At 72.9% G+C, this 227224-nt stretch carries 195 protein-coding genes, 1 pseudogene and 1 riboswitch (2 of these 197 running past the window's edge); of the genes and pseudogenes, 81 read left to right on the forward strand and 115 right to left on the reverse strand.

Annotated elements, in window-relative coordinates; translation table 11 throughout:
• From ACLGIH_RS12060 to ACLGIH_RS12075, 4 genes are all read right to left on the reverse strand, one after another.
• On the reverse strand, nucleotides 1-933 hold the 5' portion of the coding sequence (locus ACLGIH_RS12060; RefSeq protein ID WP_416525249.1) for a glycosyltransferase. Its footprint begins 264 nt before the window's first position; 933 of the gene's 1197 nt are visible here — the first part of the coding sequence; it begins with the start codon at nucleotides 931-933; its stop codon lies off the left edge, out of view.
• Nucleotides 930-2582, reverse strand: coding sequence for an ArnT family glycosyltransferase (locus tag ACLGIH_RS12065; protein ID WP_416525250.1), 1653 nt, complete (start codon nucleotides 2580-2582; stop codon nucleotides 930-932). Before ACLGIH_RS12065 ends, ACLGIH_RS12060 begins: the two co-directional genes overlap by 4 nt.
• A complete protein-coding gene (locus ACLGIH_RS12070; protein WP_416525251.1) occupies nucleotides 2579-3841 on the reverse strand; it encodes a glycosyltransferase in 1263 nt (420 codons plus the stop codon). Before ACLGIH_RS12070 ends, ACLGIH_RS12065 begins: the two co-directional genes overlap by 4 nt.
• Before the next feature lie 226 nt (nucleotides 3842-4067).
• A complete protein-coding gene (locus ACLGIH_RS12075) occupies nucleotides 4068-6098 on the reverse strand; it encodes a thioredoxin domain-containing protein (RefSeq protein ID WP_416525252.1) in 2031 nt (676 codons plus the stop codon).
• A gap of 186 nt (nucleotides 6099-6284) precedes the next feature.
• Between ACLGIH_RS12075 and ACLGIH_RS12080 the strand changes: the two genes are divergently transcribed.
• On the forward strand, nucleotides 6285-9488 hold the full coding sequence (locus ACLGIH_RS12080; RefSeq protein WP_416525253.1) for a tetratricopeptide repeat protein: 3204 nt from the start codon (nucleotides 6285-6287) through the stop codon (nucleotides 9486-9488).
• Nucleotides 9489-9536: 48 nt separating this feature from the next.
• Here ACLGIH_RS12080 and ACLGIH_RS12085 read toward each other — a convergent pair whose 3' ends face one another.
• Both ACLGIH_RS12085 and mca read right to left on the reverse strand, forming a co-directional pair.
• Nucleotides 9537-9860 carry a hypothetical protein gene (locus ACLGIH_RS12085; protein ID WP_416525254.1) on the reverse strand — a complete coding sequence of 108 codons (324 nt, stop codon included), beginning with the start codon at nucleotides 9858-9860 and terminating at the stop codon, nucleotides 9537-9539.
• Nucleotides 9853-10713, reverse strand: a complete 861-nt coding sequence (gene mca, locus ACLGIH_RS12090) for a mycothiol conjugate amidase Mca (protein ID WP_416529351.1) — start codon at nucleotides 10711-10713, stop codon at nucleotides 9853-9855. The genes ACLGIH_RS12085 and mca overlap by 8 nt, the downstream gene beginning before the upstream one ends.
• 238 nt (nucleotides 10714-10951) lie before the next feature.
• Here mca and ACLGIH_RS12095 point away from each other — a divergent pair, with 238 nt between their 5' ends.
• Both ACLGIH_RS12095 and greA read left to right on the forward strand, forming a co-directional pair.
• The gene (locus tag ACLGIH_RS12095) at nucleotides 10952-11350 is read left to right on the forward strand and encodes a DUF4307 domain-containing protein (protein ID WP_416525255.1); all 399 of its coding nucleotides are present in this window, start codon (nucleotides 10952-10954) and stop codon (nucleotides 11348-11350) included.
• Nucleotides 11351-11532: 182 nt separating this feature from the next.
• The gene (gene greA, locus ACLGIH_RS12100; protein ID WP_416525256.1) at nucleotides 11533-12030 is read left to right on the forward strand and encodes a transcription elongation factor GreA; all 498 of its coding nucleotides are present in this window, start codon (nucleotides 11533-11535) and stop codon (nucleotides 12028-12030) included.
• 125 nt (nucleotides 12031-12155) lie between these two features.
• On the opposite strand, the gene ACLGIH_RS12105 is transcribed toward greA, so the two are convergent.
• The 3 genes from ACLGIH_RS12105 to ilvA all read right to left on the reverse strand — a co-directional run bounded on the left by ACLGIH_RS12105 (nucleotide 12156) and on the right by ilvA (nucleotide 15452).
• A complete protein-coding gene (locus tag ACLGIH_RS12105; protein ID WP_416525257.1) occupies nucleotides 12156-13007 on the reverse strand; it encodes an ABC transporter permease in 852 nt (283 codons plus the stop codon).
• Complete coding sequence (locus ACLGIH_RS12110; protein WP_416525258.1) at nucleotides 13004-13999, reverse strand: ATP-binding cassette domain-containing protein; 996 nt, start codon at nucleotides 13997-13999, stop codon at nucleotides 13004-13006. The genes ACLGIH_RS12105 and ACLGIH_RS12110 overlap by 4 nt, the downstream gene beginning before the upstream one ends.
• A gap of 223 nt (nucleotides 14000-14222) precedes the next feature.
• The gene (ilvA, locus tag ACLGIH_RS12115) at nucleotides 14223-15452 is read right to left on the reverse strand and encodes a threonine ammonia-lyase (RefSeq protein WP_416525259.1); all 1230 of its coding nucleotides are present in this window, start codon (nucleotides 15450-15452) and stop codon (nucleotides 14223-14225) included.
• A gap of 166 nt (nucleotides 15453-15618) precedes the next feature.
• Between ilvA and ACLGIH_RS12120 the strand changes: the two genes are divergently transcribed.
• From ACLGIH_RS12120 to ACLGIH_RS12130, 3 genes are all read left to right on the forward strand, one after another.
• Nucleotides 15619-16125: a MarR family winged helix-turn-helix transcriptional regulator gene (locus ACLGIH_RS12120; RefSeq protein ID WP_416529352.1), complete on the forward strand. Its 507-nt coding sequence runs from the start codon at nucleotides 15619-15621 to the stop codon at nucleotides 16123-16125.
• A 143-nt stretch (nucleotides 16126-16268) separates the two neighbouring features.
• A complete protein-coding gene (locus ACLGIH_RS12125) occupies nucleotides 16269-16778 on the forward strand; it encodes a sigma factor-like helix-turn-helix DNA-binding protein (protein WP_416525260.1) in 510 nt (169 codons plus the stop codon).
• 73 nt (nucleotides 16779-16851) lie between these two features.
• Nucleotides 16852-17100, forward strand: coding sequence for a hypothetical protein (locus ACLGIH_RS12130; RefSeq protein WP_416525261.1), 249 nt, complete (start codon nucleotides 16852-16854; stop codon nucleotides 17098-17100).
• Between the two features lie 15 nt (nucleotides 17101-17115).
• Here ACLGIH_RS12130 and ACLGIH_RS12135 read toward each other — a convergent pair whose 3' ends face one another.
• Complete coding sequence (locus ACLGIH_RS12135) at nucleotides 17116-18270, reverse strand: cystathionine gamma-synthase (RefSeq protein WP_416525262.1); 1155 nt, start codon at nucleotides 18268-18270, stop codon at nucleotides 17116-17118.
• A gap of 153 nt (nucleotides 18271-18423) precedes the next feature.
• Here ACLGIH_RS12135 and ACLGIH_RS12140 point away from each other — a divergent pair, with 153 nt between their 5' ends.
• From ACLGIH_RS12140 to ACLGIH_RS12150, 3 genes are all read left to right on the forward strand, one after another.
• Nucleotides 18424-19542, forward strand: a complete 1119-nt coding sequence (locus ACLGIH_RS12140; RefSeq protein ID WP_416525263.1) for a hypothetical protein — start codon at nucleotides 18424-18426, stop codon at nucleotides 19540-19542.
• 141 nt (nucleotides 19543-19683) lie between these two features.
• Nucleotides 19684-20352, forward strand: a complete 669-nt coding sequence (gene msrA / locus ACLGIH_RS12145; protein WP_416525264.1) for a peptide-methionine (S)-S-oxide reductase MsrA — start codon at nucleotides 19684-19686, stop codon at nucleotides 20350-20352.
• Between the two features lie 111 nt (nucleotides 20353-20463).
• Nucleotides 20464-21414: a DUF5829 family protein gene (locus ACLGIH_RS12150; RefSeq protein ID WP_416525265.1), complete on the forward strand. Its 951-nt coding sequence runs from the start codon at nucleotides 20464-20466 to the stop codon at nucleotides 21412-21414.
• Here ACLGIH_RS12150 and ACLGIH_RS12155 read toward each other — a convergent pair.
• The gene (locus tag ACLGIH_RS12155) at nucleotides 21311-22117 is read right to left on the reverse strand and encodes an SDR family oxidoreductase (protein ID WP_416529353.1); all 807 of its coding nucleotides are present in this window, start codon (nucleotides 22115-22117) and stop codon (nucleotides 21311-21313) included. The genes ACLGIH_RS12150 and ACLGIH_RS12155 overlap by 104 nt on opposite strands.
• Nucleotides 22118-22152: 35 nt before the next feature.
• Entirely contained in the window at nucleotides 22153-23196 is a 1044-nt protein-coding gene (locus tag ACLGIH_RS12160; RefSeq protein ID WP_416525266.1) for an NAD(P)-dependent alcohol dehydrogenase, read from the reverse strand.
• A gap of 160 nt (nucleotides 23197-23356) precedes the next feature.
• Here ACLGIH_RS12160 and ACLGIH_RS12165 point away from each other — a divergent pair, with 160 nt between their 5' ends.
• The gene (locus ACLGIH_RS12165) at nucleotides 23357-24304 is read left to right on the forward strand and encodes a helix-turn-helix domain-containing protein (RefSeq protein WP_416529354.1); all 948 of its coding nucleotides are present in this window, start codon (nucleotides 23357-23359) and stop codon (nucleotides 24302-24304) included.
• 49 nt (nucleotides 24305-24353) lie between these two features.
• On the opposite strand, the gene ACLGIH_RS12170 is transcribed toward ACLGIH_RS12165, so the two are convergent.
• The 3 genes from ACLGIH_RS12170 to ACLGIH_RS12180 all read right to left on the reverse strand — a co-directional run bounded on the left by ACLGIH_RS12170 (nucleotide 24354) and on the right by ACLGIH_RS12180 (nucleotide 29861).
• Nucleotides 24354-27626: a S8 family peptidase gene (locus ACLGIH_RS12170; RefSeq protein WP_416529355.1), complete on the reverse strand. Its 3273-nt coding sequence runs from the start codon at nucleotides 27624-27626 to the stop codon at nucleotides 24354-24356.
• A gap of 354 nt (nucleotides 27627-27980) precedes the next feature.
• Entirely contained in the window at nucleotides 27981-29231 is a 1251-nt protein-coding gene (locus tag ACLGIH_RS12175) for a L,D-transpeptidase (RefSeq protein WP_416525267.1), read from the reverse strand.
• A 225-nt stretch (nucleotides 29232-29456) separates the two neighbouring features.
• Nucleotides 29457-29861 (reverse strand): hypothetical protein, encoded by a 405-nt coding sequence (locus ACLGIH_RS12180; protein WP_416525268.1) that lies wholly within the window; start codon nucleotides 29859-29861, stop codon nucleotides 29457-29459.
• A gap of 109 nt (nucleotides 29862-29970) precedes the next feature.
• On the opposite strand from ACLGIH_RS12180, the gene ACLGIH_RS12185 reads away from it, so the two are divergent.
• Together ACLGIH_RS12185 and ACLGIH_RS12190 are read left to right on the forward strand one after the other, a co-directional pair.
• Nucleotides 29971-30348, forward strand: a complete 378-nt coding sequence (locus tag ACLGIH_RS12185) for a hypothetical protein (protein ID WP_416525269.1) — start codon at nucleotides 29971-29973, stop codon at nucleotides 30346-30348.
• Between the two features lie 218 nt (nucleotides 30349-30566).
• Entirely contained in the window at nucleotides 30567-31520 is a 954-nt protein-coding gene (locus ACLGIH_RS12190) for an IS481 family transposase (RefSeq protein WP_416525270.1), read from the forward strand.
• Here the strand turns inward: ACLGIH_RS12190 and hutH are convergent.
• From hutH to ACLGIH_RS12205, 3 genes are all read right to left on the reverse strand, one after another.
• Nucleotides 31517-33055, reverse strand: a complete 1539-nt coding sequence (hutH, locus tag ACLGIH_RS12195) for a histidine ammonia-lyase (protein WP_416529356.1) — start codon at nucleotides 33053-33055, stop codon at nucleotides 31517-31519. The genes ACLGIH_RS12190 and hutH overlap by 4 nt on opposite strands.
• Nucleotides 33056-33167: 112 nt before the next feature.
• The gene (locus ACLGIH_RS12200) at nucleotides 33168-34316 is read right to left on the reverse strand and encodes a GGDEF domain-containing protein (protein WP_416525271.1); all 1149 of its coding nucleotides are present in this window, start codon (nucleotides 34314-34316) and stop codon (nucleotides 33168-33170) included.
• Between the two features lie 327 nt (nucleotides 34317-34643).
• Nucleotides 34644-35444 carry an enoyl-CoA hydratase/isomerase family protein gene (locus tag ACLGIH_RS12205; protein ID WP_416525272.1) on the reverse strand — a complete coding sequence of 267 codons (801 nt, stop codon included), beginning with the start codon at nucleotides 35442-35444 and terminating at the stop codon, nucleotides 34644-34646.
• A gap of 234 nt (nucleotides 35445-35678) precedes the next feature.
• On the opposite strand from ACLGIH_RS12205, the gene ACLGIH_RS12210 reads away from it, so the two are divergent.
• A complete protein-coding gene (locus ACLGIH_RS12210; protein ID WP_416525273.1) occupies nucleotides 35679-36311 on the forward strand; it encodes a hypothetical protein in 633 nt (210 codons plus the stop codon).
• A gap of 140 nt (nucleotides 36312-36451) precedes the next feature.
• Here ACLGIH_RS12210 and ACLGIH_RS12215 read toward each other — a convergent pair whose 3' ends face one another.
• Both ACLGIH_RS12215 and ACLGIH_RS12220 read right to left on the reverse strand, forming a co-directional pair.
• Nucleotides 36452-37624 (reverse strand): adenylate/guanylate cyclase domain-containing protein, encoded by a 1173-nt coding sequence (locus tag ACLGIH_RS12215; protein WP_416525274.1) that lies wholly within the window; start codon nucleotides 37622-37624, stop codon nucleotides 36452-36454.
• 237 nt (nucleotides 37625-37861) lie between these two features.
• Nucleotides 37862-38725 (reverse strand): biotin--[acetyl-CoA-carboxylase] ligase, encoded by an 864-nt coding sequence (locus tag ACLGIH_RS12220; protein ID WP_416525275.1) that lies wholly within the window; start codon nucleotides 38723-38725, stop codon nucleotides 37862-37864.
• Between the two features lie 110 nt (nucleotides 38726-38835).
• On the opposite strand from ACLGIH_RS12220, the gene ACLGIH_RS12225 reads away from it, so the two are divergent.
• The 4 genes from ACLGIH_RS12225 (at nucleotide 38836) to ACLGIH_RS12240 (ending at nucleotide 41548) form a co-directional block, all read left to right on the forward strand.
• Nucleotides 38836-40425, forward strand: coding sequence for an acyl-CoA carboxylase subunit beta (locus tag ACLGIH_RS12225; protein ID WP_416525276.1), 1590 nt, complete (start codon nucleotides 38836-38838; stop codon nucleotides 40423-40425).
• A gap of 9 nt (nucleotides 40426-40434) precedes the next feature.
• Nucleotides 40435-40644, forward strand: a complete 210-nt coding sequence (locus tag ACLGIH_RS12230) for an acyl-CoA carboxylase epsilon subunit (protein WP_416525277.1) — start codon at nucleotides 40435-40437, stop codon at nucleotides 40642-40644.
• A 134-nt stretch (nucleotides 40645-40778) separates the two neighbouring features.
• Nucleotides 40779-40907: a morphogenic membrane protein MmpB gene (gene mmpB / locus ACLGIH_RS12235; RefSeq protein WP_107062905.1), complete on the forward strand. Its 129-nt coding sequence runs from the start codon at nucleotides 40779-40781 to the stop codon at nucleotides 40905-40907.
• Between the two features lie 32 nt (nucleotides 40908-40939).
• Nucleotides 40940-41548, forward strand: a complete 609-nt coding sequence (locus tag ACLGIH_RS12240; protein WP_416525278.1) for a Maf family protein — start codon at nucleotides 40940-40942, stop codon at nucleotides 41546-41548.
• Nucleotides 41549-41578: 30 nt separating this feature from the next.
• Here ACLGIH_RS12240 and ACLGIH_RS12245 read toward each other — a convergent pair whose 3' ends face one another.
• A complete protein-coding gene (locus ACLGIH_RS12245) occupies nucleotides 41579-42055 on the reverse strand; it encodes a hypothetical protein (protein ID WP_416525279.1) in 477 nt (158 codons plus the stop codon).
• A gap of 363 nt (nucleotides 42056-42418) precedes the next feature.
• Between ACLGIH_RS12245 and ACLGIH_RS12250 the strand changes: the two genes are divergently transcribed.
• Nucleotides 42419-44191, forward strand: a complete 1773-nt coding sequence (locus tag ACLGIH_RS12250; protein ID WP_416525280.1) for an acetyl/propionyl/methylcrotonyl-CoA carboxylase subunit alpha — start codon at nucleotides 42419-42421, stop codon at nucleotides 44189-44191.
• Between the two features lie 164 nt (nucleotides 44192-44355).
• Here the strand turns inward: ACLGIH_RS12250 and ACLGIH_RS12255 are convergent, their stop codons facing one another.
• Both ACLGIH_RS12255 and ACLGIH_RS12260 read right to left on the reverse strand, forming a co-directional pair.
• Nucleotides 44356-45333: a DeoR/GlpR family DNA-binding transcription regulator gene (locus ACLGIH_RS12255; RefSeq protein ID WP_416525281.1), complete on the reverse strand. Its 978-nt coding sequence runs from the start codon at nucleotides 45331-45333 to the stop codon at nucleotides 44356-44358.
• Nucleotides 45334-45500: 167 nt separating this feature from the next.
• Nucleotides 45501-46949 (reverse strand): NAD(P)H-quinone dehydrogenase, encoded by a 1449-nt coding sequence (locus tag ACLGIH_RS12260; RefSeq protein WP_416525282.1) that lies wholly within the window; start codon nucleotides 46947-46949, stop codon nucleotides 45501-45503.
• A 97-nt stretch (nucleotides 46950-47046) separates the two neighbouring features.
• Between ACLGIH_RS12260 and ACLGIH_RS12265 the strand changes: the two genes are divergently transcribed.
• The 4 genes from ACLGIH_RS12265 to ACLGIH_RS12280 all read left to right on the forward strand — a co-directional run bounded on the left by ACLGIH_RS12265 (nucleotide 47047) and on the right by ACLGIH_RS12280 (nucleotide 52181).
• Nucleotides 47047-47484 carry a gamma-glutamylcyclotransferase family protein gene (locus ACLGIH_RS12265; protein ID WP_416525283.1) on the forward strand — a complete coding sequence of 146 codons (438 nt, stop codon included), beginning with the start codon at nucleotides 47047-47049 and terminating at the stop codon, nucleotides 47482-47484.
• A 93-nt stretch (nucleotides 47485-47577) separates the two neighbouring features.
• Nucleotides 47578-48402: a purine-nucleoside phosphorylase gene (locus ACLGIH_RS12270; protein ID WP_416525284.1), complete on the forward strand. Its 825-nt coding sequence runs from the start codon at nucleotides 47578-47580 to the stop codon at nucleotides 48400-48402.
• 695 nt (nucleotides 48403-49097) lie between these two features.
• Nucleotides 49098-50750, forward strand: coding sequence for a phospho-sugar mutase (locus ACLGIH_RS12275; RefSeq protein ID WP_416525285.1), 1653 nt, complete (start codon nucleotides 49098-49100; stop codon nucleotides 50748-50750).
• A 207-nt stretch (nucleotides 50751-50957) separates the two neighbouring features.
• A complete protein-coding gene (locus ACLGIH_RS12280; RefSeq protein WP_416525286.1) occupies nucleotides 50958-52181 on the forward strand; it encodes a hypothetical protein in 1224 nt (407 codons plus the stop codon).
• Nucleotides 52182-52480: 299 nt separating this feature from the next.
• Here the strand turns inward: ACLGIH_RS12280 and ACLGIH_RS12285 are convergent, their stop codons facing one another.
• The gene (locus ACLGIH_RS12285; protein WP_416525287.1) at nucleotides 52481-53212 is read right to left on the reverse strand and encodes a PH domain-containing protein; all 732 of its coding nucleotides are present in this window, start codon (nucleotides 53210-53212) and stop codon (nucleotides 52481-52483) included.
• 113 nt (nucleotides 53213-53325) lie between these two features.
• Between ACLGIH_RS12285 and deoC the strand changes: the two genes are divergently transcribed.
• The 3 genes from deoC to ACLGIH_RS12300 are packed head-to-tail and all read left to right on the forward strand — an operon-like array spanning nucleotide 53326 to nucleotide 56724.
• Nucleotides 53326-54354: a deoxyribose-phosphate aldolase gene (deoC, locus tag ACLGIH_RS12290; RefSeq protein WP_416529357.1), complete on the forward strand. Its 1029-nt coding sequence runs from the start codon at nucleotides 53326-53328 to the stop codon at nucleotides 54352-54354.
• Between the two features lie 5 nt (nucleotides 54355-54359).
• A complete protein-coding gene (locus tag ACLGIH_RS12295) occupies nucleotides 54360-55823 on the forward strand; it encodes an aldehyde dehydrogenase family protein (RefSeq protein ID WP_416525288.1) in 1464 nt (487 codons plus the stop codon).
• Nucleotides 55816-56724 carry an aldehyde dehydrogenase family protein gene (locus ACLGIH_RS12300; RefSeq protein WP_416525289.1) on the forward strand — a complete coding sequence of 303 codons (909 nt, stop codon included), beginning with the start codon at nucleotides 55816-55818 and terminating at the stop codon, nucleotides 56722-56724. The genes ACLGIH_RS12295 and ACLGIH_RS12300 overlap by 8 nt, the downstream gene beginning before the upstream one ends.
• Before the next feature lie 90 nt (nucleotides 56725-56814).
• On the opposite strand, the gene ACLGIH_RS12305 is transcribed toward ACLGIH_RS12300, so the two are convergent.
• Nucleotides 56815-57222 carry a hypothetical protein gene (locus tag ACLGIH_RS12305; RefSeq protein WP_416525290.1) on the reverse strand — a complete coding sequence of 136 codons (408 nt, stop codon included), beginning with the start codon at nucleotides 57220-57222 and terminating at the stop codon, nucleotides 56815-56817.
• 102 nt (nucleotides 57223-57324) lie between these two features.
• Between ACLGIH_RS12305 and ACLGIH_RS12310 the strand changes: the two genes are divergently transcribed.
• Nucleotides 57325-58029, forward strand: a complete 705-nt coding sequence (locus ACLGIH_RS12310) for a uridine kinase family protein (protein WP_416525291.1) — start codon at nucleotides 57325-57327, stop codon at nucleotides 58027-58029.
• 270 nt (nucleotides 58030-58299) lie between these two features.
• On the opposite strand, the gene ACLGIH_RS12315 is transcribed toward ACLGIH_RS12310, so the two are convergent.
• Complete coding sequence (locus tag ACLGIH_RS12315; protein ID WP_416525292.1) at nucleotides 58300-59088, reverse strand: SigE family RNA polymerase sigma factor; 789 nt, start codon at nucleotides 59086-59088, stop codon at nucleotides 58300-58302.
• 239 nt (nucleotides 59089-59327) lie between these two features.
• On the opposite strand from ACLGIH_RS12315, the gene afsQ1 reads away from it, so the two are divergent.
• The 5 genes from afsQ1 (at nucleotide 59328) to ACLGIH_RS12340 (ending at nucleotide 63191) form a co-directional block, all read left to right on the forward strand.
• A complete protein-coding gene (gene afsQ1 / locus ACLGIH_RS12320) occupies nucleotides 59328-60005 on the forward strand; it encodes a two-component system response regulator AfsQ1 (RefSeq protein WP_164393744.1) in 678 nt (225 codons plus the stop codon).
• The gene (locus ACLGIH_RS12325; protein ID WP_416525293.1) at nucleotides 60002-61615 is read left to right on the forward strand and encodes an ATP-binding protein; all 1614 of its coding nucleotides are present in this window, start codon (nucleotides 60002-60004) and stop codon (nucleotides 61613-61615) included. The genes afsQ1 and ACLGIH_RS12325 overlap by 4 nt, the downstream gene beginning before the upstream one ends.
• A complete protein-coding gene (locus ACLGIH_RS12330; protein ID WP_416525294.1) occupies nucleotides 61615-62214 on the forward strand; it encodes a hypothetical protein in 600 nt (199 codons plus the stop codon). The genes ACLGIH_RS12325 and ACLGIH_RS12330 overlap by 1 nt, the downstream gene beginning before the upstream one ends.
• A 126-nt stretch (nucleotides 62215-62340) precedes the next feature.
• Nucleotides 62341-62895, forward strand: coding sequence for a VanZ family protein (locus ACLGIH_RS12335; protein ID WP_416525295.1), 555 nt, complete (start codon nucleotides 62341-62343; stop codon nucleotides 62893-62895).
• An 89-nt stretch (nucleotides 62896-62984) separates the two neighbouring features.
• Entirely contained in the window at nucleotides 62985-63191 is a 207-nt protein-coding gene (locus ACLGIH_RS12340; protein ID WP_416525296.1) for a PspC domain-containing protein, read from the forward strand.
• A gap of 139 nt (nucleotides 63192-63330) precedes the next feature.
• On the opposite strand, the gene ACLGIH_RS12345 is transcribed toward ACLGIH_RS12340, so the two are convergent.
• Nucleotides 63331-63696 carry an ATP-binding protein gene (locus tag ACLGIH_RS12345; RefSeq protein ID WP_416525297.1) on the reverse strand — a complete coding sequence of 122 codons (366 nt, stop codon included), beginning with the start codon at nucleotides 63694-63696 and terminating at the stop codon, nucleotides 63331-63333.
• Between the two features lie 138 nt (nucleotides 63697-63834).
• A complete protein-coding gene (locus tag ACLGIH_RS12350) occupies nucleotides 63835-64992 on the reverse strand; it encodes an adenosine deaminase (RefSeq protein WP_416525298.1) in 1158 nt (385 codons plus the stop codon).
• Between the two features lie 117 nt (nucleotides 64993-65109).
• On the opposite strand from ACLGIH_RS12350, the gene ACLGIH_RS12355 reads away from it, so the two are divergent.
• The gene (locus tag ACLGIH_RS12355) at nucleotides 65110-65874 is read left to right on the forward strand and encodes an alpha/beta hydrolase (RefSeq protein WP_416525299.1); all 765 of its coding nucleotides are present in this window, start codon (nucleotides 65110-65112) and stop codon (nucleotides 65872-65874) included.
• A 131-nt stretch (nucleotides 65875-66005) separates the two neighbouring features.
• On the opposite strand, the gene ACLGIH_RS12360 is transcribed toward ACLGIH_RS12355, so the two are convergent.
• Together ACLGIH_RS12360 and ACLGIH_RS12365 are read right to left on the reverse strand one after the other, a co-directional pair.
• Complete coding sequence (locus ACLGIH_RS12360; RefSeq protein WP_416525300.1) at nucleotides 66006-67556, reverse strand: M28 family metallopeptidase; 1551 nt, start codon at nucleotides 67554-67556, stop codon at nucleotides 66006-66008.
• A 189-nt stretch (nucleotides 67557-67745) separates the two neighbouring features.
• Entirely contained in the window at nucleotides 67746-68699 is a 954-nt protein-coding gene (locus ACLGIH_RS12365; protein WP_416525301.1) for a LysR family transcriptional regulator, read from the reverse strand.
• A 63-nt stretch (nucleotides 68700-68762) separates the two neighbouring features.
• Here ACLGIH_RS12365 and ACLGIH_RS12370 point away from each other — a divergent pair, with 63 nt between their 5' ends.
• The gene (locus ACLGIH_RS12370; protein WP_416525302.1) at nucleotides 68763-70028 is read left to right on the forward strand and encodes an MFS transporter; all 1266 of its coding nucleotides are present in this window, start codon (nucleotides 68763-68765) and stop codon (nucleotides 70026-70028) included.
• Between the two features lie 133 nt (nucleotides 70029-70161).
• Nucleotides 70162-71175 (forward strand): sigma-70 family RNA polymerase sigma factor, encoded by a 1014-nt coding sequence (locus ACLGIH_RS12375; RefSeq protein ID WP_416525303.1) that lies wholly within the window; start codon nucleotides 70162-70164, stop codon nucleotides 71173-71175.
• On the opposite strand, the gene ACLGIH_RS12380 is transcribed toward ACLGIH_RS12375, so the two are convergent.
• The 9 genes from ACLGIH_RS12380 to ACLGIH_RS12420 all read right to left on the reverse strand — a co-directional run bounded on the left by ACLGIH_RS12380 (nucleotide 71059) and on the right by ACLGIH_RS12420 (nucleotide 81219).
• On the reverse strand, nucleotides 71059-71445 hold the full coding sequence (locus ACLGIH_RS12380) for an STAS domain-containing protein (protein ID WP_416525304.1): 387 nt from the start codon (nucleotides 71443-71445) through the stop codon (nucleotides 71059-71061). The genes ACLGIH_RS12375 and ACLGIH_RS12380 overlap by 117 nt on opposite strands.
• A gap of 167 nt (nucleotides 71446-71612) precedes the next feature.
• Nucleotides 71613-72890 (reverse strand): thymidine phosphorylase, encoded by a 1278-nt coding sequence (locus ACLGIH_RS12385; RefSeq protein ID WP_416529358.1) that lies wholly within the window; start codon nucleotides 72888-72890, stop codon nucleotides 71613-71615.
• A 28-nt stretch (nucleotides 72891-72918) separates the two neighbouring features.
• The gene (locus ACLGIH_RS12390; RefSeq protein ID WP_416525305.1) at nucleotides 72919-73311 is read right to left on the reverse strand and encodes a cytidine deaminase; all 393 of its coding nucleotides are present in this window, start codon (nucleotides 73309-73311) and stop codon (nucleotides 72919-72921) included.
• Nucleotides 73308-74573: an ABC transporter permease gene (locus ACLGIH_RS12395; RefSeq protein WP_416525306.1), complete on the reverse strand. Its 1266-nt coding sequence runs from the start codon at nucleotides 74571-74573 to the stop codon at nucleotides 73308-73310. The genes ACLGIH_RS12390 and ACLGIH_RS12395 overlap by 4 nt, the downstream gene beginning before the upstream one ends.
• Nucleotides 74570-75691, reverse strand: coding sequence for an ABC transporter permease (locus ACLGIH_RS12400; RefSeq protein ID WP_416525307.1), 1122 nt, complete (start codon nucleotides 75689-75691; stop codon nucleotides 74570-74572). The genes ACLGIH_RS12395 and ACLGIH_RS12400 overlap by 4 nt, the downstream gene beginning before the upstream one ends.
• Nucleotides 75691-77313, reverse strand: a complete 1623-nt coding sequence (locus tag ACLGIH_RS12405; protein ID WP_416529359.1) for an ABC transporter ATP-binding protein — start codon at nucleotides 77311-77313, stop codon at nucleotides 75691-75693. The genes ACLGIH_RS12400 and ACLGIH_RS12405 overlap by 1 nt, the downstream gene beginning before the upstream one ends.
• Before the next feature lie 164 nt (nucleotides 77314-77477).
• Nucleotides 77478-78527, reverse strand: a complete 1050-nt coding sequence (locus ACLGIH_RS12410; protein ID WP_416525308.1) for a BMP family lipoprotein — start codon at nucleotides 78525-78527, stop codon at nucleotides 77478-77480.
• A 401-nt stretch (nucleotides 78528-78928) separates the two neighbouring features.
• On the reverse strand, nucleotides 78929-79981 hold the full coding sequence (locus ACLGIH_RS12415) for a BMP family lipoprotein (RefSeq protein WP_416525309.1): 1053 nt from the start codon (nucleotides 79979-79981) through the stop codon (nucleotides 78929-78931).
• Nucleotides 79982-80304: 323 nt separating this feature from the next.
• Nucleotides 80305-81219: a dihydrodipicolinate synthase family protein gene (locus tag ACLGIH_RS12420; RefSeq protein ID WP_416525310.1), complete on the reverse strand. Its 915-nt coding sequence runs from the start codon at nucleotides 81217-81219 to the stop codon at nucleotides 80305-80307.
• Nucleotides 81220-81290: 71 nt separating this feature from the next.
• Between ACLGIH_RS12420 and ACLGIH_RS12425 the strand changes: the two genes are divergently transcribed.
• A complete protein-coding gene (locus ACLGIH_RS12425; protein ID WP_416525311.1) occupies nucleotides 81291-82226 on the forward strand; it encodes a LysR family transcriptional regulator in 936 nt (311 codons plus the stop codon).
• Between the two features lie 275 nt (nucleotides 82227-82501).
• On the opposite strand, the gene ACLGIH_RS12430 is transcribed toward ACLGIH_RS12425, so the two are convergent.
• The gene (locus tag ACLGIH_RS12430) at nucleotides 82502-83746 is read right to left on the reverse strand and encodes a M20 family metallopeptidase (protein WP_416525312.1); all 1245 of its coding nucleotides are present in this window, start codon (nucleotides 83744-83746) and stop codon (nucleotides 82502-82504) included.
• A gap of 396 nt (nucleotides 83747-84142) precedes the next feature.
• On the opposite strand from ACLGIH_RS12430, the gene ACLGIH_RS12435 reads away from it, so the two are divergent.
• Nucleotides 84143-84577, forward strand: a complete 435-nt coding sequence (locus tag ACLGIH_RS12435) for a PGPGW domain-containing protein (RefSeq protein WP_416525313.1) — start codon at nucleotides 84143-84145, stop codon at nucleotides 84575-84577.
• A 25-nt stretch (nucleotides 84578-84602) separates the two neighbouring features.
• Here the strand turns inward: ACLGIH_RS12435 and ACLGIH_RS12440 are convergent, their stop codons facing one another.
• Genes ACLGIH_RS12440 through ACLGIH_RS12455 form a run of 4 tightly spaced genes read right to left on the reverse strand, consistent with a single transcriptional unit; the run spans nucleotide 84603 to nucleotide 89332 of the window.
• A complete protein-coding gene (locus tag ACLGIH_RS12440) occupies nucleotides 84603-85670 on the reverse strand; it encodes a hypothetical protein (protein WP_416525314.1) in 1068 nt (355 codons plus the stop codon).
• 53 nt (nucleotides 85671-85723) lie between these two features.
• Entirely contained in the window at nucleotides 85724-86659 is a 936-nt protein-coding gene (locus ACLGIH_RS12445) for an N-acetylneuraminate synthase family protein (protein ID WP_416525315.1), read from the reverse strand.
• A 13-nt stretch (nucleotides 86660-86672) separates the two neighbouring features.
• On the reverse strand, nucleotides 86673-87968 hold the full coding sequence (locus ACLGIH_RS12450; protein ID WP_416525316.1) for a cytidylyltransferase domain-containing protein: 1296 nt from the start codon (nucleotides 87966-87968) through the stop codon (nucleotides 86673-86675).
• Nucleotides 87969-88000: 32 nt separating this feature from the next.
• Complete coding sequence (locus tag ACLGIH_RS12455; protein ID WP_416525317.1) at nucleotides 88001-89332, reverse strand: DUF6716 putative glycosyltransferase; 1332 nt, start codon at nucleotides 89330-89332, stop codon at nucleotides 88001-88003.
• Between the two features lie 198 nt (nucleotides 89333-89530).
• Between ACLGIH_RS12455 and ACLGIH_RS12460 the strand changes: the two genes are divergently transcribed.
• The 3 genes from ACLGIH_RS12460 to ACLGIH_RS12470 all read left to right on the forward strand — a co-directional run bounded on the left by ACLGIH_RS12460 (nucleotide 89531) and on the right by ACLGIH_RS12470 (nucleotide 93053).
• Nucleotides 89531-90511, forward strand: coding sequence for a glycosyltransferase family 2 protein (locus ACLGIH_RS12460; protein ID WP_416525318.1), 981 nt, complete (start codon nucleotides 89531-89533; stop codon nucleotides 90509-90511).
• Nucleotides 90508-91842, forward strand: a complete 1335-nt coding sequence (locus ACLGIH_RS12465) for a polysialyltransferase family glycosyltransferase (protein ID WP_416525319.1) — start codon at nucleotides 90508-90510, stop codon at nucleotides 91840-91842. The genes ACLGIH_RS12460 and ACLGIH_RS12465 overlap by 4 nt, the downstream gene beginning before the upstream one ends.
• 260 nt (nucleotides 91843-92102) lie before the next feature.
• The gene (locus ACLGIH_RS12470; protein ID WP_416525320.1) at nucleotides 92103-93053 is read left to right on the forward strand and encodes a class I SAM-dependent methyltransferase; all 951 of its coding nucleotides are present in this window, start codon (nucleotides 92103-92105) and stop codon (nucleotides 93051-93053) included.
• A gap of 21 nt (nucleotides 93054-93074) precedes the next feature.
• Here ACLGIH_RS12470 and leuE read toward each other — a convergent pair whose 3' ends face one another.
• Together leuE and ACLGIH_RS12480 are read right to left on the reverse strand one after the other, a co-directional pair.
• The gene (gene leuE / locus ACLGIH_RS12475) at nucleotides 93075-93728 is read right to left on the reverse strand and encodes a leucine efflux protein LeuE (RefSeq protein WP_416525321.1); all 654 of its coding nucleotides are present in this window, start codon (nucleotides 93726-93728) and stop codon (nucleotides 93075-93077) included.
• Nucleotides 93729-93773: 45 nt separating this feature from the next.
• On the reverse strand, nucleotides 93774-95354 hold the full coding sequence (locus ACLGIH_RS12480; protein ID WP_416525322.1) for an acyl-CoA mutase large subunit family protein: 1581 nt from the start codon (nucleotides 95352-95354) through the stop codon (nucleotides 93774-93776).
• A gap of 162 nt (nucleotides 95355-95516) precedes the next feature.
• Here ACLGIH_RS12480 and ACLGIH_RS12485 point away from each other — a divergent pair, with 162 nt between their 5' ends.
• Nucleotides 95517-96368 carry a L,D-transpeptidase family protein gene (locus ACLGIH_RS12485; protein WP_416525323.1) on the forward strand — a complete coding sequence of 284 codons (852 nt, stop codon included), beginning with the start codon at nucleotides 95517-95519 and terminating at the stop codon, nucleotides 96366-96368.
• 146 nt (nucleotides 96369-96514) lie between these two features.
• Here the strand turns inward: ACLGIH_RS12485 and ACLGIH_RS12490 are convergent, their stop codons facing one another.
• The 11 genes and pseudogenes from ACLGIH_RS12490 to ACLGIH_RS12540 form a co-directional block, all read right to left on the reverse strand.
• Nucleotides 96515-97675, reverse strand: a complete 1161-nt coding sequence (locus ACLGIH_RS12490; RefSeq protein WP_416525324.1) for an extensin — start codon at nucleotides 97673-97675, stop codon at nucleotides 96515-96517.
• Entirely contained in the window at nucleotides 97675-98346 is a 672-nt protein-coding gene (locus tag ACLGIH_RS12495) for an RNA polymerase sigma factor (protein WP_416529360.1), read from the reverse strand. The genes ACLGIH_RS12490 and ACLGIH_RS12495 overlap by 1 nt, the downstream gene beginning before the upstream one ends.
• Nucleotides 98347-98694: 348 nt before the next feature.
• Entirely contained in the window at nucleotides 98695-99666 is a 972-nt protein-coding gene (locus ACLGIH_RS12500; protein ID WP_416525325.1) for a hypothetical protein, read from the reverse strand.
• Nucleotides 99667-99716: 50 nt separating this feature from the next.
• Complete coding sequence (locus ACLGIH_RS12505; protein ID WP_416525326.1) at nucleotides 99717-100334, reverse strand: RNA polymerase sigma factor; 618 nt, start codon at nucleotides 100332-100334, stop codon at nucleotides 99717-99719.
• Nucleotides 100335-100504: 170 nt separating this feature from the next.
• Nucleotides 100505-101548, reverse strand: a complete 1044-nt coding sequence (locus ACLGIH_RS12510) for a L,D-transpeptidase family protein (protein ID WP_416525327.1) — start codon at nucleotides 101546-101548, stop codon at nucleotides 100505-100507.
• A gap of 190 nt (nucleotides 101549-101738) precedes the next feature.
• Nucleotides 101739-102677, reverse strand: coding sequence for a DUF3152 domain-containing protein (locus ACLGIH_RS12515; protein ID WP_416525328.1), 939 nt, complete (start codon nucleotides 102675-102677; stop codon nucleotides 101739-101741).
• A gap of 221 nt (nucleotides 102678-102898) precedes the next feature.
• Nucleotides 102899-103330, reverse strand: a complete 432-nt coding sequence (locus ACLGIH_RS12520; protein WP_416525329.1) for a hypothetical protein — start codon at nucleotides 103328-103330, stop codon at nucleotides 102899-102901.
• Nucleotides 103331-103646: 316 nt separating this feature from the next.
• Nucleotides 103647-104126, reverse strand: a complete 480-nt coding sequence (locus ACLGIH_RS12525; protein ID WP_416525330.1) for a hypothetical protein — start codon at nucleotides 104124-104126, stop codon at nucleotides 103647-103649.
• A gap of 137 nt (nucleotides 104127-104263) precedes the next feature.
• Nucleotides 104264-104896, reverse strand: coding sequence for a DUF6461 domain-containing protein (locus tag ACLGIH_RS12530; protein ID WP_416525331.1), 633 nt, complete (start codon nucleotides 104894-104896; stop codon nucleotides 104264-104266).
• 61 nt (nucleotides 104897-104957) lie between these two features.
• Nucleotides 104958-105674 carry a NucA/NucB deoxyribonuclease domain-containing protein gene (locus tag ACLGIH_RS12535; RefSeq protein WP_416529361.1) on the reverse strand — a complete coding sequence of 239 codons (717 nt, stop codon included), beginning with the start codon at nucleotides 105672-105674 and terminating at the stop codon, nucleotides 104958-104960.
• Nucleotides 105675-105689: 15 nt separating this feature from the next.
• Nucleotides 105690-105914 (reverse strand): annotated as a pseudogene (locus tag ACLGIH_RS12540) (RHS repeat-associated core domain-containing protein); the annotation flags it as partial.
• A gap of 5 nt (nucleotides 105915-105919) precedes the next feature.
• On the opposite strand from ACLGIH_RS12540, the gene ACLGIH_RS12545 reads away from it, so the two are divergent.
• Together ACLGIH_RS12545 and ACLGIH_RS12550 are read left to right on the forward strand one after the other, a co-directional pair.
• Nucleotides 105920-106189 (forward strand): hypothetical protein, encoded by a 270-nt coding sequence (locus tag ACLGIH_RS12545; protein ID WP_416525332.1) that lies wholly within the window; start codon nucleotides 105920-105922, stop codon nucleotides 106187-106189.
• Between the two features lie 189 nt (nucleotides 106190-106378).
• The gene (locus ACLGIH_RS12550; protein ID WP_416529362.1) at nucleotides 106379-109069 is read left to right on the forward strand and encodes an FG-GAP-like repeat-containing protein; all 2691 of its coding nucleotides are present in this window, start codon (nucleotides 106379-106381) and stop codon (nucleotides 109067-109069) included.
• Between the two features lie 134 nt (nucleotides 109070-109203).
• Here the strand turns inward: ACLGIH_RS12550 and ACLGIH_RS12555 are convergent, their stop codons facing one another.
• The 4 genes from ACLGIH_RS12555 to ACLGIH_RS12570 all read right to left on the reverse strand — a co-directional run bounded on the left by ACLGIH_RS12555 (nucleotide 109204) and on the right by ACLGIH_RS12570 (nucleotide 112583).
• Nucleotides 109204-109638, reverse strand: a complete 435-nt coding sequence (locus ACLGIH_RS12555) for a hypothetical protein (protein ID WP_416529363.1) — start codon at nucleotides 109636-109638, stop codon at nucleotides 109204-109206.
• Nucleotides 109639-109734: 96 nt separating this feature from the next.
• Nucleotides 109735-110289: a hypothetical protein gene (locus tag ACLGIH_RS12560; RefSeq protein WP_416525333.1), complete on the reverse strand. Its 555-nt coding sequence runs from the start codon at nucleotides 110287-110289 to the stop codon at nucleotides 109735-109737.
• Nucleotides 110290-110375: 86 nt separating this feature from the next.
• Nucleotides 110376-110915, reverse strand: a complete 540-nt coding sequence (locus tag ACLGIH_RS12565) for a hypothetical protein (RefSeq protein WP_416525334.1) — start codon at nucleotides 110913-110915, stop codon at nucleotides 110376-110378.
• Between the two features lie 93 nt (nucleotides 110916-111008).
• Complete coding sequence (locus ACLGIH_RS12570) at nucleotides 111009-112583, reverse strand: beta-N-acetylhexosaminidase (protein WP_416529364.1); 1575 nt, start codon at nucleotides 112581-112583, stop codon at nucleotides 111009-111011.
• A 274-nt stretch (nucleotides 112584-112857) separates the two neighbouring features.
• Between ACLGIH_RS12570 and ACLGIH_RS12575 the strand changes: the two genes are divergently transcribed.
• From ACLGIH_RS12575 to fxsT, 13 genes are all read left to right on the forward strand, one after another.
• A complete protein-coding gene (locus ACLGIH_RS12575) occupies nucleotides 112858-113397 on the forward strand; it encodes a 2-oxo-4-hydroxy-4-carboxy-5-ureidoimidazoline decarboxylase (RefSeq protein ID WP_416525335.1) in 540 nt (179 codons plus the stop codon).
• 245 nt (nucleotides 113398-113642) lie between these two features.
• Nucleotides 113643-114023, forward strand: coding sequence for a succinate dehydrogenase, cytochrome b556 subunit (sdhC, locus tag ACLGIH_RS12580; protein WP_416525336.1), 381 nt, complete (start codon nucleotides 113643-113645; stop codon nucleotides 114021-114023).
• Nucleotides 114024-114031: 8 nt separating this feature from the next.
• A complete protein-coding gene (locus ACLGIH_RS12585; protein WP_416525337.1) occupies nucleotides 114032-114532 on the forward strand; it encodes a succinate dehydrogenase hydrophobic membrane anchor subunit in 501 nt (166 codons plus the stop codon).
• A 19-nt stretch (nucleotides 114533-114551) separates the two neighbouring features.
• A complete protein-coding gene (sdhA, locus tag ACLGIH_RS12590) occupies nucleotides 114552-116306 on the forward strand; it encodes a succinate dehydrogenase flavoprotein subunit (RefSeq protein WP_416525338.1) in 1755 nt (584 codons plus the stop codon).
• The gene (locus tag ACLGIH_RS12595) at nucleotides 116306-117073 is read left to right on the forward strand and encodes a succinate dehydrogenase iron-sulfur subunit (protein WP_416525339.1); all 768 of its coding nucleotides are present in this window, start codon (nucleotides 116306-116308) and stop codon (nucleotides 117071-117073) included. Before sdhA ends, ACLGIH_RS12595 begins: the two co-directional genes overlap by 1 nt.
• A gap of 135 nt (nucleotides 117074-117208) precedes the next feature.
• On the forward strand, nucleotides 117209-117619 hold the full coding sequence (locus ACLGIH_RS12600; protein WP_416525340.1) for a VOC family protein: 411 nt from the start codon (nucleotides 117209-117211) through the stop codon (nucleotides 117617-117619).
• 93 nt (nucleotides 117620-117712) lie between these two features.
• Nucleotides 117713-118120: a hypothetical protein gene (locus tag ACLGIH_RS12605; RefSeq protein ID WP_416525341.1), complete on the forward strand. Its 408-nt coding sequence runs from the start codon at nucleotides 117713-117715 to the stop codon at nucleotides 118118-118120.
• A 4-nt stretch (nucleotides 118121-118124) separates the two neighbouring features.
• The gene (locus ACLGIH_RS12610) at nucleotides 118125-118604 is read left to right on the forward strand and encodes a thiol-disulfide oxidoreductase DCC family protein (protein WP_416525342.1); all 480 of its coding nucleotides are present in this window, start codon (nucleotides 118125-118127) and stop codon (nucleotides 118602-118604) included.
• A gap of 10 nt (nucleotides 118605-118614) precedes the next feature.
• The gene (locus ACLGIH_RS12615) at nucleotides 118615-119364 is read left to right on the forward strand and encodes a TetR/AcrR family transcriptional regulator (RefSeq protein ID WP_416525343.1); all 750 of its coding nucleotides are present in this window, start codon (nucleotides 118615-118617) and stop codon (nucleotides 119362-119364) included.
• Nucleotides 119365-119569: 205 nt separating this feature from the next.
• Complete coding sequence (locus ACLGIH_RS12620) at nucleotides 119570-120658, forward strand: effector-associated domain 2-containing protein (protein WP_416525344.1); 1089 nt, start codon at nucleotides 119570-119572, stop codon at nucleotides 120656-120658.
• A complete protein-coding gene (locus ACLGIH_RS12625; RefSeq protein WP_416525345.1) occupies nucleotides 120651-122162 on the forward strand; it encodes a VMAP-C domain-containing protein in 1512 nt (503 codons plus the stop codon). The genes ACLGIH_RS12620 and ACLGIH_RS12625 overlap by 8 nt, the downstream gene beginning before the upstream one ends.
• 121 nt (nucleotides 122163-122283) lie before the next feature.
• Entirely contained in the window at nucleotides 122284-123423 is a 1140-nt protein-coding gene (locus tag ACLGIH_RS12630; protein WP_416525346.1) for a MoxR family ATPase, read from the forward strand.
• Entirely contained in the window at nucleotides 123420-127832 is a 4413-nt protein-coding gene (fxsT, locus tag ACLGIH_RS12635) for an FxSxx-COOH system tetratricopeptide repeat protein (protein WP_416525347.1), read from the forward strand. Before ACLGIH_RS12630 ends, fxsT begins: the two co-directional genes overlap by 4 nt.
• A gap of 89 nt (nucleotides 127833-127921) precedes the next feature.
• On the opposite strand, the gene ACLGIH_RS12640 is transcribed toward fxsT, so the two are convergent.
• The gene (locus tag ACLGIH_RS12640) at nucleotides 127922-129850 is read right to left on the reverse strand and encodes an aKG-HExxH-type peptide beta-hydroxylase (RefSeq protein WP_416525348.1); all 1929 of its coding nucleotides are present in this window, start codon (nucleotides 129848-129850) and stop codon (nucleotides 127922-127924) included.
• On the reverse strand, nucleotides 129844-130119 hold the full coding sequence (locus tag ACLGIH_RS12645; protein WP_416525349.1) for a hypothetical protein: 276 nt from the start codon (nucleotides 130117-130119) through the stop codon (nucleotides 129844-129846). The genes ACLGIH_RS12640 and ACLGIH_RS12645 overlap by 7 nt, the downstream gene beginning before the upstream one ends.
• A 218-nt stretch (nucleotides 130120-130337) precedes the next feature.
• On the opposite strand from ACLGIH_RS12645, the gene ACLGIH_RS12650 reads away from it, so the two are divergent.
• Complete coding sequence (locus ACLGIH_RS12650; protein ID WP_416525350.1) at nucleotides 130338-130730, forward strand: CU044_2847 family protein; 393 nt, start codon at nucleotides 130338-130340, stop codon at nucleotides 130728-130730.
• 14 nt (nucleotides 130731-130744) lie between these two features.
• On the opposite strand, the gene ACLGIH_RS12655 is transcribed toward ACLGIH_RS12650, so the two are convergent.
• Both ACLGIH_RS12655 and ACLGIH_RS12660 read right to left on the reverse strand, forming a co-directional pair.
• Nucleotides 130745-132106 carry a metallophosphoesterase gene (locus tag ACLGIH_RS12655; RefSeq protein WP_416525351.1) on the reverse strand — a complete coding sequence of 454 codons (1362 nt, stop codon included), beginning with the start codon at nucleotides 132104-132106 and terminating at the stop codon, nucleotides 130745-130747.
• A gap of 18 nt (nucleotides 132107-132124) precedes the next feature.
• A complete protein-coding gene (locus tag ACLGIH_RS12660; protein ID WP_416525352.1) occupies nucleotides 132125-132364 on the reverse strand; it encodes an SCO4848 family membrane protein in 240 nt (79 codons plus the stop codon).
• A 178-nt stretch (nucleotides 132365-132542) separates the two neighbouring features.
• Between ACLGIH_RS12660 and ACLGIH_RS12665 the strand changes: the two genes are divergently transcribed.
• Nucleotides 132543-133877, forward strand: coding sequence for a D-alanyl-D-alanine carboxypeptidase family protein (locus ACLGIH_RS12665; RefSeq protein WP_416525353.1), 1335 nt, complete (start codon nucleotides 132543-132545; stop codon nucleotides 133875-133877).
• Here the strand turns inward: ACLGIH_RS12665 and ACLGIH_RS12670 are convergent.
• From ACLGIH_RS12670 to ACLGIH_RS12685, 4 genes are read right to left on the reverse strand one after another with little or no spacing between them, the layout of a single operon-like run.
• Nucleotides 133825-134739 carry a YihY/virulence factor BrkB family protein gene (locus ACLGIH_RS12670; RefSeq protein WP_416525354.1) on the reverse strand — a complete coding sequence of 305 codons (915 nt, stop codon included), beginning with the start codon at nucleotides 134737-134739 and terminating at the stop codon, nucleotides 133825-133827. The genes ACLGIH_RS12665 and ACLGIH_RS12670 overlap by 53 nt on opposite strands.
• Nucleotides 134727-135239 (reverse strand): GtrA family protein, encoded by a 513-nt coding sequence (locus ACLGIH_RS12675; protein WP_416525355.1) that lies wholly within the window; start codon nucleotides 135237-135239, stop codon nucleotides 134727-134729. Before ACLGIH_RS12675 ends, ACLGIH_RS12670 begins: the two co-directional genes overlap by 13 nt.
• A complete protein-coding gene (locus ACLGIH_RS12680; protein WP_416525356.1) occupies nucleotides 135233-136180 on the reverse strand; it encodes a decaprenyl-phosphate phosphoribosyltransferase in 948 nt (315 codons plus the stop codon). Before ACLGIH_RS12680 ends, ACLGIH_RS12675 begins: the two co-directional genes overlap by 7 nt.
• Nucleotides 136173-136679, reverse strand: a complete 507-nt coding sequence (locus ACLGIH_RS12685) for a phosphatase PAP2 family protein (RefSeq protein WP_416525357.1) — start codon at nucleotides 136677-136679, stop codon at nucleotides 136173-136175. Before ACLGIH_RS12685 ends, ACLGIH_RS12680 begins: the two co-directional genes overlap by 8 nt.
• 144 nt (nucleotides 136680-136823) lie before the next feature.
• Between ACLGIH_RS12685 and ACLGIH_RS12690 the strand changes: the two genes are divergently transcribed.
• Both ACLGIH_RS12690 and ACLGIH_RS12695 read left to right on the forward strand, forming a co-directional pair.
• The gene (locus tag ACLGIH_RS12690; protein WP_416525358.1) at nucleotides 136824-138176 is read left to right on the forward strand and encodes a decaprenylphosphoryl-beta-D-ribose oxidase; all 1353 of its coding nucleotides are present in this window, start codon (nucleotides 136824-136826) and stop codon (nucleotides 138174-138176) included.
• 16 nt (nucleotides 138177-138192) lie between these two features.
• Complete coding sequence (locus ACLGIH_RS12695; protein ID WP_416525359.1) at nucleotides 138193-138948, forward strand: decaprenylphospho-beta-D-erythro-pentofuranosid-2-ulose 2-reductase; 756 nt, start codon at nucleotides 138193-138195, stop codon at nucleotides 138946-138948.
• A 23-nt stretch (nucleotides 138949-138971) separates the two neighbouring features.
• Here ACLGIH_RS12695 and ACLGIH_RS12700 read toward each other — a convergent pair whose 3' ends face one another.
• From ACLGIH_RS12700 to pdxR, 6 genes are all read right to left on the reverse strand, one after another.
• On the reverse strand, nucleotides 138972-139550 hold the full coding sequence (locus tag ACLGIH_RS12700; RefSeq protein ID WP_416525360.1) for a 2'-5' RNA ligase family protein: 579 nt from the start codon (nucleotides 139548-139550) through the stop codon (nucleotides 138972-138974).
• Between the two features lie 105 nt (nucleotides 139551-139655).
• Complete coding sequence (gene trpS, locus ACLGIH_RS12705) at nucleotides 139656-140669, reverse strand: tryptophan--tRNA ligase (protein ID WP_416525361.1); 1014 nt, start codon at nucleotides 140667-140669, stop codon at nucleotides 139656-139658.
• 123 nt (nucleotides 140670-140792) lie between these two features.
• Nucleotides 140793-142247: a glycine hydroxymethyltransferase gene (locus ACLGIH_RS12710; protein ID WP_416525362.1), complete on the reverse strand. Its 1455-nt coding sequence runs from the start codon at nucleotides 142245-142247 to the stop codon at nucleotides 140793-140795.
• A gap of 32 nt (nucleotides 142248-142279) precedes the next feature.
• Nucleotides 142280-142369: riboswitch (ZMP/ZTP riboswitch) on the reverse strand.
• A gap of 58 nt (nucleotides 142370-142427) precedes the next feature.
• Nucleotides 142428-143612, reverse strand: coding sequence for a glutathionylspermidine synthase family protein (locus tag ACLGIH_RS12715; protein WP_416525363.1), 1185 nt, complete (start codon nucleotides 143610-143612; stop codon nucleotides 142428-142430).
• Between the two features lie 3 nt (nucleotides 143613-143615).
• Nucleotides 143616-143954, reverse strand: coding sequence for a hypothetical protein (locus ACLGIH_RS12720; RefSeq protein ID WP_416525364.1), 339 nt, complete (start codon nucleotides 143952-143954; stop codon nucleotides 143616-143618).
• Nucleotides 143955-144006: 52 nt separating this feature from the next.
• On the reverse strand, nucleotides 144007-145395 hold the full coding sequence (gene pdxR, locus ACLGIH_RS12725) for a MocR-like pyridoxine biosynthesis transcription factor PdxR (RefSeq protein ID WP_416525365.1): 1389 nt from the start codon (nucleotides 145393-145395) through the stop codon (nucleotides 144007-144009).
• Nucleotides 145396-145441: 46 nt separating this feature from the next.
• Between pdxR and ACLGIH_RS12730 the strand changes: the two genes are divergently transcribed.
• Genes ACLGIH_RS12730 through ACLGIH_RS12740 form a run of 3 tightly spaced genes read left to right on the forward strand, consistent with a single transcriptional unit; the run spans nucleotide 145442 to nucleotide 147137 of the window.
• Nucleotides 145442-145948 (forward strand): carboxymuconolactone decarboxylase family protein, encoded by a 507-nt coding sequence (locus ACLGIH_RS12730; RefSeq protein WP_416525366.1) that lies wholly within the window; start codon nucleotides 145442-145444, stop codon nucleotides 145946-145948.
• Nucleotides 145945-146427, forward strand: a complete 483-nt coding sequence (locus tag ACLGIH_RS12735) for a carboxymuconolactone decarboxylase family protein (protein WP_416525367.1) — start codon at nucleotides 145945-145947, stop codon at nucleotides 146425-146427. Before ACLGIH_RS12730 ends, ACLGIH_RS12735 begins: the two co-directional genes overlap by 4 nt.
• Nucleotides 146424-147137 (forward strand): isocitrate lyase/PEP mutase family protein, encoded by a 714-nt coding sequence (locus tag ACLGIH_RS12740; RefSeq protein ID WP_416529365.1) that lies wholly within the window; start codon nucleotides 146424-146426, stop codon nucleotides 147135-147137. Before ACLGIH_RS12735 ends, ACLGIH_RS12740 begins: the two co-directional genes overlap by 4 nt.
• A 6-nt stretch (nucleotides 147138-147143) precedes the next feature.
• Here the strand turns inward: ACLGIH_RS12740 and ACLGIH_RS12745 are convergent, their stop codons facing one another.
• From ACLGIH_RS12745 to ACLGIH_RS12785, 9 genes are all read right to left on the reverse strand, one after another.
• Nucleotides 147144-148100 (reverse strand): ABC transporter substrate-binding protein, encoded by a 957-nt coding sequence (locus ACLGIH_RS12745; RefSeq protein ID WP_416525368.1) that lies wholly within the window; start codon nucleotides 148098-148100, stop codon nucleotides 147144-147146.
• A gap of 1 nt (nucleotide 148101) precedes the next feature.
• Nucleotides 148102-150060: an ABC transporter permease gene (locus ACLGIH_RS12750; RefSeq protein WP_416525369.1), complete on the reverse strand. Its 1959-nt coding sequence runs from the start codon at nucleotides 150058-150060 to the stop codon at nucleotides 148102-148104.
• A complete protein-coding gene (locus tag ACLGIH_RS12755) occupies nucleotides 150060-151193 on the reverse strand; it encodes a quaternary amine ABC transporter ATP-binding protein (protein ID WP_416525370.1) in 1134 nt (377 codons plus the stop codon). Before ACLGIH_RS12755 ends, ACLGIH_RS12750 begins: the two co-directional genes overlap by 1 nt.
• Nucleotides 151193-152722 (reverse strand): GMC family oxidoreductase, encoded by a 1530-nt coding sequence (locus tag ACLGIH_RS12760; protein WP_416525371.1) that lies wholly within the window; start codon nucleotides 152720-152722, stop codon nucleotides 151193-151195. Before ACLGIH_RS12760 ends, ACLGIH_RS12755 begins: the two co-directional genes overlap by 1 nt.
• 156 nt (nucleotides 152723-152878) lie before the next feature.
• Nucleotides 152879-154408, reverse strand: coding sequence for an aldehyde dehydrogenase family protein (locus ACLGIH_RS12765; protein ID WP_416525372.1), 1530 nt, complete (start codon nucleotides 154406-154408; stop codon nucleotides 152879-152881).
• A 242-nt stretch (nucleotides 154409-154650) separates the two neighbouring features.
• Nucleotides 154651-155640, reverse strand: coding sequence for a malate dehydrogenase (locus tag ACLGIH_RS12770; protein WP_416525373.1), 990 nt, complete (start codon nucleotides 155638-155640; stop codon nucleotides 154651-154653).
• 424 nt (nucleotides 155641-156064) lie between these two features.
• Nucleotides 156065-157447 carry an XRE family transcriptional regulator gene (locus tag ACLGIH_RS12775; RefSeq protein WP_416525374.1) on the reverse strand — a complete coding sequence of 461 codons (1383 nt, stop codon included), beginning with the start codon at nucleotides 157445-157447 and terminating at the stop codon, nucleotides 156065-156067.
• A 346-nt stretch (nucleotides 157448-157793) separates the two neighbouring features.
• A complete protein-coding gene (locus ACLGIH_RS12780) occupies nucleotides 157794-158279 on the reverse strand; it encodes a DUF3017 domain-containing protein (RefSeq protein ID WP_416525375.1) in 486 nt (161 codons plus the stop codon).
• Nucleotides 158280-158697: 418 nt separating this feature from the next.
• A complete protein-coding gene (locus ACLGIH_RS12785; RefSeq protein ID WP_416525376.1) occupies nucleotides 158698-159552 on the reverse strand; it encodes a bifunctional methylenetetrahydrofolate dehydrogenase/methenyltetrahydrofolate cyclohydrolase in 855 nt (284 codons plus the stop codon).
• 317 nt (nucleotides 159553-159869) lie between these two features.
• On the opposite strand from ACLGIH_RS12785, the gene ACLGIH_RS12790 reads away from it, so the two are divergent.
• From ACLGIH_RS12790 to ACLGIH_RS12805, 4 genes are all read left to right on the forward strand, one after another.
• Nucleotides 159870-160466: a hypothetical protein gene (locus ACLGIH_RS12790; RefSeq protein ID WP_416525377.1), complete on the forward strand. Its 597-nt coding sequence runs from the start codon at nucleotides 159870-159872 to the stop codon at nucleotides 160464-160466.
• A gap of 290 nt (nucleotides 160467-160756) precedes the next feature.
• Nucleotides 160757-161731, forward strand: a complete 975-nt coding sequence (locus ACLGIH_RS12795) for a hypothetical protein (protein WP_416525378.1) — start codon at nucleotides 160757-160759, stop codon at nucleotides 161729-161731.
• A gap of 147 nt (nucleotides 161732-161878) precedes the next feature.
• A complete protein-coding gene (locus tag ACLGIH_RS12800) occupies nucleotides 161879-162649 on the forward strand; it encodes an FHA domain-containing protein (protein WP_416525379.1) in 771 nt (256 codons plus the stop codon).
• The gene (locus tag ACLGIH_RS12805; RefSeq protein WP_416525380.1) at nucleotides 162646-164214 is read left to right on the forward strand and encodes a serine/threonine protein kinase; all 1569 of its coding nucleotides are present in this window, start codon (nucleotides 162646-162648) and stop codon (nucleotides 164212-164214) included. The genes ACLGIH_RS12800 and ACLGIH_RS12805 overlap by 4 nt, the downstream gene beginning before the upstream one ends.
• Nucleotides 164215-164298: 84 nt before the next feature.
• Here ACLGIH_RS12805 and purH read toward each other — a convergent pair whose 3' ends face one another.
• On the reverse strand, nucleotides 164299-165858 hold the full coding sequence (gene purH, locus ACLGIH_RS12810; protein WP_416529366.1) for a bifunctional phosphoribosylaminoimidazolecarboxamide formyltransferase/IMP cyclohydrolase: 1560 nt from the start codon (nucleotides 165856-165858) through the stop codon (nucleotides 164299-164301).
• 17 nt (nucleotides 165859-165875) lie between these two features.
• The gene (gene purN / locus ACLGIH_RS12815) at nucleotides 165876-166514 is read right to left on the reverse strand and encodes a phosphoribosylglycinamide formyltransferase (RefSeq protein ID WP_416525381.1); all 639 of its coding nucleotides are present in this window, start codon (nucleotides 166512-166514) and stop codon (nucleotides 165876-165878) included.
• Nucleotides 166515-166841: 327 nt separating this feature from the next.
• Here purN and ACLGIH_RS12820 point away from each other — a divergent pair, with 327 nt between their 5' ends.
• Complete coding sequence (locus ACLGIH_RS12820; protein ID WP_416525382.1) at nucleotides 166842-167621, forward strand: hypothetical protein; 780 nt, start codon at nucleotides 166842-166844, stop codon at nucleotides 167619-167621.
• Nucleotides 167622-167755: 134 nt separating this feature from the next.
• On the opposite strand, the gene ACLGIH_RS12825 is transcribed toward ACLGIH_RS12820, so the two are convergent.
• Nucleotides 167756-169660 carry a cell division protein PerM gene (locus tag ACLGIH_RS12825; protein ID WP_416525383.1) on the reverse strand — a complete coding sequence of 635 codons (1905 nt, stop codon included), beginning with the start codon at nucleotides 169658-169660 and terminating at the stop codon, nucleotides 167756-167758.
• A 105-nt stretch (nucleotides 169661-169765) separates the two neighbouring features.
• Between ACLGIH_RS12825 and ACLGIH_RS12830 the strand changes: the two genes are divergently transcribed.
• Nucleotides 169766-171226, forward strand: coding sequence for a helix-turn-helix domain-containing protein (locus ACLGIH_RS12830; protein ID WP_416525384.1), 1461 nt, complete (start codon nucleotides 169766-169768; stop codon nucleotides 171224-171226).
• A gap of 176 nt (nucleotides 171227-171402) precedes the next feature.
• Here ACLGIH_RS12830 and sucD read toward each other — a convergent pair whose 3' ends face one another.
• The 7 genes from sucD to ACLGIH_RS12865 all read right to left on the reverse strand — a co-directional run bounded on the left by sucD (nucleotide 171403) and on the right by ACLGIH_RS12865 (nucleotide 181742).
• A complete protein-coding gene (gene sucD, locus ACLGIH_RS12835) occupies nucleotides 171403-172287 on the reverse strand; it encodes a succinate--CoA ligase subunit alpha (RefSeq protein WP_416525385.1) in 885 nt (294 codons plus the stop codon).
• Nucleotides 172288-172308: 21 nt separating this feature from the next.
• Nucleotides 172309-173490: an ADP-forming succinate--CoA ligase subunit beta gene (gene sucC, locus ACLGIH_RS12840; protein WP_416525386.1), complete on the reverse strand. Its 1182-nt coding sequence runs from the start codon at nucleotides 173488-173490 to the stop codon at nucleotides 172309-172311.
• Between the two features lie 552 nt (nucleotides 173491-174042).
• Complete coding sequence (locus ACLGIH_RS12845; RefSeq protein ID WP_416525387.1) at nucleotides 174043-175296, reverse strand: hypothetical protein; 1254 nt, start codon at nucleotides 175294-175296, stop codon at nucleotides 174043-174045.
• A 159-nt stretch (nucleotides 175297-175455) separates the two neighbouring features.
• Nucleotides 175456-176634 carry a hypothetical protein gene (locus ACLGIH_RS12850; protein WP_416525388.1) on the reverse strand — a complete coding sequence of 393 codons (1179 nt, stop codon included), beginning with the start codon at nucleotides 176632-176634 and terminating at the stop codon, nucleotides 175456-175458.
• Between the two features lie 219 nt (nucleotides 176635-176853).
• Nucleotides 176854-178017, reverse strand: a complete 1164-nt coding sequence (locus tag ACLGIH_RS12855) for a VWA domain-containing protein (protein ID WP_416525389.1) — start codon at nucleotides 178015-178017, stop codon at nucleotides 176854-176856.
• Nucleotides 178014-180443 (reverse strand): DUF5682 family protein, encoded by a 2430-nt coding sequence (locus ACLGIH_RS12860; protein WP_416525390.1) that lies wholly within the window; start codon nucleotides 180441-180443, stop codon nucleotides 178014-178016. Before ACLGIH_RS12860 ends, ACLGIH_RS12855 begins: the two co-directional genes overlap by 4 nt.
• Before the next feature lie 96 nt (nucleotides 180444-180539).
• Nucleotides 180540-181742, reverse strand: a complete 1203-nt coding sequence (locus ACLGIH_RS12865) for an ATP-binding protein (protein WP_416525391.1) — start codon at nucleotides 181740-181742, stop codon at nucleotides 180540-180542.
• Between the two features lie 132 nt (nucleotides 181743-181874).
• On the opposite strand from ACLGIH_RS12865, the gene ACLGIH_RS12870 reads away from it, so the two are divergent.
• Both ACLGIH_RS12870 and ACLGIH_RS12875 read left to right on the forward strand, forming a co-directional pair.
• Complete coding sequence (locus ACLGIH_RS12870; protein WP_416525392.1) at nucleotides 181875-183233, forward strand: SWIM zinc finger family protein; 1359 nt, start codon at nucleotides 181875-181877, stop codon at nucleotides 183231-183233.
• 26 nt (nucleotides 183234-183259) lie between these two features.
• Entirely contained in the window at nucleotides 183260-184888 is a 1629-nt protein-coding gene (locus tag ACLGIH_RS12875) for a DUF5691 domain-containing protein (protein ID WP_416525393.1), read from the forward strand.
• Nucleotides 184889-184935: 47 nt separating this feature from the next.
• Here the strand turns inward: ACLGIH_RS12875 and ACLGIH_RS12880 are convergent, their stop codons facing one another.
• Nucleotides 184936-185352 (reverse strand): coenzyme B12-dependent isobutyryl CoA mutase small subunit, encoded by a 417-nt coding sequence (locus ACLGIH_RS12880; protein WP_416525394.1) that lies wholly within the window; start codon nucleotides 185350-185352, stop codon nucleotides 184936-184938.
• 564 nt (nucleotides 185353-185916) lie between these two features.
• Between ACLGIH_RS12880 and ACLGIH_RS12885 the strand changes: the two genes are divergently transcribed.
• Nucleotides 185917-186909, forward strand: a complete 993-nt coding sequence (locus ACLGIH_RS12885; protein ID WP_473246768.1) for an esterase/lipase family protein — start codon at nucleotides 185917-185919, stop codon at nucleotides 186907-186909.
• Nucleotides 186910-187159: 250 nt separating this feature from the next.
• Nucleotides 187160-188713 (forward strand): peptidoglycan DD-metalloendopeptidase family protein, encoded by a 1554-nt coding sequence (locus tag ACLGIH_RS12890; RefSeq protein WP_416525395.1) that lies wholly within the window; start codon nucleotides 187160-187162, stop codon nucleotides 188711-188713.
• 78 nt (nucleotides 188714-188791) lie between these two features.
• Here the strand turns inward: ACLGIH_RS12890 and pcrA are convergent, their stop codons facing one another.
• A complete protein-coding gene (gene pcrA, locus ACLGIH_RS12895; RefSeq protein ID WP_416525396.1) occupies nucleotides 188792-191275 on the reverse strand; it encodes a DNA helicase PcrA in 2484 nt (827 codons plus the stop codon).
• Nucleotides 191276-191716: 441 nt separating this feature from the next.
• On the opposite strand from pcrA, the gene ACLGIH_RS12900 reads away from it, so the two are divergent.
• A complete protein-coding gene (locus ACLGIH_RS12900) occupies nucleotides 191717-192958 on the forward strand; it encodes a C40 family peptidase (protein ID WP_416525397.1) in 1242 nt (413 codons plus the stop codon).
• 49 nt (nucleotides 192959-193007) lie between these two features.
• On the opposite strand, the gene ACLGIH_RS12905 is transcribed toward ACLGIH_RS12900, so the two are convergent.
• Nucleotides 193008-193361 carry a hypothetical protein gene (locus ACLGIH_RS12905; protein WP_416525398.1) on the reverse strand — a complete coding sequence of 118 codons (354 nt, stop codon included), beginning with the start codon at nucleotides 193359-193361 and terminating at the stop codon, nucleotides 193008-193010.
• Nucleotides 193362-193791: 430 nt separating this feature from the next.
• On the opposite strand from ACLGIH_RS12905, the gene ACLGIH_RS12910 reads away from it, so the two are divergent.
• Entirely contained in the window at nucleotides 193792-194844 is a 1053-nt protein-coding gene (locus ACLGIH_RS12910) for a C40 family peptidase (RefSeq protein WP_416525399.1), read from the forward strand.
• Here the strand turns inward: ACLGIH_RS12910 and ACLGIH_RS12915 are convergent.
• From ACLGIH_RS12915 to ACLGIH_RS12925, 3 genes are all read right to left on the reverse strand, one after another.
• Nucleotides 194828-195805: a MarR family transcriptional regulator gene (locus ACLGIH_RS12915; protein ID WP_416525400.1), complete on the reverse strand. Its 978-nt coding sequence runs from the start codon at nucleotides 195803-195805 to the stop codon at nucleotides 194828-194830. The genes ACLGIH_RS12910 and ACLGIH_RS12915 overlap by 17 nt on opposite strands.
• 287 nt (nucleotides 195806-196092) lie before the next feature.
• On the reverse strand, nucleotides 196093-196341 hold the full coding sequence (locus tag ACLGIH_RS12920; RefSeq protein ID WP_416525401.1) for a DUF397 domain-containing protein: 249 nt from the start codon (nucleotides 196339-196341) through the stop codon (nucleotides 196093-196095).
• A complete protein-coding gene (locus ACLGIH_RS12925; protein ID WP_416525402.1) occupies nucleotides 196338-197150 on the reverse strand; it encodes a helix-turn-helix domain-containing protein in 813 nt (270 codons plus the stop codon). The genes ACLGIH_RS12920 and ACLGIH_RS12925 overlap by 4 nt, the downstream gene beginning before the upstream one ends.
• Nucleotides 197151-197283: 133 nt before the next feature.
• On the opposite strand from ACLGIH_RS12925, the gene ACLGIH_RS12930 reads away from it, so the two are divergent.
• A complete protein-coding gene (locus tag ACLGIH_RS12930; RefSeq protein ID WP_416525403.1) occupies nucleotides 197284-197718 on the forward strand; it encodes an ATP-binding protein in 435 nt (144 codons plus the stop codon).
• Nucleotides 197719-197725: 7 nt separating this feature from the next.
• On the opposite strand, the gene ACLGIH_RS12935 is transcribed toward ACLGIH_RS12930, so the two are convergent.
• Together ACLGIH_RS12935 and ACLGIH_RS12940 are read right to left on the reverse strand one after the other, a co-directional pair.
• Nucleotides 197726-198460, reverse strand: coding sequence for a LuxR C-terminal-related transcriptional regulator (locus tag ACLGIH_RS12935; protein ID WP_416525404.1), 735 nt, complete (start codon nucleotides 198458-198460; stop codon nucleotides 197726-197728).
• A complete protein-coding gene (locus ACLGIH_RS12940; RefSeq protein ID WP_416525405.1) occupies nucleotides 198457-199749 on the reverse strand; it encodes an ATP-binding protein in 1293 nt (430 codons plus the stop codon). Before ACLGIH_RS12940 ends, ACLGIH_RS12935 begins: the two co-directional genes overlap by 4 nt.
• A gap of 201 nt (nucleotides 199750-199950) precedes the next feature.
• Here ACLGIH_RS12940 and ACLGIH_RS12945 point away from each other — a divergent pair, with 201 nt between their 5' ends.
• The gene (locus tag ACLGIH_RS12945; RefSeq protein ID WP_416525406.1) at nucleotides 199951-201366 is read left to right on the forward strand and encodes a PspC domain-containing protein; all 1416 of its coding nucleotides are present in this window, start codon (nucleotides 199951-199953) and stop codon (nucleotides 201364-201366) included.
• A complete protein-coding gene (locus ACLGIH_RS12950) occupies nucleotides 201353-201595 on the forward strand; it encodes a hypothetical protein (protein ID WP_416525407.1) in 243 nt (80 codons plus the stop codon). The genes ACLGIH_RS12945 and ACLGIH_RS12950 overlap by 14 nt, the downstream gene beginning before the upstream one ends.
• 6 nt (nucleotides 201596-201601) lie before the next feature.
• On the opposite strand, the gene ACLGIH_RS12955 is transcribed toward ACLGIH_RS12950, so the two are convergent.
• The 3 genes from ACLGIH_RS12955 to ACLGIH_RS12965 all read right to left on the reverse strand — a co-directional run bounded on the left by ACLGIH_RS12955 (nucleotide 201602) and on the right by ACLGIH_RS12965 (nucleotide 204465).
• Nucleotides 201602-202111 (reverse strand): DoxX family membrane protein, encoded by a 510-nt coding sequence (locus ACLGIH_RS12955; RefSeq protein ID WP_416525408.1) that lies wholly within the window; start codon nucleotides 202109-202111, stop codon nucleotides 201602-201604.
• Between the two features lie 126 nt (nucleotides 202112-202237).
• Complete coding sequence (locus ACLGIH_RS12960; protein WP_416525409.1) at nucleotides 202238-203494, reverse strand: hypothetical protein; 1257 nt, start codon at nucleotides 203492-203494, stop codon at nucleotides 202238-202240.
• Between the two features lie 167 nt (nucleotides 203495-203661).
• On the reverse strand, nucleotides 203662-204465 hold the full coding sequence (locus tag ACLGIH_RS12965) for a class II aldolase/adducin family protein (RefSeq protein WP_416525410.1): 804 nt from the start codon (nucleotides 204463-204465) through the stop codon (nucleotides 203662-203664).
• Between the two features lie 167 nt (nucleotides 204466-204632).
• Between ACLGIH_RS12965 and ACLGIH_RS12970 the strand changes: the two genes are divergently transcribed.
• The gene (locus ACLGIH_RS12970) at nucleotides 204633-205106 is read left to right on the forward strand and encodes a pyridoxamine 5'-phosphate oxidase family protein (RefSeq protein WP_416525411.1); all 474 of its coding nucleotides are present in this window, start codon (nucleotides 204633-204635) and stop codon (nucleotides 205104-205106) included.
• Between the two features lie 24 nt (nucleotides 205107-205130).
• Here the strand turns inward: ACLGIH_RS12970 and guaA are convergent, their stop codons facing one another.
• The gene (gene guaA / locus ACLGIH_RS12975; RefSeq protein ID WP_416525412.1) at nucleotides 205131-206714 is read right to left on the reverse strand and encodes a glutamine-hydrolyzing GMP synthase; all 1584 of its coding nucleotides are present in this window, start codon (nucleotides 206712-206714) and stop codon (nucleotides 205131-205133) included.
• Nucleotides 206715-207034: 320 nt separating this feature from the next.
• Between guaA and ACLGIH_RS12980 the strand changes: the two genes are divergently transcribed.
• Both ACLGIH_RS12980 and ACLGIH_RS12985 read left to right on the forward strand, forming a co-directional pair.
• Nucleotides 207035-207379 (forward strand): chorismate mutase, encoded by a 345-nt coding sequence (locus ACLGIH_RS12980; RefSeq protein ID WP_416525413.1) that lies wholly within the window; start codon nucleotides 207035-207037, stop codon nucleotides 207377-207379.
• A 666-nt stretch (nucleotides 207380-208045) separates the two neighbouring features.
• Nucleotides 208046-209098 (forward strand): LPXTG cell wall anchor domain-containing protein, encoded by a 1053-nt coding sequence (locus tag ACLGIH_RS12985; RefSeq protein ID WP_416525414.1) that lies wholly within the window; start codon nucleotides 208046-208048, stop codon nucleotides 209096-209098.
• An 87-nt stretch (nucleotides 209099-209185) separates the two neighbouring features.
• Here the strand turns inward: ACLGIH_RS12985 and ACLGIH_RS12990 are convergent, their stop codons facing one another.
• The 8 genes from ACLGIH_RS12990 to ACLGIH_RS13025 form a co-directional block, all read right to left on the reverse strand.
• The gene (locus tag ACLGIH_RS12990; RefSeq protein ID WP_416525415.1) at nucleotides 209186-210994 is read right to left on the reverse strand and encodes a GMC oxidoreductase; all 1809 of its coding nucleotides are present in this window, start codon (nucleotides 210992-210994) and stop codon (nucleotides 209186-209188) included.
• 100 nt (nucleotides 210995-211094) lie between these two features.
• A complete protein-coding gene (locus ACLGIH_RS12995) occupies nucleotides 211095-212723 on the reverse strand; it encodes a succinic semialdehyde dehydrogenase (protein ID WP_416525416.1) in 1629 nt (542 codons plus the stop codon).
• Nucleotides 212724-212909: 186 nt separating this feature from the next.
• Nucleotides 212910-214724: a serine/threonine-protein kinase gene (locus ACLGIH_RS13000; RefSeq protein WP_416525417.1), complete on the reverse strand. Its 1815-nt coding sequence runs from the start codon at nucleotides 214722-214724 to the stop codon at nucleotides 212910-212912.
• Nucleotides 214725-214822: 98 nt separating this feature from the next.
• On the reverse strand, nucleotides 214823-215920 hold the full coding sequence (locus tag ACLGIH_RS13005) for a serine/threonine-protein kinase (protein ID WP_416525418.1): 1098 nt from the start codon (nucleotides 215918-215920) through the stop codon (nucleotides 214823-214825).
• Nucleotides 215921-216042: 122 nt separating this feature from the next.
• Nucleotides 216043-217659, reverse strand: a complete 1617-nt coding sequence (locus ACLGIH_RS13010; RefSeq protein WP_416525419.1) for a serine/threonine-protein kinase — start codon at nucleotides 217657-217659, stop codon at nucleotides 216043-216045.
• 174 nt (nucleotides 217660-217833) lie between these two features.
• Nucleotides 217834-220521, reverse strand: a complete 2688-nt coding sequence (locus ACLGIH_RS13015) for a protein kinase (protein ID WP_416525420.1) — start codon at nucleotides 220519-220521, stop codon at nucleotides 217834-217836.
• Nucleotides 220522-220676: 155 nt separating this feature from the next.
• Nucleotides 220677-222710 carry a serine/threonine-protein kinase gene (locus ACLGIH_RS13020; protein ID WP_416525421.1) on the reverse strand — a complete coding sequence of 678 codons (2034 nt, stop codon included), beginning with the start codon at nucleotides 222708-222710 and terminating at the stop codon, nucleotides 220677-220679.
• A gap of 203 nt (nucleotides 222711-222913) precedes the next feature.
• Nucleotides 222914-224620, reverse strand: a complete 1707-nt coding sequence (locus tag ACLGIH_RS13025) for a glycerol-3-phosphate dehydrogenase/oxidase (protein ID WP_416525422.1) — start codon at nucleotides 224618-224620, stop codon at nucleotides 222914-222916.
• 311 nt (nucleotides 224621-224931) lie between these two features.
• Between ACLGIH_RS13025 and ACLGIH_RS13030 the strand changes: the two genes are divergently transcribed.
• Entirely contained in the window at nucleotides 224932-226140 is a 1209-nt protein-coding gene (locus ACLGIH_RS13030) for a nucleotide sugar dehydrogenase (RefSeq protein WP_416525423.1), read from the forward strand.
• Nucleotides 226141-226214: 74 nt separating this feature from the next.
• On the opposite strand, the gene ACLGIH_RS13035 is transcribed toward ACLGIH_RS13030, so the two are convergent.
• A protein-coding gene (locus ACLGIH_RS13035; protein WP_416525424.1) for a GuaB3 family IMP dehydrogenase-related protein crosses the window boundary here: on the reverse strand, nucleotides 226215-227224 show its 3' portion. 115 nt of this gene lie beyond the right edge of the window; the window shows 1010 of its 1125 coding nt (coding positions 116-1125); its start codon lies off the right edge, out of view; its stop codon occupies nucleotides 226215-226217.

Genomic DNA, 227224 nt, shown 5'->3' on the forward strand with positions numbered 1-227224 from the left:
TTCGATGAGCAGGAAGTTCCAGGCCACACCGAACTGGTTGGCGACGATCTCGGCGGGCAGGTAGTGCAGCCCGGCCTCGGTCAGTGCCCACAGGGCGGCCAGGTTGGGCACGAAGCCGGTCAGCCCGATCAGCCCGAAGACGACCATGCGGGCCAGCGGCGAGGCGGTGCGCAGTCCGGCCAGGTGGCGCAGGAAGCGGGCGCCCTCCCTCGCCGTGGACTTGGACTCGCCCGCGTACCGCTCCTGGAAGACGAACGGCACCTCGGCGACCGTCTGGGGGCGGCTGCGCACGGCGAGTTCGAGGAGGATCTTGTAGCCGAGGGGCTTGAGCACCTCGGCGGTGACGGCGCTGCGGCGGATGGCGAAGAAGCCGCTCATCGGGTCGCTGATGCCACGCAGCCGGCGCGGGAAGAGCACCTTGGTCAGCCAGGTCGCCGCGCGCGAGACGGCGACCCGGTAGCCGCCGGCGAGTCCGGCGCGGCTGCCGCCCTCGGTGTAGCGGGAGGCGACGACGAGTCCGGCGCCCGTCCGCTCGCCGGTGGCGACGAGTTCGGGGGCGAGGGAGGGCGGGTGCTGGCAGTCGCCGTCCATGACCACGATCCAGTCGGAGCCGGCCGCCTTCAGGCCCTCGACGACCGCGCCGCCGAGACCGCCGACGGGCTCCTCGCGGTGCAGGACGGTGACCGGGAACGGGCAGTCGAGGGCCGCCTCGCGGATCACCTCGGGGGTGTCGTCGGTGGAGTCGTCGACGAAGACGACCTCGCAGGGCAGCCGGGCCGGCACCGACTCGGTGATCCGGTGCAGCAACTGCCGGACGTTGCCGGACTCGTTGAAGGTCGGTACGACGATGGTGACCGCGCCCGGCTCCGGGACCTCCGCGGCCCGGACGGCCGGGTCGCCCAGCTCTCCGGGGACGATGGACTCCTGGCTCATCGGGCGCCTCCGGTGGGCTGGATGCGGCGGATCTCGATGCGGTCCTCGCCGGTGCCGAAGACGGCCACCGGTGCCGAGTGCTCGATGGCGGCCCTGACGTTGGGCAGGTCGACCGCGTCGCGCCGCACGGTGGGCGAGGCGACCACGTAGTCCAGGTCCCGCCAGCCGCGCGGCATCGTCCTGGTCACCGCGGGGTCGAGGTCGGCCTTGTAGAACCAGATGACGCCGAGCCCGGGTTCGTACCCGGCGTGCACCAGGTCCAGCCAGAGCGCGTCGTCGACGAGGACGCGGGTGTCCGCGGGGTTGGCCACCTCCTCGGCCATCCACTTGGAGGCGGCCTCGTAGGGCGCGTTGGCGTCGGCGGTGACGGCGGTGCGGCCGCCGTCGTACCAGCGGGGTACGACGTGGGCGCCGGCGGCGAGCGCCAGGACGGTGGCGAGGGCGTACCGGCCCAGGGTGACGGCCCGCCGCTCGGCCTCCGCCCGCCACCTGCGCAGCACGGCGTGGGCGACGCTGGCCGTGCCCCCGGCGAGGACCAGGGCGAGGAACGGCAGCGCCTGGATGACGTACATCGCGGGCAGGTAGCCGTTGGGGCGCAGCGCGAGGGCGGCGAGGATGGCGACGGTGAGCGCCGGCCCGGCGAGCGCGCGGGCGGTGACCGACCAGCGCCATACGGCCAGCAGGAGCAGCGCACCGGCGAGGCCGCCGAGCGGCAGCACGCGGTCGTAGTACAGCCAGGACTGGAGCACCCCGTGGGAGCCGGAGCCCGGGTCGAGGACGAAGCCCGAGCCGGGCCGGGTCAGCTGGTAGGTGACGCCGTCCCACAGCGAGACGTGACCGCCGCCCGGCAGCAGCTCGCCCTTGAGCAGGGCGAACAGCGGGTAGGAGAGCCCGATCAGCACGCAGGCCGTGACGGCGCCGGTCAGGGCGAACTTGCGGGTGTCCCGGTGGCTGTGCCGCCAGGCGGTGACGAACAGGGCGGGCAGGACGACGAGCATCGTCTCCTTGGTGAGCACGGCGGTGGCGGCGGCGACGCCGGCGCCGAAGTGGTGCCAGAGGTGCCGGCTCGGGGAGGCGGCGAGGGCGAACGCCAGCAGTGTCCACATCACCGCGAGGTTGTCGAGGAAGATCTCCCGCTGGAGGACGACCGACAGCGGCGAGAGCCCGAACAGGGCCATCGCGAGTCCGGCCGCCCAGCGGGGCAGGGACAGCCGGCGGCCGATGACGTAGACGAGGACCGCGGAGACCGCGCCGATCAGCAGCATCACCGCGCGCATGCTGCCGACGGTCATCGACTCGGGGCTGATCAGCGCGGGTATCCAGGTCAGCAGGGCTATCTGGATCCAGCCCAGCGGCGGGTGGTCGTACCAGTAGGTGTAGTGGGCCAGGCCCTCGCCCTGCTGGACCGCCCAGGCCTGGGCGAGATAGGTGCCCTCGTCGTCGCTGAGCGCCGGGTAGGCGGAGATGTTCCAGCCCTGCACGACCATGATCGCGACGAGGAGTGCGCCGCACAGGATCAGGTCGGAGCGCGAGGAGCGCAGCCGGCCCGGCGCGGGCGCCGGTGCCGGACGGGCCGGATCGGTGTCATGGGCAGGCTTCCGCTGCGCGGGGACCGTCGTACCGGTCGCCGCGGGAAGGGTGGAGGTCACGCAGGAACGTCCTCTCGGTTCGCGTGCGCGAGATGGGCGCCGACATGACTGGTCAGCTCCCAGTCGTTGCGGCCGCGCTGCTCGCGCCAGACGGCGCGCACCGCGGCACCGGCGAGCAGGACCTGGTAGAAGGGGCCGCCCACGATCAGCTTCAGGTAGTGCGCGAAGCGGACCCGCAGCCCGTACTGCTTGCCGAAGTCGTGCAGGCCGACGACCTCGAAGACGAAGGTCACCAGGGCGGTGACGGCCGGCAGGAAGGTGATGAAGGCGATGCCGACCGGCACGTCCAGGAAGACCGCGATCGCCACGTTGAGCGGGATGACGATGCCGGTGAAGGCCTGCATGAACGGCGTCATCAGGGTGTAGCGGGCGAGCAGCCGCTGCCCGAAGGTGGGCAGTTGCTTCCAGTCCTTCTTCCGGTAGACCTGGAGGAAGCCCTGGTTCCAGCGGGTGCGCTGCTTCAGCAGCGACATCAGCGTGCCGGGGGTCTCCTCCCGGGTCACCATGTCGGAGTCGTAGGCGACGACGACCTTCTTGCCGACGCTGGACAGGCGTACGCCCAGGTCGCAGTCCTCGGCGAGGCAGTCCGGGTCCCAGCCGCCGGCCGCCCGCAGCACGTCGGTGCGGACGAAGACGGTGTTGCCGCCGAGCGGGATGAACCCCTTCTGGGCGTGCAGATGGAGCCGGGAACGGAACCAGAAGAAGTACTCCAGGCAGTTGCGCAGGCTGTACCAGCTGGAGTGGAAGTCGATCAGCTGGACGCCGCCCTGGACGACGTCCGCGCCGGTGGTGCGGAAGGCGTGGTCGACGTGGGCGAGCAGCTCCGGGTGGACCTGGTCCTCGGCGTCGAAGACCCCGACGACGTCGCCGCGGCAGTACGGCAGCGCCGTGTTCATGGCCTTCGGCTTGTTCTTCTTGTCGTGGGTGTCGACCACGACCCTGACGCGCGGGTCACCGGCGGCGGCCCGCTCGGCGACCGCGGTGGTCTCCGGGTCGTCGTGGCCGACGATGACGATGATCTCGAAGTCGGTGTGCGTGGAGGTGAGCAGCCGCTGGACGGTGTGGTCCAGCACGGCCTGCTCGTGCCGCGCGGGCAGCAGCAGCGAGAACGACACGTGCTCGGCGCCGTCCGGGCTGCTGAACCGGGTGGAGGCGAGCACTTCCGGCGTGCGCCAGGCGTGCATCTGCCACCAGAGCGTGAACGCCGCCATCCAGAACAGGGCCAGTGAAACGACGGCGATGAAGACAGACGTCAGCAAGAAAAGATCCCCCCAGATCCCCAAGTCCCCCGGTGGTGCCCCCAGCTGTGACGGCGGTCCCCACCACCGGTCACCGTCAAGAGACTATGGGTGATCTGTGAAGCGCGCGCACCTTTTCGGTGAAGAGCGTGCTTCTTCACCATCGGGGCGAGGTCTGAACACTTCGCCCGCCGACCGCGTGCGCACGCCCTCCGCGTCTGCCGCTTCCCGGCCTTTCAGGGGCTCGTCAGCGGGTGAGGGCCGCGCGCAGCCGTTCCGGATCGGTGGTCGGCGCGTCGCAGGTGAAGTTCCGGCAGACGTACGCGGCCGGCGCACCGCCCACCAGCGGCCGGTCGGCGAGCAGCGGGAACTCGTCGCTCCCCTCGGCGCCGACGGCCACCACCGCGCCGGGGGCGGTGCCGAGCAGGGCCGTGCGGTGCAGGTCGGCCGTGGCCGCGTCAGTGAGCGCGGGGCCCACGACCGCCACCTCCCGCGGACCGTCGAGCAGGGCCTCGGCGGCGGCCAGCCCCCAGCCGACGAAGCGGGGGACGCGCGGGCCGAGCGCCTTGACGACGCCGAGCGCGTGCTCGGCGGCGGTGCGGTGCGGTGCGGAGCCGGTGTGGGCGGCGTAGGACAGCAGGGCGCCCGCGGCGGCGGTCCAGCCGGACGGGGTGGCGTTGTCGGTCGGGTCCTGCGGGCGGCGGATCAGCTGCTCGGCGTCGGCCGCGGTGTCGTACAGGGACCCCTTGTCGTCGGCGAAGCGGGTCAGGACGTGGTCCAGGAGCAGTCCGGCGAAGTCCAGCCAGACGCCCTCGCCGGTGACGGACGCCAGCGCCAGGAAGCCCTCGGCGACGTCGGCGTAGTCCTCCAGCACCCCGGCGTTGGCGCCGGACCTGCCGTCCTTGCTGGTGCGGCTCAGCCGGCCCTGGTCGTCGAGGTGCAGCCGGACCAGCAGGTCGGCGGCGGCGACGGCGGCCTCGACCAGGTCCGGGCGGTCGAAGTAGGCGCCGGTCTCGGCGAGCGCGGCGATCGCGAGGCCGTTCCAGGCGGCGACCACCTTGTCGTCCCGGCCGGGGGCGGGGCGGGCGGCGCGGGCGGCGAACAGGCGCTGCCGGATGCCCGCGATGCGCTCGGCGTCGAACACGCCCTCCCGCTGGGGCAGTTGCAGCACCGAGGAGCCGTGCTCGAAGGTGCCCTCCTCGGTCACGCCGAAGTACTGGGCGGCCAGTTCGGCGTCCGCGTCACCGAGGACCTCGGTGAGCTGCTCGGGCGTCCACACGTAGTACGCGCCCTCCACGTGCCGCCCGGTGCCGTCGTCGCTGTCGGCGTCCAGCGCGGAGGCGAATCCCCCCTCGGGTGTGCGCAGGTCGCGCAGCAGGAAGTCGGCGGTCTCCAGGGCGACCCGGCGGGCCAGGCCGGAGCCGGTGGAGCGCCACAGGTGGGCGTAGACCCGGCACAGCAGGGCGTTGTCGTACAGCATCTTCTCGAAGTGCGGCACCACCCAGTCCCGGTCCACCGAGTACCGGGCGAAGCCGCCGCCGAGCTGGTCGTAGATGCCGCCGCGGGCCATGCGCTCGCAGGTGTCCTGGGCCATCTGCAGCGCGCCCTCGGCGCCGGTGCGGGCGTGGTGCCGCAGCAGGAACTCGATCACCATGGACGGCGGGAACTTCGGCGCCCCGCCGAACCCGCCGCGCTGCGGGTCGTACTCCCGGGTGAGCCCGAGCAGCGCCTGCGCCAGCTCCTGCTCGCCGGGCGCCTGGGCGTCGCCGTAGGAGATCTCCCGCCCGGCCAGGTCCTGGACGATCTTGCCGGCGACGTCGGTGACCTCCTCGCGCCGCTCGGCCCACGCCTGGTGGACGCCCTGGAGGACCTGCCGGAAGGACGGCATGCCGTGCCGGGGGGCGGGCGGGAAGTACGTGCCGAAGTAGAACGGCTCGGCGTCCGGCGTCAGGAACACCGTCATCGGCCAGCCGCCGTGCCCGGTCGCCGCCTGCACGGCCTCCATGTAGACGGCGTCGACGTCGGGGCGCTCCTCGCGGTCCACCTTGACGCTGACGAAGTGGGCGTTGAGGTAGTCGGCCGTCGCCTGGTCCTCGAACGACTCGTGCGCCATCACATGGCACCAGTGGCAGCTGGAGTAACCGACGCTGAGCAGCACGGGCAGGTCACGGCGCCGCGCCTCCTCGAAGGCCTCGTCCGACCACGGCCACCAGTCGACCGGGTTGTCGGCGTGCTGGAGGAGGTACGGGGACGTCTCGTGGGCCAGTCGGTTCGGCATGGGGTCCATCCTGCCGCAGTACCCCCGTCAGGCCTTACAGCACACTCCCCACGGCGTTCACACGGCGGGACACTTGACCGGCGGCCGGCCGGGGAATGACCCGGAGACGGGCCGCGAGACGCGAGGGACTCGCCAGCGGGCCCGGGGGACGTGAGGGACGACCGAGCCGCCGGAGGGGGAAGCGACATGCGGGACAGTCATCGGGCCGACGCCGAGCGACTGCTGGTGCGGGCCGTGGAGGAGGAGGTGCGGCGCACGGGCGGGCGCACGGACGGCAATGTGCTGCTGTCCCGGGCCCGCGGGGCGCTGGACTCGATGGCCCGGTCGGCCGCCGAGGAGTACGAGGCCTACACCCGCGCCCTGGACGAGGCGGCGGCCGGGCAGCTCACCTTCCGGCAGCGCTGGGCCCGCGAGGGCGCCGGGACGCCGCTGCTGGTGGCGGGGGTGGCCGCGGTCGCCGCGGTGGTGGCCGACATGGCGCTGGGCACCGGCGCCGGGACGGCCGTGGGCGCGGGCGTCACCGTCGGTGTCGTGGGCGCGGCGGCGACCGTGGCGAAGGTGGTCGGTTCGCATCTGCCCGCCGCCCATCACCGCGCCGGTGCCGCGGGCCAGCCGGGCGGGCCCGAGCAGCTGCGGCTGCAGTGGCTGACGGCGCTGGAGGTGCGGGGCATCCGGCCGTTCCTGGACCAGCAGCGGGTGCTGGCCGCGTCGACCGGCCCGAAGCAGGCGGGGCCGCGGCTGCGCGGCGCGGACAAGAGCGCGGCGGCCCGCGGGCGCACGGCGCTGGAGCAGTCGTTCGCGCAGCTCCCGGAGGCGGAGGGGGCGTTCGCGGGGCGGCGGCAGGAGATGGCGCGGCTGCGGCAGTGGGTGCGGGCGGCCCGGGCCAGTACGGAGACGAAGCCGACGGTGGTCGTGCTGCACGGGGCGCCGGGCAGCGGCCGTACGACGCTGGCGGTGCGCGCCGCCCACGAGCTGCGGGACCACTTCCGCGGTGCCTGCGTGGTCGATCTGCGCGGTGACAGCCCCGGCGAGTCGCCGCTGCCCGCCCGGGACGCGCTGCTGCACCTGCTGAACCGGCTGGGCGCACCCCGCGAGCAGCTGCTGTTCCGGGAGCGGTCCTCGGCGGACCAGCAGGTCAAGCGGCTGAGCGAGCTGTACCACCGGCATCTGACCGGCGTGCCGGTCACCGTCGTGCTCGACGACGCCTTCGACGTCGAGCAGGTGCGCGCCCTGGTGCCGGAGCGGTCGGACAGCCTGGTGCTGGTCACCGCCCGCGGCCCGCTGGAGCTGCCGGCCGAGCTGCCCGCTCGGGTGCACCAGCTGCCGGTCGAGCCGCTGGACGCGGCGGGCGCGGAGGAGCTGCTCGGCGCCACCGCCCAGGACGCGACGGGGCCCTACGACGCCGAGTCCGCCGAGCGGATCAGACAGCTGTGCGGCGGGCTGCCGCTGGCACTGCGGGTGGCGGGGTCCTCGCTGGGTCCGCGGTCGCCGCGCGCCCTGGCCACCGACCTCGAGGCCTACGGCCCGGTCGAGCCGGTGGAGCGGGCGCTGTGGCTGCGCTACACCGACCAGACGGAACCGGCCCAGCGGCTGCTGCGCCGGCTGGCGCTGGCCGGACGCACCTCGCTGGGCGTGGCCGCCGCCGCGGCGCTGCTGGGCACGGACGGGACGGAGGCGGCCCGGCAGCTGGCGGAGCTGTCCCGGGCGGGGCTGCTCGACGCTGTGCGGGGCGGCCGCTACCGGCTGCACGACGTGGTGCGCGCGTTCGCGCGTGCCCGGCTCGCCGACGAGGAGGACCCGGCCGAGCGCGCGGCGGCGCAGGAACGGCTGATCGCCAACTACGCCGAACTGGCCGACTCGGTGCTGCGGCTGGTGGACGGCAACGTGTCGACCCGCTCGGACCGGTTCGGCGCGCACGGCTTCACGTCCCTGGACGAGGCGCTGCGCTGGCTGGACGACGAGTCCAGCTTCATCACGGCGACGCTGCGGCACGCCGAGGGCGTCGACCGGGCCGCGGTGCTGAACCTGCTGGGCGCCCTGTGCGACTACTGCCTGCTGCGCGGGGATCTGTACCGGCTGGGCGAGATCAGCGAGCTGGCGCAGGCGGTCGACGAGGGGCTCCTGGTCCGCTCGGTGCGGTGGCGCACGGGCATCGCGGCCCGGCAGCTGGGCGAGCTGGACAAGGCCCGGACGACGCTCACCTCTGTGGTTGACCTATACATGGAAGCCCACCATGACGCGGGTGCGGCCCGGGCGCTCACCTCGCTGGGCATCACGCTGCACCACCAGGGCAATCTGACCGAGGCTGCGGAGAAGCTCTGTGAGGCACTGGACCTGGCCGCCGCGCCCGAGCTGGCCGCGGACCGGGCGTGGACGCTGCACGCGCTGGCGGCGGTGCAGCGGGACCGGGCCCGGCTGGCCGAGGCGCTGGAGCTGCTCACCGAGTCACTGGAGCTGCACCGGGCGAGCGAGTCGGTGCACGGCCAGGCGTGGGCGCACTTCCAGCTCGGCCAGCTGGGTCTGCGCAGGGGCGACGTGGCGGGGGCGGAGGCCGATCTGCGCGCGGCCCTGGAGCTGTACGGCCGGACCCAGGACGCCCGCGGCGAGGCCTGGGCGCTGACCCAGCTGGCCCGGGCGCGGCTGGTGGACGGGGACGCGTCGGTCGCGGTGGACGAGCTGCGCCGGGCGGTCGCCAGGCACCGGGACAACGAGGACGCGCGCGGCGAGGCGTGGACGGTCTACTACCTGGGCCAGGCGCTGGAGGAGACCGGCGACCTGGACCGGTCGGTGCGCGAACTGGAGCGTTCCCGGACCATGTTCTCCCGGATGCGGGACGTCTACGGCCTGGCCTGCGCCCGGCACCACTCGGCGAGGGTGACCCGGGACCAGCGGGCGGCCCGGACCGGCTCGCTCCGCAACTCCGGGTTCGCCCGCCAGCTCCTGGTCGACGCCCGCGCCGACTTCCAGCGCATCGGCGTGGCCCACGGGGAGGCGTGGACCTGCCTGGAGCTGGCGGTGGTGGACGCGGGCAACGCCCGTACCCCGCAGGCGCTCGCCCTGTGCGACGAGGCGGCGGCGCTGTTCGCCTCGTACGGGGACCGGCGGGGGGAGGACTGGGCCCGCTTCCTGCGCTGCACCCTGCTGCCGTACGCCGCCCCCGGCGGTGTCGAGGTCGGCACGGCGGTGGCGCAGGAGGAGCTGGCCCAGCTGTCCCGGGCCGGTCACCCGGCGCGGGACGAGAAGCTGGCCGACTGCCTGGAGGCGTACCGGCTGCTGCTGGAGCGGGGCGTGCACCTGGAGTCCGGCTGGCAGGCCTGGCGCCTCGGCATGGTGCCGAGCCGGCACGCCCGTGAGGTGATGGGGGTGTCCGTCACCGCGGCCCGCGGCTGAGCCGCCGCCCCTCGGCCGGCGGGAGGAGCGGCGGGCGGGGCGGCGGGCTCAGCCCTGCGGCTCGACGCTGCCGGAGGCCTTGGCGGACTTCCCGGCCTCGGCGGACTTCCCGGCCTCGGCGGCGGCCTTGGTGGCGACGGCCTTGCCCCCGCCCTTGCCGGAGGACTGCGCCTCCGGGTCCGCCGCCTCCTCGAAGTCGACCTTGCCCATGTGCCGGTTCATGGACTTCATCAGGCCCCACACCGCCAGGGCCATCACCGCGAAGACGATGAAGCCGAGGACGCCGGGGGTGACCTTGTCCTCGTCCAGCTCCTTGGCGAGGGGGACGACGTGCGTCATTGCCAGGCTTGCGCTTGCGCTCATGTCAGGCATTGTCCCGGATGCCCGCGAAGAGGTCGTCCTCGGGGAGGGAGGTCTCCACGAGCGACTTCGCCAGCTCGTACTCCTCGGTGGGCCAGACCTGCTTCTGCAGCTCCATCGGCACCCGGAACCAGCCGCCGTCCGGATCGATCTGCGTGGCGTGCGCGATCAGCGCCTTGTCGCGGACCTCGAAGAAGTCGGCGCACGGGATGTGCGTGGTCAGCGTGCGCTCCGGGCGGTCGGACTCGGCCCAGCGCTTGAGCCACTCGCCGTAGGGGGACTCCAGGCCGCGGTCCAGCAGCGCCTGGTGCAGGGCCTCGGTGCGCTGCCGGTTGAAGCCCTGGTTGTAGTACACCTTCAGCGGCTGGTACGCCGGTCCGTACTCGTCCTCCGGGTACTTGGCGGTGTCGGCCGCGCCCTCGAACGCCACCATCGTGATCTTGTGGGTCATGATGTGGTCCGGGTGCGGATACCCGCCGTTCTCGTCGTACGTGGTGATCACCTGGGGGCGGAAGGAGCGGATCCTCCGCACCAGCTCGCCGGCCGCCTTGTCGACGTCCTCCAGGGCGAAGCAGCCCTCCGGCAGCGGCGGCAGCGGGTCGCCCTCGGGCAGGCCGGAGTCGACGAAGCCGAGCCACTCCTGCTTGACGCCGAGGATCTCGCGGGCCTCGTCCATCTCCTTGCGGCGCACCTCGTGGATGTTCGCCTCGATGTAGGCGTCACCCTGGAGCTTGGGGTTGAGGATGGAGCCGCGCTCCCCGCCCGTGCAGGTCACCACCAGCACGTCCACCCCCTCGGACACGTACTTCGCCATGGTGGCCGCGCCCTTGCTCGACTCGTCGTCGGGGTGGGCGTGGACGGCCATCAGTCGCAGCTGGTCAGTCAAGACTCATTCCTCGGTCAAAGTCGGCGCCCCACGTGCGTCGGCGCGGTCTGGTCGGTGTGGCCCCGGCCCGGGCTCGTCCCCCGGCGTCCGGGAGGGGTGGAGGTCGGGTGGCGGGCGAGCGGCTTCTATAGTGACCGAATCGGAGGGCGAATAATTCCGGGGCCCGTTGAGGAACCCGTTTCGGGACATCCGTCCCGCTCCGGCCGAGAGGACGATCATGAGCACGGCGAGCACGCGACTGCCCGAGAGCCGCTACGGCCGTTCCTCGGACGAACGCACCGACCGCACGCTCAAGGTCGTCGGCGGAGTGCTCGGGGTCCTGCTGCTCGCGGTGATCGGCTACTTCGGCTACTACTACGTCGGCCAGAACAAGATCAGCGCCGAGGTGATCGGCTTCGAGACCTCCGCGGACGCGGTCAAGGTGCACCTGGAGGTCCGCAAGGACGCCGGCGCCGGCGGCTACTGCACCCTGCGCTCCCAGGCCGAGGACGGCGACCTGGTCGGCCAGGCCGACTTCCGCTTCGAGGGCGACGCCACCCGGATCGACAAGGTGGTCACGCTCCGTACCAAGGCGCCGGGCACCACCGCCGAGCTGGTCGGCTGCCACGCCGACTGACGCCCCGCCCTGGCACCTCCGCCGATACTCGGGCGCTGACCTGGGGTGACATGAATCTGGTGGCTTATGTCCTCCCCCTTTCGCCCCTGAATTGTTAGGCTCGTGGTTTCGCCCATCCGTGAAGGAACATTCTTCTGGGTAGGGCGATGCTTTGTATTCCCAGTACCGACGAGGAGCACCCTGTGACCCAGACCAGCGAGAACGTCACCTGGCTGACCCAGGAGGCGTACAACAAGCTCAAGGAGGAGCTTGAGTACCTTACTGGTCCTGCGCGCAGCGAGATCTCTGCCAAGATCGCCGCAGCGCGTGAGGAGGGGGACCTGCGCGAGAACGGCGGGTACCACGCGGCGAAGGAGGAGCAGGGCAAGCAGGAGCTCCGTGTGCGCCAGCTGACTCAGCTCCTCGAGACCGCCAAGGTCGGGGAGCCGCCGGCGGCCGACGGTGCGGTGGCACCCGGCATGGTCGTCACGATCGCCTTCGACGGTGACGAGGACGACACGCTGACCTTCCTGCTCGCCTCCCGCGAGTACGCGAGCGCGGAGATCGAGACGTACTCCCCGCAGTCCCCGCTGGGCACCGGCGTCATCGGCCACAAGGTCGGCGAGGACGCGGAGTACGAGCTGCCCAACGGCAAGACCGCCTCGGTCAAGATCCTCAAGGCCGAGCCGTACAACGGCTGACCGCGCGGGTCCGCCCGGCCCGTGCCCGTGACCAGCCCCCGGCGTCCCCGTGACGCCGGGGGCTGCGTCATGCGCGGTCAGAAATCCTCACGCGGTCGGGCCTTCCTCACGCGGTCGGGCCTTCCTCACGCGGTCGCCGATCGGTACTTGCGGACCGCGAGCGTACGGAAGACCAGGATGATCACGACCGACCAGATCAGCGAGGCCCATATGGGGTTCTGCATGGGCCAGGCGTCGGGCGTCTGGAAGCCCGGGGGAAGGTTGCCGAACAGCTCGCGGCACGCCTGCACCGTGGCGCTGAACGGGTTCCACTCCGCGACGTGCCGCAGGAAGGTCGGCATCTGGTTGGCGTCCACGAATGCGTTCGAGATGAACGTCAGCGGAAACAGCCAGATCAGACCGCCCGAGGTCGCCGCTTCCGGAGTGCGCACCGACAGGCCGATGAGCGCACCGATCCACGAGAACGCGTAGCCGAGGAGCAGGAGCAGGCCGAATCCGGCGAGCACCTTGCCGAAGTTCTCGTGCGTGCGCCAGCCGACCAGCACGGCCACGACCGCGAGGACGAGCAGGGTCAGCGCCGTCTGGACCAGGTCGGCGAGGGTGCGCCCGGTCAGCACCGCGCCGCGGGCCATGGGCAGGGAGCGGAACCGGTCGATGAGTCCCTTGTGCATGTCGTCGGCGATGCCCGCACCGGCGCCCGCCGTGGCGAACGTGACGGTCTGGGCGAAGATCCCCGCCATCAGGAACTCGCGGTAGGCCTGCGTGGAGCTGGACGAGCCGACCTGGATGGAGCCGCCGAACACATAGGTGAACAGCACCACGAACATGATCGGCTGGATCAGGCCGAAGATCAGCATCTCGGGGATCCGGCCCATACGGATCAGATTCCGGCGGGCGACGACCAGGGAGTCCCGGACGGACCGGCTGATCGGGTTGGCGGACGCCTCGCCCCGTACGGCGTCGGTGACGGCACTCACTTGACGGCCTCCTTGTGCTGGTCCGGGTCCTGGTCCTGGCCCGCGGCGCCGGACTCGGCCGCATGTCCCGTGAGGGAGAGGAAGACGTCGTCCAGCGTGGGGCGGCGCAGCCCGATGTCGTCTATCTCGATGCCGCGGCCGTCCAGCTCGCGGATGACCTCGGAGAGCAGCTTGGCGCCTCCGGTCACGGGCACGGTCAGCTTGCGCATGTGCTCCTCGACCGTGGTGTCGCCCTTGCCGAAGCCGCGCAGCACCTCCGAGGCGGCCTGGATGTGCTCGGGCTCGTGCACCACGACCTCGACACGCTCCCCGCCGGTGCGGGCCTTGAGCTGGTCGGAGGTGCCCTGGGCGATCACCCGGCCGTGGTCGACCACCGCGATGTCGTGCGCGAGGTGGTCGGCCTCCTCCAGGTACTGGGTGGTCAGCAGCAGTGTCGTACCGCCGGAGACGAGCTGTTTGATGACCTCCCACAGCTGCTGGCGGTTGCGCGGGTCCAGGCCGGTCGTCGGCTCGTCCATGAACATCACGGGCGGTGAGACGACGAGGGCCGCCGCGAGGTCGAGCCGGCGGCGCATGCCGCCGGAGTAGGTCTTGGCGGGGCGGTCGGCGGCGTCCGTGAGGTGGAACTGCTCCAGCAGCTCCACAGCGCGCTTCTTCGCCGCCTTGGCCTTCATCTGGTAGAGCTGGCCGACCATCTGGAGGTTCTCCCGGCCGGTCAGGTATTCGTCGACCGCCGCGAACTGGCCGGACAGGCCGATGGAGCGGCGTACGGCGTCGGGCCGGCGCAGCACGTCGATGCCCGCGACGACCGCCGTGCCGCGGTCGGGTTTGAGCAGCGTCGTCAGACAGCGGACGGTGGTCGTCTTGCCCGCGCCGTTCGGCCCGAGCAGGCCCAGGACGGTGCCCTCGGGGACATCGAGGTCGACGCCGTCCAGAGCCCTTACGTCGCCGAAGGTCTTCACCAGTCCTTCGGCATGGATGGCGCCTGGCATGTGAGTCTCCACGTCTTCGGGGATCTTCGGAAAGCCTGGGTTAGCGGGGTCGTGCCGCTCGACCGGCCGACGGCCGGCCGGATGCGCGACGCGACACCCACACAATAACGCGATGTATCGCGTCTCACAACGGACTTGCCCGAACGAGTGACGCAGCGTCTCTGACCCGCGCGGACCGGTCTTCGGCCCGCGCGGAACCGCACGGCCGACGGGCTCGAAGCACCTAGCGCATGACCGTGTAGCCCGCGTCCCGCAGGGCCTGGCCGACCTCGACGCAGTGCACCGGGCCCTTCGTCTCGAGGTGCAGCTCCACCTCCGCCTCCGTGAGCCCGAGCCGTGGGTCGGTCCGTACGTGGCTCACATCCAGGACGTTGGCGTCGACCACTGACAACACCCCGAGCAGCGTGGCGAGAGCACCCGGCCGGTCCGTCAGCCGGAGTCGAACCGCCAGGTAGCGGCCCTGCGCGGCCATGCCGTGCCGCAGCACGCCCTGCATCAGCACCGGATCGACGTTGCCGCCGGACAGCACCGCCACCACCGGCCCCTCGAACGCGCCCGGCTCGCTCAGCAGCGCCGCGACCGGGCTGGCCCCGGCCGGCTCGACGACCAGCTTGGCCCGCTCCAGGCACAGCAGCAGCGCGGTGGCCAGCTCGTCCTCGCTGACCGTGCGGACCTCGTCCACCAGCTCGCCGACGATCCCGAACGGCACGTCGCCGGGCCGCCCGACCTTGATGCCGTCGGCCATCGTCGCCGGCTGCTCGATCGACACCGGGCGCCCGGCCGCCAGCGACGGCGGGTACGCCGCTGCGCCCTCCGCCTGCACCCCCACGATCCGCACGTCCGGCCGCAGCGCCTTCACGGCGACCGCGATCCCGGCCACCAGACCGCCGCCGCCGATACCGACGACGATCGTGCGCACCTCGGGGCACTGCTCCAGGATCTCCAGGCCGACCGTGCCCTGCCCCGCGATGATGTCCGGGTGGTCGAAGGGGTGGATGAACACCGCCCCCGTCTCCTCCGCGTACTCCTGGGCGGCGGCCAGCGTCTCGTCGACCACCTGGCCGTGCAGCCGCACCTCGGCGCCGTAGTCACGGGTGGCGCTGATCTTCGGCAGCGGGGCGCCCTTCGGCATGAACACCGTCGACCGCACACCCAGCAGCGACGACGCCAGGGCGACGCCCTGCGCGTGGTTGCCCGCGCTGGCCGCGACGACACCGGCGGCCCGCTGCTCGGGCAGCAGCCCGGCGATCCTGACGTAGGCGCCGCGCAGCTTGAACGAACCCGTCCGCTGGAGGTTTTCGCACTTGAGGTGCACCGGCGCGCCGACCAGCTGGGACAGATGCCTGCTGCCCTCCATCGCCGTCACCCGGGCCACGCCCGCGAGCATCTTCTGGGCTCCGCGGACGTCGTCGAGGGTGACGGGCCACGAGGGACCGGCCGTGCTGTAGTCCATGCCCCCAGCATCGCAGTTCACGGCCCACGGTGACCGTTGTGACCAATGAGCGGGACCGGCTTTGCGCAGCGCCGGGTACGTCCCGCCGCCCGGCCGCGTACCCTGTCCCCCAACCAGCAGCCAGCCCTCCACGAAGTGAGCCCCGGCCATGCCCACAACACCTGAAATGTCGATGGACATGACGACCGCCGGTGACACCGGTCTTCTCGACACGCTGCAGCACGAGGTCGCGGTGTTCGCCCGCCGTGCCGAACAGACCCGGCTCGGCGGGGTCGGGCAGGTGCGCAACTCCATGGACCGCGCCGCCTATCTGCTGCTCAACCGCCTCGACAAAGAAGGCCCGATGGGGGTCAAGGCGCTCGCCGCCAGCATGGGCATCGACTCCTCCACGGTCACCCGGCAGGTCGCCCCGCTCGTCGACACCGGGCTCGTCAAGCGCACGTCGCACCCCGAGGACGGGCGTGCGGTCGTGCTCCAGCTCTCCCCGCGCGGGCTGTCCCGGCTGGAGGAGGTGCGCTCCTCCAGGCGTCAGCTGATGGCCGAGCTGACCCAGGACTGGGCGCCCGAGGAGCGCGAGGCGTTCTGCACGCTCCTGACCCGCTTCAACAGCGCCCTGTCCGCCCGTATGGCCGCACACGACGCGCAGGGCACGGAGACGCCGTCGGCTTCCTGAGACGCCTCGCGCGGGGCGGTTCGCCGACTTCGTCCACGCGCTGACGTCCACGGGCTCGTACGGATGCCTCCCGGCCCTTGACCGGTGGGCCGCCCCTGTCCTGATATGAGACGGGGCGGGGTCGCCCCCGGACGGGAGGCGCCGTGCGCGAACGGCATGCGTCGCGGGAGGCCCGCCGGGCCCGGGAGTTCGAGGCGTTCGTGGCGGGCACGGCAGGCCGGCTGCTGCATGCCGCCACGCTGCTCACGGCCGAGGATCCGGACGACCATCCACGCGCCCGACGCCTGCTCACCCTGTCCCTCGCCCACACGTACGCGTACTGGGACCGGCTGCGCGGCGATGACCCGTACGCCCGCGCCCGCACGTATCTGGTCATGCGCTTCGCCCGCGAGGCCCGGCACCGGTACGACGGCTTCGGCCGGTCCCGGCGGCGCCCCGCCGGCGCCCTGGCCGGGCTCACCGCACAGCAGCGCCTGATCCTCGTGCTCCGGCTGTACGAGGGCGTCACCGAGGAGCAGACGGCGGCCCTGCTGGGGCTGCCCGTGGACCGCGTCCGGACGACCTGCGACCGGGCCATGGCGACCCTGCTGCACCCGCCGCGGGGCCCGGCGCCGACGGTCGCCCGCACGAACGCCCGGGCGACGGCGTCGTGAGGCGCACGCGCGCGTGGGGTGCCCTCTTCCGGGCGGCTCCGCGCCGGAAGGCGAAGGCCGCGGGGCGGCGGTCATGAACCGGCCCGAGCGGGAGGCGGCCGTACGGCGGCTCATGGCGCAGTCGCCGCCACGGGTGCCGCCCGGCCTGTGCGCGGACGCCGCCCGGCGCGGCGGGCGGCTGCTGCGGCACCGGGCAGCGGCCCGCCGTCTGATGTGGCTGCTGCTGTGCGCCGCGGCCGCCGCGCTGGCCGTGTGGACACTGGCCGCACAGCCGTGGGCGGAGCCGCCCTCGGAGACGACTCCGCCCCTGACGGGCTGGTGAGCCGGCCGGCCCGGCTCAGCCGAGTGCCCGCTGGAGGTCCTCCAGGAGGTCGTCGACGTTCTCGATGCCCACGGACAGGCGCACCAGGTCGGCCGGCACCTCCAGGGCCGAGCCGGCGGCCGATGCGTGCGTCATGCGCCCGGGGTGCTCGATCAGCGACTCCACCCCGCCCAGGGACTCGCCGAGGGTGAACACCTTCGCCCGGTTGCAGACCTCGACGGCCGCCTCCTCGCCGCCCTCGACCCGGAAGGACACCATGCCGCCGAACGCCTTCATCTGCTTGGCGGCGACCTCGTGGCCGGGGTGCTCGGGCAGTCCGGGGTAGAGCACGCTCGTCACGCGCGCGTGCCGGGTGAGCATGCCGGCGACCTTCGTGGCGTTCTCGCTGTGCCGGTCCATGCGCACCGCGAGCGTCTTGGTGCCGCGCAGCACCAGCCAGGAGTCGAAGGGGCCGGCGACCGCGCCCATCGCGTTCTGGTGGAACGCAAGCTCCTCGCCCAGCTCCGGGTCGCTCACCACCAGCGCGCCGCCGACCACGTCCGAGTGGCCGCCCATGTACTTCGTGAGGGAGTGCACGACGACGTCCGCGCCGAGGGCCAGCGGCTGCTGGAGGTACGGCGTGGCGAAGGTGTTGTCCACCACGAGCCGGGCCCCGGCCTCCCGGGCGACCTGAGCGACGGCGGCGATGTCGGTGATGCCGAGCAGCGGGTTGGACGGCGTCTCCACCCACACGGCCTTGGTCTTCTCGGTGAGCGCGGCCCGCACGGCGGCCGGGTCGCCGCTGTCGGCCACCGACCACTCCACGCCCCACCGGGTGGCGACCCTGGCGAAGAGGCGGAACGTGCCGCCATAGGCGTCGTTGGGGATGACCACGTGGTCGCCGGGGCGCAGCAGCGTGCGCAACAGGCAGTCCTCGGCCGCCAGTCCGGACGCGAACGCCAGGCCGCGGCTGCCGCCCTCCAGGGCGGCTAGGTTCTCCTCCAGCGCGGTGCGGGTCGGGTTCGCGCTGCGGCTGTACTCGTAGCCGCCGCGCAGTCCGCCGACGCCGTCCTGCTTGTAGGTGGACACCTGGTAGATCGGCGGGACGACCGCGCCCGTCAGGGGGTCGGCGGTGTTGCCCGCGTGGATCGCGAGCGTCTCGAAGTGCTGACTGAAGTGCCTGTCGCTCATGGGCACCGAGGGTAGTGCGCCGGAGCCGCTCGTGAGCGAGACGGACGTGGGGGAGACGGACCAAGCGGACTTTCCACAGGACGGACGGAGCGTTTTCCACAGGTTCGGGGAGCGGGTTGGCCAATTGTCGGCGCGGTCTGGTTCGCTTGAGACATGGAGATTCTCTGGGTCCTGATGGCACTGGTCATGCTGGGCTTCGTGCTGCTGCCCGTCCTCAGGCGCAGGCGCGGCGTGATCGAGCAGGTGCCGCCCGGACATCCGGACGCCGCGGACCCCGCGGACTACGGCTTCGTCCGCCAGGAGGAGCTGGACATCCGCATGCCCGGACCCGACCGGGACCTGCTCGACGTGCTGGACCTGGTGCAGCGCACGCGGGACTACCGCGCGGCGCAGCAGCTCCTGGCCGGCACCGAGGCGGAGGGCGAGCTGCGCTGGCAGCGCGTCCAGGCGTTCGCGGGCGCGGCGTCGCTGGAGCTCCAGCAGCGGCCGGGCGGCGGCGAGGAGACGCCGGGCGGTCAGTGGCTGCGGGGGTGGCGGGCCGAGATGCCGAAGGACGCGGGCGGGGCGGCGGTGCACGCCGAGTTCCTGGTGCAGCAGGCGTGGCGGACGGCGGCGCCCGGCACGGACGAGTTCCGGATCATCATGGAGGAGGCCAGGGCGGCGTGCGGCGAGGCCGCGCTGCTGGCGCCCGGTGACCCGGTGCCGTACATCATCGAGCTGTCGGTGGCCCGGGGGCTCGCGTACCCGCGGCCGGAGTTCGAGCAGCTGTGGCTGAAGATCCTGGACCGCGCTCCGTCGCACATGGGCGCGCACCTGGCGGCGCTGCACTACTGGTGCGAGAAGTGGCACGGCTCCCGTGAGCTGGCGTACCAGTTCGCGGAGGCCGCGGCGGCCCGGGCCCCCCAGGGCTCGCTGCTGTCGGCGATGCCGCTGTTCGCGGTCTTCGAGCACCTCCCGGACGTCAACCTGGTCAGCGGCTTCTACCGGAGCGAGGTCGTGACCAAGGCGATCCACGGCGCGCTGCACGCGGTCCACTCGGCCCGCCCCGACGACCCCATGCTCGCGCACGTCCGCCATCTGCTGGTCTTCTTCCTGGTGCGCGGCGAGCGCTGGGCGGATGCCATGAACCAGCTGATACACATCGACGGCCACGTGGGCGCCCTCCCGTGGACCCTGTCCGCCGACCCGGCGGCGGAGTTCGCGGTCTACCGGGCGCTGGCGGTGGCGGGCTACGAGGCCAACGGCGGCAGCCCGGCGTCGCTGCCGCACTGAGGCCCGGCACGGCGGCGCACTGACGCCCGGAGCGGTAGTGCGCCGAGCCCGGCACGGCAGCGTGGGCGCGGCGGTGCCGGACGCCGGAATTCCGGCCGTGTCCCGGACGTTGACCGCGATGTAGCCCCGATTGGAGACCGCATGTTCCCGCACAGCCGTACGCCCCAGCTGCCCACCCCCGAGCAGGCCCTGCGAGGTCGCCCGGAGCCGGAATTCACGGTCCCCGACCGCCACACCGTCCTCGGCAACCCGCTCCTCGGTCCGTACCCCGAGGGCCTGGAGGTCGCCGACTTCGGCCTGGGCTGCTTCTGGGGCGCCGAGCGCAAGTTCTGGCAGCTCCCGGAGGGTGTCTGGACGACCCTGGTCGGCTACCAGGGCGGTTACACGGAAAACCCCACCTACGAGGAGGTCTGCTCGGGCCTGACCGGCCACACGGAGGCGGTCCGGGTGGTCCACGACCCGGAGCTGATCTCGTACGAGACCCTCCTGAAGACCTTCTGGGAGTCCCACGACCCGACCCAGGGCTTCCGCCAGGGCAACGACGTCGGCACGCAGTACCGCTCGGCGATCTACACCCACTCCCCCGCCCAGGCCGCCGCCGCGGAGGCCTCCCGCGACGCCTACCAGAAGGTCCTGACCGCCTCGGGCCACGGCACGATCACCACGGAGATCCTCCCGTCCGAGGGCCGCCCCTTCTACCCGGCCGAGGGCTACCACCAGCAGTACCTGGACAAGAACCCCGCAGGGTACTGCGGAATCGGCGGGACGGGCGTGTCCTGCCCGATCGGGGTGGCGCCCGCGTCCGGCTGACGGGCGGGCAAGCCCCACCGGACCCGCTGACCGGCGTCCGCAACGCCGACGGCCGGGTCCGGTTCCCGCGAACCGCCGCGGAGGCCGGGCCTCCGGGATACGCTCGCTCGCATGCTGCTGCGACAGGCGTGTCGAAGGGTGTTACGGGTCGTCCTGGTTCTCGCCGCCGCCCTCGCGGTGGCCGCCGGGGGTGGGGCGGTGGCGCAGGCCGGAGACGGTGGGGCGTCGGGCGGGCGGCAGTTGCTGTACTACAACCACGCCTACGGTGTGCTCGACCGGGAGACCGCCGACGCCGTCGAGCACTCCGCCTATCTGCGGGACTTCGCCAACTTCCAGGTGCGCACCACGACCGGGTCCGGCGGGCAGACCTGGACCGGCCGCTACCTGATGGGCCGTGAGACGTACCTGGAGCTGTTCGGCGTGGGTGATCTGCCCGGTCAGGACGGCACGCTCGGGGCAGGAGGGATGGGGGTCTCCGCCGAGCGCGCCGGTGATCTGGCCGAGGTCGTCGAACGGCTGCCGGACCATGGGGTCACCGATCCCATCCGGTTCCAGCAGACGCGGGACTTCGGTGACGGCGTCCCGGTGCCGTGGTTCGACGCCGTGTTCACCACCGACCGGTACGACGCCTTCGGGGCGTGGGGGATGGAGTACCGGCCGGAGTACTTCGCCGACGCGCGCAGCAACACCGAGCCCGCGAGCCGTCCCGGTGACGTCGGCCGTGAGCGCTACCTGTCGGACGACTACCGCGACCACCTGATGCGGGACGTGACCTCCGTGCGCATCGGCGTGACCGAGCGGGACCTGGCCAACACGGTGCCGCTGCTGCGCGCCGGCGGGTTCGCCGTCCGGCCGACGGCCGGCGGCGACGGTGTCGTCGCCAAGGGCGGCGGCACGACGATCCGGCTGGACGCCGTGCCCCGCGACCAGGCGGGCCTGCGAGAGGTCGGGATGTCCCTCAACCGGCCGGTCCCGTACCGGCACGAGGAGCGGATCGGGAACTCCGCGCTCGTCGTCGGGCCGGGCCCGCTTGCCGTGTGGACCTTCGAGGGCGGCAGGTGAGGTTCGCGCCCGCGCGGTAGGCCCGTCCCGCCTTGCCGGGGATCCGGACCGGCAGGACCGGGCGCCGCCGGCGGCCGTGGAGTTCCAGGTAGGGACGGACCGGCGCGGGCAGGTCGTACAGGCGCGGCCCGGTCAGGTCCGGGACCGGCCCGGCCGGAGCGCCGAGGGCCAGCTCGGCCAGCCGGGCGGCCACCTTCCGGGAGTCGACCGGCTGGAGCCGGACACCGCCCGGTGCCGGGAGCACGGGGAGCCTCGCCAGCTTCTCGGCCATGGTCAAAGCCAGGTCGTGGAACTGGGCCGCCCGCAGGGTGGTCCAGCCGATGCCCGACCCGGCGACGGCCCGCTCCGACTCCAGCTTGGTCCGCAGCCAGGTCAGCGGCACCCGGTCCGCTCCCACGACCGAGATGTACACCAGGTGCCGTACGCCGGTCCCGGCCGCGGCGGCCACCAGGGCGCGGGTCGCCGTGTCGTCGCCCTTGGGGCCGCCCGCCAGGTGCAGAACGGTCTCCGCGCCGTCGACCGCGGCCCCGACGCCCTCGCCGGTGAGCAGGTCACCGGTGACGTACTCGACGCCGTCCGCGGCGGCGCGGGCCCGCCGGGTGAGGACCCGCACCTCGTGGCCGGCCGCGCGCAGCAGGGGGACGACGTGGCTGCCGAGGGTGCCCTTGCCGCCATGACCCGGGGCGGGGCGGGAGTGTGACAGAAGCGGGGAACTTTTCCGCCGGCACCCCCAACAGGTCAGATCGTCGCCGTGTCGATCACGAACCGGTACCGCACGTCGCTGCCGAGCACCCGCTCGTACGCGTCGTTGATCTCCTCCGCGCCGATCAGCTCGATCTCCGCGCCGATGCCGTGCTCGGCGCAGAAGTCCAGCATCTCCTGCGTCTCGCGGATCCCGCCGATCATGGAACCGGCCAGGGTCTTGCGCCCGCCGATCACCGAGAAGAGGTTGAGGGAGATCGGCTCCTCCGGGGCGCCGACGTTCACCAGGGCGCCGTCCGTCCTGAGCAGCCCCAGGTAGGCGCCGAAGTCGAGCGGGGCCGACACCGTGGAGACGATCAGGTCGAAGGTGCCCGCGAGCTGCTCGAAGGTGGCCGGGTCGCTGGTGGCGTAGTAGTGGTCGGCGCCCAGTCGCAGGCCGTCGTCCTTCTTGCGCAGGGACTGGGACAGCACGGTCACCTCGGCGCCGAGGGCGTGCGCGAGCTTGACGGCCATGTGGCCGAGGCCGCCCATGCCGAGGACGGCGACCTTCTTGCCGGGACCGGCGTTCCAGTGCTTCAGCGGCGAGTAGGTGGTGATGCCGGCGCACAGCAGCGGCGCGGCCTCGTCCAGGGCGATCCCCTCGGGGATGCGGACGACGTAGTTCTCGTCGACGACGATCTTCTGCGAGTAGCCGCCGTGGGTGGGCTCGCCGTCCTTGCCGATGGCGTTGTACGTGCCGACCATGCCCGAGCCGGTGCAGTACTGCTCCTGACCGGCGCGGCAGTTCTCGCACTCGCGGCAGGAGTCGACCATGCATCCGACGCCCACCCGGTCGCCGACGGCGAACTTCGTGACGCCGGGGCCGGCCTCGGAGACGACGCCGGCGATCTCGTGGCCGGGGACCATCGGGAAGATCGCCTCGCCCCAGCCCTCGCGGACCTGGTGGATGTCGGAGTGGCAGATGCCGGCGAACTTGATGTCGATCAGAACGTCGTGCTCGCCGACGGCCCGGCGCTCGATGGTGGTGCGCTCCAGCGGAGCCTTGGCGGCCGGTGCTGCGTACGCGGCGACAGTGGTCATGCCGGTTGCTCCAGGTTCTCGTGACTCTTGGGATGCCCCCAGCCTGCCGCCGCCGCGGGCCCTGACCCAGACCACGGTTCTTCCTACGTCCAGCGTGCCTACCACTGGCGGGGACAGGCTCCTGTGCGTACGACCGTGAATACTGGACGGCATGGACGGCATGGACGAGCAGCTCGGCCCCCGGCCGGAGACCGCACCGGAGCGCGAGCCGGAGACCGCACCGGCGGACGGCGCGGCCGGCGCCGGCCTGGACCGGCGTGCCGAGCTGAGCGAGTTCCTGCGCACCCGGCGGGCCCGGCTGAAGCCGGAGGACGTGGGGCTGCCGTCGTTCGGCCGGCGCCGCCGGGTACCGGGACTGCGCCGGGAGGAGCTGGCGCAGCTGGCCGGGGTGTCGGTGGCGTACTACACGCGGCTGGAGCAGGGCAACGGGCGGAACGTGTCGGCGGAGGTACTGGACTCGATCGCCCGCGCGCTGCGGCTGACCGACGCCGAGCACGCGCATCTGCTGCATCTGGCGAAGCCGAAGCAGCACCGGAAGAGGCCGGCGGCGCGGGCCCAGCAGGTGCGGCCGGCGCTGCGGCAGCTGCTGGACTCGGTCGAGACGGTCCCGGCGTACGTCGCGGGGCGGCGGTCGGACATCCTGGCCTGGAACCGGATGGCCGCGGCGCTGTTCGGGGACTGGGGGCAGTTGCCGGCGCAGGAGCGGAACTGGGCGCGGCAGGTGTTCCTGAACCCCGGCTACCGCGAGCTGTTCGTGGAGTGGGACCAGAAGGCGTCCGACATGGTCAGCTATCTGCGCATGGACGCGGGCTGTCACCCGGACGACCCGCGGCTGGCCGCCCTGGTCGGGGAACTCTCCGTGAAGAGCGAGGAGTTCCGGCGGCTGTGGGCCACGCACGACGTGAAGGAGAAGAGCCACGGCGTCAAGCGGCTGCGCCATCCGCTGGTCGGGGAGCTGACCCTGTCCTTCGAGACGTTCCGCCTGGTGGACGACGTGGACCAGTCCCTGGTGACCTACCACGCCGAGCCGGGTTCACCGTCGGCGGAGGCCCTGCGGCTGCTGGCGAGCTGGGGGACGGACGCGGCGGCGAAGCGGCTGACGGCATGAGGAACGGCCCGCCGGAAGGAGAACTTCCGGCGGGCCGCTCACCCATGGGTCACTTACCGGAGTAGGCGCCGTAGATCGAGATCGTCGACGTGTTGCCCTTCTTGTCGGCGATGGTGGCCCGGAAGGAGACCGACTTCCCCTTCGCCGGGTTCTTGACCTTGATCTTCCCCTTGCTGACCTTGGTCTTCTTCCAGGTCTTGCCGGAGTCGTAGGACACGTACACGGTCAGCGACTTGAGGTTCTTGCCGACCGCGGTGCCCTCGACGGTGACCGGGATGGCGACCGTCTTGCCGGACGGCACGGTGCTGTCCAGGGCCGTGGCCGCGTGGAAGCGGGCCGTGGAGGCGGGCAGCTTGGTGAGGTCGGCGGTCTTCTTCGAGCGGAACGTCCAGCTGGCGTCGATGCGGCCGGAGGCCGCCGCGACCTTGGCGCTGCGCTTGACCGACGTCGTCAGCCGGTACTTGGCGTCACCGGACGGGACGGTGAACTGGCCCTCGCCGAAGAGCGGGTCCTTGTTCGAGCCGACCTTCTTGCCGTCGCGGTACAGGGTGGTGCTGACCGAGCTGAACAGCGAGGACCCCGCGTGGCCCTTGCCGTCGGCGAACAGCGGGACGATGCCGGTGATGCTGTTGCCGTCGCGGAACAACCCGAAGTCGGCGGTGAGCCGCGGGCCGAAGACGGCCGTGTTGAAGGTGGTCGCGTAGCTCTTGCCGCCTTGGTACTTCTTGGGGGCGCCGAGGGTGTAGTAGGCCTCGCTGACCGGCCAGCCGTCGGCGTCCTTGCCGCCGTACTGCTCGAAGCTGACGTCCCAGCGCACGCCGCCCTGGGTGGACAGGTGCAGGGTGCGGGTCCCGGGGAGGGACTGGGGGACGCCGATCGCGGAGGCACCGAAGCTGCCGGGCAGTTCGCCCATCGCGGAGACGGCGCCCTGCTTGCCGCGCGCGGAGGCGCCCAGGCCGGTCTTCAGGGTGGCCAGGTCGCCCTTCTTGTAGTGGCGGGTGTAGCCGGTGGCGAGCTGCTTGACCGTGCCGCCGGCGACGGTGTCGTACTGCTCCTTGCCGCCCTTGGTCCAGTGGCCGTCCCACTGCTGGTACAGCGAGCCGTCGGTGATCTGCGGACCGAGGTGCCGGGTGCGGAAGTTGGCGTACGAGTCGAGCCACCAGCCGAAGGCGTTGACGCCGTCGCGGGTCTCCACGGCGAAGTCCGCCGAGGCGAACTCGGACTTGGCGGCCTTGTCCGGCACGGTGATCTTCACCGGCTTGGCGGTGCGGGCGTCCAGGGTGATCGTCGTGTTCTTGGTGACGTTCAGCCTGGGCTGTGCGAGCCAGTCGGCGCCGCGGTACGTCTCCGGGTCGTCGCCCACGTAGATCGCGGAGTTGAGGACGTAGCCGCCCTTGGGGACGCGGACGGTCACGGTGCCGTCGGCGTCGTACGGGGCGAACCACTGGCCGGCGGCGAGACCGGAGATGCCGGCCAGGTCGGTCGAGTAGTCCTTCGCGGGCTTGCCGTCGCGGCCCACGGTCCTGAGCGTGACGTCGTACGACTCGACCTCGCGCTCCACGGCCGCCGCGGTCCGGACGCTCTGCCCGCCGCCGGTCGCCGTGACGTACGCCGAGTAGGCGCCGTCGACGGTCCCGCCGAGCCTGGTGTCGACGGTCAGGTCCACGGAGGCCTTGCCGCCGGCCGGGACGGTGACCTTGCCGGCACCGAGCGTGAAGAAGCCGGCCGGGGCCGCCTTGCCCTTGGGGCCGGTGGCGGTCGCGGAGAGGCTGAGCGTGACGTCCTCGGTGCCCAGGTTGCGGTACGTCAGCTGCTTGGTCACCGGCTTGTCGTCGGTGTGCGGCCACTGCTGGACGCCGAAGCTCAGCGACACCGGGTCGGCGATCACGGTCTGCTTGCCGGCCTTGTCGACCTGGATGCGGCCCGAGCCCTGCTGGAAGGGGGTGTACTTGCCGCTCTTGGCGGACGCGGTGAGCGCGCCCTTCAGTTCGGCGTACGTCCAGTCCGGGTGCTGCTGCTTGAGCAGCGCCGCGGCGCCCGCGACGTGCGGGGTCGCCATCGACGTACCGGAGATGGTGACGTACCCGGCGGGCTTCTCGCCCTCCTCGCGGGCGATGAGGCTGCCCTTGGCGGAGGCGGCGGTGATGTCGACGCCGGGCGCGGTCACGTCGGGCTTGACGGCGCCGTCCAGGCCGGGGCCGCGGCTGGAGAAGTCGGCCAGCCGGTCCTTGTCGTCGACCGCGCCGACGGTGAGGGCCGCGGCGGCGCTGCCCGGGGAGCCGACGGTCCGCTCGCCGTCGCCCTCGTTGCCGGCGGCGATGGCGAAGAGGATGCCCTTCTCCGCGGAGAGCTTGTTGACCTGCGCCTCCAGCGGGTCGATCTCCGGGGTGTCGCCGCCGCCCAGGCTGAGGTTGATGATGTCGGCGCCCTGCGCGGCGGCCCACTCCATGCCGGCGAGGACGCCGGAGTCGTCGCCGTAGCCGTCGTCGCTGAGCACCTTGCCGTTGAGCAGTTCGGCGCCCGGGGCGACCCCCTTGAACTTCCCGCCGCCCTTGGCTCCGGTGCCCGCCGCGATGGAGGCGACGTGGGTGCCGTGGCCGTACTTGTCGGTGGCGTCGGGCGAGGGGGTGAAGTTCTTGGCCGCGACGACCTTGTTCTTCAGGTCGGGGTGCGTGGCGTCGACGCCGGTGTCCAGGACGGCGATCTTCACACCCTTGCCGTCGTAGCCCGAGGCCCAGGCCTTCGGGGCGCCGATCTGCGGTACGGACCTGTCGAGGCTGGCCTTGCGGACTCCGTCGAGCCAGACGTGGGCGATGCCGGAGGCGGCCTTCTCGCCGTCGGTGACCGCGGCCCACAGGCCGGGCGTGTCCTGGTGCGGGGTCTGTACGGCGTCGGCGTTCAGGGACTTCAGGGCGCGGCGCAGGGTGCCGGCGTCGCGCACCTCGGACTTGGTGGCGGCGGCCGCTCCCCGGTAGCCGACGATGACCTTGAGGCCGTTCTTCTGGGCCTTGCGGGTCGAGGCCTTGGCGAGTTCGGTGACGTCGAAGAGGCGCTGGTCGAGCTTGCCGGTGGCGACCAGGCGGGCGGCGTCGGCCGGGACGACGAGGGTGTGCCCGGCGGCCCTGCGGATCTGGACGGGTATGTGCTCACGGCCCTCGGCGCGCTCCAGGCCGGTGACCCGGCCCTGTGCGTCGACGACGACCCGGTCACCGGTGATCAGCGTGACACGGTGCTTGGCCTTGACGGAGGGCGCTGCGGTGCCGGCGGTCCGGTCGGCGTCGGCCGCCGTCCGGTTGCCGTCGGCCGCGGCCGGGCTGGTCATGCCCGCCGCGAGGGCCACGGCAGCCGCCGCGGCGACCGTGGCCGCGCACGCCCTGTTGAGGTGTCTGCGCAAGTCTCCCCCTTGCCGAAGTACCGGGTGAATCCCGTTCACCCGGCCGGGGGTGGTCTCGTGCGCGTGTGCGCAGCCCCCCGAAACCCGCAGTATTCCGGGGGGTGATCAGCCGCTCAACGGTGCGTGGGCCGATGGGACGGACCGTGCGGAAACCGCCTGCCGGCTGTTACGTGATCGCGCGAACTCCGTTACACGGCGACCGCGTTGGGCCCGGCATACGACGATGCCGCCGCCCGCCCGGGAGGGCGGACGGCGGCATCGGTGGGGCCGGGTGCGGGGGCGTCAGATCGCCGAACCCGCCTTCCACTGGGCCCAGTCCATGTTCCAGCCGTTGAGGCCGTTGTCCGGGGCGATGGTCTTGTCGCCGGTGTTCTGGACGACGACCACGTCACCGATGAGGGAGTTGTCGTAGAACCAGGCGCCCGGCGTGTTCGGGTCGTCGGCGCCCTTGACGTCGGCCAGGCCGACGCAGCCGTGGCTGGTGTTGGCGTTGCCGAAGATGGACTTGGCACCCCAGTAGTTGCCGTGGATGAAGGTGCCGGAGGTGCTCAGGCGCATGGCGTGCGGGACGTCCTTGATGTCGTACTCGCCCTCGCCGTCGTCGTCGGTGAAGCCGACCGTGGCGCCGTTCATCCGGGTCTCCTTGAACTTCTCGGAGATCACCATCTGGCCTTCGTAGGTCTTGTTCTCCGGGGAGCCGGCGGAGATCGGGATGGTCTTGATGGTCTTGCCGTCCTGCGTGACCTTCATCTGCTTGGTCTTCGCGTCGACATAGGAGACCTGGTTACGGCCGATCTTGAAGGTGACCGTCTTCTGCTGGACGCCGTAGACGCCCTCGGCTCCCTCGACGCCGTCGAGGGCGAGCTTGAGGGTGACGGTCGAGCCCTCCTGCCAGTAGTTCTCGGGGCGGCAGTCCATGCGCTGGGTGTTGAACCAGTGGCAGGCGACCTCCTGGCCGCTGCTGGAGCTGACCGTGATGCCCTTCTGGACGTCGGCCTTGTTGGTGATCTGCTTGTCGAAGTTGATCGACACGGGCATGCCGACGCCGACCGTGGTGCCGTCGTCCGGCGTGAAGGTGCCGATGAAGCTGTTGGCCGGGGAGACGGTGGTGAACGAGGCGTTCTCGTGGGCGGCGCGGCCCTCGGAGTCCTTGGCGGTCGCCGTCACCTTGTAGGTGGTGGCCCGCTCCAGCTGGCCGCTGGGCTTCCAGCTGGTCCTGTCCGCGGATATCTCGCCGCTGACCTCGGTGCCCTCGGTGGTGGTCATCTTCACCTCCGTGAGCGTGCCCTTGCTCACGGTCACCGCGGCGGAGTTGTTGATGGAGGCGTTGCTGGAGCCGTCCTTGGGGGTGATCTTGATCTGGGCCTCGGAGCTCTTCTCGGCCGCGGCCTTGTCGACCGTGGACTGCGAGGTGTCGTCGTTGCCCCCGCCGGAGGCGTCGTCCTCGCCGCCGGAACAGGCCGAGAGCACCAGGACACCGCCGAGCAGGGCGGACGCGGCCATGAGGCCCCTGCGCCGCTTACCGTCCGTCATCACACGCTTCTCCATCGTTACCGAATCCCCAAAACCCCAAGATCCCCCGTCAAGACTTCCAACGCTACGACCGGTTCGTCCCGTTCCCCATGCCCCCGAGGTGTGGGACACACCACGTCCACCGCGGATGCGGCCGGGGGCGCGGGTGTCGACCGGTGCGCCGGTTGAGACGACGAAACCCCGGGCAGCGGTTGCCGCCCGGGGCCATGAGTTCCCCGAACCGCGTCAGCCGACCGTACGTTCCGCGCCGTTCTCCGCGGCGTCGGCCCCGTCGTCTCGGCCGGCCTCGCCGTCCTCGCCGTACTGGCCGTCATCATCCTCGTCGAGGTCCCAGTCCGGCGAGTCGGGGTCGTAGTCGATCTGCTCACAGCTCCAGGAGGCCTGCTGGAGTTCGATCCCGGGCACCTCGCTGACCAGGTCGAACGGGTCGACGAGGTAGGCGAGGGCCTCCGCGGTGTCCTCCGTCACAGCACTCTCGGCGTGGGTCCGTTCCGCGTCGGGCAGCTCCCCCCGCCCGGACTGGTCGGCGATCCGCTGCAACGCGGCGCCGGTGACCGCCTCGTCGTCCTCGACTTCCAGGACCAGCTCGACGCGAAGACGGACATAACGTGATGTCTCAGGAGTACTCATACCCGGAGCGTACGGTCGCAGGCTCCCGTCACTTTCCTGTGACCCGCGCCTTTCACTAACATCGCCCCACACGGCCAATTCGCCAGCGCCACAAGGGGATCGATATTCCGTGTCATCCGCTCGCCGTCCGTTGCTGACCGCCACCGCCGCGGGTTCCCTGCTGTGCGCCCTGTGGTTCGTCCCGTCCGCGAACGCCTCCTCGGACGGTCCGGCGGGAGACACCCCGCCGAACACCCCGTCCAGCAGTGCGTCGCCGCAGGTCACCGAGCAGGCGAGGGCCGCCTCCGAGGGCACGGCGGACGGCTCGGCGGACGGCACGGCGGACGGCACGGCGGACACCGGGGCGACGGCCGCCGGCGCCGAGGTCAGACTGGCCGACACCGGCAGCTTCGACAGCACGCCGTACGTCATCGGCGGCACCGCGTTCCTGACGCTGGGCGCCGGTTTCGTGGTGTATTCGGTGCGCCGCGAACGCCTCGGTTTTTGATCCTTTTCTTTTCCCTGACCGATTCTTGACGAGCTTTTGGGGCCGGTCCACACCTCCGGTGGCCGGCCCCTCGGCCTGCTCGCGGGAGACCCGCCCTAGCTGTTCTGTCCGGGGAGGTTGTGGACGGGTGAGCCAGGTCTCGGCTGAGGGATCTTGAACAGGTGAGGGCCTTCCGGTTCGGTGTGGATTGCGACGTCTACACCAACAGAAAGGCCCTCGTGCCCCACCGTAATGCACCCCTGACCGAGACTGGACGGCTGCGTCTGGCCCGCTGCGTGGTCGAGGACGGCTGGACTCTTCGCCGGGCCGCTGAACGCTTCCAGGTCTCGCCCACCACCGCTCAGCGGTGGGCCGACCGCTACCGGGCGTCCGGCGAGGCCGGGATGAGTGATGTGTCCTCCCGCCCGCACACGAGCCCGCGCCGCACCCCGACCCGCACCGAGCGGCGCATCATCAAGGTCCGCGTGCTGCGCCGGTGGGGCCCGGCTCGCATCGCGCACCTGCTGCACCTGGTGCCCTCGACCGTGCATCGGGTCCTGACCCGCTACGGCCTGGCCCGCCTCGCCCATCTGGACCGGGCAACGGGCCGTGTCATACGCCGCTACGAACGCGACAAGCCCGGCGAGCTGGTCCACGTCGACATCAAGAAGCTGGGCAACATCCCCGACGGCGGCGGCCACAAGGTCCTCGGCCGCCAGGCCGGTCGTGCCAAACGGTCCAGCGTCGGCTACAGCTACCTGCACACCGCCGTCGACGACCACTCCCGCCTGGCCTACAGCGAGATACACACCGACGAGAAGAAGGAGACCGCCACCGGCTTCTGGCAGCGGGCCCAGACCTTCTTCGCACAGGCGGGAATCAGCGTCGAGCGGGTCCTGACCGACAACGGCTCCTGCTACCGCTCCCGTGCCTGGCGCGACGCGCTGGCAGCGGCCGGGATCACCCACAAGCGAACCCGGCCTTACCGGCCCCAGACCAACGGCAAGGTCGAACGCTTCAACCGCACCCTGCTCGACGAGTGGGCCTACGCCCGCCCCTACCAGTCAGAGCAGGAAAGACGTGACGCCTTCCCCAGCTGGCTGCACACCTACAATCACCACCGCGGACACACCGCGCTCAAGGGCCAGCCACCCGCCAGCCGCGTCCCCAACCTCACAGGGCAATACACCTAGCGCAGCGGCCCGGTGACCGTCTCCGCCGCCGCGACCAGCCGGCCGTCCCGGACGAACGCCTCCGCCGCGGCCAGGTCCGGCGCCAGATGGCGGTCGGGGCCGGGCCCTTCGACACCCGCCTCCCGTACGGCGTCGATGACCGCCCGGGTCGCGGGCGCCGGGGCGAGCCCCTCGCGGAGCTGGATCGCGCGGGTCGCCGCGTACAGCTCGACGGCGATGACCCGGGTGAGGTTGCCGACGGCGGTGCGCAGCTTGCGCGCGGCCGACCAGCCCATGGACACGTGGTCCTCCTGCATCGCGGAGGACGGGATGGAGTCCGCCGACGCCGGTACGGCCAGCCGCTTCAGCTCGCTGACCAGGGCGGCCTGCGTGTACTGGGCGATCATCAGACCCGAGTCCACGCCGGCGTCGTCGGCGAGGAACGGCGGCAGTCCGTGGCTGCGGTTCTTGTCCAGCAGCCGGTCGGTGCGCCGCTCGGCGATGGAGCCGAGGTCGGCGACGGCGACGGCGAGGAAGTCGAGGACGTAGGCGACCGGGGCGCCGTGGAAGTTGCCGTTGGACTCGACGCGCCCGTCGGGCAGGACGACGGGGTTGTCCACCGCCGACGCCAGTTCGCGCTCGGCGACCAGGCGGGCGTGGGCCAGGGTGTCCCGCCCGGCGCCGGCGACCTGCGGGGCGCAGCGCACCGAGTAGGCGTCCTGGACGCGCGGGGCGTCGTCCTGGTGATGGCCGGTCAGACCCGAGCCCTTCAGCACGGCGAGCATGTTGGCGGCGCTGGCGGCCTGCCCGGGGTGCGGGCGGATGGCGTGCAGCTCGGGGGCGAGCACCTTGTCGGTGCCGAGCAGCGCCTCCAGGGTCAGCGCGGCGGTGACGTCGGCGGACTTGTAGAGGGTGTCGAGGTCCGCGAGGGCCATGACCAGCATGCCGAGCATGCCGTCGGTGCCGTTGAGGAGGGCCAGGCCCTCCTTCTCGCGCAGTTCCACGGGCGCGAGGCCGTGCGCGGCGAGCAGTTCGGCGGCCGGGCGCACGGTGCCGTCCGGGCCCTCGGCCTCGCCCTCGCCCATGAGCGCGAGGGCGCAGTGGGACAGCGGCGCGAGATCGCCGGAGCAGCCGAGCGAGCCGTACTCGTGCACGACCGGGGTGATCCCGGCGTTGAGGAGGTCCGCCATGGCCTGCGCGACCTCGGGGCGGACGCCGGTGCGGCCGGAGCAGACGGTCTTCAGCCGCAGGAACATCAGGGCGCGGACGACCTCCCGCTCGACGCGCGGACCCATGCCGGCGGCGTGCGAGCGGACGATGTTGCGCTGGAGCCGGGCGCGCAGTTCGGGACTGATGTGCCGGGTCGCCAGGGCGCCGAAGCCGGTGCTGACGCCGTACACGGGGTCGGGCTTGGCGGCCAGCGCGTCCACGATCTCGCGGGCCGCGGCCAGCGCCGCCACCGCCTCCTCGGAGAGCTCGACCCGGGCGCCGCCGCGCGCCACGGCGAGGACGTCGGACGCGGTGGCCCCGGACGTCCCCACCACCACAGTGTGCATATCCATATTCAGGAGCGTACGCAGTGAATTCGATGATGTCACTAGTGGGACCGAGGGGCGCCCCTTACAGCACCCCTTACACCCGACACCCACCCTTGCAGCGGCGGGGCCGCTACGGCGCGTGCCGCCCCCGGAACCTGCGGCGCTCGCCGTTCTCCTCGTGGGACGGCTCGTCGGCGAGCCGTACGACGGGATCGTCCGGTCCCTCCCGGCCGGCGACGACCGGTCTGGTCGCCCGTTCGGCCTTGGCGCGGTACTGAGCGGCGTCGGCGAGCCGGAACAGCCGGCGGGCGGAGCGGACCGGTCCGACCGGGTCCTCCGTGGACGCCACCCCGCAGGCGACCCCGTCGCCGAGTTCCAGCTCCCCGGCCCGGCGGCACAGTTCGTCGGCCGCCTTGACCACGGCGTCGGCGGGCGGCCCCACCGCGAGCAGGCAGAACTCGTCGCCGCCCAGCCGCGCCACCAGTGCCCCCGGCACCATCGCCCCGCACACCGACAGCACCGACCCGAAACGCTCCAGCAGCCGGTCGCCGACGGCGTGCCCATGGGTGTCGTTGACCCGCTTGAGCCCATTGAGGTCGCAGACGACGAGGCTGACGGCGATGCCCTCCCGGCGGTGCCGCTCCACGGCCTCGTCCAGGTGGGCGTCCACGGCCCGGCGGTTGGCGAGACCGGTGAGCGCGTCGGTGTAGGCCAGCCGCCGCGCCTCCTCCAGCCGCTCCGTCTGCGCGATCCCGGCGGCGACGACGGAGGCCAGGACGGTGGCGAGGTCGGCGTCGGCCCGCTCGAAGACCGGCTCGCCCACCCTGCGGGCCACGTACAGCTCGCCCCAGGCCCGCCCGTGCAGCACGATCGGCGCCACCACGCAGCAGCCGCGCCCGCGGCGACGCAGGGCGGCGACGCGCTGCTGGACGTAGCCGGGCCGCCCGACGGCCGGGCCCTCGGCGGTCTCCACCCAGGCGCCGGGCTCGCCGCCCCCGGCCCACCGTTCGTGCAGGAACTCGGTGATCTCCGCGAACTGGTGCACCGGGTAGGACTCGTCCTCCGGGAACTCCTCCTCGTCCGGCGCCCGCTCCCCCACGTTCACCAGGACCCGCAGACGGCCCAGCTCCCGCTCCCACACCGACAGGGCGGCGAAGCTGCCGCCCAGCGCCCGGCACCCGCCCAGGGCCGCCGCGCGCCAGGCGTCGCGCAGGCTGTGCGCGGCGGCCATGCCCTGCGCCAGCGCCACGACGGCCGCGAGGTGTCTGTCCTCACCCATCTCACCAGGCTAGGGATGTTTAGGAAGAAGGGGGAGATTATCGGGGCGAACGGGGAGGAAGCGGGCGAGGTGGGTGAGAAGGGGGCGGACTCGGCTGAACGGGAAGGAATCGGTCTCGGCGAACGGGAAGGGGACGGGCGAGGGAAAGAGGAGGGAACAGGCGAGGCGAAACGGGAGGGAACAGGCGGGACGAACCGGAAAGGAGCGGGCCGGGGCGAACGGCAAGGGAGCGGGCGTCCTGGACCCTCAGCCGCCGGTCATGGACCCTCAGCCGCCGGGCGGGCCGAGTCGGCCGGCGCCGGGCGCCGGGCCGGCCGACGGGACCGGCTACTCCCCCGGCCACTGCGGCTTCCGCTTCTCGTTGAACGCCGCGACACCCTCCGCCCGGTCCCCCGAGAACGCCACCGTCCGCCAGGCCGCGTCCTCCACCTCCAGGCCGGCCCGCAGGTCCAGCCCCTGCCCGAGCCGCAGCGCCCGCTTGGCCGCGCGCAGCCCGACCGGTGAGTTGGCCGCGATCCGGGACGCCAGCGCCAGCGCCTCCGCACGGTCCCGGCCCTCGTCCACCAGCTGGTCGACGATGCCCAGCTCCCGCGCCTCGGCGGCCTCCACCCGGCGCGCGGTGAAGACCAGCTCGGCGGCCCGCGCCGCCCCCACCCGCCGGGGCAGCAACTGCGTGCCGCCACCCCCGGGGATCACGCCCACGGACACCTCGGGCAGCCCCACGACCGCCGTACGGTCGGCCACGATCAGATCGCAGGACAGCGCCAGCTCGAACCCGCCGCCGAGGGCGAATCCGTGCACGGCCGCGACCGTCGGCATCGGCAGTTCCAGCACCGCCGTGTACGCCCCGCGCGTCACCGGCCGCTGGCGCAGCAGGTCGGCGTCGCTGAAGGTGTTCCGCTCCTTCAGGTCGGCGCCGACGCAGAACGCCCGCTCGTGCGTCGAGGTGAGCACGACGGCCCGTACGCCGCGGTCGTCGGCCAGCGCCGCACAGGCGGCGGAGACGGACCGGGCCATCGCGGTCGAGACGGCGTTCATGGCCTTCGGCCGGTCGAGGGCGAGCTCCGCGACATGCCCGTCCCCGTGCCGCCGCACCAGGACGAACTCTCCGAACCGCTCCTCGCTCATGACACCCTCCGGGTTAACGCGGGTTAACAACTGGACGGCCCGATCATCGCAGGCGTCCGGGCCCGGGGAAAGCCCCGCCGGAAACCCGCGGCGCGGCCCGGCCGGGACCCGCCGGGCCGAGCCCGTCCACCCGTTCGGGTGACACCCACCCGCCTTCGGCGCCTCCGCCCCCGCGAGCGCATAGCGTGCGCCCCACCACGGCGCACCGGGGGATGTGCGCACCGGGGAGGGACGATGACGACGACCGACACGCCGGCCACACCGCAGCGCCCACGGGGCCCCCGTGGCCGGCACCGCCGCCCCCGTCCGCGCAAGGTGCTGGTCGCCGTCGGCGCCCTCACCCTGGCGGCCGGTGCCCTGAGTCTCGTACGCCCGGCGCCTGACGCCGACCCCGGCGGCTTCGACGCGGCCGAGGCCGGGCCCCGCGCGGGCGGCGGCCTCGCCGCGGAGCGGACGGCCACCGCCACCGCCGGCCCGCCCACGGTGCCGGGCCCGTCGGCGACCTCCGTGATGGGCGCCCTGAGCACACCGGCGGCCACCGGGTCCGTACTCGTGCCGGCCCCGGCCCCGGCCCCGACCTCGGCCACCGGCACGTGGCGTCCGACCGTCCCGTCCGCCCGCAGGCCGGCGACGTCCGTCCCGGACGCCCCGAACTCCCCCGACAGGCCCCGGCCGCCCGGCACCCGTCCGGCGCCCGGCCAGAACCCGCCCCCGGCGGCCACGCCCACGCCCCGCCCGCCGGAAAACGAGCGCCCCGCGCCGCCGAGCCGCGGCACGCCCCCGTCCACCCCGGACCGCACACCGGAACCGGACCGTCCCGGCCTGTGCGTGCCGGTCATCGGGCTGTGCGTGGACCTGCCCGGCTGACTGCCTCACGGACCGGCGGACTCAGCACCACCAGACCCGGAGGGGGACCGGCGAACTCGCCGGACGGCAGACCCGGCGGGAGTGACCGGCAGGCCCGACGGGCCGGCCGGCCGACCGTCCGACGGGCTCGGCGGCAGGGCCTACGGCTGCTCGCCCCGCCGCGTCAGCAGCCACGGCTCGACCACGCCGAGGCCACGCACCGGGCGCTGCCACATCGGCTGGAGCGCGAAGCGGTACGTCGGCGGCTCCTCGCCCTCCTTCTCCGCCGCGGCGGCCTCCTCGGCCGCCTCCGCCTCCGAGGAGGGGGCGTCCCTGGTGCGGATCAGCTCCTCCGCGAAGGCGGCGTCGACGAGAACGGCGTCGCGCGGCGCTATCGAGGTGAGCCGCGAGGCCAGGTTGACGGTGCTGCCGAAGACGTCGCCCATCCGGGTGGTCACGGTCCCGAAGGCCATGCCGACCCGCAGCTCCGGCATCGTCTCGTCACCCGCCATCGTCTCGATGAGCCTGAGGGCGATCTCCGCGGCCGTGCCCGCGTCGTCGGCGGCGTACAGCACCTCGTCGCCGAGGGTCTTGATCAGCCGGCCGCCGCGCGCGGCCACCAGGTCGGCGGCGGTGGTCTCGAAGGCCTCGACCAGCTCGCCGAGTTCCTCCTCCTCCATCCGGCGGGTCAGCCGGGTGAAGCCGACGAGGTCGGCGAAGGCGACGGCCAGCCGCCGGTCGACCATCTCCTCGTCGTCGGCGGCCTGCACGACCCGGCCGGTCGCGGCGGCGAGCTGGCGCCGCCAGACGTAGACGAGGAACTCCTCCAGCTCCGGCAGCAGCAGCTCGACCAGCGGATACGTGACCTCGGTGCGGGTCATGCCGGGCTCGGGGGGCTCGGTCAGGCCCTCCAGGAAGGAATCGATCTGCCATTCGGCCAGCCGGGCGGTGGTCTGTCCGGTGGAGCGCGCCACCTGGACCGCCATGGCCTCGCTCAGCAGCCCGGCCTCGACCAGACCGGACAGCCGCCGCAGCGCCAGGACGTCCGCCTCCGTGAGCGCCTTGGCCTGGCCGATGTCGGCGAAGCCCATGGCCCGCCAGAAGCGGGTGGCCAGCTCCACGGAGACACCGGCGCTGCGGGCCGCCTGGAAAGGGGTGTAGCGGCGCTCGGCGCCCAGGATGAGCTGTTCGAGGCGGAGCGCGAGGGGGTTGTCCTCGCCGTCCTCGCCGGAGTCGGCGGCGTGGGAGTCCCCCAGTTCGGGCGGAGTGGAGCCCGGGGGCGGGTCCACCCGGCCGTCTCCGTCCGCGCCGGAGCCCGTGTCGTCGACGGTCACGCCTGTTGCCCTTCCGATCTGCCGCGGTCAGGTTCGACCGGCCCCAACTTTACGTCAGCTGTGGGCCAGCTCACTCCGTCAGGTAAAGCCGACGGTAGGGCTCCGGTACCCGTTCGGCACCCGGCCTCCCCGCGGGCCCCGCCGGGGGCCGCCGTCCCCGGTCCTCCGCGCCCGGTCCTCCGCCCTCGGCCGGAAGGGTCTCGTCCGCCGTCGCCGGGCGGGCTCGGGCGGGCCGCGTCACGCCGGGCGCAGGTGCACGATGTCTCCCGCGCCCACCGGCTCCTGCACCCCTTCCTCCGTGGCGAGGACCAGCCGCCCGTCCCCGTCGACGGCCACCGCCTCGCCGACCACCGACCGCTCGCCCGGCAGCTCCGCGCGCACCACCCGTCCGAGGGTCGCGCACCCGGCGGCGTACGTCTCCTGAAGGCCGCAGGCCCCCGGGTCGCCCCCGGCCGACCGCCACCGCCCGTACCACTCCTCCAGCGACCGCAGCACCCCGCGCAGCAGCGGGTCCCGGTCCGTGCTCGCCGCCCCGGCCAGCGCCAGCGACCCGGCCACGGGCACCGGCAGCTCCTCGGCCCGCAGGGTCACGTTGATGCCGACGCCGATGACCACGCCGTCGTCGCCGGCCCGCTCCAGCAGGATGCCGCCGGCCTTGCGCTCCTCGCCGCCGACGGTGACGAGCAGGTCGTTGGGCCACTTCAGGGCGGTGTCGACGCCGGCTGTGCGGGACAGGCCGGTCGCCACCGCGACGCCGGTGAGCAGCGGCAGCCAGCCCCAGCGCGGCACCGGCACCTCGCCCGGCTTCAGCAGCACGGAGAAGAACAGGCCGGAGCGGGCCGGTGCCGTCCACTGCCGGTCGAGGCGTCCGCGCGCGGCGGTCTGCTCCTCGGCGACCAGGACGGCCCCCTCGCCCGCCGCGCCCTCGGCGGCGCGCGCGACCAGGTCGGAGTTGGTGGAGCCGGTGCGCGGCACCACCTCGACCTGTGTCCACAGGCCGCCCTCCCGCACCAGGCCCCGGCGCAGGGCGGTGGCGTTCAGGGGCGGGCGGTCCAGGTCGGACCACCTGCTGCTGTCGTCTGAGGCATCTCGCGGCGTCATGCAAGCCAGACTAGGTGTGGGAAAGACCGCACTGCCGATCCGAGGGCCCACTACTACTCTACGAATGAGTAACCGTCCCCCCTTTTGAGCAGGCAGGGAGCCGCATCCCGATGTCCGAGCCGGAAGAGCAGCAGCCTGACATCCACACCACCGCGGGGAAGCTCGCGGATCTCGAGCGCCGTATCCAGGAGGCTACGCACGCCGGTTCGGCACGGGCCGTCGAGAAGCAGCACGCCAAGGGCAAGCTGACGGCCCGTGAGCGCATCGGCCTGCTGCTCGACGAGGGTTCCTTCGTGGAGCTGGACGAGTTCGCCCGGCACCGCTCCACCAACTTCGGCCTGGACGCCAACCGGCCCTACGGCGACGGGGTCGTCACCGGGTACGGCACCGTCGACGGCCGCCCGGTCGCCGTGTTCTCGCAGGACTTCACCGTCTTCGGCGGGGCCCTCGGCGAGGTCTACGGCCAGAAGATCGTCAAGGTGATGGACTTCGCGCTGAAGACCGGCTGCCCGGTCATCGGCATCAACGACTCCGGCGGCGCCCGCATCCAGGAAGGCGTCGCCTCCCTCGGTGCCTACGGCGAGATCTTCCGCCGCAACACCCACGCCTCCGGCGTCATCCCGCAGATCTCCCTGGTGGTCGGACCGTGCGCGGGCGGCGCGGTCTACTCCCCCGCGATCACCGACTTCACCGTCATGGTCGACCAGACCTCGCACATGTTCATCACCGGCCCGGACGTCATCAAGACGGTCACCGGCGAGGACGTCGGATTCGAGGAGCTGGGCGGCGCCCGCACCCACAACTCCACCTCGGGCGTGGCCCACCACATGGCCGGCGACGAGAAGGACGCCATCGAGTACGTCAAGCAGCTGCTGTCGTACCTGCCGTCCAACAACCTCTCCGAGCCCCCCGCCTTCCCGGAGGAGGCGGACCTGGCGGTCACCGACGAGGACCGCGAGCTGGACGTGCTCGTCCCGGACTCGGCGAACCAGCCCTACGACATGCACACCGTCATCGAGCACGTGCTGGACGACGCCGAGTTCTTCGAGACCCAGCCGATGTTCGCACCGAACATCCTCACCGGCTTCGGGCGCGTGGAGGGCCACCCGGTCGGCATCGTCGCCAATCAGCCGATGCAGTTCGCCGGCTGCCTGGACATCACCGCCTCCGAGAAGGCGGCCCGTTTCGTCCGCACGTGCGACGCCTTCAACGTGCCCGTGATCACCTTCGTCGACGTGCCCGGCTTCCTGCCCGGCGTCGACCAGGAACACGACGGCATCATCCGCCGCGGCGCCAAGCTGATCTACGCCTACGCGGAGGCGACGGTCCCGCTGATCACGGTGATCACCCGGAAGGCCTTCGGCGGCGCCTACGACGTGATGGGCTCCAAGCACCTGGGCGCCGACCTCAACCTGGCCTGGCCGACCGCCCAGATCGCGGTCATGGGCGCGCAGGGAGCCGTCAACATCCTGCACCGCCGCACCATCGCCGACTCGGACGACCCCGAGGCGGCGCGGGCCCGCCTGATGCAGGAGTACGAGGACGCCCTCCTCAACCCCTACGTCGCGGCCGAGCGCGGCTACGTCGACGCCGTGATCATGCCGTCCGACACCCGCCGCCACATCGTCCGCGGCCTGCGTCAGCTGCGCACCAAGCGGGAATCCCTCCCGCCGAAGAAGCACGGCAACATCCCCCTCTAAGGAGCCGCTGTGACGATCAAGGTCGTACGGGGCAACCCCACCCCGGAGGAGCTGGCCGCCGCCCTGGCGGTGGTCCGCGCCCGCGCCGCGGCGGCGGCAGCCGAGCCGCCCGGCGGGCAGCGCCCACGCGACGCGTGGTCCGACCCGTCCCGCATCGCGGCGGCCCACCTGCCCCACCCGGGCCCGGCCTCCTGGACACGCACGTACTGGCCGGGCTAGCGACGGTGGACTCAGGGGCGCGGGGCCGTGCCGGCATGCGGCTGCGCGCGTGGGCGCACGGAAAGCGAAACGCCGCGCCCCAATTGAGTACCCGTACTCAGGCGCCCTCCCCGGGCAGGCCTCACGCTGGTGGCATGCTGTGGTCCGACCCCGAGAACGAGCCGCCCGAAGAACTGCGCGACACGCAGGACATGTTGCGGCGGCTGAGCGTTCTCCTGGCGCTGGCCATGGTGCTGGCGATGATCGTGATCGGGGTGAGGTGAGCCGGCCCCGGCCGGGTGACTAACCTGGCCGTATGACTGCTCAGCGCCGCAGGCGACTCGTCCTCGCCTCCCAGTCCCCCGCCCGGCTCGGACTGCTGCGCCAGGCCGGACTCGACCCCGAGGTGATCGTGAGCGGTGTCGACGAGGACGCCGTCACCGCCCCGACCCCGGCGGAGCTGGCCCTCGCCCTCGCCGAGGCCAAGGCCTCCGTGGTGGCCGCCCGGCCCGAGGTCCGGGGCGCCCTGGTGATCGGCTGCGACTCGGTGCTCGACCTGGACGGCCGGGCGCTCGGCAAGCCCGCCGACGCGGAGGAGGCCACCGCCCGCTGGAAGGCGATGCGCGGCCGGGCCGGCACGCTGCAGACCGGCCACTGCGTCTACGACACCGTCTCCGGCCGCCACGCCTCGGCCACCGCCTCCACCGTCGTCCGCTTCGGCGACCCGACCGACGAGGAGATCGCCGCCTACGTCGCCTCCGGCGAGCCCCTGCACGTCGCCGGGGCGTTCACCCTGGACGGCCGCTCGGCGCCGTTCATCGACGGCATCGACGGCGACCACGGCAATGTGATCGGCATCAGCCTGCCCCTCGTACGGCGCCTGCTGGGCCGGCTGGGGACCTCCGTCACCGACCTGTGGACGTGACCTGAGCCCGGTGCCGCGAGCCGGTCGTCCTCACGCGGGCGCGGCGCCGTTCGCGGGCTCGCCGTCGGCGGGACCGCCGTTCCCGGCGGTGTGCGGTCCCCCGTCCGCCGGTGGCTCCCCCGCGTCGTACGTCATCAGCAGCAGCACGATGAGCCCCAGCACCAGGACCATGAACAGGAAGGCCGGCCAGCCCACCAGCCCCCAGGTGAAGGCGCCGAGCAGCGCGTGCACCACGGCCGCGCTGATCAGCAGCACCCGGCCGAGCCCGGCGGGCCGCCGGTCGCGCAGGGCCACCAGCAGCGCGACCAGTGCGCACAGGGCGAAGTAGAGGCCGAAGACGACACCGCCGGCCTTCGAGGACACGGACATCATGTGCGGGTCGAGGCCGGCCAGCGACATGCTCTGCCGGTCCACGACCACTCCGAGGAACCAGTTCAGCGCCGCGATGCCGAGCGCCTCGGCGAACAGCACGACCGTCACGATCCACGCCACCGGTCTGCGCACCACCGGCCCCCACCCACCTTCGAGCACACCACGGTTACCCCGAGTACGTCCTGGACGTCGCGAACGCTACTAACGGGTAAACCTTCGGACAAGGGTTCTACGGCGGGCAAAGAATCATTGGGCCATTCGTAGGGACTCCACAAAGAAACCGAGTGGGCCGCAGCACGCTCTCACAGAGACCTTGACCACATCGCCGGGCTAGGGTTTCCGGGAGGAGGCCTGCGTACCGTGGTGCGACAAGGGCTTTCGCGGGTCGAGCGAGCCTCGAATCACGCTCCGTGTGGGCAAGCTCACCATTGGGGACGGGTCGAAGTGCCGTGTCGGCAGTCCCTAAACTCGGCTTGTTTCAAGGAGGGAGCCTCAATCGTGCGCAAGGTGCTCATCGCCAACCGTGGCGAAATCGCTGTCCGCGTGGCCCGGGCCTGTCGGGACGCCGGGATCGCGAGCGTGGCCGTCTACGCGGACCCGGACCGGGACGCTCTGCATGTCCGCGCCGCGGATGAGGCGTTCGCCCTGGGCGGTGACACCCCGGCCACCAGCTACCTGGACATCGGCAAGGTCCTGGGCGCCGCGCGTGAATCGGGCGCGGACGCCATCCATCCCGGCTACGGCTTCCTCTCCGAGAACGCGGAGTTCGCCCAGGCGGTCCTGGACGCCGGTCTGATCTGGATCGGCCCGCCGCCGCAGGCCATCCGCGACCTGGGCGACAAGGTCGCGGCGCGGCACATCGCCCAGCGCGCCGGTGCCCCGCTGGTCGCCGGCACCCCGGACCCGGTCTCCGGCTCGGAGGAGGTCGTGGCCTTCGCCGAGGAGCACGGCCTGCCGATCGCCATCAAGGCCGCCTTCGGCGGCGGCGGGCGCGGCCTGAAGGTCGCCCGCACCCTCGAAGAGGTCCCCGAGCTGTACGACTCCGCCGTCCGCGAGGCGGTGGCCGCCTTCGGCCGCGGCGAGTGCTTCGTCGAGCGCTACCTCGACAGGCCCCGCCACGTGGAGACGCAGTGCCTGGCCGACCAGCACGGCAACGTGGTCGTCGTCTCCACCCGTGACTGCTCCCTCCAGCGCCGCCACCAGAAGCTGGTCGAGGAGGCCCCCGCGCCGTTCCTGTCCGAGGAGCAGGTCGCGGAGCTGTACCGCGCCTCCAAGGCCATCCTCAAGGAGGCCGGCTACGTCGGCGCCGGCACCGTGGAGTTCCTCGTCGGCAACGACGGCACCATCTCCTTCCTGGAGGTCAACACCCGTCTCCAGGTCGAGCACCCGGTCACCGAGGAGGTCGCCGGCATCGACCTGGTCCGCGAGATGTTCCGCATCGCCGACGGCGAGGAGCTGGGCTATGACGACCCGGTGCTGCGCGGTCACTCCTTCGAGTTCCGCATCAACGGCGAGGACCCGGGCCGCAACTTCCTGCCCGCCCCCGGCACGGTCACCAGGTTCGACCCGCCCTCCGGCCCCGGCGTCCGCCTGGACGCCGGTGTGGAGTCCGGCAGCGTCATCGGCCCGGCGTGGGACTCCCTGCTGGCCAAGCTGATCGTCTCCGGCCGCACCCGCAAGGAGGCGCTGGAGCGCGCCGCCCGCGCCCTGGAGGAGTTCCAGGTCGAGGGCATGGCCACCGCGATCCCGTTCCACCGCGCGGTGGTGCGTGACCCGGCCTTCGCGCCCGAGCTGACCGGCTCCACAGACCCGTTCACGGTCCACACCCGCTGGATCGAGACCGAGTTCGTCAACGAGATCAAGCCCTTCGCCGCCCCGGCCGACGCCGAGGCCGAGGAGGACGCGGGCCGCGAGACGGTCGTCGTCGAGGTCGGCGGCAAGCGCCTGGAGGTCTCCCTGCCCGCGTCGCTCGGCATGAGCCTGGCCCGCACCGGCCTCGCCGCCGGCGCCAAGCCCAAGCGCCGCGCCGCGAAGAAGTCCGGTCCCGCCGCCTCCGGCGACACCCTCGCCTCTCCGATGCAGGGCACCATCGTCAAGATCGCCGTGGAGGAGGGCCAGGAGGTCAAGGAGGGCGACCTGGTCGTCGTCCTGGAGGCCATGAAGATGGAACAGCCCCTCAACGCCCACAAGTCCGGCACCGTCAAGGGCCTGACCGCCGAGATGGGCGCCTCCATCACCTCGGGCTCCGCCATCTGCGAGATCAAGGACTGACAGCAGATCATGTGACGTGCGTTCCCCGTGCCCGCCGGTGAGGGCGCGGGGTCCCGTCCGGCATGCGGCTCGGCCGCGAGCAACCAAGAAACGACCCGCACACGCGCACGCACGCCGGCCCCTACGGCGGGTGGGTACTCACCTCACACCCCACCCACCCGCATTCAGCGCCGCCGCAGATCAGCGACCCGGGCCCGCTGCTCCGCACCGGTGCCCTGCTCACCCAGCGCCGTGGCCGTCCTGAGCCCCGGCCCCGTGCCGGGCACCTGGCGGCGCGGTCCGGGCAGTGGCACGTCCCGGCGCTGCTGTCGCGTCGGCCCGGCCTCACCCCCCTGACCGCCGGTACCGCCGTTCCCGCCCTGCGTACCGGCCACGGCGATCTGCACGCCCTGGTCGGCGAGGGCCTGGAGCTCGGTGGCCGCACGATCGTCATGGGCCGGCGGCTCGTCCGTCACGAGCCGGGTGATGACATCGGTCGGCACGGTCTGGAACATCGTGTCGGTGCCCAGCTTCGTATGGTCGGCCAGGACGACGACATCGGCGGCGGCCTGCACCAGCGCACGGTCGACGGACGCCGAGAGCATGTTGGACGTGGACAGCCCCCGCTCGGCGGTCAGCCCGCTCCCGGAGAGGAAGGCCCGCGAGACGCGCAGCCCCTGCAGGGACTGCTCGGCACCGCTGCCGACGAGGGCGTAGTTGGACCCCCTGAGCGTGCCGCCGGTCATCACGACCTCCACGCGGTTGGCATGGGCGAGGGCCTGGGCCACCAGCAGGGAGTTGGTGACGACGGTCAGCCCGGGCACCCGCGCGAGCCGGCGAGCCAGCTCCTGCGTGGTCGTACCCGCCCCGACGACGATGGCCTCGCCTTCTTCGACCAGACCCGCGGCGAGATCGGCGATGGCCGTCTTCTCGGCGGTCGCGAGATGCGATTTCTGCGGGAAGCCGGACTCGCGTGTGAACCCACCCGGCAGTACCGCACCGCCATGTCGGCGGTCGAGGAGTCCTTCTGCCTCCAGCGCACGCACGTCCCGCCGTACGGTCACTTCGGAGGTCTGGACGACGCGGGCGAGCTCCCGGAGCGACACTGCCCCGTTCGCTCGCACCATTTCGAGGATCAATTGGCGACGTTCTGCAGCGAACACGAAACTGACAGTAACCCCAACGACCGTCTGCTTTCAGCAGTTTGCGCCGAATAACAGAAGTTGTTCGCACGGGAGGGCATGAAGTGGTATAGGAGGTTACTCCGACTACCTATGCCGTACGCACCTGCGGCAACTCCCCGTAACCGGCGGGGAGTCGATTCCGGCCGTCAGCCCTCCGCGCCCGACTTCCGGGTGTGCAGCTGCCGCGCCACCTCGGCGATCGACCCCGAAAGGGACGGGTAGACGGTGAACGCGTTCGCCATCTGTTCGACCGTCAGGTTGTTGTCGACCGCGAGCGAGATCGGGTGGATCAGCTCCGAGGCGCGGGGCGCGACGACCACACCGCCCACCACGATCCCGGTGCCCGGCCGGCAGAAGATCTTGACGAAGCCGTCCCGGATGCCCTGCATCTTCGCGCGCGGGTTGCGCAGCAGCGGCAGCTTGACGACGCGGGCGTCGATCTTGCCGCCGTCGACGTCGGCCTGGGTGTACCCCACCGTGGCGATCTCGGGGTCGGTGAAGACGTTGGACGACACGGTCTTCAGGTTCAGCGGGGCCACGGCGTCGCCGAGGAAGTGGTACATGGCGATCCGCCCCTGCATGGCGGCCACCGAGGCCAGCGCGAAGACGCCGGTCACGTCACCGGCGGCGTACACACCCGGGGCGGTGGTCCGCGACACCTTGTCGGTCCAGATGTGCCCGGAGTCCTTCAGCCGCACCCCGGCCTCCTCCAGCCCCATCCCCTCGGTGTTGGGGACGGCGCCGACGGCCATCAGGCAGTGCGAGCCGGTGATGACCCGCCCGTCGGACAGGGTCACCTCGACCCGGTCCCCCACCCGCTTGGCGGACGCGGCGCGCGACCGCGCCATCACGTTCATGCCGCGCCGCCGGAAGACGTCCTCCAGCACCGCCGCGGCGTCCGGGTCCTCGCCCGGCAGCACCCGGTCCCGCGACGACACGAGCGTCACCCGCGAGCCCAGCGCCTGGTAGGCACCGGCGAACTCGGCACCGGTGACACCCGACCCGACGACGATCAGCTCCTCGGGAAGCTCGTCGAGGTCGTACACCTGGGTCCAGTTCAGGATCCGCTCGCCGTCCGGCTGGGCATCGGGCAGCTCGCGCGGGTGTCCACCGGTGGCGATGAGCACGGCATCCGCCGTGAGGGTCTCCTCGCTCCCGTCGGCGGCCCGCACCACGACCTTCCGGGACCCGTCGAGGGCCTGCATGCCGTCCAGCCGCCCGCGCCCGCGCATGACCCGGGCACCGGCGCGCGTCACGGAGGCGGTGATGTCGTGCGACTGCGCCAGCGCGAGACGCTTCACTCGCCGGTTGACCTTCCCCAGGTCCACGCCGACCACCCGGGCGGCCTGCTCCACGGGCGGGGTGTCGTCGGCGACGATGATCCCCAGTTCCTCGTACGACGAGTCGAAGGTGGTCATCACCTCGGCCGTGGCGATGAGGGTCTTGGACGGGACGCAGTCGGTCAGCACCGACGCCCCGCCCAGACCGTCGCAGTCGACGACGGTCACCTCCGCGCCGAGCTGGGCGCCCACCAGCGCCGCTTCGTATCCGCCGGGTCCGCCACCGATGATCACGATCCGAGTCACGTACTCCATTGTCCCGCACCCTTCAACCAAAGACCGCGCAGGGGGCCCACCCGATGCGCCCCCGTTACCGGAGTGACCCAGGAGCCGCCTGCCGTACCCTCTCCCCATGTCGCTCTACGCCGCGTACGCCGGCAACCTCGACGCGCGGCTGATGTCCCGCCGCGCCCCCCACTCGCCGCTGCGCGCCACCGGCTGGGTGAACGGCTGGCGGCTGACGTTCGGCGGCGAGCACATGGGCTGGGAGGGAGCGCTCGTGACCCTGGTGGAGGACCCCCTCTCCCAGGTCTTCGTCGCCCTGTACGACATCGCCCCGATGGACGAGGACTCCCTCGACCGCTGGGAGGGCGTGGGCCTGGACATCTACCGCCGCACCCGGGTCCGCGTGCACACCCTGGACGGCGAGACGCGGGCCTGGACCTACGTCCTGAACGGCTACGAGGGCGGCCTGCCCTCCGCCCGCTACCTGGGCGAACTGGCCGACGCCGCGGAATCCGCCGGCGCGCCCCACGACTACGTGATGGAGCTGCGCAAGCGCCCCTGCTGAGACGGGCTTCGTCGAAAACGACAAAACAACAATCCGGATCCCGTCGGCTCCGTCATCTACGCGCGTAGGCGTAAAGCGGTTACCCTCATCCCCGTGAACGCATCTCTTCTTCCGGACGACATCCAGGGCGACCCCCACGCCGCCGCCGACGCCGCCGCGGCCCGCCTGCGCGAACTCACGGGCGCCGACACCCACGACGTCGCGCTCGTGATGGGCTCCGGCTGGGCACCGGCCGTGGACGCCCTGGGCGAGCCCGAGGCCGAGTTCCAGGTCACCGAGCTGCCCGGCTTCCCGCAGCCGGCGGTGGTGGGCCACGGCGGAAAGATCCGCTCGTACGCCATCGGTGACAAGCGCGCGCTGGTCTTCCTGGGCCGCACCCACTACTACGAGGGCCACGGCGTGGCCGCGGTCTCGCACGGCGTCCGCACCGCCGTCGCCGCCGGCGCCAAGACGGTGATCCTCACCAACGGCTGCGGCGGCCTGCGCGAGGGCATGCGCCCCGGCCAGCCGGTTCTGATCAGCGACCACATCAACCTCACCGCGACCTCCCCCATCGTCGGCGCCAACTTCGTCGACCTCACCGACCTCTACTCGCCGCGGCTGCGCGCCCTGTGCAAGGAGGTCGACCCCACGCTGGAGGAGGGCGTCTACGCCCAGTTCCCCGGCCCGCACTACGAGACGCCGGCCGAGATCCGCATGGCCCGCGTCATCGGCGCGGACCTGGTGGGCATGTCGACGGTCCTGGAGGCCATCGCGGCCCGCGAAGCGGGGGCGGAGGTGCTCGGCATCTCCCTGGTCACCAACCTCGCCGCCGGCATGACGGGCGAGCCCCTCAACCACGAGGAGGTCCTCCAGGCCGGCCGCGACTCCGCGACGCGGATGGGCGAACTCCTGACGAAGGTCCTCGGCCGCCTGTAACCGGCGCGGTGCCCGGCGCCGGGGCGTCGCGCAGCCCGGCGGAACGGGGCGTCCCCCCGAGGGGTATCCCCAGCGCCCACCCGTGCCGCCCTGGAAGCGCCTCCCCGGCCGTTCAGGCACTGGGGGAGGCACGACTGCCCGGGCTTGACGCGGTCGGTCCGCGGCTGGACGGCCCGGTGGGGCGCGCGCCCGCCCGGGCACCACCCGCAGCCGCCCGCGGCGGGAAGCGACGCCTGGCGTGGGCACCACCCACAGCCGCCCACGGCGGGAAGCGACGCTCGGCCGGGGCACCACCCGCAGCCGCCCACGGCGGGAAGCGACGCTCGGCCGGGGCACCACCCGCAGCCGCCCGCGGCGGGAAGCGACGCTCGGCCGGGGCACCACCCGCAGCCGCCCACGGCGGGAAGCGACGCTCGGCCGGGGCACCACCCGCAGCCGCCCGCGGCGGGAAGGGGACGTGCCGGGGGGTGTCCGCCCGCAGCGGTTGTCGCGTCAACGCGGGCACCCTCTACAACAGACCGATTCCGCGACGTTCCGAGGACGGACACCCCCCGGCGCGGCCCCGAACCACCCACCGCACCCAAGGCGCTACGCGCACCCCCACCGAACCCGCACAGGCGCCGCAGGCATCCACCCACGGCGCCGCAGACACCCCACGACCGTCACCCGAACCACAGACGAGAGGCTGACCCGACGTGCACGACGATCTCATCGCCCGGGCCCAGGCATGGCTGGCCGAGGACCCCGACGCGGAAACCCGCGACGAACTCGCCAAGCTCATCGACGCCGAGGACCACGCAGAGCTCGCCGCGCGCTTCAGCGGCACCCTCCAGTTCGGCACCGCCGGCCTCCGCGGCGAACTCGGCGCCGGCCCCATGCGCATGAACCGCTCCGTGGTCATCCGCGCCGCCGCCGGCCTCGCCGCGTACCTCAAGAAGCAGGGGGCCCGCCACGGCGACGGCACAGCCGGCCTCGTCGTCATCGGCTACGACGCCCGCCACAAGTCCGCCGACTTCGCCCGCGACACCGCCGCCGTCATGACCGGCGCCGGCCTCAAGGCGGCGCTCCTCCCCCGCCCCCTTCCCACCCCCGTCCTCGCCTTCGCCATCCGCCACCTCGGCGCCGTCGCCGGCGTGGAGGTCACCGCCAGCCACAACCCGCCCCGCGACAACGGCTACAAGGTCTACCTCGGCGACGGCTCCCAGATCGTCCCGCCCGCCGACACGGACATCGCCGCCGAGATCGCCGCCGTACGGTCCCTGAACGACGTCCCCCGACCCACCACCGGCTGGGACACCCTCGACGACACCGTCCTCGACGCCTACCTCGCCCGCACGGACGCCGTGCTCGCCCCCGGCTCCCCCCGCACGGCCCGCACGGTCTACACGGCGATGCACGGCGTCGGCAAGGACGTCCTCCTCGCCGCCTTCGAACGCGCCGGCTTCCCCGCCCCCGCCCTCGTCACCGAGCAGGCCGACCCCGACCCGGACTTCCCCACCGTCGCCTTCCCCAACCCGGAAGAGCCCGGCGCGATGGACCTCGCCTTCGCCACGGCCGGCGCCATCACCCCCGCCCCCGACCTGGTCATCGCCAACGACCCGGACGCCGACCGCCTCGCCGTCGCCGTCCCCGACGGCACCGGCTGGCGCATGCTCCGCGGTGACGAGGTCGGCGCCCTCCTCGCCGCCCACCTGGTCACCCGCGGAGCGACCGGCACCTTCGCCGAGTCCATCGTCTCCTCCTCCCTCCTCGGCCGCATCGCCGAGAAGGCGGGCCTGCCCCACGTCGAGACCCTCACCGGCTTCAAGTGGATCGCCCGCGCCGAGGGCCTCCGCTACGGCTACGAGGAGGCACTCGGCTACTGCGTCGACCCCGACGGCGTACGCGACAAGGACGGCATCACCGCGGCCCTCCTGATCACGGAACTGGCCTCCACCCTCAAGGAGGCCGGCCGCACCCTCCTCGACCTCCTCGACGACCTCGCCGTCGAGCACGGCCTGCACGCCACCGACCAGCTCTCGGTCCGCGTGCAGGATCTCTCCCTCATCGCCGGCGCGATGCGCCGCCTGCGCGAACAGCCGCCCATCCACCTCGCCGGCCTGCCGATCACGAAGGCCGAGGACCTCACCCGGGGGACGGCCGACCTGCCGCCCACCGACGGCCTGCGCTACACGCTCGACGGCGCCCGGGTCATCGTCCGCCCCAGCGGCACGGAGCCGAAGCTGAAGTGCTACCTGGAGGTGGTCGTCCCGGTCGGAACACACGCCGACCTCCCCGCGGCCCGCACCAAGGCCCAGGACCTGCTGACGGCACTGAAGCGCGACTTCTCGACCGCGGCGGGCATCTGACCGAACCGGCCCGAACCCCGAACCGGCCCGAACCCGGCCGAACCCCAACCCCGGCCGAACACGGAACCCGCCCCCGGGGTCCCCCACCCGGGGGCACCCCATCGGGTGATTTCCGCACGCCGGTTGACCGGCGCTCCCCGCCCGCGGTCCCCCCGCGGGCAACGGTGGTCCCACGACCCACCACCGACCACCCAGGGAGCCGCCGCCGTGTCCTCGACCGCCCGCGAAACCACCCCGAGCGGACGCATCCCCGGCACCCGGCGCCCTCACTCCCGCACACCGACGCCCGACCGGCCCCCGGCCGCCGCCCGGGCCGCCCGGCGCCTCGCCCACGCCCTGCACCGGGCGGCCCCCGCCCTGGCCGCCTACCTCGCCGTCCGCATCACCGGCCTGCTGGTGCTCGCCGACTGGGCGCGCCGCCGCGGACAGGACGTGTACACGATCCTGGCCACGCAGTGGGACGCCGACTGGTACATGGCCATCGCCGACCACGGCTACACGGACGAGCTGGGCACCACCCACAACACCAACAACCTGGCGTTCTTCCCGCTCTTCCCGGTCCTGGTGAAGGCCATCGCGGTCGTCACGCCGGGCATCCGCGCGACCACGGCCCTGGGCCTCGCCGTCGTCGCCTCGCTCATCGCTGCCTGGGGCATCTTCGCGGTCGGCGACCGCCTGTACGGCCGCCGCGCCGGAGTCCTGCTCACCACGCTGTGGGCCGCTTTCCCGGTCGGCCTGGTGCAGTGGATGGGCTACACCGAATCACTGTTCACCGCGCTCACGGCCTGGTCGCTGTACGCGGTGCTCACCGGCCGCTGGCTGTGGGCGGCCGGCTTCGCCGCGCTGGCGGGCCTGACCCGCCCGACCGGCATCGCGGTGGCCGCGGCGGTCAGCGTGGCGGCGCTGCTCGCCCTGCGGCACCGCCCCGTCCGCCCGCGGGCGGCCCTGGCGGCGGTCCTCGCGCCGCTGGGCTGGTGCGCGTACGTCGGCTGGGTGGGCCTGCGCCTGGGCCGCTGGGACGGCTACTTCGCCGTACAGCGGCTCTGGTACAACGACGTGGACTTCGGGGTGAAGACACTGCGCCAGTTCCGGCAGCTGCTGGTGTACGACCCCACGCCCCATCTGTTCCTGGTCGTGGTGACGCTCACCCTGATCGGGGCGGTCGTGCTGTTCGGCCTGTCGGTCTGGGACCGCCAGCCGCTCCCGCTGCTGGTCTTCACCGGCGTCATGCTGGCGATCGTGCTGGGCAGCGGCGGCGTGTACTTCCCGCGGGCCCGCTTCCTGCTCCCGGCCTTCCCGCTGCTGCTCCCCTTGGCCCTGCACCTGTCCCGGGCCTCACGCCGCTACCGCGCACTCGCCCTGGCCACGGCGGTCCTGGGCTCGGCGTACTGCGGCGCCCACATGCTCCTGGTCTGGACGAGCGCGCCGTAACAGCCGCGCGCCCCAGCCACACAGCGCACCACGCACAGGCACGGCACCCTGCGCACCAAGCAACACGCAGCCACCCCGCCCCACACACCACGCGCAGCCACCCCGCTCCCACACACCACGCGCAGCCACCCCACCCGCGCACCACGCACACGCACCCCACCGCCCACGCAGCCCAGCCCCGAGCCACAAGCGCTCACCCGCCCTACGGGATCGCGCCCCGCACCCCCGGAATCACAGCAGGCCCTAGTACCAGCCGCCCCCAGAACCAGCCGGCCCCAGAACCAGCCGCCCCCACGAACTCACCCCACCGCCAACAACACCGCCAACAACACCGCCCCGGCCACCGCCGGCCCCACGACCTCGTAGGCCCACCGCACCGACACCTCACCCTGCGCCGACGGTGCCTGCCTCCGCGCCTCCAGCATCTCCCGCAGCTCGTGGATGATCTTGTCGCTCTCGGCCCGCACCGGCGCGGCCCCCGCGTCCGCCGCGGCACCCGCCTCGGCCCCGCCCCCGGACAGCCCGCCCAGCCCCCCGACGACGGTCCCGGACGCGACGCCCCGCCCGCGGCCGCGGCCCCGGCCGCCCCCCGACGCCTCCGCGGCCCGCCGCGCCTCCAGCCGGGCCGCCCGCTTGCGGGCGCGCAGCGAGACCGGGATCGCCCAGAGCTGGTACTTGGTGCCGGACTCGGCGACGACCTCGTTCGAGTAACCGGACCGCAGCGACTCGATCTGCCCCCAGGGCAGCACGATGACGCGCAGCGGGTTCCGGACGCGCAGCCGGTCCTCGCCGGCGAAGACGGCGGGCCGCAGGGTGTACGCGACGGCCGGCGGCACCACCAGCAGCAGCGTGGCCAGCGCCAGCCACGGGGTGCGCCCCTCGCCCCTGACCAGCGCGTCGATGCCGAGCCACAGGACGATGGCGAGCAGCAGCGCGCCGCCGACCATGCCGGCGGGCGAGCGGTAGACCCGGTCCCGGGTCTCGGGTCCCGAGGGCGGCGGCATGGGCGACTGGTGGTCCGGGGTCGTCATGCTGCCGATTGTGCCCGACGGCTCCGGCGACGCTCATACGTGGTGCCGCGGCACAAGATGAGCGCACGGGGCTGTACAGCCGCTACGCGCGTAGATATGCTCGCCTGGTGACCATGCCCACCACTGCATCAGCCGCACCCGGTACCCCCGCCGCGTCCGCTGCACCCACGCCCGGAGCGCCTGGAGCGCCCGGAGGCCGGGGAGTGCACGGACTCAAGGACGTCGCCGCGTCCGACAGCACGCTGCGCCGCTTCCTGCACGGGCTGCCCGGCGTCGACGCGGTCGGCCTGGAGGCGCGCGCCGCCGCCCTCGGTACCCGTTCCATCAAGACCACCGCGAAGGCCTACGCCCTCGACCTGGCCATCTCGATGGTCGACCTGACGACGCTGGAAGGCGCGGACACCCCGGGCAAGGTCCGGGCGCTCGGCGCCAAGGCGGTCCGCCCCGACCCGACCGACCGCACCGCGCCCGGCACGGCCGCGGTCTGCGTCTACCCCGACATGGTGGCCGTGGCCAAGGAGGCCGTCGCCGGTTCGCGCGTGAAGGTCGCCTCGGTCGCCACCGCGTTCCCGGCGGGCCGCGCCTCCCTCGCGGTCAAGCTGGCCGACGTGCGCGAGGCCGTGACGGCGGGCGCCGACGAGGTCGACATGGTCATCGACCGCGGCGCGTTCCTCGCGGGCCACTACCTGAAGGTGTACGAGGAGATCGTCGCCGTGAAGGAGGCCTGCGGCACGGACGCCCGCCTGAAGGTCATCTTCGAGACCGGCGAGCTGTCGACGTACGACAACATCCGCCGCGCCAGCTGGCTCGGCATGCTCGCGGGCGCCGACTTCATCAAGACCTCGACCGGCAAGGTCGCCGTGAACGCGACCCCGGCCAACACCCTGCTGATGCTGGAGGCGGTCCGCGACTTCCGGGCGCAGACCGGCGTCCAGGTCGGCGTGAAGCCGGCTGGCGGCATCCGCACGGCGAAGGACGCGATCAAGTTCCTCGTGCTGGTCAACGAGACCGCGGGCGAGGACTGGCTGGACAACCACTGGTTCCGCTTCGGCGCCTCCTCGCTCCTGAACGACCTGCTGATGCAGCGCCAGAAGCTGGCCACCGGCCGCTACTCCGGCCCCGACTACGTGACGGTGGACTGATCACCATGACCACGGAAAAGACCACGGCACAGCGGTCATCCGCATTCGAGTACGCACCGGCGCCGGAGTCCCGCGCGGTCGTCGACATCGCCCCCTCCTACGGCCTGTTCATCGACGGCGAGTTCGCCGAGGCGGCCGGCGGGAAGGTCTTCAAGTCCGTCTCGCCGTCCACCGAGGAGGTGCTCTCCGAGGTCGCCGAGGGCACCGAGGAGGACGTCGACCGCGCCGTGAAGGCCGCCCGCAAGGCGTTCGCGAAGTGGTCGGCGCTGCCCGGTGCCGAGCGCGCGAAGTACCTGTTCCGCATCGCCCGCATCATCCAGGAGCGCTCCCGCGAGCTGGCCGTTCTCGAGACCCTCGACAACGGCAAGCCGATCAGGGAGACGCGGGACGCCGACCTTCCCCTGGTCGCCGCGCACTTCTTCTACTACGCGGGCTGGGCCGACAAGCTGGACCACGCCGGCTTCGGCGCGAACCCCAGGCCGCTGGGCGTCGCGGGCCAGGTCATCCCGTGGAACTTCCCGCTGCTGATGCTGGCGTGGAAGATCGCCCCGGCGCTGGCGACCGGCAACACGGTGGTGCTCAAGCCGGCCGAGACGACGCCCCTGTCCGCCCTGTTCTTCGCGGACATCTGCCGTCAGGCGGGCCTGCCCCGGGGTGTCGTCAACATCGTCACCGGCGACGGCCGCACCGGCGCCGCCCTGGTCGCCCACCCGGACGTGAACAAGGTCGCCTTCACCGGCTCCACCGCGGTCGGCAAGGAGATCGCCCGCACGGTCGCCGGCACCCGCAAGAAGCTCACCCTGGAACTGGGCGGCAAGGGCGCCAACATCGTCTTCGACGACGCCCCGATCGACCAGGCCGTCGAGGGCATCGTGAGCGGCATCTTCTTCAACCAGGGCCAGGTCTGCTGCGCGGGCAGCCGTCTGCTGGTCCAGGAGTCGATCCAGGACGAGCTGCTGGACGCCCTCAAGCGCCGTCTGTCCACCCTCCGCCTCGGCGACCCGCTGGACAAGAACACCGACATCGGCGCGATCAACTCCGCCGAGCAGCTCGCCCGCATCACCGCCCTCGCCGACCAGGGCGAGGCGGAGGGCGCCGAGCGCTGGTCCCCGGCCTGCGAGATCCCGTCGTCCGGCTACTGGTTCGCCCCGACGCTGTTCACGAACGTCACCCAGGCGCACACCATCGCCCGTGACGAGATCTTCGGCCCGGTGCTGTCGGTCCTGACCTTCCGCACCCCGGACGAGGCCGTCGCCAAGGCCAACAACACCCCCTACGGCCTGTCGGCCGGCATCTGGACGGAGAAGGGCTCGCGCATCCTGGCGGTCGCGAACAAGCTGCGCGCGGGCGTCGTCTGGTCCAACACGTTCAACAAGTTCGACCCGACGTCGCCGTTCGGCGGCTACAAGGAGTCGGGCTTCGGCCGCGAGGGCGGCCGCCACGGCCTGGAGGCGTACCTCGATGTCTGAGAAGTCGGAGCAGAACCGTCTGGCGGTCTTCAAGACCTACAAGCTGTACGTCGGCGGGAAGTTCCCGCGTTCCGAGAGCGGCCGGGTGTACGAGGTGACGGACTCCAAGGGCAACTGGCTGGCGAACGCGCCGCAGGCCTCCCGCAAGGACGCCCGGGACGCGGTGGTCGCCGCGCGCAAGGCGTTCGGCGGGTGGTCGGGCGCGACGGCGTACAACCGCGGCCAGATCCTCTACCGCATCGCCGAGATGCTGGAGGGCCGCCGCGAGCAGTACGTCCGTGAGGTCGCCGACGCCGAGGGCCTGTCGAAGGCGAAGGCCGCCGCCCAGGTCGACGCGGCGATCGACCGCTGGGTCTGGTACGCGGGCTGGACCGACAAGATCGCCCAGGTGGTCGGCGGCGGAAACCCGGTCGCCGGGCCCTTCTTCAACCTGTCCTCCCCCGAACCGACCGGCGTGGTCGCGGTCCTGGCCCCGCAGGAGCCGTCCTTCCTGGGCCTGGTCTCCGTCGTCGCCCCGGTGATCGCCACCGGCAACACGGCGGTCGTGGTCGCGAGCGAGAAGTTCCCGCTCCCCGCCCTCTCCCTGGGCGAGGTGCTGGCCACCTCCGACCTGCCGGGCGGCGTGGTCAACGTCCTGTCCGGCCGTACGGCGGAGATCGCGGCCCCGCTCGCCGCCCACCAGGACGTCAACGCGATCGACCTCGCGGGCGCCGACGAGGCGCTGGCGAAGGAGCTGGAGATCGCCGCGGCGGACAACCTCAAGCGCGTCCTGCGTCCACAGCCTGTGGACGGCGCCGACTGGGCGGCGACGCCGGGCATCGACCGCATGACGGCGTTCCTGGAGACCAAGACGGTCTGGCACCCGACGGGTTCGCTGGGCGCCTCCGGCTCGTCGTACTGAGCCCTCCGGGGCCACGAGCAGAGAGCCGCGCCTCCCCTCCGTCCGAGGGAGGCGCGGCTCTCGCCGTTCGCCGCCGCTGTCGCCGCCGCGTCAGCCGCCCAGCACCCCTGCCGCCTGCCCCAGCACCGGGACGCCCCCGACCGACTGCGCCTGCGCCACCGGGCCGGTGACGGCCTGGGAGGTCAGCGGCTGGAAGTCGGCCACCTCCATGCCGACGCCGTTGTCCAGGGGGTCGACGCCGGTGCCCGCCAGCGGGTTGGGCTTGAGGCCGGCCACCGGACCCGTGACGTAGCCGAGCGTGCCGGTCGTCGTCTTGGGGCCGGCCTCCGGGTCGATCCTGCCCAGGGAGGCCGGGCTGGTGTGCACCATGCCACCGAGCGACTCGCCGCTGTCCGCGGAGGCCGTCGCCGCACCTGCTCCCAGCGCCACCCCGGCGGTCGCGAGGGCGACCAGGGCGCGCTGGGCGGTCGGGGTGTGGGGGGACGCGTGTCGGGCCATCGCTGCTGCCACCTCTTGCTACGGAGTGCCACCGGACTACCGGGAGAGTACTGCGGTCGCACTGCGGAGTGTAATGAGGTCGGCGCGAAGCGTAGTTGACGTGTGACGCACGCTTCAAAGCCGATCCGCGGGGTCGTACGGCGGCCGAAGGATGCCTCACACTGGTGTCCCGTGAGCTCCCATCCGCCCATACCGACGCGAGTCGTGCTGCTCTGCGGCCCCTCCGGCTCCGGCAAGTCCCTCCTCGCCGCCCGCTCCGGCCTGCCGGTGCTGCGGCTCGACGACTTCTACAAGGAGGGCACCGACCCGACACTGCCGCTGGTCGCCGGGAGTTCCGACATCGACTGGGACCACCCCGGCTCGTGGGACGCGGAGGCCGCCGTCTCCGCGATCGCCCGGCTGTGCCGCGACGGCCGTACGCAGGTGCCGGTCTACGACCTCGCGCTCAGCGCCCGGACCGGCGCGGAGACCGTCGACATCGGCCGGGCCCCGCTGTTCATCGCGGAGGGCGTCTTCGCCGCCGAGATCGTGACGCGCTGCCGGGAGGCGGGTGTGCTGGCCGACGCGCTCTGCCTGAGCCGGGGACCGGTGACGACCTTCCGCCGGCGCTTCCTGCGGGACCTGAAGGAGGGCCGCAAGTCGGTGCCGTTCCTGCTGCGCCGCGGCTGGCGGCTGATGCGGCAGGAGCGGACGATCGTCGCCCGGCAGACGGCCCTGGGCGCGCACGCCTGCGACCGTGACGAGGCGATGGGCCGCCTGGCGGCAGCGGCGGCGGGCGGCTGCGCGACGGCCCGTACGGCGGCCTGACGCGGGATACGGAAGCCCCGGCGGTACGGACACAACGGCGGTACGACACAGAAGAGCGGGACCGGACGGACCCCCCGGCCCTCCGGTCCCGCTCCCCTTTGTGCTTCCCCCGTGTCCCCCGTGCCCCCGTGCTCCCCCCTGGGTCCCCCGTGGTGCTCCCCCGGTTTCCCCCGGCCCCCGGGGCCCCCGTCTTGCTTCCCCGTGAGTAAGAGCCCGGGGCTCTCCCCCTGATACACCCGGGCCCGGACTTTTTTTCCGGACCCCGGACCTTCAGGCGACCAGTTCGCCGAAGGCGTCCTCCCGGTCACGGCCGAAGCTGAGGACCTCGTCCTCGCGCAGCCGGCGGAGCGACCGCCAGATGCTGGACTTCACCGTGCCGACGCTGATGTCGAGGATGTCCGCGATCTCCGGGTCCGTGCGGCCCTCGTAGTAGCGCAGGACCAGCATGGTGCGCTGGAGTTCGGGCAGCCGGGCGAGCGCCTGCCACAGGACCGCGCGCAGTTCGGTGCCGCGCATGGCGTCCGTGTCGCCGGGCGTCTCCGGCAGTTCCTCGGTCGGGTACTCGTTGAGCTTGCGGCGCCGCCAGGCGCTGATGTGCAGGTTGGTCATGGTGCGGCGGAGGTATCCGCCGACGGCCGCCTTGTCGGTGATCCGGTCCCACGCCCGGTAGGTCGAGAACAGCGCGCTCTGCAGCAGGTCCTCGGCCTCGTAACGGTCGCCGGTCAGGTGGTAGGCGGTGGCGTACAGGGAGGCCCGGCGCTCCTGGACGTAGGCGGTGAACTCCACCTCCGACAGCGAGCGACGCTCCCCCGTCCCCTCCCCGTACGCCGCTCCCCCGTGTGTCTCCCCCCGGTCCCCCGTGTGTGCGTCAACCACCGTCATGAGCGCGGTGTGCTGACGCCCGGTGCCGCGAGCGCACCCCCGCCCTCCCCCACGCTCGAAACCGCTCGCGCGGGAGGGACCCCCCTCGGCACCGGACTTCTCGGAACCCCGGTGCGCGTGCACGTCGTGCAGACGCGTGACCACTGCGCTGGTGCTGGTGCTGTGCAGCGTGTTCATCTCGCGCCCCCCGTCGTGGACTTCCGGTGTTCGGCGTGCTGTGGTGCGGCGTGCTGTGGTGCCTGTGCCGAAAATCCTGCCCGGGCGACTTCATGGCCGTGTCCGTCGACTGTCACAGACCTGTCACAGGGGTCCGTCACGCGTGCGCCACGGGACCTTCACAGGTCCCGGCGCCGGGGACGGGCCGCTTCCGTACCCACAGGTCGAACAGGACCCCCTCCATGGGCCAGAATGAGCCCGTGCCTTCCCTGTTGCTGATCGAGGACGACGACGCCATCCGCACGGCCCTGGAGCTCTCACTGACGCGCCAGGGACACCGCGTGGCCACCGCTGCCAGCGGTGAGGACGGTCTGAAGCTGCTGCGCGAGCAGCGGCCGGACCTGATCGTGCTGGACGTGATGCTGCCCGGCATCGACGGGTTCGAGGTGTGCCGGCGCATCCGCCGCACCGACCAGCTGCCGATCATCCTGCTGACCGCGCGGAGCGACGACATCGACGTCGTCGTCGGACTCGAGTCCGGCGCCGACGACTACGTCGTCAAACCCGTGCAGGGCCGGGTGCTGGACGCCCGGATCCGGGCGGTGCTGCGGCGCGGGGAACGGGAGTCCAGCGACTCGGCGGCCTTCGGCAGCCTGGTGATCGACCGTGCCGCCATGACCGTCACCAAGAACGGCGAGGACCTCCAGCTCACGCCGACCGAGCTGCGACTCCTCCTCGAACTGAGCCGGCGGCCCGGGCAGGCGCTGTCCCGGCAGCAGTTGCTGCGGCTGGTGTGGGAGCACGACTACCTCGGTGACTCGCGGCTGGTGGACGCGTGTGTGCAGCGGCTGCGCGCCAAGGTCGAGGACGTGCCGTCGTCCCCGACGCTGATCCGTACCGTGCGGGGCGTGGGCTACCGGCTGGATCCGCCTCAGTGACACAGGAACACCCGGGGGGTCTGCGCGGCTGGGCCGCGACACGCAAGGGAGTCTGGTCGCGGCTGCGCCTCACCAGCCTGCGGCTCAGGCTGGTCGTCGTCTTCGGACTGGTGGCGCTCACCGCCGCCGTGTCCGCGTCCGGCATCGCCTACTGGCTCAACCGCGAGGCGGTCCTCACCCGCACCCAGGACGCCGTGCTGCGGGACTTCGAGCAGGAGATGCAGAACCGGGCCGGTTCGCTGCCCGAGCATCCGACGCAGGACGAGTTGCAGCACACCGCGGGGCAGATGGCCAGCAGCGGCCAGCGCTTCAGCGTGCTGCTGATCGGCGAGAACGCCGCCGGGCGGACCGTGTACGGAAGTTCCGGCGGGCTGGGCGGCTTCTCGCTCGCGGACGTGCCCGAGTCACTGCGCGCCGCGGTGAACAAGGAGCAGGAGGTCACCGGGACCAACAAGTCCCCGTACCACCTGTACTGGCAGCGCATCGTCGAGGACGACACCCCGTATCTGGTGGCCGGCACGCGGGTGATCGGCGGCGGGCCGACCGGCTACATGCGCAAGTCGCTGGAGCCGGAGGCGAAGGACCTGGGCTCGCTCGCCTGGTCGCTGGGCATCGCCACCGGGCTGGCGCTGATCGGCTCGGCGCTGCTCGCACAGGCCGCCGCCTCGACCGTGCTGAAGCCGGTGCAGCGGCTCGGCGCGGCCGCCCGGCGGCTCGGCGAGGGCAAGCTGGACACCCGGCTCAGGGTGTCGGGCACCGACGAACTCGCCGATCTGTCGCGGACGTTCAACAGCGCCGCCGAGAACCTGGAGAAGCGGGTCGCGGAGATGGCGGGCCGGGAGCAGGCCTCGCGGCGCTTCGTGGCGGACATGAGCCACGAGCTGCGCACGCCGCTGACCGCCATCACGGCCGTGACCGAGGTGCTGGAGGAGGAACTGGACTCCGAGAGCGGCGGCATCGACCCGATGATCGAGCCGGCCGTACGGCTGGTGGTGAGCGAGACCCGACGGCTGAACGACCTGGTGGAGAACCTGATGGAGGTCACCCGCTTCGACGCGGGAACCGCCAGGCTGGTCCTGGACGACGTCGACGTCGCCGACCAGATCACCGCCTGCATCGACGCCCGCGCCTGGCTGGACGCCGTTGAACTGGACGCCGAGCGCGGCATCCACGCCCGCCTGGACCCGCGCCGCCTGGACGTGATCCTGGCCAACCTCATCGGCAACGCGCTCAAGCACGGCGGGTCGCCGGTGCGGGTTTCGGTGACGGAGGCCGACGAGGAAGGCGGGCAGGTCGTCATCCGGGTGCGGGACCACGGGCCCGGCATCCCCGAGGACGTCCTGCCGCACGTCTTCGACCGCTTCTACAAGGCGAGCGCGTCCCGGCCGCGTTCCGAGGGCAGCGGGCTCGGCCTGTCCATCGCCCTGGAGAACGCCCACATCCACGGCGGCGGGATCACCGCGGCGAACTCCCCCGAGGGGGGCGCGGTGTTCACGCTGCGGTTGCCGCGGGACGCGTCGACGCTGGTGGAGGCGGACCGCGAGGCGACGGACGCGGCGGATGCGGCGGGTGACGAGAGCCGGGGCAAGGACGCGAAGGGACAGGCCTGATGACCGTACGCCGCCTGCCGGCGCTTGGTGTGCTCGCGGTGCTGCTCGCCGGGTGCGGCATCCGGGCCACGGAGGTGCCGACGGACTTCGGGCCGGCGCCCTCCCGGGTGCGCTGCTCGCTCGCCGAGCCGGACACGACGACCCGGACCCCGCCCGGCATCGCGGCGCAGGTGTTCCTGCTGTGCGGCTCGTCGCTGGTGGCCGTGGACCGGACGGTCCGGGTGCCGGACGGCGCGGCGGACTCCCAGCGGCGCGTGCTGGTGGCCCAGGGGCTGCTGGACGAACTGGCCGAGCCGCCGTCGGCCGCGGCGAAGGAGGCCGGGTACACCACCGACGTACGCGGGACCAGGGTGTCGGGGCCGCGCCCCGGCGATCCCGAGGACACCCTGCGCCTCGGCACCGCGCCGGGGGACCTCACCTCGCACGCCCTCGCCCAGATCGTCTGCACCTTCTCCGAATCGGCCGCGGCCGAGGGCAACGGCTCGGTGATCCTGGGCGGGCCCGGCGACGAGGCACCGCGCCGCTACTCGTGCACGGACGAGGTCCGCGCCCGGCCGGGCAGCAACGAGCCGCCGTCCAGTGAGGTGGCCGAGGGCTGAGCGCGGGCCGGAAGGCCCGGCCGGGTGGCCGCGGGGCGCCCGGTCCCGGGTGTGTGGCGCACGCCTCATCCGGGGACCGGGTGGCTCTCCGGAACCGACCGCGGCACCGGCCGCGTCTAGGGGTTCGTGCAGCGTCAAGGCTCCATCGGCGGCGGGAGCGCCGCGGTCCGTGTCCGGGTGACGGGGAGTGTCCTCCTGGTCGCGCATCTCGCGTTCGTCGCCTGGCTGACGCTGCGTCCCCTGGACGTGCCCTGGGTGATGCCGGCCAACCTGCGCCCGCTCGACGGCATCCGGGCCGACCTGGCCCTCGGCTGGCCGGAGGCGGCCCGCCGGATCGGTGAGGGGCTCGCCCTGCTGGCGCCGCTGGGCGTGCTGCTGCCCATGGCCGACGGCAGACTGATCGTCTCCCCCGTCGCGTCCCTGTTGCGCACCGCCGCCGCCGGAGCGCTGCTGTCCCTGGCGATCGAGCTCCTGCAGACCGGGGTGCCCGGCCAGCTCGTGGACGTCGACTCGTTGCTGCTGAACACGGTGGGCGTGGCCCTGACGCACCTGGCCGTGGTACCCGCGGCCCGGGCCCGGCTCCGCCGCCGGTCCGAGCGGTCGCCCCGGCAGGACGTCCGCCAGGAGGAGCCGGCTCAGGGTCGGACCCCGACGATTCCCAGGGTCGGGATCGCCCCGTAGAGCGATGCTTGCCCCTTTTCATCTCCGTAGCGTGGGTACCAGAGGAGGCGAACGGAAAGCCTCCAGTCGACGCTCACGAAGGAGCCGCCATGTCCCGCCTTGCCCGCCCCACCCACGGTCGCATGATCGGCGGAGTGTGTGCCGCGCTGGCGCGGCGCTTCGGGACCTCCGCGACGACCATGCGCGTGATCTTCCTGGTCTCGTGCCTGCTGCCCGGTCCGCAGTTCCTGCTGTACCTGGCGCTGTGGATCCTGCTTCCTTCGGAGGACAAGGTGACGGCCAAGACGGCCTGGTAGCGCCCGGCCCGCGCCCGCCGCCGTCTTTCTCCCTCCCCTCCTCCTCCCCCTCTCCCTCGACTTCCCTCCCTCTGGTACGCCGACGGGGCGCGCCCGGCAGATCCGGGCGCGCCCCGTCGGCACGCGGTGGTGGGGCGGCTCAGCCCAGCGGGATGCCGTTCACCGGCAGGCCCTGCGTGGGCAGTCCCTGCAGCGGCAGTCCGCCGAGCAGGCCGGCGACCGGTCCGGCCGGGCTGTTGGCGAGCTGGTCGCCGACCAGCTTCTCGGCGTTCGGCTGCGCGGCGGCCAGGCCCGTACCGACGGCACCCTGCCCCTTCGCCAGCGCGGGACCGGCGCCCGGCGCCGCCTGGGAGACGTTCTCGGCGGGCAGCGTCTTGGTGACGCCGTCCAGCGTCTGGGCGACGTCCGGGACGGCCGGGGCCGCGTTGGCCGCGCCCGCGCCGGAGGCGGCGAAGGCGGCACCGAGGGCGGCGACGCCGAGGGTCTTGGCAGCAGACTGCTTCATGAAATGCGTCCTCGAAATGGGATGTCGGGGATGTGAGCGGTCCTCGACCGTAAACATTCTCCGTCGTCCGCCGCAAACATCGAAATGCGGACGGATTGTGAATACCCGCCCGCATTTCCCGGCTCCGATCAGCGTGGTTCAGCCCTCTTCTGCCGAAGACCTGCTGGTGGACGCCGTCTGCTGGAACAGCCATTCGGACTTCAGCTCGGCATAACCGGGCTTGATCACGTCATTGATCATGGCTAGTCGTTCATCGAAAGGAATGAACGCTGATTTCATCGCATTGACGGAGAACCACTGCATGTCGTCGAGCGTGTAACCGAATGCGTCGACCAGGTGCTCGAATTCCTGGCTCATGCTGGTGTGGGACATGAGACGGTTGTCCGTGTTCACCGTGGCGCGGAAGTGCAGCCGGCGGAGCAGCCCGATGGGGTGCTCGGCGTACGAGGCCGCCGCGCCGGTCTGGAGGTTGGAGCTGGGGCACAGCTCCAGCGGGATCCGCTTGTCCCGGACGTACGAGGCGAGCCGCCCGAGCTTGACCGTGCCGTCCTGCTGGACCTGGATGTCATCGATGATGCGCACCCCGTGCCCGAGCCGGTCGGCGCCGCACCACTGGAGGGCCTGCCAGATGGACGGCAGCCCGAAGGCCTCGCCGGCGTGGATGGTGAAGTGGTTGTTCTCCCGCTTGAGGTACTCGAAGGCATCGAGGTGGCGGGTGGGCGGGTAGCCGGCCTCGGCGCCGGCGATGTCGAAGCCGACGACGCCCAGATCCCGGTAGCGGTTGGCGAGTTCGGCGATCTCCAGGGCGCGGGCGGCGTGCCGCATGGCGGTGAGCAGGGCGCCCACGCGGATGCGGTGGCCGTTGTCCCTGGCGCGCCGCTCGCCCTCCCGGAAGCCCTCGTTGACGGCCTCGACGACCTCTTCGAGACTCAGCCCCTTCTCCAGGTGCTGCTCGGGGGCGTAGCGCACCTCGGCGTAGACGACGCCGTCCTCGGCGAGGTCCTCGGCGCATTCGGCGGCGACCCGGACGAGCGCCTCGCGGGTCTGCATGACGCCGACGGTGTGCGAGAAGGTCTCCAGGTAGCGCTCCAGCGAGCCGGAGTCGGCGGCCTCGCGGAACCACGCGCCGAGCCGGTCGGGGTCGGTCTCGGGCAGGGCCGGGTAGCCGCTGTCCCGGGCGAGTTCGACGATCGTGCCGGGGCGCAGCCCGCCGTCGAGGTGGTCGTGCAGCAGGACCTTGGGCGCCCGGCGGATCTGGTCCGGGTTCGGGCTCTTCGCGGTGCTCTGGCTGGTCATCTTCGCACTGTAGCTCCTACGCGCGTAGAGCACACCGGGGCTGTACGAATCCTTCGATATGTAACGGTGACTGCCCGGACAGGTGGCGTACACCCGGTCTTCTGACACTGTTCTGTCATGGCACAGGAAGCGAGGCCGGCGCCCGGGGCCCGGCTGGGGCGAGCGCTGGGTCCGGAGCCGACGGCCGTGAGCGGGGTGGTGCTGCTGCTGCCCGCCGGCGACGAGGAGTCCAGCCGCAGACCGTCCGCCCTGCTGGCGACCGCGTCCATGCGCGCGCTGGGGCGCCGGCTGGTGCGCGCGGGGCGGGACGAGGGCCTGGCCGCGCACGTCGTGCACTACCGCTACCGGGGCTGGAACGGCAGCGAGGCGCACCTCGCCCGGGACGCCGCCTGGGCCGCCGACGAGGCCGTACGGCGCTACGGCGACGTCCCCGTCTGTCTCGTCGGCCTCGGCATGGGCGGCCGGGCCGCGTTGCACGCGGGCGGGCACGAGGCCGTCAACTCGCTGGTGGCGATCGCCCCTTGGCTGCCGGAGGACGACGTGGCCGCGCCACCCGAACCGGTGAAGCAGCTCGCCGGGCGGCGGGTGCTGATCGTGCACGGCACCAACGACGAACGCAGCGATCCCGAACTGTCGTTCCGGCTGGCGGCACGGGCGAAGAAGGCGAACCGGGACGTGTGCCGGTTCGAAGTGCACTCCGACGGGCACGGGTTGCACCACTACCGGGACGAGGTCGCCGCGCTGACGGAGGACTTCGTGCTGGGCGCGCTGTTCGGGCACTCCCTGTCCCGCCCGGTCCGGGACGCGCTGGCGGCTCCGCCGCCGCTCGGGCTGCGGATGCCGTTGGCGGCGGGCTTCGGCCGGACGCTGCGGCACCAGTAGTGCTCGGTCCGGTCGATGGGATCGTGTCGAGTCGCGGGAGGGCACAGGAGGCGTGCGCGACGGAGCCCGAGGGCGGGCCGGAGCACGGGCGGCCCCCGCCCTGGGGACGGGGGCCGGCGCAGGGCGGGTGGTTACTCCGTGGCGTGGTCGTGGCCGTCGTGGAGGCCGCCACCACTGCCGTCCGTGCCGCCTGTCGGCTTCGAGACCACCGGCTTCGACAGCGGCGCCAGGTCGAACGCGTAGTGCCCGACCGCGTCGGCGATCACGTCGACGTTGATGTCCAGCGCCTTGTGGTCGATGTTGGTGATGTCGTCACCCGCACCGTGGTAGTTGACGTCGTACGCGACCCCCGCCTGCCCGCCGAACTTGGCGGCCTGGGCCTCCGTCTTGATGCCCTCCGCACCGGTGAACGTGCCGCCGGACGGGATGCCCACCTCGATGAACGGACCGTAGTCCGAGCGGCCGCTGAAGTCGGTGCCCTCGTGCGGGATGTTCTTCGAGTCGAGGAAGTCGGTGATGCCCTTCTCGATCTGCGCGGAGCCCTCCGGGCCGGGGCCCGAGCCGACGCCGTCCGAGTCGTCACCGTCGTACACGAAGTACGCCGCGTTCGGCGAGGCGATCATGTCGAAGTTGAGGTAGAGCTTGATCTGCTTCTTCTGCTCCTCCGTCAGGGAGGCGACGTACGCCTCCGATCCGAGCAGACCGAACTCCTCCGCCGACCACCAGGCGAACCTGACCTTGTTCTTGATCTTGTCCTGGCTGGACGCGAGGCGCTGCGCGACCTGCATGATGCCCGCCGAGCCCGAGCCGTTGTCGTTGATGCCGGGCCCGTCCACGACCGAGTCCAGGTGGGCGCCGAGGAACACCGTGTTGTCCGCGTCGCCGCCGCGGGTCTCCGCGACCACGTTCCACGTCGTGCGGTTCTCGCGCAGCTCGCGGATGTCCAGGGTGACCGAGACCTCCCCGGCCGCCGCCTCGGCGGCCAGCTTCTCGCCGTCCTCCTGGGTGATGCCGCCCGTGGGGATCTTGCCGAGTGCCGGGTCTCCGATGGTGCCGTTGAGGTCGCCCGGCGTGTTGTTGTAGATGACGGCGCCGACCGCGCCGGCCGCGGCCGCGTTGACCTGCTTGGCCGCGAAGGTGCAGCCGCCCCGCTGGACCAGGGCTATCCTGCCGGTGAAGGTGCCGGACGCGAAGTCGCCCGGCTCGCAGCCGTTGGTGCCGTCGGCGTCGACCGGGGCGACGGCCACCGGGGCGGTGACGCCGCCCTCCGGCCCGCTCGCCGTGTACGTCATCAGCTTGATCGGGACGTCGCGCCCGGCCGGGCCGTTCACGGTCAGCTTCTCGGCGAGAGTCTCGACGTACACGAAGTCGAACTCCTGCCGGGACACCTTGTAGCCGGCGGCTCTCATGACCGTCTCCACGTACTTGGCCGACTGCTCATGTCCCTTGGAGCCCGCCACCCGAGTGCCGCCGTTGTGGTCGGCGATCGCCTGGAAGACCCTGAGGTGGTTGAACGCCCCCTTGCCGGTTGAGTCCTTGACCAGCTTCCTGGCGAGCGCGTCACCCCGCGCGGCGTCGCTGTGCGGGCTGGTGGCCCCCGCGGGGCCGGCGAGCAAGAGCGGTGAGACGAGAGCCGCGGCGGCCAGGGTGGCGGTGGCGACGGCTGAACGACGTGAGGGCATGGAGGTCCTTCCACGACAGGCAGGGGGTCTGCGGTGGACGCACGCTAAACAGCAAACAGCCACTCTGACCAGAGTTCGCGCTGGTTCCGCTGTACGAGTTTCAGATTTTCGGTACGCCATATCGGTACGTCAGCATGCGAACGGGCGTTCGCGGACCGGCCCGGACTCAGGAGAACCCGTCAGAAACCCCTAGTCCGGGAGCAGGTTGCCCCTGCGGGACAGCAGGAACTTCTTGAAGGCGGCCACCGGGGGCGTGTCCGGGTGGCCCGCGAGCCAGGCCACACCGATCTCGCGGACCGCGCGCGGCGCGGTGACCGTCAGTTCGGTCACCCCCGGGCGCGGCACCGTGGGCGGCGGCAGCAGGGCGACGCCCAGGCCCGCCGCGACGAGGCCGCGCAGCGTCTCGGCCTCCTCGCCCTCGAAGGCCACCTTGGGGCGGAAGCCGGCCTCCTTGCACAGGTCGTCGGTGATGCGGCGCAGGCCGTAACCGGGCTCCAGGGTCACGAAGATCTCGTCGGCGGCCTCGGCGAGGCGGATCCGCCGGCGGCCGGCCAGACGGTGGTCGGCGGGGACGACGAGGCGCAGCTTCTGCTCGTCGAGGCGGCGGGCGACCAGGTCGGGGGCGTCGGGGACCGGGGAGGTCAGGCACAGGTCGAGTTCGCCGGCGCGGAGGCGCTCCAGCATGGCCTCGCCGTAGTTCTGGACCAGACTGAAGCGGACCCGGGGATGGTCGGCGCGGAAGGCGTGCAGCAGGCCGGGCACGGTCTCGGCGCCCATGGTGTGCAGGAAGCCGAAGGCGACCTTGCCGGTGGCCGCGTCGGCGTCGGCGCGGACCTCGTCGGCGGCGCGCTCGATCTCGGCGAGGGCACGTTCGACGGAGCCGAGGAAGGTGCGCCCGGCGGGGGTGAGGGAGACGGTGCGGCCGTGCCGGGCGAACAGGTCGACGCCGAGGTCCTCCTCCAGGCGGGCCAGGGAGCGGGAGAGGGTCGACTGGGGGACGTTCATCTCCTGGGCGGCGCGGGTGACGTGCTCGGTACGGGCCACGCCGGCGAAGTGGACCAGGCGTGGCGCGAGCATCGCGACGACGTCTTCTGTGTCACCGGTGTGTGACAGGCGGGGCTGCGACCTCTGCTGATGCACCATGGGAATGATTATGGCGAATCCATGCATTGGACGGATGAGTGCGGTCCTCCATACCGTCGAAGCATGACTCCCGCCGATACCGGGGCGTCCACCACCGTGGGCGCCGCCGTCGTTCCCCCCGTCTCCGACTCCCGCGTGGCCCCCGGCGGTCCCGGCTTCCGCCGGATGAGTTTCGCCCTCTTCCTCGCGGGCGTCGCCACCTTCGCCCTGCTGTACTCCACCCAGGCCCTGCTGCCGCTGATCTCCGGCGACCTGGGCGTCACCGCGGGCGACGCGAGCTGGACGGTGGCCGCGGCGACCGGCGGCCTGGCGCTGTTCGTCCTGCCGATGAGCGCGCTGTCGGAGCGGTTCGGACGGCGTACGGTCATGACGGCGTCGCTCGCGGTGGCGGTGACCGTGGGACTGCTGGTCCCCTTCGCGCCCTCCCTGCCGGCGCTGGTGGCGCTGCGGGCGGTGCAGGGCGCGGCGCTGGCCGGGCTGCCGGCGTCGGCGACCGCGTACCTCGCGGAGGAGGTCACCCCGCGTGCGCTGGTGACGGCCATCGGGCTGTTCGTGGCGGGCAACAGCGTCGGCGGCATGAGCGGCCGGGTCATCACCGGGTGGGTCGCGCAGGAGTGGGGCTGGCGGGTGGCCGTCGGCGTGCTCGGCGTGGTCGCGGTGGCGTGCGCGGTGGCCTTCCGGCTGCTGCTGCCGAGGCCGCGCCACTTCACCCCGGGCTCCCTGCGGCCCCGGGTGCTGGCCCGCACCGTCCGCGGCCACCTGGCCGACCCGCTGCTGCGCCGGCTGTACGCGATCGGCGCCCTGTTCATGACGGTGTTCGGCGGCGTCTACACGGTGATCGGCTACCGCCTGACCGAGGCGCCCTTCTCCCTCCCGCAGGGCATCGTCGGCTCCGTCTTCCTGGTCTACCTGGTCGGCACGGTGTCGGCGTCGACGGCGGGACGGCTGGTGGGCCGGCTGGGCCGGCGCGGGGCGCTCTACCTGGGCGGCGGTACGACGGCCGCGGGGCTGCTGCTGTCCCTGGCGCCCGCGCTGCCGCTGGTGCTGCTGGGCCTGGTGCTGATCACGGCCGGGTTCTTCGCGGGACACGCGGTGGCCTCGTCGGCGGTCAGCAAGACGGCCACGCACGGCCGGGCGCAGGCTTCCGCCCTGTACCAGTCGGCGTACTACGTCGGCTCCAGCGCGGGCAGCACGGTGGGCGCGGTCGCCTTCCACGCGGGCGGCTGGGCCGGGACGGTCGGGGTCGGGCTGCTGGCGGTGCTGGGGGTCGTGGCGATCACGGTGTCCGGATCTCTTGCGGCCCGGCGCGCGGTCGCGGCGGTGGCCTGAACCGGCGTTGCGGGCACCTCGCCGACCTGCGCTTTTCCCGACTGCACAGGCCATTGTCAGTGCCCTGCGGTAGCTTCCGGAGTGCGAGGCGCGAAGAGGCGCACGACAGGACGGCCACAGGGGTGGGTGGACGATGACCAACGGCACGGCGACGGCGGAGCTGGACTCCGCGCTGGAAAAGCACCGGACCGAACTGACCGGCTACTGCTACCGGATGCTCGGCTCCTCCTTCGAGGCCGAGGACGCGGTGCAGGACACCCTGGTCCGCGCCTGGCGGAACTACGACAAGTTCGAGGGCCGCTCCAGCCTCCGCTCCTGGCTCTACCGCATCGCGACCAACGTCTGCCTGGACATGCTCACGGCGGGCAACAAGCGGGCCCGCCCCATGGACCTGACGGAGTCGACGCCGCTCGCCCAGGCGGCCCTGGCACCCCGCCCGGACAACACCTGGCTGGAGCCGATGCCGGACGCCCGGGTGCTGCCGACGACGGACGACCCGGCGGAGGCGGCGGTCGCCAAGGAGTCGGTGCGGCTCGCCTTCATGGCCGCGCTGCAGCAGCTGCCGCCCAAGCAGCGGGCGGTGCTGATCCTGCGGGAGGTGCTGGCCTGGAAGGCGAGCGAGGTCGCCGAGCTGCTCGGCACCTCGGTCGCGTCGGTCAACAGTGCTCTCCAGCGGGCCCGTGCGACGCTGGCGGAGCGGGCCGGCCAGAGCGCGGCCGGGGCGGTCTCCGATCCCCTGGACGAGGAGCAGCAGAAGCTCCTCGACCGCTATGTGGCGGCCTTCGAGGGGTACGACATGACCGCCCTGACGGCCCTGCTGCACGAGGACGCGGTCATGACGATGCCGCCGTTCGACCTGTGGCTGGCCGGCCCGGCGGACATCACCGGCTTCATGACCACGCTCGGCGCCTCCTGTGCGCACTCCCGGCTGCTGCCGGTGCAGGCCAACGGGCTGCCGGCGTTCGCGCACTACAAGCCGGACCCGGAGGCCGGGGGCTTCGCGCCGTGGGCGATCCAGGTGCTGGAGACCTCAGAGGGCCGCATCACCGGGTTCCACTGCTTCCTCGACACCAAGCGGTGGTTCCCGCTGTTCGGGCTGCCCCTCCATCTGGAAGCGGAGTCCGACCAGCTCCAGGAGGGCGTGTAGCGCGGGGTCGGGCTCCCGCAGCCGGATCCGGCCGCCGGCCCGCCGGGCGCTGAGTTCCAGGCGGGCGAGCAGGTCGACGACGGCGAGACCCGGCGGCCCGAGCCCGCCCACATCACAGACGACGACTCCGGCCCCGGTCTCCTCCAGCAGCGCGCGCACCTCGGCGCAGAGCCGGGGCAGCTCCCCCTGGGAGACAGACCCCGGCAGCACGAGTACGGCGGGTGTCACGGCATCCACGTCCGGTAGACCGGGCGCGGGTGCGGAACTCATCGGTGGGCGCAGGGCAGCGCCCCCCCGGGGGGCTCAGTCCACCGGGAACTCGCCGGTGCCGATCACGGTGGCGAAGGAGGCCGGGAGGTGTGTCACCGGTCCCGGCATGCCGAACGGGACCGGCGGGGGTCCACCGGTCCCGTTCACCCCATCGGGAGAACGCCAGGTCAGGCGATACGTTCCAGCACCACGGGAGACGCGGTGAAGGCCGTGCCGGCCGGGGCGATGTTGTAGGAGCCCGACACCGCGGACAGGGCGTACTCGAAGCGCTCCGGGGTGTCCGTGTGCAGGGTCAGCAGGGGCTGACCCTCGGTCACCGTGTCGCCCGGCTTGGCGTGCAGTTCCACGCCCGCCGCCGCCTGCACCGGGTCCTCCTTGCGGGCACGGCCCGCGCCCAGGCGCCAGGCGGCGACGCCGATGTCGTAGGCGTCCAGGCGGGTCAGGACGCCGGAGGCGGCGGCCTTGACCACGTGCTGCTCCTTCGAGGTGGGCAGGGGCGCGTCCGGGTCGCCGCCCTGGGCCGCGATCATGCGGCGCCAGACGTCCATCGCCGAGCCGTCGGCCAGAGCCCTGGCCGGGTCGGCGTCCTTGATGCCGGCCGCGTCCAGCATCTCGCGGGCCAGCGCCACGGTCAGCTCCACGACGTCCGCCGGGCCGCCGCCCGCCAGGACCTCCACCGATTCGCGGACCTCCAGGGCGTTGCCCGCGGTCAGACCGAGGGGGGTGGACATGTCGGTGAGGAGCGCGACCGTCTTCACGCCGTGGTCGGTGCCCAGGCCGACCATCGTGGACGCCAGCTCGCGGGCGTCCTCCGGCGTCTTCATGAAGGCGCCGCTGCCCACCTTCACGTCCAGGACGAGGGAGCCGGTGCCCTCGGCGATCTTCTTCGACATGATCGAGGAGGCGATCAGCGGGATGGCCTCGACCGTGCCGGTGACGTCGCGCAGGGCGTAGAGCTTCTTGTCCGCCGGGGCCAGGCCGTCGCCCGCCGCGCAGATCACCGCGCCGACCCGGTCCAGGACGTCCAGCATCTCCTCGTTGGACAGCAGCGCGCGCCAGCCCGGGATCGACTCCAGCTTGTCCAGCGTGCCGCCGGTGTGGCCGAGGCCGCGGCCCGAGAGCTGCGGGACGGCCGCGCCGCACGCCGCCACCAGGGGCGCCAGCGGCAGGGTGATCTTGTCGCCGACGCCGCCCGTGGAGTGCTTGTCGGCGGTCGGGCGGGACAGCGACGAGAAGTCCATCCGCTCGCCGGAGGCGATCATCGCGGCCGTCCAGCGGGCGATCTCGGCGCGGTTCATGCCGTTGAGCAGGATGGCCATCGCGAGCGACGACATCTGCTCGTCGGCGACCTCGCCGCGGGTGTACGCGTCGATGACCCAGTCGATCTGCTCGTCGCCGAGCTCGCCGCGGTCCCGCTTGGTGCGGATGACGGAGATGGCGTCCATGGCCATGGCCTGGCGTTCCTTCCGGGAGTTACTTGGTGAGGTGGTCGGGGCCGAAGGCCTGCGGGAGCATCTCGGACAGGGGCACGATCCCCGCCGGGGTCTCCAGCAGCAGCTCCGGGCCGCCGAACTCGTACAGCAGCTGACGGCAGCGGCCGCAGGGGACCAGGACCTCGCCCGTGCCGTCGACGCAGACGAAGTGCGTCAGCCGCCCGCCGCCGGTCAGCCGCAGCTGGGAGACCAGGCCGCACTCGGCACACAGCCCGATGCCGTAGCTGGCGTTCTCGACGTTGCAGCCGGTGACGGTGCGGCCGTCGTCGACCAGGGCGGCGGCTCCGACCGGGTAGCCCGAGTAGGGGGCGTACGCCCGGGACATGGCGTCCCGGGCCGCCGTCCGCAGCGCCTCCCAGTCGGCGCCGGTCACTTGCCCTGTCCCTTCCGGTACGCCATGCCGTTCGCCCTGGGCATCCGCAGGCGCTGCGCGGACAGCGCGAGGACGACGAGGGTGACGACGTACGGCGTGGCGGAGACGACCTGGTTGGGGACGTCGTCGGTGGTGGCGTACCAGGCGAAGACCAGGGCACCGACGGCCAGGGTGATCCCGGCCTTGACGTACGCCTTGCGGACCACCAGCCAGATCGCGGCGGCCAGCAGCAGCAGCGCGCCGAGCAGCAGCAGGGCGTGCACGTTGGCGGAGCCGCCGCGCAGGTTGAGGCTGTCGGTGTAGCCGAACAGGCCCGCGCCGAGGGCCAGTCCGCCCGGCGTCCAGTTACCGAAGATCATCGCGGCGAGACCGATGAAGCCGCGTCCGCTGACCTGGCCCTCCAGGTAGAAGGGGTTGGCCACGATGGACAGGAAGACGCCGCCGAGGCCGGCCAGGCCGCCGGAGATGAGCACGGCCAGGTACTTGTACTTGTAGACGTTGACACCCAGCGACTCGGCCGCGACCGGGTTCTCGCCGCAGGAGCGCAGCCGCAGGCCGAACGGGGTGCGCCAGAGCACCCACCAGCTGGCGGGGACCAGCGCGACGGCGATCACGGTCAGCCAGGAGACGTCGGTGACCAGGCCGCCGAGCAGGCCGGCGATGTCCGAGATCAGGAACCAGCCCTGGTCGTTGAGGCTCCTGAGCGCGTCGGAGAGTCCGGGCACGGTGAAGTGGCCGAGGGACTCCACCGGCGGGGACTGCTTGGCCGTACCGCCTCGGTGGCCCTCGAAGGCGAGCGGCGCGAGGTAGCGGGTGGCGCCGAGGGCGAGGATGTTGATGGCCACACCGGAGACGATGTGGTTGACCTTGAAGGTGACGGTGACGATCGCGTGCAGCAGGCCGCCGAGGGCACCGCCCACGATGCCGACCAGGACACCGGTCCACGGCCCCCACTGGAAGCCGGCCCAGGCACCGAACCAGGTGCCGAGGATCATCATGCCCTCGAGGCCGATGTTGATCACGCCCGCCCGCTCGGCCCACAGGCCGCCGAGGCCGGCCAGGCCGATGGGCACCGCGAGCTGGAGGGCGGTGGACATCTGGCTGACGTTGGTGATGCCGTTGGCACCGGTGATGATGCGGACCAGCGAGGTCAGCGCCAGGGCCCCGGCGATGAGCAGCAGCAGGACGGGCAGGGAGAGGCGGCGGCCGGACGGCGCCCCGTGCTCCAGCGTGGGCTGGTTGACATCGGTTGCGGTGGTCATCGGCCAGCCACCTCCTTCGTGGTGTTGTGGGCGCCGAGGACGTGGCCGGCGGCCAGCTCGGCGCCGACCCGGCGCTGCTGGCGGCGCAGGCCCCACTCGCGGACCGCCTCGTAGGAGACGACGACCGAGAGGACGATCAGGCCCTGCATGATGACCGCGATCTCCTTGTCGTAGCCGTGGAAGTCCAGCTCGGGCGAGGCCTTGTCGAGCCAGGCCCACAGCAGGGCGGCGAAGGCGATGCCGACCGGGCTGTTACGGCCGAGCAGCGCGATGCCGATACCGAGGAAGCCGATGCCGGTGGGGAAGTTGAGGCTGAAGGTGTGGGTGTCGCCGAGCAGGATCGGCAGACCCGCGAGACCGGCGATGCCGCCGGAGAGCAGCATGGCGGTGAGCACCATCCGCTTGGGGTCGACACCGCTGGCCGCGGCGGCCGTCTCCGAGGCGCCGGAGGCGCGCAGGTCGAAGCCGAAGCGGGTGCGGTTGAGCGCGACCCAGTAGCCGATGCCGAGCAGTACGGCGAGGACGAGCAGGCCGTAGATCTCGCCGGCCGCGCCGAGGTCGAAGCCCGGCACCCAGCCCGAGGCGTGCATCTCGCCGGTGGTGTTGTTGTTGCCGACCTTGACGCCGAAGACGTCCGGCAGCCACAGGTAGCCGATGACGGAGGTGGCGATCGCGTTGAGCATGATCGTCGCCACCACCTCGCTGACGCCGCGGGTGACCTTCAGCAGACCGGCGATGCCGGACCAGAAGGCGCCGGTGAACACGGCGGTCAGGAGCAGCAGCGGGGTCTGGATGACCGCCGGCAGGTTCATGTGGGCGCCGACGATCGCCGTCATCATGGCGGCGAGCTGGTACTGGCCGTCGACGCCGATGTTGAACAGGTTCATCCGGAAGCCGATGGCCACCGCGAGCGCGGCGATGTAGTACATCGACGCCTGGTTGACGATCAGGACCTGGATGTCGGAGAAGCCGGCCTGCTCGAACATGAGGGCGAACGGCTCCACCGGGTCCTTGCCCGAGGCGATCAGCACGATCGCGCTCAGCACGAAGGCCACGGCGAGCGCGATGACCGGTCCGGCCACCGCGAGGAGCAGGCGCTCCTTGTCGAACTTCTTCATCAGCGGGCCTCGTCTTCCGGAGACTCGTCGGTCTCTTGCCGTTCCGGAGACTCGTCGGTCTCTTCGTGCTCCAGGTGGCCGGTCGCGGCACCGGTCATGGCGGAGCCCAGCTCCTCCGGGGTGATGGTGGCCGGGTCGGCGTCCGCGACCAGCCTGCCGTCGTAGATCACGCGCAGGGTGTCGGACAGGCCGATCAGCTCGTCCAGGTCGGCGGAGATCAGCAGCACGGCCAGGCCCTCGCGGCGGGCCTTGCGGATGTGGTCCCAGATCGCGGCCTGTGCGCCGACGTCCACACCGCGGGTGGGGTGGGCGGCGATCAGGAAGCGCGGCTCGTGGCTCATCTCCCGGCCGACGATCAGCTTCTGCTGGTTGCCGCCGGACAGGGAGGCCGCGGTGACGTCGATGCCGGGGGTGCGGACGTCGTACTTCTCGACGATCCGGCGCGTGTCCTGCTGGGCGGCCTTCGGGTTCAGCCAGACGCCCTTGGCGTTGGGCTGCTCGGTGACATGGCCGAGGATGCGGTTCTCCCAGAGGGGGGCCTCCAGGAGCAGGCCGTGGCGGTGGCGGTCCTCGGGGATGTAGCCGATGCCCTCCTCGCGGCGCCTGCGGGTGGGCCAGCCGGTGATCTCCTCGTCGGCCAGCCGGATGGTGCCGGAGTCCGCGTGCCGCAGGCCGATGAGCGCGTCGACCAGTTCGGTCTGGCCGTTGCCCTCGACACCGGCGATGCCGAGCACCTCACCGGCGTGGATGGTGAAGGTGATGTCGTCGAGCAGGGCCTTGCCGCCCGGCGCGGCCAGCCGCAGCTTCTCGACGGAGATCACCGGGCGGTCGGTGACCGTGGACTCGGCGGTCTCCGGGGTGGGCAGTTCGCTGCCGACCATCAGCTCGGCGAGCTGTCGCGGCGTCGTCTCGGCGGGCACGGCCGTGCCGACCGTCGTCCCGCGGCGGATGACGGTGATCTCGTCGGCGACCGAGAGCACCTCGCCCAGCTTGTGGGAGATGAAGATGACGGACAGGCCCTCGGACTTCAGCTCGCGCAGGTTGTCGAAGAGGGCGTCCACCTCCTGCGGGACCAGCACGGCCGTCGGCTCGTCCAGGATCAGCGTGCGGGCGCCGCGGTAGAGGACCTTGAGGATCTCCACGCGCTGGCGGGCGGCGACACCGAGGTCCTCGACCAGGACGTCGGGGCGGACGCCGAGGCCGTAGCGGTCGGAGATCTCCTTGATCTTGCGGCGGGCCCTGGCACCGATGCCGTACAGCTTCTCGCTGCCGAGGACCACGTTCTCCAGGACCGTGAGGTTGTCGGCGAGCATGAAGTGCTGGTGGACCATGCCGATGCCGCGGGTGATGGCGTCGGCCGGGGACGAGAAGCTCACCATCTCGCCGTCGATCGCGATGGTGCCCTCGTCCGGCTTCTGCATGCCGTAGAGGATCTTCATCAGCGTCGACTTGCCGGCGCCGTTCTCGCCGACGAGGGCGTGGACGGTGCCCTTGTGGACGGTGAGGTGGATGTCGTGGTTGGCCACGACACCGGGGAATCGCTTCGTGATCCCGGCTAGCTCGACGGCGGTCTCCCGACCACCCGCCGCCGCTCCGGCCGGAGGGCTGCTGGACGCGTTGATGGCGCACTCTCCTGGGGACGGGGGTCGTCTACGCGCGTAGCGCCCCTACGGCATGGGAAGCGGCGGCGCACCTGCTCCGGCGGGGTACGGGGAGGCGCCCTCCCCGTACCCCGCCGAGCGGCAACGCGACCGCGGTTGCACGCTGCTCAGAGTGTTGCTGGGTGTCAGCTGCTCTTGACCTTGATCTCGCCGCTGACGATCTTCTCCTTGGCCGTCTTGATGGCTTCCTGGAGCTCGGCATTGTCCGCGAACTTCGGGTTGGAGTTCGACAGGCTCACCTCGCCCGTCTTCAGATCGCCCCGAACGATACCGGTCTCGGGCTTGCCCGCCTCGACGGACTTCGCGAGGTTGTAGACCGCCTTGGCGACGTCCTTCATCGCGGAGGTCAGGATGGAGTCCTTGTACTTCGCGAGGGCTTCCTGCCGGTACTGGTCGGAGTCGACGCCGATCGCCCACACCTTGTTGGCGGCGGCGGCCTCGATCACGCCCTGACCGGACAGACCGGCCGCCGCGTAGACGACGTCGGCCTTGCGCTCGATCTGGCCCTCGGCGGCGGTCTTGCCCATGTGCGGGCTGGAGAAGCCGCCCTCCTCCGCGGTCTGCGACAGGTACTGGGAGAGGACCTTGATCTTCGGGTCGGTGTCCTTGACGCCCTGCTCGAAGCCGGCCTGGAACTTGTGGATCAGCGGGATGTCCACGCCGCCCACGAAGCCGACCACGTTCGTCTTGGTGCTCTTGGCGGCGGCGACGCCGGCCAGGTAGGAGGCCTGCTCCTCGCTGAACACCAGGTCGGCCACGTTCTTGGCCTCGATCGTGGCGTCGTCCACGATGCCGAAGGTGGTGTCCGGGAACTTCTCGGCGGCGCCCTTCACGGCGGAGGCGTACGCGTAGCCGACGCCGACGACCGGGTTGTAGCCCTGCTTGGCCAGGGACTCCAGACGCTGCTGCTTGTCGGCGTCCGTCTCGCCCTCGGTGGGCTCGATGTCGGCCGTCTTGTACTTGAACTCCTTCTTGGCCTTCTCCAGGCCCGCGTACGCGGCGTCGTTGAAGGACTGGTCGCCCTTGCCGCCGACGTCGTAGGCGATGGCGAGGCCCTTGTCACCCTTCGACTCCGCCGAACCGGCGGAGGTGGAGGTGCCGCCGCAGGCGGAGAGGGCGAGAGCCAGGGAGGCGGTCGCCGCGCCTGCGACCGTTATCCGGGAAATCCGGCGCATGTGTGGTGCTCCTGTCGTACAAGCGCCGGACGGTTCGGCTTCGGCGCTGGCTTCGCCGCAGATTAACGCGCGTAGACCTGCCTGAAAACCCCTTCTGTCCACCTTGTTATGCGCCCGTGCCCAATGGGGCGCGCGGGCCGGTCCGGACCCTTGCCGCGCGCAAACGGAGGGTGGCGCTGGGTGACGCGGAGGCCGAGACGGAGGGCCCGGAAACCCCGGACGGAGGGGGTGGGGGACCCGGATGGACGGGGCGGAGACTCCGGGTGGAGGGGGCGGGCAGAGCCCGGAAGAAGGAAGGGCTGCGAGAGACCGGAAGAAGCGGCCCTGGAGAACGGCGAAGCGGGCGGGGCCCGGGGCGCCCGCCCGCTTCGCGCGGTCCGTGCAGGTGGTACGAGTCCGGTCTACGGCTCGGTCCGCACCTTGATCGAACCGTTGATGATCTCTTCCTTGGCCTTGGCCACGGCCTCCTCGAGACCGGGCACCTCGGCGTACTTCGGGTTGCTCTTGGACAGGCCGACACCGTCGGACTTCAGGTCGAAGGTCTGCACGCCGGTCAGCGGCTCGCCGTCCTCGACCGACTTGGCCAGCGTGTACACCGCGCCGTCGATGTCCTTCAGGGCGGAGGTGAGGATGTACTCCTTGTGCGCCGCCAGGGCTTCCTGCTTGTACTGGTCGGAGTCGACGCCGATCGCCCAGACCTTGGCCTTGGCCGCGGCCTCGATCACGCCCTGTCCGGAGAGGCCGGCCGCCTGGTAGACGACGTCGGCGTTCTTCTCGATCTGACCCTCGGCGGCCGCCCGGCCCTTGTCGGGGCTGGAGAAGCCGCCCTCCTCCGCGGTCTGCGTCAGGTACTGCGCGATCACCCGCACCTTGGGGTTGGTGTCCTTGACGCCCTGCGTGTAACCGGCCTCGAACTTGTGGATCAGCGGTACGTCCACACCGCCGACGAATCCGACGACATTGGTCTTGGTGGCCTTGGCCGCGGCGACGCCGGCGAGGTAGGACGCCTCGTTCTCGGCGAAGACCAGGGAGGCGACGTTGTCGCCCTCGACCACGGAGTCCACGATGCCGAAGGTGGTGTCCGGGTACTTGTCGGCCACGGCCTTCATCGCCGGGGCGTAGGCGAAGCCGACCCCGATGACCGGGTTGTAGCCCTGCCGCGCCAGCGAGGAGAGCCGCTGTTCCTTGTCGGCGTTGGTCTCGCCCTCGGTGGGCTCGATGTCGGCGGTCTTGTAGCCGAACTCGTCCTGGGCCTTCTTCAGGCCCTGGTAGGCGGCGTCGTTGAAGGACTGGTCACCCCTGCCGCCGATGTCGTAGGCGATGGCCAGACCCATGTCCTGCTTGGTGCCGCCGTCGCCGCCGCTCTCGCTGCTGGTGCCACCGCAGGCCGTGGCGGCGAGTGCGAGCGACGCGACCCCCACCGCGACGCGGGTCAGTTTCGATATCCGACGCATCTGAAGTTCCCCATTCTCCAAAACCCCGCAGCGGGCGCTCGGTTCGGCGCACATTAACGCGCGTAGACACTCCTGGGAACGGGGTTCCTGGGGGCCGTTATCCATTCGTGCCGCTGGCCGGTCACACCCCTGTGAGTGCTGGTTCACACGCTGCCCCCGTCCCGTCCCGGCCGCAACCGGAGCGGCCCGCCGCAACCGGAGTGGTCCGCCGCCTCGGCCGCCTGGGGAGTTCGCCCACGTGGGGAGTGCGGTGGCGCGGGAGCGGGCGGGCCCCATCGGCTTGCGTCGAGGTCCACCGGGTCCCCCGGGGCAACGGGCCCGTGTCAGGCCGCGGTCGCTCGGGTTGTGGCGGCGGCCAGGTCCACCGCTCGCCGGACCGAATCGGCGGAGGCGGCCAGCAGCGGCAGGCGGACGGCCGGGCTGGGGATACGGCCCTGGGCGTGCAGCACCCCCTTGATCACGGTCGGGTTCGGCTCGGCGAAGAGCGCGGCGGACAGCCGGGCCAGCTCGGCTCCCAGCCTGCGGGCCGGTCCGGTGGCGTCGCGCTGCCACAGCGAGATGAGCTCGGCGTAGTCAGCGGTGCGGACATTGGCCGACGCCAGGATGCCGCCGTGGGCGCCCGCCGCGAGCAGCGGCGAGATGACGGCGTCATCGCCGCCGAGCACCGCGAAGCCCGGGGCCGGCGAGCCGAGCAGTTCCATCGCCGCTGCGTCGATCGCACCGGTCGCGTACTTGACCCCGGCGACCTGCGGTAGGCGCCTGAGCGAGTTCAGCGTGCCGGTGCTCAGGGGCTGACCGGTGCGGTACGGGATGTCGTAGACGACCAGCGGCAGACCCCCGTGTTCGGCGAGTGCCGTGAAGTGCGCCAGCGTTCCCGCCTCGCCGGGCCGGGTGTAGGGCGGCGTGGGCACCAGCGCCGCGGTGACGTCACCGCTCTGAGCCAGCTCCCGCAGTGTCGTGATCGCGGCGGAGGTGTCGTTCGTGCCGACGCCGACGATCAGCGGAGCTCCGTACGCGCGGCAGGCGGCCGAGCAGATACGGACCACGGCCCGCTTCTCCTCGGTGGTCAGGGTGGCCGCCTCCGCGGTGGTGCCCAGGGCGACGAGTCCGCGGGCGCCGCCGGCCGACAGCGCCTCGTCGGCGAGTCGGGCGAGCGCCTCCGGGGCGAGGCGCAGGTCGTCGGTGAACGGGGTCACCAAGGGGACGAACAGGCCGGCGAGGTTCGCTTCGGGCTTCATGCGCCCAGCCTGACCGACCCGAACCCAGTAGATCCAGTTCATGTTTCTTCGCCTATGCGTAAGCTCACCTTATGCTCGATGTCCGACGTCTCCACCTGCTGCGCGAACTGGACCGGCGCGGCACCATCGTGGCCGTCGCCGAGGCGCTGACCTTCACCGCCTCGGCCGTCTCCCAGCAGCTGAGCGTGCTCGAGCGCGAGGCGGGCGTACCCCTGCTGGAACGAAGTGGCAGACGGGTGGTGCTCACCCCCGCGGGCCGCACCCTCGTCACCCACGCCGACGCCGTCCTCGAACGCCTCGAACTGGCGGTCTCCGAGCTGGCCGGGGCACGCGAGGGCATCGGCGGGCCGCTGCGGATCGGGACGTTTCCCTCCGGCGGCCCCGCGATCGTGCCCGCCACGCTGGCCGAACTGGCCCGGCGGCATCCCGCGCTGGAACCGATGGTGCAGGAGATCGACTCGGCGCGGGTCTCCGACGGCCTGCGCGCCGGCGAACTCGACGTGGCCCTCGTCCACGACTACGACTTCGTGCCCGCGTCCCCGGACACCACGGTCGACCAGGTGCCCCTGCTGGAGGAGCCGATGTACCTGGCCACGGGCGCCGCCACCGGCACCGGTCCCGCAGAAGGTCCCGCCGTCCGCGGTGACACGCTGGCGGAGCTGCTCGGACCGTGGGCCACGGCCCCGTGGATCACGGCCCGGGACGGCACGACCGGCCACGCGATGGCTGTACGCGCCTGCCAGGCGGCCGGTTTCCAGCCGCGCATCCGCCATCGGGTCAACGACTTCCGTACGGTCCTGGCACTGGCCGCCATCGGGCAAGGCGCCGGATTCGTACCGGAGATGGCCACTGCACACGCCCCCGAGGACGTGGTCCTGACCCGGCTGCCCCTCTTCCGCCGCTCGAAGGTCGCCTTCCGCGCGGGCGGCGGCGCCCACCCGGCGATCGCGGCATTCGTGGCGGCGGCGCGAACAGCGGTGGGTGCCACGGCCGCGCCTCCTGACTGATCGCTCCAGTGAGCTGGGTCGCGGGTCCTGTGCTCGGCGATCTCGGTCGGCAGGGTGTCCGACGTGCCTGCCACACGGTGCCTCTTCCACCACCCGCCCCGGCCGCCTGCGTTCCCCGGCGGGTGCGGGCGCTGGTCCTGGGACCAGCGCCCGCCGGCACACGGTCACGTGATCTCTGAGGTCGCTGCCGTCCAAGCCCACCTGGGGCGTGACCCTCCAGGACCCCGACGGCTATGCGGTGACGACGGCTCCGGCGTCGCCCACGGCAACCGGCCCTAGAGGGCGCCGTCGATGAGGACGGCGGCGGTGAACAGCTCCACGCCCACCGTGATGGCGTGCTCGTCCACGTCGAAGTCGCCCTGGTGCAGGTCGCGCACCGTGCGGTCGCCGGGCGGGTGGACGCCGAGCCGGGCCATGGCGCCGGGCACGTGCTCCAGGTACCAGGAGAAGTCCTCGCCGCCCAGGCTCTGCTCGGTGTTCTCCACGGAGTCCGTGCCGCGCCGGGCGACCATGGCGGTCTGGAGCAGTTCGACGCTGGTCACCTCGTTGACGACCGGCGGCACCCCGCGTACGTAGGTGATCTCCGACTTGGCGCCGTGCAGGTTGGCGACCTCGTCGATGGCGGCGACCACCAGGTCGGGCGCCTGGCGCCAGGTGTCGAGGTTCAGACAGCGCACGGTCCCGGCCAGCTCGGCGTGCTGCGGGATGACGTTCGGGGCGTGCCCGGACTCGATCCGCCCCCAGGTCAGGGAGAGGCCGCTGCGGCTGTCGACGCGCCGGGAGAGCAGCGCCGGGACGTCGGTGGCGACGCGGGCGGCGGCGGTGACCAGGTCGGTGGTCAGGTGGGGGCGGGCGGTGTGGCCGCCGGGGCCGTCCAGGGCGATCTCCAGCCGGTCGCAGGCGGAGGTGATGGGGCCCTCGCGCAGTCCGATCCGCCCGGCGTCCACCCGCGGGTCGCAGTGCACGGCGAGGATGCGGCGCACCCCGTCGAGCGCCCCGCCCTCGATGGCGTCCTTGGCGCCGCCGGGCAGCACCTCCTCGGCGGGCTGGAAGACCAGCCGCACGGGGCGCGGCAGCAGGCCCCGCCGGTGCAGCGCGGCGAGGACGAGGCCGGCGCCGAGGACGACGGTGGTGTGCACGTCGTGGCCGCAGGCGTGGGCCCGGTCCGGCACCGTCGAGCGGTAGGGGCACTCGGTCTTGGTGTCCGGGATGGGCAGGGCGTCGATGTCGGCCCGCAGGGCGAAGACGCCCGGTGCGCCGGCCGGCTCCCCCGCGTCCACGCCGATGTCGCAGATGAGCCCGGTCCCGACGGGGAGTACGCGCGGCTTCAGACCGGCCCGCTCGAGCCGTTCCTTGATCGCGGCGGTGGTGCGGAACTCCTGGTTGCCCAGCTCGGGATGCATGTGCAAGTCGCGCCGGAAGGCGACGAGTTCGGCACGCAGCTCCTCGGGCAGGGCGCCGGGAAGCAGGGCTCCTCCGGGAAGCTCGGCCTCGGACTTGGGGGAGATCAATTGCTTCACCCTCTGAAGGGTAGGACGCCGGAGCGGCCGGTTGACCCACGATCAATAAAATTCAGCCCGTCAGGGGAAGAAAATCTGGCCGCCGTACGCATAGCTCTCTGGTGTCTTGGGTAAACTCGCCCGCCTTCGACGGCCGCGTCGATCATGCGATCACCGGAGATCGGCACCCGCACCCGACTCCCGGCACCCGCCCTGTGATCTGATCTTCTCTGCTGTGCTGTGCTCTTCTCTGCTCTGGTTCGCCGTTCTTCGCTCGCTTCTCTTCTCACGGATACCACGCACCGCCCGCCGCACGCGCCCGGGTCCGGGTGCCGGGCGCTGCGGTGTGCGGTCCGCACGGCCTAGGGTCGGGAGCGGGAGCGGTGGTGTGCGTCGGCCGCGGGAAGGCGGGGTGCCGTGACGTGGAGTGCCGAATCGGTGCGGCGGGGGACGCTGGGCGTGCTCGGTGCCGTGCTGGTGGTGATCGGCGTGGTCCTGCTGGTGCTGCCCGGGCCGGGGCTGCTGCTCGTGTTCGCCGGGACGGCGCTGCTGGCCCGTGCCGTGCCGGCGCTGGACCGGTTCGTCGATCCCGTGCGGCGGCGGGCCATGCGGGCGGCCGAGGAGAGCGTCTCGTCACCGTGGCGCGTCACGGGATCGGTCCTGACCGGTGTGGCCCTCGTCGGCGCGGGGGTGGTCTGGGGCCTCGTTCCCCGGCTGCCGTACTCCGGGTGGGCCACCGGGATGAGTCTGATCGTCTCGGGGCTGGTGCTGTTCGCCCTGCTGCTGTGGAGCTACCGCCGGGTCCGCGCCGCCCGCCGCGCCGGGAGCGCCACCGGCCGTCGGGCGCCTTGACCGGGTGGGCCGGACCACGGGCCGGTCACCCGGTGCCCGCCACGGCCGACAGCCGGTGCACGTCCCGGGCCGAGCCCGTCACCCCGGACAGGAAACCGCGGGCCCGTGGCGAGGCGTGCCGGGTCAGCCAGGCGGGGTCGATGTCGCAGACGGCGACCTTGACGTCGGTGCCGGACAGGGCCAGCGGCAGGGTGTGGACCACCGTGGAGGGGAAGCTGAGGATGGTGCGGCCGACCGGGCCGCGGCGGGCGATCAGTTCCAGCGGCAGGTCGGGGCGGACCACCTCCAGGCCCGTCTCCACCGCCAGCCGGTGGAGTTTGTCGGCGCTCTCGCGGCGGTGGGCGAAGTAGCGGGTGGCGCCGTGCGCGCGGGCCAGGCCCCGGACGGCGTCCAGGTAGCGGTCGCCGTCCACCACGCCGGTCTCCACCAGGGAGGTGCCGACCATGTCGGCGCCCTTGGTGATGCGCGGCGGGCCGAAGCGGGCGCGGGTCCAGGCGAAGGCGTTGGCGGTGACCGTCACGCCGTCGGGGATCTCCTCGATCGGCATGGAGGAGAAGACCGAGACCCGGCGCTCCCCGGCGGGGGTCAGCCTGCGCCGCGCGGAGGACGACACCGGCGCGAAGAGCAGGTCGCGCGGGCCGGGGCGGCTGCCCTTGCGGTGCCAGCGCACCAGGCGTTCGCCGCGGGCGAGCTGGGTGACGAACTCCATGGTGGCCGTGCCGTCGTCGACGACGACCAGCTCGCGGGCGCGGGTGATGGTCAGGAGCAGTTGTACGTAGCGGGAGAACGGGTCGCCCATCACGATGCGCCGCGCACGGCGCAGGGCACCGGCCAGTCCCCCGACCGTGCGGAAGGGGGCCGTGGCCCCTCCCCGGGCCTCTTCCCAGCGGACCTCGTGGCCCTCCTGGCGGGCCAGCTCCGCCATGCGGCGCAGCTGGCCCCGGGTCATCGGGTCGACGGGTGACAGGACGACGAGGGTGAGCTGCGTCCAGGGGGCGCTGACGTGCGCCCACTCCAGCACGTTCAGGAGCTGTACCGGACTCTCGACGAAGGCGAGAGTGTGGGGGCCGGCATTCCCGGCGCGGGGGCTCATCGGCGTACGACCGTCCCGTCGTAGGGCGTGGGGAGGGGAGTCGGCGGGCGGGGTCAGACGGTGACCGGCTCGCCCGCCGCCGCGGCGATCTCGGCCTCGGCGACCACGCCGGTGACGCGGCGCAGCTTCTTCATCGGGCCCAGCTCGGACTCGTAGACCTTCTTGACGCCGTCGCCGAGGGAGGCCTCGATGGTGCGGATGTCGCGGACCAGGCGGGTGAGGCCCTGCGGCTCGACGGACGCGGCCTGGTCGGAGCCCCACATGGCGCGGTCGAGGGTGATGTGGCGCTCGACGAACGCGGCGCCGAGGGCGACGGCGGCCAGGGTGGTCTGCAGGCCGGTCTCGTGGCCGGAGTAGCCGATCGGGACGTTCGGGTACTCCTGCTGGAGGGTGTTGATGACCCGCAGGTTCAGCTCCTCGGCCTTGGCCGGGTAGGTGGACGTCGCGTGGCACAGGAGGATGTTGTCGCTGCCCAGCACCTCCACCGCGTGGCGGATCTGCTTCGGGGTCGACATGCCCGTGGAGAGGATGATCGTCCGGCCGGTCGACCGCAGGGCGCGCAGCAGTTCGTCGTCCGTCAGGGAGGCGGAGGCGACCTTGTGGGCCGGTACGTCGAACTTCTCCAGGAAGGCGACGGCCTCGGTGTCCCACGGGGAGGCGAACCAGGCGATGTCCTTCGACTTGCAGTACTCGTCGATCTGGCGGTACTCGTCCTCGCCGAACTCGACGCGGTGGCGGTAGTCGATGTAGGTCATCCGGCCCCAGGGGGTGTCGCGCTCGATGTCCCACTGGTCGCGCGGGGTGCAGATCTCGGGCGTGCGCTTCTGGAACTTGACGGCGTCGCAGCCGGCTTCGGCGGCCGCGTCGATGAGCTTGAACGCGTTCTCCAGCTCGCCGTTGTGGTTGATGCCGATCTCGCCGGTGATGTAGACGGGGCGGCCGGGGCCGGCCTCGCGCGAACCGAGGGTGCGGATGCGGGAGTTGCTCATGACAGGGGTTTCCTTACTTGGGGAGGGAATCGAGAGAGGGACCGAGGATCCAGCCGGCGATCTCCCGGATCGCGCCGTCGCCGCCGGGGACGGTGGTGACCGCGCGTGCGGCGCCGCGGACGACGTCGTGGGCGCCGGCGACCGCCACGGGCCAGCCCACGAGGGCGAAGCACGGCAGGTCGTTGACGTCGTTGCCGACGTAGAGCACGCGCTCCGGCGCGATGCCCTGGTCGTCGCACCACTGCTTGAGCGCGATGTCCTTGCGGTCGACGCCGTGCAGCACGGGGAGCTTGAGCTTGCGTGCGCGGGCGGCGACGACCGGGTTCTGTTCCGTGGACAGGATCAGCATCTTCAGCCCGCTTCTGCGCAGGGCCGCGATGCCGAGCCCGTCGCCGCGGTGCACGGCGACGAACTCCCGTCCGTCGGCGTCGATCAGCACCCGGTCGTCGGTCTGGGTGCCGTCGAAGTCGAGGACGACCGCGTCGATGTCCTCCGCCGCGGGGAGGTGGGCGGGAGAGCCGACGGCGAGCGCGCCGGGGCGCGTGGAGTCGAAGAGGGGCGCGAGCGCGCGGGCGCGGGCCAGGTCGTGCGGGTCGTCGATCTCCAGCACCCGCGCCGGGTCGGTGCGCACGAGTGCGGTGCGGCCGAAGAAGCGGTGACCGTGCTCGCGGAAGCCGGCCGCGTCCATCGCGTAGGCGGCGCCGGTCTCCAGCAGGTCCTGGGGGCGGTCCTGGCGGCGCGGACGGAAGGACTTGTCGTGGTTGACGCCGTGGCCGCCGGCGCCGACGCCGGCGCCGTCCCTCTCCCCGTCCCCGGAGCCGTCCCCGTCGCCGTCGCCGTCCCGCCAGACGAACCCGTGGAACGGGGCCACGGTCACCGCGGTGTCGGCGCCGTCCTCGGCGACCGCCCCGGCCACCCCGTCGAGGTCCTCGCGGACCAGGAACGGGCTGGTGCACTGCACCAGCAGCACCACGTCGACGGCGGCGCCGTGCAGGGCCTCGTGGGCGTCCATGGCGTGCCGCACCGCGGCCTCGGAGGTGGCCGTGTCCCCGGCGATGGCGGCCGGGCGCAGCACGACCTCGGCGCCGGCCTCGCGCGCCGCGGCGGCGATGGCCTGGTCGTCGGTGGAGACGACGACGTCGGTGACGAGCCGGGCGGCCCGGCACTCGCGCACGGCGCGCGCCACCAGGGGGACACCGCCGACGGGGGCGAGGTTCTTCGCGGGGACGCCCTTGGAGCCGCCGCGTGCGGGGATGACCGCGAGGATCCGGCGCACCGAGGCGCCCTGACCCGTTTCGGGTTGGGACATGGGTACCCCTCCTTGGGTACGGGTCACCGGGGTCACAGCTCCCCCATGCGCCGGATCACCGGGGCGACGCGCTGGACGCCGTGCCGGTAGGCGCCGCGCGCCGCGCGGCGCACGACCTGCCGGACGGGGCCGGGTGCGCGGTCGGCGGCGGGCGCGCCGGGCAGTGGCGTGCCGTCCGGGCCGAGGTGGTGGCGGGCGAGGATGCCGGGCAGGTAGCCGGGCGCGGTGACGGGTGTGTAGTAGGGGGTCAGGGGTGGCAGGCCGCCGCGCAGCGCCAGCAGCTTCGCGAGGCGCTCCCGCGCGGTGTCGAAGGCGGTGGCGTACGAGCCCGCACCAAAGATGGTGTCCCCGGCGGCGACACCCTGCCGGGCGACCCAGTCCGCGTCGGGCGCGGGCCGGTGGCCGGCGTCGAGCTGGTCCCAGGAGGCGAGGCAGCCGGAGCCGATGAAGTGGTGGTTGCCGAGCGCCTCGCGCACCCCGAGGTCGGTGAGCACGACCGTCGGGATGCGGCGGTGCAGGGACTCCAGCGCGGCCGTGGAGCTGACGGTGACCAGCAGGTCGGTGCGGTCCAGGACCTCGCCCATGTGCCCGTAGACCAGGCGGAAGTTGGGCGGCGGGTCGGCCTTCTGCACCAGTTTCTGGTACGGCAGTTCCTCGATGTGCGTGGTGTGCTCGCCCGGCCTGGAGCGCAGCTTGAGCAGCACCTCGCGCCCGGGGTGCCGGCGGGCGTGCCGGATCAGCCGGTCCAGCAGGTACGTGCGGTCCTTGCGGCTCTCCGGCACCGAGGGCTGGGCGGCGAAGACGACCGTGTAGGGGTCGTGTTCGCCGGTGTAGGGCGCACCCCCGAGGAAGGGCAGGGCGACCTCGGTGACCGCGGAGGCGTCGGCGCCGACCCCCTCGTACACGGCGCGGAAGCGGTCCGCGTCCTGGCGGGAGTTGGCGAGCACCAGGTCGGCGCCGTGCCGCAGCAGCAGGCCGTCGGCGAGCTTCTCGTAGACGACGCCGACGTAGCCGGTGACGACGACGGGCCGGTCGGTGCGGTCCTCGAAGACCCGGCCGAGTCCGTGCAGCATCGCCTGGACGCCGCCGCCGACCAGGGCGAGGACGAGCACGTCGTACGGCTCCTCCCCCATCGTCCGCAGGAACTCGACTCCGGTGACCTCACGCAGGGAGTCCGTCCGGACACCGACCTCCTTCAGCTGGCGGGGGGTCGGGGTCGCCCGGCCGCGCAGCAGGTAGCCGTCCAGGCGGAGGTCGGAGTTCTCCGGGACGACACGGCTCGCGGTGAGGGCGCCCCATTTCCACCGGGTGTCGGAGTCCGCGAGGACGGCCACCCGCAGGGCTTTCGTTGCACTTGCTGGCACGTCGAAGACGCTAGGAAGCCATTTCTAGGAACGGCCCAACCAGAATCCAACAAACGGTTAACAGCGCACCGCCGAACGGCGAATCGGCCCGTTCGACGTCCGGAAAACCGTTCGCTTCACGGCTTCGCCACGCTCCGTTCACCCGGCATCCAGCCAGGGGTAAAGGGGAATGACGGGCCGCCCTTTAACGTCGGCTGCGTGCTCAAGCTCTCCGTCATCGTGCCGTTCTACAACGTGCGGCAATACGTCCCCGATGCCCTGCGGAGTCTGCGCGCCAACGCGCGGGACGACTTCGAATTCATTCTCGTCGACGACTGCTCCACCGACGGGACCGCGGACCTCCTCGCGCGCGCCGAGCGCGAGCTGCCGGGGGCGGTGCTGGTCAGACACGAGCGGAACGGCGGCCTGGCGACCGCCCGCAACACCGGCCTGGACCGGGCGCGCGGCGAGTATCTGACCTTCCTGGACGGCGACGACTGGCTGGCACCCGGCTACTACGCCCGGCTGGTCGCCGTGATCGAGGAGCTGGGCTGCGACTTCGTCCGCACCGACCACGTGCAGTGCGCGGCGCGGACCCGTTCCGTGCACCGGGTCCCGCACGGCCGCCGGAACGTCGTGCTGCGCCCGCGCGACGCGATCCTGCCCGCCCACCGCTCCACGTCCGTCGACTACGCCTTCGCCTGGGCGGGGGTCTACCACCGCCGGCTGGCCGACCGCGGCCTGCTGCACTTCACCGACGGGCTGCGCACGGCCGAGGACCGGCCGTGGATCTGGAAGCTGCACCGGGAGGCGGAGTCCTTCGCGGTGACCGGTCTGCTCGGTGTCTTCTACCGGCGCGGGGTCGCCTCGTCGCTGACCCAGATCGGGGACGCCCGCCGGCTCGATTTCATCCGCGCCTTCGACCAGGTCGTCGAGGAAACCGCCCAGGACGCCGACGCGGCGCGGCTGCTGCCGAAGGCCGTGCGCACGTACTGCGCCATCATTTCGCATCACCTCGGTTCCATCGAAAGGTTCGAGCCGCCCGTGGCCCGGAAACTGAAGGCGATGAGCGCCGCCGCGCTGCGGCGCATGCCGCAGGACGTCCTCGACGAGGCGCTGGACTCGATGGACGCCGAGCGCGCCACGCGGCTGCGCCGGCTGCGCCGCCGTCCGGTGCCGGGCGCGGAGGTGGCGGCATGACCACCCAGATCTTCCTGGCGTCGACGCTGTACGGAGCGGCCACCCTGGCCGCCGCCCTGGACGCCGGCTGCTTCGCGCCCGCCGGCCGGCGTGTGCTGCTGGTGTCCAACAACGCCGCGACGCCGGAGACGACGCCGGCCGTGGACGAGATGCCGGGATTCGAGCGGCTGCGGCCCCGGTTCGACGACGTGCTGTCGTGGAACGAGGCCATCTCCCCCTTCCACCCCAGTGGCTGGGGGCCGCGTCTGGAGGACGTCCCCCTGTGGGAGAGGCATCTGCGTCTCGCCTGGGACATCGGGGACGACGACGTGGCGCTCGCCGTGGAGTCGATCCAGGTCAACCCGGCGCTCGGGCTGGCGCAGATCTTCACCGACGCGCCGGTGACGGTCTACGCGGACGGCCTGATGAGCTACGGCCCGACCCGCAACAAGATCGATCCGCTGGTCGGTTCCCGCGTGGAGCGCCTGCTCCACCTCGACCTGGTGCCGGGCCTGGAGCCGCTGCTGCTGACCGAGTTCGGCGTCGGCGCCGAGGTGGTGCCGGCCTCGGCGTTCGGCAAGGTGCTGGCCGAGCTGGCCGACACCGGCGACCCGCTGCCGGAGGCGGCGGAGCCCGCGCTGCTGCTCGGGCAGTACCTGTCCGCGCTGAACATCCTCTCCGCCGAGGAGGAGGAGGACCTGCACGTGCGGATGTTGCGGGGCGCCGTCGGCCTGGGCCACACCCGGGTGGTGTTCAAGCCGCACCCCACGGCACCGGCCCGCTTCACCCGCACCCTGGAGCAGGAGGCCGAGCGGCTCGGAGCCGAGCTGACCGTGCTGGACACGCCCGTGCTCGCCGAGGTGCTGTACCAGCGGATGCGCCCGGCGCTGGTCGTCGGCTGCTTCTCCACCGCCCTGCTCACCGCGTCCGCGCTGTACGGTCTGCCGGTCGCCCGCGTCGGCACCGGGACGCTGCTGGAACGGCTGACGCCGTACGAGAACAGCAACCGCGTCCCCGTCACCGTCGTCGACGCGCTGCTGCCCGAGGTCACCGACGGCGCGGCCGTCGCCGAACAGCGCCGCGGCCTGGACCCGGGGGCCCTCACCGAGCTGGTCCGGACGGTCGGGTTCGCGATGCAGCCGAGGATCCTGCCGGGGCTGCGGCCGGAGGCCGAGCGGTATCTGGCGGCGCGGCTGGACAGCCACACCTGGCGGTACTTCAAGAAGCGGCGGCTTACGGCGCTGGGGCTGCCGGGCGGCATCCCGCAGCGGCTGGCGTTCCTGCCCCGCAGCGCCGCGGCGCGCAGGGTGGTGCGCCGGGTCAGGTCGTTCCGGCGCTCGATCAAGCGGTGAGCCGTGAGCGGGAGCGTGACCTGCGCGGTCGTCGGCACGGCGGCGCCCGTGCCGACGTACCCGACGTTCCCGCTCACCGTCACCGCCGTGCCGGAGCCGGCCCGGCTGCCGAACGGGTTCGTCGAGAAACCGCCGGCCCGCGTATGCGGGCGGCATTGTCCCGGGCCCGCAAGATCGTCACCGTGCCGTCTCGATGATTTGTTTGTGCGACATTCGACAATAGGCTGGATTGCGATGCTCTTAACAGGCAATCTCCCTGCATGGCCACTGCACAGTCAACCGAAAGCCGCCCCGGCGAGCTGAAGGACGTCCCCGGCTGGTTCTGGCCGCTTGACCAGGTACTTTTCACCTGGTTCCTCGAGCGGCAGACGGAGCGGGGAGTATCCGGCGACCTGCTGGAACTGGGCGCCTACATGGGCAAGAGCGCGATTCTGCTGGGGCACCACCTTCAGGCCGGCGAGACGTTCACGGTCTGCGACCTGTTCGGGAGCGACGCCCCGGACCAGGCAAACCGTGCCGAGTCGGCCGGTTCCTATTCGACCCTCACCCGACAGGCATTCGAACAGAATTACCTGTCCTTCCACGAGGCCCTTCCGACGGTCGTCCAGGGCCCGACGTCCGTGATCACCAAGGAGGTGGAACCGGCCACCTGCCGGTTCGTCCACATCGACGCCTCGCACCTCTACGAGCATGTGCGCGGCGACATCGAGGCGGCCCGTGAGCTGCTGCTCCCGGACGGCGTCGTGGTCCTGGACGACTTCCGCTCCGAGCACACGCCGGGCGTCTCCGTCGCCGCCTGGGAGGCGGTGCTCAACGGCGGGCTGCGCCCGATCTGCCTCAGCACCCAGAAGCTGTACGCCACCTGGGGGGACCCCGAGCCCGTCCAGGACGAGCTGGTCGCCATGCTGCGGGGGCGCGACGACTGCTCGGTGAGCGTGCAGCAGGCCGCGGGGCACCGGCTGGTCCGGGCCCGTGCCAAGACCATGCAGCCGCCGCCGTTCCCCCGCTCGCGGCACTACACGGCCCCCGTGCCCAAGCCCGCGCGGGAACCCGTCCCGGCCCGCCGCCCGGCCCCGGCCCGCCCGGCCGGCGCCGCCCGGGCCCGCCGGCTCGCCGTGGACCTGCTGCCGCCGATCGTCACCAGGGCGGTGCGCCGCTACCGCGCGGCCGGGCGGGCACGCGACGCGTCCCGCGCCTCGACGCCGCGCTGACCGGCGCCGAGGGGGGGGAGGTCAGGTGCTCGACAGTGACAGCTTCACCGCGAACCCGAGGAACAGCGCACCCGCCGCCGAGGTCGCCCCCGCCGACAGGCGCCTGCGGCGGCGGAAGGCGGCGGCCAGCCTGGTGCCGGTGAATATCAGCGCGCTCAGGTAGAGGAAGCTGGCCAGCTGGGCGAAGGCGCCCAGGACGACGAAGGACTGGGCGGGATAGGCGTACCCCGGGTCGACGAACTGCACGAAGAAGGCGACGAAGAACAGGATCGCCTTCGGGTTGACGAGGCTGATGACCAGGGCCCGGCGGTAGGGGCGCTCGTCGGCGCCGGCCGCGGCCGGGGCCATCGCCTGCTCGGCCGCCTGCCGCCGCGTCCGCCACATCGCCCGGGCGGCCCGCAGCATGCCGACCGCCAGCCAGGTCAGATAGCCGGCGCCCGCGTACTTCACGATGCCGAACAGCACGGCGTTGGCCTGGAGCAGCGAGGCCACCCCGGCGGCCGACAGCGTCATCAGCACGGTGTCGCCGCAGAACACCCCGGCGGCGGCGCGGTACCCCGCGCGGACGCCGCGGCGGGCGGCGACGGAGAGGACGTACAGCGAGTTGGGGCCGGGCAGCAGGACGATGAGGAGGACGCCCGCCAGGTAGGTGGGAAGGTCGGTGACGCCGAACATGGGAGGGAGTGTGGCACGCGCCTGTGACACTCCCCCACCGGCCCGTCAGAAGCGCTCCGACGGCTCGTAGGCGCCCCACACCTCGCGCAGCGCGTCGCAGACCTCGCCGACCGTGGCGCGGGCCCGCAGTGCGTCCTTCATCGGGTACAGCACGTTGTCCGAGCCCTCGGCGGCCTCGCGCAGCGCCGCCAGGGCCGAGGCGACCGCGCCCCGGTCCCGCTCGGCGCGCAGCTTCGCCAGCCGCTCCGCCTGCTGCGCCTCGATGGCCGGGTCGACGCGCAGCGGCTCGTACGGCTCCTCCTCGTCGAGGCGGAAGCGGTTGACGCCGACCACGACCCGTTCGCCCGCGTCGGTCTCCTGCGCGATGCGGTAGGCGTTGCGTTCGATCTCCTCCTTCTGGAAGCCGGCCTCGATCGCCTCGACCGCGCCGCCGAGGTCCTCGACCCGCTGCATCAGCTCCCGGGCCGCCGCCTCGACGTCGTCGGTCAGCTTCTCGACGGCGTAGGACCCGGCGAAGGGGTCGACGGTCGCCGTCACGTCCGTCTCGTACGCCAGCACCTGCTGGGTGCGCAGCGCGAGGCGGGCGGACTTGTCGGTGGGCAGCGCGATGGCCTCGTCGAAGGAGTTGGTGTGCAGCGACTGGGTGCCGCCGAGGACCGCCGCCAGGCCCTGCACGGCGACCCGGACCAGGTTCACCTCCGGCTGCTGGGCCGTCAGCTGCACCCCGGCCGTCTGCGTGTGGAACCGCAGCATCAGCGACTTGGGGTTCTCCGCCCCGAACTCCTCCTTCATCACCCGGGCCCAGATCCGGCGGGCCGCGCGGAACTTGGCGACCTCCTCCAGGATCGTCGTACGGGCGACGAAGAAGAAGGACAGGCGCGGCGCGAAGTCGTCGACGTCCATGCCGGCCGCCACCGCCGTGCGCACGTACTCGATGCCGTTGGCGAGGGTGAAGGCGATCTCCTGCGCCGGGGACGCGCCCGCCTCCGCCATGTGGTAGCCGGAGATCGAGATCGTGTTCCACTTCGGGATCCCGGCCCGGCAGTACGCGAAGATGTCCGCGACCAGCCGCAGCGAGGGTTTCGGCGGGAAGATGTACGTCCCGCGCGCGATGTACTCCTTCAGCACGTCGTTCTGGATCGTGCCGGTCAGCCGGTCCGCGCTCACCCCCTGCTCCTCCGCCACCAGTTGGTACAGCAGCAGGAGCAGCGCGGCGGGCGCGTTGATCGTCATCGACGTCGACACCTGGTCCAGCGGAATCCCGCCGAACAGCACCCGCATGTCGTCGATCGAGTCGACCGCCACGCCGACCTTGCCGACCTCTCCGTGCGCGAGCGGGGCGTCGGAGTCGTGGCCCATCTGGGTGGGCAGGTCGAAGGCGACCGACAGGCCCGTGGTGCCGTGCTCGATCAGCTGCCGGTAGCGGGCGTTGGACTCCGCCGCCGTGCCGAAACCGGCGTACTGGCGCATCGTCCACGGACGGTGCGTGTACATCGCCGGGTACACGCCCCGCGTGAACGGATACGCCCCCGGCTCGCCCAGCCGCTCCGCCGGGTCCCAGCCGTCGAGGTCGCCGGGTCCGTAGACCGGCTGGATGGGCAGTCGGGACTCCGACTCACGCGCCATGGTCTGCCGCCTTTCGCTTGTCCGCCTGTGTGCCGACGCCGTGTGCACCACGATGCCCCGCCGTTCGCCGCCCGTCATCCGCGGGGAACATCTCAGGTGACGTCCGTGCGGACCGTGAGACGACGGGGGGCCGTGATGCGTGGTACGGGCAGGAGGAGGGGCATGGGAACGGTCATGGGAAGGCGCGGGGGCGCGGGAAGGGCAGGCGCCGCGGCGCTGGTGGCGGCGGTGACGGCGGCGGTGGCGGTGGGCGGCTGCACGGTCCGGGCCGACGACGGCGGCGGGCTGCGCTCTCCCGTGCGCATCGAGACCACCACCACCGCGCCGCCGGCCGCCCCCGGGTCGGACGACCGGCCGAGCCCACGAGGGGAGCCGGAGCCGGGGATGGTGCTGTGGTCGCGCGGCGACACCGGCCGGGACGTACGGGAACTCCAGGCCCGGCTGCGGCAGGTCGAGTGGCTCCACGACGGGCCGACCGGGACGTACGACGATCTGACGGAGCGCGCGGTCCGGGGTTTCCAGGGCAAGCGCGGGCTGCCGCGGACCGGCGAGACCGACACCGTCACCTGGCGGCGGCTGCTGCGGATGACGCGGGAGCCGGGGAAGTGGGAGCTGTACCTGATGGGCGGGCAGCCGGCCGCCGCGCCCGACCCGCGCTGCCGGACCGGCCGGGTGCTGTGCATCAGCAAGGAGAGCCGGACCCTGCGCTGGATGATCGACGGCCGGACCGTGTCGACGATGGCGGTGCGGTTCGGGTCGGAGTACACGCCGACCCGGGAGGGGGTGTTCAAGGTCTACTGGAAGTCCCGGAACCACTGGTCGACGCTGTACGACACCCCCATGCCGTACGCGATGTTCTTCAGCGGCGGCCAGGCCGTGCACTTCTCGTCCGACTTCGCGGCCCGTGGCTACGCCGGCGCCTCGCACGGCTGCGTCAACGTACGGGACGAGACGGCGATCGCCGCGCTGTACGCGCAGGTGAGGAACGGCGACAAGGTGGTGGTGCACCGGTAGGGAGGAGCGGGGCGCGGGCGGGACCGGGGGAACGTGTCCCGCCCGCGCCAGGTGCACGAGCCGTGGGTACGGGGGGAACCCCGGCTCGGTGCGACAGCCGATGACCAGTCGGCTCACTCAGTACTGCGTCGGGGCCGCCAAAAGTGTCACACCTTTGGCGAAAACTTTTCTGCGAGCTGGGAAAAGCGCAGGTCACGGCCGGAGTCCGACTGAGGGGCCGGGGCCGGGCGGCCCGCGGGGCGCCCGTGGCTCAGGGAGTCAGGGGCGAGCCGGGCGCGCGGACGTATGGGAGGGCCGTCGTCGCCGGCGTCGACGCTGCTGCCGCCTTTGCCGCTCTTGCCCTTCTCGTCCTGTCCGCCCTCGTTCTTCTTGCCCTTGCCCTTTTCGCCGGTCCCGTCGGCGCCCTTGCCGCCCTCGCGGCTCTCGTTGCCCTCGCGGCTCTCGTTGCCGCCGGGAGTCCTGCCGTCGGCGCCCCTGCGGCGCTCGGCGGCGGTCTCGGCGAGGACGGTCTTGCAGTACCTCCACACCCGGGCGGCGCCGCCACCGCCCGCGGCGTCCGTCAGCGCGCGCTTGCGCCCGCGGTCGAGGTCCTTGCCCGCGCGCAGGTCGCGGCAGGCCGTGGTGATGTCGTGCCGCCCGCCGGCCGAGCGGCGCTCGCCGTCGCCCGTGCCGGAGCCGGGCCGCGCGGCCGTACCGGCGCCCGCCTCGCCCCGGGCCGTGCCGTCGTCGGCCGGGGCGGACGGGCCGGTCGAGCCGGTGCCGGGGGCGGATGGGCCGCCGGTGTCCCGCGAGGACGGTCCCACCATCGGGTGCTCGGGCCGGTCGGGGCTCACACCGGCCGAGACGGAGGCGCCGGCGCCCGGCTCCGCACCGCTGAACGGCGTCGGCAGGACTCCGGTTCCGGCCGCGGCCCCCACCCCGCCGAGCAGGCCGACGGTCAGCGAGGCGACCAGTGCCAGGCGCAGCGGGCGGCGCCGGCCGGGGTGCGCCGCGTCGCCGGCGGGGGCCCCGATACGGACCAGCCCGGCGTCCGAGGTCCGGGCCGCGGAGCCGTCGGCGAGTGCGGCCGGCAGACCGTCCCGCTCACCGCTCCGCTCGGCGTGCGCCTTGCGGAAGGCGGCCAGGGCGGAGGCCTCGCCGGGGAGTTCCTCGCTGGTCGGAGGGGGTGCCGGGGAGAGGGCGGCGAGGGTGGCGGCGAGCCGTTCGGCCCGGTCCCGGGCCGCGGGGCCGACAGCGTCCGGTGACTCTCCGCGCAGCAAACGCTCCGCCGTCCTGCGGTCCAGCCACCTGTCCTGCTCGTCGGCCATCACATGCCCTTCTGCGTCCGCGCACCGCTGTGCGTCACAGTGGCGGACGTCACCGCGCGGCCGCGCGGTTCTCGCGGTTCTCGCGGCGCGGGCAGCGCGTCGAGCGCGCGGGTCGATTCCGGATCGTCGCCGATCAGCTCGGCCAGGCGCTTCAGGCCGCGGTGCGCGGCGGTGCGGACGGCGCCCGGGCGCTTGCCCAGTGTCTCGGCGGCGGTCTTGGCGTCGAGGCCCACGACGACCCGCAGCACGACGGCCTCGGCCTGGTCCTGCGGCAGCCGGGCGATCAGGGAGAGAGCGTTTCCGGTGGCCAGGGCCTCGATGGCCTCGCCCGCGGTGTCGGACTCCGCGGGCTTGCCGGTCAGCTCGGTCTCGTCACCGCCGATCGCGGGCCGGCGCCCGCGCATGCGGATGAGGTCCAGGGCGCGGTTGCGGGCTATCCGGGCGGCCCAGCCGCGGAAGCGGTCCGCGTCGCCGCTGAAGCGGCCCAGGTCACGGGCTATCTGCAGCCAGGCCTCGGACGCCACGTCCTCGGCATCCGGTTCGCCGACCAGCGTCCGTACGTATCCGAGCAACCGCGGGTGCACCGTGCGGTACACAGTCCGGAACGCCGTCTCGTCTCCGTCCTGTGCCGCACGCACCGCGGCGGTCAGCTCCGCGTCGTCCCCCAGCACCCCGCGCGCCTCTCTTTGCGCCTGAATTTCCATGGCTCCCCGCGGTGGTCTACCGCAGGCTGGCGCGGGGGCACCACCCTCCGCACTCCGGCGCGAAAGGCACGTTACGTCTTGAAACCGCTCCCCGTCCATGTCCCCACGAATGGCCGTACAAGATGCAACTAAGCCGTGACGCGGGCGGGTGTGACACAAAACGCAGCCGCGGCGCTGTAGGTAGTACGGGTCGCCGCGCGGCCCGTGCCGCGCGACGGCCGGGGCCTCTCCTGTGGGGGGTGGCGGCCCCGGCCGTTGCCTTGGCAGCGCGCTCCGCCCCGTACGACGGCCGGGCCGGGCCGGCCGCGGCCGGCCTCATGTGTTCCCGCTGCCGTCGGCGCCGCCGCCGCTCCGGCCGTTGGCCGCACTCGGCTTCGCTCCGGCGCTCGGCCTCGTCCCGGCGCTCGGCCACTCGCCGCCGTCCGGCTTGTCTCCCGCACCCGGCTGTTCGCCGACGTCCGGCTGCTCACCCGCGCCCGGCTGCTCACCGCCACCCGGCTGCTCACCCGCGCCCGGCTGCTCACCGCCACCCGGCTGCTCACCCGCGCCCGGTCCGCGCCCGGGGTCGCCCGCCGGGTCCGGGGTGTCGGGCTTGGCGGAGTTGCCGTCGCCGGGCGGCGGCGACAGCCGCGCGCAGTACTCACCGACCCGGTCCGCGCCGCCCGCGGCCTCGACGAGGCGCTGCCACGCCGGGGAGTCGAGCGCGCGGCCGCGGTCGGCGACGTTCTCGTAGGCACGGCACTGCGCCTCCGTTTCCCGGGCGGCGGCGTCCCGGCGGTCGGGGGCGGCGGAGGTGGCCGCCGACGCGGGCGGCCCGCCACCTGGGGGCGTCCCCGGCGAGGAGGACGCGCCGCGGCCGGGGGTGGTGCCGACCGACGCGCTGGGCCCGGGCCGCCGCGGATCGCTCTCGCCGCCGTCCGAGGAGCCCGCCGAACCGATCGTCGCCACCGCGACCCCGCCGAGGGTCAGGCTCGCGAGGAACACCGTCAGGGTGGCGCGCACCGAGCGCCGGGCCCGCCGTCCGTCGCGCGGCCGCCAGTCGTCCCGGCGTCTGGTCCGCGCCCGATGGGTGCCCGCGTCCCGGGCGGCCCGGAAGGCGGCCACCGCCTCCTCCTCGGCCCTCGCGTCCAGGGCGCCGCCGCGCATCGCGGCGCCGAGCACCGCCTCCAGCATCGCTTCCAGCGCGGCCTCGTCCGGCGTGTGCGCGAAGCCGCCGGACGCGGCGCCCGCGGGGTGGTGCGCGGGCCGACGACCCGGGGCACCGCCGTGCCTGTGCGCTTCACCCATGTCCGTATCCCGTCCGGCGTCCGTGTCCGGCGGTCCGCCGTCCCACGTGTTCATTCCGATTCACCCAGCGTCCCGGGGCCCCCGTACGTCACACCCGCGCCGCCGAGGGTGCGGGCCAGCCGCCGCAGCCCCCGGTGGGCGGCGGTGCGCACGGCGCCCGGCCGTTTGCCCAGCACCCGTGCGGCGGCGGGGCCGTCCAGGCCGACGACGACCCGGAGCAGTACGGCCTCGGCCTGGTCCCGCGGCAGTCCGCGCACCAGTTCCAGCGCCCGCGCCGTGGAGAGGGACTCCAGGGCCTGGTCGTGCGTGCTGTGCTGGGCCGGCAGTTGCAGCAGGTCCTGCTCCAGCGCCGCCGGCCGCGGTCGTACCCGCTGCCGGCGCAGATGGTCCAGTGCCCGGTGCCGGGCGATGGTCGCGGTCCAGCCGCGGAAGCCGGCCCCGTCCCCCTTGAACCGCCCCAGGTCCCGGGCGATCTCCAGCCAGGCGTCGGACGCCACGTCCTCGGCTTCGTCGCCGACCAGCCCGCGCAGGTAGCCGAGCAGCCCGGGCTGCACCAGCCGGTAGGCGACGGCGAACGCGGCCTCGTCCCCGCTCTGGGCCCGCTCGACCGCCGCGCCCAATTCCCCGTCGTACGCCTGTACGCGGCGGGGTTCCCCTCCCTGCCCCAAGACCGTCCTCGTTAGTGCCGTTTGTACCGGGCGGGCGGCAAGTCCGACGTCAGACGTCCGCTCCCGGCCGTGCCGACGCCTCAAGGTCATCAGCGTCGCGGCCCGCGGAAACGTCACAGCTCGTCGCCGCCGCACCGCGGAGCGCGGCGGCGGCGCCCCCGCGCCGGGCCTCAGCCGATGGCGATGCGCGGGTGCGAGCCAGGGGTGATCCAGGCCATGATCCGGTCCATCGTGGCGCGCGGCACGGACACGCACCCGGCCGTCGCCCCGTTCCCGTTGACGTGCAGGAAGATGCCGGCCCCGCGGCCCGGCACGGCGGGCCACCGGTTGAAGTCGATGACCAGGGCCTTGGCGTACCGGATCGGATAGTTGGCGAGGCGTTCGCTGCCCCGGTCGCCGGACTCGGTCAGCGGGAAGTCCGCGCCCTCCTCGCCGTGCATGGAGTTGTAGAACTTCGACTCCGGGTCCTGCACCCACCAGTCGTCTCCGTCGACGACGTGGTACGGCATGCTCGTCCCGCCCGCCTCGACGCCGAACCCCTCGGTGAGGGTGTACGTCCCCGAGGGCGTCGTCCACGTCCCCTGCCGCCTGCTCGCCCCGTCCACGACCCCGTTGGACCCGACCCGCCCCGAAGCGGTGCCGAACTGCTCCTTCCAGCCGGCGGAGCCCTTGGCCCAGGCGGTGACGGTCGCGTACGAGCCGTTGGAGTCGACGGTGATGATCTGGGTGGCGTCGCCGACGTCGACCGGAACGGGGAAGCCGGGCGCGGACGCGCCGCCGGAGGAGCGGCCGTCCTGGCCCGGACCGCGGGCGCCGGTCCCTGATCCGCCGTCGGCACCGGTGCCCGCGCCCGCGCCCGGACCGCTCCCGCCACCGCTCCCGGCGGACGCCCGGGACGCGCCGGCGGTCGCCGAGGCAGCCGGGCGGGGCGCGTCGGAGGCCGAGGGCGAGGAGGAGACGGATGCGGAGGAGGAGACGGAAGCGGAGGCGGAGGCGCTCACGGAGGGGGAGGCGGAGGCGGCCGACGAGACGGTGCCGGAGGGGGTGCTCCCCTCCGCGGCCACGTGCCCGGAACCGGCTGCTTCGCCCTTCCCGGCATCATCGCCCCCGTGCTGCCCGCCACAGGCGGACACGAGGAGCAGCGCCCCGCCGACGGCGGCCACGGCGAGGGGGCGGGCGGAGGCGGAGTACCGCGCGGGGAAGGAAGGCAGCACGAAGGAACCCTTCGACAGGTCGGGGGAAACGGAGCGGGGACGGACACGGCGGGCGGCGCCCCCGCGCACTGGGGAAATCGGCCCCGGTTATACATCAGCGCCGGACCGGAACTCGACCGCGGGAACATTTCCGGCACATCGCCCTCACGGTCTCCGGCGCGTCTCCCTCGGGAGCGGCGGTGCCCGCCCGTCAGGGGACGGAGGGCCCGCCCAGATACCGCCCGTCGCGGTCGTACGGCCAGGCGTTGGCCACGCACCCCTTCAGCCCCTTGATCTGCTGCATCATCGCCGGAGCCGGCTGACCGGGGCCGGGGCAGGTCTCGTGGCCGTGCCCGATCCGGTGACCGACCTCGTGGTTGACGATCAGCGCACGGTACTCGCCGATGGGCCCGTCGAACTGCGGTGAGCCCAGCACCCACCGTTTGAGGTTGACCACGACGTCGGTGCCCACACTGCAGTTGACCTCGCCACGGGTCAGCAGCCCCGCGGCCCCGCAGATCCGGTCCACGGTGCCCGGAGTGGCGATCTTGACGACGAAGTCGTACGGACCGGAGCTGACGAGCCGGAAGGAGTTCACCCCGTCCCGGGACCAGCCCCGGCGATCGGCGAGCACGGCGGCTATCTCGGCCGCGGCACCGCTCGCCGAGACCTCGATGCCGTCCTCGACCATCACCTTGTACCGCCGTACGCGGCTGCCCGCGCCGACGACAGTCCCGTCGGCCTGTGCCGTGATGAACGTGCCGGGGCCGGTTGCCGGGATGGGGATGGTGCCGGACGACGGCGACGGCGAGGCCGACGGGGACGGCGACGGGGAGGAGGACGGCGAGGGCGAGGGCGCGGTCTCCGTCTCCAGGGGTACGGCCACGTCGGCCTGCTCCCGGCTCCCCTCCAGCATGTCCCCGCCGTCCAGGGCGGACCGGTCCTCGGCCTCGGCGGCGTTCTGGTCCTGCCAGTACGCCAGGGCCGCCCCCGAGGTGAACATCACGGCCAGGAAGACCAGGCCCGCGGAGGCGGTACGCGCCAGGCTCCGCGGACGACCGCCTCCGGAGCGGCGTCGTCTTCGCTCCCGCCCGATGCCCCGCTCCTCGTGGCGCTCACGACGGCCACGGCCGGCGGCACGCTTCCCCACGGCGGAAATCCCCCCACTACAGCGACTTGGCCATCGGTTCACCACACCCGGCGGCACAGCCGCACATCCCCCACCGAAAACCCCCTTGAGCAGGGAAAACGCCTAACAGGCGGGTCACGCCCGCGTCAACCGAGGGGACGAACCCGACGTTCGGCCCATCTGGCCCCAAGCGCCCCGCCGTACTGCGCCGTGGCGTGCCGCGCCGCGCCGCGCCGTGGGGGTCAGACGGCGGCCCGCCGGGCCCTTCCGTGCAGTGTCAGATAGAAGGTCTGCGCCGACTCCTCAGACCCTCCGACCTCGAACCGGTTGCGCACCTTGCCGAGGGGGTTCCACACCCGCCCGTCCGGCATCCGCACCCCGACCGGCTGCCCGAACAGCGCCCGCTGGTCGGTGTCGAGGTCCACCCAGACCGCCCCGGCGCGGCGCACGAGCACCTCGCCGACGTACACCCCGAGCCCGAACAGCACCCGTTCGACCCGCTCCCGCCCGGCCCCGCTCTTGCGCAGTCCGTCGACCATGAAGTCGACCACGCGGAGACTGGCCACGGTGTAGTCCAGCGGCAGCCGGCTGCGGGCGGTGACACGGGCGACGAAGGCTGCCGCGTGCGACCGCATCTCCCTCGCGCGCGGCGCCCGCCCGTCCGCCTGGCTCATCGGATCCCACCCCTTCGCTCGGCTGCGGAGGACACCCAGCGGCCCTCCGCCAGTCCCAGCGGATCCCGCCCCCAGGGCAACACGGGTCACGGAGGTGCTGATGTTCACACCAGTAACTCCCGGACGCCGTACAACCTTTTCGCCGCCCGTACGTCGCCGAGTCCGAGGTACGGCGGCGCGTGTACGCGGGGGCGGTGCCGCTGCACATGGACTTGCTGGTGCCGCCTCACTGGCATCGCCGTCACCGGCGTGCGCAGAGGGCCCGTTGCCCGGGCATGCAGTCCGGGCAACGGGCCTCTGAGGAGCCCAGACAGCTCTACGCCGTCTTCTTCTCGGGGTTCACCGCGTCGAAGACGATCACCTTCCGCTCGAAGTCGGCATAGAACGTGGCGGAGTAGCGCCCTTGTGTGACGGCAGTCTCAAAGTCCTCACTCGTCTGCCACTGGGCGCTCCCCGGTACCCGTGGACGGATGGTGCTCAGCACCACCGGTGCACCGGGTTCGTCCTGCCAGGCATAGTCCTTGCTCAGCCTTGCCACGTCGGCGTCCGCCAGCCGGACGACCCCGGACACCCGGATGTCGGAAGGACCCGGTACCGATGACCTGCCCTTGCCGAGGACCTCTCCCGTCCATTCCACGGCATCGAAGTGCCCCAGTTCGGGAAAGTACTTCCGCACCGGTTCCTTGTCCTGCCTGATGCCGGGCTCGCCGGTCTCCGCGGCCCGGGATTCCTGGGCCGAGGCAGCATCCGCCGGCTCGGTCCGATGACCGCATCCCGACGGGACGAGCGCGGCCACGGCCACTGCGGCGAGGCAGGAGGCCCGGCGGAGCCGCTTCCGGTCTTCTCCCCCACCGATACACATCGCAGCCCACCGTGGTGCTGTCCGCCTGTCCTGTCCGCCAAGGGCCCGACCGAATACGAACCTGATTCGGGTCAGGGGATGTCCCAGTATGGTGTGCCCACGTAACTCGAAGCGGATGGGAGTTCCACTGTCATCAGGGGCTCACTGAACCAGGACCCTTGGACCGGAACTCCCATGACCTTCTCCGCAAGAGCGAGAATGTTCGGGCCCCAACGGCCCTCGGAGTCGAGAAGTCCATCGCACCAGGAGGTCCGCCAGCGAGGGTCGTCAGGACGAAGTGGATTCACCGGCCCGTCGTGCTCTTCGTACACCACCAGGTCCCCGTCGACCGCATAGTGAACGCTGTCGGCTCCGTTCACATCGAAACGCACGCTGAAGCATCGGCCACCTCGCGACAAGTCACGCACTACACCAGGGACCGCCGCGACGTATCCGACGCTTTCGATTGTGTAGACGGTATTTCCCGTTTGCCCGACGCCCACGAGTTCGGAATCGTCGGCCAACTCCACGGCCTCCACAGCCGTCAGGCTGCGGACCGCAGCGGGGTCTCCGCCCAGACGCCGGATCACCTCGTCACACTCGACACCCTGGATGAGAGAAATCGTCGGGACGACGTATTTCTCCTCCAGTTCGGAAATCCAGGAATATTGTCCACAAAAGCCTGCCATGACCACCTCGGGAAAAGCCTGAGAACGGGTCCGCAAGGGATTACCTTACGGACCCGTTCAGTGCGAGTCAATCAGCCTTCAGAGTCAGCAGCCCGTATTACCCTGCGACCCAATTTCCGTTCTGCTGACGGACGTTGATGGTCCAGACAAGGAAGGGATCCCCGCGCTTCATGCGGTTCCGTCTGAGGAACGCGCTCATGTCCCTGCCCTGCTGATCGTTCTCCCACTTGGGAACTCCCATCACCTGAGCGCCCAAGCCACCTTGGCAGGTGGAGGCGAAGGGGTACTCGTCACAGGAACCAGGCCCTGTCCACACCGCCTTGCACCCCGCGAATTCGCGGTTCAAATCAGCAGCGCCCTTGTCCCGTACGGTGTGTAGGAGCCACGGCTTTCCGCTCGCGATGGCGGAAGCGTCGTTGATCGCAATCTTGGGCGTTCTCTTGCCGTCGACCACGAACACAGGGAGATCGCGGCATTCCTTCTCACTCCTGCCGTGATCCTCCTGGCACGCTTCCACAGCCTCGTCCCACTGCGGCGCCGTCAGCCCCTTCGGCACCGGCTGCGGCGCCGGCTGGTCATCACCGCCACTGTCGCCATCCACACGCGGGGTGCGAGGCCTCTCGTTCCGCGGCTCGTTTTCGTCTCCGAAGAGACGTCCGATGCCTCGGACCGTGTCGACCAGCCGCTGACCTCGGGCCGCGATGTCCTCGGCAGCGTCCTCGAGATCACCGCCCAGTTGTTCGCCGTCGGTCTGGGTGCTGGTCGCCGCCGCGGCCACGACCGCGACAACCGCGACGACCGCCACGGCCGCCACGGCCGCCAGGATGGCGAAGTGGCCGTCGACTTCGGTGAAGCTGACGGGGTTGCCGCCGGTGAAGGCATAGCGGTTGCCCGTGTACGGGTCCACTCCGAGGCCCATGTCCGCAAGCGCCCCGTTGTACATGTCCCGGGTGGTGAAGCGGTTGAGGCCCGGATTGTAGTCGCGGAAGCCCATGTCGTACGTGCCTGACTGGGCATCCCAGCGTTTGGCGTTGAAGCGGTAGGGGCTGTAGGCCCACCGTGGCCTACGAGGTCACCGGTCAGGGCACCGCCGACATCACCTACCAGGGCGGCAACGCCTCCGGAAAAGGCGTCCCCGTCGACGACGCCCGGCTGCCCTGGCGCAAGACCGTCCAGGTCCCGCTCGGCACTCAGCCGGTCGTCAGCATCGTCCTCGGCGACCAGGGCGGCCAGGCTCGCTGCGTCCTCGCCGTCCGCGGGCAGCACGTGCAGAGCGCCACCGCCGCCGGCCGCTTCGGCCGCGCCACCTGCTTCGGGCCGCCGGAGTGATTCAGCTCACTTCGAGGCGGCGCGGTGTGATGTTTCCCCTCCGTACGCCGCTGGGTGGGGCAGGCCATCCCTGTGGCGGATGTGCCTCCCGTGACTCTTCTTTCCGGCCCCCTGGGCCGCCTACGGCTTTTTTGAGGTGGATTCGTCTTGAGCCGACGTAAGTCGTCGCATGCGTACAGACCCCTGAGTCTGAAGCGCAGAGCCTGGATCACGCTCGGCGCGGTGGTCCTGGGGGGCGGGGGCGTGGTGACGTACGCCCTGGCCAACCCCTCCGCGGAGCCCGGCGCGGCCGGGCGGGACAAGCGGCCGGTGAAGGTCTACGGCATCGCGCTGAAGGGCACCGGCAACGCCAAGCGCGAGCTGCCGCGCACCGGCACCGAGGAGTTCTCCCTGCTGGGTGTCTCCTGGACCGGGGCCGCGAAGAAGCTCGACGGCACGGCGCAGGTGCGCACCCGCGGCGTCGAGGACGGCGAGTGGAGCCCCTGGCGGGACCTGGAGGTGGGCGAGGCCCCGCCCGAGAAGGCGAAGTCCGGCATGCGGGGCGCCTCCGCGCCGCTGTGGGTGGGCCCGTCCGACGGGGTCGAGGTGCAGGTGGTGCACGCGGACGGTACGTCGAGTGCCGGGCTGCCCAAGGGACTCCGGGTCGATCTCGTCGACCCGGGCGTGGTGACCGAGGCCGAGACCAGGATCGGCGACGACGTCATGGCACCGGCCGCGTTCGCCGCCGAGACCAGCCCCGCGGCGACGACGACCGCCACGGACCCGGCGACGCCCACCGCCTCGCCGGCGCCGGGCGACGGCACCGCCTCCGCGACGGCCACCGGCACGGCGTCGCCGTCCCCCACCGGCAGCGTGTCGCCGTCCCCGTCGGGCACCGCCTCGCCCTCGGCCTCCGAGTCGCCGTCCCCCACCGCGACCACGCCCACCGCCCCGCCCTCCACGGTCACCCGGCCGCCCATCACCGGCCGGGCACAGTGGGGGGCGGACGAGTCGAAGGTGGAGGACCCGCCCTCCTACCTGGACTCCGTGCAGGCCGTGTTCGTGCACCACACGGTCGGCTCGAACAGCTACAGCTGCGCCCAGTCGGCGTCGATCGTGCGCGGCATCATGGCGTACCACACGGACGTCAACGGCTGGAACGACATCGGCTACAACTTCCTGGTCGACAAGTGCGGCCAGATCTTCGAGGGCCGCGGCGGCGGCGCCGACCTGCCGGTGCAGGGCGCACATACCTACGGCTTCAACAGCTACTCCACCGGCATCGCCGTCCTCGGTGACTTCCACGGCGACCCGGCGGGCGGCGTCCCGGCCGGCCGTCCGTCCCGGGCGGCGCTGGAGTCCGTGGCCCGCGTCGCCGCCTGGAAGCTGGGCCAGTACGGCGGCGACCCGAACGGCACGGTCACCCTGACGGCCAAGGGCGACACCGGGGTGTGGAAGAACGGCGAGCAGGCGACCCTCAGGACCATCTCCGGCCATCGTGACGGCTACGCCACCGAGTGCCCCGGCTCCGCCATGTACGCCAAGCTCGGTGAGATCCGCCGCTTCGCCGCGAGTCCGGGCGCCCGGTCGGCGATCCCGACCTCCGACCGGGACCGCGACGGCGTCGCCGACCTGGTCGCCGGCCTGCCCAGGGCGTCCAGCGGCGCCGGGAGCCTGGTCGTCGTGCCCGGCGGCACCGAGGGGCCGGTCGGCTCCGCCCGGTTCGCGCTGGACCAGAACAGCCCCGGCGTGCCCGGTGGCTCCGAGTCCGGCGACGGGTTCGGCGCCGCGACCGCGTGGGGCGACGTCAACGGCGACGGCCACGCCGACCTCGCGATCGGCGCGCCCGGCGAGGACTGGACGCAGGCCGACCGGGGGGCGGTCACCGTGCTGTACGGCCCCGGCCTCGACTCCGGTGTCATGTACTCCACCAGCGGGGTCACCGCCACGGACGCCCGGCTCGGTTCGGCCGTCGCGGTCGGCGACTTCAACGCCGACGGCAAGGCGGACGTCTTCGCCGCGGGCACCGGCAACGGGGGCAGCTGGAACGCCCGCCTGACCGGCGGCGCCACCCAGTACGGCAAGCTGACCGGCGCCACCGGCCCGGTCGCCCACACCGACGCCGCCGCCGGCGACTTCAACCGCGACGGCTACGCGGACGTGGCGCTCAACTACCGCGACCAGTCCGGCACCGGCCGCGTCACCTGGTTCAAGGGCACGGCGTCGGGCCTGGTGAAGGTGAGCGTGCTGTCCGTCAAGGGCGGCCGGTCCATCGACGCGGGCGACGTGAACGGCGACGGCTTCGACGACATCGCCGTCGGGCAGCCGTCCACCGCCGAGTCCGGTGCCTACCGGGGCGGCCAGGTCACCGTCGTGCCGGGCACCGCCACCGGGTTCACCACCACCGGCATGCGCACCGTCCACCAGGACACCGCCGGCGTCCCGGGCGGGGGCGAGTCCGGTGACGGCATGGGATCGTCGGTCTCCGTCGGCGACTACGACGCCGACGGCTACGCGGACGTGCTGACCGGTGTACCCGGCGAGGACCTCACGCGCGACGGCACGAACCAGGCCGACGCGGGCATGGCCGAGCTGCTCCGCGGCACGTCCTCGGGGCTGACCGGTTCCGGTGCGCAGGTCTTCCACCAGGACACCAGCGGCATCGGCGGCGGCACCGAGCCCCGGGACCGGCTCGGCTCCTCGGTGGTCCTGAAGGACCTGTCCGGCTGGGGCCGTGCCGACCTCGCCATCGGCGTGGAGGGCGAGAACGGCTACGACGGCGCCGTCCTCCAGCTGGACAGCGGCAGCGCCGGCATCAGCATCAGCGGCCACGAGTACTACTGGCGCAGCACCCTGGGCACCCCCGCGGGCGCCCGCCTCGGCCAGACGCTCACACCGTAGGAAGCGATCAGCGGTCCGGGGCCCCGCTCACCGGCGGGGCCCCGGTCCGCCACACCGATTCCGGCTCCCGGATCCGGCACAACGACTCCGGCCCGCGGATCCGCCGCGCCGCCCCGGCTCCCTGGCGCGGCGCGCTACGGCCGCCCGGGATCCCCGCTCATCGCGTCCCGGCACAGCAGCCGCAGGGAGCCGTGGCCGGCGAAGCAGCGGCGGGCCTCGTCGAAGGGGTCCCAGAGGCGGCCGTCGGGGGTGCGCACCCAGTGGTCGCCGCCGGTCGTCCACCACTCGGCGCCCGTCTGCCGGGCGATCACCTCGCCGGCGTACGCGCCGAAGCCGCGCAGCACCGTCTGCACGGCGGCCGCCGGCGGCCCCTCGTCCCGTATGTCGTCGATCATCCGGTCGACGCGCCACAGGCTCTGTGCCGAGTAGTCCAGGCGGAGCCGTGCCCCTTCGCGCATCGTCGCCACCGTGTCCGCCGCCCACCGCGCGGGTTTCGCCGCGGCCGAAGGCCTGGTCTGCTGCTGTGCCGTCGTATCAGTCGTCACACCAGCAAGAGCGCTGCCGGGCAGCGATTCGTCACCCGGAATCCGGGGTTTCCCGCAACCGGCGCAGGACCGCCCCACCACCACCCCGGCTCCGCCGCACGACGGTCACAGATCCGGAGGTCATCCCCGTCCGCGCGCCCGGCGGGAGACCACCGCGCGCAGCACCCGGCGGCCCTCCGTCGTCACCTCCAGGGCGCGGCGCAGCCCGCTCGTGCCGTGTCCGGCGAGCACCTCCAGAACGGTGACCTGGCGGCGCAGTTCGGCGGCCACGAGCGGGGACATCTCCTGCGTACCGCCGGCCCGTGCGGCGTCGACGGGAGCCGGGTCCGCGGCGGCGTCGAGGAGCCGGTGGATCTGGAGGGAGGCGACGGAGCAGGCGTCGGCCCACACCCGTACGTCCGCGTCCGGCCAGGCGGCGGGCGCGGCGGACAGCATGCGCCGGGCGAGGTCGCCGGCCTCGTCGCCGGGCTCCGCCGAGCCGCCGAGGTGGCCGCGGGCCTCGTCGAGGAGCTTGCCCCACGTCCGAGTGTCGCCGTCGGCGGCGAGGCTGCCCCACAACGGGCGCAGCACCTCGTCGTCACCGCCCAGCAGGGGCACACATCGATCCAAACAAGCCAGCCCGCTCGCGGCCAGCCCGCGCTCGTCGGCCTGAGCGATCAGCTCCACCAGGCTCATGCATGCCTCCCTTTTCGTGCCGTTTCGGCCCGCTCACAGCCACGGAACCCGCACTTCCCTTTACTGCGTGCGACGGCTCGGGAGTGTCACAGCGGCACCACGCCCAGTCGGTCGAGGAAGCGGAAGAAGAGATTTTCGGCCATGGGCTCCGCGTGCTCGAGCGCTTCCGGGAGCGGGGAGGGGCCGGGCTCGGCGGTCAGCACCTCGACCAGGTCCGCGACGGCCGCGACGCGCCCGGCCTCGGCGGCCCAGGCGACGGCGCGGTCGGCGGCGTCGCGCGGCTCCAGGAAGTAGTCCTCCAGCGTGAGGCCCTTCTTCTCCGCGCCGAGGTAGCCGGCCATCGCCGCCCGCGCCAGGCAGGTCGTCCAGGCCCCGCTCTCGGGCGCCGCCGCCTCCAGGACCACGCAGTCGCTGTCCATGACGTAACCGAACAGCGCCGGTGCGCCGGTCCGCCCGGCCAGGTCGTTCATGTTGCCGACGTCGCCGTCGCCGCCCGGGTACTCCCACACCTGCCACCCGTCCGGCGCTGACGTGTGCAGCGTCATGCCCTCCGCGCCCGCCAGCGCGTCCAGCTCCGCGAGCGGCCGCTCGGCGCGGCCCACGACGAAGTACCCCCAGTAGCCCATGATCCGGCTCCCCCCGGCGTGTCCGTACGGTTCGCGAAGAACACCACCACAGCCGTACGGGAGTTCGCAGCCGTATCGGACGATCCGTCCGGGTCAGGTCAGCCGGTCCGCCAGCGCCCGGAACTCCGCCCAGGACAGCTCCGGCCGCCCGGGGTCCCACAGCTTCTGGACGGTCGCCGCCAGCGGCAGCCGGATGCCGTCGGCGACCTGGGCCTGGGTCTGGGCACCCGGGATGTCGCCCCACACGGCGAAGCTGCCGCCGAGTATCTGGTCGTCGTACTGGGCCGGCACCGGCCGGGTGCCGCGCAGCACGCGCGGGGTCCACTGCTCGTAGATGCGCTCGCCGGTCGGGTAGACGAAGGTCAGCGGCTCGCCGAGCACGTAGTAGAGGTACTCGTCGTTGTAGTTGATGACCTCGCGACCCGCGCTCAGGTACTCGGCGGGCTGCCGGGCGCCGATCTCCTTGCCGGTCCAGTAGGCGACCCGGAGGTCGTCGTCCGGGCGCACGGAGGTGTTGCGGAAGAAGCCGTCGTTCCAGGCGCGCGGCGTGCGGTCGTGGGCCCGCACGGTCGCGGCCCGGTCGTTCAGCCAGCCGGTGGTGAGGTCGGCGACGGTCGCCCCGGCGCCGAACCGCTCGCGGGCGGCGGCGGCCAGCTGCGGGTAGGACGCCTCCGGGTCGGACACGGTCAGCGCCTGGTACTCGTCGCCGCCGAGGTGCCACCGCGATCCGGGGAAGACGTCGGCGAACTCGTTCAGCAGGTCGTCGAGGATCTCGGCGGACCGGGGCTTGGAGATGTCGATGGCGCCGCGGGTCGCCGCGCCCCGGGCGTTGCGCAGCTGGAGGTCTGGGTGGGCGGCGATGACGGCGCCGAGGTGGCCGGGCGAGTCGATCTCGGGGACGATCTCGACGTGCCGCTCGGCGGCGAGGTCGACGATCTCCTTCACCTGCGCCTTGGTCAGATGGTCGGCGGAGACGACCTCCGGGTGCGAGTCGGACTCGATGCGGAAGCCCTGGTCGTCGGAGAAGTGCAGGCCCAGTTCGTTGAACTTCAGGTCGCCCAGCTCGCGTACCCGGTCCTTGATCCACTCGGCGTCGTAGTGCTTGCGGGCGATGTCCAGCATGAAGCCGCGCCGCTGCTTGGCCGGCTCGTCCCGGACCACGCCCTCCGGTGCGGTGCCGCCGTCGCGCACCGCCTGCTTCAGGGTGCGGGTGCCGTAGAAGACGCCCGCCTCGGCCGGGGCGCTGACGGTCACCCGCCCGCCGCGCACGGTCAGGGTGTACGACTCCGGGTTCGCGCCCTTGTCCTCGTTGACCTCCAGCCGCAGGTCCCCGGCCCGCTCGTCGTCCTTCTCGCCCGCGTACGCCATCCCCAGCTCGCCGGCTATCAGACGCCCCTCGTCGGCGAGCCCGGCGCCGCCGACGACCACGCGGTGGTCCCGTTCGGGCCGCCAGCCGGGGCCGCGCGCCGGGGTGTGGTCGCGCACGGCGGGTATCGTGCGGGGCTCCTGGGACAGGGGGTAGGACCGGCTGGGGCTGGGGCTGGGGCTGGGACCGGCGCCGGTCGGGGACACGGCCGGCGACCCCACCGAGGTCCCGCCTCCGTCACCGCCGGTGGCCCACACACCGACGCCCGCGCCGAGCGCGACGACCGCCGCGCCGGCGACCATCGCCCGCTGCCTGACCTTTCGCGCCGGGGGCCGGCGCCCGTGCTGGCTCACCCCTTCAACCTACGGCCGGCAGTCGCATCAGGCGTCCACCACATGTTCCGAAACTCTCCCGTTCGGGTGAAATTCGGGCACTCATCGGACATTCATGCCCTCACTCGGTAACGTGGCGTCACAACTCTCACAAGATCCCCTGTCGACACACACGTGACGCCCACGAGGACCCACGCTGCCTGCGCACCGTCTTCCAGACCTCCCCGGCCGAGTCGCCATACCGATGCCGGCGCAAACCCGCGCCACCCCGGTCGCGCCGGCCGCGCTGGACCACTTCAACGCGGCGCCGCACGACGACGCCGTCCGCACCCTGCTCTCCTGCCTGAACAGCCTCCGCTGGTCCCACCGCATCGCCGCCCACCGCCCCTACCCCGACCTCCCCGCACTGCTGGCGGCAGCGGACGAGGCGACGTACGACCTGACACCGGACGACCTGACGGAAGCCCTGGCGGCGGAGTCCCTGCCCGCTCTCCCGGAGGACGCCTACTCGGCCGCCCACACGGCCCTGCGGGCGGCCCACGCGGCCTACGAGTCCCGATTCGGACACGTGTTCGTCATCTGCCTCGACGGGGTGGCGCCCGCCGAAACGCTGGACTACGTCCTGGAAGCCATCCGGTCACGATTGGCGAACGATCCGGAGGAAGAGCGCGCGGTGGCGGGAGACGAACTCCGGCGCCTGGCCAGGGGGCGGCTGACGCACACCCTCAGGGGCACGGGGCCGCAACGATCGGCGGCTCCGCCGCGGGGCGCGGCCGGCCGATAACGACCCGCACCCGGCAAACCGCCCGGGACCAAGCCCCGGCAGCCGCCCCCGACCCCCTTCAGACCCCCTTCACACGTCCCTTCGTACGCCCCTTCGCGTGCAAGTTTGATCACACCGGCAGGCCCGCTGTAAGCGCCGCGGACAACCGTCGCTACGATGCTGGGGGCCGGTGGACCGTACCCGGCCGGGCCCGACCGACAGAGAAGCCGGCGCGGCCCCAATCCCCGCTCCCGGAGGAAACTTCCGTGCCGGCTGGAACGCTGTACCGCGGCCGGGAAGGAATGTGGTCCTGGGTGGCTCACCGAGTCACCGGCGTCCTCATTTTCTTCTTCCTGTTCGTCCACGTGCTGGACACCGCACTCGTCCGTGTGTCCCCCGAGGCCTACGACCAGGTCGTAGCCACGTACAAGTCGCCGATCGTCGCGCTGCTGGAGTACGGCCTCGTCGCCGCCATCCTCTTCCACGCGCTCAATGGTCTGCGCGTCATCGCCGTCGACTTCTGGATCAAGGGCGCGCGGTACCAGAAGCAGATGCTCTGGACCGTCGTCGTGCTCTGGGCCGTGCTGATGCTCGGGGCGATCTACCCCGTCCTCGGCCACGCCGCTCGTGAACTGTTCGGGAGCTGACGCGCACGATGTCGAACAACACCGTCACCACCGAGAAGAACGCTTCCGGTATCGGCCCCGTCGAGAGCGAGGGCGCCTCCGCCTACACCGTCGACAACCCGGCGCCGCTGATCGAGGCCCCGCGCAAGCGCACCAAGAAGACGCCGAAGACCACGCGCGGCAACTTCGAGATGGCCGCCTGGCTCTTCATGCGGCTCTCCGGCATCGTGCTGGTCGTCCTGGTCATCGGCCACCTGCTCATCCAACTGGTGCTGGACGGCGGCGTCTCCAAGATCGGCTTCGCCTTCGTGGCCGGCCGCTGGGCCTCTCCGTTCTGGCAGGTCTGGGACCTGCTGATGCTGTGGCTGGCGATGCTGCACGGCGCGAACGGCCTGCGCACGGTCATCAACGACTACGCGGAGCGCCCGAACACCCGCCTGTGGCTCAAGGGCCTGCTGTACACCGCCACGGTGTTCACCATCCTGCTGGGCACGCTGGTGATCTTCACCTTCGACCCGAACATCCGCTAGGCACGGGGCTGCGAAAATCATGAAGGTACACAAGTACGACACCGTCATCGTCGGCGCCGGTGGCGCCGGTATGCGGGCCGCCATCGAGGCGACCAAGCGCAGCCGCACGGCGGTCCTGACGAAGCTCTACCCGACCCGCTCCCACACGGGTGCCGCGCAGGGCGGCATGGCCGCCGCGCTGGCCAACGTGGAGGAGGACAACTGGGAGTGGCACACCTTCGACACGGTCAAGGGCGGTGACTACCTGGTCGACCAGGACGCCGCCGAGATCCTGGCGAAGGAGGCCATCGACTCCGTCCTGGACCTGGAGAAGATGGGCCTGCCGTTCAACCGGACCCCGAACGGCACCATCGACCAGCGCCGCTTCGGCGGTCACTCCCGCAACCACGGCGAGGCCCCGGTCCGCCGCTCCTGCTACGCGGCCGACCGCACCGGCCACATGATCCTCCAGACGCTGTACCAGAACTGCGTCAAGGAGGGCGTGGAGTTCTTCAACGAGTTCTACGTCCTGGACCAGCTGATCACCGAGGTCGACGGCATCAAGCGATCGGCCGGTGTGGTGGCCTACGAGCTGGCCACCGGCGAGATCCACGTCTTCCAGGCGAAGTCCGTGATCTACGCCTCCGGCGGCTGCGGCAAGTTCTTCAAGGTGACGTCGAACGCGCACACGCTGACCGGTGACGGCCAGGCGGCCGTGTACCGGCGGGGCATCCCGCTGGAGGACATGGAGTTCTTCCAGTTCCACCCGACCGGCATCTGGCGCATGGGCATCCTGCTGACGGAGGGCGCCCGCGGTGAGGGCGGCATCCTGCGCAACAAGGACGGCGAGCGCTTCATGGAGAAGTACGCGCCGGTCATGAAGGACCTCGCCTCCCGTGACGTCGTCTCCCGCTCCATCTACACGGAGATCCGCGAGGGCCGCGGCTGCGGTCCCGAGGGCGACCACGTCTACCTGGACCTGACCCACCTGCCGCCGGAGCAGCTGGACGCCAAGCTCCCGGACATCACCGAGTTCGCGCGGACCTACCTCGGCATCGAGCCCTACACGGACCCGATCCCGATCCAGCCGACCGCGCACTACGCCATGGGCGGCATCCCGACCAACGTCGAGGGCGAGGTGCTCGCCGACAACACCACGGTCGTGCCGGGCCTGTACGCCGCCGGCGAGGTCGCCTGCGTGTCCGTGCACGGCGCCAACCGGCTGGGCACCAACTCGCTGCTGGACATCAACGTCTTCGGCAAGCGGGCCGGCATCGCGGCGGCGGAGTACGCGCGGACGGCGGACTTCGTCGAGCTGCCGGAGGACCCCGAGTCGCTGGTGGTCGAGCAGATCGAGCGGCTGCGCACCTCCACCGGCAACGAGCGGGTCTCGGAGCTGCGCCGCGAGCTGCAGGAGACCATGGACGCCAACGTCATGGTGTTCCGCACCGAGCAGACGATCAAGACGGCCGTCGAGAAGATCGGCGAGCTGCGCGAGCGCTACAAGAACGTCGCCATCCAGGACAAGGGCAAGCGGTTCAACACCGACCTGCTGGAGGCCGTCGAGCTGGGCAACCTGCTGGACCTGGCCGAGGTCATGGCCGTCTCGGCGCTGGCCCGCAAGGAGTCCCGCGGCGGTCACTACCGCGAGGACTACCCCAACCGCGACGACGTCAACTTCATGCGCCACACCATGGCGTACCGCGAGGTGGGCGCCGACGGCTCCGAGACCGTCCGTCTCGACTACAAGCCGGTCGTCCAGACCCGCTACCAGCCGATGGAGCGTAAGTACTGATGGCTACCCCCGTTATGGACAAGGCCGAGGCCGACGCGAAGTCGGCGGCGTCCCCCTACATCACCGTCACGTTCCGCATCCGGCGGTTCAACCCGGAGGTGTCGGCCGAGGCCACCTGGGAGGACTTCCAGGTCGAGATCGACCCGAAGGAGCGCGTCCTGGACGCCCTCCACAAGATCAAGTGGGAGCTGGACGGCACGCTGACCTTCCGCCGTTCCTGCGCGCACGGCATCTGCGGGTCGGACGCGATGCGGATCAACGGCAAGAACCGCCTCGCCTGCAAGACGCTGATCAAGGACATCAGCCCCGAGAAGCCGATCACGGTCGAGGCCATCAAGGGCCTGACGGTCCTGAAGGACCTGGTCGTGGACATGGAGCCGTTCTTCCAGGCGTACCGGGACGTGATGCCCTTCCTGATCACCAAGGACACCAACGAGCCGACGCGCGAGCGGCTGCAGTCGGCCGAGGACCGCGAGCGGTTCGACGACACGACGAAGTGCATCCTGTGCGCGGCCTGCACCACGTCCTGCCCGGTGTTCTGGAACGACGGCCAGTACTTCGGTCCGGCCGCGATCGTCAACGCCCACCGCTTCATCTTCGACTCGCGCGACGAGGCCGGTGAGCAGCGGCTGGAGATCCTGAACGACCGCGACGGCGTCTGGCGCTGCCGCACCACCTTCAACTGCACGGACGCCTGCCCGCGCGGTATCGAGGTCACCAAGGCGATCGCCGAGGTGAAGCGGGCGCTGATCACGCGCCGCTACTGAGATACGCCGCCGCCACGTCCACGAGGCGTCCTCGAGGGCCCCGTTTCCTGCCGGAAGCGGGGCCCTCGCGCATGCCCGGAGCACACGTGGCCGCCAATCACACATTCCGGGCATTCGTCGTCCTACTCTGACGGTATGTCAGATGACCAGTCCTACGAACTGCTCGGGTTCGACAACGTGCTGCTGCCGGTCGGGGACCTCGGCGAGGCCGTGGGGTTCTACGAGCGCGCCGGGTTCCCGGTGGGCTTCCGGCTCGACGAGGCCGGGATCGCCCTGCTGAAGGTCGGGGGCGAGACGCCCGGCGTGCTGCTGCGGGCGGAGGAGGGGTTCGGGCCCCGTCCGCCGCTGTGGCCGTGCGCCCGGGTCTGGCTGGAGGTGCCGGACGCCCGCGTCGCCGCCGAGACCCTGCGCGCGGCGGACATCGCCCTGCTGGACGAGCCGTTCCCCGTCGCCACCGGCTGGACCGTGGAGTTCGCCGATCCCTGGGGGAACGTCGTCGGCCTCACCGATTACACGAAACGGCCGGCGCTCGGCCGGCGGTCGTGACACAGGCCTCACCCCACTCGATTGAACGCGTTCAAAAACGGGTCTAGAGTCTCTCCCGTCAGCGTTTTGAACGCGTTCAAGAAGGGGTGGGGCATGGACCGCACCGTCATCGCCTACGTCATCTACCTGGCCGTCAGCATCGGTCTGACCGTCTGGGTGGCCCGCACGCTCAGCCGCAACGGACGGGTGTTCCTCGCCGACGTCCTGCACGGCAACGAGAAGCTCGCCGAAGCCGTCAACCACCTTCTGGTGGTCGGCTTCTACCTGGTCAACCTGGGCTTCGTCGCCCTCTACCTGAGCGGCGACGAGACGATCGCCGACACCCGCGGCATCTTCGAGGCCCTGTCGACCAAGCTGGGCGTGGTGCTGCTGGTGCTCGGCGTGATGCACCTGGGCAACGTGTACGTACTCAACCGCATCCGGCGGCGCGGGATGATGGAGCGGGAGCAGACCCCGCCGGTCGACCCGCAGGGCTTTCTCGCCCCGACGGCCGGCGCCTGAGCCGATGGCTCCCGCGACCGCGACGGCCGGCGCCCCCGTGCGCCGGCTCACCGTCCTCTACGACGCCGAGTGCGCACTGTGCACCTTCGTCCGGGACTGGCTGCGGCGGCAGCCGCAGCTGGTGCCACTGGAGCCGGTGCCCGCCGGGTCCGAGGAGGCCCGGCGCCGGTTCCCCGGCCTCGACCATGCCGCCACCCTCGACGAGATCACCGTCGTCGGCGACGCGGGGCAGGTCTACCGGGGTGCCGCCGCCTGGATCGTCACCCTGTGGGCATTGCGCGAGCACCGGCCGCTCGCCCACCGGCTGAGCACGCCCGCCGGGGCCAGGCTGGCCAGGGGGGCGGTTCTGGCCGCCGCCAGGTGGCGGGGCGCCCAGCAGGGCGGCAAGGCCTACCACCGGGCCGACGGCTGGTACTACGACCCGCGCTCCGGGTGGACGTACGCCGCACCGGGCTGTGACGGCGGCGCCTGCGCCACTGGCTAGGCTCGGTCCCGTGCCTGCGAAGAACGACGGCCCCGGCGAGGGGCCCCAGCCCAGCAAGTCCGAGCAGACCCGCGCGCTGATCCTGGAGACGGCCATGCGGTTGTTCCAGGAGCGCGGCTACGACCGGACGACGATGCGGGCCATCGCCCAGGAGGCCGGAGTCTCCGTCGGCAACGCCTACTACTACTTCGCCGGCAAGGAACACCTGATCCAGGGGTTCTACGACCGGATCGCCGCCGAGCACCAGGTGGCGGTCCGGGAGGTCCTGGCCCGGGAGACCGACCTGGAGGCGCGGCTGGCGGGCGTGCTGAAGGTGTGGCTGGACATCGCCGCGCCGTACCACGAGTTCGCGGTGCAGTTCTTCAAGAACGCCGCGGACCCGGACAGCCCGCTCAGCCCGTTCTCCCCGGAGTCGGAGCATGCGCGCCTGGAGGCCATCAGCGTGCACCGGACGGTGCTGGCCGGTGCGAAGACCAAGGTGCCCGCCGAGCTGCGGGACATCCTCCCCGAGTTGATGTGGCTCGCGCAGATGGGCCTCGTCCTGTACTGGATCTTCGACCGCACCGAGGGCCGCGAACGCAGCTACCGGCTCGCCGAACGCGGCGCCCGGCTCACCGCGCGGGGCGTCGCGCTGGCCCGCTTCCGGGTGCTGCGTCCGCTGGTGCGCGAGGTGCACGAGCTGTTCACGGACTTCCTGCCGGGCATGACGAGGGCCCTGCCCGACCCCGCGGCGAAGCGCTCACCGGGCGTCCAGTCCTAGCCATCGTCCCGGTCCCCGGGCCCCGGGGCGTGTGACCACAGGGACGGGATGGGAATGTCCCCTCGGGGGCGTCTCCGTCGCTGCCGGCCCGGGAGGCCGCCGTGCACGGACCGTACCCACGCAGGCTGCTTCGGCTTAACCTGGCAGGCCGGGGCAGTGAGCACGGGGGCGTTGCCCGACGCGTGTGTGAGGGGGACACAGGGACGTGGTGCGAACGGGGACGGACAGGTCGACGCAGGATGCCCGGGCGGGGGACGACGGGGCGCCGTGGCGGATCCGGGTCCTCGTCGGCGGACATGACGGCAGCCCGGCGGGCGGCGCGCGCGCCCCGGGGGACGCGGGACACCGGCGCAGGCCGGTCGCCGGAGCGGCCGTGCTGCTGGCCGACGGGCTCGCCGTCACGTGCGCACACGTCGTGGAGGCGGCACTGCGCCGCCCCCGCACGGAGGAGCCCCCGGCCGGAACCCTGGAGGTGGACTTCCCCACCGCCCCGCCGGGCACCCCGCCGGTGCCGGCCCGCGTCGCGGAGGGCGGCTGGTTCCGCCGCGCACCGGCCGGTGACCTCGCCGTGTTACGGCTCGCCGGGCCACCGCCGCCCGGCACCGCGCCCGCCCCCGTGACGGCCGCCGCCCCGGAGACCGGTGCGCCGGTCCTGGTCTTCGGTCACCCCGCCGACGTACCGGACGGCGTCTGGGCGTCGGCGCACCCGGTCGCCTCCGGCGGACCGCAGCCGCACTGGCTCCAGCTGGACGGCGACGGGCAGGGCGCCCGGATCGAGCGGGGGTTCAGCGGCGCGGGCGTGTGGGACCGACGGGCCCGCGCGGTGTACGGCGTGGTCTCCTCGGTACTGGACCGCGCCGCGCCCGTGCCTACGCGCGTCGCGTGGATGGTCCCCTTCGCCCTGCTGGCCGGCACCCCCTACGCGGCACCGGCCGACGACGGCGGTACCGGTCCCCCGGCCGACCCGCCCCCCGGTCCCCCGGCCGGGCCGTGGGACGTCGTCAACTCCCTGCTGGCCACCGGCGCCGCCGCCCCGGACGGCGGCCGGGGGCTGCTGTCCCTCCTCCCCGACCGGATCTCCGGCGGCGTCCCGCGCGAGGACCGGCCCCGGTTGCAGATCTACCACCTGGTGCGCCGCTGCGGTGACTTCACCGACGGCCCGCGCGAACTGGTCCGGGCGGTGCGGGAGCTGGAGGGCGACACCCTCTCCGTACGCCGTTTCGCCGAGCAGGCGCGGCGGCTGTGGCCGGACCGTCTGACCGGCGCCGACATCGACGGGGCCGATCATGCGTGACTACCCGGCCTACGCGGTGCGGCCCGCGGACCTCGAGGACCCGTTCGGCGCCGAGCGGGCGGAGCAGCTGGTGGACGCGCTGATGAAGGTGCCCGTGCTGGACAGCCTCAGATCGCGCCGGCTCTGTGTGGACTCCGCCCTGGACCGGCTGCGGCAGCGCCTGTCGGTGGCCGAGTTCGACGACAAGAAGCCCCATCTCGTCGAGATGGTGCGCACCTTCGGCACCGTGCCGGACGGGTGGCGGGAGCTGGCCGCGACGGTGCGCTTCCTCGCCGACTACGACCTGCCCTCGGAACAGGCGGCCGCCCTGGCCCACGGACCGGTGCAGCCGGCCACGGATCCCGGCCGGCGCGGCGAACTGGCCGCGCTGCTCGGCGGCCTGGACCGGCGGACCGTCCCGGACCTGGCCGCGATCTTCGCCTTCGTCGCGGGCGAGGAGTTCGGCGCGCTGCCCGCCGCGGTGCGCACGGCGTGGGAGGCCTACGAACTGCTGGAGCAGTGCAACGTCCCGGTGGACGGGGTGCCGCGGACCGTGCGCTTCGTCGAGGAGGTCGCCTGCGCCGTCGGCCCCGGCCTCGGGGACCCGCTGCGCCGCTGGCTCAGCCACCACGTGCGCACGGTGACGCCCCGGGGCGTCGACGCCATGCGCACGCTGGGCGAGGCACGCCGGGCCACGGGCACCTGGCGGCGCAAGACCGAGGGCGCCGCCTACGTGGTGGTCCGGGTCCAGCCCTGCTCGGACCAGCGCCGGGACGTCTGGCTGACCTGCTGGACCAGCGCCGGCGACACCTGGGAGCCGCGCCAGCGCGACGACCGGCGGATGCCGTTCGCGGACGTGCCGGCCCACGTGGCCCGGCTGGTCGACCAGGAGGAGGCCCGGCTGCGCACCCATCAGGGCGGCGTCGTGCTGGAGTTCATCCTTCCGGTGGACATGGTCAACGAGCCGGTGGAGGACTGGCCCCGGAGCAGTCCCTTCGGCGAGGTGGCCGGTGACGCGTCGTTCACACCTTCGCTCGGGGCCGACTACAACGTCGTCATAAGAAGCCTGGAGCGCATGGAGGCACTCCAGCTGCACCGGGTCTGGAACGAGCGCTGGAACGTCCTCACGCGCGGCACGCAGGGGCGCGTGCACCGGTGCAAGCAGGGCGACGGCGCCCAACAGCAGCTCCTTTACGCCCAGTTGAAGCAGAACCCGGACATCGTCGTGATGGCGCTCGGCTCCTCGCCTCAGGACGCGGCGGGGCGCAGCGAACTCATGCTCGGCCTGCAGGCGGGGCTGCCCGTGCTCCTGTGGGCGCATCAGGGGCATCTGGGCGCACGGGAGACCGCAGCCGCCGAACGAGTGGCCGAGACGGGCGCCTGGGAAGCCCTTCTCGACCATGTCACGCGCTTGCGCTTCGCTCCCGATCCACGGGACGATGGGCAGGGCTGCATCCGGTCTCGCATAGCGGTGCTGTGGGACGATCCGAACCGCCTTCCCGAGGCCCCGGATCCGGCGTTGTGAGGTTCCGCCGGACACCCGACGAACCACGTCGGGCCCACCGGAGCGCGGGCGCCGGGGACCGACGGCGGAAAGGTGCGTACGTGCGCTGAACGGGCAAGACGCAGGGCGAGGGGGAGGGCTGATGACCGAACGGGGTCTGCACGGTCCGGCGGCCGACGGCGTGGCCGTCGATCCGGGCGCCTGGCACATCTACCGCGGTACGGGACAACCCCGCGAAGGAGCGCCCCTGAACGAGGTGCTGCCCGCGGCTCCGCCATGGCGCCGGTTCTCCGGCGGCCCCGTCATCACCTCCGAACCGCCGCGGGACGAGGACGAGTTCACCCGCCGCCTCGGGCCGGTCGGCACCCCGGTGGCCCGGCGGGCCTCCGCCGGCGAGCTGGACCTCGTCAATGCCGCGCTCTTTCTGCGCCGCCCGCTGATCGTGGCCGGCCCGCCCGGCATCGGCAAGTCGAGCCTGGCCCACTGCATCGCCCGTGAGCTGGGGCTCGGCCGCGTCTTACGCTGGCCGATCACCAGCCGCAGCACGCTCCGGGAGGGCCTGTACTCCTACGACGCCATCGGCAGGGTGCAGGAGGCCGCGGCCCGGGGAGCGCTGCGCGGTGCCGCACCCGCGGCGGCGGACCCGGACCAGGCCGCGAAGGAGCAGGCCGCGGGAGTCGAGACCGAGGTTCTGCACGACCTCGGCGACTACATCCAGCTCGGGCCGCTCGGCACGGCCCTGCTGCCCCGGGCGGTGCCCCGGGTGCTGCTGATCGACGAGTTCGACAAGGCCGACACGGACCTCGCCAGTGATCTGCTGAGCGCCTTCGAGGACGGCGAGTACCGGATCCCGGAGCTGGCCCGGGTGCGCGCCCGGATGGCGGACGTCGAGGTGCACACCGACGACCCCGACGGCACGGCGGTGATCCACCACGGCCTGGTGCGCTGCTCCGCCTTCCCCGTCGTGATCATCACCAGCAACGGCGAGCGGTCGCTCCCCCCGGCGTTCCTGCGCCGTTGCCTGTACCTGGACCTGCCGGCGCCGGACGCCGACCAGCTCGCGGCGATGCTCGCCGCCCAGTTGTCCCACGAGGACGGCGAGGGACGGATGACGATGATCCGCGACTTCCTGGCCAGGTCCCGGGCGGGCAGTTCCCTCGCCGCCGACCAGCTCCTCAACTCCGAGTTCCTGCGCACCACCCCGTCGGGCCCCGACGAGGGTTCGTGGAACGAACTGCTGCACGCGCTGTGGCGCCGACTCGACGAGGGCGAAGCTGGATGATCCGGTTGCCCTTCCGGGACGGCGGGGCGGGCGACGGTGACGGGCCGGGTGCCGCCTCGGGCGCCGGGCTGCGCGGAACACCCGACGGCGCGGAACCGACGTGGTTCGAGGCCGGTGAGGCGCTGTGGCTCGCGGTCCAGCGCGAGCGGCTGCTGCGACGGGCGGTCCGGCACGACGGCGGTCCGGCGGACGGGCAGGGCGACGCCGCGGCGGGCGGTGACCGGTCCGAGCGGCCCGACGTGGCCGAGCGGCGCCCCCCGCCCCGGCCGGGAGCCCCGGCCGCGACCGAGCCGAGTCAACCGGAGGACGTGCGGACGACACCGCCCGCCGCCGCGCACGCCCCGTTCGACCCCGATCCGCACGGCACCCCGCCGAACGGCACCCCCCGGCCCTCCGCGTCCCGGTCCGGCCCCGCGCGGGCGGACCGGCTGGAGTCACTGCTCGGGGAGTTCGGCAGGCAGCTGGCGCTCGACCGGTCGCGGGCCGTCGAGAAGGCGATGCTGCCGCTGAAGCGGCGGGTCGAGGCACCGCACCGCCTCCGCCTGGACGAGGAGGCGACCGCCGAGACCGCCGCCGAACTCGGTGTGTGGCTGCCCCGCCAGCAGCCGGCCGAGGAGCGCTGGCTGACGGCGACGCTGCTGGCCGACTCGGGCGACTCCATGCGGCTGTGGACGGCGACGGCCGGGCGGCTGCGGGACACCCTGCACGGCTCGGGGGCGTTCCGCGATGTGCGGCTGGTCCACTGGTCCGCCCCGGCCGGCGCCGCCCGGCCCCCGGTGCCCGCCGCCGACGGGCGCCAGGTGCTGCTGGTGCTCTCCGACCTCCACGCCGGGCACTGGGAGGACGGGACGGCACCCCGCACGCTGGCGCGCTGGGCCCGGGACCTGCCCGTCGCCGTCCTGCACACCCTGCCGGAGCACGTCTGGGCCCGGACCGGTACGTATGCCGAGCGGGTGGAGCTGGCCAGCCCCGGTCCCGCCGCCCCCAACGCCGCCTGGTCGGTGGTGCGTGACCCGTTCACGCTGCCGCCCCAGGACGGATGGCGGCAGCCCGCCGGCTCGGGCACCGCGGTGCCGCTGCTCCCGCTGTCGCCGGAGGGGCTCGGTCGCTGGGCCCGGTTCACGGCGGGCGAGCACCCCGGCGCCTACGAGGTGCGGGCGCTGTTCGCGTCCGCCGCGGCCCCGCCCGCCGACCCGCGGCCGGCCGACCCGCCGCCCGCCGCGGTACGGGCCCGGACCCTGCGCGCCCGCCTCTCCCCGACCGCCTACCGGCTGGCCCGGCTGTGTGCCGCCCTCCCCCTGCTGAACCTGTCGCTGCTCCGGCTGGTGCAGACCCGGCTGCTGCCCGAGGCCCGTACCTGGCACGTGGCCGAACTGCTGATCAGCGGGCTGCTGCGACAGATCCCCGCCGACCGCGAGGTCCCGGCCGAGGCGCGCGCGGAACTGGAGATCGGCGACGGCTTACGCCGGGAGCTGCTGTCGGAGGGCACCCGCCGGGAGACGGCCCTCGCCATCATGCTGGCCGCCGATCACATCGCCGCCACCGCGGAGGGACCGGTCGGCCGCAGCTTCTCCCACCTGGGCCGTCTGGTGCGCGATCCGACTCGCGCCGCCCGGCTGCCCGTGGAAGTGTTACAGCCATGGTTCTCCTCCGCCTTTCCCGCCTTCGCGGCCATGGGCGCTCCGTATGCGACAGCCATGGCCCAACTGAGTGACAAGCTGTCGGCGGCGGACGCCGCCCGAACTCCTCCCCCTCCCCCCGCGGTCAATGAGGCCGAAACCTCGGGCCGAGGCGCCCCGTTAGGCGGAGAGGCCGAGGATTCCGGGTTCGACGTCGCAGATTCTGGATCCGATGGAGAAGGGAACATGACCGTGAGCGGCTTGCAGTCCGCACCAGTCGGACCGAGGAGTGACGGGCTGCAGAAACCGCCACCCGTCTGGGGAAATGTCCCTCCGCGCAACCGCGCCTTCACCGGGCGGGTCCAGCTGCTGGAGAACCTGCACCGCAGGCTCCAGGAGGGCACCACGGCGGTGCTGCCCGAGGCGCTCCAGGGAATGGGGGGCGTGGGCAAGTCCCAGCTCGCCGTGGAGTACGTCTACCGCCATATGCACGAGTACCAGGTCATCTGGTGGATCCCCTCGGAACAGCCGCAGCAGATCCGCCAGTTCCTGGTGATGCTGGCCGGCCGCCTTGGGCTGAATGTGGGAAGCGGGGAGGCGAATACGGCCGTTCCGGCCGTGATCGAGGCGTTGCGCATCGGCGAGCCGTACAAGAATTGGCTTCTCGTATTCGACAACGCAGAAAACCCCGAGGCCGTGCGCGACTTTTTCCCCACCAATGGCCCGGGCCGTATTCTCGTCACCTCGCGCAACGCCCAATGGGCCACGTCGGCACGTCCCCTGGAGGTCGACGTGTTCACGCGTGAGGAGAGCCGGTCGCTGCTGCAGTTGCGGGCGCCGATGCTGGACGACGAGACGGCCGACCGGCTCGCGGAGACCCTCGGGGACCTTCCCCTGGGGATCGAGCAGGCCGCCGTGTGGCTGGCCGAGACCGGCATGCCGGCGGATGAGTACCTGCGCCTGTTCGAGCAGCAGGCCAACGAGCTGATGCTCAGTGACCCCCCGCCGGACTACCCGCTGTCCGTGGCCGCCGCCTGGAACGTCTCCCTGGAGCGGCTGCGCAAGAACCACCCGGCCGCCCTGCAACTGCTCCAGGCGTGTGCCTTCTTCGCTCCGGAGCCGATCTCCCGCCGGCTGTTCACCGGCGTCCGCGACGCCCCCGTACCGGCGGAGCTGAGGGTGGCGCTGAGCGACCCGATCCGGCTCGGCCGGGCCATCCGCGAGATCAACCGGTACGCGCTGGCCCGGATCAACCACAACACCAACACCATCCAGCTGCACCGACTGGTCCAGCGGGTGCTGATCAACCAGATGCCGGGCGAGCTGACCCGGCAGATGCGCACCGGTGCCCACTGGCTGCTGGCCCAGGGCGACCCGGGCGAACCGACGGCCTCGCACCAGTGGCAGCAGTACGGCGAGCTGCTGCCCCACGTGCTGCACAGCCGGGCCGTGGAGTCGACCGACCCGTGGGTGCGTCAGCTGGTCCTCAACGAGATCCAGTACATGTTCTCGTGGGGCGACCACCAGGGCTCGCTCGACCTGGCCGAGCAGGCGTACCACACCTGGCAGAACGTGCCGGAGGGCAGCCCCGAGCAGACCCTGGCCGCCGCCAAGCTCTTCACCGACGCGCTGCGCATCCTGGGCCGCTACCCCGAGGCCTTCGAGCTGGACCAGCGCACACTGGCCACGATGACGGAGGTGCTGGGCCCGGAGCACGAGTCGACGCTGGAGATCACCAGCATGCTCGCCTGGGACTACCGGCTGCGGGGCGAGTTCGACCGGTCGATGGAGCTCGACAAGCACGCCTACGAGACGTGTGAGCGCCTCTTCGGCCCCAACGACCTGTCCACCCTGCTCGCCGCCCACCGGCACGCGCTCAACCTGCGGTTCGTCGGGGAGTTCCAGCAGGCGCTGGAACTCGACCAGATCACCCACCGGCGCAAGGTGGAGGAGCTGGGCGAGAACGCCCAGTCGACCCTGTCCACGCTGGCGGCCGTGGTGCTCGACCTGCAGGAGGCCGGGGAGTACGTCCGGGCCCGCGACATGGTGGAGGACCTGGCGGACCGCTACCACTACAACTACGGCGAGATGCACCCGGCGTCCATGGCCACCACCAAGATGCGCGCGGTGGCCGAACGGCGGGCGGGGCACCACGACGCCGCGCTGGAGCTGTCCGGCAAGGCGCTGGCCCTGTTCCGCAGGCGGTACGGCGACAAGTACCCGGCGACGGTCAACTCCCTGCTCGCGTACGCCATCGACGTCCGCCACTCCGGGGACCTGGACCGTGCCCTGGAACTGGGCCAGCAGGGTGTCGACGGTTACCGCAACCTGCTGGGCAAGGACCATCCGCACACGATCGCGGCGGAGGTCAACCACGCCGTGTGCCTGCGGCTGGTGGGCAAGGTGGAGAAGGCCCGGGCGCTGGACGAGGCGGCGCACCGGCGGCTGACACGGCTGCTGGGCGGCGACCACCCCAACACCCTGGCCTGCGTGGCCAACCTCGTCGCCGACCTCTACGAACTGGGGGAGACCCAGGCGTCGGTGGACCTCGCGCAGCGCGGGCTGGCGGACTGCCGCCGGCGGATGGGCGAGGAGCACCCGGTCAGCCTGGCCATGGCGCTCAACCTCTCCCTGGGGCTGCGGCTGCTCGGCCGGGAGGACGACGCGGAGCCGCTGTACACGGAGACGCTGGAGCGGTACCGGCGCACGCTGGGACCGGAGCACCCGGCCTGCCTGGCGGCGGCCGAGCGGAAGATCGCCAACTGCGACATCGACTCGCTGCCCATGTGACCCGCCGAGGGCGTCCGCCGGCCGGCCCGGCGGGCGCCGTCACCCGTACGCGGCGCCGGACGCGTCGGCCGTGTGCGGCGCCCGGGGCCTCACCCGTACGCGTCGGAGGCGAACAGGGCGGGTACGCCCTCCAGCCACTCGGCGAGTTCCGCCGGGTCGGGCAGGCGGCCGGTGCGCGACCGCGTCCCGAGTGCCACCGCGCGCACCACCTCCGGCCGCCCCAGCAGGGCACGCGCGGCGCGGTCCCGGCCGGTGGCCCGCAGGGCGAGGCCCAGTCCGATCCAGGCCGGCGGGCAGGCGGGGTCTTCGGTGAGCACCTTGCGGTACTGCCGCACGGCGTCGTCCGCCTCCCCGCGCACCAGCGTCCGGTCGATGTCGAGCAGGCCGGGGTCGCGGTGGTACGGGATGGTGTCCTCGGGCGTGCCGCGCAGGGCGGCGGGGCCGTCCGCCAGGAGGATCCGCCGCAACTGGCCGCGCGGTTCCGGGGAGTCGAACAGCGGGCGGTCGCGCAGCGCCGGCCCGGGGACGGCGGCCCGGTCGGCGGCGCCGCCGCGCATCCACCGGTCGGTCAGCCGGCGGCAAGCGGCCGGGTCGGGCCGGAGGTTGCGTATCCGCCAGGTGGCCCGCAGGTCCACGAGTTCCGCACGCGCCTGGTCCAGCGCCGTCCGCGGTACGTCGTCGCCGGCCCACCGCGCGACCTGGTCCGCCAGATGCCCTACGAGGCGCTGCCCCCAGTCGGTGAGGCCCTGCCGTGCGGGCAGGGTGGCGCACACCTCGGTCAGGGCGCCGCGCAGCGAGGCGAACTCGAAGTGCGCGAGGTCGGCGGTGCGTCCGCTCAGCGCAGCGCGCTCGGCCCGCCAGAACTCCGCGACACCGGTGAAGGCGTACGCGCCGTGCAGCAGTCCCCACAGGGGCCGTGGGTCGCTGCGCCACGGGGCGTAGAGCAGGGGCTCCGGCCGCCCGGGCTCGGGGACCTCGACGAGGCGGACCAGGTGGTCCAGGCCGTTGAGCACGGAGTGCCGCGCCTCGTGGACCAGGGTCACGGCGAGGTCCGTACCGTCCTGGGGAAGGGTGAGCAGAGCGCTGCCGAAGGCTTCGGCGTACGAGGCGCTCGACGTCTGGAAGCGGGGCATCGCGGGCAGCGGCACCAGGGTCGTCAGCACCGCCGCGACCATGCGTGCCGCATGCGGATGGCGTCGCTCCAGGACCTGCGCGGCCTCGTCCAGCAGCCGCTGCCACCGGGCCGGCTCCGCCCCGCCGGCCAGGGCGGACGGCGGGTGGGGGGCGCGGAAGTCCCGGTAGGGATCGGTGTCCTCCAGCCGGATGCCCGGTGCCCGGGTCCCGGCCGGCCAGTCCAGGGTCTGCGACGGCCGCCAGACCGGCCGGGACGGCGCCGTGCGGTCCGCCGCGCCCGGGTCCGCGGGGACTGCGGGGACTGCGGGCCCGTCGGGGCCCGCCGGCAGCGGGGCGGACACTCCGCGCAGCGTCAGGCGCGCGGCGGCCGGGGCACCGTCGACGTCCAGGTCGGCGACGTCGTAGGCGTGGTGCCGGGTGCCGGGGAAGAGGGCCTGCCCCAGGGTCGGCAGGGGGACCGTGCCCGACCGTGCGGGGACGCGCAGCGTCGCGCGCAGGCCGCCGCGCAGCGCGGCGGCGCCGGCCAGGGCGTGCGCGTACCCCAGCTCGTGCCACAGCGGCGGCTCGCCGTCCGGATCCCCGCCGCCGCGCAGGCGTTGCAGGATGCGCACGGCCCAGACACCGACCGGCGGATGGGCGAGGAGCGCGCCGACGACTTCGGGGCAGGAACGTTCCGCCCGGGCGAGCAGCTCGAAGGCCTCGGCCACCGGCGGCAACGGGCCGTCGTCAAAGCGGGCTTGCCGTTCGGCGTCGGCGACGGCACGGAACATCAGCAGCCGGCGGCTGCGCTCCGCCGCCACGATGCGGGCCACCGCGGGTGCGGTGAGCCGCCCGGTCGCGCTGTCGTCCAGGTCGCCGACCGGGATGCGGTGGCGGGTCAGCACGAGGCCGCACGCGGCGGTCGGCCGGGCGGGGAGGCGGGTGCCCCGGCCGCGCCCAGTTCCTCCTGTACCCGGCGCTGGGTGGCGAAGTGCGGACTGCCGCCGCCCCCGCCCGGGCCCGCCTGCCCGACCGCCTTGTTCACGAGTTCCCGGAGCAGGCTGTCCTGCGCCTGTACGACTCGGGGGTCACTGAGTGCCAGGACCTCCTGGAAGCCCCAGTCGCTGAGGTCGACAAGGCCGGTCTCGATGTCGTCGGTCGCAGACAACCTCACGTCACACTTCCCCCTTGTCGGCTCCGGCCCGCGGCCCGGCCCAGCGCAGGCGCTCTTTCTATAGTGGCCCGCCAAGAGCCATGCCGAAAGGGGCTCCTGGCGGCCACGGAGGCCGGATTCTTTCCCACCTGGCACCCGGTGCGCCGAGTCGGCTGCCGCCGGACCGCCCGGCCGCTACGGTGAGGGGGCCGTTCGGACCGGCGGGATGAGGGGGCAGCATGGGGACTCTGGTGCGTTTCGACCTGGGTGACGGGGACTCGGTCGTCGCGGAACTGGAGCGGGTCGACGTCGGTGTGGTGGACGCGGCGACGCCGTCCGACCTGGTGGCCCGGGCGACCGGGTCCTTCGCCGCGGCCCTGGAGCAGGTGCGCGGCATCGCGGCGCTCACCGTCCGCCGGATGCGTGATCTGCCCCAGCGCCCCGACGAGGTCACCGTCGACTTCGGCATCCAGCTCGACGCGGGAGTGGGCGCGGTACTGGCCCGGACCGGCGCCCAGGGACATCTCCAGGTGCACCTCACCTGGCGGCGCGAGGAGGAGCCTGCCGCCGCCCCCGCCCCGGCAGCCCCCACCGACGCCGGGCCGGACGGCGCCGGAGCGGCGGCCGGGTAGGCGGGCGGCTCCGTTCAGGCCTGCCGTGACGCCAGTTCGATCACCGTGATGTCCGACGGCGCGCCCACGCGCGTCGGCGGGCCCCAGGCACCGGCGCCCCGGCTGACGTACAGCTGGGTGTCGCCGTAGCGCTCCAGGCCGGCGAGCGTGGGGTTGGCGGCGCCTGCGATCAGCGTGCCGGGCCAGAGCTGGCCGCCGTGGGTGTGGCCGGAGAGCTGGAGGTCGACGCCGTGGTCGACGGCCTCGTGGATCTGCACCGGCTGGTGGGCGAGCAGCACGCACGCGCGGGCACGGTCCCGGTCGCCGAGGGCGCGGGCGAAGTCGGGGCCCTGGCCCTCGTCCTCGCCCGCCACGTCGTTGACGCCGGCCAGGTCGAAGTGGGGCAGTGCCGTGCGGGCGTTCTCCAGTGGGCGCAGGCCCAGGCGCCGGACCTCGTCGACCCACTGCTCGGCGCCCGAGAAGTACTCGTGGTTGCCGGTGACGAAGAAGCTGCCGTGCCGGGCCTTCAGCCGGGCGAGCGGTGCCGCGGCCGGGCCGAGGTCCTGCACACTGCCGTCCACCAGGTCGCCGACGACCGCGATCAGGTCGGGCTGGGTGGAGTTGATCGTGTCGACGACCTTCTGGGCGAAGCCCCGGCCGAGCACCGGGCCCAGGTGGATGTCGCTGACCACGGCGATGCGGTAACCGTGGGCGGCGCGCGGCAGCTTGGCCAGCGGCACGGTGACCCGCTTCACGCCCGGGCCGCGCAGCACGTCGTACGTCCCGTACCCGACGGTGCCCACGGCCGCCGCGGCGGCGGCACCGCCGATCACCCGGGAGACGAAGAGGCGGCGGGAGACCGCGGCGGGCGGACGGCCCGGGGGCGGGTCCTCGGGCGCCGGCCCGCGGTCCTGCTCCCGGCCCGCCCCCGACTCCGGCTCCGGACCCCGCTCCGGCTGCGGCCCCGACTGTGGAGCCACAGGCTCCGCTTCCGGCGTCCTCGGGGGCGCCGTGCACGCCGGTATGCGCTCGGGCGCCGGGGCGGGGACGGCCCGGGCGCGCTGCCGCGCGGCGGCGCGCCGCTCCAGCAGACGCCGCAGCAGCGGTCGTGGCAGCTCCCCCACCGCCACCGCCAGCAGCAGGTAGAGCGACAGGGCCAGCCAGAGGAAGCCCGGCCAGGCCAGCACCTGCTGGAGCCGGAAGGGGGCGCCCGCGCGCTCGGCGACGAGGGCACCGACCGTCAGGACCCAGCCTCCGGCGATCAGCACCGCGCCCAGCCGGCGTACCGGGCCCGGACCTCGGGTCGTGTCGCGGAACAGGCGGCGCCACACGTACCAGTTCCCGGCCACCAGGACGCCCACCACGGCCAGCGCGACGAGCCCGAAGACGACCACCATGCCGTCGTATCCCCTCAGTTATGACGTGCGACGCAGTGCGCGCAGACCACGCAACCCGATGACCCCGATGGCCGTCCCCAATACGAAGGAAACGATGGCGAGCGTCAGGTGCACCCAGAAGTACGCCGTGGGGTCGCCGTCCTCGAAGGCGAGTCCGCTGCTGTCCTTGAACAGGTTGTTGACGAAAGTGATCCAGATGACCCAGCTCCACACCCCGAAGGCGAGCAGGAACCAGGAGACGGGGCGGCTGAGCTTCACAACTTCGCACCTTTCATCGCAGCGCCGGGCACCCGAGGTCGGCCGGGGGTCCGGGAGTCGTCCCCCGAACCGGCACAGCATGGTTCCAGTATCGCCGTCTCGCGTCCGGAACCGCCTGCGGGGTGGGGAGGGGGACGGGGACGGGACTTCCCGGCGCGCGGGAGGTACGTTCTCCGTCGTGCCCGCACCCAAGAAGACCGCCAGGCGCTCCTTGCTGGTCGCCTCCGCCGCCCTGATCACCGCCTCGTCGCTCGCGTTGGCCGCGCCCGCCGCGCACGCGGCCCCGAGCCCCTCGGGGAGCGAGTCGGCGAGCCCCTCGGCGAGCCCGTCGGCGAGTCCGTCGGCCACTCCCCCGGCGAAGATGTCCACCGTCGGCGGCGCCCGGCTCGGGCAGCCGGGGACGCAGGTCAACCTCGCGAGCGGCGTGCCGGTGCTGCCCAAGGACGTCACCGCCCGCTCCTGGATAGTGGCCGACGCGGAGTCCGGCGATGTGCTCGCCGCGCACAACGCGCACTGGCGGCTGGCCCCGGCGAGCACCCTGAAGATGCTGTTCGCCGACACGCTGCTGCCGAAGTTCCCCGGCTCCCTGAAGCACAAGGTCGTCCCCTCCGACCTGGCGGGCGTCGGCCCCGGCTCCAGCATGGTCGGCGTCAAGGAGGGCGAGACGTACACGGTCCACGACCTGTGGCTCGGGGTGTTCCTGCGCTCCGGCAACGACGCGGTGCACGTGCTGTCCGCCATGAACGACGGGGGCCTGGAGGGCACCGTCGCGGAGATGAACGAACACGCCGGGGAGCTCCAGGCCCTCGACACGCACGTGGTCAGCCCGGACGGCTACGACGCGCCGGGCCAGGTCTCCTCCGCGTACGACCTGACCCTGATCGCGCGGTCCGGGATGCAGAAGAAGGACTTCCGCGAGTACGCCTCGACCGTCCGCGCGAAGTTCCCGGGCAAGACGACGAAGAACGAGAAGGGCAAGACGACCCGCGAGTCCTCCGAGATTCAGAACACCAACCGTCTGCTCACCGGCGACACGGACGTCGAGGTCTATCCGGGCATCGCCGGGGTGAAGAACGGCAGCACCACCAACGCGGGCTCCACCTTCACCGGCGTCGCCGAGCAGGGCGGCAAGGTGCTGCTCGTGACGGTCATGCACCCGGAGAAGGACGAGCGCAACGAGGTCTACAAGGAGACCGCCCGGCTGTTCGACTGGGGCTTCAAGGCGGCCGGAAAGGTCGAGCCGGTGGGCGAGCTGGTGCCGCCGAGGAGCGCCGTGCTGCCGAGCGCCTCTCCGGGCGCGGACGCCTCCGGGGAGGCGGGCGGCACGGAGGCCCGGACGGGGGCGGTGGGGACCGAGCCGGTGGCCGGCGCCGCGACGGCGGACGGGTCCAGCGGCATCGGGACCGCGCTGGCGATCAGCGGCGGGGTGCTGGTGCTGCTCGCGGGCGGCGTGTTCCTCGTCAACCGCCGGTGGCCGCTGCCCGATCTGGTGCGTCGCCGGAGCCGTCCCTGAGCGCGCCCTCCTGCTCCTTGCCGCCCGTCGCCGTCCAGGCGGCGCAGAACAGCACCAGCTTGCAGGTGAAGTTGATCCACAGCAGCAGGGCCACGGGCACGCCGAACGCGCCGTACATGCTCTTCGCGGCCACGCCCTGCATGTAACCGCTGATCAGCAGCTTGAGCAGTTCGAAGCCGACCGCGCCGATCAGTGCGGCCACCACCAGGCGGCGGCGCGGCGGCTCGGCACCGGGCAGCAGCCCGAGGACGTACAGCAGGACCAGGAAGTCGGCGAGGACGGCGACGGCGAACGCGGCGATGTGGAGCAGGACCCCGCCGACGCCGCCGCTGTCCATGCCCAGTTGGCGGATGATCCAGCCGACCAGCGCCGAGGCGACGGTGGAGATCGCGATCGTGACCAGCAGCGCACCGCCGAGGCCGACCAGGATGCCCGCGTCCTTGGCCCGGTGCAGCACCGGGTTCTCCTCCTCGTCGGGCAGTTCCCACACGGCGCGCAGACAGCCCCGGACGGCGTCGATCCAGCCGATGCCGGTGAACAGCAGCAGGACGCCCGCGATGATGCCGACGGTGCCGGCGTTCTCCACCAGGCCCTCGATGTTCAGCTGGTCGGAGATGCCGGGGATCTGTTCGGCGATCGTGTCCTGGATCCGGTCCTGCTGCTCCTTGCTGAGGGTGGCGGCGGTGATGGCGCCGGCCAGGGCGAGCAGCGGGAACAGCGCGACGAAGCTGGTGAAGGTCATGGCGGCGGACAGCCGCGCCCACTTCACCCGGTCCAGCCGCTCGTACGACCGCCAGGCGTGCGTCATCGTCAGCCGGGACACCCACGGCCCCACCACGGGAAGCTTTTTCAGCCAGTCCATGATCCGACCCTGCCCCCTGTCCGCTCGCTCAGCCCGGTCCGCCCGTTCCGTTCGTTCCGTTCGTTCCGTTCGTTCCGTTCGGTCGGCGGCCCGTCGTCTCCACCGGCTCGGAAGACCAGTGTTCTTGTGCCCCAGAAGCGCAGGAGTGTGGCCAGCGCCATGCCGACTCCCGCTCCGGAGACGGTGTCGGCGGTCTGCGAGGTGAGGCCGAGACCGTAGTGGCTGACGGCCAGGCAGAGCAGTTGTACGGCGGCCCCGGCGATGTTGACCGCGAAGAACAGGGCGTACGGGCGCAGCCCCCGGGGCCGGGTGTGCCGGTAGGTGCCGAGCGCGTTGCCCGCGTACGCCACCGAGCAGCCCGCGACGAAGGACAGCGCCTTGGCGGTGAGCGGGTCGACGCCGGCCGGTCCGCGCAGGACGGTGAAGAGGGCGAGGTCGGTGGCGTAGGCGCACAGGCCGACGGTGGCGAACCCGATGAGTTCGCGCCGGTCGGCTACCAATTCACCACCGCCAGGGCGTACATGGCCACCCACGCCACGCCGATCATGGCGAGCGCCCGGTCGCGCAGGACCACGTCCTCGGGCTCCCCGGCGGTGCCGCGGTCGGCGAAGACGGCGTAGCGCAGGATGGCGAGGATGAAGGCGACCATGGACAGCTGGCGCCAGGGCAGCACGCTGGTGTGCGGGACACCGCCCTCCTCCATGGCCCACAGGCAGTAGGCGAGGACGGCGACACCGGCCGCGAGCTGCCAGACGAAACGCAGGTAGCCGGTGGTGTACTCGGTGAGCAGGGCGCGGGTGGCGCCCGCCTTGCCGGCCATCTGCACGGCCTCGGAGTAGCGCTTGGCCGACACCATGAACAGCGCACCGAAGCCGGTGGTGATGAGGAACCAGCGGGACAGCGGGATGCCGAGCGCGAGCCCGCCGATCATCGCCCGCATCAGGAAGCCGGTGGTGACCACGGCGAGGTCGACGACCAGGACGTGCTTGAGGCTGACGCAGTAGGCCAGTTGCATCACGAGGTACGCGGCCAGCAGGAGCGCCACGGAGGGCGGGCACAGCCATGCGGCGGCGACCGGCGCGAGCACGCCGAGAGTGCCCCCGACGGCGTACGCGACCGGCACCGGGACCTGCCCGGCGGCGACCGGGCGGTGGCGCTTGACCGGGTGGGCGCGGTCGGCGTCGGCGTCGCGGGCGTCGTTGACCAGGTAGACGGCGGCGGCGCAGGCGGTGAACAGGACGAAGACCAGGGCGGTCCGGGTCAGCGCGTGCCGGGAGAACAGCTCCCCCGCGGCGGCCGGGGCGGCGACCACGAGGACGTTCTTGACCCACTGCCGGGGGCGCGCGGTCCTGAGCAGCCCGCCGAGGAGGCCGCCTCTGCGGGGCGGTGCGGGGGGCTGCTCGCGGGTGGTGCGCTGGTGCAGGACGGCCGTGTCAGCCACGGGCGGCTCCTCTCATCCAGTCGGCGCCGAGCCGGGCCGTCAGGACGCCCAGGGCGGCGCCCGCGGCCACGTCGGAGGGGTAGTGGACGCCGACGACCAGCCGGGACAGGCACACGGCGGCGGCCAGCGGCCACAGCGCGCGGGCCCGGCGCGGGCCGAGCGCGCCGAAGGCGACGGCCGCGGCGGCGGCCGAGGTGGCGTGCGAGCTGGGGAAGGAGTGCCGCCCGGCGGTGCGCACCAAGGGCTCGACGTGCGCCGGGCGCGGGCGGCGCACCACCCGTTTCACCCCCATGCTGACGAGGTGTGCTCCCGCGGTGAGGGCGGTGCCGCGCAGCCAGGCGCCGCGCCGGGCGCCGTCCGCGGCGGCTCCGGTGAGCCCCGCCGCGAGCCACAGCGCCCCGTGCTCCCCGGCCCAGGACAGGGCGCGCGCGGCGCCGGCCACGCGCGGGTCCCCGCCGTACGCCCTGAGCGCGGTGACGATCCGGTGGTCCAGGTCCATGTGGACCGACTGTTCCTGCCGACCGGGCCGAAGGCCTGGAAAAACTCCGGGAATACGGTGCGACATCCCATTAATCACCCGTTTCGGGGATGAATGGGATGTTCCGTAACCAATCGCTCATGCATCGGCGATACGGTCGCCGCCATGCCCGTCGACACCACCGTTTCCGTCACCGGGTGGGGCCGCACCGCCCCCACCGCCGCCCGGCTGATCCGTCCCCGGACGTACGAGGAGGCCGCGGCCGCCGTCCGGGACTGCGGGGCCCGCGGCGGCATCCCGAGAGGGCTGGGGCGGGCGTACGGCGACGCGGCGCAGAACGCGGGCGGCGCCGTGCTGGACATGACCGGCCTGGACCGCATCCACGCGATCGACGTCGAGGGCGGCACCGTGCTGTGCGACGCGGGCGTCTCCCTGCACCGGCTGATGGAGGTGCTGCTGCCGCTCGGCTGGTTCGTGCCGGTGACGCCGGGCACCCGCTATGTGACCGTCGGCGGGGCCATCGGCGCCGACATCCACGGCAAGAACCACCACGTCTCCGGCTCCTTCGCCCGCCATGTGCTGTCCCTGGAGCTGCTCACCGCCGACGGGCAGGTCCGCTCGGTGGCCCGCGGCACGCCCCTGTTCGACGCGACCGCCGGCGGCATGGGGCTGACCGGGGTGATCCTGACCGCGACGGTGCGGCTCCAGCCGGTCCGGACGGCGCTGATGTCCGTCGACACCGAGCGGGCGAGCGACCTGGACGACCTGATGGCCCGGCTCGCCGCCACCGACCACCACTACCGCTACTCCGTCGCCTGGATCGACCTGCTCGCGCGCGGCGCGGCGACCGGCCGGGCGGTGCTCACCCGCGGCGACCACGCGCCCCTGGAGGCGCTGCCGGAGCGCTCACGCGCGCGGGCGCTGGCCTTCCGCACCTCCCGCCTCCCGGCCGCCCCCGCCCTGGTCCCGGAGGGCCTGCTCAGCCGCACGACCGTGGGCCTGTTCAACGAGCTGTGGTACCGCAAGGCGCCCCGCGCGCGCCGCGGCCAGCTCCAGCGGATCTCCACCTTCTTCCACCCCCTGGACGGCGTCCCCCACTGGAACCGGATCTACGGCCGCGGCGGCTTCGTGCAGTACCAGTTCGTCGTCGGCTACGGCCAGGAGGACGCCCTGCGCCGCATCGTGCGCCGCATCTCCGAGCGCCGCTGCCCGTCCTTCCTGGCCGTCCTCAAACGCTTCGGGGACGCCGACGCGGGCTGGCTGTCCTTCCCCGTGCCCGGCTGGACCCTCGCCCTGGACATCCCGGCGAGCCTGCCCGGCCTCGGCGCCTTCCTCGACGAGCTGGACGAGGAGGTCGCCGCGGCCGGCGGCCGGGTCTACCTCGCCAAGGACTCCCGGCTGCGGCCGGAGCTGCTCGCCGCGATGTACCCCCGCCTGGACGACTTCCGCGCCCTGCGCGCGGAGCTGGACCCGCGCGGGGTGTTCGTCTCCGACCTGTCCCGCCGACTCTCCCTCTGACTCTCTTGGAGCTGCCGTGAAGGACGCCTTCGGCCTCCCTCAGTCCCTGCTCGTCCTCGGCGGTACGTCCGAGATCGCGCTGGCCACCGCACGCCGGCTGATCGCCCGCCGCACCCGCACGGTGTGGCTGGCCGGGCGGCCCTCGCCGGGTCTGGAAGAGGCCGCCGAACAGCTGCGCGGCCTCGGCGCCACCGTGCAGACCGTCGCCTTCGACGCGCTGGACCCCGAGTCGCACGAGGAGGCGCTCGGCAAGGTCTTCGCGGAGGGCGACGTCGACATGGTGCTGCTCGCCTTCGGCATCCTCGGCGACCAGGCGCACGACGAGCGGGAGCCGGTGAGCGCCGTGCGGGTCGCGCAGACCAACTACACGGGCGCCGTGTCGGCCGGGCTGGTGTGCGCCCGCGCCCTGCAGGCCCAGGGGCACGGCTCGCTGGTCGTGCTGTCCTCGGTGGCCGGCGAGCGGGCCCGCCGGGCCAACTTCATCTACGGCTCCAGCAAGGCCGGCCTGGACGCCTTCGCCCAGGGGCTGGGCGACGCGCTGCACGGCACCGGCGTGCACGTGATGGTGGTGCGCCCCGGGTTCGTGCGGTCGAGGATGACGGCCGGGATGGAGGAGGCACCGCTGGCCACCACGCCGGAGGCGGTGGCGGCGGCCGTCGAGCTGGGGCTCAGGCGCCGCACGGAGACGGTGTGGGTGCCGGGCGCGCTGCGGGTGGTGATGTCGGCGCTGCGGCATCTGCCGCGCCCGCTGTTCCGGAGGCTGCCGGTCTAGGGACCGGCCGGCGGACCGGGACCCTAGCGCGTGGGCAGGGAGCCGCGCGCCGCGTGTCCCGCCTGTGGCGGGACGACCGCGCTGCCGAAGGGGAACTCGCGCAGCTTGCGCCAGACGCCGTCGGCGCCCTGCTCGTAGAGCGCGAAACCGGTGCACGGCCACTGGGCCGCGTAGTCGGCCAGCTCCTCGAAGGCGCGGTCCATCGCCGCCTCCTCGATGCCGTGCGCCACCGTCACGTGCGGGTGGTACGGGAACTGCAGCTCGCGGGCGAGGGGCCCGGAGGCGTCCCGGATCTGCTGCTGGAGCCAGGTGCAGTCCTCGACGCCCTCCACCACCCGGACGAAGACCACCGGCGACAGCGGCCGGAAGGTCCCGGTGCCGGACAGCCGCATCGGGAACGGCCGCCCGGCGGACGCCACCCGTGCCAGGTGCGCCTCGATCACGGGGAGCGCCGCCGCGTCGGCCTCCGTCGGCGGCAGCAGGGTGACGTGCGTGGGGATACCGTGCGCCGCGGCGTCGCCGAAGCCCGCGCGCAGCTGCTGCAGCCGGCTGCCGTGGGGCTCCGGGACCGCGATCGAGACACCGATCGTTACGGTCCCCACGTCGTCTCCTGTCGTTCTGTCGGACACCCGGTTATCGACTGTACGGCCACGACCGTGCCGGGGGCAGGCGCAACGGACGTGATGTGCGGCGCTCGGGGGCGCAGCTCAGTGCTTGGCGGGCAGGAAGCCCACCCGCTCGTACGCCTGGGCCAGGGTCTCCGCGGCGACCGCACGGGCCTTCTCCGCGCCCTTGGCCAGGAGCGAGTCCAGCGTCTCGGGGTCGTCCAGGTACTGCTGGGTGCGCTCGCGGAACGGCGCCGCGAAGTCGACCATGACCTCGGCGAGGTCGGTCTTGAGCGCGCCGTAGCCCTTGCCGGCGTACTTCTCCTCCAGCTCGGCGATGCCCGCGCCGGTGAGGGTCGCGTAGATGGTGAGGAGGTTGCTGACGCCCGGCTTGTGCTCCGCGTCGTAGCGGACGACGGTGTCGGTGTCGGTGACCGCGCTCTTGACCTTCTTGGCGGTGGTCTTCGGCTCGTCCAGGAGGTTGATCAGGCCCTTCGGCGTGGACGCCGACTTGCTCATCTTGATCGACGGGTCCTGGAGGTCGTAGATCTTCGCCGTCTCCTTGAGGATGTACGGCTTCGGGAGGGTGAAGGTCTGGCCGTAGCGGCCGTTGAAGCGCTCGGCGAGGTCGCGGGTCAGCTCGATGTGCTGGCGCTGGTCCTCGCCGACCGGCACCTCGTTGGCCTGGTAGAGCAGGATGTCCGCGACCTGGAGGACCGGGTAGGTGAACAGGCCGACGGAGGCGCGGTCGGCGCCCTGCTTGGCGGACTTGTCCTTGAACTGGGTCATGCGGCTGGCCTCGCCGAAGCCGGTGAGGCAGTTCATGACCCAGGCGAGCTGGGCGTGCTCGGGGACGTGGCTCTGGACGAACAGCGTGCAGCGGTCCGGGTCCAGTCCGGCCGCCAGCAGCTGGGCGGCGGCCAGGCGGGTGTTGGCGCGCAGTTCCTTCGGGTCCTGCGGGACCGTGATCGCGTGCAGGTCGACGACCATGTAGAACGCGTCGTGGGTCTCCTGGAGGGCCACCCACTGGCGGACGGCGCCGAGGTAGTTCCCGAGGTGGAACGAGCCGGCGGTGGGCTGGATACCGGAGAGCACGCGGGGTCGGTCTGTCGCCATGCTTTTCATTGTCTCAGAGAGCTGGGGGAGGTCTGTGCGTGGGGAACTGCGGGCCGTGGTGGGCGGGTCGCGGCCACCCGGCGGTGCCCGCACGTCGAAACGGCCCGCGCCCGTCAGGTCGGCTCAGCCGAGGTCGATCTCCGGGTACAGGGGGAAGCCCTTCACCAGGTCCGTGGCGCGCTGGGCGATCTCCTGGGCCACCTTCTCGTCCAGCACGTGGGACGCCTTCGACGGGGCGCCCGACTTCGTGGTGCCCGCCTCCGTCGTCGTCAGGACGCGGTCGATCAGGCCCGCCACCTCGTCCATCTCCGCCGTGCCGAGGCCCCGGGTGGTGAGCGCGGGGGTGCCGATGCGGATGCCGGACGTGTACCAGGCGCCGTTGGGGTCGGCCGGGATGGCGTTGCGGTTGGTGACGATGCCGGAGTCCAGCAGGGCGGCCTCGGCCTGGCGGCCGGTGAGGCCGTAGGAGCCGGCGACGTCGATCAGGTTGAGGTGGTTGTCGGTGCCGCCGGTCACCAGCGTGGCGCCGCGGCGCATCAGGCCCTCGGCGAGGGCGCGGGAGTTGTCGACGATGCGCTGGGCGTAGTCCTGGAAGGCGGGCTGCCGGGCCTCCGCCAGGGCGACGGCCTTGGCGGCCATGACGTGCGGGAGGGGGCCGCCGAGGACCATCGGGCAGCCGCGGTCCACCTGGTCCCTGAGGGAGTCGTCGCACAGCACCATGCCGCCGCGCGGGCCGCGCAGCGACTTGTGGGTGGTGGTCGTCACGATCTGGGCGTGCGGCACCGGGTCGAAGTCGCCGGTCAGCACCTTGCCCGCGACCAGGCCCGCGAAGTGCGCCATGTCGACCATGAGGGTCGCGCCGACCTCGTCGGCGATCTCGCGCATGATCCGGAAGTTCACCAGGCGGGGGTAGGCGGAGTAACCGGCGACGATGATCAGCGGCTTGAACTCGCGGGCCTGGGCACGCAGGGCCTCGTAGTCGATCAGGCCGGTGGCCGGGTCGGTGCCGTAGGAGCGCTGGTCGAACGTCTTGCCGGAGATGTTCGGGCGGAAGCCGTGGGTGAGGTGGCCGCCGGCGTCCAGGGACATGCCGAGCATGCGCTGGTTGCCGAAGGCCTGGCGCAGCTCGGCCCAGTCGGCCTCGGAGAGGTCGCTGATCTGGCGGACGCCGGTCTTCTGGAGGAAGGGCGCCTCGACGCGGTCGGCGAGGACCGCCCAGAAGGCGACCAGGTTGGCGTCGATGCCGGAGTGCGGCTGGACGTAGGCGTGGCGGGCGCCGAACAGTTCGCGGGCGTGCTCGGCGGCGAGGGACTCCACGGTGTCGACGTTGCGGCAGCCGGCGTAGAAGCGGCGGCCGACGGTGCCCTCGGCGTACTTGTCGCTGAACCAGTTGCCCATCGCCAGCAGCGTGGCCGGGGAGGCGTAGTTCTCCGAGGCGATCAGCTTGAGCATCTCGCGCTGGTCGGCGACCTCTTGGCCGATGGCGTCGGCGACTCGCGGCTCGACGGCGCGGATGACGTCGAGGGCGGCGCGGTAGGCGGTGGACTCCTGGGACAGGGGCGCGGACGGGTCAGACATCAGGGACCTCCGGACGTGGCGTTCGGCGTACACGGTTCGGCCCAGGCGCACGGCACACATTCCCGTACGGGCCGCTCCCCGATGGTCCGTCCCATCCCAGCGCGCCAGTCACGGCCCTCGGTCAGCCTACCGGGCAGCCCTCGGCGCGGTGGCCCGGCGTCCACCATACGAGCGGGGCGGTCACCGGATCACGTGCGGCAGGAAACGCGCGTACTCGTCGGTGACCAGGCCCGACGACTCCCGGATGCCGAGGCCCGCCGACTCGTTCTCCACCATCCAGGCGCCCAGCACCACGCGGTTGCCGTCGAAGTCGGGCAGCGGGGCCAGCGCCTGGTAGCAGCAGGGTTCCTCGCGCGGGGCCGGCTCGGTGCCGGGCTCGTGGACCGTCACGCCCGCGCCCTCGCGGCCCAGCAGCGGCTTGGCGACCCAGCCCGTGGTCCGCGCCAGCTCGCGCGGGCCGTCCAGGTAGGCGGGCAGCAGGTTGGGGTGACCGGGGTACAGCTCCCAGAGGATCGCCAGCAGGGCCTTGTTGCTCAGCAGCATCTTCCAGGCCGGCTCGATCCACAGGGTGGAGCCGGTGCCGCCGCCGTTGTCGAGGGTGTCCAGGACGTGGCCGGCGAAGCGGTCGGCCGTCAGCCATTCCCAGGGGTAGAGCTTGAAGATGCTGCGGATGAAGCGGAGCCTGCCGTCCACGAAGCGGCCGGAGAGGCGGTCCCAGCCGATCTCCTCCATGGAGATCCACTCGGTGGCGAGGCCGGCCTGTTCGGCGGTCTCCTTGAGGTAGGCGACCGTCATCAGGTCCTCGCCCAGCTCGTCGGCCTCGGAGTTCGCGAAGTACAGGGGCCCGCCGGGCGGCAGCAGGGCCGACTGCTTCCGCCAGGCGTCGATCAGCCGCTCGTGCAGGGAGTTCCACTGGTCGGAGCCGGGGAAGCGCTCCTCCATCCAGAACCACTGGGGGGACGCCGCCTCCACGAGGGACGTGGGGGTGTCGGCGTTGTACTCCAGGAGCTTCGCGGGCCCCGTGCCGTCGTAGCGCAGGTCGAAGCGGCCGTAGAGGGAGGGGAGTTCGGCGCGGCGGTGCCAGGCCTCGGCCACCGCGCCGGCCACCCGCGGGTCGGTGATGCCGAGGTCGGCGAAGCGGTCCTCGGCGACGATGTGCCCGGCCGCCGCCAGGCACATGCGGTGCAGTTCCTCGACGTCCTCCTCCATCGCCTCGATCTCGTCGAGGGAGAAGACGTAGTAGGCGCTCTCGTCCCAGTAGGGACGCAGCGAGCCGTCGGGATAGCGGGTCAGGGGGTAGACGCACCCCTGTTCCTCGACCGTCCGCTGCCAGCCCGGGCGGGGCTCGATGGTGCGGCGCTCCACGGCTCAGCCGCCGCCGCTGCCGCTGCCGGAGCAGCCGAAGCCGCCGCGGTCGACGGCCTCCTCGCGGCTGAAGGTGCCGTCGTCGGCCCGGCCGGCGGTGACGTCGGCGTCGTAGTACCAGTCGGCGTCCCCGACCCTCGCCCGGCTCTTGCGGCCGGAGGAGACGGAGGACGTGCAGTGCTTGTCCGCGACCACCTTGTAGCCGTTGAGGAAGTCATAGTTGTCGCGGTCCACGCAGCGGCGGTCCGGTTCCGAGCCGCACGACGTCAGGGCCACCGCGAGGACCCCCATGCTGCCGAGTGCCACCGTGCTCGAACGCAGCCGTCGTCGTGTTTCCGCCATCCTGACTCCCCCTCATATCGGACTGCCGTACGAGCTTTGCCGGGGCAGGACTTTACGGCAGTGCGCGGCACAGGGCGTCCAGGGCCCCCGCCCAGGCATGATCCGGCGGGGTGCCGTAGCCGACGACCACCGCGTCGAGGGGTTCGGTGACCGCCTGCGGGTGGCGGAATCCGGCCAGGCCGAAGAGGGCGAGCTGCTGCCAGGCCGCCGCCTGGACCACGGCCTGCTCGGTGCCGGGCGGCAGCCGCAGCACCGCGTGCAGCCCGGCCGCGATGCCCGTGGCCCGCACCTCGGGCGCGCGGGCGGCGAGCGCGGCCACCAGGGCGTCGCGGCGGCGCCGGTAGCGCAGCCGGGCGGCGCGGACGTGCCGGTCGTAGGCGCCGGAGGTGAGGAACTCCGCGAGGGTCAGCTGCTCCAGCACGCCGCAGGTGTCGGTACCGCCCTTGGCCGCCACCGTCCGCTCGGCGAGCTCCGGCGGCAGCACGGCCCAGGCCAGCCGCAGGCCGGGGGCGAGGGACTTGCTGGCGGTGCCGAGGTAGACGACCCGGTCGGGGTCGAGGCCCTGGAGGGCGCCGACGGGCTGGCGGTCGTAGCGGAACTCGCCGTCGTAGTCGTCCTCCAGGACCAGGGCGCCGGTGCGCCGGGCCCAGTCGGCGACGGCGGCCCTGCGGTCGGGGTGCAGGGCCATGCCCATCGGGAACTGGTGGGCGGGGGTGAGCAGGACGGCGCCGGCCTCCGCCGGGGGCGTGCCCGGGTCGGTGCCCCGGTCGTCGAAGGGCAGCGGGACGGTGCGCAGGCCGGCCTCGGTCAGCAGGTCGCGGTGCTGGTGGAGGCCGTACGACTCGACCGCGACCGTGTGCACGCCGCGCGCCCGCAGCACGGTGCCGATCAGTTGCAGGGCGTGTCCGAACCCGGAGCAGACGAGCACGCGTTCGGGGTCGGCGCGCACCCCCCGCGCCCGGGACAGGTACCCGGCGAGCGCGGCGCGCAGCTCGGGCCGGCCGCGCGGGTCGCCGTAGCCGAGGGCGTCGTTGGGGGCGGCGGCGAGGGCGCGGCGGGCCGCCTTGAGCCACTCGGCGCGCGGGAAGGCGGCCAGGTCGGGGGTGCCGGGCCGCAGGTCGTAGGCGGGGCGGGCGGGATCGCGGGGGCGGAGGGCGTCGGCCGCCGGGACGGTGACCGGACGGTCGGCCACCCGGGTGCCCGAGCCCTGGCGGGCGGTGAGCCAGCCCTCGGCGACGAGGCCGGCGTAGGCGTCGGCGACGGTGTTGCGCGCGATGCCGAGGTCGGCGGCGAGGGTGCGGGAGGACGGCAGGCGGGTGCCGGGGGCCAGGCGTCCGGTGCGCACGGCCTCGCGCAGGGCGTCGGTCAGCCCGCGGCGCAGGCCCGGGCCGGTCGGTTCCAGGTGCAGGTCGATGCCCAGAGTGGCCCATGGTTCCGCCATGGAAATGGACCATACTCCTGGGCTGCTTCGTTCCTAGGGTCGAGGCATGACGATCGACGACACCACGACGACCACCGAGTACGCCGCCGAGCCCGCGCCCCGGATGGACTGGGCCGCGCTGGCGCCCGACGTCTTCAAGGCGATGCTCCGGCTCGACGCGGCGGCCGGGCGCGGGCTCGACCCCAAGCTGCGCGAGCTGGTGAAGATCCGCGCCTCGCAGCTCAACCACTGCGCCTTCTGCCTGGACATGCACACCAAGGACGCGCTCGCGGCGGGCGAGAGCGTGGAGCGGATCGTGCAGCTGAGCGCCTGGGAGGAGTCGCGGCACTTCTACACGGAGAAGGAGCTGGCGGCGCTGGAGCTGACGGAGGCCGTGACCGTGCTGACGGACGGGTTCGTGCCGGACGAGGTGTACGAGAGGGCGGCCGGGCACTTCGAGGAGGCGGAGCTGGCGCAGCTGATCGCCGCGATCACGGTGATCAACGCGTGGAACCGGTTCGGTGTGACCACGCGCCGGACGCCGGGCCACTACCGGCCGGGGCAGCACGCGTGACGGCCCGTACGACGCTGCTCGACGACGGGGTGCGGTCGGCTCTCCAGGCCGTGAGCGCCGCCGCGAAGCGGGGTTTCGGCGACCCCGGTCTCGCCGAGCTGGTGCAGATCCGCGCCTCGCAGCTCAACCACTGCGCGTTCTGCCTGGACATGCATCTGACGATCGCCCGCGAGCACGGCGTGAGCAGGGGGGTGCCCCCGGTCGAGCGAAGCCGAGACTGGGGGAGGCAGCTCGATCTGCTGGACGCCTGGGAGGAGGCCGGGGAGGTCTTCGACGAACGGGAGCGTGCGGCGCTGGAGCTGACCGAGGCCGTCACGGTCCTCACGGAGGGCTTCGTGCCGGACGAGGTCCACCGGCGGGCCGCCCGGCACTTCGACGCGCCCCGGCTCGCCCACCTGGTCGCGCTGATCACCGCCGTCAACAGCTGGAACCGGCTGATGGTCGGCCGGCGGATTCCCCCGGGGAGCACGCGATGGTGAGCAAGGCCGAGGCTTTCCGCGCCCTGCATCGCGGCCGGGCGCCCGGCGATCCCCTCGTCCTGCCCGGCCCCTGGGACGCCGCCAGCGCCCGGGTGTTCGCCGAGGCCGGGTTCCCGGCGCTCGCGACGCCCAGCGCCGGGGTCGCCGCCTCGCTCGGGTACGAGGACGGGCGGACGCCGGCCGACGAGATGTTCGCGGCGGTGGCGCGGATCGCGCGGTCCGTGGAGGTGCCGGTGTCCGCGGACGTCGAGGGCGGCTACGGGCTGCCGCCGGAGGAGCTGGTGGAGCGGCTGCTGGAGGCGGGTGCCGTGGGCTGCAACCTGGAGGACTCCGAGGACGGGGTGCTCAAGGACCCGCACGAGCACGCCGACCGGCTCGCCGAGGTGCGGGCGGCGGCCGGGGACCGGCTGTTCGTCAACGCCCGCGTCGACACCTTCGTCCGGGGGGTCACGGACCCCGGCCGGGCGATCGAGCGGGCCGCGCTGTACGTCGCCGCGGGCGCCGACTGCGTGTACCCGATCGGCGCCCCGGCGGACGTACTGCCCCTGCTGCGGTCCGGCATCCAGGGGCCGGTGAACGTGTTCGCCACACCCGGGGACGGCCCCTCGCCCGCCGAACTCGGCGAACTCGGGGCCACCCGGATCACGTTCGGGCCGGGGCTCCAGCGCCGCGCGGCCGAGGCGCTGCGGGAGATCGCCGCGCGCCTGTGAGGCGGGTCAGGGCAGCCACTCCTTCCATACGGACTCGTGGCTGTCCACCCACTTCCTCGCCGCGTCCTCGGGCGCCATCTTCTGCTCGGCGATCATCAGGGAGACCTCGTTCTGGTCCTCGGTGGTCCACCGGAAGTTCTTGAGCAGCTCGGCCGCGTCGCCGCCGTTCTCGGCGAAGTCGGCGTTGAGGTACTTCTGCAGCTGGGTGTGCGGGTAGGCGCAGGCCACCTTCTCCGGGTCGGCGTCGCAGCCCTCCCGGTACGGCGGGAGCTTCACCTCCGTCATCGGGACCCTCTTGAACAGCCACTGCGGGGTGTACCAGTACGTCAGGAAGGGCTTCTTCTCCTTGGCGAACTGCTGGATCTGGGTGATCTGGGCCGCCTCGGAGCCGGCGAAGACGACCTTGTAGTCCAGGTCGAGGTTCTTCACCAGGGCCTTGTCGTTGGTGACGTAGGACGGGGAGCCGTCCAGCAGCTGGCCCTTGCCGCCGCTCTCCGGGGTGCGGAAGCGGTCGGCGTACTTGTCGAGGTTCTTCCAGTCGGTGACGTCCGGGTGCTTCTTCGCGAAGTACGTCGGGACGAACCAGCCGATGTGCCCGGTGACGCCGAGGTCGCCGCCGTTCACGATCGTCTTCTTGTCCTCGACGTACCGCTGTTCCTGCTCGGGGTGGCCCCAGTCCTCCAGGATGGCGTCGACCCGGCCCTGGCTGAGCGCGTCCCAGGCGGGGACCTCGTCGACCTGGACGGTGTCGACGCGGTAGCCGAGTTCGTGCTCCAGCAGGTACTCGGCGACGGCCACGTTGGCCTGGGCGCCGACCCAGGACTGCACGGACAGGGTCACCGTCCTGGCGCCCTCCGCGCCCGCGAACGGTGACGCCTGCTTGGTCATGTCGGCCGCGCCGCAGCCGGTCAGCAGCAGGAGCGCGGAGCCGGCGGCCACCGCGGTGGTGGTACGGAATCGCATGTCACGCTCCCTTCTTCGTACGGCGCGCGGTCGGCTGGGTCACCCGGTCGAGCATCAGGCCGAGGCAGACGATCGCCGCGCCGGCCACCAGCCCGGTCGCCAGGTCGCCCTGGGCGAGGCCGAAGACGACCTGGTAGCCGAGGGCGCCGCCGCCGACCAGGCCGCCGATGATGACGACGGCGAGGACCAGGACGACGCCCTGGTTGACGGCGAGCAGCAGCGACCGCCGGGCCAGCGGCAGCTGGACCTGGCGCAGCTGCTGTCCGCCGGTGGCGCCGAGCGAGCGGGCCGACTCCAGCGCGGCCGGGTCGACCTGGCGCAGGCCCTGGGCGGTGATGCGGACCACCGCCGGCAGGGCGTAGACGACCGCGGCGGCCACGGCGGGGGCACGGCCGACGCCGAACAGGGCGACGACCGGGATCAGGTACACGAACTGCGGCATCGTCTGGAACACGTCCAGCACGGGCCGCAGCAGCCGCTCGACGCGGTCGCTGCGGGCGGCGGCGATGCCGGTCGCGACGCCCAGCACGAGGGTGACGGCGACGGCCGCCAGGACCTGGGAGAGGGTGTCCAGGGACGGGTCCCACACGCCGAGCACGCCGATCGCGGCCATGGCGAGGACGGCGGTGAGCGCGGTGCGCCAGGTGCCGATCAGCCAGGCCAGGGCGGCCACGATGAGCAGCAGGGACCACCAGGGCAGCCACTGGAGGCCGTCGCGGACCGGGTCCAGGACCCAGGTGGTGAAGCGGCCGGCCCAGTCGGCGGTGCCGCCGACGACGGGAACGCCCGAGTACAGGTGGGCGGTCATCCAGTCGACGGCGCGGTTGACCGGCTCGGCGATGTCCACGATCAGGGCACCGGGCCACTCCAGGCGGCCCAGCAGGCGCCCGCCGACCGCCACGGCGACGGCGGCGACCGCGGCGGACAGCCAGGTCAGCGGCGATCTGCCGGTCTCACCACGCCCCTTCCCCGCGGCGCCGGTAACCCGGTCCAGGACGACGGCGAGCAGCACGATCGGGATGCCGGCCGCGAGGGCGGCGCCGACGTCGACCGAGGCGAGGGCCTGGTAGACGCGGTCGCCGAGGCCGCCGGCGCCGATCACGGAGGCGATGACGGCCATGGACAGCGCCATCATGATCGTCTGGTTGAGGCCGAGGAGGAGTTCCTTGCGGGCCAGCGGGATGCGGGCGGTCAGCAGCCGCTGCCGGGCGGTGGTGCCGAGGGACTCGACGGCCTCCAGCACCTCCTTGTCGGCGCCGCGCAGGCCGAGGGCGGTGAGCCGGGCCATGGGCGGGGCGGCGTAGACGACGGTGGCCAGGACGGCGGCGGGGACGCCGATGCCGAACACCAGGACCACCGGGAGGAGGTAGGCGAAGGCCGGCAGCACCTGCATGGTGTCGAGCACCGGGCGCAGGGCGCGGTCCATCCGGTCGGACAGTCCGGCGGCCAGCCCCAGCAGGGCGCCGACGACGACGGACGCGGCGACGGCCACCACCATCAGGGCGAGGGTCTGCATGGTCGGCACCCACATGCCGAGCAGACCGCAGGCCAGGAACGCCACCGCCGTGCCCAGGGCCGGCTTCGGCCCGGCCACGCGCCAGGCGATCAGGCCGCCGAGCGCCGTGACCCCGGCCCAGCCGACGGCGAGGAGGGCGAGGTAGACGGCGCGTACGCAGACCACGACCACGTTGCTGACGTGGCCGAAGAAGTACAGGAACAGCGGGTGGCTGTCGCGGTTGTCGATGATCCAGTCGCTGGCCCGGCCCAGCGGCTCGGAGACGTCGACGGTGAGCGCGCTCGGCCAGCTGCCGCCGGACCACTGGGCGTGGGCGAGCGGCCCGAGGACCGCCGCGACGAGGGCGAGCAGCAGCAGCTTGCGGACGGCCCGGTGGCGCAGTACGCCGCGCAGGGTGGTGCGCAGGGCGGTGCGCGGGGCGGAGGCCGCGGTGACCGTGGCCATCAGACGGCCTCCTCGGCCGGCTCCGCCTCCTTCGCGCGGCGCTCGCCTCCCTGGGCGGGCACGGCGCCCGCCAGGGGCGCGGTTCCGGCGACGACGCCGAGCAGGTCGCTCGCGTCGACCACGCCGAGGCAGCGGCCGTCGTCCATCACGCGGGCCGGGGAGCCCGCGCGGGCGACGGCCTCGATGGCCTCGGAGACGGTGGCGTCGGGGCGTACCGCCGGTCCGGCGCCCGCCTCGTTGGCCGACGCGGCGGGGCGCATGGCCGTACGGACCGTCATGACCTGCTCGCGCGGGACGTCGCGGACGAACTCGCGGACGTAGTCGTCGGCGGGTGATCCGACGATCTCCTCGGGGGTGCCGAGCTGTACGACGCGGCCGTCGCGCATCAGCGCGATCCGGTCGCCCAGCTTCAGGGCCTCCTGGAGGTCGTGGGTGATGAAGACCATGGTGCGGCCCTCGTCCCGGTGCAGCCGGACGACCTCCTCCTGCATGTCGCGCCGGATCAGCGGGTCGAGCGCGCTGAACGGCTCGTCGAACAGCAGCACTTCGGGGTCGACGGCGAGGGCGCGGGCGAGGCCGACGCGCTGCCGCTGGCCGCCGGAGAGCTGGCTCGGGCGGCGGTGCTCCAGGCCCTCCAGGCCGACCTTGGCGACGACCTCGGCGGCCTTGGCACGCCGTTCGGCGCGGCTCATGCCCTGGATCTGGAGGCCGTAGGCGACGTTGTCGAGGACCGTGCGGTGCGGGAGCAGGCCGAAGTGCTGGAAGACCATCGCGGCGCGGTGGCGGCGCAGTTCGCGCAGCCGGGCCCGGTCCATGGCGCGGACGTCCTCCCCGTCGATGGCGATGGTGCCGGCGGTCGGTTCGACGAGCCGGGTCAGGCAGCGCACCAGCGTGGACTTGCCGGAGCCGGACAGGCCCATGACGACGAAGACCTCGCCCTTGCGCACGTCGAAGGAGACGTCCCGGACGGCGGCGGTGCAGCCGGTGCGGGAGCGCAGTTCGGCGGCGTCGAGGGCGGCCAGTTCGGGGTCGGCGGGGACGCGGTCCGCCTTCGGGCCGAAGACCTTCCACAGGCCCTCGACGGAGAAGACGGCCGCGTCCGTGGCTATCGCGGCGTCGGTGCCCGTGCCCATCAGGCGTCACCGCCGATCAGCTCGACGGCGCGCTCCCCGACCATGAGCACGCCGATCATCGGGTTGACGGCGGTCATGGTCGGGAAGACGGAGGCGTCGGCGATGCGGATGCCCTCCAGGCCGCGGATGCGCAGCTCGGGGTCGACGACGGCCAGTTCGTCGCCGGCGGCGCCCATCCTGCAGGTGCCCGCCGGGTGGTAGACGGTGTGGGCGACCTTGCGGGCGTACTCGCTCAGCTCCTCGTCACCGGTGACGTCCGGGCCGGGGGCCACCTCGCGCTTGAGCCAGCCGGCCAGCGGCTGGGTCTTGGCGATCTCGCGCGCGATCCTGATGCCGTCGACGAGGGTACGGCCGTCGTAGTCGTCCTCGTCGGTGAAGTAGCGGAAGTCCAGCGCGGGCTTGACCTCGGGGTCGGCGCTGGTCAGGTAGAGCCGGCCGCGGCTCTTGGGCTTGGGGATGTTCGGGGTCATGGAGACGCCGAACTCCGGCCGCTGGTAGCCCAGTCGCTCCGGATTGTCCGTGAACGGGATCTGGTAGAAGTGGAACATCAGGTCGGGGCCCGCGTGCTGGGGGTCGCGGCGCACGAAGAGACCGGCGTCGGAGTCCATCGCGGAGTTGTCCGGGATGGGCCCGTTGGTCTCCCACACGATCACCGACTCGGGGTGGTCGAGCAGGTTCTCGCCGACGCCGGGCAGGTCGTGCACGACCGGGATGCCGAGGGCCTCCAGGTCGGCCCGGGGGCCGATGCCGGAGTGCATCAGCAGCCGCGGCGAGTCGACGGCGCCGGCCGACAGCACGACCTCGCCCCGGGCCTTGACCAGGATCTCCTCGCCGTCCTTGGTGCGCACGTGGACGCCCTCGGCGCGGGTGCCGTTCAGCTGGAGCTTGTACGCCCAGGTCTCCAGCATGATCGTGAGGTTGGGCCGTTCGTCCATCACCGGGTGCAGGTACGCCACCGACGCCGAGGAGCGCTTGTTGTTCTCGGGGTGGTAGGCGAGGTCGAAGAAGCCGACGCCCTCGTGGAAGGGCTTCTTGTTGAAGCCCTCGACGCGCGGCACGCCGAGCGCGGCCTGGGCGGCGTCGACGAAGTCGCGGGCGATGGCGTTCCGGTCCTTCTCGTCGACCGGCACGATGTTGTTGAGCAGCCGGGCGTAGTACGCCTCCATCTGCACCGCGCCCCAGCCCGTGGCGCCGGCCGCCTCCCACTCGTCCCAGTCGGAGGGCAGCGGCTTGAAGGCGATGAGGGTGTTGTGGGAGGAGCAGCCGCCGAGCACCCGGGCGCGGCTGTGCCGGATGTGGGAGTTGCCGCGCGGCTGTTCGGTGGTCGGGTAGTCGTAGTCCAGCTCGCCGCCGAGCAGGCCCATCCAGCGGCGCAGGGTCAGCACGTCGTCGCGGCCTACGTCGCTGGGGCCGCCCTCGATGAGGGCGACGGTGACGTCCGGGTTCTCGGTGAGCCGGGAGGCGATGACGGAACCTGCCGTTCCGCCGCCGATCACGACGTAGTCGTACTCACGGGTGTTCTCGGGCATGGGGTACTCACTTCTGGAGGGGTGCGGGAGGGAACGTTCAGGGCGACGGGGCCGCGCGGACCGGACCGGCGGTGCCGGGCCGCGGGACGGCGGCCCGGCCGGTCCACGGGACGGCGGCCCGCCGGCGGGGGTGCGGGCCGGCGGACCGGCGGGCGCTCAGCCCGCGAACCAGCGCACCGGCTTGGGCGCGAGGTTCTGGTAGACGTGCTTGGTCTCGCGGTACTCGGCGAGGCCGGCCGGGCCGAGCTCGCGGCCGGTGCCGCTCTTGCCGAAGCCGCCCCACTCCGCCTGCGGGAGGTAGGGGTGGAAGTCGTTGATCCAGATGGTGCCGTGGCGCAGCCGGGCCGCGACGCGCCGGGCGCGGCCGGCGTCGGCGGTCCACACGGCGCCCGCGAGCCCGTACTCGGTGTCGTTGGCGAGGGTGACCGCCTCGTCCTCGGTGCTGAACGTCTCGACGGTGAGGACCGGTCCGAAGACCTCCTCCCGGACGACGCGCATGTCGCGGTGGCACCGGTCGAGGAGGGTCGGCTCGTAGAAGTAGCCCTCCGCGGGCCGTACGTCGGACGGCTCGGGGCGCTTGCCGCCGCAGCGCAGCACGGCGCCCTCGGCCAGCGCGGAGGCGACGTACTCCTCGGTCTTGGCGCGCTGCTGCTCGGAGACCATCGGGCCGCACTCGACGCCGTCCTCGGTGCCGCGGCCGAGCCGGATCTTCTCGGCGCGCCGGGCCAGTTCGGCCACGAACCGCTCCCGGACCGACTCCTCGATGATCAGCCGGGCGCCCGCCGAGCAGACCTGGCCGCTGTGGATGAAGGCCGCGTTGAGGGCCTGGTCGACGGCCGTGTCGAAGCCCTCGTCGGTGGCGCAGGCGTCGGCGAAGACGACGTTCGGGTTCTTGCCGCCGAGTTCGAGGGCGACCTTCTTGACGGTGGGCGCGGCGGCCTGCGCCACCTTGGTGCCGCTGACCAGACCGCCGGTGAAGGAGATCAGGTCGACGTCGGGGTGCTCGGCGAGCCGGGCGCCGACGGTGTGGCCGGGGCCGGTGACGATGTTGGCCACGCCGGCGGGCAGCCCCGCCTCGATCAGCAGCTCGATCATGGCGACCGTCGTCAGCGGGGTGACCTCGCTGGGCTTGATGACGAAGGTGTTGCCCGCCGCGAGCGCCGGGGCCACCTTCCAGCTGGCCTGGAGCAGCGGGTAGTTCCAGGGCGTGATCATCGCGCAGACGCCGACCGGCTCGTGCACGACGACGCTGTGGATGTCGGGCGAGCCCGCGTCGACGACCCGGCCGGGCGCCTCGCCGGCGACCAGGTCCGCGAAGTAGCGGAAGGCGTCGGCGACGCAGTCGACGTCGACCCGGCCCTCCTCGACGGTCTTGCCCGCGTCGCGGCTCTCCAGCAGGCCGATCTTCTCCCGGTCGCGCACCAGCAGGTCGGCGACGCGGCGCAGCAGGGCGGCGCGCTCCACGATCGGGGTGCGCGGCCACTCGCCCTCGTCGAAGGCGCGCCGGGCGGCTGCCACCGCGAGGTCGGCGTCCTTCTCGTCGCCCTCCGCCACCACGGCGAACGGTCGGCCGTCCGCAGGATCGATGATCTCGCGGGTGGCACCGGAGGACGCTTCCAGCCATTCCCCTCCCGCATGAATGGTCTGCCGCGTCCGGGATACCTGAAGTTCCGTCGTGTCCGCCATGATCCGGTACTGCCTTCCGTTCCTGTTCAGCGTCCCTGTGTCACACGCGTGTCACTCTCGGGACCGTAAGCCCCTGCCCAGAGCCTGACCATGCATGCGGGATCCGTGGCTGAAAGTGCGCCGCGTCACTGAAGATACGGACAAACAGAACAAAAGGCATCGCCCGGCACGGCGATGCGGCCATGAGAAGGGCCCCGTACGACGACGGGGCCCTCGGGGAGAAACGCGGATCGGATGCCGGATCAGATGAGGCCGAGGCCGCGGACCGCCTCGCGCTCCTCCGCCAGCTCCTTGACGGAGGCGTCGATGCGGGCGCGGGAGAAGTCGTTGATCTCCAGGCCCTGGACGATCTCGTACTTGCCGTCCTTGACGGTGACCGGGAAGGAGGAGATCAGGCCCTCCGGGACGCCGTAGGAGCCGTCCGACGGGATGCCCATGGAGACCCAGTCGCCCTCCGGGGTGCCGTTGACCCAGGAGTAGACGTGGTCGATGGCGGCGTTGGCGGCGGAGGCGGCCGACGAGGCGCCGCGGGCCTCGATGATCGCCGCACCGCGCTTGGCGACGGTCGGGATGAAGTTTTCGGCCAGCCACTTCTCGTCGTTGACGACCTCGGCGGCGTTCTTGCCGGCGACGGTGGCGTGGAAGATGTCCGGGTACTGGGTGGCGGAGTGGTTGCCCCAGATCGTCAGCTTCTTGATCTCGGAGACCGCGACGCCGGTCTTCTTCGACAGCTGGGTCAGCGCGCGGTTGTGGTCCAGGCGGGTCATCGCCGTGAACCGCTCGGCCGGTACGTCCGGGGCGGCGGCCTGGGCGATCAGCGCGTTGGTGTTGGCCGGGTTGCCGACCACCAGGACGCGGATGTCGTCGGCGGCGTGGTCGTTGATGGCCTTGCCCTGCGGCTTGAAGATGCCGCCGTTGGCCTCCAGGAGGTCGCCGCGCTCCATGCCCTTGGTGCGCGGACGGGCGCCGACCAGGAGGGCGACGTTGGCGCCGTCGAAGGCGACGTTCGGGTCGTCGGTGATCTCGATGCCCTGCAGGAGCGGGAACGCGCAGTCGTCCAGCTCCATCGCCGTGCCCTCGGCGGCCTTCAGCGCCGGGGTGATCTCCAGCAGGCGCAGCTTGACCGGCACGTCCGCGCCGAGCAGCTGGCCGGAGGCGATGCGGAAGAGCAGTGCGTAACCGATCTGGCCGGCCGCGCCGGTGACGGTGACGTTCACGGGAGTGCGGGTCATGGCGTTCTCCGTATGACAGCTGGCGGTGGGGCGTCCCTGCCCCGCTACGTTTGATCGATCTCTTGGTATCAAGAGATCGATCCAGCGGTCAGGCTATCGCGCATCCGCAACCCCCGGCGTCCGGGTCGGTGTGGCCCGGCCCACAGCCCCACCGGTCGGCGCACACGGCACCCGTGACCCGGTGCGCACGCCGCCACGGACCGGCGCGCACGCCACCCATGAGAGGCGGCCGCCCGTCCGGGAGAGGGGGACGAAGGCGGCCGCCGTTCGGGATACCGTTGCCGGACTCCCGTGGGGGTACTTCTCGCGTGCCCGGGATCACGCGGGCCATGCATGCCGGACGGGGTGATTTCCGCGCCGCGGGCCGGAGTCGGGCCGCGGCCCGGTGCGGTCCGGCGGGCGCCGACCCGTGCCGCCGCTTCGGCTACTTCGCCGTGCAGCCGTTCTGCCCGGACGCCAGCGTCACGCAGGCCGTGGCGTCGGCCGCGCTCTTCACCGCCACCATCGGGGTGTACGCCACCGTGTCCCCGGCCGCGGTGATCGTGCCGGTCTCCTCGGCCCTGCCCACGCTCACCCGCACCTCGTCGCCCTGGCCGGCCTGGGTGACCCGGCCCCAGGCGGCACCGCACGTCTTGCTGTAGCGGACCTCGACGACGGCCGTGCCGACGGTGGCCGTCCGCGCCGTGGTGACCAGGTCGCCGCCGCAGCCCATGACCTCGGCGTCCTTGCCGGTGCAACCGTCCCCGCTGCACTTCACGCCGGGCGGCAGGTCCGGGTCGGTGCTCGCGGTCGGCGACGGGGACGGCTTCGCGGCGTCGTTCTTCTCGCCGTCGCCGCCGTTCAGCAGGAAGAAGGCGCCCACGATCACGACGAGTACGCCGACGACCCCCGCGACGAACGTGGTCAGCCGCTTGCCGCCGTCCCCGGCGGAACGCCCGCGCGCCCGGCCGCGGCTCCGCGGCGGCTCACCGTACGGGCCCGCGGCGGCCGGTACGCCGACCGGGCCCGCGCCGTGCACGGCCCCGGCGCCCGGTCCCCGCGCCCCGTACACCGGTCCGCCCGGCCCCCCGGGGCGGGCCAGGGGGGTGTCCGCTGCCCGGCCGCCGACCGGCGACGGCCCCCGGTACCCGGCGAGCCGCCACGAGTTGGCCTCCGACTCGTCGGAGGCCGCGCCGGGGGCCGCGCCGGACGACATACCGGGCGGCGTGGCGGAGCCCGCCCCGGGGGAGTGGCCGCGCCGCGCCGCGCCGCGTCCGCCGCGCGGTGCGTGCGCGCTGTCCGATCTGTCCGAGCTGTCCGAGCTGTCCGCGGCCGTCGGCTGGGCCGGCACACCCGGCGGGAGCGTGGGCGACACACCGGCCGGCCCGGCGATCCCCGGGGTGGCCGTCGCGTGGCCGCCGCCCCTGCGGCCGCCCGCCCGGCCCCCCTTGGCGTTCCGGGAGTGCTTCGCCTCCCCGGAAGGCGTCCCCAGCTCACCGAGCGCGGCACGTGCCTGGGAGATGCGGATGGCCTCCATGGTCATGTCGTGCCGCATCTCCGAGCGGCTCCAGGCGCGCTCGGCCAGCTCCCACATGGTGGTGAGGTGCACCGGATTGGTCCCGGTCACCTCGGCCAGGGCCACGATCGCGCCCTTGGGCGCGAGCAGGCGGCCGTTGAGATACCTCTCCCAGGACGTCTTGCTGTAGCCGGTGGCGTCGGCCAGCGCGGCGATGTTCAGCTCGCTGCGGTCCACGAGGCGACGCAACTGGCTGGCGAACTCCTTGATCTGCGGATCGAGTTCGTCCGGCAAGGCCTTCCAACGAGGCATTGCTTCCCCCTCTTCCCCCCGGGTGACGTGCTGATTGTTCCCCGTGCCGGTGCCCTCTGCCGAGTCCCCGATCTGGCTACCCACAGGGATGCGCCCGGTCAGGATCTCAGTTCCCGGGGTGGGGGCGCACAGGAGCACAGAAGTCGCGAGCATGCACGGTGGCACGCGCACGGGTCGGCGTCCAGTGTCCCATCAGCGGACGGTCACCGTTCCGGGACTCCTTGCCGGAACGGTCACTTCCGTGCCACAGCGCCCGGACAGCCGTTGATCGTGCCGTCCGGTGTCGAGCAGGGTGGTTCCCGGCGGCGGCCCGCCCTCGACAACGGGGAGAGGACGGGCCGCCGCCTCAGTTGCTGACCGTGAAGTGCAGGGTGTCCTTCAGGAACGGGATCTCCAGCAGCGGCTTGGGCTGGACCATCAGCGCCAGCAGGGCGATCGCCAGGCCCAGTACGCCGTAGGTGACGATGTCCGTGAAGCGGGAGCGCACGGCGAGCATGCCGACGTCGGGCAGCAGCCAGCGCAGCACCGCGCCGCCCAGCAGCGCGATGCCGATGAGCAGCGTCCCGATCCGGAACACGTCCAGCGCGGTCAGCAGCAGTCCGATGCCGACCAGGCCGACCACGGCGAGGATCGGCCACTGCCGGGCGGGCGCCGGCGCGTCACCCGACGCGGCCCGGCCGCCGCCCTCGGGGCGCGCGGTGTCCTTCGTGAACAGCGGGAAGCGGCGGGTGGTGCGCCGCGGTACGCCGTCGGTGTCGGGCGCGCTGACCGCGTCACGGACCACGCCCTCCTCGAACCGCCGGGCCACCCCGTCGCCTCCGTCCCCGGCCACGCCCTCGGGTCCGCTCTCGGCCGCACGCTCGGGTCCGCTTCCGGCCCCGCCCTCGGGTTCCTTCCCGGCCCCGCCCTCGGGTCCCTTCCCGGCCCCGCCCTCGGGTCCCTTCCCGGCCCCGCCCTCGGGTCCGCTCTCGGCCGTACGTCCGGGTCCGCTGCCGGCCGCACGCTGGGACCCGTTTCCGGCCGGGGACTCGGGCCCCTTGCCGGCCGCCCGCTGGGGGCCGTTTCCCGCCGCGTCCTCGGCACCGTTCCCGGCCGGGGGCTCGGGCCGGTCCGTGGCGTCCGTGCCGGAGGCCGGGTCACCGGACTGCGCGAGGGCACTCGCCTGCGTCCTCGCCTGCGTCCTCGCCTGCGTCCTTGCCTCTGCCTCCGCCTCCGGCCTCGCCTTCGCCCCCGCCCGGGTCGCCCTGTCCTCAGCCGGCACTGCGCTCCGCCGCCTCGACCACGTTGACGAGCAGCTGGGCCCGGGTCATCGGGCCGACGCCGCCGGGGTTCGGGGAGATCCAGCCGGCCACCTCGGCCACGCCGGGGTGGACATCGCCGACGATCTTGCCCTCGGCGTTGCGGGAGACGCCGACGTCGAGGACGGCCGCGCCCGGCTTGACGTCCTCCGGGCGGACCAGGTGTGCGGAGCCGGCGGCGGCGACGACGATGTCCGCGCGCTTGAGGTGGGCGGACAGGTCGCGGGTGCCGGTGTGACACTGGGTCACGGTCGCGTTCTCGCTGCGCCGGGTGAGCAGCAGCGGCATCGGCCGGCCGATGGTGACACCGCGTCCGACGACCACGACCTCCGCGCCCTTGATCTCCACGCCGTGCCGGCGCAGCAGGGTGAGGATGCCGTTGGGCGTGCAGGGCAGCGGGGCCGGCTCGTTCAGGACCAGACGCCCGAGGTTCATCGGGTGCAGACCGTCGGCGTCCTTGTCGGGGTCCATCAGCTCCAGGATGCGGTTCTCGTCGATGCCCTTGGGCAGCGGCAGCTGGACGATGTACCCGGTGCAGGACGGGTCCTCGTTCAGTTCGCGGACGACCGCCTCGATCTCCTCCTGTGTCGCCGTGGCCGGAAGCTCGCGCTGGATGGAGGCGATGCCGACCTGGGCGCAGTCGCGGTGCTTGCCGGCGACGTACTTCTGGCTGCCGGGGTCGTCCCCGACCAGGATGGTGCCGAGGCCGGGCGTGACGCCCTTCTCCTTCAGCGCCGCCACGCGGGCGGTCAGTTCGGACTTGATCGCGGCTGCGGTGGCCTTGCCGTCGAGAATCTGGGCGGTCATGTCCCCATCCTCGCGGATGACCGGCCCCCGGTTCCAATCCGGCCGTCATCCGGGCAGCGCGGTGGGAGCGTGTCCCGCCGTGCCCCCGCGGGCCCCGACCGACCCCGAACGGTCCGCGAATGATCACGGATGTTGCACTTGCACAACACCTGGCGCATGCGCCCGGCCCAGGCTGGACAAGTAAGAGTCCGGTCAAGAACGATTGACGGGCATAGTGCCGCGGGGCAGTGCCGGGGGGACGAACCGCAACCGTAGACCTTCCTCCGAATCACGCCGCGCGCCGTCCCCGCACGTGACAGCAACGGAGGAAGACCGCCATGAGTTTCGGCGACCCGAACAACCCCTACGGCACCCCGCAGGGCGGCCAGCAGCCCGGCCAGCAGCCCGGCCAGCCCGGTTACGGCTACCCCCAGCAGCAGCCCCAGGGCCAGTCCGGCTACGGCTACCCGTCGGCGCCGCCGGTCCAGCAGTACGGCGGCGCCCCCACACCGACGAACATGCCGGGTTCTGTGAGCGCGGCCCGTGTGATGCTCTGGGTCATCGTCGGCCTGCAGGCCGTCGGGGTGGCCCTCTTCGCGATCGGCGCAGCCGGCGTGAACGCCGCGAAGAATGACGAGACGCTGCAGGAGGACGCCGCCTTCCAGCAGCTGGCCGACTACTCGGCGGGCATGCTGTGGGGAATCACCGTGTTCGCACTGGCCTGGGGCGTGTTCGCAGCCGTGCTGGCGCTGAAGTTCACCTCCGGCGGGAACGGCGTGCGGATCACGACGATGGTCTTCGCCATCATCACCGCGATCCTCGGCATCTACCCGTTCATACTGGTGGGCCTCGTCCACACCGTCCTCGCCATTCTGGTCGCCGTGTTCGTCGGCAACGCCAACGGCAGCGCCTGGTTCAACCGCCCGCGGCACTGACGAGCGCCGGTCGGCATTCACTGGGTCGGGCCCCGCACTCCGTCGGAGTAGCGGGGCCCGACCCAGTCCGCATGAGCGGCACCGTACAAAGATGTGCGCCATCACCCATGCCACCAGTGCCTCGCACCGAGCAACTTGACGCACGGCTTTGGCCAATGTTTGGATCCCGTAACTGCTGCCATTACTGGCCAGTAGCCGACGGCCGATGACCAACGGCCGTCGATATGCACCGGGGGATGCGGGATTGCCATGCGCATGCTTCTCCCGGCAAAAAACGGGAGACTTCACACTTGAATACGTTCTTGCTGGGCAAGCGCCACACCGGCGTTCTGGCCGGGATATCCATGCTCACCGCTGTCGCCATGCTCTCGGCCGCATCACCCGCCCTCGCGGGCACCGAGGACGATGCGGCATCGGGGGCGGCATCGATCGTGGAGCGAGCCACGGGGACAGCGGACCTGGCCCCCACGACCGCTGCGCCGGGCGGCGCCGGCCGAGCGGTCATCAGTACCGGGTCGGGGGACCTGACCGTCGACGCCCCCACTGACTCCAGCGGCTACCTCGAATCCACCGCAGCCGACGGGACCAGCCTGCGGCTCGACCTGCCGGAGACCAACACGGTCACGGGCGTCAGATCAGGGGCAGGCACCATCGTCTATGCGGAGGCGGCCCGGTCGACCGACCTCGCCATTCAGCCGACCGTGGACGGAGGCGCACGTACTCTGGTCACCCTGAAGGACGGCAACGCCCCGGAAGAATACCGATTCGGTCTGGACCTGCCCGCCGGCACCGGACTCCTGCCGGATGGCCAGGGGGGATATCTCATCAGCAAGTCGGCGGGCCAGGGAACTGCCGTGCTCGGCTCCATCGACGCGCCGTGGGCGAAGGACGCCCGGGGCGAGGCGGTGCCCACCGCATACCGCGTCGAGGGCGATACGCTGGTCCAGACCGTGACAACCAACGCGAGCACGGTCTTCCCCGTGGTTGCGGATCCGAAGGTCAGCTTCGGCTTCAGCGTGTATTTCAAGTTCAGCAAGGCCGAGGTCAAGGCCCTGAACAACAAGGTGCAGTACGCGGATACCGCCGCGGCGGCGTGCGGACTGCTCGTGATCCCGGCAGCCGCGGTCGGATGCGCCGGAATCACCACCGCGGTGATCAGGAGGATTCAGCGCGTGTGGCAATACGCCAAGGACAACAAGCGCTGCGTGGAACTCTCCTTCAGCTATGCCGGGCTCTTCAGCAACGTGAAGCACTACAAGTGCTGACCCGCGGAACACGCGGACGGGTGCACAGTTCGCGCCAATAACCGCACAGGGCCGTGTCTCACCCGTACGAGGGGGACACGGCCCTGACGCGTCCCCCTACTCTGACAAGGGCAGCCGTCGAGGCCGTCAGGCACGGGGAGACGCACCTTGTACAGCATCATCGTGGTACCTCCGCCGACCACGGAGGACCAGCGCAGCCGCACCGTTCCCACCCAGATCCGGCTCGCTCCCGGCGAGCGGCTGGCCTTCGGGCGGTCCGTGCCCGAGGGCGGCCTGCTGATCCCGCACGACGGGGTGTCCCGGCGGGCCGGTGAGATCACCGCCCAGGGCACGTTCTGGACGCTGAGCAACCTGTCGTCCCGCCAGACCTACGTCGTGGAGAACCCGGAGGGCGCCGGCGAGCACATCAAGGTGGCGCCCGGGCGGCTGGACGCGCCGGTGCCGTTCGAGTTCTCGCGGATCGTGCTGCCGGCGGCTGGCGATCTGCTGCCCGTCGAGGTGTGGGCGCCGCGCCACGACTACCTGTCCGCCGAGGACGGCGCCGACGGCGAACCGACCGCTCCCGCCTTCTCCGTCGACCGTTCCAAGCGCTACTTCGCGGTGCTGGCCGCCCTGTGCGAGCCCCGCCTGCGTGGCGCGCCGCACGCCCCGCTGCCGACGGTCGAGCAGGTGGTCGAGCGGCTGCGCCCCACCTGGCCGGCCGCCTCGCGCACGTCGGTGCAGTGGAACATCGACTACCTGGCCGTCAAACTCCGGCTGAAGCCGGGCCCGGAGACGGCCGAGCCGGGCACGCGGCTGAACGGCAAGAAGGAGTCGCTGGTGTCGATGGCGCTCCGCTTCGACCTGGTCCGCGAGGACGACCTCGTGGTCCTGACCGGGCCGGCCCCGGCCGAGCCGCCCGGACGGTCCCTGCGGTGACCGAGCCGTACGCCGTGCCGGTGCCGAAGGGCTACCGGGTGGGCGTCTGGGAGGTGCGCGAGCCGATCGCGACCGGCGCCTTCGGCAGCGTCTACGCCGCCCGCCGCACCGGCGGCGCCGACGACCTGCCCGACACGGCCGCCCTGAAGTTCCTGCCGACCGGCACGGGCACCCCCCGCCAACTCACCCACCTGCGCGAGCTGATCGGGCGGGAGGTCGAGCTGCTGCGCCGGCTGAAGCGGCCGCGGCTGATCCGGATGTACGAGACCCTCACCGTCGACGACCCCGGCGAGCCACGGCTGGACGGCGCCACCGTCCTGGTGCTGGAGCGGGCGGAGAGCTCCCTGGCCACGCTGCTCGCGGGCTCCCCCCGCCCGCCGTCCGGGCCCGAGCTGCTCGCGCAGGTCTGCGCCGGGCTGGCCCAGCTGCACCGGGCCGGCTGGGTGCACGGCGATCTGAAGCCGGCCAACGTGCTGCTGATGGCGGACGGTTCGGTACGGCTGGCCGACTTCAACATGGCGGCCGAGCTGGAGGGCACCCACGCCTACACGCCCGCCTTCTCCACGCCCGACTACACCCCGCCCGAGCTGCTCTGGTCCGAGATCGGCGACCGGGGCCGCCGCACCCGCCCGTCCGCCGACGTGTGGGCCTTCGGCGTCCTGGCCCACCTCGTCCTCACCGGCGCCTTCCCGCTGCCCGGCGGCACCCCGGCGGCCCGCCGCGACGCGGCCGTCGCCTACTCCCGCGGCGCCGACGAGCTGCGGCTGTCGCCCGGCCTGCCGGACGGCTGGCGGGACATCGTGACCGCCTGCCTGACCCGCACGCACGCCGACCGCATCGGCACGGAGGCGCTGCTGCGGCGGGTGGAGGCGGCCGCGGCCACGTCGGCCGGCCGGCGCCGCATCCCGGTGCCGTTCACGGTCCGCCGCCGCCCCCGCACCTGGCGGGCAGCGTTGACCGCATCGGCCGCCACCGTCGCCGTGGCGGCGCTCGGGTACGCCCTCACCACCTGGGCCAGCGACGGCCGGGACCCGGGCGGCAGCGGCCAGGGCGGCCCGGCGCACGTCTCCGCCGCCTCGTACGGCGCCGACGAGCTGCGCACCGACCGGGGGGTGCCGCCCGCCTACCGGCTGCTGATCGTGGAGACGGCGCACGACTGCGACCAGGAGGACGTCACACCGCCCCTGATCGCCGCCATGCTGAAGGTGGAGAGCGACTTCGACCCGGACCTCGCCGACCCCGCCATGGACGAGTACGGCATCGCCCGCTGGACACCGCGGGTGCTGCGCTGGTGGATGAACGAGGACGGCACGCCCGCCGAATCCGTCCCCGAGCCGCCGTTCCCGCCCGCCGAGTCCATCCCGGCGATGGGCCGCTACCTGTGCTGGATCGCGCCGCGCCTGGACGACGGCCTGCCGGGCGACCGCCGGGTGCTGATCTCCGTGGCGTACCGGACGTCGTACCGGAAGGTGAACGACGCGGCCGGGGTTCCCCCGAAGTACCGCGACTACGCCGACCGCGTCGCCCACTACCTCAAGGAGTACACGCCTCCGGGCCGGAGGTGACCCTGTGGACTCCGAGGTTGCCCACGCGGGAAAGGGCCCCGGCGGACGCCGGGGCCCTTTCCCCCACACCTTCCGCTCACCGCGTCAGTGGAAGAAGTGCCGCGTCCCCGTGAAGTACATCGTCACGCCGGCCTTCTTCGCCGCCTCGACCACCTGCTCGTCGCGGACCGAGCCGCCCGGCTGGACGACGGCCTTGACGCCAGCCCCGGTGAGGATCTCCAGGCCGTCGGGGAAGGGGAAGAACGCGTCGGAGGCGGCGTACGCCCCCTGCGCGCGCTCGGCGCCCGCGCGCTCCACGGCCAGCTTCGCGGAGTCGACGCGGTTGACCTGCCCCATGCCGACGCCGACGGAGGCACCGTCCTTGGCGAGCAGGATGGCGTTGGACTTCACCGCGCGGCACGCCTTCCAGGCGAAGGCCAGCTCGGCCAGCTCCGACTCGCTCAGCGCCTCGCCCGTCGCCAGCGTCCAGTTCGCGGGGTCGTCGCCCTCGGCCTGGAAGACGTCCTTGACCTGGGCCAGGCCGCCGCCGTCGATCGGGCGGAACTCGGCGGGCGCCTGCGGGGCCTCGGGGCAGCGCAGCACGCGGATGTTCTTCTTCTTGGTGAGGGCCTCCAGCGCGCCCTCCTCGTAGCCGGGCGCCACGATGACCTCGGTGAAGATCTCCGCGACCTGCTCGGCCATCTCCTTGCTGACCGGGCGGTTCACGGCGATGACACCGCCGAACGCGGACAGCGGGTCGCAGGCGTGTGCCTTGCGGTGCGCCTCGGCGACGTCCGCGCCGATCGCGATGCCGCACGGGTTGGCGTGCTTGATGATCGCGACGCAGGGCTCGTCGTGGTCGTAGGCGGCACGGCGGGCGGCGTCCGTGTCGACGTAGTTGTTGTACGACATCTCCTTGCCGTGCAGCTGCTCCGCCTCGGCCAGGCCGCCGCAGCCGCCCGTGTAGAGCGCGGCGGGCTGGTGCGGGTTCTCGCCGTAGCGCAGGACGTTCTCGCGCCGGTAGGCCACGCCGATGAACTCCGGGAACTCCTCGCCGTCACCGGCGTACTCCCCCGCGAACCAGCCGGCGACCGCCACGTCGTACTCGGCGGTGTGGCGGAACGCCTCGGCGGCGAGCCGCTTGCGGGCCGCGAGGTCGAAGCCGCCGTCGCGCACGGCGGCCAGCACGTCGTCGTACCGACCCGGGCTGGTGACCACGGCGACGGACGGGTGGTTCTTGGCGGCGGCGCGGACCATGGAGGGGCCGCCGATGTCGATCTGCTCGACGCACTCGTCGGGCGAGGCGCCGGAGGCGACGGTCTGCTCGAACGGGTAGAGGTTGACCACGACCAGGTCGAACGGCTCGACGCCCAGGTCGGCCAGCTGCTGCCGGTGGGTCTCCAGGCGCAGGTCGGCGAGGATGCCGGCGTGCACCTTCGGGTGCAGCGTCTTGACCCGGCCGTCCAGGCACTCGGGGAAGCCGGTGAGGTCCTCGACCTTGGTGACCGGGACGCCGGCGGCGGAGATGCGGGCGGCGGTGGAACCGGTGGAGACCAGCTCCACACCGGCCTCGTGCAGCCCGCGGGCGAACTCCTCGAGCCCGGTCTTGTCGTAGACGCTGACGAGCGCGCGACGGATGGCCCGCCTGTCGCTCTCGGCGGTCACTGGGTTACTGCCGGCGGTCACTGGATTACTACCTTTCGTCCCTCAATGCGATAGCCGTTGCGGGCGAGCCGCCCCACGACGTCGACGAGCAGCCTTCGCTCGACTTCCTTGATGCGCTCGTGCAGAGCGCTCTCGTCGTCCTCGTCCCGGATCTCCACCACGCCCTGCGCGATGATCGGCCCGGTGTCGACGCCGTCGTCGACGAAGTGGACGGTGCAGCCGGTGACCTTGGCGCCGTACGCGAGCGCGTCCCGTACGCCGTGGGCCCCCGGGAAGCTGGGGAGGAGGGCGGGGTGGGTGTTGACGAACCGCCCCCCGAAACGGGCCAGGAACTCCTTGCCCACGATCTTCATGAACCCGGCCGAGACCACGAGGTCCGGCTCGTGGGCGGCGACCGCCTCGGCGAGCGCCGCGTCCCACGCCTCCCGGGTGGCGTAGTCCTTCACCCTGCGCACGAAGGTGGGCACCCCGGCACGCTGGGCGCGCGCGAGCCCCTCGATGCCGTCGCGGTCGGCGCCGACGGCCACGATCTCGGCTCCGTAGGCCTCGGTGCCTCCGGCGGCGATCTCGTCGAGGAGCGCCTGCAGGTTGGTGCCGGATCCGGAGACCAGCACGACCAGTCGCTTGACGCGCTCGGCCACGGGCTTGGCGGCCACGGTGGGGGCCCTTTCTCGGGGTGGCGGATGTGCGGCCGGTTCGCACCGCCGCGTTTGTGCGGTCGTACGAATGCTTTGCACCCCCGGATACGGGGAAGTCTACGAAGCGGTCGACCGTCAGCAACGATACCGGCACACCGGGCGGCCCCCTCGGGACGGGGGCGCGGCCGGGAGGTAGCGTCTGGGTGGGGGCCGGACCGGGGCCGGATCCCGCCGGACCGGGAACGCCGTCCGTGTGTCGGGCGTTCACCAGTCGTAAGCCGGACTCGCCAGTCCTGCTGGCAAGTCGTACTCACTCGTCATCGCCAAGGGGAAGACGCTCACTTGATGCCGGACCGCAGCCTGCGACTGCTCACGCTCCCCCAGCAGTCGGCGCAGGGAGGGGAGCACAGCACCGCCGTGCTGCTGCGGGAGCGCCCGTCCTCACCGCCCGACGCGTCCTCCGACCGCGGCTCCGGCGACGACCGGGGCGGCCGGCAGGACGACAACCCGTTCGCGCCGCCGCCCGAGGGCACGCCGGACCGCCCCTGGCAGCCCCGGCACCCCGACGGCAGCGACCACTCCTCCCAGGGCGGCGGCACGGGCGGCGGACGGTCCCCGTGGGGCCGGCAGTGGAGCGACCGGCAGCCCGGCCGTTCCTCCGGCGGCTTCGGCGAGCGCCCCCGCACCGGCCCCGAGTCGCCGTCCGGCGGACCCGGCCCGCGCTGGGACCCGACCGACCCCGCCCAGCGACGCGCCCGGTACGCGCTGCTGAGCGGTATGTGGGCCCTGTTCTTCGCCCTCTTCACCTGGCCGTACGTGGCGCTGCTGCTCGGCTCCCTGGCCCTGTACTGGGGCATCAGCGCGCTGCGCGCCAAGCCGCGCACCGCGGGCCCGGACAGCAGCCCGGCCCCCGAGCAGGGCGCCCGTCCGCAGACCACCGCCGCGGTCAGCGGCCTGGTCACGGCCTCGCTGGGCATCCTCCTCGTCGCCGCGTCCTTCGCGGCGCAGCTGGTCTACAGCGACTACTACACGTGCCGGAACGACGCGCTCACCAACGTGTCGGAGCAGGCGTGCAGTCGGCATCTGCCGGAGGAGCTGCGCGGGGTACTGGGCGCGGAGGACTGACGCCCGGTTCGCTCGCCGGGCCCTTCGGGTCCGTCCGGTCCGTCGGGGCCGTCCGGTCCGGTCCGTCGGGGCCGTCCGGTCCGGTCCGTCGGGGCCGTCCGGTCCGGTCCGTCCGGGCCGTCCGGTCCGTCCGGTCAGGGTGTGCGGGGCGGGTTCCCCGGGGGCGGGGTGCCCGGAGGACCCGCGGTGCCGGTGCCGCCGCCGGCCGTGGGGTCGGTGGCGGTCAAGGGGTCCGGGGGCGGCATGGGGGAGGCTGGGGACACGGGGGACGCAGGGGGCACGGGGTCCAGCGGGAGGAAGTCGTAGGGCTCGTCGTCCCCCTCCGCGTCGGCCTTCGCCGGCTGAACGCCCTTCGGGGGCTCGGGCACCTTCGGCTCCTTGCGCCGCGTCAGCCAGTCGCCCATCGACGGCAGCGGCACCCGCGGGCGCGGCTCGGCCGCCTCGGCCCCGGCCGGTGTCTCCGTCCGCTTCCGCCGCCCTGCCCGGCACCGCCACGCCCGCACGCAGAGCGCCACGGGCACCGCAGGCACCGCGACCCAGGCCAGTGTCGCGCCCCCGACCTGCCACCACACCGGCCCGAACCGGGCGAGCGCGGCCACGCCCAGCGGCCCGCCCGCCGACGCGGCGAGCAGCGCGGCCAGGACCGCGCAGAGCACGGCCGCCAGCAGGGCGGCGACGGTGGTGCGCCGGTTCGACCAGGGCCCCGCCCACGCCTCGGCCGAGGCCGAGGCTGCGCGACCCGTGTCGGCCGAGGGGCCGCGGCCCGCGTCGGCCAGAGCGTCTCCATGCGCCCGTGGCCGCCCGTCCGCCCGTGGCCGCCCGTCCGCCGGTGCTCCGCCACCGGCCGTGGCCGCCGCACTCGTCGTGGCTGCCGCACTCGCCGTGGCCGCCACACCCGCCGTGGCCGCCACACCCGCCGTGGCCGCGCGGGCCGTGAACCACCCCACCGTCACGGCGGCCGCCACCGGCACCGCGCCGGTCGCCCAGTGCAGCGGCGTACCCGGCCCCGGGTCCGGCACCGCCGCCAGCAGCGGGAGCGGCGGCAGCGAGGGGGCGGGGGCCGAGGAGAGCGGGCCCACCAGGTGACCGGTGCCCAGCAGGAAGCCGGGGCCGAGGGAGTACGCCGCCGCCCACACCGCCGCGTTCGGCACCAGCGCCAGACACAGCAGCAGGACGGCGAACTGCCCGGACCAGCCCTCCGTGAGCCGCAGGAACGACGTCCGGGCCGCCCCGTTGTGCCACAGCAGCGACACCGTCAGCAGCAGCGCCCCGCCACCGACGAGCACCGCCGCCCCGGCGCACGCGGCACGGGTCGCGGCGCCCAGGCGCGCGTCCGGTTCGACGATCAGCTCCCGCACGGCCCGGGGCAGCCGGGCCAGCGCCCGGCCCACCGGCCCGCCGGGGCGGCCGAACGCCGTCCACACCCCCGCGCCCGCCGCGCCCATGACGACCAGCGGCAGGCACACCGCCGTCGACGGCCACGAGGGCCGCAAAGCGCCGCCCGACGCGTAGAGCACGACGGGCGTGCCGACGGCGAGGTAGCCGAGGACGACGCCCGTCCAGGCGATGCGCGCCGAGACGGGGGGCGGCCCGTCCTCCCGGCCGGCTCCCCCGCCCAGGGCCACGCCCGGTCCCGGGCCCACGGCCACGCCCACGCCCGCCCCGGGGTCCGTCGCGTCCCGGGCCGCCCGGTGCACCAGCCAGACCGGCAGCAGGAGCAGCAGCAGCGGGGTGACGCCCACGGGCGCGGGGACACCGGAGAGCGTGTCGGTGCGGATCAGTTCCGCGCCGTGCGCCAGCACCCACAGCGCGGCGACCACGTGCAGTGCGCCGCCGGGGCCGTTGTCCGGATACGGCGAGCTGATCCACAGCACCATCACCAGTACGGCGAACGAAGCCACCCCCAGCCCCGCCGCCAGCGCGCCGCCCAGGAGACCGTCGGCCAGGCCGGGCGAACGGTCACGCCACCGGGCGCGCAGGGCGGACACGGGCGAGGGGGAGGGCGGTCGGCGAGCGGTCGTCTGGGTCACGCCCGCCATGCTCCCAACGACACGCGCTTTACCCGCGTAACAGGCGCAGGACCGTTGTGTCGCTCAATATACGTTTATGTTCTTTTTCGTACGGCGCGTAGGCAGGGGCGCCCTGTGACGCGGAGCCCTGCGACCCCGCTCCCCTCTCCCAAGGCACGTCGACGCCTGCGCGAGGCCGCCTCGCTGACCCGGGCTCAGGTCGCGGAACGGGTGGGCGTCACCCGCGCGACGGTACGCGAGTGGGAGACCGGCCGTTCGACCCCGCGCGGCCGGAAACGGGAGGCGTACGCGAAGCTGCTCAGCGCCCTGGAGTCCCGGACGGAGGTGGCGGGGCCGACGGAGGCGACGGAGGCCCCGGGAGTTGCGGGGGCTACGGGGACCGCGGGGGTGAAAGGGAGTCAGAAGGCGGCCCCGGGCGTCACTCCGGAAGGTGCTCCGGACGTCGCCCCGACCACCGCACCGGATGTCGCCGCGGAGTTCGGTCCGGCCGCCGTGTCCGCGGGGGCCGCGGTGCCGGTGGCCGTCGGCGGGGAGTCCGCCGCCGGGGGGACGCCGGACCCGGCGGCGCCCGGCGAGCCGGCGTCCGCCGAGCCTCCCTCCGCCGGGTCCCCCTCCACCGAGTCCCCCTCCACCGAGTCCCCCTCCACCGAGTCCCCCTCCTCCGGGCACATCTCCGCCGGGCACACCTCCGACCCGCCCGCCGGCACCGGCGTGCTCGCGACGGAAACCGCGACGGACGAGACCGGAGCCGAACCGGAGGCCCGGCCCGCACCCGCCGACCTGACGCCCGCTCAGGCCTTCGACGCGCTGTACGCGTTCTGCGCCCCCTCCCTGGTACGCCAGGCCTATCTGCTGACCGGCCGCCGGGAGCTGGCCCGGGAGTCGGTCGAGCGCGCCTTCCAACGCGCCTGGGAGCGCTGGCCGGAGGTGGCCCGCGACCGCGACCCCGCGGGCTGGGTGCGGGCGGCGGCGTACGAGTACGCCGTCTCCCCCTGGCACCGCTTCCGCCTGCGCTACCGGCACCCCGAGGCACCCCCCGCCGAGGCCGCCGACCGGGTCCTGATGGACGTGCTGCTGGAACTCCCGCCGCCTCGCCGGCGCGCGCTCGTGCTGTACGACGGGGTCGGCCTCGACCTGCCCGACACGGCGGCGGAGACGGAGGCGACCACCGCGGCGACGGCCCACCGGCTGATGAGCGCCCGCAAGGCCGTCGCCGCCCGGCTGCCCGAGCTGGCCGACCCGCAGGAGCTGCACCGGCGGCTGGCCGCGCTGGCGTCCACCGAGCGGCTCCGGGCGGCCCAGCCGCCGGCGGTGCGGGCGGGCAGCGAGCGCCGGGCCCGGTTCTGGACGCGGGCGGCCATCGCCTTCACGGCCGCCCTCATCGGGACCACGGCACTGACGCTGCACACGGCCCCCACGGCGTACGAGCCGCCGGTGCCTGCGGGAGAGACGGTCCGGGGCGTGCCGCCGCGGCAGGCGCCGGGGCCGCTGTCGGACGAGGAGCTGGAGCTGCGGTCCAAGCTGCGGGACGACCTGCAGAGCGGGACGCAGCGGCTGGTGCCGCAGGCGCGGTGAGGGCGTGAGCGTGCTTACGGACGGACGGTCGTACGGCCGTACGACCGTCCGTATGCGCCGGTGAGGGCGTGAGCGGGACGTGCGTACGTGCGTGCTCATGACGAAGGGCCCGCCCCCTCGATGAGGGTGCGGGCCCTTGCGTCGTGCGCGGGCGGCGTCGCCCGGCCGGGCTGTGCTCAGCTGCCGAGAATGGCGCGCGCCAGCTTCGCCGTCTCGGTCGGGGTCTTGCCGACCTTGACGCCGGCGGCCTCCAGGGCCTCCTGCTTGGCCTGGGCGGTGCCGGAGGAGCCCGAGACGATGGCGCCGGCGTGGCCCATGGTCTTGCCCTCGGGCGCGGTGAAGCCCGCGACGTAGCCGACGACCGGCTTGGTCACGTTCTCCTTGATGTAGGCCGCGGCCCGCTCCTCGGCGTCGCCGCCGATCTCGCCGATCATGACGATCAGGTCGGTGTCGGGGTCGTCCTGGAAGGCCTTCAGGGCGTCGATGTGGGTGGTGCCGATGATCGGGTCACCGCCGATGCCGACGCAGGTCGAGAAGCCGATGTCCCGCAGCTCGTACATCATCTGGTACGTCAGCGTGCCGGACTTCGAGACCAGGCCGATGCGGCCCGGCTTGGTGATGTCGGCCGGGATGATGCCGGCGTTCGACTGCCCGGGGGTGATCAGGCCGGGGCAGTTCGGGCCGACGATGCGGGTCTTGTTGCCCTTCTTGCCGGCGTACGCCCAGAAGTGCGCCGTGTCGTGCACCGCGATGCCCTCGGTGATGACGACCGCGAGCGGGATCTCGGCGTCGATGGCCTCGACGACGGCGTCCTTGGTGAACTTCTCCGGGACGAAGATGACCGTGACGTCGGCGCCGGTCTTCTCGATGGCCTCCTTGACGGTGCCGAAGACCGGTACCTCGGTGCCGTCGAAGTCGACCGTCGTGCCCGCCTTGCGCGGGTTGACGCCACCGACGATGTTGGTGCCGGAGGCCAGCATGCGGCGGGTGTGCTTCTGACCCTCGGAGCCGGTCATGCCCTGGACGATGACCTTGGATTCCTTGGTGAGGAAGATAGCCATGGTGTTCTGGTACCTCGTCCCTTACTTCGCGGCAGCAGCCAGCTCGGCGGCCTTGTCGGCCGCGCCGTCCATGGTGTCCACCTGCTGAACGAGCGGGTGGTTGGCGTCGTTGAGGATCTTGCGGCCCAGCTCGGCGTTGTTGCCGTCGAGGCGCACGACCAGCGGCTTGTTGACGTCCTCGCCCTTGCTCTTGAGCAGCTCCAGGGCCTGCACGATGCCGTTGGCCACGGCGTCACAGGCGGTGATGCCACCGAAGACGTTGACGAAGACGGACTTGACGTCCGGGTCGCCGAGGATGATCTCCAGGCCGTTCGCCATGACCTCGGCGGAGGCGCCGCCGCCGATGTCGAGGAAGTTGGCGGGCTTGACGTTGCTGTGCTTCTCGCCGGCGTACGCGACGACGTCCAGGGTCGACATGACCAGGCCGGCGCCGTTGCCGATGATGCCGACCTCGCCGTCGAGCTTGACGTAGTTGAGGTTCTTCTCCTTGGCGGCGGCCTCGAGCGGGTTGGCCGCGGCCTTGTCGTGCAGGGCCTCGAAGTCGGGGTGGCGGAACTCGGCGTTCTCGTCCAGCGACACCTTGCCGTCGAGGGCGATGACGTCACCGGAGGCGACCTTGGCCAGCGGGTTGACCTCGACCAGGAGGGCGTCCTCCTTGATGAAGGTGTCCCACAGCTTGACCAGGACGTTCACGACCTTGTCGGCGACCTCGGCCGGGAACTTCGCGGCCTCGACGATCTCGCGCGCCTTCTCGGGGGTCACGCCCTCGATCGGGTCGATCGGGGTCTTGGCGACGGCCTCCGGACGGGTGGCGGCCACCTCCTCGATCTCCACGCCGCCCTCGACGGAGGCGATGGAGAGGAAGGTGCGGTTGGCGCGGTCGAGGAGGAAGGAGACGTAGTACTCCTCGACGATCTCGGGGGCCGTCTCGGCGATCATCACCTTGTGGACCGTGTGGCCCTTGATGTCCATGCCGAGAATGTCCGTCGCGCGGGCGACGGCCTCGTCCGCGGTGGCGGCCAGCTTCACGCCACCGGCCTTGCCGCGGCCACCGACCTTCACCTGGGCCTTGACGACGGACTTGCCGCCCAGACGCTCCGTGATCTCGCGCGCCGCCTCAGGCGTGTCGATGACTTCACCGGCCAGCACCGGTACATCGTGCTTGGCGAAGAGGTCCCTCGCCTGGTACTCGAACAGGTCCACGCGCTTCCGTCCCTATCAGTGATCTCGCGGTTCGTTGGATGCGTGGGCGTGCCGCGAAGGGCAACGTGACGTCCGCATGTGTCACAAGGGAGGCGCACACGGTGTCCGAGCGCGCGGCATGTCCGTCTCGCAGGTTATCGCCGCTTGCGGGGGCACCCTAAATCGAGGGTCACACATGAGCGGTGATACCTGTCACATGGTGCCGTCCTCTCCGGCACGGCGTGCCGACCGTGAGGTCGCCGGGTCCGGGCGGGCCGAGGGCCTCACCGAGCTGGGGTTGACCCGGTGAGGCCGTGGAACGCCCCGAGGGGTCGCGGTGACGCGACTCCCCGGGGTGCGGGCCGGGCGATCCCCACCCCAATGGGGACCGACCGTCCCGGTTCGCGGGACCGGGCCAGGGCGGGGACCGACGGCTTTCGGCCCTCGCCCGGCACAGGCACTCCGCGAAGTCCGTGATCACGGATGTCCGGTCGCAGGCGACTTACGCGTCCCTACGCCTCGGTAGGGGCTCGACGGGTGGCACGAGCACGACGCGCAGGGACGCCGCGGATGTCAGACGTGGTACGGGCTGCCGAGTCCGGCGTCCTGCGCGTAGCCCGGGGTGACGGACTGTGCCACGCCCTGGGTGCCGGTGACGGCGTGCCCGGCCAGCGGGACTCCGGTGTCGTACACCGTGCCGGCCAGCTCTTGACCGAAGGGCGCGGCCTGTCCGGCGACACCCTGCGCGAAGGGCGCCACGTCACCGACGACGCCGTCCGCGAAGGGCGCCGTGTGGCCCGCGACGCCGTACGCCAGCGCCGTGGCGCTGCCGCCGACGCCCTCGGCGACCGGCCGCACGGTCTCGGTGACGGCGTCGACGACCGGCTGGACCGCGCCGGTGACCCCGGCGGCGAACGGCGGCACCTCGCCGGCCACGCCGTCGGCGAACGGCCCGGCCTGACCGGTCACGCCGTGCGCGAGCGGCGGCACCTGGTCCACGACGCCGCCCGCGAAGGGCCGCACGTCGCCCGTGACGCCGTACGCCAGTCCGCTCGCGTCCTGCACCGCCTGCCCGGCGACGGGCACCACGCCGTCCACGGCGGTGTTCGCGACCGGCGGCAGGACGGCGTCCACGGCGTCGTCGGTGCCGCCCGTGACCTGGCCGACGGCCCCGGTCACGACCGGCTGCGCGCCCTGCACGGCCTGGCCCGCGACCGATCGGACGCCGGCCACCGCGTCCGAGACGACCGGCACGGCCCCGTCGACGGCGCCGGCCGCGACCGGCGGGGTGACCGCGTGGGCCGTCTCCTCGACGACCGGGGTCGCGGTGCCGGTGATGTGGCCGGGGACGCCGCCGACGGTGTCCTGGGCGGCGCCCTGGGCGCTGTTCCGGGTCTCCTCCAGCTCCGGCGCGAAGGCGGAGAGCGGGCCGAAGAGGTAGTCGATGCCGCCCTCGGCGGCCCGGTCGGCGGCGGCGGTCGCCCGGTCGGCGGTTCCGTCGGCGGTCCGGTCGGCGGCGGCGGTCGCCCGGTCGGCGGTTCCGTCGGCGGTCCGGTCGGCGGCGGCGGTCGCCCGGTCGGCGGCGGCCGTGGTCCGGCCCGCGAGGGACGTCACCGTGGACTGGGCCGCGTCGGTGACCTTTTCGGCGGTGACGTCGTCCGAGGTGACCTTGGAGTCCAGCTCGGAGGTGGCCACCTCGGCCGTCACGTCCGGGACGGAGACGGGCGCGGCGGGCAGCTCGTCCGCGCTGGCCGCGGCGGAGCCCAGGGCCCAGGCGCCGGTGACGCCGGCGGCTATGACGATGGACCGGCGGATGTTCTTGTTCATGAGTACGTCAGGGTCCTTGGAAGTTTTGGGGACATTTCCGATGCCGGGCCAGGGGGGTGGCTCCGGCGTCTACCGCCCGGAATACGGAGGGGTGTCCGGACGGGAGGGCAGACCTTTCCGCCCCCGCGCGGCAGGTCTACGGCGGGGGGAGGGCCTGCCCTATGCGGGGGAAACGGGAATGTCCCGGTACCGGTCCCGGGTCTCGGCCGCCTCGGCGCGCGCGATGGCGCCGGGCGCGAGTCGCAGGGGTACGCGGTGGTCGAGGGTGACGGCGTGCGCGTCGCCGTGCCGCGGTGTGCCGTTGTCGGCCGCGGCACGGTTGGCCAGTTCGCCGTCCGGATCACCGGGCGGCGCGTGAGGGGCGGGAGCGGGGAGGGGCGGGGCGGCCCGTCCTTCGTCTCCGTGCGCTGGAGAGCGCGGTCCCGGTCCGATGACGTGGGGCCCGTGGGCGACGCCCCGCGCCGCATCGGTGCCGCCCGGCCGGTCTTCGGCCCGGGCCTCACGGGCTCGGGAGCCGGAAGCGGGAGCGCCTGGGGCGCCGAGGATGTCCTCCGCGGCCGAGGCGGTCGCGGAGCCCGTCGGCGGCGCCGGAACGGCCGGCGCGGGCAGGGTGGCCGCGGGGTCCGGGGCGGGCCCCGGCAGCCCGGGAAGCGCGGGAAGACCGGCCGAGCCCGGCAGTGCACCGGGATCGCCGGGTCCGCCCGACGGACCGGTCAGGCCGGAAAGGCCGACCAGGCCGGAAGGAGCAGTCAGGCCGGCCGGACCGGGCAGGCCGGACAGATCAGCCAGGTCGGCCGAGCCGGAGAGGCCGGACAGGTCGGCCACGTCGGCCAAGCCGGAAAGCCCGGACAGGTCGGCCACGTCGGCCGAGCCGGAAAGCCCGGACAGGTCGGCCACGTCGGCCGAGCCGGAAAGGCCGGACAGGTCGGCCACGTCGGGCGACTGCGGCGGCTCGGAGAGAACCGGGAGGTCGGAGGGGCGGGACAGGCCGACGGAGTCGCGTACGTCGGAGGTGTCGCGGCGGTCTGAGGCGTCAGGGCGGACGGGGCTGATAGGCCGGTCTTCGCTCGCCCGAGTCACCCCGGACACCTCGCGCACACCACCCTCCGGCACCGCGGCAACCACCCGATCCACCGCGGCGCCGCCCACGGCCCGGCCGTCGGCAGCGGCGGCCCCCGGCGACGTCACGCCGTCCTCGGCCGCCTGAGCCCGCTGGCCGAAGCACAGGCCGAGCACGAACACCGCACCCACCAGCAGCACCACCCGGAGCGCGCGCCGCCCGGCCGCCGCGCGCAGCATGCGCTGAGCGGCTCCGGGCAGAGCGGCGGACCAGGTCACGAGGGGAGGTTCCTCCCATACGGCGAAACGGTGACGAAGCTGATGTGCGTCACGAGCGATGAGCCGGCGGGACGCCTACGGTCAAGCGGAACACGACGCACCGCTGACGGGCGTCGATCCTCGCACGGGACGCCCGAGGTTCCGCAACCCCCCTGTTACCGATGGGTAGTCATGTCCCTTTTGCCGGGAGGAGTCGGGCGGCGACGGACCGACACACCGTCACGCGGTGTCCGGTATCGGCAGCGGGCGCTTCTCGATTGCCGCCGCCATCACCTCCGGGAAGATGTCGGGCGTGCAGGCGAAGGCCGGTGCTCCGAGGCCGGCGAGAGCGGCCGCGTGCTCCCGGTCGTAGGCGGGCGCCCCCTCGTCGGACAGCGCCAGCAGCGTCACGAACTGCACCCCCGACGCCTTCATCGCCGCCACCCGCTTGAGCATCTCGTTGCGTATCCCCCCTTCGTAGAGGTCGCTGATCAGGACCACCACCGTCTCGGTGGGCCGGGTGATCTGCGACTGGCAGTACGCCAGCGCCCGGTTGATGTCCGTGCCGCCGCCCAGCTGGGTGCCGAAGAGGACGTCGACCGGATCGTCGAGCTGGTCGGTGAGATCGACGACCGCCGTGTCGAAGACGACGAGCCGCGTGCTGATCGACCGCATGGATGCCAGCACCGCCCCGAACACCGACGCGTAGACGACGGATGCCGCCATCGACCCCGACTGGTCGATACAGAGGATGACCTCCTTCTTCACCGACCGGGACGCCCGGCCGTAGCCGATGAGCCGCTCCGGCACGATCGTCCGGTGCTCCGGGAGGTAGTGCTTGAGGTTGGCCGCGATCGTACGGTTCCAGTCGATGTCGTGATGGCGTGGCCGGCTGACGCGCGCGCTGCGGTCGAGGGCTCCGGTGAGGGTGGCCCGGGTGCGGGTGGCGAGCCGCTTCTCCAGGTCCTCGACGACCTTGCGCACGACGGCCCGCGCCGTTTCCCTCGTCGTCTCCGGCATCGCCTTGTTGAGCGAGAGCAGGGTGCCGACGAGGTGCACGTCGGCCTCGACCGCCTCGAGCATCTCCGGCTCCAGCAGGAGGGTGGCGAGGCCGAGCCGGTCGATGGCGTCACGCTGCATGACCTGGACGACGGAGGACGGGAAGTACGTCCGGATGTCCCCCAGCCAGCGTGCCACGGCCGGCGCCGACGCCCCGAGCCCCGCCGAACGCTCCCGTCCCGTCTGCGGTCTGTCGCCCTTGCCGTAGAGCGCGGTGAGCGCCCCGTCCATCGCGGCGTCCCGTCCGGACAGCGCGCATCCGGTGCCGTCGGCGGCGTCGCCACCGAGCACGAGCCGCCATCGCCTGAGCCGCTCCTGCGCCGGGCCCACCAGCTCGGCCGTCATCTCTCCACCCCCACGAGGTCGTTGTCGTCGGCGTCCTGCCGCATACCGCCGCCGGCCGCCGCACCACCGCCCGGCGCCGGCCCGGCGTGCCCGCCGTCCGGGTCCGGGCCGCCCAGCAGCAGCCGCACCACCGGCAGCACCGCGTCCGCCCGCTCGGCGTCGATGCCGGCGGCGAAGCCGGGTATGCCCGCGCCCGTCGCCGCCGAGCCTCCCGGTGTTCCGGGGCCGCGCCGCACCAGTTCGCCGAGACTGCGGCGGACACCCGGCTCGTATGCCGAGAACGTCCGCCGCAGCAGCGGCAGTACGTCCGTGAACGCCTCCGCCGGGACGCCCGTCAGCCAGGCGTCGACCAGTCCGAGCAGCCGCTCGTCGTGGACGAGCAGCATCCCGCCGGAGCCGCCGCCGACGAACCCCTCGATCCAGGCGGCGGCGTCCGCCGGTGGCGTCCCCGCGGAGAGCACCAGCCCCATCAGCCGCGCCGTCTCCTTTGGGGTCAGCTCTCCGTCGTCCAGCAGGAGCCGGACGGCCCGCCCCCGGATGACGCCGGGCACGGTGTCCCGCCCGGACAGCACCCGCAGCACCGACCGCCAGCGGCCCCGCAGGTCGCCGTGGCCCGGGGCCGGATCGTCGCCCAGCAGTCCCACCGCCCCGTGCACGGCGTCCACCTGGCGCCGCATCTCCTCGGCCGCCTCCGCGTCGAGCGCGGCGCACGCCGGGGGCAGTCCGACGAACACCCGCTCGGCGAGGCCCGCGGCTACCTCGGCGAGCGCTCCGGTGTCCGTGCCGCGCACGTCGCCGTAGCGCAGGGAGCGGACCAGGGCCGGCAGGGCCTGGGCGAGGTGGCCGACGTCCGCGTCGAGCGCGGCCCGGTCGGCCAGGACGCGCATCACCGTGGGCAGCGCGTCCGGCAGTTCGGCCAGCAGGCAGCGCTCGGCCAGCGCGGTGACCTCCGCGAGGCCCGGTGCGCCGACGGCGTCCGCCTCGGCCCTGGCGGTCGCGGCGGCGAGCACGGTCGTGCCCCACACCCCGGCCTCGGCCACCCGCACCGCCAGCTCCGGCTCCCAGCGCAGCCGCCAGGTCTCCCGGAACGTGCCCGTGCTGCCGCGCGAGGCGGTCGGCTCGCCCCATCCGATGCCGAGCAGGCGCAGCCGGTGCAGCAGTCTGCTGCGCCCCGCGTCGGTCTCCTTGCGCAGGTCGAGCTCCAGCTCCCGCTCCAGCGCCTCGGGCTTGAGCCGCAGCCGCCGCTGGTGCCGCGCGAGGTCCCGCTGCAACGGCACCGCGGGCGCGTCCTCGGGCACCTCGCCCATCTCGTCCCCGACGACCAGCCGGTCCCGCACCAGTGCCAGCGGTACGTCCGAGCCCTCGCACATCACCGCCCGCACGGCGTCGGTGGTCTCGCTCAGGCCGGGCAGCGGGCGGCCGCGCATCGCGGCGAGCGTCTCGGCCAGCCGCACCGCCTCGATGACGTGCGCGGAGGAGACGAGGCGGTCCTCCTCCCGCAACAGGCCGGCCACCTTCGTCAGCCACCGCTCGACGGGACGGTCCGGAGCGCCGAACAGATGCCCGTACCAACCCGGTGAGGTGATGCCCGCTCCGTAACCGCTCGCCCGGGACAGCCGCCGGTGGGTCCACGGCACCCACGTCATGTCCGTCCTGACCTTGGGCAGGCCCTTCACCAGTGCCCGGTCGGCGGCGACGGTGGCCTTGCGGCGCAGCGCGGGCACGTGCCACGCCCCGCACACCACGGCCACACCGTCGGCGAACTCCCGCTGCGCCGCCCGCACCTGGAGCCGCATGTGGGCCTCGCGCACCAGGTCCCGGTCGTCGCCCCCGCTGCCGTACGTCTCCCGCAGCGCCCCCATCGCCTCCTCCAGCGCGGTGAACGGCGCGAGCGGGTCCCCCTCTCCGGTGCCGCGGTGCTCGACGACGTCCTCCCACCAGCGCTCCGGGTCGTCGTACCCGGCGGCATCGGCGAGGGCGGCCAGCGGATCGACCCGGACGTCGCCGGGACCGGCCTCCCGCTCCACCTCACGGTCCTCCTCCGGCCGGTCCTGCGCGGGCGGCGCCTCCCAGGCCAGCGTGTGCGCGGCGGGCAGGTCGATGAAGCGGGCCGGCACGCCGTGCGCCAGGGCCCAGCGGATGGCGACCCACTCGGGGGAGAACTCGGCCAGCGGCCAGAACGCCGAACGGCCGGGCTCGTCCACGGCGTGGGCGAGCAGGGCGACCGGTGGCCTCAGGGCCTCGTCGGCGGCCAGCGGCAGGAGGGCGTCGGCCTCCGGCGGGCCCTCGATCAGCACCACTCGGGGACGCGTGGCCTCCAGCGCCCCCCGGACCGCCCGTGCCGACCCCGGTCCGTGATGCCGGACACCGAGCAGCAGCGGCACCGCCGCGGCTCCCCCGCCACCCGGCCCGTCACTGACCGTCACACCGACCCCTTCCCCTCCGGGTCCACGTCGAGTCGTCGTCCCCGCCTCGGCAGCCCGCTGCCGGCGCTCCCGTCCCAAGCTCCTCCCGACGGCCGCTCACGCGGTCACCTCCCGGCAGGCGCGGTAGAAGTCCGTCCAGCCGTCACGCTCGCGGACGACCGTCTCCAGGTACTCCTGCCAGATCACGCGGTCGGCCGCGGGGTCGCGGACGACGGCGCCGAGGATGCCCGCGGCGACGTCGCCGGGCCGCAGCACGCCGTCCCCGAAGTGGGCGGCCAGCGCCAGGCCGTTGGTGACGACGGAGATCGCCTCGGCCGTCGACAGTGTGCCGCTGGGCGTCTTCACCTTGGTCCGGCCGTCGGCCGTCACCCCGTCGCGCAGCTCACGGAAGACGGTCACGACGCGGCGGATCTCGTCGATGCCGTCGGGCGCGGCCGGCAGGTCGAGGGAGCGGCCGAGCTGGTCGACGCGGCGCGAGACGATGTCGACCTCCGCCTCGGCGCTCTCGGGCAGCGGCAGCACCACGGTGTTGAAGCGGCGGCGCAGCGCGCTGGACAGGTCGTTGACGCCGCGGTCGCGGTCGTTGGCCGTGGCGATCAGGTTGAAGCCGCGGACCGCCTGCACCTCCTGGCCCAGCTCCGGTATCGGCAGCGTCTTCTCCGACAGGATCGTGATGAGCGTGTCCTGCACGTCGGCCGGGATGCGGGTCAGCTCCTCGACCCGCGCGGTCATGCCCTCCGCCATCGCCCGCATCACGGGGCTCGGCACCAGGGCCTCGCGGCTGGGGCCGTGGGCGAGCAACTGCGCGTAGTTCCAGCCGTAGCGGATGGCCTCCTCCGGTGTGCCCGCCGTGCCCTGCACGAGCAGCGTCGAGTCGCCGCTGACCGCGGCGGCCAGGTGCTCGGACACCCAGGTCTTCGCGGTGCCGGGCACGCCGAGGAGCAGCAGGGCGCGGTCGGTGGCGAGCGTGGTGACGGCCACCTCGACGATGCGGCGCGGTCCCACGTACTTCGGTGTGATCACCGTGCCGTCCGGCAGCGTGCCGCCGAGGAGGTACTGGGCGACGGCCCACGGCGACAGCTTCCAGCGGTCCGGGCGCGGCCGGTCGTCCTGGGCGGCGAGCGCGGCGAGTTCGGCGGCGAAGGCGTCCTCGGCGTGCGGCCGCAGGACCTCGGCCCGGCTCGCGGACGATTCGGCGGACCTCGCTTCGGCAGGCGCTTCGCCAGACGGTTCGCCAGACGGTTGGGCGGACGCTTCGACGGACGGTTCGGCGGACGTCGGTTCAACGGACACAGGCATGGCTGAGTCCCCCTCCAGCTCGGCCGGTTCGGATCTGTCATCAACCGTGCACCACACCACTGACAATCACTCTGACCTGCACAAACGCCTCCGCGGAGCTGATTGTCAGTGGTGGCGTCTACCTTCGACGGCATGACTCAGCAGGGGGTGCGCTGGACCGCGGACCAGGTGCTGGCACTGGCGCCTGACGCCGCGTCACGCAAAGCGGGAAGCAGGCTCGGCACGGCGGGGCCGTGGTCCGAGACGGGGAGTTCCGACGAGGGGACGGTGTGGGGGCTGTGCAAGGGCAGTGGCAAGAAGCCGTATCAAACGGTGGTCGACCTGGCGGACGCCTCGGGACCGGCGTACAAGTGCACCTGTCCGAGCCGCAAGTTCCCGTGCAAGCACGCGCTCGGCCTGCTGCTGCTCTGGGCCGAGGGACCCGGCGCGGTCCCGCGGGAGCAGGCGGCGCCGGACTGGGCGGAGCCGTGGATCACGACCCGCCGCGGACGCACGGAGCAGAAGCGGTCGGCCGGCCCTTCCGCCGCGGCCTCCGGGCCCGCTGACCCGGAAGCGGCCCGGCGCAGGGCGCAGCGCCGGGCCGAGCGCATCACCGCCGGGGCCACGGAGCTGGAGCAGCGGCTCGCCGACCTGCTGCGCGGCGGCCTGGCCGGCGCGGAGCAGGCCGGGTACGGACTGTGGGAGGAGGCTGCGGCCCGCATGGTCGACGCCCAGGCGTCCGGACTGGCCGCGCGGGTGAGGGAGCTGGGCGCCATCCCGTCGTCCGGCCCCGGCTGGCCGGTCCGGCTCCTGGAGGAGTGCGCCCTCCTCCACCTCCTCGACCAGGGCTGGCTGCGCCACGGGCAGCTGCCGGACGACCTCGCGGCGACGGTCCGCTCGCGCGTCGGCCTGCCCGTCTCGCCGGACGGCCCGCCGATCCGGGACCGGTGGCTGGTCCTCGCCCAGTACGACACGGCGGACGCCCGGCTGACGACACGGCGCATCTGGCTGTACGGCGCCGAGTCGGACCGCACCGCGCTGCTCCTCTCCTACGGGGCCGCCGGCCGCGCCCCGGACCTCGCCCTGCCGGTGGGCCTGACGCTCGACACCGAGGTGATCCCCTACCCGGGCACCGCCCGGCAGCGCGCCTCACTGGGGCAGCGGTTCGCCCCTCCGTCCCCCGCCTCCATCCGCCCACCGGGCGTCACGACGTCGCAGGCGACCGCCCGCTACGGCGCCGCCCTGCGCGAGGACCCGTGGCTGGACTCCGTCCCCGTCACCCTCGACCGGGTCATACCGGCCCCGGACGGCGACTCCTGGCAACTGGCGGACGCCGACGAGGACACGGCCCTGCCGCTCACGCCCGCGGCCCGCAACCGCCCGGGCCTGTGGCGCCTGGTCGCCCTGTCGGGCGGCGCCCCCGTCACGGTCTTCGGCGAGTGCGGCCACCGGGGCTTCACGCCGCTCACGGCCTGGCCCACGGGACCGGGCCCCGCGGTGCCGCTGTGCTGACCACGGAAAGGAACGGCATGAACGGCATGAACAGCTTGAACGGCTTGAACGGTATGAACGGCATGCCCGAGCCCCCCGCCTCCTGGGAGGATCTCGTCACGGCGGCCCTGCTCGGCACGGACCGCCGTACGCCACCGGGCTGCGCTCCCGGCCCGGACGCGCCGACGGCACTGCTGGACGCGGCCGCGGCGCAGACCCTCCGCCGACGCGCCGGTCTGCGCCCGGCCCGCTCGGCCGACCGTCCGCAGCCGGCGCCGGGCGACCCGCGTCCGCCGCTGCCGGCCGCGGCCGCCCGCAGACTGTCGACGCTGCTCGCCGACCGCTCCGGCGCCACCGGCTCGGGCCGCAGGGGCACGGCGCCGGATCTGATGGAGCTGCTCCCCCAGTGGCTGGCGACGGCCAACGCCCGCGGTTACGCGGCTCCCCCGGAGTCGCTGCCCGCCCTGCTGGACGCGGCACGGGGACGTACGGACCTGCGCCCGGCGGCACTGGCCTTCGCCGGGCCGCGCGCCCTGTGGCTGGCCCGGCTGAACCCGGACTGGCGGTTCGCGTTGCGGGCGGCACCGGGTGGCGACGGCGCGCTGCCCCGCCCCGAGGACACCGCCGAGTTGCACCGGCTCTGGCAGGAGGGCCTGTTCGCCGAACGGGTCGCCCTGCTGTCGTCCCTGCGTTCCCACGATCCGGCGGCCGCCCGCGAACTGCTCGGCACGACCTGGGCGACGGAGCGGGCGGAGGACCGCCTGATGTTCCTCGACTCACTGCGCACCGGCCTGGGCCCGGACGACGAGCCGTTCCTGGAGCACTCCCTGTCCGACCGCAGCCGCAACGTCCGCGCGACGGCGGCGGAACTGCTGTCCGCACTGCCGGACTCGGCACTCGCCGCCCGGATGGCCGCGAGGGCCGGTACCTGCGTGTCCGTCGACCGCACACGGGACACACCGACGATCCTCGTGGAGGCGCCACACGAGTGCGACACGGCGATGGAACGCGACGGCGTCGTGGCGAAGCCGCCGGCGGGCCGGGGCGAACGTTCGTGGTGGCTGGGCCAGCTGGTGGAAGCCGCCCCGCTCGCCACCTGGCCGCCCCGCCTCGGCGGACGCACGCCCGAGGACATCGTCGCCCTTCCGGTGGCGGACGACTGGCAGGGCGAGTTGCACGCGGCCTGGTGCCGGGCGGCGGTACGGCAGCGGAACGCCGCATGGGCGCGGGCGCTCCTCGGGGCGCCGACGGCGCCGGAGGCCGGCGGCCCGGGCGCGGTGTCCCTGGCCGAACGGGCCAAGCTGCTCGCCACACTGGACCCGGCGGAACGGGCCGAGTGGGTCGCCGGGTTCATCGCGACGCACGGCCTGTCGGAGGCGTTCCAGCTGCTCGGGGTGTGCGCGGTGCCGTGGGCGGCGCCGCTCGCGAGGGCGGTGGTGGACGCGCTCGACATCGCCCGGGACGCGGGGAGTTACCCCTGGAGCTTCAGCGGCGTCATGGGCCTGGCGGAACGCTGCCTCGACCCCTCGGAGGCGGGCCGCCTCGACGCTCTCCTGGCGAGACCGGACGAGCGGGAGGACGCGTCGCCGGGCGCGGGCGGCTACTGGGCGGAGGCGTTCCAGCGCCTGGTGACGACGTTGCGGTTGCGCGCGGCGATGACGGAGGAACTGGCCTGACCACAGCGGACATCACCGCGCCCCACCGCGCCGCGGGCAACCGCGGGCTACGCCCCCGCCGGCTGCCGCGCGTTCTCCCGGACCCAGTCGACGATCGACGTGGTCGTCGCTCCGGGCGTGAAGATCTCCGCGACGCCCTTCTCCTTGAGCGGAGGGATGTCCGCCTCGGGGATGATCCCGCCGCCGAACACCAGGATGTCCGCCGCGTCCCGCTCCTTGAGCAGCTCGATCACGGCCGCGAAGAGCGTGTTGTGCGCCCCGGACAGGATGGACAGCCCGATCGCGTCGGCGTCCTCCTGGATCGCGGTGTCGACGATCTGCTCGGGCGTCTGATGGAGCCCGGTGTAGATGACCTCCATACCGGCGTCACGCAGTGCCCGCGCGATCACCTTGGCCCCGCGATCGTGGCCGTCGAGCCCCGGCTTGGCCACGACCACGCGGATCGGACCGGCTGCCACACCCATCACTGCCTCCATGAAGCGACTACATCCATCCGTACCGACAAGGACCGCGCCGAAAACACCGTGCCCGACCGTCCCGGAGAAGTGAACGAACGTTATCTCCAGCATCCCGCAACCGGCAGTTTCGCGGTGCATACCGAGGGGGAAATCACACGGAGGGACACGCGTACGGAGAGCCGCACTCGACGATCACCCGCTGGGGACGCAGGAACCGCCGAACCGTTACCGCCGCAGCACTCGGAGCGCTCACACACGCTCATCGATCAAAGCGGTCACAGCGCTCACACCTGCCCCGCAGCACCTTCAGCTCACACTTTTCCCACAGGCATCGTCGAGCCCCGGTGTCACGGCTCTCCACGAGGGCACACGGGGGAAACAGGCGTTGCTCCGCGTGCCGACAGGAGGTCGGCCATGAAGGTCACCAGGGCAGTACAACCCCTTCTCCCGCTCTGCCGGCGCTTCCTGCCGGGCCTGCCGCCACTCCCCGGCCTGCCGGCCCTCTCGGCCATTCCTCTCCTCTCGGCACTGCCGATCCCCTCGGCACTGCCGATCCCGACCGCCTTCTCGATCCCCTCCACCCTGCCCATCCCGTCCACCCTGCCCATCCCGTCCCCGAGGCTCCCGGCCCTCTCCCTGACGCTGCTCAAGGCCACGGCCCTGGAGATCGCGATCCTCGCGGGGCACCTGTTCCTCTACCCGTCGGGCCTCACCCAGGAGCGCCTGCTCGCCGCCCCGGCGCCCGCGCCCCGGCCCGGCACCGCGTCCGCGCCCACACCCACGTCCGCGTCGACGTCCACGTCCACGTCCACGACCAGCCAGGACGCGCCGCCCGAAGAGGCTCCCCTGAACGCCCCGGCGGCCCCAGCCGCCGCCTCCCTCGTCGCGCCCCGTCTGCCCGTCGAGGCCCCGCAGGCCCACCCGCCGGTCGTCCTGCTGCACGGCTTCATCGACAACCGCTCGGTCTTCGTCCTGCTGCGGCGCAACCTCGCCCAGCACGGCCGGCAACAGGTCATGTCGCTCAATTACTCACCGCTGACTTGCGACATACGCACCGCGGCAGACCTGCTCGGCCGTCACATAGAGGAGATCTGCGAACGCGCGGGCAGCGAGCAGGTCGACATCGTCGGACACAGCCTCGGCGGCCTGATCGCCCGTTATTACGCACAGCGACTCGGCGGTGACCGCCGCGTCCGGACGCTCGTGACGCTCGGTACGCCACACGCGGGCACCCGCGTGGTGCCCCTGGCGAACGCGCACCCCATCGTCCGCCAGATGCGCCCCGGCTCACCGGTGATCGAGGAGCTGGCCCTCCCCGCCCCCGGATGCCGTACGCAGTTCGTCAGCTTCTGGAGCGACCTCGACCGCGTGATGGACCCCCTGGAGACGGCCTGCCTCCGCCATCCCGACCTGACCGTGCAGAACGTGCAGGTGAGCGGCATCGGCCACCTCGCCCTGCCCGTGCACCCGGCGGTCGCCACGGGGATTCGCCAGGCCCTCGACGCGGCCACGACGGACACCGCCACGCTCGACAACCGCACCGGCGGCCTGACCGTCGCCTGATGACACCCGTCGCCGCCTGAGCCACCGCCCGACCGCCTCACAAGGCCCCGGCGGCCTTCACCGATCGGCCACCGAGTCGAACGTTCATCGAACACAAGGCCAAGCGCGGGTCCGCAGTCCCCCAAAACACGGCCGGTTGCCCGTTTCCTGCGCGCGTGAAACCTGACGAAGATTGTCGTGCCCGCGTACCGCCGGGTACAGTCGCCGCACTGCTCTGGCAGCCCCTGTTGTCGAGGCGAAAGAGAAGTTGGTGAACGACCGTCACCCGTCGGGGACCATGACACCCCCGGCCTCGGCTTCCGACGCCGCCTCCGCCCCCTATGGGGCCTACGGCACCCAGGAAGCCCAGTACGGCGACCTCACCACGTACGGCGGCCACCACGCCACTGGTTTTGTCACCGGCACGCCCGCCCCCGCGTCCTTCGAGAGCGACCCCCTCTTCGGCAGCCTCCCGGGCCAGAACACCGGCACGTACGAGACGGCGCCCTACGACGCCACCGGAACCTACGAGACCGCCGGCTCCTACGACGGCACCGGTTCGTACGACACCGGCCAGTGGTCCACCGGCGCCCACGAGACGCTGAATTCCGGTACCCACGAGTCGCTGACGTATGACACCTACGGGACCCAGCAGCACACCGGCTACGGCACCACCGCCTACGACACCGGCGCCTACGACACGGCGGCCTGGACCGCCGAGTACCAGCAGCTGCCCGTCGTCCCCTCGCAAGGAACCGGCCCGGACACCTCCGGGCAGTGGGACGCCACCGCCTGGATGCAGCCGGACCAGTCCGGCAACCCCGCCGACCGGACCCAGCAGTGGGCCTGGGACACCCAGTCCTTCGACACGGGCACGCTGGACGCCACCCAGTGGAACACGGACGGCGCATCCGAACACGGCACGGCCCCGCCCTCCGGCGACAGACCGACGGACACCGGCGAACTCCCCACGGTCACCGGCCCCCTGCTGCTGGACGACCAGGAAGAGACCAGCGACTCCGGCTCTGCCGCCGACGCTTCCGGCACCGCCGACGCCCCCACCGATCCCCGGTCCCCCCGCTCCCCCCGCTCCCGCCGCCGCCAGCCCGCCAAGCGCTCCGCGCTGCTGACCATCGCCGTCCCCTCGGCCTGCGTGATGGGTGTCGCCGGGATCGCCGCCGCCTCCGTCGGCACACTGGGCGGCGAGGAGAGCACCGACGCCGCGGCCTCCACCCCCGACAGGCAGCCGGTGAAACCATCCGCCGCCAACAACAAGCTGGACACCCAGCTCGCGATTGTGTCGGCCGGCGCCACCGACTTCGCCGACCGGGCCAGCCGGACCCAGGAGCGCATCGACCTCAAGGCGCAGCAGGAGGCGGAGAAGAAGCGCGCGGCGGAGGAGGCGGCCCGCAAGGAGCGGCTCCGCCCGAAGTTCGCCCTGCCGGTCGCGCAGCACGGGCTCAGCGCCTACTACGGCCAGTCCGGCATCAACTGGATGTCCGTCCACTCCGGCATCGACTTCCCCGTCTCGTACGGCACGCCGGTGCTGGCCGCGACCGACGGCACGGTTCGCACCCAGTGGAACAGCGCGTACGGCAACATGATGATCGTGACCGCGAAGGACGGTACGGAGACGTGGTACTGCCACCTCTCCAGTTACCGCGTTCCCTCCGGCACGGTCGTCAAGGCCGGCGACCCGATCGCGTACTCCGGCAACTCGGGCAACTCCACCGGCCCGCACCTGCACTTCGAGGTGCGGCCGGGCGGCGGCTCGGCGATCGACCCGCTGTCGTGGCTGCGCAGCCACGGCCTCGATCCGACCTGACCGGCCGGCCGGGCACCCCTCGCGCAGAGCGCCCGGCGTAGCACGTTCCCGGCGCGGCACGTGCCGGCCGGGCCTGCGTCAGAGCTTCTCCACCGGCGCGTACCGCAGCAGCAGCCGCTTGGGCTTGGTGTCTCCGAAGTCGATCGTCGCCTCGGCGTTCGCCCCCGTGCCCTTCACCGCGACCACGGTGCCGAGCCCGAACTGGTCGTGCGTGACACGGTCGCCGACCGCCAGTGCGACCGTCGGCTTCTCCCCGGCCCGGCGGGTGGCGAAGCCGGAACCGCCCGACGCCGACGAACGCGACCGCGACGACGACAGCGAGGCCGCCACACCCGACACCGGGCCGGCGGGCGCGGTGGACGCGCCCGCGCCCGTGCGCTTCCACGCCACATGGGCCGCCGGGATCTCCTCCAGGAAGCGCGAGGGCGGGTTGTACGAGGGCTGGCCCCAGGCGCTGCGCATGGTCGACCGCGTGAGGTACAGCCGCTCCCGCGCGCGCGTGATGCCGACGTAGGCCAGCCGCCGCTCCTCCTCCAGCTCCTTGGCCTGGCCGAGGGCGCGCATGTGCGGGAAGACGCCGTCCTCCATGCCGGTGAGGAAGACCACCGGGAACTCCAGGCCCTTGGCGGTGTGCAGCGTCATCAGCGTGACGACGCCGTCGCCGTCCTCCTCGTCGGGGATCTGGTCGGAGTCGGCGACCAGCGCGACCTGCTCCAGGAAGTCGGCCAGCGTCCCGGCCTCGCCCTCGGCGCGCTCCTGCTCGAACTCCAGGGCGACGGCGGCGAGTTCCTGGAGGTTCTCGATCCGGGTCTCGTCCTGCGGGTCGGTGGACGACTGCAACTCGGCGAGGTAGCCGGTGCGTTCGAGCACCGCCTCCAGCACGGTCGCCGGTCCGGCGCCGGACTCGACGATCGTCCGGAGGTCCTCCATCAGCGTGTTGAACCGCTTGACGGCGTTCGCCGACCGCGCGGCCATGCCGTACGCCTCGTCGACCCGCTTCAGCGCCTGCGGGAAGCTGATCCTCTCCCGCTGGGCGAGCGCGTCGATCATGGCTTCCGCCCGGTCACCGATGCCCCGCTTGGGCACGTTCAGGATGCGGCGCAGCGGCACCGAGTCCTCGGGGTTGGCCAGCACCCGCAGGTAGGCCAGGACGTCCCGGACCTCCTTGCGCTCGTAGAAGCGGACGCCGCCGACGACCTTGTAGGGCAGGCCGACGCGGATGAAGACCTCCTCGAAGACACGGGACTGGGCGTTGGTGCGGTAGAAGACGGCGACGTCTCCCGCCTTCGCCTCGCCCGCGTCCGTGAGGCGGTCGATCTCGTCGGCGACGAACTGGGCCTCGTCGTGCTCGGTGTCGGCGACGTACCCGGTGATCTGCGAGCCGGCGCCCTGGTTGGTCCACAGGTTCTTGGGGCGGCGGGACTCGTTGCGCTCGATGACCGCGTTGGCGGCGCTCAGGATGGTCTGGGTGGAGCGGTAGTTCTGCTCCAGCAGGATCGTGGTCGCGTCCGGGTAGTCCTCCTCGAACTGGAGGATGTTGCGGATGGTGGCGCCGCGGAAGGCGTAGATCGACTGGTCGGCGTCGCCCACGACGCACAGCTCGGCGGGCGGCAGGTCGTCCTCGCCCGGCGGGACGTCCTCGTCGTGGGCGCCGGTGCCCACCAGCTCCCGCACCAGGGCGTACTGGGCGTGGTTGGTGTCCTGGTACTCGTCGACCAGGACGTGCCGGAAGCGGCGGCGGTAGTGCTCGGCGACGTCCGGGAAGGCGCGGAGCAGGTTGACCGTCGTCATGATCAGGTCGTCGAAGTCGAGGGCGTTGGCCTCGCGCAGCCGCGACTGGTACAGGGCGTAGGCCTGGGCGAGGGTCTTCTCGAAGCCGTCGGCGGCCTGGGCGGCGAAGTCCTCCTCGTCGATCAGCTCGTTCTTCAGGTTGGAGATCTTGGCACTGAAGGACTTGGGCGGGAAGCGCTTCGGGTCCAGGTCGAGATCGCGGCAGACCAGCGCCATCAGGCGCTTGGAGTCGGCGGCGTCGTAGATCGAGAACGAGGAGGTGAAACCGAGCTTCTTCGACTCGCGGCGCAGGATGCGCACGCACGCGCTGTGGAAGGTCATCACCCACATCGCGTTGGCCCGCGGGCCGACGAGCTGCTCGACGCGCTCCTTCATCTCGCCCGCGGCCTTGTTGGTGAAGGTGATCGCGAGGATCTGGCCCGGGTGCACGCCCCGCTCGGCCAGCAGGTGGGCGATGCGGTGGGTGAGCACCCGGGTCTTGCCGGAACCGGCGCCGGCCACGATGAGCAGCGGGGAGCCTGAGTGCACCACGGCGGCGCGCTGGTTGTCGTTCAGCCCGTCCAGGAGCGCGGCCGTGTCCACCACCGGTCGCGGGGCGCCGTCCCGGTAGTAGGCGTCCCGGTCCGGCGGCGTGTCGAACTTCCCCCCGAACAGATCGTCCGGGATCGACTCCGGAAGGTGATCGTCGTCGGGCGGGGGCGGGGGTTCCTCCTCGTGGCCGCGGGGGGCCTGGAGGCTCGCCAGGAAGCTGTCGTCAAAGAGGCTGCTCATCGCTCTACGAGTCTAGGGCGCCCCACCGACAACCGGCCGCCGCCTCGAAAATTGGCCCGAAGGCCCCCGATCGGCACGGCCACGACACCGCTCGTCACTCATCGTGAAGCGTTGATCGCAGGTCACGAAAATGTATCGGGCATATCACCCACCAACCTTCACAGCTGCCACACGGGTTGGCTACCGTGCGGGCAGGCCGCACGACCCCTACCGGCGAACGTCGCCGGGCCGCGCGGCCTCCGCCGAGTCCGGCGCGCCCGCAGGCAGCCGGAGCCGGGGACCCGACCGAGACCATGGGTGAATCGGCCCACACGCCCTCCGGGGCGCGGCCGTAGGGCACACCTTCCGGAATTCCGCCCGAACCATCCCCCAGCGCCTCGACGGCCTGGGGGCACCCCCACCGCTCACCCGGTAGGCGGAGCACGGAAGGAGTCGCCTCCTTTGGCGTCGCACCGCAAGTCGCGTCCCGCGGGTACGCGCGCAGCAGGCATACGGACCCCCGCCCTCGCCACGGCGGCCTTCACCTCCGTCGCCCTGCTGTCCCAGTCGGCCAACGCCGACCCCGCCGCCCCCTCGCCCCCAGCCTCCCCCTCGGCCGACGACAAGCCGAGCCTGGAGGAGGTCGAGAAGAAGGTCGACGACCTCTACCGGCAGGCCGGCGCCGCGACCGAGAAGTACAACGCGGCGAAGGAGAAGACCGCCAAGCAGCGCAAGCGCGTCGACACCCTCCTCGACGACGTCGCCGAGCGCACCCAGAAGCTCAACGACGCGCGCAAGGAGCTGGGTTCCTTCGCCGCCGCCCAGTACCGCACGGGCGCCTCCGTCCCCGACACCGCGGCCTTCCTGCTCGCCGACAGCCCGCAGGACTACTTCGACCGGAACCAGCTGATGGGCCGGCTCACCGGCCGCCAGAAGGCGGCGGTCGACGACTACGTCACGCAGCAGTCGGCCACGATGGAGAAGCGCCGGGAGGCCACCGAGAGCCTCGAGACGCTCACCGACGCGCAGAACGACCTGAGGACGGCCAAGGCCACCGTCCAGAAGAAGCTCGCCACCGCGCGGGAGCTGATGTCACGCCTGACCGCCGAGGAGAAGGCCCGCCTCGCCGCGATCGAAAAGGAGAAGCGGGAGGAGGCCGCCCGCAAGGCCGCGGAGCTGGCCCGGCAGCAGGCGGAGGAACAGCGGGAGAGGGAGCGGCGGGAGCAGGCCGCCCAGCAGGAGAACGACCCCGCGCCCCCCGCTCCGGCCACCGGTTCGCCGGCCCCGGACAGCGCCTCGCCGGCCGCGGACGGCGGCTCGCCGGCGGCGCCGGGCCCCTCGTACGCCACCAAGGCCGACAAGGCCGTCGCCTTCGCCCGCGCCCAGATCGGCAAGCCGTACGTCTGGGGCGCCACCGGCCCCGGCTCCTACGACTGCTCCGGTCTCACCCAGGCCGCCTGGAAGGCCGCGGGCGTGACGCTGCCCCGCACCACCTACGACCAGGTCGACACCGGCACGACGGTCCCGCTCTCCCAGGCGCTCCCCGGCGACCTGGTGTTCTTCTACGACGACCTCTCCCACGTCGGTCTCTACATCGGCGACGGCATGATGATCCACGCGCCGAGGCCCGGCGCGTACGTCCGGGAGGAGTCCGTCCACTACGACGGGGAGTCGTCGATCCACAGCGTGGTGCGACCGGCCTGAGGAGCTCACGGGAGCCCGCAGGCTCCCTCCCGGGTCGCGCCGGTGCCGCTCAGGTCCACAGCACGGCGATGAAGACGTTGGCGACGGTGAGCAGACCCACCAGCCCGAACAGGCCCTTGTCCACCTTCTCCTCGTCCCGCTTCACGTAGACGAGGCCGAGGATCACGATCAGCAGCGCCAGCTTCACGCCGATCTTGATGTTGTCGACCGGCTGGTCGTCGGCCTGGTTGAGGCCGACCAGGATCACTCCGGTGACCAGCATCGTCAGCGCCCCGTGCAGCATGGCCGGGGTGTAGCGGGCGGTGCCCCGGCCCATCGCCTTCATCTGGGTGAGGAAGCCGCCGAGCAGGGCGGCGATGCCGATGATGTGCAGGCCGACGAAGAGGTGGATGAGTACGTCCATGAGGCCGGAGCCTAATCACGGGTACGGCGGCGCCCCGCACCGGCCCGGGCGACGCCGACCGCTCCCGGCGAGCACCTCGGCAGGGGTGCATATATGCGCCCCGTAGCACCGCTCCCCCGCGTCCGTCCCGCCCTCCGGCACATCGGTCAGCACCCCGCGTGAAGGCGACGGCCGCGGAACGGGACCGCGGTCGCATACGGTCACCGCCGGTCCCCTGGCGTCACTTCCGCACATACCGCAACCGCCCCGGCACGGCCGGGTCTAGCGTCCTGCCCCAGGTGCCCGGCTCCCCACCGCCGCCCGGGCCGGGGGCGGCAGTCGGCACCACCGCCGAAAGGGTCCGGTGGCGGCCCGTCCCCTGTGCGGGGCCGCCGCCGGACGCGCCGGCCGGCAGGCCACAGGAGTCGTACGGAAGGACGGGTGAGCCCTCGTGGGTGCGCACCGCAGACCCCGGCAACGCGCGGCGGGCGGCGGCAGCGCCCGTGCGGCCGCCGCCTTCGCCCTCGCGGGGGCCGCGACCGCGACCGGCCTGGACGGGACCGGTCATGCCGAGCCGGACCTCACACCGGCGCAGGTCAAGGCCAGGGTGGACAAGCTGTACCAGGAGGCGGAGATCGCCACCGAGAAGTACAACGGCGCGAAGGAGAAGGCCGAGGCGGCGGAACGCCGGCTGGAGGACCTGCGCGACGAGACCGCCCGCAAGGAGGACCGCCTCGACACCGCGCGGAGGGCGCTCGGTTCGGCCGCGGCGGCGCAGTACCGCAGCGGCGGTCTCGACCCGGCCCTGCAACTCGCGCTCTCCTCGGACCCCGACGACTACCTGGACCGGGCGGCGTTCGCGGAACGCGCGGGCGTCCGACGGTCGGCCGCCCTCGGCCGGGTCCGCAAGCAGCTCCGGGAGGTCGAACAGCTCCGCGGCGCCGCCCGCATCGAGCTGTCCACGCTCAAGTCCCGGCAGGCCGACCTGAAACGGCACCGCAAGACGATCACCGGCAAACTGGACGAGGCCCGTCGGCTGCTGTCCCGGCTGACCGCCGAGGAACGCGCGCGCATCGGCGCGGGCCCGGACCGCGCCTCCCGCTCACCGGGCGCACGGGGCGGTCTGGCGGCCGCCGCCTCCGCGCAGGCGACCGGCTCCCGCGCCGCGGCCGCCGTCTCCTACGCCTACTCCAAGCTCGGCAGCCCCTACGTATGGGGTGCGACCGGCCCGGACGCCTTCGACTGCTCGGGCCTGACCCAGGCCGCGTACCGCTCCGCGGGCGTCTCCCTGCCCCGCACCACCTACGCCCAGATCGACGCCGGCCGCCGCGTCGCCCGCTCCGGCCTGCGCCCCGGCGACCTGGTCTTCTTCTACTCCGGCATCAGCCACGTCGGCATCTACGTCGGCAACGGGCAGATGATCCACGCCCCCAATCCCTCGGCACCGGTCCGCCTGGCCCCCATCGACCAGATGCCGTTCGCGGGGGCTACGCGGGTGGTGTGAGGGCCGGTTCCCCGCGAGACCTCGTCACCGCCCGAGTCCGGCCCGGTCTCCGGCACACCGAGGGCGGCGGAACGACGGGCGGAGCACTGCGCACGGTGTCCCGGACGTCACCGGGTGCCGCGACGGTACGGCAGCCCCGGCACAGCCCGCCGACGAAGGCGGCCGGACGCCCCGGCACCCCGCACTCGGTGCACTCCGGCATCAGACGGCCGACGAGCCGGGGCGCGGCGCTGTCCCGCACCGGCGCGGAAGCCGCGGGGGCCGCCTGGACGGGCGGCACCTTGTCCCTCAGCCGACGAGCCACGAACCCGCGCGGTGCGTGGACGGCGTCGGGCAGACCGGCGGTGAGCGCCCGCATCAACGAGACGGTGTCGGTTCCCCGTTCCAGCCAGGGGACGACCAGGTCGACCAGGTCACGGCAGTCGGCCTCGGACAGGGCGAGGCGGGGTTCGACGCGGCCGAGCCGGGCGAGGACCCGGTAGGCCGTGGCCCGGTGCGTTTCGGGGGCGGCGGACGCGGGCTCGGACTGAGGCTCGGGCACGGACTCGGGGTCACTCGATGGGGTGGTGACCTCGTCCGTTCCGATGACCGACATCGCGACGTCGGTGGCCTCGCCGCCCTCCAGGAAGCGCGCCCACCAGGCACTGTCACGAGCGGTGCCGGACCAGAACGTACGGAACACCCAGCGCGTTCCACCGTCTCCGGTCGCGGCGAGACCGCGGACGCGGTGCAGATGCCCGGCGCGGGAGAGGTGGTTGAGGGCGCTGCGGACGGCCTGCTGGCCGTAGAGCGGGAGCACCTTGGCAAGGCTCTTCACGTCCATGGCGGCGCCGTCGGGCAGTCGGTCCACGTAGGCGGCGATGTAGGCCTCGCGGGCGGGGAGGTGCGAGAAGTCGGCGGGGCGGAGGGCGGCGCCGGGCCCGGCCGGGGCGCTGCGCTTGCCGTAGCCGGGATTGGCCATGGGATGAGCTGCGGGTGCGGGCAGGACGGCGTTAGAGTTTTGGTAAGCCACGAGATCGGGTCCTGATCTTGGGGTGAGACCCCGGCGGGTGCTGGTAACACCCGACCGGGGTTGTTTGTTGCTGCGAACGCTAGAGGGCCGCGACGGCGCGTCGCAAGCCGATCACGAAAAGTCATGTCGGCTGCTGGGGCGGCCAGTTGGCGCGGGGAGGGTGGGCGGGTGGGTTGAACACCACCCACCCATTCCTCACAAACGGCGCTCGGATCCCGGGCCCCGTCCCCCGAAGCTCAAGCGCCGGTACGGGCGTACGCCACGAAGTCGGCCCAGGCGCCTCCGGTGACGGCGAACCGGGGGCTCCGGGCACCGAGCTTCGAGTCCCGGACGTGGACGGTGTGGGGGCAGGCGGCGACTTCCAGGCAGGCACCGCCCTGGTCGTCGCTGTGGCTCGACTTGCGCCAGTCGAGGGCGACTTCGAGGCAGTTGCCCCCTTCAGTGCCGCTGTACGTGGACTTGACCCACTGCAGGTCCCTGTTCATTGCTCCTCCGCCACCTTGCCGATGAATCGCGCGGACTCTGACGGACTCAACGCCAGCCGAAGGATCATCGCATGGCGCTGTGTGGCGGTACTGACGCGATCCGGGTCCGAGTACAGCACGCCGGCTGTCTGCCCCTCCTCGTACCCAACATGCTCGTGCTCCGGTGTCTCCAGCAAGACAAGTGGCCCATTGAGGCCGGGATGCGCACCGACGATCGGTAGCACTTGCACCGTGACGTTCCGCTGCTCCGACACGGTTAGCAGGTGGCGCATCTGACGTGAGTGCGTTGCCGCCCCTCCGACCTTATTGCGCAGCGCGGCCTCGCCGATCACGAAGCTGAAGGACCTCGTCTGTTTCGCCAGCAGACCTTGTCTCTTGAGCCGGGCAGCCACACGCTCTTCAACGGTCTCGTCGTCAAGCGGCGGCCAATGTGCCGTGAGCAGAGATCGGGCAGTCTCCTCTGTTTGCAGCAGCCCCGGGATGAGCAACGGCTCGTACGAACTGAGCGACATGGCCTCCGACTCGTATCGGATGAAGTCCTGCGAGAACGTCGGGAACGGCTCCGGCTTCAAGTACTCCTGCGCCGCGACCAGTTTCCCGCCCGCCCCGCACACCTGATCGGCGATCTGCAACAGCCGCAGTGTCGGCCGACGGCGGCCGTTCTCCATGGACTTGACGTACTCGTAGTCGTACCCGGCCTCTTTGGCCAGCGCCTCCCGACCGATACCGGCCTCCGTGCGCCACATCTTGATCTGGCTGCCGCAGTACCGCCACGCGATCGGCGGTTGGGAGTTCACCTCGGTCGACACACGCACACCTCCGCCGGGACCACGAGGGGTACAGCCACCCGCTGTACCCACGCCGTTACTCGTGAGGCTACGCGCGAACCGGGACGGTGATCTCCCCAACCGCGAAACAACCGACGCAAGGAATGAACCGCGTATGCAGACCCCATGGCCGCTGCCTACGAAGACCCCGAAGGACATCGAATGGCGGCTGCCACGGCACCCGCGCAGCGTGAGCAGGGCCCGCGCCCTGTTCCGCGAGCAGGCGGCCTCGTGGGGGCTTCACCCGGATATGACAGACACGGCGGCACTCGTCCTGAGCGAACTGATGACGAACGCGTACCGCCACGCCCGGGTCCCGGCCGACCGTCAGATCTGGGCCCGCTGCGTGCTCACGGACGACCGCCTCCGCATCACGGTGACGGACGCCGACGGCACCCTCCCGGCTCCCGGCACGGCTCGCCTGGACGACGAGTCGGGCAGAGGCCTCTCGCTGGTGGCGGAACTGGCGGACGACTGGGGCGCAGAGCGCAGGGAGTGCGGCATCGGCAAGACGGTCTGGGCCGAACTGACCGTCGACGCTCAGCTGTAGATGAGCGTCACACCAGCCGTCGGGCCGTCGCCCACCGGGTCAGCTCGTGCCGGTTGGAGAGCTGGAGCTTGCGCAGGACCGCCGAGACGTGGGACTCGACCGTCTTCACCGAGATGAACAGCTGCTTGGCGATCTCCTTGTACGCGTAGCCGCGGGCGATCAGGCGGAGCACCTCGCGCTCGCGCTGGGTGAGGCGGTCGAGGTCCTCGTCCACCGGCGGGGCGTCGGTGGAGGCGAAGGCGTCCAGGACGAAGCCGGCCAGCCGCGGGGAGAAGACCGCGTCGCCCTCCTGGACGCGGAAGACGGAGTCGATCAGGTCCGTGCCCGTGATGGTCTTGGTGACGTAGCCGCGGGCGCCGCCGCGGATCACGCCGATCACGTCCTCCGCCGCGTCCGACACCGACAGGGCGAGGAAGCGGACCGGCCGCTCGGTGTCGGCCATCAACGGGGCGCACCGCCGCAGCACTTCGACGCCGCCGCCGCCCGGGAGGTGCACGTCGAGCAGGACCACCTCGGGCCGGGTCGCGGTGATCACCGTGACCGCCTGGTCGACGTCGGCGGCCTCGCCGACGACCTCGACGCCGGTCTGCGCGGTCTGGCCGATCTCGGCCTGGACGCCCGTACGGAACATGCGGTGGTCGTCGACGAGGACCACGCGCACATGGCGCCCGCCCGCCGGTTCCGGGGACTGTGCCGCCTCGGCCGGGCCGGCCGTTCCGTTCGCCTCGGTCGGGTCGCTCATGACGTCTTCTCCGCCCTCTCCATCTCCAGCTCGACCTCCGTGCCGCCGTCGGGCACCGCGCGCAGCCGCGCCGTGCCGCCGTTGCGCTCCATGCGGCCGATGATCGATTCTCTGACACCCATGCGGTCGGCCGGTATCGAGTCGAGGTCGAAGCCGGGGCCGCGGTCCCGGACGGACACGAAGACCGTCCTGCCCTCGACTTCGGCGTAGACCTGTACGGCACCGCCCTCGCCACCGTACTTGGCGGCGTTCACCATCGCCTCGCGCGCGGCCTGCATCTGTGCCCCGGTCTTCTCGTCGAGCGGGCAGTCGCCGACGACCACGACCTCGATGGGGACGCCGTGCTTGTCCTCGACCTCGGCGGCGTTGCGCTTGACGGCCTCGGCGAGGGTGCTGGGCTCGTCGTCCTCGTCCTTGCCGTTGCCCTCGGGCTTGTAGAGCCAGGCGCGCAGGTCGCGTTCCTGGGCGCGGGCCAGGCGGCGCACCTCGCCGGGGCTCTCCGCGTTGCGCTGGATCAGGGTGAGCGTGTGCAGTACCGAGTCGTGCACATGGGCGGCGACCTCGGCGCGTTCCTGGGCGCGGATACGCATCAGGCGCTCCTCGGAGAGGTCCTGCGTCATGCGCACCAGGTACGGGCCGGCCAGGAGCGTGATGCCGACGAGGACCGCGAGGGCGGCCTGGAGCACGGAGCCGAGGTGGGCGGCGGAGCCCTGGAGCACGAAGATGCCGGTGACGCCGGCCGTGACGAGCAGCACGCCGGCCACGGCACGCAGCACCGTGACCGTGCGCCGGTGCCGGCCGACCTCGACCCAGCGGGCCCGGCGGGCGTTGTCCGCCTGCCGCCAGACCAGGGCGACGCCCGCGCCGACCAGCACCGTCGGCCAGAGGTAGGCCTTGGCCCCGCCGCCCAGGTTGACGTTGCCCACGAAGATCATGGCCACGACGACCATGAGGAGCAGGGCGACGATCTGGCCCTTGTCCGGCCTGCGGGCGACGCGTCTGCGCCGGCCGTCCGGCGAGGTCTCGGCGGTGACGGGGGACGGCGGCCGCTGCGCCTCGACGCCACCGACGCCGAGCGGCACGAAGAACCAGAACGCCGCGTACAGCAGCGCGCCGAGGCCGTCGGCCATGAACAGGCCGACGAACGCCAGCCGTACCCAGACGACCGGCAGCCCGAGATGCCCGGCGAGCCCCCGCGCCACGCCACCGAGCCAGCGTCCGTCGCTGCTGCGGTAGAGCTTGCGCGGCGGCCGCGGTTCGACGACTGGCGCTGCTGCGGCTTCCGGCATGGCATCGATGGTCACACGGCGGCCCGGACCGGGGCATCAGGGTCGTCCCCGGAGACTCCCCTGATCCCGCCCGGGGCCCGGCGAATGATCTCGCCCCGGGACCCGCCGAACGCCTCCCCCGCCCGGCCTCAGGGCCAATATCAGGGTCCGGCCAGGGTCGTCCCGCTGCCACGGCGGCTCCGCGCCCGGCACCATGGAGCCATGACCGATCACGAGCAGGCCGCGGCGGGCCCGGGGCCCGGCGCCGGTCCCGGCCCCCGGCCGGGCGCGGGGCCGCGGGACGCCGTGCCCGCCGCGGGTGCCGCGCCCGGCGCCGCGGGCCCGGCCGGGGCGGACGCCCCCGAGCCGCCCGTCAGGTTCCGGCGCGACCGGCCCCACAAGCTGCTCGCCGGCGTGTGCTCCGGGCTCGGACGCCAGTGCGACATGGACCCGGTGATCTTCCGGATCACGCTGGCGGTGCTCTCCGCGACCGGCGGCATCGGTCTCCTCTTCTACGGTTTCGCCTGGCTCTTCGTCCCCTACGACGACGAGGACGAGAACGAGGTCCGCAAGCTGCTGACCGGCCGCGTCGACGGCCAGGCCCTGGCGGCCGTGCTCTTCGCCCTGGTCGGCTGCGGCGCCTTCCTGACCATGGTGAACAACGGCGGGGTGCTGACCTTCGCCGTGATCCTCTCCCTCCTGCTCGCCGGTGCCGGCTACTGGTCGCGCCGGCGCGGCGACCCCGGCCCGGACCCACTGGCCGCCCAGGCCGCGGCCGACGCCCCGCCCGAGCCCAAGGCGCCGCCGGTCGCCGCCGCCTACCCCTCCTGGTGGCGGGACCCCATCGTCAAGGACGGCACCCACGTCGGCGGCACCGGATATCTGTGGGGCCCCCGGGACTCCGGCGACCGGGACATCGCGGCGGCCGTCGACATCAGCCTCGGTGTCCACCGCGGCGACCGCGAGGACCCCTACGTCCGGCGCCCGCAGCCGCCGAAGCCCCCCGACCCCCGCTGGATCGGCGGCTGGGTCTTCCTGCTCGCCCTGCTCGCGGGCGGTCTCGGCACCGGCCTGACCTGGGACCAGCAGCCCCTGGGCACCAGCCTGCAGACCGGCCTGTCCTGTGCCCTCGCCGTCTTCGGCCTCGGCCTCGCGGTCAGCGCCTTCCTGGGCCGGCTGGGCGCCGGCACGGTCCTGCTGGCGGTCATCACGGCCGCCCTGCTGACCGGCTCGGCGGCCCTGCCCGAGAACATCGGCACCCGGTGGACGGAGACGGCGTGGCGGCCCGCCACGGTGGCGGACGTACGGGAGCAGTACGACGTCGGCACGGGCGAGGGCACGCTGGACCTGTCCCGGCTGGAGGTGCCCGCCGGACAGACCCTGTCCACCCGGGCCGACGTGGGCATGGGCCACCTACGGGTCATCGTCCCGAAGGACGTGACCGTGCGGCTGAGCGTCGAGGTCGGCGTGGGTGACATCCAGCTGCCGGGCGACGACCGCAAGGACGTGGACGTCGCGCCGGGCAGGCACAAGGAGCTGACCCTCCCCGCCACCGAGGGCGGCGGGAACACCGGGACGCTCGACCTGGACCTCCAGGTGGGCGTCGGTCAGGCGGAGGTGACCCGTGCTGCGTCATGAGTTCCAGCCCGGACGGCTGATCGCCGGGATCTTCCTGGCGCTGGCGGGCGTCCTCTACGCCGGCGACGCGGGCGGCCTGTGGGAGATGCCCTGGTTCCTGGTCGTCCCGCTGGTCGTCGGCGGTCTCTGCCTGGCGGGTGCGGCGGCGGTCGTGGCCCGGTCCGTACGCCGGCGCCGCCGCGCCTCCCGGTCCGCGGCCGAGGAGCCCGGGACCGGCCTCCCGGCCTGACGCGGTCTACCGCCGTCGCCGGGCCCGGAGCGCGGCATCCACCGAGAGCAGGGGTGCCCCGGCCAGCACGAGGGGGATCCAGGCCATGAGGTAGGCGAGGTCGTTGCCGTAGTAGTACGGGTCGGAGGCCCAGCTCACGGTCAGCCAGAGGCTGAGCGAGATCAGCGCACCGCCGAGCGCCGCGAGCCGGGCCAGCAGGCCGAGCAGGGTGGCGATGCCGACGGCCAGCTCTCCGAAGGCGATGGCGTAGCCGAAGCCGACCGGGTTCTCCAGCGCGAGGTCGACCAGGGCCGGGACGGCCGAGGAGTCACGGACGGACCGCATCATGTCGCCGATGGACCCGGCACCGGCGTCCTTCATGAAGGCGCTGTCGGTGAGCTTGTCCAGCCCGGCGTAGAGGAACGTGACGCCGAGGAAGACGCGCAGGGGGAGCAGGGCGTACCGAGTGGCCGTGTCACGCCAGTCCCCGCCGCCCCGGTGGTACGGATCCGTGTCCGTACGGAAGCCGTGAGTCATCGTTGCCTGCCCCCTCTCGCCCGCGGAGCCCTCACCAGACCATACGCACGACAAGGAGAGCGCGCTCAATCCTGATCCGCCGAGTCCGGTTCCGACCGGAGATGCCGCCCGCCGGGCAGGCGGCCGTCAGTCCGTCACCTCCACCACGCACCGATTCGTCTCCGCCCCCGCGGCCGTCACCACCTGCACCTCCACCCGCCCCGGCTCCACGTCCGCCGGTACCGGCACCCTCAGCACGGTGTCCGTCGGGTTGCTGAAGCCGCCCGCCACCGGAACCAGCGGCACCTGCGCGTACACGGCACCGATCCGGACGACCACGCGCGCCAGCAGATCCGCCCGCTGCGCTCCCGGCGGCACGAAACCGGTCCCCCGGATCTCGATGTCGTCCCCGGTCCGGATGGGCGCGTCCAGGTCGCCGGGCTCCCGTGCCCGCACGACCGAGAGAATCACCGGCCGCCCGCCCTCCGCGTACTTCCCCGCGGCATACGTCGCGGCCGACACCAGCACCAGCACCGCCAGTCCCCACGGCAGATCCGGCAACCGCTCCGGGCTCCGCGCCAGCCGCACCACGGCGAAGGCCAGCGCGACCGCGCTGATCACGACGTACTGGATGTCGGCGAACGCGCCCCGCCCGGCGTCGTCGGTCAGCAGATCCGCCGCCCGCGGCCGGTCCGCCCGCACCTTCTGCAGCCGCTGCCCCCGCACCCGCAGCCCGACCACGCGCCGCACCAGCACCGCGATCCCGCACACCACCGCCACCACGGTCACCAGCCCGGCCGCGCGGCCGAGTTCCAGGCCGGAGACCAGCGCGTCCCGCTCCGCACGCCCCGGCGCCGCCGCCAGCCGCCCGGCCAGCACCAGCACCGCGTACCCGACGAACAGCACCCACCCGGCCGCCACCGCCCGGGAGGTGGACAGCCGGTTGTCCTCGCCGATGACCGGCGCCAGCGCCCCGCCCCGCGCCCGGTGGAACCACGACGCCGCGGTCAGCGCCACGCCCACCACCAGCGCCGCCGCCAGCCCGGCGCTCCGCGCGGCCGTCCAGCCGGCACCGATCGCGGTGAGCGCCTGCACGAGCAGCAGCACGACCACGACCGCCCACACCGCACCCGCCGTGCGCCGCCACACGCCCCCGAGCCACGCCGCGCCCTCGGCCCGGCCGCGCTCGGCGACGCGCTCCGCGGACTGCGCGAGTTCCTCCGACACCCACTGCCGGGAGGCGGAGGGCGAGTGGGCCACCGCGGCCGGTACGCCCTGCCCGGTCGCGAACTCGTCCCGCCGCAGCCGGAACGCGGCGACCGCGCGCCGGTGCCCCTCCCGAGCCGCGCACCCGCAGTCCCCGGCGGTGTCCCCGCCCTCGCGTCTCGCCTCCTGCACCGCCACGCCCGACTCCCGCCTTCCCGCACCGCGCCCGGTGATCCGCAACTCCCCGACGACGCCAGCGAATTGTGCCGCACCCGGCCCCACCCGTGTCCGCCGTCCCCGGCCCGCTCTGCCCGGCACGAGTGATCCGCGGAGCGCCGTGTTGACCCGGCGCCGCCGCCCGGCCCTCAGCTCAGCAGGTCCCGCTCGCTCCGGCTGATGTCCTGCCACAGCGGCTGGTAGCTGATCCAGGCCACGATGTCCCCGCCGAGCTGCTCCCGGGTGGTGACCGCCGCCCGGTGGTCGATCAGCACCGGCCGGCCCGCCGCCCGCGCCGTCAGCTGCACCTGGCAGGAGCGCTCCATCGACAGGAACCACCAGGCCGCCGCGTCCACCGAGTCGCCGACGGTGAGCAGCCCGTGGTTGCGGAGCACGAGCGCCTTGCGGGAGCCGAGCGCGGCGGCGATGCGCCGCCCCTCCTCCTGGTCCACGGTGACGCCGGTGTAGGCGTCGTACAGCGCGTGGTCCTCGTAGAAGGCGCAGCTCTCCTGGGTGATCGGCTCGAGCAGCTCGCCGAGGGCGGCGAGCGCCCGCCCGTGCACCGAGTGGCAGTGGGCGACGGCGACGACGTCCGGCCGGGCCGCGTGCACCTGGGAGTGAACGGTGAAGGCGGCCTGGTTGACGTGGTAGCGGCCGTCGACGACCTGGCCGTCGGAGTTGGCCAGCACCAGGTCGCTCACGGTGACGTGCTTGAACGGCATGCCGAACGGATTGACCCAGAAGCAGTCGGTGAACTCCGGGTCGCGGGCGGTGATGTGGCCGGAGACCCCCTCGTCCAGTCCGTGGCGCCCGAAGACCCGGAGGGCGCCCGCGAGCCGTTCCTTGCGGTGCCGGCGCTCGTCCTCGACGGAGTCGTGCCTCGGCGGCATCGCGAACCGCAGTTGGTCGGTGGGCAGCGGCGGGGGCGGAGTGGCCCCTGGCGTCCCGTGCATGTGTCCTCCGGCACTGGAATCCTCTACGGGGCGGAAGTTACCGGCGGTGAGCCCGGGAGGACAGTTCTCCTCCGCAAGAGCGGCGCGCACCACACCCGTCGCCCAGCCGGCGGACACCCGGCAGATACCCGACGAAAGGTGTCCGGTATCGCTGCCACACTCGCCATATGACAGCGAACTGGGCCGCATTCGCCACCGCAGAACCCGAGCTGGCCGCCACCGTCGAGAAACGCTTCGGCGCCTACACGCACCACGTCCTCGCGACCCTGCGCAAGGACGGTTCCCCCCGCACCACCGGCCTGGAGGTGCGGTTCCTCCACGGCGAGCTGTGGCTCGGCATGATGCCGGACTCGCTCAAGGCGCTGGACCTGCGCCGCGATCCGCGCTTCGCGCTCCAGGCCAACCCGGGCGAGGGCACCGGCATGGGCGGCGGCGACGTACGGATCAGCGGCCGGGCGATCGAGGTCGAGGACCCGGCGACGAAGGCCGCGTACCGCGAAGAGGTGGAACCGCCGGAGCCGTTCCACCTCTTCCGCACCGAGCTGACGGAGGTCACCCGGACCTACATCGAGGACGACACCTATCTGGTCGTCCAGGTCTGGAAGCCCGGGGAGCCGGTGCGCACCCTCAAGCGGACCTGATCCCAAAGGAAGGCCCCGTCGGGCTCACTCCCACTCGATCGTCCCCGGCGGCTTGGAGGTCACGTCCAGGACGACCCGGTTGACGTCGTTGACCTCGTTGGTGATCCGGGTGGAGATCCGGGACAGGACGTCGTACGGCAGCCGGGACCAGTCGGCCGTCATGGCGTCCTCGGACGAGACCGGGCGCAGCACGATCGGGTGGCCGTAGGTGCGGCCGTCGCCCTGGACGCCGACGGAGCGGACGTCGGCGAGCAGCACCACCGGGCACTGCCAGATGTCGCGGTCGAGACCGGCCGCCGTCAGCTCCTCGCGGGCGATGGCGTCGGCCTCGCGGAGCAGGTCGAGCCGCTCCTTGGTGACCTCGCCGACGATCCGGATGCCGAGCCCGGGTCCGGGGAACGGCTGGCGCTGGACGATCTCCTCCGGCAGGCCCAGCTCCTGGCCGACCATCCGGACCTCGTCCTTGAACAGCTTGCGCAGCGGCTCGATGAGCTTGAACTCGAGGTCCTCGGGCAGGCCGCCGACGTTGTGGTGGGACTTGATGTTGGCGGTGCCGGTGCCGCCGCCGGACTCCACCACGTCGGGGTAGAGCGTGCCCTGCACCAGGAACTCCACGGCCGGGCCCTGGTCGGCGATGATCTCGGCCTGGGCCTGCTCGAAGACCCGGATGAACTCCCGGCCGATGATCTTCCGCTTCTCCTCGGGGTCGGAGACCCCCTTGAGCGCGTTCAGGAACCGCTCGCTGGCGTCCACGACCTTCAGCTGCACGCCGGTCGCGGCCACGAAGTCCTTCTCGACTTGCTCGGTCTCGCCCTTGCGCATCAGGCCGTGGTCGACGTAGACGCAGGTCAGCTGGGAGCCGATGGCCTTCTGGACGAGGGCGGCGGCGACCGCGGAGTCCACGCCGCCGGACAGGCCGCAGATGGCGCGCCGGTCGCCGACCTGCTCGCGGATCGCGGCGACCTGCTCCTCGATGACACTGCCGGTGGTCCAGTCCGGGGCCAGGCCGGCGCCGCGGTAGAGGAAGTGCTCCAGCACCTGCTGCCCGTGCGTGGAGTGCATCACCTCGGGGTGGTACTGGACGCCGTACAGCTTCTTGTCGTCGTTCTCGAAGGCGGCGACCGGGACGACGTCCGTGGAGGCCGTGACGGCGAAGCCCTGGGGGGCGGCGGAGCAGGCGTCGCCGTGCGACATCCACACCGCCTGCTCCTCCGGGGTGCCCTCGAAGAGGGTGGAGGAGGACTTGGACACGTGCAGGCCCGTGCGGCCGTACTCGCGGGCGCCGGTGTTGTCGACCGTGCCGCCGAGGGCCTGGGCCATCAGCTGGAAGCCGTAGCACATGCCGAAGACCGGGACGCCGGCCTCGAACAGGGCGCGGTCGACGGTCGGGGCGCCCGGCTCGTACACGGACGAGGGGCCGCCGGAGAGGATGATCGCCGCCGGGTTCTTCGCGAGCATGTCCTCGACCGGCATGGTGCTCGGCACGATCTCGCTGTAGACCCGCGCCTCGCGGACGCGACGGGCGATGAGCTGGGCGTACTGCGCGCCGAAGTCGACGACCAGGACGGTGTCGGGGGCGGCGCTGGCAGCGGGAGTCGCTGATGACACGGGGTGCCTTCCGGCGGTCGGGCGGGGGCTTGTGCCACCGATTCTACCGACGCGGCCGCGGCCGGCCGCCCGCGCTCGGTGTCTCACCATGCGAACCCCGTTGGCCACCGTCCGTCAGCACGGCATACTGAGGCCATGCTCACGCACCAGGTCTTCCTGTTTACCTATGGCAACCGGCCCGCCGGCTGCCATGGTCGTGCCGCTTGAGCAACTGACGAGCGACTTCCCAGGCGCCCCGGGCCGACAGGTCCGGGGCGCCTGGCGTTTCCGGGCCCGCTCGCCCCCGGGTGCCGCCCACCACCCAGCAAGGAGCCCCCGACATGACCGCCGCAGCCGCCGAGCAGACCGCCCTCGCCAAGACCAACCCCAAGACCGGCCCCGCGGAGACCGGCCCGGAGCGGACCGGCGCCCGGACCCCCGAGGCCGCCGACGTGATCACCGGCGCCCGGGAACGCATCGATGCCCTGGACGACCGGATCATCGGCCTGATCCAGGAACGCGTGGCCGTCTCGGCCGTGATCCAGGAGGCGCGGATCACCTCCGGCGGCCGGCGGGTGAACCTCTCCCGCGAGATGGAGGTCCTCGACCACTACCGGCAGGCCCTGGGCAAGCCGGGTACGGCCCTGGCGATGACGCTGCTCGAGCTGTGCCGCGGTCGCATCTGAGTTCGGGGCTTCTCTCACCCGTACGGCGCGTGACCGGTTCCCGGACCGCTTCGTTGGTCCGGGTGTCCGCGCCAGCCAGGGGCGGGCCCGAGAGAACCACGCGTGGCTCGCTGGAGCGATGAGACGTGCGGATCGTGCCGTACGTCGTGGGACCTCGCTCCAGGGAAGTGACCGGACGGCAGGGGACAGCAGCCCGGTCACCCAAGAGAACGGTCGGCTCCGGGGACGCCCGGGGCCGACCGGCGGAAAACGTCCGCGCCCCGGGCCCAAGGTCGAGACCGAGGGCGCGCCCCGCACACCCCGGGGCGCCGACCCGGGGCGCGAAATCCAAGCGGCGCACCCCCCCCCGGCGCCGCCTCCCAGGCACCGGTGCTGCCCTGACGCCGGTGCTGACTGAAGAAGGGCCCCGCGGATGACGTCCCGCGGGGCCCTTCGTCATGCCCGAATCGCCAGGCCCACATCGTCATGCGCGAAACCAAGTGACGCAGAACACATAAATCTTGTGTCAGCGTGAGCACAACCATTCACAGCCATCACTGATCCAACCTGCTGCACCACGGGCCAACCCGCGCTTCCACCGCGGCGGCCTCTCCACGCTTGTCAAGCTCGCATCGCGACGCCGCGATGCACCGACTTCCCGAGGTCTTCATGAAGCTTCGCCGCGCGATGGCAGCAGCGGCCGCCACGGCAGTGATAGCGCCGGTGGCGCTCCTCGCGGCCCCGGCCGCGTATGCCACCGAAACCACGCCGAGCGTGACGTCCAGCGAGAGCACGGACGCGTCGTCGTCTCCTGCCGCGACCCCGAGCCAGAGCGAGTCCGAGTCGGACGAGGGCGGCACGGGCGAGGACGGCCAGAACGAGGACGGCCAGAACGAGGACGGCAAGGGCGAGGGCGGCACGGGCGAGGACGGCACGGGCGAGGACGGCAAGGGCGAAAACACGTCCACGCCGAGCGCCTCGACGTCCGCCTCGCCCTCGGCCTCCGCCTCCACCTCCGCAAGCCCGTCGCCGAGCACCTCCACGCCGGAGGAGTCGGAGGAGCCGGAGCCGGAGCCGTCCATCTGCGAGGACACCAAGGTCGACGTCAGCATGAGCGGCCTGCCGGGCAAGATCGCGGCGGGCAGCGGCTGGCACAAGTTCTCGCTCGACGTCGTCAACAACTCCGACTCCACGCTCGGCCCGCTGGACTACTTCGCCGGTGCGGCCTCGGACGTGAACGGTGAGGAGCTGTTCGCCAGCAAGCAGGTCAGCCTGCAGGCCTGGGACCCCGAGAACAAGGTCTGGGACGACCTGAACGAGGGCGGTTACGCGGTCGGCTACGTCGGTTACACCGACGAGCTGGAGCCCGGCTACGAGGTGAACATCCCGCTCCGCCTCAACGTCAAGGCCAATGCCCCGGTCGGCGCCGGCTTCTCGCTCGGCGCCACCATCTACGGCGACGGCGACGGCGAGTGCGTGGGCTTCGGTGACGTCGCCTACAAGTTCCAGATCGTGGCCGCCGGCACCGACACGGACGGCACCAAGCCGCAGACGGGCGGCAAGGCGCCCGTCACCGACAAGAAGCCGTCCAGCGACACGCCTGAGATCACCGGCGAGCTGGCCGAGACCGGCTCCAGCTCCATGCTGCCCACCATCGGGCTCGTCGGCGGGTTCGCCGTCGTCGCCGGTGCGGGTGCGCTCTTCGCGGTCAAGCGCCGCAAGGCCGGTGTGAACGCCTGACGGCGTGAGCACTTGAGTACGTGAAGGACCTGCGTCCGGAGGGGGGCGCAGGTCCTTCTCGCATGTCCGCCGTGCGGCCGGGCTCCCCTACTTCTTCGGCGGCACCGCCGGCATCCCCAGGAACGGCAGCCGCAGCGCGCCGAACGCGTCCGCCGGGACCGCCGGGGACTTGGGCTCGACGGGCTTCAGACGCTCGTACGCCGCCCCCTGCGCCGGGCGCGGGTCGGCCTCGCCCTTGTTCGGCCAGTACGACATGGCGCGCTCGGCCTGGGCCGTGATGGTCAGGGACGGGTTGACGCCCAGGTTGGCCGAGACGGCGGAGCCGTCGACGACCGAGATGCCGGGGTGGCCGTACAGCCGGTGGTACGGGTCGATGACGCCCGAGGCGCGGTCGGCGCCGATCGGGCAGCCGCCGAGGAAGTGCGCGGTGAGCGGAGTGCCCATCAGCTCGCCGACGTTGGAGCCCGCGAAGCCGTTGATCTCGGCCGCGAGGGCCGACGCGCCCTGTGTCGCCGCCTTGATCTGCTTGGGGTTGGGCGAGCCGTGGCCCTGGCGGGCGGTGAGCAGGCCCTTGCCGACTCCGGCCGGTTTCAGGTACGTCGTCAGGGAGTTGTCCAGCGACTGCATCACCAGGCCGATGATGGTCCGCTCCGACCAGCGGCGGTTGGACAGGGAGCGCAGCACCAGCAGGGGGTGCTTCGCCGCGTGCGCCAGGAAGCCGAGCACACGGGAGGCACCCGAGGCGTTCTCCCCGGCGTAGGGCACCTGGAGGATCGACAGGCCGCCCATCGAGTTGGAGCCCTTGCCGTAGCGGACCGGCTCGATGTGGGTGCTGGCGTCCGGGTGGATGGAGGAGGTGATGGCGACGCCGCGCGTGAAGTCGGCCCGCGGCTCGCCGGTGGCCTTGCGGTAGCGGCGGTCGTCGGTCTGGGCGCCGACCAGGGCCTCGGAGTTGGTGCGGGTCAGCTCGCCGAGCTTGTCGGACACGTGCGGGAGTTGCCCGTTCGCCTTCATGCGGTGCAGCAGCGTCTGGGTGCCGTAGGTGCCGGCGGCCAGGACGACGTGGCGGGCGGTGAAGGTGCGGCCCTGACGCCCCCGGCCCTTGCCGCTCCGGTTCTTCCGGTCGGTGGGCAGGGTGGCGACCGCGTAGCCGCCGCGCGAGTCGTCCGTGACGGAGACGACCGTCGTCATGGGGTGCACGACGGCACCCGCCTTCTCGGCGAGGTACAGGTAGTTCTCGTTGAGGGTGTTCTTCGCTCCGAGGCGGCAGCCGGTCATGCAGGAGCCGCACTCGGTGCAGGCCTGCCGCTCGGGTCCCGCGCCGCCGAAGTACGGGTCCCGGACCTTGTCCCCCGGCCGGGCCCGCACCGCGCCGTCCGCGTCCTTGCCGTCGCCGAAGAAGACGCCGACGGGGGCCATGTGGAAGGTGTCGCCGACGCCCATCCGCTCGGCGGCGGCCTTCAGGTGGACGTCCGAGGGCGTCATCGTCGGGTTCAGCCGGACGCCGAGCATGCGCTGCGCCTGGTCGTAGTACGGCTTCAGCTCCTCCTCCCAGTCGGTGATGTCCTTCCACTGGGGGTCCTCGAAGAAGGGCTTGGGCGGTACGTAGAGGGTGTTGGCGTAGTTGAGGGAGCCGCCGCCGACCCCCGCGCCTGCCAGGACCATGACATTGCCGAGCAGGTGGATGCGCTGCAGGCCGTACATGCCGAGCTTCGGCGCCCAGAGGTAGTTCTTCAGGTCCCAGGAGGTCTTCGGCAGCGACTCGCGGGTGAAGCGGCGGCCGGCCTCCAGGACGCCGACGCGGTATCCCTTTTCGGTCAGGCGGAGGGCACTTACTGAGCCGCCGAAGCCGGAGCCGACTATGAGGACGTCGTAGTCGTATGCGTCCTGAGGCACGGGTGTCTCCTCGTCGAGTTCGCGTGCGGGTTGTCCGTGGTTTCTCGCGCCCGGGCGGCGGAGCCGCGTCCCGATGCGGCCCCGCGCCCCTCTGCGTCGGCTACCTGAACCGGAGTGTCTTCATCAGGCGCAGGCTGCGGTTCATGAACTGCGCGTACCGCTCGTCGTCCATGCCCAGTGACGGGGCCATCGGCAGCAGACGCTGATGGGCGACCGTCTGCGCCTCGGTGTACTTGAGGATGCCGTCGGCGCCGTGCCGGCGGCCGAGGCCGGAGTCCTTCATGCCGCCCATCGGGGACTGGACGCTGCCGTACGCCGCTGCGTAGCCCTCGTTGATGTTGACGGTGCCGGTGCGCAGCCGGGCGGCGACCTCCCGGCCGCGGCGGGCGTCCTTCGTCCAGACCGAGGAGTTGAGGCCGTACGGCGTGGCGTTGGCGCGGTCGACGGCCTCCTCCTCGCTGCTGAAGCGGTAGACGGACACGACCGGGCCGAAGGTCTCCTCCGCGCACAGGGTCATGGTGTCCGTGACGCCGTCGAGGATGGTCGGCTCGTAGAAGTACGGGCCGATGTCCGGGCGGGCCACGCCGCCGGCGATGATCCGCGCGCCCTTGGCGACGGCCTCCTCCACGTGCCGCTTGACGGTCTCCAGCTGGTGCCCGCTGACCAGGGAGCCCATGTCGGCGCCGTAGGCGAGGGCACGGCCCAGCCGCATCGCGCGCGTGCGGGCCGCGAAGCGGTCCAGGAAGGCGTCGGCGACCGACTCGTGGACGTACAGCCGCTCGATGGACACGCACAGCTGGCCGGCGGAGGAGAAGCAGGCGCGGACCGCTCCGGCCGCGGCCTTCTCGATGTCGGCGTCCTGCAGCACCAGCATGGCGTTCTTGCCGCCGAGTTCGAGCGAGACCCCGACCAGCCGGTCGGCGGCGACCGTGGCCACCTCCCGGCCGGTGCGGGTGGAGCCGGTGAAGGAGACGTAGTCGCCCTGCTTGACGACCTCGGGGCCGACGACCGGGCCCACGCCGATGACCGCCTGGAGCACATCGGCGGGCAGGCCGGCCTCGATCAGCAGGTCACGGGCCCACAGGGCGGTCAGGCAGGACTCCGTGTCGGGCTTCATCACGACCGCGTTGCCGGCGACGAGGGCGGGCAGCGCGTCGCCCACGGAGAGTTCGAGGGGGTAGTTCCACGGCACGACCTGGCCCACCACCCCCCGGGGGTGGCGCAGTTCGGTGACCTTCGTCAGCCCCGGTACGGCGCCGGCGTGCCGCTTCGGCTTCAGGTAGGCGGCGGCACGGCGGCCGTAGTGCCGGGCGGCGACGGCGACGGCCTGGACCTCCTCGTGGGCGTGCAGACGGGCCTTGCCGGTCTCCAGCTGGATGAGGTCGAGCACCTCGGCCTGGCGCTCCAGCACCAGGTCGTGGAACCGGAGCAGGACGGCCGCGCGCTGCCGTACCGGGGTCCTGGCCCACACCGGCTGTGCGGCGCGGGCCAGTTCGAAGGCCCTGGCCACGTCCTCGGGCGTGGACTCGGGGAGGTCGGCCAGCTTCTCGCCGGTGAAGGGCGTGTGGTTGGCGGTGCGTCCGGAGCCGACGACGCCCTTGGTGAGCTGGGCGACCAGCTCGGGGGTGACCACGTCGGCGGCCGTGCGGGCGCCCGCGGGGGCGGGGGCGAGAGGGTTGGTGCCGGTCTGTTGCGTACCGGTGGTTTCCAGGGCCTGCGCGTCCGTCATGAGCGGCAGGGTATGCCTCGGCGAACGCTTTGTGTACCCGTCGGTAATAGGCATTCACCGAGTGCTCACACACTGCCAGTGATCGCTGGCAACAAACGCCCTGATCAGCGCGTTGTCACGGCCTCATCCACACCGGCGCGCCCGCTCACCCGACGCGCGGCCGGCGACGGTGGCCGGCGCCGGCGGTCAGAGCTTGTCGACGTCCAGGTTGGCGATCACCGTCCGGGCCACCTCGCGGCCCCGGTCGGTGAAGTCGCCCTTGCCCGGGTAGCTGACGGTCAGTTCGTACATGTCGCCGCCGGACGTCATGTAGTAGAAGAGCCGCAGCTCCCGCGGGCGCGGGTTCTGGCTGTCGGTGGTCGTGTAGACGACCGTGTTCTCGGCGGCCTTGCGCTCCTGGTACCTGGTCTCCCGGGGGTCCGTCCTCGGGTCCTCCGGCATGGACAGGTCGTAGCTGCCGCTCTGCTTGAACGCGGCGTCGTCCTCGTACATCTCGGCCGCCGCCGAGCCCGCGATGCCGTTGCCGGTGTCCTCGGACTTCTTCTCCAGCGACAGTCCGACCCAGACGCTGCCGCTGTGGTCGGTGTACGTCACCCAGTGGTCCTCGGCGTCCTCCGACTCGGCCCGCTGGTAGCCCTCGGGCACCGCCAAAGTGGCGGCGAGCGTCTTCTCGTGGTGCGTCTTCCAGCCCTCGGGCAACGGCCCCGCGAAGGGGTCGGCGAGCACCAGGTACGCCGCCACGGAGGCCGCGACGACCGCCGCGCCGAGCCCGAGGAACGCCTTGCGGCCGAACCGGGGACGGCCGCCGGCACCCGGCCCGTGCGACCGGACGACCTGCGTGGGGCCCGGTGCGGGCGGCACGGGAGCCGGCGGCCGGGCGGCGTCGGTCAGCAGGGCCCGCACCCGGGCGGCGTTCGGGCGGTGGGCCGGGTCCTTCTGCAGCAGTCCGGTGATGAGCTCGGCCAACGGCCCCTGCGCGGAGGCGGGCGGCGCGGGGACGGCGTTCAGGACCGACTGGAGGGTGGCGGGGGTGTTGCTGCGACGGAACGGCGAGACGCCCTCCGTGGCCGCGTACAGCACCACGCCCAGGGACCACAGGTCGCTCGCCGGGCCGGGCCGTCGGCCCAGCACCCGTTCGGGGGCGATGTACTCGGGCGAGCCGACGAAGCCGCCGGTGTCGGTCAGATTGGTCTCGCCCTCGATCTGGGCGATGCCGAAGTCCGTGAGGACCACCCGGTCGTGCCGGCCGAGCAGCACGTTGTCCGGCTTCACGTCCCGGTGCAGGACGCCCGCCGCGTGCGCGGCCTCCAGGGCGCCGAGCACCTCCAGGCCGATCCGGGCGGCCTCACGCACGCTCAGCGTGCCCTCCCGGAGGGCGTCGCCGAGCGAACGTCCCCGCACCAGCTCCATCACGATCCACGGCTGCCCGTCCACGACGGCGACGTCGTGCACGTTGACCACCGCCGGGTGGTCGAGCCGGGCCGCCGCCCGGGCCTCGCGGCGCATCCGCTCGAAGGCGTTCTCCCGTTCACGCTCCGGAAGATGGTCCGGGATGCGCGGTTCCTTGACGGCGACCTCGCGGTCCACCGTCTCGTCCATGGCCCGCCACACCGTGCCCATGCCGCCGTGGCCGAGCTTGGCGATCAGCCGGTATCGGCCGGCGATCAGCCGCCCGGCACCGGGGTCCGGGGCGGGCGGCGCGGAGGGCGCGGAGCCCGCGGAGGACGCCGGGTGGTGCGGCGGCTGCTCGGGCTGCGGCTGTTGTTGCTGCGGCGACGGCTCCGACGGCTCCGGCTGCTGCTGCGGCTGCTGCGGCTGCGGCTGCGGCTGCTGCGGCTGCTGCGGCTGCTGCGACGGGGTGAACGGCTGTCCCGGCACCACGTGGGCCGGTGTCGCGTACGGGTTGCCGGGATGCGGCACGGCGGCGTGCGGGTTCGGCGGTTGCAGGCCGAAACTCGTCGGCTCCTCTGCCCCGTGGCGGGCTCCCCCGTTGCTGTTCATGCGTGTATCCATATCGCGCTGGTGGTCTCCGCCTCCACCTGGGGTGCAAACCGGTCACAGACCCGTGACCTGCGCCGCCCCTTACGCCCGCTTTGGCGCTACATGCCGGGTGACGGGGAGAAGGGCGGCGTCGGGGACGGTGACGAGGTCCCCGGCGCGGAACTGGCCGGTGCCTTCGGCGGGGAACTCACCGGCGGATCACCGCCGTCACCGTCCGGCCCGTCCGCGAGCAGCAGCGCCGCGCCGATGCCCGCGCCCGCCGTCGCCACGGCGAGCAGCGCCGCCATGAGCAGGCCGCGCCTGGAGGGCCGCCGCGCCTCGGCGCCGGGCGACGGTGCGGGCGTACGGCCCGTGGCCAGGTAGGCGCGCAGCATCTCCTCGGCGCCGGCCGCGTCCAGCCGCCGCCCGGGGTCGCGTTCCAGCAGGCCGCTCACGACGGGCAGCAGCGGCCCCGCCTCCGCGGGCGGGCGGACCGCCTCGTCGACGACGGCGTGCACGATGCCGCCCAGCGAGTCGCGGCGGAACGGCGACTCGCCGCTGAGGGCGGCGCACAGCAGCGCGCCCAGCGACCAGAGGTCGGACTCCGGGCCGGTCCCGGTGCCGGCCATCCGCTCGGGCGCCGTGTACTCGGGCGAACCGACGAAGGAGCCGGTCTCGGTGAGCGTGGTGGTGCCCTCGACCTGTGCGACCCCGAAGTCGGTGAGCACGACCCGGCCGTCGCCCGCGACCAGCACGTTGGACGGCTTCACGTCGCGGTGCAGCACCCCGGCCGCGTGCGCGGTGCGCAGGGCGCCGAGCAGGGCGATGCCGATCCGGGCGGCCTCGGCGGCGTCGACCGGCCCGTAGGCGGCGATGCGGTCGGCGAGCGAGCCGCCGTCGATCAACTCCATGACGATGTACGGGCGTCCGTCGTCCTCGACGACATCGTGCACGACGATGATGTTCGGGTGACTCAGCCGGGCGACGGCACGCGCCTCCCGCAGGGTGCGGTCGCGCCGCCGCCGCGCCTCGGCCGCGGAGCGGGGGTCCCGCAGGGGCGAGAGGGGTACGTCGAGGGGAAGCGCCTTGACGGCGACCTGCCGGCCGAGCAACTGATCGGTCGCCCGCCAGACGACGCCCATCCCGCCGCTGCCGAGCCGGGCCCCGAGCCGGTAACGGCCCGCGATGACCCGCCCGTCCTCCCCCTCGGTCACCATGCGCCCCATCATGCCGCACCGGACGGACGGGCTCCGGACCGCCGGAACACGGGTGGCCGACAACCGACGGGCCCCGGACCGCCGCAGGGCACGGACCGGGACCGGTTCACCGTGCGGAGGGGTCAGGCGCGCTTCTCCTGCCAGCCCTGGAGGACCGCCGTGAACTGCCGGCGGGTGGTCTCCCAGTCCGCCGCGGGCGACGACATGTACAGGGCGTACTCGACCCCGTCCCGGGACATGTAGGTCTCCTCGATCGCGCGGCGCGGCCCGGGGAAGGAGGTGTCCTTCGCCAGGGCGGTCCAGGTGTACTCCCAGCGCGCGCCGGGGCGGTCGCGGTAGACGTTCCGTTCCAGGGTGACCCGCCGGTAGTCGACCAGGCGCTGGAGCTGCGCCTCCAGGTCGAGCTGGTGGGCGTGGGGGTCGTGGAAGTCGGGTGAGGTGTCGACGGCGATGCGGAGGAAGTGCTCGCCGCCGTCGGGGCTGTAGTCGATCTGCGTCAGGTCGCCGTCGCGGCTGAACTCCTCGCGCCTCCAGTCCTTCGGCAGGTAGAGGCTGAAACCCACCGGGTCGTCGCGGCGGGCCCAGGAGTCCGGGACCGCCCCACCGGGGCCGCGCCCGGTCGCGGTGTCCGTGGCCGTGGCCGACGGGGCGCCCGCGCCGCCCGGCCCCCACTTCTGCAGCACGACGGCGGTGCCCGCGCCGACCAGCGCCGCGAACACCGCCACCAGGGCGACGGTACGCAGCCGACGGCGGCGGCGCGGGGCGGGCGCCGGCCCGGGGTGCATGGCCGTGGGGCCGACGGCGGTGGGGCCGACGGCCGCCCGCCCGGTCACCGGTGGGTACGGGGCCGGGCCCGCCGGGCCCCGGTGCGGACGGTCCCCGGCCTCGGCCCGGACCGGCACGTGGCCCTGCGCCCCGCTCGGCCGCCGGCCCTCCGCCGCCTCGGTGAGCATCCGCTCGGCCTCGGCCGCCGTGGGCCGGGTGGCCGGATCCTTGCGCAGCAGCGCGCCGATGACGGGCGCGAGATGACCGGCGTGGCGCGGCTCGCCGGCCTCCTCCTCCACCACCGCCTGCATGGTGGACAGCGGCGAGGTGCGGCGGAACGGCGACCTGCCCTCGACGGCGGTGTACAGCATCGCGCCGAGCGCCCACAGGTCGGAGGCGGGGCCCGGGTCGTGGCCGCGGACCCGTTCGGGGGCCAGGTAGTCGACGGAGCCGACGACCTCCCCGGTGCGGGTGATGGTCGAGTCGCCCTCGATCTGCGCGATGCCGAAGTCGGTGAGCAGCACCCGTCCGTCGCGGGCGAGGAGGACGTTGCCGGGCTTGACGTCGCGGTGCAGGACGCCGGCGGTGTGGGCGGCGCGCAGCGCGCGCAGCACCCACAGGCCGATGCGCGCGGCCTCGCGCGGCTCGACGCGCTGCTCCTCCTGCATCGCGTCGGCGAGCGAGCGGCCCTCGACCAGCTCCATCACGATCCAGGGCCGGCCGTCGTGTTCGAGCACGTCGTGCACGGTGACGACGGCGGAGTGGTTGATCCGCGCGGCCGCGCGGGCCTCGCCCCGGGTCCGGGCGAGCAGGATGGCCTGGTCGCTCTCGGAGGCGTAGAGGGCGGCCGTCAGCTCCTTGACGGCGACCGCCCGGTTCAGCACCTCGTCGTCGGCCCGCCACACCCGGCCCATGCCCCCGCTGCCGATGGTGTCGCCGAGCCGGTAGCGGCCGGCCAGGAGCCGCCCCTGCATCTGATTCACGTTGCCCCGCAATGGTCTTGACAGGGTCAGCGTAAGGACCGGTTTCCGCTCAGGGAACCTGCGGGGCGCCATGGAGACCGCTCTGTGACGGTTGTCGCTTCCCGGGACGGCAGGCAACCGCAGGGCGGCTGTGGCTGTCGGGTGCCGGGGGGACCCGCGAGGCTGTCATCCCGTGTACCGGTAGGTGGCCGACGCCTGCTCGAACAGCCGGGTCACCTGGTCCCGTTCGGCCTCGGGGCCACGCACCTGGACGACGTGGTAGCGGCCGTCGACCAGCATCGCGAGGTTGCGCACGTACAGCTCGCCGCCGTCGTCGCCGGTCCAGGTGAACTGCCCCTCGGCCATGGTGCGTCCGCCCACCTCTATGGTCTTCAGCCCGGCTGAGGTGGCCCAGCTGGAGTCGCGGTACGGCTGCAACTCGGGTTCCTTGTCCCGCTGGTAGGCCATGGGGTCGCCGCCGAACTCGTCCGCGCCGTCCCGGCCCGGTACGACGATCAGCTCGAAGTCGCCGCCGGCGTACACGACCTGGCCGCGCCCGTTGACCGGAGTGCGGTCCCAGCCCTCGGCGACGGCGACGCTGAAGCCCTCCGGGTCCTTGCGCAGGGTGAAGCCGTCGGCGGCGCCCGGTCCGTTGGTCTGTGTCTCGGTGGAGCCCGCCGAACGGGACGGGCTCGGGTCGCTCTTCGGGGCGTCCTGGCCGTCGGGCTCGGCCGCACCGCCGGAGTCCGGGGACTGCGCGGACGGCGGGACCTGGCTCGCCTCTCCGGCGGCGCCCGTCCGGTCCGGGGCGCCGGCGCCGCCGGTGCCGGCCTTCGGCATGAAGAGCATGGCGTAGGCGACGGCCCCGGCGACGCCGAGCAGTATCAACAGGAGCAGGATCCGGCCGAGGCTGCGCGGGGACCGGCGCTCCGGCCTGCCCCGCTTGTGGCGTCCGTGGTGTGCGGGCAGCCCGGCCCGGCGCCGGCGCACCAGGTCGCCCCGCCGGCGGACGATGGGCAGCCGGCTGCCGTCGACGGGCGGCGGCGCGGAGATGACGTGCAGCCCGGCGTCGGGCTCGGGCGCGGACCGCACCAGCGAGCGCAGCCAGCCGCGCAGTTCCTCGAAGTCGAGCCGCTCGGTGGGGTCCTGGCGCAGCAGTGACTCCACGACCGGGCGGAGCGGACCGCACTCCTCGGCGAAGGCGGGCGGCTCGGCGCACACCATCTGCACCAGTTCGGCGGTCGACTCCTCCGGGTAGGGGGCATGGCCCTGCACGGCGCGGAAGAGCAGCGCGCCGAGCGCCCACAGGTCGGTCGCGGGACCGATGGGCGGCGCCAGCTGCCAGTTCTCGTGCACGGGGCCGGCCTGCTCCGGTGCCCAGCGCTCGGTCACGGGCCCGACGACGGCCATCCGCGCCTGCCGGGCCCGCTCGGCGGCCAGCGCGGTGGCGGGCCCGCGGGGCGCCGGTGCGCCGGCCCCATGGCCGTCCCAGCGGCCGGCGTGCGGGGCGGGGCCGAGCGGCTCGTGCGGGGCGGAGGTGGTCGGCTCGTACGGGGCGGGCGTCGTCGGCTCGTGCGAGGTGCGGGCCGAGGGCAGGGCCGGGGCTCCGGGGGCGGTCGCCCGCGGTGTCGCGCCGTGCCAGGAGGCTCCGTTGACGCCGTAGGGGTCGGCGATCTGGCCGGGCGGAGTGGTGCCGCGGGGTGTGGACGTGCCGGGCCCGGCGGGGTACGGCGGCTGCGCGGCGCCGCCCGCGGGGTCCGGGGCGGGGCGGGCGCCGGGCAGGGCCGCCCGGCCGTTCTGCGCCTCCTGGACCCGGGCGGCGGCCCGGGCACCGGCGCGGTAGGCGGCGATGGCCCCGGCCCGCGCGGCGCGGATGTCGTCGCTGCTGTCGAGCGGACGGGGTCCGGGCCCGGCGGAGGCTGCGTCGGCGCCGGGCGCTCCCGGCAGCCGCCCGACCGCCCGTGCCCGGATGGCGGCCCGCCGCGCGGCCTCGGGGTCGGTGCCGCCCGGGACACCGGGACCCACGGACGCGGCAGGACCGACGGCACCTGCGGGGCCGAGGCCGCCGACGGGGCCGCCGCGGGCGCCCGGAGCGCCGAGGCTCTTGAAGGTGTCCGGGGTGCGCGACCCGCCGGGGCCGAGCTCCTGGCCGGACGGTCCGGGCCCGCCCGCCCCTCCCGGCGCACCGGTGACCCGGCCGCCACCGCCACCGTCGGCCGCGTCGGGGCCGGCCGAGTCCTCCGCACCCGGCACCGGGTCGTACCCGCACAGTGCCTCTTCCGCCGCCCCGACCGCCAGCCCGGTCAGCATCACCCGGCCGTCGTCGCAGACCAGCACCGTGCGCGCGGTGATGTTCCGGTGCACCCAGCCGTGGCCGTGCAGCACCCGCAGCGCCATGAGGACGTCGGCGGCGACCTCGGCCGCCCGGTACGGCGTCAGCGGCTGTTCGGCGAGCAGCGCCGCCAGCGGCCGCGCGGCCACCAGTTCACTGACGATCCACAGCGAACCGCCCTCCGCGAACACGTCGAAGACCTGGTCGAGTCGCGGGTGGTCGGGGATGCTCGCCGCGGCCTGCGCGGCCTCCACGGCCCGCCGTACCACGGGATCGGCGGGCCGCCGGGTACTCGCCCGGGCGGCCGACGACCGCTGCGGGGGCCGCCGGGAGCCGCCGTCCCGTGCGGTGAAGCCGTCGGGCAGACCCTCCGCGTCGAGCACCTCGGCCTCGACGACCTCCGGCAACGGCACCTGCCTGATCAGGACTTCCTGGCCGCTGTAGGTGTCGAAGGCCCGGGTCTCGGTGAGTTCGTACTCCTCGGACGGGGGCAGCGGCAGGCGGTAGCGGTCGGCGAGGACCCGTCCCGCGTAGTCGTCCACGTTGCCTCCCCCGGCAGCCCGGTCGGTCGATTCCGTTCGCGCCGCGGTTCGTTCCGGCTGCGTACGGTCCGCAAGCACTCACGATACGTGCCGGAGGCAACCCGCAAAGAGGGGATGCCGGATCTCGGCGCCCCCTAAACCCGGGGGCGCCGGGCTCACTTCTTCGGCTCGAACGTCTTCGTCAGCGTGCGCCAGGTGTCCCGGCGCCGCTCGCCGTCCCAGTCGGCGGCCTTCGCGGTGTACATGAGCGCGTAGCCCTGCCGGTCGTTCACGACGAAGCCCCGGTCGACGGTCCGGTACTTGGTACCCCCGTCGACGTAGGTGAACTCCCAGTCCGCCGCGTTCCAGCCGCGGTAGCCCACCTTCTCTATCCGGATCTTCTGGTACTGGGAACGCACCATGTACCGCTCCTGGTTCCGCCAGTCCGCGACCGGGTCGTCCTTGGGCGTGGACGTCCAGGCGACGAGCAGCTTCTGCCCGCCGGGCCCGGTGAACCGGTCGCCCGCGGCGCCCGTGGACCGGTACTTCCAGCCCTCGGGCAGTCCGATCGTGTAGCCCTGGCCGCCCTTGTGCGTGGCGACCGCGCCCTCTTCGCCCTGTGCGGAGCCGTCCTTCGAGGAGCCGTCCCCGGCCAAGTCGCCGGAGCCCGACCCGGCGCCGCCCGACGGGTCGGGGCCGCCGCTCCGGGCCTCGTCCGCCGCTCCGGACTCCTTGGCGGAGCCGTCCGTACGTGCGCCGCCGTCGCCGCCCTTACCGTCCTTGTCGCTCTTGTCGTCCTTGTCGTCCTTGTCGTCCTGCTTGGTGTCCCCACTGGCGGTGGCGACGGGGCGCTCCCCGCTCCCGGCGCCCTGGGCGCCCTCGTCGTCGCCGCCGAGCGCGAAGGCCAGCACGGTGCCGAGCACGGCGAGCACCACGACCACCGCGATGATCACCAACGTCCGCTTCGGCACCACGTCGGTGAGCGACGCCTTCGGCACGGGCCGGGCCGGCAGATCCGGCGGCGGCATCACGGGCCAGCCGGAACTCCGACCGCCCGCCCGGCTGTTCCGGGCCTCCGCGGGCGTCGCCGTGGCCGCGGCACCGGCGGCGGGGCGCTCCCCGCCGGAGGCGGCCGGGGTGTCACCGGACCCGGAGCGGGACGCCGCCGCGCCCGCGGTCCCGGCGGGGACGGCGGCCTTGCGCACCGAGCGCAGCGCGCCGCGCAGCCGCTCCCCGGCTTCCTCGCCCCGCCTGCCGCCGGCCGCCGCGCCGCCCCGGCCGGCCCGCTCCGCAGGCTGCGCCGGCAGCGGCACGACCTTCGTCGCGTCGGCCGGTTCCTGCTCCACGGTCCGGGCGTCGGGGGCGTGGATGACCTTGTTGAGCAGCGCGCGGGCGCCCGCGTCGTCGAGGCGCTTGGCGGGGTCCTTGGTGAGCAGCCCGTGGATGACCTCCGCCAGCGGCCCGGCGTTCCTCGGCTCCTCCAGCGGCTCGGTCATCACCGCGGTGAGCGTGGCGATGGCGGAGCCCTTGTCGTAGGGCGGGGTGCCCTCCACCGCCGCGTACAGCAGTCCGCCGAGCGACCACAGGTCGGCCGCCGGTCCCGGCTTGTGGCCGCGGGCCCGCTCGGGGGAGATGTAGGAGGGCGCGCCGACGAGCATGCCGGTGGAGGTGATGGACGGGTCGCCCTCGACCTGGGCGATGCCGAAGTCGGTGAGCACCACCCGGCCGTCCTCGGCGATCAGCACGTTCGACGGCTTCACGTCGCGGTGCAGGATGCCCTGGCGGTGCGCGGAGCGCAGTACGTCCAGCACGGCGAGGCCGACCTCGGCGGCACGCCGCGGCTCCAGCAGGCCGTCCTCCCGGATGACCTCGGCGAGGGACTTGCCCTCGACGAGTTCCATCACGATCCACGGCCGGTCGTCCTCGTCGACCACGTCGTAGACCGTCACGGCGCTGTTGTTGCGGATCCGTGCGATCGCCTTGGCCTCGCGCAGCGTGCGCGTGATCAGGCGCCGCTTCTCCTCCTCGTCGATGTTCGACGGGAACCGCAGCTCCTTGACGGCGACCGTGCGGCCAAGGGTCTCGTCCTCGGCACGCCACACCGTCCCCATGCCGCCGCGGCCGAGCACGTCTCCCAGCCGGTAACGCCCGGCGAGGAGACGTGCGCTCTTGTCCTGACGGGGTGTCCCCGCCCGCTCCGCCTCCGACATGCGTCCCCTCATGCAACCCGCCCTGACAGAGCCTTCATTGTCTCTCACCCGACAAGTGCGCGACGCCCCGGGTGCCCCCGGCGGCGGCCCTGGGCCCCGCGCACCGGGCGGCCTGGTGAACCGGGCGTTCCGCCGGACCGCGCGGGGGACGCGGCGAGGGGGCCCGACGGGACTGACCGCACGTCACCCGCCCGCCGGACGGCCTACGGCGCCACGATGTCCGGCGCCCCGAGCCGGGCCGCATCGGCCGTCAGGTCGTCCGGCTGACGCTGCGACTCCCGCTCGGCCTCGACCCGCTTCTCGTAGTGCTGCACCTCGCGTTCGACCTGGTCCTCGCCCCAGCCCAGCACCGTCGCCATGAGTTCGGCGGCCTCGCGGGCGCTGCGCGTGCCCCGGTCGAAGGTCTCGATGGAGATGCGGGTGCGCCGGGTGAGGACGTCGTCCAGATGGCGGGCGCCCTCGTGGGAGGCGGCGTAGACGATCTCGGCGCGCAGGTAGTCGTCCGCGGCCTGGAGCGGCTCGCCCAGCGAGGGGTCCTCGGCGATGAGGGCCAGGACCTCCTCGGCCAGCGTCCCGTACCGGTTCAGCAGGTGCTCCACGCGGACGACGTGCAGTCCGGTGCGGGCGGCGACGCGGGCGCGCGCGTTCCACAGCGCCCTGAAGCCCTCGGCGCCCAGCAGCGGAACGTCCTCGGTGACGCAGTCGGCGACCCGCATGTCCAGGCCGTGCACCGCCTCGTCCACCGCGTCCTTGGCCATCACCCGGTACGTCGTGTACTTGCCGCCCGCGACCACGACCAGGCCCGGCACCGGGTGGGCGACGGTGTGCTCGCGCGACAGCTTGCTGGTGGCGTCGGACTCGCCGGCCAGCAGCGGGCGCAGGCCCGCGTAGACGCCCTCGACGTCGTCCCTCGTCAGCGGCACCGCGAGGACCGAGTTCACATGCTCCAGGAGGTAGTCGATGTCCGCGCTGGACGCGGCCGGGTGCGCCTTGTCCAGGTCCCAGTCGGTGTCCGTGGTGCCGATGATCCAGTGCCGGCCCCAGGGGATGACGAACAGCACGGACTTCTCGGTGCGCAGGATGAGCCCGGTGGTGGAGTGGATGCGGTCCTTGGGGACGACCAGGTGGATGCCCTTGGAGGCCCGGACGTGGAACCGGCCGCGCTCGCCCACCAGCGACTGGGTGTCGTCGGTCCACACACCGGTGGCGTTCACGATCTGCTTGGCACGGATCTCGTACTCCCCGCCCGCCTCGACGTCCTGCACCCTGGCGCCGACCACCCGCTCACCCTCGCGCAGGAATCCGGTCACCCTGGCGCGGTTGGCGACCTGGGCGCCGTACGCCGCCGCCGTGCGCACCAGGGTGGCCACGAAGCGGGCGTCGTCCATCTGGGCGTCGTAGTACTGGAGCGCGCCGACCAGTGCCTCCTTCTTCAGCGCGGGCGCCACCCGCAGGGCGTGACGGCGGCTCAGGTGACGGTGCATCGGCAGGCCCCGTCCGTGGCCGCGGGCCATGGACATGGCGTCGTAGAGCGCGACGCCCGAACCGGCGTACAGCCGCTCCCAGCCCTTGTGCTGGAGCGGGTACAGGAACGGCACCGGCTTCACCAGGTGCGGCGCGAGCCGCTCCAGCAGCAGGCCGCGCTCCTTGAGCGCCTCGCGGACCAGCGCGAAGTCGAGCATCTCCAGGTAGCGCAGCCCGCCGTGGATCAGCTTGCTGGACCTGCTGGAGGTGCCCGACGCCCAGTCGCGCGCCTCGACCAGTCCCGTGGCCAGCCCGCGGGTGGCGGCGTCGAGGACGGTGCCCGCGCCCACCACGCCGCCGCCGACGACCAGCAGGTCCAGCTCCCGTTCGGCCATGGCCGCGAGCGCCTCTGCCCGCTGCTCCGGCCCCAGTGCCGCTGTCCTCACCGCTGCCTCCCGCTCGTCCGGTCCATCCCGGTCATCGGTCGCGTCGGCCGCACCCGTGGGGCGAAGCCCGGTCGTTCTGTCTACCCCCCATGCCCAGATTCTGACGGTGTTGCCCGACTTCAGCCACCACGCGCCCGCAACCTGTGGACAACCTCCGAGGGCCACCCCGTCCGCGAACACTCGCCGAAACTCGCCGATCAATGCCGCACATCGGTCATATTTACTCCTAGTCTGACGTTGTGCTCGCCCATCCTGTCCACAGGGCTTGCGCACCTGTCCCGCTTCGGCTACTGGGAAGGACGGCCCACGCCATGCCCGCAGATCTCGCCGTCATCGGACTCGGCCCGTACGGCCTGCCCCTGGCCCAGGCCGCCGTCGCCGCCGGCATCTCCACCCTCGGCTACCGCACCGGCCCCGAGGCCGACCCGCTGACCCCCGCGGAACTGCGCCGGATGCTCTCGGGGGGCTTCCGGACCGCCGCCGGCCCGGCCGAGCTGGGCCGGGTCCGCACCGCCGTGATCTGCGCCCCCACCGCGCCGAGCGCGGACGGCGGCCTGGACCTGGGCCAGGTGGAGGCCGCGGCGCGCACGCTGGCCGCGCACATGCGCCCGCACACCACGGTGATCCTGGAGTCGCCGGTGCACCCGGGCACGACGGAGGACTTCCTGCGCCCGATCCTGGAGAAGGGCTCGGGGCTGCGCGCCGGCCGCGACTTCCACCTCGCCTACGCCCCCAGCCGCGTCGACCCCGGCAACCGCGACTTCACCCCCGCCAACACCCCGAAGGTCATCGGCGGCCTCACCCCCGCCTGCACCGAGTCGGCCGCCACGTTCTACGGCCGCCTCACCGACAAGGTGGTCCGCGCCCGCGGCCCCCGCGAGGCGGAGACGGTCCAGCTCCTGGAGACCAACTTCCGGCACGTCAACATCGCCCTCGTCAACGAGATGGCCGTCCTCTGCCACGACCTCGGCGTCGACCTGTGGGACGTCATCCGCTGCGCGGAGACCAAGCCGTTCGGCTTCCAGGCCTTCCGCCCCGGCCCCGGCGTCGGCGGCCACTCCGTCGCCCAGGACCTCACCGGCCGGGCACCGCGCAGCCTGCGCCTGGTGGAACTGGCCGAGCAGGTCAACAGCCAGATGCCCCGCTACGTCGTCCAGCGCGCCGCCACGCTCCTCAACGAACACGGCAAGTCCGCGCGCGGCGCCCGCGTCCTGCTCCTGGGCGTCACCTACAAGGCCGATCTGGCCGACCAGCAGGCCACCCCGGCCCAGGAGATCGCCACCCGCCTGATGGAGCTGGGCGCCTCCGTGAGCTACCACGACCCGCACATCCCGTCCTGGACCGTCCTGGACCGCCCGGTCCCGCGCGCCGACTCCCTCTACGAGGCCGCCGCCGACGCCGACCTGACGATCCTCCTCCAGCAGCACCGCACGTACGACCTCCAGGGCCTGTCGGTGAAGGCCCAGCTGCTGCTGGACACCCGGGGGGCCACGCCCACGGGGGCGGCGAACCGGCTCTGAGCAGCACGAAGGGCCCGGAGCGACTGCTCCGGGCCCTCGTCGCCGATGCCGGACGGCCGTCGGCGTACGCCGGACTACCGCCGGTGCTGCGAGTCCGCCACCGTCACCTCGACCCGCTGGAACTCCTTCAGCTCGCTGTACCCGGTCGTGGCCATCGCCCGCCGCAGCGCGCCGAAGAAGTTCATCGAGCCGTCGGGCGTGTGGGAGGGGCCGGTGAGGATCTCCTCGATGGTGCCGACCGTGCCGAGGCCGACCTTCTGGCCGCGCGGCAGCTCCTCGTTGACGGCCTCCATGCCCCAGTGGTGGCCCTTGCCCGGCGCGTCCGACGCGCGGGCCAGCGGCGAGCCCATCATCACCGCGTCCGCGCCGCAGGCGATCGCCTTGGGCAGGTCACCCGACCAGCCGACGCCGCCGTCCGCGATCACGTGCACGTACCGGCCGCCGGACTCGTCCATGTAGTCCCGGCGGGCCGCGGCCACGTCGGCGACCGCCGTGGCCATCGGGACCTGGATGCCGAGGACGTTGCGCGTGGTGTGCGCCGCGCCGCCGCCGAAGCCGACGAGGACGCCCGCCGCTCCCGTGCGCATCAGGTGCAGGGCGGCGGTGTAGGTGGCGCAGCCGCCGACGATCACCGGGACGTCCAGCTCGTAGATGAACTGCTTCAGGTTCAGCGGCTCGTGCGAGGACGACACGTGTTCCGCCGACACCGTGGTGCCGCGGATGACGAAGATGTCCACGCCCGCGTCCACGACCGCCTTGGAGAACTGCGCGGTGCGCTGCGGGGACAGCGCGGCGGCGGTGACCACGCCGGAGTCGCGCACCTCCTTGATCCGCCGGCCGATCAGCTCCTCCTTGATCGGCGCGGTGTAGATCTCCTGGAGCCGGCGGGTCGCGGTCTCCGCGTCCAGCTCGGCGACCTCGTCGAGCAGCGGCTGCGGGTCCTCGTACCGCGTCCACAGGCCCTCGAGGTTCAGCACGCCCAGGCCGCCCAGCTCACCGATGCGGATCGCGGTGGCCGGGGAGACGACCGAGTCCATGGGGGCGGCCAGGAAGGGCAGCTCGAAGCGGTAGGCGTCGATCTGCC

Origin of the sequence: Streptomyces hamibioticus, from assembly GCF_047946815.1 — a bacterium.
In the GTDB taxonomy this organism is placed as follows: Bacteria; Actinomycetota; Actinomycetes; order Streptomycetales; family Streptomycetaceae; genus Streptomyces.

Excerpts from the sequence above, each read along its gene's own strand:
- msrA (WP_416525264.1), top strand. The coding sequence starts at position 19,684 with ATGTTCCCGCACAGCCGTACGCCCCAGCTGCCCACCCCCGAGCAGGCC.
- ACLGIH_RS12365 (WP_416525301.1), bottom strand. The coding sequence starts at position 68,699 with ATGGTGCATCAGCAGAGGTCGCAGCCCCGCCTGTCACACACCGGTGAC.
- ACLGIH_RS12225 (WP_416525276.1), top strand. The coding sequence starts at position 38,836 with ATGTCCGAGCCGGAAGAGCAGCAGCCTGACATCCACACCACCGCGGGG.
- ACLGIH_RS12180 (WP_416525268.1), bottom strand. The coding sequence starts at position 29,861 with ATGAGTACTCCTGAGACATCACGTTATGTCCGTCTTCGCGTCGAGCTG.
- ACLGIH_RS12330 (WP_416525294.1), top strand. The coding sequence starts at position 61,615 with ATGACCGTACGCCGCCTGCCGGCGCTTGGTGTGCTCGCGGTGCTGCTC.
- ACLGIH_RS12080 (WP_416525253.1), top strand. The coding sequence starts at position 6,285 with ATGCGGGACAGTCATCGGGCCGACGCCGAGCGACTGCTGGTGCGGGCC.
- ACLGIH_RS12150 (WP_416525265.1), top strand. The coding sequence starts at position 20,464 with ATGCTGCTGCGACAGGCGTGTCGAAGGGTGTTACGGGTCGTCCTGGTT.
- ACLGIH_RS12205 (WP_416525272.1), bottom strand. The coding sequence starts at position 35,444 with ATGAGCGAGGAGCGGTTCGGAGAGTTCGTCCTGGTGCGGCGGCACGGG.
- ACLGIH_RS12490 (WP_416525324.1), bottom strand. The coding sequence starts at position 97,675 with ATGGCCGACGAGCAGGACAGGTGGCTGGACCGCAGGACGGCGGAGCGT.
- ACLGIH_RS13000 (WP_416525417.1), bottom strand. The coding sequence starts at position 214,724 with ATGAACAGCAACGGGGGAGCCCGCCACGGGGCAGAGGAGCCGACGAGT.
- mmpB (WP_107062905.1), top strand. The coding sequence starts at position 40,779 with ATGCTGTGGTCCGACCCCGAGAACGAGCCGCCCGAAGAACTGCGCGAC.
- sdhA (WP_416525338.1), top strand. The coding sequence starts at position 114,552 with ATGAAGGTACACAAGTACGACACCGTCATCGTCGGCGCCGGTGGCGCC.
- ACLGIH_RS12170 (WP_416529355.1), bottom strand. The coding sequence starts at position 27,626 with ATGACCAGCCCGGCCGCGGCCGACGGCAACCGGACGGCGGCCGACGCC.
- ACLGIH_RS12470 (WP_416525320.1), top strand. The coding sequence starts at position 92,103 with ATGGCCACTGCACAGTCAACCGAAAGCCGCCCCGGCGAGCTGAAGGAC.
- ACLGIH_RS12345 (WP_416525297.1), bottom strand. The coding sequence starts at position 63,696 with ATGAAGCAGTCTGCTGCCAAGACCCTCGGCGTCGCCGCCCTCGGTGCC.
- ACLGIH_RS12750 (WP_416525369.1), bottom strand. The coding sequence starts at position 150,060 with ATGGCCACGGTCACCGCGGCCTCCGCCCCGCGCACCGCCCTGCGCACC.
- pdxR (WP_416525365.1), bottom strand. The coding sequence starts at position 145,395 with ATGGCGGAACCATGGGCCACTCTGGGCATCGACCTGCACCTGGAACCG.
- ACLGIH_RS12955 (WP_416525408.1), bottom strand. The coding sequence starts at position 202,111 with ATGACTCACGGCTTCCGTACGGACACGGATCCGTACCACCGGGGCGGC.
- ACLGIH_RS12720 (WP_416525364.1), bottom strand. The coding sequence starts at position 143,954 with ATGGCGGAAACACGACGACGGCTGCGTTCGAGCACGGTGGCACTCGGC.
- ACLGIH_RS12985 (WP_416525414.1), top strand. The coding sequence starts at position 208,046 with ATGGCAGCAGCGGCCGCCACGGCAGTGATAGCGCCGGTGGCGCTCCTC.
- ACLGIH_RS12565 (WP_416525334.1), bottom strand. The coding sequence starts at position 110,915 with ATGGGCTACTGGGGGTACTTCGTCGTGGGCCGCGCCGAGCGGCCGCTC.
- pcrA (WP_416525396.1), bottom strand. The coding sequence starts at position 191,275 with ATGAGCAGCCTCTTTGACGACAGCTTCCTGGCGAGCCTCCAGGCCCCC.
- ACLGIH_RS12730 (WP_416525366.1), top strand. The coding sequence starts at position 145,442 with ATGACGATCGACGACACCACGACGACCACCGAGTACGCCGCCGAGCCC.
- ACLGIH_RS12350 (WP_416525298.1), bottom strand. The coding sequence starts at position 64,992 with ATGACCAGCCAGAGCACCGCGAAGAGCCCGAACCCGGACCAGATCCGC.
- ACLGIH_RS12340 (WP_416525296.1), top strand. The coding sequence starts at position 62,985 with ATGTCCCGCCTTGCCCGCCCCACCCACGGTCGCATGATCGGCGGAGTG.
- ACLGIH_RS12690 (WP_416525358.1), top strand. The coding sequence starts at position 136,824 with ATGCCCGTCGACACCACCGTTTCCGTCACCGGGTGGGGCCGCACCGCC.
- ACLGIH_RS12595 (WP_416525339.1), top strand. The coding sequence starts at position 116,306 with ATGGCTACCCCCGTTATGGACAAGGCCGAGGCCGACGCGAAGTCGGCG.
- ACLGIH_RS12420 (WP_416525310.1), bottom strand. The coding sequence starts at position 81,219 with ATGAAGCCCGAAGCGAACCTCGCCGGCCTGTTCGTCCCCTTGGTGACC.
- ACLGIH_RS12240 (WP_416525278.1), top strand. The coding sequence starts at position 40,940 with ATGACTGCTCAGCGCCGCAGGCGACTCGTCCTCGCCTCCCAGTCCCCC.
- ACLGIH_RS12970 (WP_416525411.1), top strand. The coding sequence starts at position 204,633 with ATGACAGCGAACTGGGCCGCATTCGCCACCGCAGAACCCGAGCTGGCC.
- ACLGIH_RS12285 (WP_416525287.1), bottom strand. The coding sequence starts at position 53,212 with ATGACGACCCCGGACCACCAGTCGCCCATGCCGCCGCCCTCGGGACCC.
- ACLGIH_RS12260 (WP_416525282.1), bottom strand. The coding sequence starts at position 46,949 with ATGGAGTACGTGACTCGGATCGTGATCATCGGTGGCGGACCCGGCGGA.
- ACLGIH_RS12135 (WP_416525262.1), bottom strand. The coding sequence starts at position 18,270 with ATGAGCGACAGGCACTTCAGTCAGCACTTCGAGACGCTCGCGATCCAC.
- ACLGIH_RS12400 (WP_416525307.1), bottom strand. The coding sequence starts at position 75,691 with ATGAAGAAGTTCGACAAGGAGCGCCTGCTCCTCGCGGTGGCCGGACCG.
- ACLGIH_RS12075 (WP_416525252.1), bottom strand. The coding sequence starts at position 6,098 with ATGCCGAACCGACTGGCCCACGAGACGTCCCCGTACCTCCTCCAGCAC.
- ACLGIH_RS12380 (WP_416525304.1), bottom strand. The coding sequence starts at position 71,445 with ATGAGTTCCGCACCCGCGCCCGGTCTACCGGACGTGGATGCCGTGACA.
- ACLGIH_RS12610 (WP_416525342.1), top strand. The coding sequence starts at position 118,125 with ATGGCTCCCGCGACCGCGACGGCCGGCGCCCCCGTGCGCCGGCTCACC.
- ACLGIH_RS12775 (WP_416525374.1), bottom strand. The coding sequence starts at position 157,447 with ATGCCTCGTTGGAAGGCCTTGCCGGACGAACTCGATCCGCAGATCAAG.
- mca (WP_416529351.1), bottom strand. The coding sequence starts at position 10,713 with ATGGCCGTCCACGCCCACCCCGACGACGAGTCGAGCAAGGGCGCGGCC.
- ACLGIH_RS12375 (WP_416525303.1), top strand. The coding sequence starts at position 70,162 with ATGACCAACGGCACGGCGACGGCGGAGCTGGACTCCGCGCTGGAAAAG.
- ACLGIH_RS12685 (WP_416525357.1), bottom strand. The coding sequence starts at position 136,679 with ATGGACCTGGACCACCGGATCGTCACCGCGCTCAGGGCGTACGGCGGG.
- ACLGIH_RS12630 (WP_416525346.1), top strand. The coding sequence starts at position 122,284 with ATGACCGAACGGGGTCTGCACGGTCCGGCGGCCGACGGCGTGGCCGTC.
- ACLGIH_RS13030 (WP_416525423.1), top strand. The coding sequence starts at position 224,932 with ATGCCCGCAGATCTCGCCGTCATCGGACTCGGCCCGTACGGCCTGCCC.
- ACLGIH_RS12880 (WP_416525394.1), bottom strand. The coding sequence starts at position 185,352 with ATGGGTGTGGCAGCCGGTCCGATCCGCGTGGTCGTGGCCAAGCCGGGG.
- ACLGIH_RS12930 (WP_416525403.1), top strand. The coding sequence starts at position 197,284 with ATGCAGACCCCATGGCCGCTGCCTACGAAGACCCCGAAGGACATCGAA.
- ACLGIH_RS12200 (WP_416525271.1), bottom strand. The coding sequence starts at position 34,316 with ATGGGTGAGGACAGACACCTCGCGGCCGTCGTGGCGCTGGCGCAGGGC.
- ACLGIH_RS12315 (WP_416525292.1), bottom strand. The coding sequence starts at position 59,088 with ATGAACACGCTGCACAGCACCAGCACCAGCGCAGTGGTCACGCGTCTG.
- ACLGIH_RS12965 (WP_416525410.1), bottom strand. The coding sequence starts at position 204,465 with ATGCACGGGACGCCAGGGGCCACTCCGCCCCCGCCGCTGCCCACCGAC.
- ACLGIH_RS12655 (WP_416525351.1), bottom strand. The coding sequence starts at position 132,106 with ATGGTGGTCGTCTTCGGGCTCGTCGCGCTGGCCGTGGTGGGCGTCCTG.
- ACLGIH_RS12785 (WP_416525376.1), bottom strand. The coding sequence starts at position 159,552 with ATGACCGCCCAGATTCTCGACGGCAAGGCCACCGCAGCCGCGATCAAG.
- ACLGIH_RS12855 (WP_416525389.1), bottom strand. The coding sequence starts at position 178,017 with ATGACGGCCGAGCTGGTGGGCCCGGCGCAGGAGCGGCTCAGGCGATGG.
- ACLGIH_RS12825 (WP_416525383.1), bottom strand. The coding sequence starts at position 169,660 with ATGGCGGGCGTGACCCAGACGACCGCTCGCCGACCGCCCTCCCCCTCG.
- ACLGIH_RS13020 (WP_416525421.1), bottom strand. The coding sequence starts at position 222,710 with ATGTCGGAGGCGGAGCGGGCGGGGACACCCCGTCAGGACAAGAGCGCA.
- deoC (WP_416529357.1), top strand. The coding sequence starts at position 53,326 with ATGCCCACCACTGCATCAGCCGCACCCGGTACCCCCGCCGCGTCCGCT.
- ACLGIH_RS12980 (WP_416525413.1), top strand. The coding sequence starts at position 207,035 with ATGACCGCCGCAGCCGCCGAGCAGACCGCCCTCGCCAAGACCAACCCC.
- ACLGIH_RS12130 (WP_416525261.1), top strand. The coding sequence starts at position 16,852 with ATGAACCGGCCCGAGCGGGAGGCGGCCGTACGGCGGCTCATGGCGCAG.
- ACLGIH_RS12395 (WP_416525306.1), bottom strand. The coding sequence starts at position 74,573 with ATGACCACCGCAACCGATGTCAACCAGCCCACGCTGGAGCACGGGGCG.
- ACLGIH_RS12520 (WP_416525329.1), bottom strand. The coding sequence starts at position 103,330 with ATGAGCCAGGCGGACGGGCGGGCGCCGCGCGCGAGGGAGATGCGGTCG.
- ACLGIH_RS12175 (WP_416525267.1), bottom strand. The coding sequence starts at position 29,231 with ATGACGGACGGTAAGCGGCGCAGGGGCCTCATGGCCGCGTCCGCCCTG.
- ACLGIH_RS12755 (WP_416525370.1), bottom strand. The coding sequence starts at position 151,193 with ATGGGCACGGGCACCGACGCCGCGATAGCCACGGACGCGGCCGTCTTC.
- ACLGIH_RS12500 (WP_416525325.1), bottom strand. The coding sequence starts at position 99,666 with ATGGGTGAAGCGCACAGGCACGGCGGTGCCCCGGGTCGTCGGCCCGCG.
- ilvA (WP_416525259.1), bottom strand. The coding sequence starts at position 15,452 with ATGGACTACAGCACGGCCGGTCCCTCGTGGCCCGTCACCCTCGACGAC.
- ACLGIH_RS12450 (WP_416525316.1), bottom strand. The coding sequence starts at position 87,968 with ATGTCCCAACCCGAAACGGGTCAGGGCGCCTCGGTGCGCCGGATCCTC.
- ACLGIH_RS12410 (WP_416525308.1), bottom strand. The coding sequence starts at position 78,527 with ATGCGCCGGATTTCCCGGATAACGGTCGCAGGCGCGGCGACCGCCTCC.
- ACLGIH_RS12355 (WP_416525299.1), top strand. The coding sequence starts at position 65,110 with ATGGCACAGGAAGCGAGGCCGGCGCCCGGGGCCCGGCTGGGGCGAGCG.
- trpS (WP_416525361.1), bottom strand. The coding sequence starts at position 140,669 with ATGGCGACAGACCGACCCCGCGTGCTCTCCGGTATCCAGCCCACCGCC.
- ACLGIH_RS12120 (WP_416529352.1), top strand. The coding sequence starts at position 15,619 with ATGTCGATGGACATGACGACCGCCGGTGACACCGGTCTTCTCGACACG.
- ACLGIH_RS12585 (WP_416525337.1), top strand. The coding sequence starts at position 114,032 with ATGTCGAACAACACCGTCACCACCGAGAAGAACGCTTCCGGTATCGGC.
- ACLGIH_RS12765 (WP_416525372.1), bottom strand. The coding sequence starts at position 154,408 with ATGGCGGACACGACGGAACTTCAGGTATCCCGGACGCGGCAGACCATT.
- ACLGIH_RS12160 (WP_416525266.1), bottom strand. The coding sequence starts at position 23,196 with ATGACCACTGTCGCCGCGTACGCAGCACCGGCCGCCAAGGCTCCGCTG.
- ACLGIH_RS12650 (WP_416525350.1), top strand. The coding sequence starts at position 130,338 with ATGGGGACTCTGGTGCGTTTCGACCTGGGTGACGGGGACTCGGTCGTC.
- ACLGIH_RS12085 (WP_416525254.1), bottom strand. The coding sequence starts at position 9,860 with ATGCCTGACATGAGCGCAAGCGCAAGCCTGGCAATGACGCACGTCGTC.
- ACLGIH_RS12760 (WP_416525371.1), bottom strand. The coding sequence starts at position 152,722 with ATGCCCGAGAACACCCGTGAGTACGACTACGTCGTGATCGGCGGCGGA.
- leuE (WP_416525321.1), bottom strand. The coding sequence starts at position 93,728 with ATGTTCGGCGTCACCGACCTTCCCACCTACCTGGCGGGCGTCCTCCTC.
- ACLGIH_RS12605 (WP_416525341.1), top strand. The coding sequence starts at position 117,713 with ATGGACCGCACCGTCATCGCCTACGTCATCTACCTGGCCGTCAGCATC.
- ACLGIH_RS12820 (WP_416525382.1), top strand. The coding sequence starts at position 166,842 with ATGCCGGACCGCAGCCTGCGACTGCTCACGCTCCCCCAGCAGTCGGCG.
- ACLGIH_RS12305 (WP_416525290.1), bottom strand. The coding sequence starts at position 57,222 with ATGGCCCGACACGCGTCCCCCCACACCCCGACCGCCCAGCGCGCCCTG.
- ACLGIH_RS12440 (WP_416525314.1), bottom strand. The coding sequence starts at position 85,670 with ATGAGCCCCCGCGCCGGGAATGCCGGCCCCCACACTCTCGCCTTCGTC.
- ACLGIH_RS12945 (WP_416525406.1), top strand. The coding sequence starts at position 199,951 with ATGACCGATCACGAGCAGGCCGCGGCGGGCCCGGGGCCCGGCGCCGGT.
- ACLGIH_RS12745 (WP_416525368.1), bottom strand. The coding sequence starts at position 148,100 with ATGCGATTCCGTACCACCACCGCGGTGGCCGCCGGCTCCGCGCTCCTG.
- ACLGIH_RS12165 (WP_416529354.1), top strand. The coding sequence starts at position 23,357 with ATGGACGAGCAGCTCGGCCCCCGGCCGGAGACCGCACCGGAGCGCGAG.
- ACLGIH_RS12575 (WP_416525335.1), top strand. The coding sequence starts at position 112,858 with ATGCCGGCGCAAACCCGCGCCACCCCGGTCGCGCCGGCCGCGCTGGAC.
- ACLGIH_RS12905 (WP_416525398.1), bottom strand. The coding sequence starts at position 193,361 with ATGGACGTACTCATCCACCTCTTCGTCGGCCTGCACATCATCGGCATC.
- ACLGIH_RS12445 (WP_416525315.1), bottom strand. The coding sequence starts at position 86,659 with ATGAGCAACTCCCGCATCCGCACCCTCGGTTCGCGCGAGGCCGGCCCC.
- ACLGIH_RS12265 (WP_416525283.1), top strand. The coding sequence starts at position 47,047 with ATGTCGCTCTACGCCGCGTACGCCGGCAACCTCGACGCGCGGCTGATG.
- ACLGIH_RS12670 (WP_416525354.1), bottom strand. The coding sequence starts at position 134,739 with ATGGACTGGCTGAAAAAGCTTCCCGTGGTGGGGCCGTGGGTGTCCCGG.
- ACLGIH_RS12465 (WP_416525319.1), top strand. The coding sequence starts at position 90,508 with ATGACCACCCAGATCTTCCTGGCGTCGACGCTGTACGGAGCGGCCACC.
- ACLGIH_RS12870 (WP_416525392.1), top strand. The coding sequence starts at position 181,875 with ATGACTCAGCAGGGGGTGCGCTGGACCGCGGACCAGGTGCTGGCACTG.
- ACLGIH_RS12360 (WP_416525300.1), bottom strand. The coding sequence starts at position 67,556 with ATGCCCTCACGTCGTTCAGCCGTCGCCACCGCCACCCTGGCCGCCGCG.
- ACLGIH_RS12790 (WP_416525377.1), top strand. The coding sequence starts at position 159,870 with ATGAGTTTCGGCGACCCGAACAACCCCTACGGCACCCCGCAGGGCGGC.
- ACLGIH_RS12845 (WP_416525387.1), bottom strand. The coding sequence starts at position 175,296 with ATGAACAAGAACATCCGCCGGTCCATCGTCATAGCCGCCGGCGTCACC.
- ACLGIH_RS12625 (WP_416525345.1), top strand. The coding sequence starts at position 120,651 with ATGCGTGACTACCCGGCCTACGCGGTGCGGCCCGCGGACCTCGAGGAC.
- ACLGIH_RS12295 (WP_416525288.1), top strand. The coding sequence starts at position 54,360 with ATGACCACGGAAAAGACCACGGCACAGCGGTCATCCGCATTCGAGTAC.
- ACLGIH_RS12220 (WP_416525275.1), bottom strand. The coding sequence starts at position 38,725 with ATGACGCCGCGAGATGCCTCAGACGACAGCAGCAGGTGGTCCGACCTG.
- ACLGIH_RS12385 (WP_416529358.1), bottom strand. The coding sequence starts at position 72,890 with ATGGACGCCATCTCCGTCATCCGCACCAAGCGGGACCGCGGCGAGCTC.
- ACLGIH_RS12095 (WP_416525255.1), top strand. The coding sequence starts at position 10,952 with ATGAGCACGGCGAGCACGCGACTGCCCGAGAGCCGCTACGGCCGTTCC.
- ACLGIH_RS13010 (WP_416525419.1), bottom strand. The coding sequence starts at position 217,659 with ATGCAGGGGCGGCTCCTGGCCGGCCGCTACCGGCTCGGCGACACCATC.
- fxsT (WP_416525347.1), top strand. The coding sequence starts at position 123,420 with ATGATCCGGTTGCCCTTCCGGGACGGCGGGGCGGGCGACGGTGACGGG.
- ACLGIH_RS12935 (WP_416525404.1), bottom strand. The coding sequence starts at position 198,460 with ATGAGCGACCCGACCGAGGCGAACGGAACGGCCGGCCCGGCCGAGGCG.
- ACLGIH_RS12560 (WP_416525333.1), bottom strand. The coding sequence starts at position 110,289 with ATGAGCCTGGTGGAGCTGATCGCTCAGGCCGACGAGCGCGGGCTGGCC.
- ACLGIH_RS12940 (WP_416525405.1), bottom strand. The coding sequence starts at position 199,749 with ATGCCGGAAGCCGCAGCAGCGCCAGTCGTCGAACCGCGGCCGCCGCGC.
- ACLGIH_RS12570 (WP_416529364.1), bottom strand. The coding sequence starts at position 112,583 with ATGGTCGCCGGCGCGGCGGTCGTCGCGCTCGGCGCGGGCGTCGGTGTG.
- ACLGIH_RS12920 (WP_416525401.1), bottom strand. The coding sequence starts at position 196,341 with ATGAACAGGGACCTGCAGTGGGTCAAGTCCACGTACAGCGGCACTGAA.
- ACLGIH_RS12770 (WP_416525373.1), bottom strand. The coding sequence starts at position 155,640 with ATGACCCGCACTCCCGTGAACGTCACCGTCACCGGCGCGGCCGGCCAG.
- ACLGIH_RS12110 (WP_416525258.1), bottom strand. The coding sequence starts at position 13,999 with ATGCCAGGCGCCATCCATGCCGAAGGACTGGTGAAGACCTTCGGCGAC.
- ACLGIH_RS12600 (WP_416525340.1), top strand. The coding sequence starts at position 117,209 with ATGTCAGATGACCAGTCCTACGAACTGCTCGGGTTCGACAACGTGCTG.
- sucD (WP_416525385.1), bottom strand. The coding sequence starts at position 172,287 with ATGGCTATCTTCCTCACCAAGGAATCCAAGGTCATCGTCCAGGGCATG.
- ACLGIH_RS12480 (WP_416525322.1), bottom strand. The coding sequence starts at position 95,354 with ATGGCGCGTGAGTCGGAGTCCCGACTGCCCATCCAGCCGGTCTACGGA.
- ACLGIH_RS12300 (WP_416525289.1), top strand. The coding sequence starts at position 55,816 with ATGTCTGAGAAGTCGGAGCAGAACCGTCTGGCGGTCTTCAAGACCTAC.
- ACLGIH_RS12875 (WP_416525393.1), top strand. The coding sequence starts at position 183,260 with ATGAACAGCTTGAACGGCTTGAACGGTATGAACGGCATGCCCGAGCCC.
- ACLGIH_RS12915 (WP_416525400.1), bottom strand. The coding sequence starts at position 195,805 with ATGGCCAATCCCGGCTACGGCAAGCGCAGCGCCCCGGCCGGGCCCGGC.
- ACLGIH_RS12425 (WP_416525311.1), top strand. The coding sequence starts at position 81,291 with ATGCTCGATGTCCGACGTCTCCACCTGCTGCGCGAACTGGACCGGCGC.
- ACLGIH_RS12485 (WP_416525323.1), top strand. The coding sequence starts at position 95,517 with ATGGGAACGGTCATGGGAAGGCGCGGGGGCGCGGGAAGGGCAGGCGCC.
- hutH (WP_416529356.1), bottom strand. The coding sequence starts at position 33,055 with ATGCACACTGTGGTGGTGGGGACGTCCGGGGCCACCGCGTCCGACGTC.
- ACLGIH_RS12140 (WP_416525263.1), top strand. The coding sequence starts at position 18,424 with ATGGAGATTCTCTGGGTCCTGATGGCACTGGTCATGCTGGGCTTCGTG.
- ACLGIH_RS12370 (WP_416525302.1), top strand. The coding sequence starts at position 68,763 with ATGACTCCCGCCGATACCGGGGCGTCCACCACCGTGGGCGCCGCCGTC.
- ACLGIH_RS12210 (WP_416525273.1), top strand. The coding sequence starts at position 35,679 with ATGACGACGACCGACACGCCGGCCACACCGCAGCGCCCACGGGGCCCC.
- ACLGIH_RS13005 (WP_416525418.1), bottom strand. The coding sequence starts at position 215,920 with ATGGTGACCGAGGGGGAGGACGGGCGGGTCATCGCGGGCCGTTACCGG.
- ACLGIH_RS12415 (WP_416525309.1), bottom strand. The coding sequence starts at position 79,981 with ATGCGTCGGATATCGAAACTGACCCGCGTCGCGGTGGGGGTCGCGTCG.
- ACLGIH_RS12865 (WP_416525391.1), bottom strand. The coding sequence starts at position 181,742 with ATGCCTGTGTCCGTTGAACCGACGTCCGCCGAACCGTCCGTCGAAGCG.
- ACLGIH_RS12995 (WP_416525416.1), bottom strand. The coding sequence starts at position 212,723 with ATGACGGACGCGCAGGCCCTGGAAACCACCGGTACGCAACAGACCGGC.
- ACLGIH_RS12710 (WP_416525362.1), bottom strand. The coding sequence starts at position 142,247 with ATGTCTGACCCGTCCGCGCCCCTGTCCCAGGAGTCCACCGCCTACCGC.